Origin of the sequence: Micromonospora sp. HUAS YX12 (genome assembly GCF_040215685.1) — a bacterium.
GTDB classification, from domain to species: Bacteria; Actinomycetota; Actinomycetes; order Mycobacteriales; family Micromonosporaceae; genus Micromonospora; species Micromonospora tulbaghiae.
In genome coordinates this window covers 5435840-5665301 of record NZ_CP157974.1, presented here as the reverse complement: position 1 = coordinate 5665301, position 229462 = coordinate 5435840, and the positions used below count along the sequence as shown (strand labels likewise).

The following is a 229462-nucleotide window of genomic DNA, read 5'->3' as shown; positions in this document are numbered from 1 at the left end:
CTACACCTACAACGGCGACGGGGCGCTGACCTCACGCACGGACGCGGCCGGAACGACGTCGTACACCTATGACACGGCCGGCCGCCCCGCCACGGTGGTCAACCCGACCGCGGGGACGAACCTGACCTACGGGTACAACACCCTGTCGCAGGTGTCGTCGATCACGCACGGAACCGGCGGCAACGTCCGGTCGTTCAGCTACGACGACCTGCACCGCATGACAGTCGACGAGCTGAAGACCAGCGGCGGCACCAGCATCGCCAAGATTCAGTACGGGTGGGACCTCAACGACAACGTCACCTCGAAGACGACCCTCGGACTCACCGGCGCGGCAGCCAACACCTACACCTACGACCTGGCCGACCGTCTGATCGGCTGGAACAACGGCACGAACCCCGTGGTGTACGCGTACGACAAGTCCGGCAACCGTGTTCAAGCGGGCAGCAAGACGTTCACCTACGACGCGCGCAACCAGTTGCAGTCGTCGTCGGACGGGACGAGCTACGAGTACACGCCGCGGGGCACGCTCACACGCACCAGGTCTGGCGGCCAGGACACGACCACCGTCACCGACGCGTTCAACCAGGTGTGGTCGCAAGGCGCGGCTGGCGGTGCGGCCTCCACCTACACCTACGACGGCCTGGGCCGGCTCATCCAGCCGAACCTGACGTACACCGGTCTGGGTAACACGGTGGCCGGCGACGGCGGCGCGGTGTACGTGCGCGACGCCGCGGACGGGCTCGTAGGTGTCGCATCCGGCGGTACGCAGCGCTACGCCTGGACCGATCTGCACACCGACGTGGTGGGCGAGTTCACCGGCACGGGCACGACCCTGACCGCGTCGGTCGCGTACGACCCCTGGGGCAAGGTCCTGTCCAGCACCGGGATGCTCGGCAAACTCGGCTACCAGTCCGAGTGGACCGACCAGGGCACCGGCCGAGTCAACATGTGGGCGAGGTGGTACAACCCAGAAACCGGCGCTTTCGACACCCGCGACGATGTCACGCTCAACCCCACTCCCAGCTCCGGGGCGGCGAACAGGTTCGCGTACGCGGAGGCGGACCCGCTGGGCAACACCGACACCACCGGGCATGCGGTGGACGGCAAGTGCGGCCAATACGACTACTCGTGCGAGCTGAAGAAGTACGACGCCGCGATCGCCCAATACACCCGTGACCTCACGCAACACCAGCGAGACGTCAAGTTCGCCGGCGAGGAGATCGCCCGGCAGGAAGCCGACTACCAGCGGGCAGAGCGGGAGAGCCAAACCTCACTGTTCGACATCCTCCTCCAGGTCGGTGTCGGGATGCTCCTCGACATGATCGGCTGGACATCGCTGATGGGATGCCTCGACGGAGGCGTCTGGGACTGCATCGACCTCGCCACCAACTTCCTCGGACCGATCAAGGCATTCAAGATCGGCAAGTCGCTGTTCCGGGCGGTCGACCGTGCCTTCAGCGGATACCGGATGTGGAAACGCATCGTCGAGGGCGCACGCACGATGATGCGCCGCGCCCAGGACCTGATGAACCAGGCCCGAAAGCACCTCAACGACCTCATGCAGAAGGTGCCCAAGAAACCCAAGCCTCCCAAGAAGAAGCCCAAGCCACCGGTCAAGCCGAAGCCCAAGCCGAAGCCCAAGCCGAAGCCGAAACCCAAGCCGTCCAAGCCGGCCACGCCGCCGAAGGCGAAGCAGGCGCCGAAGCGGCAGGAGAAGCCCGAACGGACCTCGCCGAAGCAGAACCGGCCCGAGCACCAGCGCGACCGAGATCGTGTTCAGGACAACGAGCCGAAGGCGGCCGGATGCGACCGGCACAGCTTCGACCCGGACACCCGGGTCCTGATGGCCGACGGCACCGCACGACCGATCGCTGAGGTCAACATCGGTGACACGGTAGCCACAACCGACCCCACCACCGGTGAACACAGCGATCAGCAGGTGACCCTGCTACACGCCAACCGAGACACCGAGCTGACCGACGTGACCGTGTCGGCAAAGCCCGCCGACCAGCCGGCGCGGTCCACCGGCGAGGGTGAAGGGGAACGCAGTACCCGCGGACCGACCGCGGCGGTTCTGCACACCACCGCGCACCACCCCTTCTGGGACGCCACCACCGGCGACTGGGTCGACGCTGCCGACCTGATCCCAGGCGAGTCGACCCTGGTCGGGCCCGACGGACAGATCCAGTACGTCACCGACGTCCGCAACTTCACCGGCGCCAAGGTGATGCGGGACCTCACCGTCGCCATCACCCACACGTACTATGTGATGGCCGGAGCCGCGCCGGTGCTGGTGCACAACTGCGGCGGCGGTATTCATCAGGACAAGTACAGCCATGGCGGCAGCGTTCGATATGGTGGTCTGGACGCGCATCATCGACCGACTAGCGTGTCTGCCTCGATCACGTCTTCAATGTTGAATACCGGTTCGGCTGCGAGCAGTAGGATTAAGCCTCCGGGCTGGCCGGCTGGGCGAGGCGATGACGATAACGTTGCGCGTGGGCATCTTCTTGCTCGCATGCTCGGCGGGTCCGGTTCCAGGAGATCAAATTTGGTCACAATAACCCAGGACCCCGTCAATAGTCCGATCATGCGCGACCTAGAGCAGCAAATTTATGACGCAGTCAAAGGTGGTCAGACGGTGCAGTATACTGCGACGGCTGTTTATCATGGAGACAGCGCTATTCCCATTGGGATCAGGATGCAGGCACATGGCAATGGCGGGTTTAGACTAAATGAATACATCAGCAATCCGGCGGGAATGTTCGGATTCGACGACTAATTCACTGAAAGACGCCAAGAATGTATGACCCGGCGGCGCTAGAAGCGCTGGTGGCACCTCCCTCGCGCGAGGTGCCACCTGTGGATTGGCAGCAACTGGAGGAGCGGCTTGAGTTCGCCCTCCCGTTGGACTACAAGTGGCTTGTCGAACGTTACGGGCCTGGATCATTCGGTGATTTCTTCCGTGTTTTCCAGCCTGCCTGTCAGCGTCAGGGCATAGACCTTGAGTATCAACATGAACGGACTAGCTGGGCGCTTGAATATCTCGTGGAGAGAGGTCACTCTTTGCCACGTATGCCATCAGAGTTGCTTGCCTTTGGGCGCTCGGACAACGGCGACGTGGCGTATTGGATAACCTCGTCGTCTGACGACCCGAACAACTGGAAGGTGGCAGTCGGTGAGGCTCGGGGGCCTCTGTGGGAAGAGTTTGATGGCGGAGTGGTGGAATGGCTGACTGCCGTACTTTCGCGCAGCTATCGTGTTGCGATCTTTCCGAAGGATTTTCCTCGTCGGCATCCAGCATTCCATCCGTATGATCTCTGATTGACGGATCTCTGAGAAATAGCGTCTTTGGGCTGCGCCCCGGCTGGGGAGATTGTGTAACCAGCCGGTTGCTCTGTGCGCTGAGACGTGTGGTCGTGCGCCTGGGTTGCCGTCACGGTTGCCGTCAGCTGTGTGTATAACATGTCGATGCATCGATTAATAGATCCAATGTGGACTTTGATGTCATCGTGCGTGATCGTTAGCGTTCGCTGGCTGTGGCGCGGCCCGTGCTCGACGGCGAGCCGCGTTGGCAGTGCGGGCTCTGATCGACGGTCTCTGCTGCGCCGTGACCACTCTGGTGATCATCACGGTCTTCGTAAGAGGCTTCGACTCGTTGACGCCTCGTTGCGTGGGCGCGTGCGCGCGGGCCGGAACGGCATAGCGCGTGCGCGTGCGTCCGGCGTAGCCCACGGCCCCGGCGTTGTTCAGAGATGTCCGGTTTGATCATGGTTTGTTAGATGCCGTAGACGGCGAAGGTGTCGGTGTGGTCGTGCAGGTCGCGGCGGGCGTGGGCGATGTTGGCGCGTCCGGCGAGGCGGAAGGTGTTGAGGGTCAGGTTGCGGAAGCTGGCCAGGGCTCGTGGGGCGGTACCGGTCCTGAGCTGGGAGTTGTCCTCTCGGAAGGTGACGTCTCTGGTCCAGTGGAGTCGGGTTTCCACGGACCAGTGCCCTCGGGCGTAGTGGTTGAGGTGTTCCGGGCCGGCCAGATCGGCGTCCAGGCTGACGATGCCGTGGACGATGTCTTTGCTCGTGCGGACGCCGTCGAGTCCGCCGGTGTCGCGGCGGAGCCGGAAGACCTGCCTGGCGCCGGGGAACAGGCTGTCGTCGCAGGCGGCGACTCGTAGGGTTCGGCGTTCGGTACGTCCGTGTCCTCGATCGTCGTCGATGTCGGTGTGGTCGGCGAACTCGGTGTCGGTACCGGACAGCAAGGCTTGCGCGGCTTGGTGGGCGAGCGGCTGGTTCCCCTTCAAGATCAGCATGTAGTGGGCGCCCAGGGGCCCGGTGATCAGGCGGGCTGTCTTCTTGCTCGTGTGCAGCGCGTCGAGGGTGAGCAGCATGCCGGCCACGTCCAGGGGCGCCAATAGGTCGGCGATGACCGCGGTCTCGCCGCGTTTGTCCGGGACCTGGCGTTGGCCCAGGATCACCCCGCGGTGGTGGGTGATCGCGGCGACGAGGAACACCTGCCCGGTCGGGGTGCGGCTGCCGTGCAACAGCTTCCCGTCGATCGCGGCGGCGGGCAGCAGCCCGGCCGGTCTCGGGTGGGTCACGGCCCGGGTGGCGACACGGCGCTGCTCACGCTCGACGGGCTCGTCGTCGCCGACGGCGATGACCGGTGCCAGGGCGTTACCCCGCACGACGTCAGCGGCATAGCCGCAGGTCGCCGTGTCGAGGGCGTCGCCGTCCAGGCCGGCCAGAACCCGGCGGAAGGTTCGTTCGCTGGGCACCGTGTACCGACCGAGCAGCGGGTTGAACCGGGCCCCGATGCGGTGCAGGACGTCCTGCGGGGTCCGCGCCGCCCACTGCCGGATCGCGGTCACCGAGTCGTGGCCCACCACCAACGTGGCGCACGCGGTGAGGACCAGGATCACCAGCAGCGGATGCCGAAGACCCCGCGACCGCCGCGGATCGGGTACCTGCAGCAGCCTGTCGAGCAGCGACGACGCCACCGACAACGAATCCACAGCCACCGAATCCGCGGTGACCGAGCCCGCGGCGAGTTCGGCCTCCCACAGGGCCAAATCGGCGAGGTGGTCAACAGCAGGGCTGATCGGCGAAGATAACAACACGAGCGCGACTCCTGGAACGATCTTCTGGCCTAGACACCCGAAAGATCATCAGAAGTCGCGCTCGTCCCGCAACTGCAGTCCTGTCCGGTCCTCAACCTGGACAGAACGCCTCAAGCCGGAACAACGCCGGGGCCGTGGGCATCGGCCGGCCACGCTGACAACCACCAAGGGCACAAGGGCTGAGGCGGGACGATCGCCGTCGGGATTGCTCCCCGTTGAGGTTGGGGCGATCGGCTGCCGCGCTGCGGAGCTGCTTGCCCGCGGCCTCTCGTTGGTCGCCGCCTGCGGTTCAACGGCGGTGAGGACCAGGGCGTGACCCGTTCCCCCGGGTGCCCGATCCTCTACGCCGCCCGCCCGGCGCCAAGGGCGCTGCGAGTCGGCATGCCGGTGGCCTACGGCCACCCTTGACCCCGACCGGGCGCCGCAGTTCTTGGCACCTATCCGGGGGACGGGGGCAGACTGGCGGCTATCCGTCCGAGGACCTGGACGGTCTACGACAGCATGTTGATTCAGAGGGGCGGCCTTGGACGTGAATAGCGGCGAATCAACGGTGACCGTCCCGCTTGACCGGGCGATCGAGGTAGCTCGCTTGCTTGAGTGCCTCACCCGCTCGATTGACCGGATCGGTTCACGGGAGGCGAGCGGGACGGCAGACGCCGAGACCCTCGACCGGTTCATCACCGAGTGGCTGATCGGCCCTCAAGCGTCTCGGGCGCGAGGGGTCCTGTGGGATGCCATCAGCCAGGTAATCGGCGAGGAGGCGATAGAGGATATCGCTGAAGCAGTGCCCAGTTTCCCGGACGCCCCTCCTGAGGAGGTGAGACGGCTTCGGCAGGAGATGTCGGCGCGGCAGAAGGTGCTCGGTGGGTAGCGTGGCGGCCAGCGGGCAGCGCAGGTCAAGCCAGGTCACTGCCAAGCAGCTTGCGGCTGTGTCCACACTTCCTAATACTCCAACGTCACTTGGTCTGTCTGCGCTGGTAGTGGGCTCGTCGGGCTCGGGCTTGGGATGTTCGTCGCCAGATCGACCAGTGCAGGGTGTGCGCCGGTGAGAGCGTCGCGGTGAGGACGAAGGCGTTGAGGAGTCGGCGGATCTCGGCGACGGTCAGCGCGATGATCTCGGGGTCGGCGTCGGGCTGTTGAGCGGCGAGGATGGTCAGGACGGCCAGGGCGAGCATGGCCAGGGTGATGAATCGGTGCCAGCCGGTCCAGCCGCGGACCTGGTAGTGGTCCAGGCCGACTTGGCCTTTGCCGGTCTGGAACAGTTCTTCGATGCTCCAGCGGGAGCCGGCGACGGTGACGAGGGTGTGCAGCGGCACCGGGCGGGGTGACCAGCACAGGTAGAAGGCCAGCTCGCCGGTGGTGCGGTTGCGGCGGATCAGCAGCCACCGGTGCTCACCTGGCTCAGTGGCGGTGGTGATCCAGGCCCACAGGTAGTCGCGGGGACCTTTCGCCCCGGGTCCGCAGCTGTGCTGCTGCCACTCACGCCGGGGTATCCGCTCGGCGAGTTCGTCGACGCGGATCAGGGTGCGGCCGTCGTTGACGTGCACACGTCGGTCACAGCCGACGGCCAGGACGTAGCCGATCCCGTGGTGTTCCAGGTCAGCGCGTAGGCCGGGGTCGGCGCCGTAGACCTCGTCGCCGGTCACCCACCCGAACGGGACACCAGCCTCGATCGCGGCGGCGATCATCTGCCGGGCGAGGGCAGGCTTCGTGGCGAACCCGACCTGGTCGGGGACGCCCGCGGCGGCGAGGCGGTCGGGCTGCTGACACCAGGTCGTCTCGGGTAGGTAGAGCCGGCGGTCGATCATCGCCCGTCCCGTCGGTGACACGTAGGCCAGGAACACCCCGACCTGGCTGTTCTCCACCCGGCCGGCGGTGCCGGTGTACTGCCGCTGCACCCCGACCGAGCACACACCCTTCTTCAAGAACCCGGTCTCGTCGCAGACCAGCACCGCGTCGGGGTGTCCGAGCTGCTCGATCAGCCAGGCCCGAACGTCGTCACGGACACCGTCGGCGTCCCACACCGCCGTACGCAGCAGCCGCTGCATCGCCTGTGGATCGTCGTGACCCGCCCGTTCCGCAAGCGACCAGCAGGTCTTGCGTTCCACACCCGACAGCAGCCCTTCCACGAACTGCCCGGCGGTCCGACGCGGCTCCGCCCGCACGAACCGGTCAGCGACACGCCTCACCGCCTCGTCCAGGATGACCCGCCATCCGGCGGGGTCTACGCTGTGGCACGCGGCCACCGCACGATCATCGGTTGTCCTCACAAACCATCGATGATCAACGCGGTGGCCGTCTGCATGCCCGCGCCACGCCCAACGCCGAAGCCAAGTGACGTTGGAGTACTAAAGCGTGCGCTGGTCATCGAGCGTGTCGGCGTCCCGGGGACCATGTAGGGACCACACGGCCTGCGCGATGGTGCGCGGTTCGATGTCGGTCGAACGGCCTGATTTTGAGGATAGCGTGTGTGACGTGCGTGGACGTGTGGCGAAGCGTCCTGGGGGTCAAGGGGTCGTCGGTTCGAATCCGGCCGTCCCGACGCAGGTCAAAGGGCTGATCCGGACATCGGGTCGGCCCTTTCCGCGTTCTGGGGACCACGCCGGTCAAGTGCGCCGCCCGGTAGCGCTCCTTGACCGCTGGTCGAGTTTCGGGTGGCTACCGGGTGCGGGAAGCCGTACGACGCCAGGCAACCGGCCTGCCGTCTACAAGCGGTCGCCGTCAAACCGTTAGCCTGCCGCAGGCGGCACGGGTCAACAGGGAGACGGGCCATGGGCCTCTGGGATGCCAAGGGTGATGAGGAGCGCGATCACTGGAGCTTCGTCCCGATGGCCAGCGTGGGACCGCTCCGGTTCGGGATGAGTTCCGACGAGGTGGCTGCGGCGCTCGGCGGTGGTGAGCCAGCCGGCAGGGGCTGCGGTTCGTGTCGTGGAGAGTCGTATGAGACGTTCACCGATGCGGGCGTCAGTGCCTACTACATGGACAGGATGCTGTACTGCGTTGCGGTTGACGCACTCAATGGACCACAGGTCACGCTCGGTGGCGTGGCGCTGGTCGGTCGCGTGCCCTCCGAAGTAGAACAGTGGGCATGGGGTCAAGCGGATAGGTGTGGACGAGAGCTGCGTTATACGCACGCTGCGGACCCGGAGTTGGCGGACCTCGGCTTGATCATCCGCGCTCAGCGGGCTGGCGACATCGTTCTCAGCCGACCCGTCTTCCTCAAGGAACGGGCAGAGGTCACGTGGGACTACGTTCCCTCAGAAGAGTGGCGCACTTTTTAAAGGTGTAGCGGTCAAGGTCGCGAACGCCTGCCGGTGCAGCCGGTTAAACACAATTCAGTCGTCGAGCGTCTTCAACAGTCCAAGCGCGCGCGACTCGATCAGCCGGTAACCGGCTTCGTTCGCCATGCGCAGCGCGGCCTTGGCGTGCTCGCGAGCGACGTCGGGCTGCTCGGTGGCCAGGCACACCGCCGCCAGCCCCACCAGGGCACTCGCCTCGCACCACACGAACCGGGTCTGCCGGGCCAGGTCGAGCGCCAGGCGGTGCTCCTCGGCTGCCTCTGCTGGCCGTTCAGCGGCCAGCAGCACGCGGCCGTAAGCCTCGCGTGCCCACGCCTCGGTGCCGGCGTCGCCGATCTCCTGCGTCAACGCCACTGCATGTCGCGCGTCGGCGCAGGCGCGTGGTGCGCGGTCGGTCACTGACCACAACAACGCACGTCCGCTGAGTGCCGTCGCCTCGCCGTACTGATAGCCCAGATCGCGGTTGGCGACCAGCGCCCGGTCGTACAACTCCTCGGCCGCTTCCCGGTCTCCACGGTCGCGGCGGATGCCCGCGAGGTCAACCAGAAGTACCGCTTCGTTGTACCGTGAGCCGCTCCGTTCCGCGCAGGCCAGTGCGTCCCGGATGTGCTGGTCCGCCTCTGACAGCGCGCCGAGCTGCCAGTGTGCGAAGCCGAGGTTGGCGAGGGACATGGCCTCGCCGCCGTCGTTGCGGTATTGCCGGTTGAGCTCCAGGGATCGCTGGGCGCAGTCGATTGCGGCTCGGGGGTTGCCGAGGCGCTGGTGCACCGCGCTGAGATTGTTCAACAGGGCCGTGCGTCCCTCCGGCCACCGGTCATGGGCGTTGATGCTGAGGCCGTCGAGGAGGTGATGGCGGGCTTCCTCGTATCGGCCGGCGGTGACGTGGGCGAGGGCGATGCTCAGGTGCATGCTGGCCTGGGCTGTGAGGTCGTTCGCGGCCTCCGCGGCGGCCAACCCTCCGGTGGCTGCGGACAGCCACTCGGCGCGGCGTCCACGCTGGTGGAACCAGGCGCGTAGGGCGTCGGTGAGCTGCCAGACAAAGCGTGCATGCCCGTGGTCGGCGGCGTGGTTGATCGCCGCGATGACATTGGCTGCCTCTGCGTCCAGCCACGCCGACGCCTCGTCGGCATCGGGAAACGATTGTTCCGGGACCGGCCCGGGGAGCCTGAGGAAGTGGGGGATGAGTTGACGTCCGGCGGCGTCGGCCCTGCTGCGATAGTGCTCAAGCAGACGCTGCCGGGCGTCGTGACGGGTGGTGTCGTCGTCCTCCGTGACGAGCCGGTCCACGGCGTACTGGCGGAGCAGGTCGTGAAACCGGTATCTGTCGCCTCCCTGATGCTCGATCAGGTGTGCGGACGCGAGGGCGCGGAGTGTTCTCGTCGCGATGGGGGGCGCGACCTCCTCGAGCGCGGCGGCGACGTGGGCGGTGAAGCTGCCACCGGGGATCAGCCCGATGTGACGGAACATTCGTTGCTGAGCGGTGGGCAGGGCCCGATACGACATCGTGAAGGCCTTCGTGACCGCGCCCTCGTCGGCACCGTGGACGGTCAGGCTGGTGAGAGGACCGCTCTCGTCGAGTTCCTCGGCCAGTCCGGCGATGTGGGGATGGCCGCTCGTCTGCAGGTTCGCTGCCGCTATCCGCAGTGCCAGTGGCAGGTGCCCGCAGAGGTGGGCGAGGCGAGCCGCGGCGGCGGCCTCGACCCGAACGGCCTCGTCGCCGAGCATCGCCGCCAGCAGCCGTACGGAGTCCGTCGGGCTGAGCACACCCAGCAGCAGAGATCGGGCGCCGGCCCGGACGACCAGCTCACCGAGCCGACGACGGCTGGTGATCAGAACGGTGCCGCTGGGCGGGATCAGCGGTAGCACCTGGTCAGCGTCACGTGCGTTGTCCAGCACCAGCAAGATCCTGCGGCCGGTCATCGTCGAGCGGAACAGCGAGACCCGGCCGTCCTGATCGTCCGGAACGACGCGGGGGTCGACACCAAGCCCACCAAGTAGCTGTCCGAGCGCGGCGGACGGTGTGACGGGTGGGCGCTCGACGTCGAAGCCGCGCAGGTCGATGAACATCTGACCGTCGGGGAAGGCGTCACGTACCCGATGCGCCCAGCGCACCGCCAGCGCCGTCTTTCCGACTCCGGGGATTCCGCTGAGAACCCAGACCGTCGTGGCGCTGGATCCGCCCGACAGCTGGTCGAGATGGGTCATCTCGTCAGTTCTGCCGATGAAACCTGGTACGTCCTGTGGCAGCTCTTCCGGACGGTGCGGGACGCTCGACAGTGCGTCGTCGCGTTCCGCCGGCAGCACCGGATCACCCCTGAGGATGAGCCGGTGCAGGCGGCTGAGCTCGCGTGACGGTTCCAGGCCGAGATCGTCGTACAGCCGGGTGCGGAGATCGCGGTAGACCTCCGATGCTCGATCGGCCTGGCCCTCGAGATACAGAGCTGTCATGAGCTGACCGACGAGGCGTTGCCGATAGGGCTGTCCGGCCACCTGGTCGGACACCTCGCGCACCACTCTCCTCGTGCGACCCAGCCGCAGCAGCGCGTCCGCCCGGTCCTCCGCAGCCGTCCAACGGGCCTCGATGAGACCCGAACAGAGCAGTTGGCGTCCGGAATCGTCGACGACGTCGAGCAGTGGCTCACCTCGCCACAGGTCCAACGCCTGGTCCAGCAACTCCACGGTGGTGAGATCGTCGGAAGAGCCTGCGGCCTGCTGGACGAGGGCGGAGAAGCGGTGTGCGTCGACAGTCGCCGGATCGGTGTGCAGCTGGTAGGCACCGCGCTCGCTCAGCAGCTGCGCGGATGCACCGATCTGCCGGAAGGTGGCCCGTAGGCGCGAGACCATGGCCTGCACCGTCGCTCGTGCGCTGGGTGGGGGCGCCTGCGCCCAGATCAGGTCGATGAGCCGGTCCGCAGGTACCGGTCGATTGGCCTCCAGGACGAGCACCGCCAGGAGCAACCGGGGCTGTCGTCCTCCGATGGCGACGCGGACACCCTCGGACCAGATCTGCACCGGCCCGAGGACCCGAAACTCCATGTGCACTTCCCTGCCGTCGCTGCGTGTGCGGGCCGGCGCGACTCCTCTGCAAGCATTTTGCAAGATCGCTGCATGCGCCGGCCCTGATTATGGTCGAGCCCGCTGACAGTGAGCGGGCGGTACGAGCGTGCGCTTCGCGGCGCGGCCAGCACGGGGGTGGCCGCGAACGACGAGGGGTGCGCAGAGTCCGGTGCGCTCATCCGGGGGCGACGGGCGACGCATCGACTGGGCGACGGCCTTTGGGGGGAGAGGCAGTCGCCGGTGACGTGGCGGGCTTCGAAGATGCCTGCTGGCCGAGCACAACGATCCACCGGCCGGACGCGCCGTCCACCGGACGGCACCGGCACCGGCCGGTCGTCCAATAGAGGGAGTGCGATGAGAAACCCCCTGGCCCTGCTCAGCGCGACAGTTGTGCTGGCAGCGGCCGTGTTGACCAGTGGCGCCGCGCAGGCGGCGCCCGATTCGGCCGCGGCGTCAGCCACCGTGGGAGCCGTCGCGCCGCCGCACACCGAACCGCGAGTCGCCGCCCCGCCGGTCCCGCAACCGACGCCGTTCAAGGAGGCGCCGCTGCGCACCGCCACCGGCAGGACGGCCGCCCCGCCCGACTTCGGCCCCGGGGAACGCGTGCTCTCGGCGTACCACCGGGGGAAGCTCTCCCGCGACGACGCGGTGCGGTATGGCCTGGGCGCGGTGCGCTCGCCCCGGTCGGTGCCGGCGCACCTTCGACCGACCGGGGCCATCCACGACCCGCAGCGGTATCTGACATACCTGTCGATGTTGGCGGCGAGCGCCGATCCGGAGGCGGCGCGGACGATCGCGCCAGATGTCGCGGTGCCTGCCGGCGCCGCCACGGCCGCCGGCTACGACGACTGTGCCGCCGAACCGTACGACTACCTCGGGGTCACCTATCGCTGCCGGGCGTCGGCCGGCGAATTCCTCGTCCTCTACAACATCGCCGGTGGAGGCAGGCCGGGCATCCCGGCGGACGCCAACCCGAATGGCCGGGCGAAGGCGGTGCAGCATCTGCTGAACGCGCTCTCGATCGCCGTCGACGAGTATCGCGAGATGGGCTACCCGCTGCCCGTGCGGGACGGCAAGCCCTGGGTGCTGGTCTACGGCGTCGATGAGATTCCGCTCGTCGGCGGGGCCGGCCTGCCGATCGACGCGCCGTTCGTGCTGCCGTTCGGCTTGAACCAGCAGGCGACCATGCTGGTGCCCAACGGGCAGGACGACTGGGACTACCTGCCGCGGCATGAGCTGTTCCACGTCATGCAGTACCAGTACTGGGATCGGTCCGACGTCGGCCTGGACTACCTGGCCCTCTTCGTGGGCGGCAAGGAGTTCGGCTCGATGAACTGGTGGATGGAGGCCACCGCGGAGTGGGCGACGCGCCAGACCTACGCCCGGGCGCCGTACGTGCCCATCCCCGGCGAGGAGAAGCTGTACGCCCGCAACGTCTACGACGTGCTCAGCAAGCCCGGGGCGGCACTCAACTCCTGGGGCGGGCTGGGCGGCGGTCCGCAGTATGGCGCGTTCCTGCTGCCGACCTACCTCACCGAGCAGGTCGATGCCTCCTTCGTGCGACGCACGTGGGAGAGCATCCGGGACCACGACCATCTGCCGATCGAGGCGATCCGGCACACCGCCGAGGGCTACGGCCTGAACTTCGCGGACATGCTCCTCAACTACCACATCGCCAACTATCGACTGGCCAAGGCGAACGCCGCGCCCGCCCCGACCGTGGACGCCTGGCGCATCTACGGCTACTCGGACTCCGACGCGAGCCTGTGGCGCAGCAACCTCACCGGCGCGAGCGGGACGAGCGGCGACGCCCTCGGGGGCGCCAGACCGGCCCGAAAGAGTCACTCGACGCCCGCCGGCGCCCAGGCGGAGTACCAGGACATCCTGCGTAAGGGCGGTGCTGTCTACCACGACTTCCGCGCGGTCAAGAACTCCGGCGACGCGAGCTGCGGATACTGCTCGACACTGATGGTGGACACCACCAGGGACGCCAACCGCAGATCTGCCGTCGTCGTCTGGTCGCCGACGGGAAGTACCGGCACGCTGGCGAAGTACCCGAGCATCCACACCGTTCGCCATCCCGACGCGGGTGGACTGATCACGGTGCCGGACTTCGCGTACCCCATGGTGGCCACTCTGGTGACCACCTGGACCGAACTGGACATCCACTCCGCCGACGCGGACAGCAGCCCGAAGACGTTCACCACGAATGTGGAGAGCGTGCTGCCACTCACGGCCCGCTCGTGCGCGCTGCGCCCGCTCTCCGTGCGCAGCGTCGAGACCACGGTCGAGCCGGAGGGCGCGTTCAACAGATACGCCGCCAGCACGCCGGACGGCTGGACCGGTGGCGACTCCACGTACTCGGTGAAGCTGCCCGACGGCCGGATCGTCTGGCTGTTCTCCGACACCTGGATGGGCCCGCTCAACAGCGACGGCACCCGCCCGGTGAGCGCCCCCCTGGTCAACAACACCTTCGTCGTGCAGGACGGAGGCAGCCTCTCTACCTACCAGGGCGGCACCGCCGGGGCGCCTCGGGCGTTGATGCCGCCGTCCGGGCCCGGAAAGTGGTACTGGGTCGGTGACGGCCATCTCTCGGGCGGACAACTTCAAGTGGTGTACCAGGAGTACGAGCGTTTCGGCTCCGGTGCCTGGGACTGGCGGTTCAACCGCAATGTCGTCGCCAACTTCGCCCTGTCCAACCTGCGGACCCCGGTCAGCGTCCGGGAGTTGCCCTCTGCCAGCGGGGTCGCCTGGGGCTCGGGGCTGCTGCCGGCCAGCCGCAGCGGCGACGGCTACACCTACGTCTACGGCGTCGACGACTCCCCGATCAACAAGCAGATGCGCATCGCCCGGGTGTACGGCAGCGACCTCGCCAACGGCACCTGGCAGTACCACACGCCGTGGGGCTGGACGCTCCGCGAGCAGAACTCCCGCAACCTGCTGACCGGCATCGCCAACGAGTACAGCGTCACCCCCTGGGGCGGACAGTTCCTCCTCCTCAGCCAGGACAGCACCGAGGCGTTCAGCGGACAGATCAACGCCTGGACGTCCTGCTCACCGTACGGCCCCTTCACCCAGAAGACCCCGGTCTACCGCATGCCGGAACCCGGCCCCTACGGCAGCTACTGGAACCCCAACGTCATCTCCTACAACGCCCACGTGCACCCCGCGCTCAGCTCCGGTGACACCTTCATCGCCTCCTACAACGTCAACAGCATGGACACCCGCGTCTCCCCGGACGCGGACCACTACCGCGATCCGGGCATCTACCGCCCCCGCTTCTTCCGATTCGTCCTCGGATAACTACTGCGGTTCCGCCGGGCGTAGGACACGCCCGGCGGAACCATCGGGCATCACCGGTACCGGTGTGTGCCTCCAAGAGCGCGACCGCGACGTGGGGTCAGCGACGCTGATCACCAGGCGCAGGGCGCGTAGTCCTTCAGGAAGCAGCCGTAGAGGTCTTCGCCCTGTTCGCCGCGGACGATCGGGTCGTAGACCCGGGCCGCGCCGTCGACCAGGTCCAGCGGGGCGTGGAAGCCGGCGTCCGCCAGCCGCATCTTCGTCGGGTGGGGCCGCTCGTCGGTGATCCAGCCGGTGTCGACGCTGGTCATGAGGATGCCGTCGGCCAGCATCTCTTGGGCGCTGGTTCGGGTGAGCATGTTCAGCGCGGCCTTGGCCATGTTGGTGTGCGGGTGCCCCGGCCCCTTGTAGCCGCGGGCGAACTGGCCCTCCATCGCCGACACGTTCACCACGTACTTCCGACGGGCGGTCGCTGCGGCCATCGCCGGTCGAAGCCGGCTGACCAGCACGAACGGCGCGGTCACGTTGCACAGCTGCACTTCGAGCAACTCGACCGGGTCCACCTCGTGCACCCGCTGCACCCAGCTGTTGACCGGGTCGAGGTCCGGGACCAGACCGCCGGCGTCGATGGCGGTGGCTGCCGCGATCCGTTCCGGCGAGGCGGAGCCGCTGGTCAGGGCCAGCGCGGTGAGCGCCTGCGGGGTGACCGTGGCCGACTGCGGCGAGGCGATCATTCCCGCCGGGTCGCCCTGGCCGGCAGGTTTGGCGAACGTGATCAGCTCCGGCAGGGGGCCGTCCGGCAGGGCCGCCGCCTCCGCGGCGACGAGCTGCGCGTACGCCCCGGGCGTGCGGCGGACGGTCTGCGCCGCATTGTTGATCAGGATGTCGAGTGGTCCCTGAGCGCTGACCGAGTCAGCGAGGGCGATCACCTGGGCGGGGTCGCGCAGGTCGATCCCGACGACCCGCAGGCGGTGCAGCCAGTCCCCGCTGTCCGGCATCGCGGCGAATCGGCGGACCGCGTCGTGCGGGAACCGCGTGGTCACCGTGGTGTGCGCGCCGTCGCGCAGCAGCCGCAGCGCGATGTACATGCCGATCTTGGCTCGGCCGCCGGTGAGCAGCGCGCGCCGGCCAGTCAGGTCGGTGCGGGCGTTCCGGCGCTCCCGGTTGAGCGCGGCGCACGGCGGGCAAAGCTGATGGTAGAAGGCGTCCACCTCGCGGTAACGCTGCTTGCAGACGTAGCAGCCGCGCGGATTGTGCAGGAAGCCGGCCGTGGCACCCACGGTAGGGGAGGCGAGCGGGATGCCCTGGGTCTCGTCGTCGATCCGGCCCGGGGCGCCGGTGGCGGTGGCCGCCGTCACCGCGCGGTCGGCCGCCGCGATGGCATCCCGCCGTTCCTCGCGTCGCCGCTGCTTGATCACCTTGTAGAGCTTCGCCGTGGCCCGTTGCACCCGCACCACGTCGGGGTGATCGGGAGGCAGGGACTCCAACGCCTCGAAGACGCTGAGACAGGTCTCCAGCCGTCCGCGGTCAATGCCGTCTTGACCGGTTTCGGTAATGTTGTCCGCCGTCATGCGTCGCTGTCTCGTCCCGTTCCCTGCGCCGGATCTACCCGGCCCGCCCCAAGTCCGACCCGGAACTGTACGCACCGCACGGCCTCCGACGCATCCCGCCTCTGTTCAACAGCCATTGGCTCTCTAGCGAGGGCGCGGGACAGACGCGTCAGGAACGAGTGGAGGAAGGCGCCATGCCCAAGAAGGTGATCACCAACAAGGTTCTCTGCTACGTCGTGCGGGAAGAGCACTTGCTCGTCTTCCGCCACACCGACTTCAGCTACGAGGAGGTGGGCATCCAAGTGCCCGGCGGCAGCGTCCGCCGGGGTGAGGACCCGGCGGAAGCAGCGCTGCGCGAGGCCCGCGAAGAGACCGGACTGACGCGCTTCACCGTCGTGCGCAAGCTGGGGGAGATCGAGTACGACATCAGCCCGCTCCGCTTCGAGATCCAACGTCGGCACGTCTTCGAGCTGGCGCTACACGGGGCGGCGCCCGAGCGATGGACGAGCCAGGAAGACCACGACGGCGAGCGGGAGCCCACCCGGTTCGAGTGCTTCTGGATACCCCTACAGGCCACGCACGTCCTGCAGTCCGGCCAAGGCGCCCTCATCGGCCGGCTGTTCGACTGACCAGGAATCCAACAGCGTAAACCGGGGGAAATGATGCGGGAAGACGAACTGCGGACCTGATCCGGCGCAGCCCATGGCTGATCCGCGTGCTGGGCATGGTTCGGGACTCCGGTCTGCCGGACACCTGGATCGGCGCGGGCATCATCCGCGACCTGGTCTGAAGCGAGCGCTACGGCGACGGCTTCAGCCCGTCGTCGGCGCGGGACGTCGACGTCGTCTTCCTCGACCCGGCACACCTGGTACCCGGCCAAGTTCGGCGGTGCCCCGCAATTCACCATCGCTGACGCCGTCGCCACCGGGCCCGAATACACCACCGCCGTGGCCATCCGTCCCGACGCGGACGACCAGATCACGGCGTGCGCCTCGACGACCTGCTCGACGGGGTGTGGCGGCGCAACTCGACCAGGGTCAGCCCGGAGATCTCCCGGCAACGACTCGCCCGCCACCACCCAACCCAACGCTGGCCCGGCGTCCGCGTCGTGACCTGAGCGGGAGTTCGGACCTGAAGCCGTTCCTGCCGAACCCGGTCCTCGTTCGTGACAACTCCGGCAACGCCAAGACCACTGGCCGAGCGGACTGAGGCTCGCCCGGCCTCATCGCGGCTACGTGAGTTGAACCCAACCGCGCAGGACGATCCATGCGTCGTCACGCTTTCGAGTTGTGCAGCGAGGCCGGACCAACGTGCGGCGGCAGCGCGTACGAACTCGAGGAATAGTCGCGCCTGTGAAGTCGGATCAGTCCTCGCGGGCGATGTCGATGCGCAGGGCGACTGGTAAGCCATCGGCATCCACGTCCAGATGGACAGGAAAGAAGCCGTCACCGACTGAGGTCATCGCCATCAGGATGTCCGCTCCGCCGACCTGGATCACGCCGGCCTCGTGTTCAGAGGCCCTGACCAGACCCATCACCTGCCAGTGATGCGAGTGCGGGCGGAAGTCGAACGCGAATTTCGGTCCACCGGGTTCGTTTCTCCGTGTCTCGATGGCCAGCCCTCGCTGGTACGCCTCCGTGATGGGCAGGTCCACCCACCCGTACGCGACGTCGGCAGTGTCACCGAGCCGGGGCGCGCCGAACTCGGCAGCGACCTGTTCCTGGTCGCGACCCCAGAGGACCAGGTCGGCCAGCCCGTCCAACGGCCTGACGTGCTCCCACGAGCTCAGCGCGTCCGCGTCGGCGAAGACGAACCGCGCGTGGTCGACCCCCAGTTCCCCGAACACCCACGAGTCGGCCACCGGCGCGTCACTGAACTCGATCCGCATGGACTTCCAGCCGTACTCGCCGGGGACGGCGGTGACATGCAGGGGGCGATCAGCCGGTACCTCGATCGGCAGCACCGGAACGCCCATGACGATGAATCCGGGTTCCCGGGCGGCGACCGCGTGCCGGACGCGTTCCCGGTGCGGGACCTGCTGCTCGAACGCGTGCAGGGTTGCGCCGTACCCATGCTCGCGGCAGTGTTCCTCGAACGTGGCGGTGAACTCGGCGACGGCGTGGGCGGGGATGTCGTACAGCCGGGTCCCGGTCTGCCGGTCGAAGGAGTCCGCCGCGGCCTCGGCGTCCGGCCCCACGATCGCGAAGTCGGTTGCCGGGCGTTCCTCGTCGTCTGGCACCCGGTCACCGGACCACAGTTCGAGGTAACCACCGTCCATGATCACCAACTGCCCGGATGGACACGTCACCTCGCCGAGCACCACTTCGACCGCCATGATCATGGAGTGTAGGGCTGGCCTATGAGCAGTAGTTGACGCGATCGGCTGCTGGGTGAACAGGCTGCGCTGCAGAAACTACTGTTGCTCCGCATGAGCCACGCCGAGATCGAAGTCACCGCGGAGCTGGTCGGGGATCTAGTGCGTGACCAGCACCCGACCTCACCGATCGCCCGGTCCGGCTGGGCGCGCGTGGGTGGGACAACCAACTGTGGCGGCTCGGTGACGACCTGGCCGTTCGGCTTCCCTGGGCGACCGGGTCCGCGGACGCGCTGCTGCGCAAGGAGTACGCGCGGGTCCGGTGCCGGCCGGGTCCGCAGCGGGTGACGCGGATGCGGTCGAGGTCCGTGGTGAATTGCGGGCTGTGACCGCGGTGCCCGGCCGTGACGACGGTGGCCAGGACCTTGCGACCCTGCTCGCAGGCGAGGTGGGTCTTGGTGGTCCACCCGCCGCGCGAACGGCCAGCGCATGATCGGCAGGCTCGGCACAGATCCCGCCCGGTGGATCTTTCTGCCGGTGCCCGTCACGACGGGCGCCGGCGGCGTGTTGATGGGCGCGGCTGATCGTGGAGTCGACGCTGACGCTCCAGTCGATGCGCCCGGCCGTATCGGCGGCGGCTTGCAGCCCAGCCAGGATCCGGGCGCAGGTGCCATCACGCTGCCAGTGGCGGAACCATCGATACAGCGTCGGCCACGGGGCGTAGTTGGCGGCGGGTCGTCGGCTGGGCGCGATAGCCGCTCACCTCGAGCTCTCGCCCGATATACGACCGGGCGGTGGCGTGCCGCGCACAGGGACCTGAGCAAGAATGGGCCAGTTCGAACTCTGCGCAACCCTGGAAGGATCCTCCCTTGGCCAGTGGACTCGTAGCCCTGCTGGATGACGTGGCGGTGCTTGCCCGAGCCGCTGCCGCGTCGATCGATGACATCGGGGCGGGCGCCGCGAAGGCCGGCGCCAAGGCTGCGGGCGTCGTCGTCGACGATGCTGCCGTCACGCCGCAGTACGTGCGGAGCCTGGCGGCCGAGCGCGAGTTGCCGATTATCAAGCGCATCGCCCTGGGGTCGCTGCGCAACAAGTTCTTCATCATCCTGCCGGCGGTGCTGCTGCTCAGTCAGTTCGTGCCCTGGCTGCTCACTCCGATCCTCATGCTCGGCGGCGCCTACCTCTGTTACGAAGGCGCGGAGAAGGTGTGGGCCAAGATCGCCCATCACGATGCCCACGGCGCGGGCGAGGAAAAGGTGCAGGACGAGACCACACTGGTGTCCGGGGCGGTACGAACCGACCTGATCCTCTCTGCGGAGATCATGGTCATCACCCTTAACGAGGTGATCGATGAGGCGTTCTGGTCCCGCCTGGCGATCCTGGCTGTCGTCGCCGTCGTCATAACCGTCCTGGTGTACGGCGTGGTGGCCCTGATCGTAAAGATGGACGACGCCGGTCTGCGCCTGTCGCAACGTTCCGGCGCCGTCGCCACGTTCGGCCGCGGTCTGGTGAGGGCGATGCCGGTAGTCCTCACCGTGCTGACGGTGGTCGGCACCGCGGCGATGTTGTGGGTGGGCGGGCACATCCTGCTGCTAGGCACGAACGAGCTGAACCTGCACTTCCTGTACGAGGCCGTGCACCACGTGGAGGTCGCCGCCCACGACGCCACGGGTGTTCTCGGCTGGCTCGTCGGCTGGCTCGTCAACACGGTGGCCAGCGCGATCCTCGGGCTGATCGTCGGAGCGCTGGTCGTGCTGGTCATGACTCTCACGCTCCACCGCCGCAAGTCCAAGGCTGCGGCTGCGACTGCGGCGGCCACGACTCGTACTGACGGCATCATCCCCGCGCCGCCGAGCCGTGCAGCTCGGCGTCGCGACGCTCCTGCGGACCGAGCGTCGCGCGGTTGACCGCAAAATCATCGCAACTCGACCACGGGGACAGGCGTTCTGGTGCTGAACCGCGCTCGGTACTCCAGCCGCACCTGGTGGAGTCGGAGTCTTCGCTGGTAGTGGGCGGTTTTGGTGCAGTATTGGTGTCGTCGTCGCCATCGTGACCTACCGACTCGAAGACCGCACCCTCGGCCGCGTCCCCGCAGCCACCAAGACCAACGACTAAAGATCACCCAAACCAAGATGGTCCAGTTTCAGCCGGACCACGGTGGTCATGTTTGAGGGCGGCGTTGACACGGTGGACGGCCCGGGCCGTCCGCGGGCCAGTGGCCGCACCGTTCGATGCCAGACCGCCTGTCGGCTCCGCCTGAAAGGCTAGGGTTGGGGCGGCGTTGACAGGAGACCACCGGCCGTACCGTCCGTCGCTGGAACTGACCGTGGCCGCGGTCGGGGGCGGTGTCGGTCACCTTGGCGGAGGCTCCCCACAGCTCAGTCGGCAGACCGAGGCGGTACCCGACCTAGAGCCGGACTGCCCCTTCTGTCCTTAGGGTGGTGGGAGGCGCCCTCGCAGCGGGCCGGCCGTCCGCCCCTCGTTCACGCGACGGGAGAGACCCCATGAACTCCACGTTTGCCCGACGGTTGACGGGCGCGGTCGGCCAGGTCGCGTTGGGCGCGATGCTGCTCGTTGCCGGCATCGCCCACCTGACAGTCGCGCGCCAGGAGTTCTTGGCGCAGGTGCCCTCCTGGCTCCCGCTCGACGCCGATCTCGTCGTCGTCGCCTCCGGAGTGGTCGAGATCTGTCTCGGGCTGGCCCTGCTCGCGGCTTGGAGACAGCCTGTACGCGGCCTCACCGGAGCGGTCGTAGCGGCCTTCTTCGTCGCGGTCTTCCCGGGCAACATCGCTCAGTTCACCGAAGGGCGTGACGGATTCGGCCTGGATACCGACGCGGCACGGGCGGTCCGCCTGCTCTTCCAGCCGCTGCTCGTGCTCTGGGCGCTTGCCGCCACCGACGCGGTTCCTGCGCTCCGCTCACTGCGACGTCGCCCCTGACACACGAACCGAATCCAACGACATCGTCAGCCCGTTTGCCGCTCGCTACCTGGGTGCCAGTTGCAGATCATCTCTGATGGCGACCATGGATGCCCAGATGCCGTCGCCCCACCGACACGAACCCCATGCCTGCGAGCAGCGTGTCACGATGAACGGGTGGGCCGTTCCCGACGGTCGCGACTGCGGCGACCGGGTGGACGCCCGGACTTTGACGGGTGCGCTGTTGATGGGGGACCAGGGCGCCGTGGACCTGGCGATGCCCTGTCGTCGCCCCTCGCTGATCAGAGGGCATATCCGATCGATGGATGTGCCCTCTTCTCGCATCCGGGTTCACCAACTGAGTGACTACGCCTCAGGGTCGAAGATCCGATCCATGGCGGGCCGCAGAGGTCGGCCGATCTGCTCGATGCTCACGCCGCTGTCCGACAGCGAGAGGGCCGGGCATGAGGGGCTATCCGTGTGGGAGGAGCCGGCCGATGAAGGCGTCGACAGCCTGTCCCAGCTGAGTCAGCCCGGGCTCCTCGATCGGCAGGTGCCCGGCCCGGTCCAGCAGCACGAGTTGCTTGTTGGCAGCGATGCGGTCGTAGAACGGCATGCTCAGCTCGTGCGGTGTCCAGCGGTCGGCTGCCGGGTGGGTCATCAGCACAGGGCAGGCGGTGAACTGTTCAGGTTCGACGGGCGGGGCTGATGACAGGAAGGTCCGCAGGAAGTGAAGTGTGACGTGGTTTCCGCCTCCCGACGGATCGGCTCTGACCAGCATGTTCAATGCCGGATCGTTGCTCATCGCGCCCATGTTCGCTACCCAGCGCATGGGTACGCGAAGTGGGTCCAGCCATCGCATTCGGTGCAGCATCGGCACCGCGATGCGGCCCATGGTCGGGATGCGGGTCATTCGCATCCGGACCGCGAGATCGCGTGGGTCGAGCAGGCAGGTCACGACCAGCCCGGCGACATCCCCGCGCGCGGCGACCGAGTAGGCCAGCATCCCGCCCATGCTCGCGCCGAGGAGGAACACAGGGCGTACGTCTCGTGCCCGCTCGGTCGCGACGAGATCGGCGACGCAGTCAATCCACTCGTGGTAGGCGACCGGCCGCTTGCCGGTCCTGGTCATTCCGTAGCCGATGAGGTCCGGAGCGATCACTTCCAGCGGTGAGGCGTGCGTCAGCAGGCGCGCGTACGGGGCCAGCATGCGTCCGTAGCCGCCCGCGCCATGCAGCAGGATGAGCTTGGCGGGCGCGTCTGGTGCAGCCCACCGGTCCAGGTGAACGTCTGTGTCGCGCCACCGCCACCATTCCTCGGCCGGGGCGTTGCCGGCGCCGCAGCGTAGGTGCACGGGGTAGAACCGCTGATAGTCGAGCCAGTGCGTGACGTCCTGGTAGGTGCGCCGCTCGGCGCCCATCCTGCCTCCCACCGAGTCGGGCGCACCCGACCGTCGCCATCGGACACGTGTAGTCAGCCGTTTCGCTGCCCACGGCTATGATATGAGGAAATACTCGCTTTCAGGTACTCGCGTTGGGGGCACCCCGTTGCCGTCCAGGCCGTCACCGCATCAGCCGAGGAAGACGCCCCAACAGCAGCGGTCGTGGCGAACACGTCAACGCATCCTCGACGCGGCAGCTCGCGTTTTCGCCGACTACGGACATGCCGCAGGCACCACCGACCGCATCGCAGAGGCCGCCCGGTTGTCCGTCGGGTCGGTGTATCAGTACTTCCCGAACAAGGACTCGATCCTGCTGACCCTCGCCCTCGCCCACATCGACGACGGCGCCAGAGCGATCCGGACCAGCCTCGCAGACTTCGCCGGCCAATCCGTACGGCTGGAGGAGTGGCTGTCGGCCGTGGTCGCCACGTACGCCGATCTGCACACGCGCAATCCGCGTCTGCACAAGGTGCTGTTCGAGGAGTCCCCCCGCCCGCCCGAACTGCTGATCCGGTTCCGCCAGGCCGAACGTGACGCGGTCAAAGCCGTCGACCGGCTCCTGTGCCAGGACCGAAGCCTGGACCTCGCCGACCCGGCACGGACGGCCCGCATCGTGGTCGCCGTCATCGAGTCCCTGGTCCATCGGTTCGTCAGCCAGCAGCCAGACGGAATCAACAACCAGGAGCTGACCAACGAGATCGTCGCCCTGCTGGTCACCTACGTGCGGGCCGACCGCACGGAGAAGTAGCGCATGATCCAGGGCGATGCCCGCCGGCTCGGTGGCTGCTGGAAGAACGCCAGACGAGCATGGACGCCAGGGGACCGTTGCCTGGGGGCAAGGGGTGGCCGGTCCGAATCCGGCCGTCCCGACGAAGAAGAAGCCCTGACCAGCGGACACCAGTGCGGACGTGACCCTCCGATGCCGACGTGAAGCGATGTCGCGGCAGAATCGGCGGATGACCGACGCTTCTTTCGATGTCGAGAGTCGCTGGGCGGATGCCGCCCGCGCCGGCAGCCGCATCGACTTGCGAGACGGCGAGGCCCGGCGACCGGTCTTGCGTGCGTCGGTGCTGATCGGGGTGCTGCACGAGTTGGGCGCGTCAGACCGGTCGAGGGTGGTGTGGATCGTCGGTGCACGGGTGACCGGCCGTCTCGACCTGCGTTTCGCCGAGATCGCCGCGCCGATCCGGTTCGAGGAATGCGAGTTCGACGAGGTTCCTGACCTGAGTTGGGCCAGGCTTCGTTACGTCAGCTTCGCCGAGTGCCGCCTACCTGGACTGATCGCGGGTAACGCGGCGGTGGACGGTGACCTCTCTCTGACCGGCGGCATGGTGACCGGCACGCTGGACCTCGGGGCTGTTCGAGTCGCCGGTGACGTGGTGCTCGACGCGCTCCGGGTGAGCGTGCCCGGCGGCGAGGCGGTCGTGGCGGACAACGCCGTCCTGGGCGGCCGCCTGTCGGCACGGGCGGCGCGCTTCGACGGCTCGGTCCGCCTGTACCAGATCAGGTGCACCGGGCTTGACGTCGATGACGCGGTGTTTCATGCGCCCAGCCGGTGGGCCCTGGCGGCGGAGAGCGTCAGCATCGACGGAGGCTTCTTCGCACGTGGATGCGTCTTCGACGGCGAGGTGCGGATGCGCCACGCCAAGGTCAGCGACGCGCTCACCTTCACCGGATCCACGTTGCGCAACCCGGCGGCCGTGGCGCTACGCCTCGACCGCGCGACGCTGGGCGGGGGCCTGTGGCTCGGCGACGGAGCCACAACGGTCGGCGAGGTGCGGGCAGTCAGCGCGCACATCAGCCGCACACTCAGTCTGGTAGCCGGCGTCTTCGAGCACCCGGAAGAGGTGGCCCTGCGGTTCGACGCGGTGACCGTCGAGGGAACGATTGACGGACGACGGGGCCTGCAAGTACGCGGCGCGTTTCGCCTCGAGGACGCCGTGGTGAGCGGCCCGATCCGCCTGGAGGGCGCCACACTGGACAATCGCGGCGGCGACGCGCTCGCCGCTGACGGGCTGCGGGCCGGGTCGTTGCTCAACTGCTGCGACGGCTTCACGGCCACCGGAGGCATTCGGCTGACCGGCGCGCAGGTCGGCACCCGGCTGTGCTTCGACGGGGCGACACTCGCTGACGGCGGCAAGTCAGTGGGTTGCTGGCGGCTGCAGGCGGGCGAGATCGCGATGCGGTGGTCCGCTACGCCGGGCGGCTCCGTCGACCTCCGGCACGCCCACGTCGGCGTGCTACGCGACGACCCGGCTACCTGGCCGATGGTGCTGCTGCTGGACGGTTTGACCTACGACATCCTCGAACCCCACCCCGGCGTGCCCGAGCGCATCGGCTGGCTCTCACGCGACCCCGACGGCCACCACAGACAGCCGTACGAGCAGCTGGCGACCGTGCTGCGGGGCCAGGGCCGCGGCGAGGACGCCCGCCGGATTCTGCTCGCCCGGCAGCGGCGCGACACCCGCCGCGCCCGGCCGGGATCCCGGCTCTGGGGCTATCTCCAGGACGCCACGGTCGGCTACGGATACCGACCGCAGCGCGCCGCCGTCATCTTCGCGGCGTTACTCGTGGTGGGAGCCGTCCTTTTCGGTGTCCATCCGCCGGCTCCGGCCGAGCCGGCGAAGGCGCCGCAGTTCAACCCGCTGGTCTACACGCTCGACCTGCTACTGCCGATACTGGAGTTCGGTCAGCAGAGCGCCTTTCTGCCGAAGGGCGCCTACCAGTGGGCGTCGTACGCGTTCATCGTCGCTGGCGTGATCCTGGCGACGACGATCGCGGCCGGTCTTACCCGCTCACTGCGCCGAACCTGAGTCGGCAGGCGGTCGTAGGCTCCGAACCTCTTCCGGGCGGCAGCTGCGTCAGGGCGCTGTCCGGGCGCGGGCGAGAGAGCCGCCAGTGGCTTCCCTCGCGCAGTGTCGCGCCACTGGCTCCGAAACTTTCGGCACTCGTCCGATCAGAAGGCCACCCTGCCGTCCCGCCCTCTTGCTGGCAGTGAGGTTGTTGACGGATGACTGGGCGCTTAGTAGCCTCAGCGCACAAAATCATGGCATGTAAATATCTCGATAAGTTTCGGAGGTGACGATCTCGCCGACGACGGGGCCACGGCTGACTCGTCGGTGAGGCCACTCGCCGGCTTCTGCCTGCGCGTCCCCGCTGGTGAGAAACCGTCGCCCTGATTCGCCGCGACCACCGCCGCACGATCACCGATGGAGGGCCGTTGAAACGCGTCCGGACCACCGCAGCCGTCATCGCCACCGTCGCGCTCCTCCTCGCCGGCTGTGGGGGATCAGATGGCGAGTCCGACTCGAAGACCTTCGAGTTCTGGTCGTTTGCCAACATCAACCAGAAGGCCGACGTCGACGTCTACACCAAGGCGCACCCGGATGTGCGCGTCAAGCTTACCGAGGTGGGCAGCACGACCGAGACCGCGCAGGCGCTCACCGCCGCGCTGGCCGGTGGCAAGGTGCCCGACCTGGTGCTGATCCAGGCCGACGACCTGCCGAAGTTCATGCAGTCCCCGGACAACTTCGTCGACCTCACCACGCTGGGCGCCGGCGACATAAAGGGCAACTACCTCGACTGGGTGATGGCACAGTCGACGACCGAGGACGGCAAGATCATCGGCGTGCCGACCGACGTCGGCGGCTTGGCGGTCGCCTACCGTACCGATCTGTTCAAGGCGGCCGGTCTGCCCACCGACCGGGACGAGGTCGCCAAGCTCTGGCCGACGTGGGACGAGTTCATCAACGTCGGCAAGACGTACGTGCAGAAGACCGGGAAGCCGTTCGTGGACAACACGCCGACGAGCGTCTTCTTCCAGGCGGTCAACCAGGGCAGCCAGCGCTACTACAGCGCCGACCGCAAGCTGGACTACGACAACGAGCAGGTCAAGGCGGCGTTCGACGTGACGCTGAAGGCTTTCGGCGCGGGCATCTCCGCCAAGCAGGGGTCGTTCTCGTCCGGCTGGACCGCGGCCATGAAGAAGGGCGACTACGCGGTGGTGTGCTCACCGTCCTGGATGCTCAGCCAGATGAAGACGAACGCTCCCGAGACAAGCGGTAAGTGGGACATCGCCACCATTCCCGGTGGCTCGGGGAACTGGGGTGGCAGCTTCCTCGCCATCCCCAAGCGCGCCAAGAACGCGAAGGCGGCGTGGAACTACATCTCCGAGATGCAGTCGCCGAAGGGCCAGCTGGAGCACTTCCTGATGCAGGGATCGCTGCCCACCACCCCGTCGGTCTACAGGGACCCTCAGCTGGTCGGGAAGACCGACCCGTTCTTCAGCAACGCACCGATCGGCAAGATCTACACCCAGTCGGTGCTGGGGATCAAGCCCTTCTACTTCGGCCCGCAGGACGGCCCCATCGGCACCGAGTTCCTCAACACGCTCACCAGCGTCGAGCAGGGCAAGGTGGATCCGGCCAATGCCTGGAACACCGCGCTGACAAACGTCAAGAACGCCGTACGCGAATGACGGAGGGCTGATGGGCGGCGGCCGGGTTCCGCCCGGCCGCCGCCCATCGGGAAGGTGACGCTTTGACCACCACGCTCACCCCGGCCCCGGCCGCACCGGACGTCCGGAGGCCTCATCGCAAGCGGCGGATCCGGCAGGGCGTACGGGAGTTCCTGGCGCCGTACGCGTACATCTCGCCGTTCTTCGTCCTGTTCCTGATCTTCGGCCTCTTCCCGCTGCTGTTCACCTTCTACATCTCCCTGTTCGACTGGGATCCCATCGGCGAGCACCGCTTCGTGGGGCTGGACAACTTCTCCGAACTCCTGGACGACCCGCGCTTCTGGGGAGCCCTGCGGAACACGTTCAGCATCTGGGTGTTGTCGACGGTGCCGCAGTTGCTCCTGGCGCTCGGCCTGGCCCACCTGCTCAACCACGCGCGGCTGCGGCTGGCCGCGTTGTTCCGGATGTCGGTGCTCGTTCCCTATGTCACCTCGGTGGCGGCCACGACCATCGTCTTCGCCCAGATGTTCGACCGGGACTACGGCATGATCAACTGGTTCCTCGGGCTGCTGGGCTTCGACCACATCGACTTCACGGCGTCGCTGTGGGGCAGCCACATCATGATCGCCACGATGATCGCCTGGCGCTGGACCGGATACAACACACTGCTGTACCTCGCCGCGCTGCAGGCTGTTCCCCGGGAACTGTACGAGTCCGCCGCCGCCGACGGTGCGGGCGGCTGGAAGCAGTTCCTGCACATCAGCATCCCGTCGCTACGGCCGATCATCGCGTTCACCGTCGTGACGTCGACCATCGGCGGGCTGCAGGTCTTCACCGAGCCGCTGCTGGCCAACCCGGTGGGCGGACTCACGTGCGGGGCGGCACGGCAGTGCCAGACCGTCACCCTCTACCTGTACGAGCAGTCCTTCGGGCAGTTCCACTTCGGCTACGGCGCGGCGGTCGGCGTCGCGCTCTTCGTCATCGTGGTGGCCTTCTCCGGACTCAACTACCTGCTGGCCACCCGCATCCGTTCGGAGCGCCCATGAAGCCCGTACCCCCGACCGCCGCGCCCAGGCGGGCCAGGCGGCGCCAGGCCAACCGCGTCCCGTTCCCGGTGTACGCGCTGCTCACCCTCATGGCGCTCGTCAGCGTCTTTCCGCTCTACTGGATGTTCGTGGTGGCGACGACGGACTCCGCCACCGCGACGACTCTCCCGCCGACCCTCACACCCGGCGGCAACTTCCTGCACCTTGCGGAGCTGGTCTTCACCATCGTGCCGTTCGTGCAGTCCCTGCTCAACAGCCTCATCGTCGCCACCACGATCGCCGTGGGCCAGGCGGTGCTCTGCGCGTTGGCCGGCTTCGCCTTCGCCAAGCTGTCCTTCCCGGGCCGCAACACGCTGTTCCTGATCGTCGTGCTGACCATGACGGTGCCGGCGCAGCTGGCCGTGGTACCGCAGTACCTGATCATCTCCCAGTTGAACTGGGTGGACAGCCTGCAGGCGGTGATCGTTCCCGGGCTGGTCAGCGCGTTCGGCATCTTCTGGATGCGCCAGCACATCGGCAGCACCATCGACGACGAGCTGATGCAGGCGGCGCGGGTGGACGGCGCGACCACCTGGCAGATCTTCTGGCGGATAGCCTTCCCGCTGGTCCGCCCGGCGGCGTACGTGCTTGGGCTGTTCACGTTCGTCTACGCGTGGAACGACTTCCTGTGGCCGTTCATCGTCCTGAAGTCGCCGGAGAACTACACCGTCCAGATCGCCATCAAGGCACTGCAGCAGAACCGGGACATCGACCTGGGCCTGGCGATGTCCGGCTCCTTCCTGGCCACCATTCCGCTGCTGGTGTTGTTCGTCTTCGTCGGACGCCGTCTGGTGCAGGGAATCATGGAAGGCGCGTTCAAGGGGTGAGGTTCCGTGCCGGTCTGTCATCCGGCCGGCCGGTAGTCGAACCAGTCGAACCCGGCGGTTCCCTCGGTGACGTACATGCCGATGACCCGGCCGGTGAACCCGGAGGCGACTTCGGTGGACAGGTAGCGCCCGTCGAGCTCCGCCAGGGACGACCAGCCGTCTCCGGTCTCGACCTCGAACCTGATCGTGTCGCTGCCGGCTGCCGTGACGCCCACGAGGCCCGCCTGTGCGAGATCGTCGGACGAGGTGACAGTCGGAGGGAGCACGTCGGCGGTCCGGGTGCTCAGTGCCACGGTCACCGCCCCCGCCGGCACGGAGCACTCCCCGAACACCTGCCGGAACGGCCCCACCCGGCCGACGACCCGAGCCTGTCCCCGCGCGAGTTCCAGGTCGTAGTGGTGGGCCTCGTCGATCCTGATCGTCAGGCCGGCGCGGCCGGAGCCGGGATCGACGCGGGCGCTGACCCGGCAGTCATGGTGCTGCTGACGGCGGCCGACGATGGTGGCACCACTCCGGTCGAGGCTGTCGCCGGTCGCGTGCAGGGTCAGCCAGCCGGGCCGGTCGGTCAACGACCACGCCGAGGCGCGCCGGCTACGGGGAGAGATCCACTGTGCTCCCAGCCGCTCGTCGTCGAAGTCGTCCCGGTCGTCCCACCGGCCCGTCCCCGCCGAGCCGGTCCCCGCCGATCCGGTCTCGCACGAGACAGGATCGACCACCGGCCACCCGTCGACCCAGCGCACCGGCACCAGGAACGTCTCCCGCCCCAGGACGTGGTAGGGCGGCCACTGCCCCCTGGGCCGGATGCCCAGCAGGACCATCCACCAGCTGCCGTCGGCGGCCTCGACCAGGTCGGCATGCCCGGTCGCCTGCACCGGCCGGTCGGTACCCCGATGCGTCAGGATCGGATTGGCCGGCCCGGGCTGGAACGGCCCGCGCGGCGAGCGCGCGCGGGCGACGCTCACCGCGTGGCCGGTGTGGGTACCGCCCTCCGAGACGAGCAGGTACCACCAGTCGCCGACCCGGTACAGATGCGGCGCCTCGGGGTACTGGCCACCCGTTCCCGACCACATCGGCACCGGCCCCTCGAAGACCTCTCCGGTACGCGGGTCGATCCGGTACGACTCGACCCCGGACACCGTCATCCAGCAGTCGCCGTCGTCGTCCCACGCCAGCGACGGGTCCACATGGGGCAGGTCCAGATAGACCGGATCCGACCACGGGCCGACGGGATCGGTCGCCGTGACGATCACGTGCCGGCCGAGCGTGACGTTCGTCGTGACGACCCAGAACCGGTCGTCGTGGTAGCGGATCGTCGGCGCGTAGATGCCCCGCGAGGCGAGCGTGTCGGCGGGCAGCCGGAGTTGACCGGCGCGGTCGAGCACGTTGCCGATCTGGCGCCAGCTGAACAGGTCACGACTGTGGAAGATCGGTACCCCGGGCGTGTACTCGAAGCTCGAGCACACGAGGTAGTAGTCGTCACCGGCGCGGCAGATGCTCGGATCGGGCCAGAAGCCCGGGAGGATCGGGTTGCGGTAGCTGAGGGACTCACCGTACGCGGGCTCCGGTTCCATTTCCGCTCCTTCTCGTACGGGCACGGCGCCGGCCGGTGGCAGGGCGCGCATCCGCACCGCCGGCCCGGCATGAACTCCGGAACCAAGGATGAGCGATGACGAGTCTCCGCCGCCGACTGTCCGGGCGGCTCCGGCGCGCCCGTCGGCACGCGACCCCGGAGCCCCCGTACGCCTTCACCGTGCGGCGCGGCCTGCGCGTGCCGATGGACGACGGCGTCGAACTGGTCGCCGACCTCTACCTGCCGGCCGGCGCGGTGGAACCGCCGTTGCCCACCGTCGTCGTCCGCTCGCCGTACGGCCGGCACGGTTCACTCACCCACGCGCCGGCGCTGGCTGGCGAGGGGTTCACGGTTCTGGTGCAGAGCTGCCGCGGTACTGGTGGCTCCGGTGGCAGCTTCCGGCCGCAGCTCGACGAGCAGCGCGACGGCATGGCCACCCACAGGTGGGTACGCCGCCAGCCATGGTTCACCGGCACTGTCGCGACGTACGGGGAGAGCTACCTCGGCTACACCCAGTGGGCCGTGGCGGGACGGATGTGCCGGGACGATCCCGGTAACGCCCCTGATGCCCTGTGCCTGAACGTCACGATGGCCGACTTCGGCCCGGTCACGTGGAACAACGGCGCCTTCTCGCTGGGCGGCTCGCTCGGCTGGTCGCGGCTGATGGCTCTGCGGGGCATGCGCGGCGCCATGGTCAGGGCGCGGCTCGCGCGGCGGCCGGACCGGAAGCTGGCCGAAGCCTGCGACGTCCTGCCCCTGTCTTGCGGCGACACCGCGGTGGCGGGCCACCCGATCAGCTGGTACCAGGACTGGCTGGCCCACGAGAAGCTCTCCGACGACTACTGGACCCGGCAGTCGCACACCGCGTCGGTGCCCGACGTCACCGCACCCGTCTACATGGCCACCGGCTGGTACGACATCTTCCTGCCCTGGCAGTTGCGCAACTACGCCCAGCTCGCCGCGGCCGGTCGCCCGCCGTGGCTCACCATCGGCCCGTGGGGCCACAGCAGCGAGCAGAACCCGTTCCTCGCCGAGTCGGTCGCGTTTCTCAGGGAACACTTCGCCGGCACGCCCGCGGTCCGGCCGGCGCCCGTGCGCGCCTTCCTCACCGGCGCGCAGCAGTGGCGCGATCTGCCCGCGTGGCCGCCGCCGGGCACCGCCGCGCAGCGGTGGCACCTGCATCGGTACGGGCTGCTCGACCCGGCCGTCCCCGACGGCGGCGGCACCGGCTACACCTACGACCCCGACCGGCCCACACCCGCACTCGGCGGTCCCGGCCTGGGCCCGTCCTCCGGGCCGGTCGACAACAGGGACCACGAACGCCGTACGGACGTGGCGGTCTTCCGCAGTCCACCGCTGGACCACGCCGTCGTCCTCGCCGGGGAGCCGATCGCCCGTATCCGGTTCCGTTCGACGGCAGCCAGCGCGGACGTGTTCATCCGGATCTGCGACGTGCACCCGGACGGCCGATCGATGACCGTGTGCGACGGCATCCGCCGCATCGGCGGTGCCGGCACCGCCGCTACCGATCCGCGGCCCGACGGGGACGGTTACGTCGAGATGGACGTGCCGCTGTGGCCGGCGTTCCACCGCTTCGCCGCCGGCCACCGCGTCGCCGTGCAGGTCAGCTCCGGAGCGCATCCGCGTTACGCCCGCAATCCCGGCACCGGCGAACCCGCCGCCACCGCGACCACCACCGTACGGGCGCAGCAGGAGATCTCCCACGACGGCGCCCACCCGTCCGCGATCGACCTGCCGGTGTGGACATGAACGGGCGCGCACGCGCCGCCCGCGGCACCGGAGGCACCCCCATCAATCGACAAGGAGGGTCCCCGGATGACATCCGTATTCCATGTGGCGACCAGCGGTTCGGATCGCGCCGACGGCTGCGCCGAGCGGCCGTTCCGGACGATCGACCGGGCGGCCGGCGTCGCGCAGCCCGGTGACACGGTGGTGGTGCACGCGGGGGAGTACCGCGAGTGGGTCAAGCCACGCCGTGGCGGTCTCAGCGACTCCCGCCGCATCACCTACGAGGCGGCACCCGGCGAGCACGTGGTGATCAAGGGATCGGAACGCGTCACGGGCTGGGAGCCGCTCGGCGGGACGGTTTGGCGGGCGGTCGTCGACAACTCGCTGTTCGGCTCGTTCAACCCGTTCGCCGAGGAGGTGACCGGCGACTGGATCGTGTACGGCAAGGATGCGCCGCGCCGGCACCTCGGCGACGTCTATCTGAACGGCCTGAGCTTCTTCGAGGTGGCGAGCCGGGCGGAGGTCGACGATCCGCCCCGGCGCACGGAGGTCGTCGACGACTGGACCAGGCTGCCCCGTCCGGTCGGCGATCCCGACCAGACCCGGCTCGTCTGGTACGCCGACGTCGGTGAGCGGACGACGATCTGGGCCAACTTCCAGGGCGCCGACCCGAACACGGAGCTGGTGGAGATCAACGTACGCCGCAGCGTCTTCTACCCGGAACAGCCGCACCTGGACTACATCACGGTCCGTGGCTTCGAGCTGGCGCACGCGGCCAGCCCGTGGGCGCCGCCGACCGCTGACCAGCCGGGCCTGATCGGGCCCGGCTGGGCGAAGGGGTGGGTCATCGAGGACAACGTGATCCACGACGCCAAGTGCTCGGCGATCTCGATCGGGAAGGAGGGGTCGACCGGGCAGAACCACTCGGCTCTCCGTGGCGACAAGCCGGGCTACCAGTACCAGTTGGAGTCGGTCTTCGCGGCCCGCCAGATCGGGTGGGACCGGGAGCACATCGGCTCGCACGTGATCCGGCGCAACACGATCTACGACTGCGGCCAGAACGCGATAGTCGGTCACCTCGGATGCGCGTTCTCCACGATCGAGGACAACCACATCCACCGCATCGGCGTGAAGCGCGAGTTCTACGGCTACGAGATCGCCGGCATCAAGCTGCACGCCGCCATCGACGTGGTGATCCGGCACAACTGGATCCACGACTGCTCGCTCGGCACCTGGCTGGACTGGCAGGCCCAGGGCACCCGGCTCTCCCGCAACGTCTACCACGACAACTGCCGGGACCTCTTCGTCGAGGTCAGCCACGGCCCCTACCTGGTCGAGCACAACATCTTCGGCTCGCCCGCCGCGCTGGAGCTGTTCAGCCAGGGAGGTGCGTTCGTCTGCAACCTGGTCTGCGGCACGGTGCGGCTGGAGCCGGTGCTGGACCGCGCCACGCCGTATCACCGGCGGCACAGCACCCAGGTCGCCGGGTACGCGGTGATCTACGGCGGCGACGACAGGTACGTGGGGAACCTCTTCGTGGGCGGCGACCCGGGCGCGGCCTACGGGGCGGGCGCGGAGGGCGAGGGGCCACCGCTGGCCGGCACCGCCGGATACGACGGCCATCCCGCCTCCTTCGAGGAGTACCTGGCCCGCCTCGACGACCAGCCGCCCAGCGACCAGCAGAAGTACCTCGACGTGAGACAACCGGTGTACGCCCGAGCGAACGCGTACGCCGCGGGGGCCCGGCCGTTCGAGGGTGAGCGTGGGCCGCGGGTACTGGGCGACGCGACGGCGACGGTCGTCGTCGAGGGCGACGCGGTCTGGCTCGTCACCGATCTTCCCGAGGCGTTCGACGAGGCACGTGTCGGTGTGGTCACCGGCCGGGATCTGGAACGGGTCCGGTGCGCCGACGCGGAGTTCGAGGAGGCGGACGGCAGCCCCGCCGTCATGGACGTCGACCTTGTGGGTTCATCCCGGCAGTCTGGACGGGACGGCGCCGTCGGCCCGGTCGCGGGTCTTGCGTCCGGGGCGCGCCGTACGCGGGTCTTCTGACGACGGACCCGCGCGTACGGTGCGGTCACGGTGCCGGCTGTGGCGCCGCGGCCGGCCCGCGCTTGGCCCGCTGGATCTGCTCGTAGACGTGGGTCCGCAGTTCGGTGAACCGGGGCAGGGCCCGGGTGGTGAGCTGATCGCGTTCCCGTGGGAGGTCGATCACGAGGTCCTCCTGCACCCGGGTCGGTGAGTTCGACAGGACGAGCACTCGCTGGCCCAGGTACACGGACTCGTCGATGTCGTGCGTCACGAAGACGGTGGAGATCCCGCGGGTCAGGTGCAGTTCGCGGACGAGATCCTCCAGATCCGCGCGGGTCTGCGCGTCCACCGCGGCGAACGGCTCGTCCATGATCAGCACGTCCGGCTGGTAGGCGATGGCGCGTGCGATCGCCACCCGCTGCTGCATCCCGCCGGAGAGCTGCCACGGATGGCTCCGCGCCGACTGCGGCAGCCCGACCGCGTCGAGGGCGTCGGCGACCATCCGGGCGCGTTCGGCACGGGAGAGCTTCTTGTGGCGAAGCGGAAGCTCCACATTGCCCCGGACCGTCAGCCACGGGTACAGGCTGCGGGCGTACTCCTGGAAGACCACTGCCATCGCCGGACTCGGCCCCGTCACCGGCGACCCCTCCATCTCGACGAGGCCGCTGGTGGGCCGCAGCAGCCCGGCGAGGCATTTCAGGAGAGTGGTCTTGCCGCAGCCCGAGGGACCGACGACGCACAGCAGCTCGCCGGGATCCATGGTGAAGCTGAGATCACCGATCGCCTCGACCTCGCCCCGGCCGGAGGCGTAGACCTTCCGCAGGTGCTCGACCCTCAGCAGGGGGCTCCCGTCAGCCACGGTTGAGCTCCTTCATTCCGTGGTACCAGCGCAGGACGCGGCGTTCGACGACACCGAAGGCCACGGCGAGGACGACGCCGATGAGGCCGAGCAGCAGGATGCCGCTCCACATCTCGGCGATGAGGTAGTTCCGTTGGAAGTAGGCGATCCGGTAGCCGAGGCCGGCGGACGACGCGAACATCTCCGAGATGACCATGAGGATCAGGGCCACCGAGAGCGCCTGCCGTACGCCGGTCATGATGCGCGGACCCGCCGCCGGGAGGATCAGCCGCCACAGCCGGTCCCACCGGGAGATCCGGAACGAGTGCGCGGTCTCCATCATCACGCTGTCGGTCGCCCGGACGCCTTCGATCGTGTTCAGCAGGATCGGCCAGATCGCGCCGGACACGATGACGACGACCTTCATGGTGTCGGTGATGCCGAGCAGGAGCATCGCGACCGGAATCAGCACGGGTGGCGGAATCGCGCGGAAGAACTCCAGCAGTGGTTCGAGGATCTCGCGTAGCGGGCGGAACCGGCCGATGACGACGCCGGCGGCGACGCCGAGGAGGATCGACGCGAGGAGGCCGGCCAGGAGCCGGTACAGGCTCGGCAGGACGTCGTCGACGAACGCCGGGCCGATCCAGGTCTGCCGGAACGCGTCGAGGAGCGTGCGGGGGCCGACGAGGAACCGGTTCGTCGACCGGGTGGAGCAGACGGCCCAGAGCGCCACGGTCAGGACGGGCAGCCCGACCGCGTACAGGACGTTCTCGGCGACCCGGACGCCCAGGTCGCGGGGACGGGCCCGGCCCGCGCCGAGGGCGGTCATCGGGCCGCCTCGTCCGCGAGCACCGACTGGTGCCAGGCCAGCGAACGGCGTTCGACGAAGCGGAACACGACGTTCACCAGCAGGCCGAGGATCCCGGTGACCACGACGAGGCCGTACAGGCCGACCGCGTCCCCGGAGGAGCGGGACAGCTCGATCATGCGCCCGAGGCCGGGGTTGCCGATCACCATCTCGGCGGTGACGGCCAGGATGAGTGCGACTGCCGCGCCGAGGCGCAGGCCGGTCATCAGGTACGGCAGAGCGGTCGGAAGGACGAGGTACCGCAGCCGCTCGGCGCGGGTGAGGCCGAAGCTCCGCGCGGTGTCCCGGGCGACGGTGTCGACGTCGGCGACGCCGTAGATCACCTGCACGAACACCTGCCAGAACGCCGCGTAGACGATGATGACGAGGGCGGCGCGCATCTGCAGGCCGAACATCAGCACGGCGAGGGGGATCAGCGCGACCGACGGCACCGGCCGCAGGAACTCGACGGTCGTGTGCGTCGCGCGACGCAGGAACGGCACCATCCCGACCACGGTCCCCAGTGCGACCGCCGCGAGCGTCGCCAGCGTCAGGCCGATCGCCCACGACGTCATGGTGAGCCGGACCCGCCGCCAGAACGCCAGGTCGCGGACCTCGTGGACCAGCCACCCGAAAACGTCCGTCGCGTACGGCAGGTAGTGCGGGTCGGCCAGTCCCAGTGCCGGGATCAGTTGCCAGACGACGAGGAACCCGAACAGGCCCACGGCACCCAGCAGGATCTTGCGCATCGGCCGGCTACTGCTGCTGGATGAGGCGGTCGAAGTCGGGTCGCCGGTCGAGGACGCGGTACTTCTGGGCGAGCGCCGCCAGTTGCTCCAGGCCGGCCCGGTCGAGCTCCCACCCGAATGCCGGGAGCCGTACGGAGTCCGCCACCGCGTCCGGCAGTTCGAGGTTGTCCTTGATGGCTTGCCGCAGGTCCGTCTGGTTGGCCGGATCCTTGGCCCAGGTGAGCGTCTTCCTCATCCCGGCCGAGAAGTCCGCGACGAGCTCGGCGTCGGAGTCCTTCAGCTTGCTCGACGTGATCGTGGTCAGGGTGGTGAGTCCGGGAACGGTGGCCTGGTACGGGGCGACCACGAGGACGTCACCGCGTTGGCGCATCTGGGTGATGAACGGCTCGGTCACCCAGGCGGCGTCGATGTTGCCGGCGGCGAGCTGGGCCGGCGCGTCCGGGAAGGCCACCTCGACGAACTTGACCTTGGTGGGATCGCCGCCGTCCTTCTCGACCGCCGCCATGATGGTGACGTCGCCGGCGGCGCCCAGGCTGTTGACCGACACCTTGCGCCCCGCGAGCTGGGCCGGCCGGGTGATGCCCGATTTGGCCGACGCCACCACCGCGTTGATGTCGTCACCGTCGGCGTAGGACGACGCGTAGTTCCCGATGATCACCACACCGAGGTTCTGCAGGTCGGCACGGAACGGGCCGAACGGCTGGCCGATGGCGAAGTCGATGTCGCCGTTGATCAGGGCCGGGATGGCCTGTGCGCCGCCCTGTGCGGGCACCACCTCCACATCGAGCCCCTGCTCCCGGAAGATGCCCGCCTTGATACCACCCCACAGCGCGGCGGTCTCGCTGATGGGCAGCGCCGCCACGCGGACCTTGCGCAGCTCGCCGCTCGCGCCGGGGGACGGATCGGTGGCGTCGGAGTCCGTGCAACCGGTCAGGGCGATCGCGAGGCCGGCGAGAACAGCGAGGGCGGTGACCTTCTTCATGGACGAGCCCTTCCGTGCGAAGCGCTGGTGCATCCGGAGGAGTGGGGGCCGGCGAGGTGAGGTAAACCATCCGACCGCGTCGATCAGCGTCATGCAGGGACGATTGATTGTCAAGAATTCCGATAAGGCGAATCGCAATGCGCGACGAGTGGTCCGGCCTCATGTGAATACGTCTTGACGCGTGACGATTTTGTGACCAAACTGTGTGGTTGCTGGTGCGGCGGCGAAGGGAGCGACGACTTGGCGATCGTGATCGTGGGCGCTGGTATCGGTGGCCTCACCACCGCGCTCAGCCTGCACCGGGCCGGCTTCCGTGACATCGCGGTCTACGAACGCGCCGCCGCGCTGCGCCCGCTCGGCGTCGGGATCAATCTGCTCCCGCACGCCGTCCGCGAGCTGACCGAATTGGGCCTCGGCGAACGCGTGGAAAGGCTGGGCGCAGCGCCCGGCACATTGGCCTACTACAACCGGCACGGTCAGCAGATCTGGAGCGAGCCGCGCGGGCTGGACGCCGGATATCGCTGGCCGCAGCTTTCCGTGCACCGTGGCCGGTTCCAGATGGAACTGCTCACCGTGGTGCGGGAACGGCTGGGGGCCGACGCGGTACGCACCGGGCACCGGCTCGTCGACGTCCGGAACGGCGTCGCACGCTTCGAGACGGCAGCGGGGGAGGTGAGCGTCGCCGGCGACCTGATCGTCGGCGCGGACGGCATCCATTCCGCGCTGCGCCGGCAACATCGGCCGGGCGAGGGGGCGCCGATCTGGAACGGGCTGACGCTCTGGCGGGGGACGGCGCGGGCACCCGGATTCCTGGACGGGCGAACCATGATCATGGCCGGGGACGCGGAACAGAAGTTCGTCGCGTACCCGATCGGTGCCGGCCTGATCAACGTCGTCGCCGAGCGGCGCGGGCCCGGTTTCGCCGGGCCGAACGCGGACTGGAACCGGGCGGTCGACCCCGCGCCGGTCGTCTCGCTCTTCGCGGACTGGCGTTTCCCGTGGCTCGACGTGCCGGAACTGCTGTCCGCCGCCGACGAGATCCTCGAATACCCCATGGTGGACCGCGACCCGATCGACACGTGGACCCACGGCAACACGACGCTGCTCGGGGACGCGGCGCACCCGATGTATCCGAACGGTTCCAACGGGGCGTCGCAGGCCATCCTGGACGCACGTACCCTCGCCTTCCACCTCGCCACCGCGCCGACGGTGCGGCAGGCGCTCGACGCCTACGAGGCGGACCGGCGGCCGGCGACCACAGCGCTCGTGCTGAGCAACCGGCGGCAGGGCCCGGAGCAGGTGATGGTGCTCGCCCACGAGCGCGCGCCGGACGGGTTCGCGCACATCCACGACGTCATCCCGCCGGAGGAGCTGACCGAGATCGCCACCGGGTACAAGAAGGCGGCCGGCTTCCTGCCCGCCGATCTCAACGAACGGGCCTCCCTGACGCCGACGGTCTTCTCGGGCGTACTGCGGTGACCGGCCCGGAAGCGACCGAGCTGGACGCGGCGCGACTGGCGTCGGTGATCTCACCGCTGCGCCGCACGCTGCTCGCCGCCGCCCGGGCCGCCGAGCACCTGCCGGAGATCCCGGACGCGCAGATCGAGATCGTGCGGGCCCTGCCCCGGGGCACCGTGTCCGGTCCCGGTGAGCTGGCCGAACGGCTCCGCCTGAGCCGCTCGACGGTCAGCAACCTGCTCACCACGATGGAGGGCAACGGCCTCGTCGAGCGCCGCCCCCGTCCCGGCAACCACCGCCACGTCGACGTCCTCGCGACCCCGAAGGCCCTCGACCTGTTCGACCGCTTCGACCTCGCGAGCGGAGACCTGGTCGCCCGCGCCGCGGCCACCCTGCCGGCGGCGGACCGCGCGGCCCTCGCCGCCGCGGTGCCCGCGTTGGAACGCCTGCGCGACGCCCTCGCGCAGGCCAAGGACACCCCATGAGTACGCGCCGACGCACCGACCGCCGCGCCGACCAGCCGGGCGGGGCCCGGTGAGCGCCCCGGCGGTTCCCGGCCTGGAGGCCGCGTTCGAGGTGGAGGTGCGGCTCGGCGCGCTGGAGGACCACGGGATGACCCGCGCGGGCCACCGCCGCGTCGTGCCTGTCGTCGGCGGCCGGGTGACCGGCCTCGTCGAGGCTGACATCCTTCCCGGCGGCGCCGACTGGCAGCTGGTCCGCCCCGACGGCGCGATCGAGATCGACACACGCTATTCGGCGCGCACCGCCGACGGCGGTCACGTCTACATCCGGACGTTCGGCGTCCGCAGCGGCCGGCCGGAGATCCTCGAAGCGTTGCTGCGCGGCGACGCGGTCGACCCCTCCGAGTACTACTTCCGCCTGGGCGTACGACTGGAGACGTCGGTGCCCGCACTGGCCGTCCTGGAGCAGTGCGTCTTCGTCGCGTCGGCGATCCGCGAGGCCGACCGGGTGCGCTACACCGCCTACCGCGTCACGTAGGTGTTCCCGGGCGGCGGGTTGTGCGTGTTCGCCTCCCCGTGCCCGGCCCCTGTGATATCCCATCTACTATGCGTCTTTAGTAGATGCCTGTGTCAGGGGCGACGGCCACGCGCCGGGCCGGACGTGCGGAGGGGGTGGGATGGGACGCTCTCACCCGCTGCTGCGGCTGGCGCTGTTCGTCGCCGTGACGTTCGGGGTGTTCGGCATGCACACCTTCGGCCACCCGACCGGACCTGAGGCCGCCCACGCGAGCGCCGCACACGGGAGCACCGCCGACGCCGGGACCGCCCACGAGAGCGCCGCCGCGCCCGACGCCGCACACGGAGAAGACGGCTCGCCCGGGCACGGCGAGGGGATGCACGCGTTCACCGTGTGCCTGGCGGTGCTGGGCGGCGCCCTCGTTCTCAGCGCCCTGTCCCTGCTGTGCCGGCCCCGCCGCGGCACCGGGACGCCGGCTGGCCCTCGGTCCCGCGGGCCCGGCCCGCACCGAGGTCCGCCCCGCCCGCCCATCGGGCTGCGACTGCGCGCCGTGACGGTCCTGCGCACGTGAGGAGACCACGGTCCGGCGTCTCGCCCGGACCCGACGACTCCGTTCCGGCACACCTCACGACAAGGACCACGTACCTGATGAATCCGACCATCCTCCGCCGCGCCGCCCTCGCGGGCGTTGCTCTGTCCGCCCTGCTCGCCACCGCCGCCTGCGGCGGCGCGCACGACACCGGCGGCATGACGCACGGCACCGGCAGCAGTTCCGCGGCGGGCGCCTCGCCCTCGGCCGGCGCCACCTTCAACGACGCGGACGTGATGTTCGCCCAGATGATGATCCCGCACCACCAGCAGGCGGTCACGATGGCCGACCTGGCCCCGACGCGCGCCAGCGACACCGAACTGAAGGACCTGGCCGCCAAGATCAAGGCAGCGCAGGATCCGGAGATCACCACCATGAAGGGGTGGCTCACGGCCTGGGGCAAGCCCACGGACCTGCCCAGCGACCACAGCATGCCCGGCATGAGCGCCACGCCCGGGCACGACATGCCGGGGATGACCTCGGGGATGCCCGGCATGATGTCCGAGCAGCAGATGAGGGAACTCGCCGCCGCGAACGGCGCTGCCTTCGACAAGATGTTCGCCGAGATGATGATCGCCCACCACAACGGCGCCATCGACATGGCCAAGGCCGAGCAGGCCGACGGCCGCAGCCCCGAGGCCAAGGCGCTCGCCGCCGAGATCGCCTCGGACCAGGCCACCGAGGTGCGGACCCTGCAGAAGATCCTCGACCGCCTGTAGACGGCCGGGTGTGGCCGGTCCGGGCCCCGAGGCCCGGGACCGGCCGCACCGCCACGACACCTGACGTACCCTGACCGGTACGAAGGGAGAGCACGTGGCGGAACTGGGCAAGCTCGAATCGTCCGTGATGGACGTCCTGTGGTGTGCCCCCGAGCCCGTGCTCGTGCGCGACGTCCTCGACGCGGTGACCACCGACCGGGCCCTGGCGTACACGACAGTCCTCACCGTGCTGGACAACCTGCACCGCAAGGGCTGGGCCGTCCGGGAGAAGGACGGCAAGGCCTACCGCTATCGCGCGGCCGGCACTCGCGAGGAGATCATCGCCCGGACACTGCGCCGGGTCGTCGAGACGAGCACCCATCCCGACCTGGTGCTCCTGCACTTCGCCCGGTCCGCCTCCGACCACGAACTGCACATCCTGCGGCAGGTCCTCGACGAGCGGAAGTCCGAGGCGTGAGCCTCGCGCTCGCCCTCGTCACCGGCGCGGCGTTGGTCGCCTGCTGTGGCCCCGCCGTGCTGCGGCTGTGCTTCCGGCACGTCGCCGACCCGGTCGCGATGCTGCTCGGCTGGCTCGGCCTGATCGTCGCGGTGATCGCCACCTTCGTCCTCGCCACCGTGATGCTCCTCGCCCCGGGCAGCACCCGGCAGTGGGCGCTGCACGACCTCGCCCGCATCTGCTGGCACTGGGCGCAACCCAGCCGGCCGCCCGCCGTCGACGAGATCGCCGGGGCGGCCGGAGCACTGATCCTGCTGGCCGTGCTCGTCCGGTTCACGGCGACCTGCGCCCGCCGGGCCGTGCGCGCCCACCGCGCCCGCCGAGCCCACGCCGACCTGCTCACGCTCGCCGGCGGCCCGCCGGAGCGCGGCGAGGCGCCGGTGCTGTGGATCCCCCACCCGACCCCGATGGCCTACAGCCTCGGCGGATCCCGCGGGCTGACGGTCCTGGCCAGCGCCGCCGGTGACCTGCCGGCGGACCAGCTCGCCGCGGTGCTCAGCCACGAGCGGGCACACCTGCGGGAGCGCCACCATCTCCTGGTGGCCGGCGTGGAGGGGCTCGCGGCTGCCGTACCGTGGCTGCCCCTGACCCGGCAGGCGCCCGCGGCCGTGCGCCTGCTCGTCGAACTCTGTGCCGACGCCGCCGCCGTCCGCGAGTGCGGCCAGACCGCCGTACGCGACGCGCTGCTGACCTTCGCCGGCGCGCCGCACCCGCCGTCCGCGCTGTCGATGGCCGGCGCCGACATGGCCATCCGGCTACAGCGCCTCCAGGGGCGCCGCCCGCACCGCCGCAACCTGCTCGCCCGCGCCGTGCTCGCCTCGACCGCCCTGGCCGCCCCTCTGGGCGTCGGCGTGGTCACCGGCGTCCTGTTCTGCCTGTAGACGCCGTACCGCCCGTCCGGCGCGGGCGCGACCTACTACATGCCGGCGTTGACCAGGATCGCGGTGGCCAGTAGGACGGCCACCATCAGCACCGCCTCCGCCAGCACCGTGTGGCGCAGGCGGCGCATGCCGTCCGGCGTGGGGTCGTCCAGCCGCGGTACCACCCGCCTGCTGTTGTAGAGCCCGACCACGGCCACGACCGCCACCAGCGCGACCTTGACCAGGAGCACCCGTCCCCAACCGGTGCTCACCAGATGACCCGGCCGGTCCAGGATCGCCACTGTCAACGCGACGCCGGCGGCACCCGTCAACGCCACGGCCGCGCTGGCCGGAACGGAGAACCGCACCGCCATCTCGGCGGCGCCCGTCGGCACACCGAGGCGCGCACGCCCCAGCAGCAGCGCCGCCAGGAGCAGAACCCCGCCGACCCACACCGCTGCGGCGACGGTGTGCGCCACGTCCGCCGCCACGACGAGCATTCGAGGCCGCGCGGTGACGGTGTGCCCGTCGAACAGGAACGAACCGAGCAGCAGCGCCACCGTGACACCGAGGAGTACCGGCCGGACCGCTCGCGCGCGTACCCGTTGCGCCTCCTCGCCGCTCGCGTCACCGCCGGCCGGCACGACCAGGGGGCGAGGGGCCGTCGGGATCGCGGCGACCGTCACCACGGCATGCCGCCCGACCGCGTGCCGGCCCCGGATCAGCGCCGCCTCCAGGGAACCGGCCACGAGCAACCCGGCCGCGCCGGCGAACCGCAGGCCCAGCCCGGCGGCCACCGGCGTACCGCCGAGCGCGGTCAGCGCCTGCACGCTGACCGCCGAGGCGAAACTACCCGCGGGGCTGAACACCACCGCCAGCGCCGCCAGTTCGAGCACCACGCCGGCCGCCACCGTCAGCCCGGCGACCCGCACCCAGACCTGGACCAGCCGGATGTCGCTGCGTGTTCCCACCAGTGTGGTCAGCGCGAAGACGAGACCACCCACGCCGAGCAGGATCGCCCCGTAGGACAGCCACCGCCCCGCCGTGCCGACCAGCCGCACCGGACCCTGGTCGGCGTCGGCGGTGTGACCCACCGCGTGCCCGCCGGAGTGGGCCGGTGGAGACGCCGACGGAACCGCCGGTCCACCGTGACCGGCGTGCCCGTGCGCGCCGGCAGTGGGCCGAGGCGTGGCGGTCGCGCCCGGTGGCGCGGCGGCCGGGACCACTGTGAACGTGACATCGCCGGTCAGGGGATGGGCGTCCGGGGCGGCCACGCTCCAGCGCAGCGTGAACTCCCCGTTGGTCAACTCGGCGGAGGGGTGGACCAGCCACGTACGGCCCCCGTCGGGGGTGTGACTGCTCGCCGGAACGGCCGCACCCTCGCGGGTGAGCCGGAAGCCGGCCCCGGTGGGCGTGCCGGGGGCGCTGAACGTCAGCCGGATCTCTCCGACCGCGCCGTCCACGCGTGCGCCGTCCGCCGGTACGACCTTGAGCAGCTTGAAGTGCGCGGTGGCGGGCGACGCGAATCCGAGCACCACGAACACGGCGGGGCACAACGCCAGCCACACCAGCAGCACCCACCGTGCCGCGCCGCGCGCCGGCAACCGATGACGCCGCGGGAAAGGCACCGCTGGTCCCTTCGTCGGGGAGACCTGGACCCGGTGCCCATCGCTCCGACCGGTCGCCATCCTAGGGGAACTACTAACAATGGGTAGTAGAGCCCCGGGCTGCGCCGACGGCCACGGTCAACCGGTCGTCGCGGGCGCCAGGGCGCGCTTGTCCGGCTTACCGCTGGGCGCCACCGGAACCCGGTCGATCGACTGGATCGTCCGCGGGACCGACGCCTCTCCCAGCGCCCGTGAGGTGGCGGGCGGTCGCTAATCGGTTGCCCGCCGCGGTGGGGACTGCCTAGATTGCCGATCATGCGCGACATCGACGGGTATGCCGGATGAGCGGCCGTCTCCGCGAGATCGCCCGGCAGACGGTCGCGATCGCCGAGTCGGGACGCTATCGCAACGACGCCGGTGACGACGTCGAGATCGGGGCGGCGGTACGCGCCGCCGTCGCCGGCACCCGGCACCACCCGCCGGACGAGGTGCTCGCAACAGGAGACGCGAAGCCGGGCGCCGGCGACGTGGAGGTGACGTACGAGTCGACGTTGCAGGTGGCCCACCGGCTCGGTCCCGGCGCGGCGTGTCTGGTGTTCGCGTCGGCGAAGAACCCGGGTGGCGGGTTCCTGGGCGGGGCGCAGGCGCAGGAGGAGAGCATCGCCCGCTCGTCGGCGCTCTACCCGTGCCTGCTCACCGCGCCGGAGTTCTACGCCTTCCACCGGGCGCAGCGGGATCTGCGGTACAGCGACCGGGTCGTCTACTCCCCGGGCGTGCCGGTGTTCCGCGACGACAAGGGCAACCTGCTCGACCGGCCGTACACCACGTCCTTCCTGACCGCGGCGGCGCCCAACCTGGGCGCGGTCCTGCGCAACCAGCCGGAGCGGGCCGCCGACGTGCCGGCGGTGCTGGCGCGGCGTGCCCGGCGGGTGCTGGAGGTCGCGGCCGCGCACGGGCATCGGACCGTGGTGCTGGGCGCGTGGGGGTGCGGGGTGTTCCGGAACGATCCGGCGACGGTGGCCGGCGCGTTCGCCGACGCCCTCCGGGTGGTCGATCGGTTCGACCTCGTGGTGTTCGCCGTTCGCGACGGGCTGCCGGGCACACCGGTGTACCGCACGTTCGCGGAACGCTTTTCGGTAGGTTCGTCGCATGAGTGACGACACCTTCCGGTCGGTGGAGATCGAGCGCACCAGCGTGGGCAGATACGTCGTGCGCAACGCCCGTGGCGGCGAGCTGTCGATGGGTACCGGGGAGGACGCGACCTTCACGCCCGTGGAACTGCTGCTGGCGGCCCTCGGGGGCTGCACCGCCGTGGACGTCGACCACGTGACCAGCCGGCGCGCCGAACCGACCCGGTTCGCCGTCACGGTGAGCGGCGACAAGATCCGCGACCCGGAGGCCGGGAACCGGATGGAGAACCTCACCGTCACGTTCGCGGTGACGTTCCCGGACGGTGCGGACGGTGACCGGGCCCGCGAGGTGCTGCCGCGTTCGCTGCGACAGTCGCACGACCGGCTCTGCACCGTGTCCCGGACGGTGGAGCTGGGCACTCCCGTCTCCGTCGTCGACGCGACGGCCGACCCGGACTCGACCGAACCGCGGTGAGTGGTGGGGGCCCGGCTGAACGGGCGATCGGTCTCCCGATCACCTTGACACTTGTCTATGTTAACGAGAACATTTCCGTAACCCGGCGGTAATGCCGCTGCCACGAGCGTCACGGATGAGGCGAGCCGCCGCGGCCGGCCGGTGACGACCAGGGCGCAGGAGGTTCTCGGTGACAGGGACCGCACGGAGGACGCGTACGGCGGCGGTCGTGGTCTCGGCGGCGCTGGTCCTCGCCGCGGGGGTGCTGGCCGGGATGCCCCCGGCGTCGGCGGCGAGCGTCGACACGTCCGCGTCGTACGTGGTCGTGAACCGGCACAGCGGCAAGGCGATGGACCTGTACGACTGGTCGGCGGCGGAGAACGCGCCGGTGAACCAGTGGACGCGCAACGACCTCGCGGTGCAGCAGTGGCAGTTCGTGGACGCCGGCGGCGGGTTCTACAAGGTGCGGTCCCGGCACAGCGGGAAGGTGCTGGAGTTGCCGACCGGCGGCGACGGCACCCAGCTCGTCCAGAGCACCGACCGCTCGTCGGCCACCCAGCAGTTCCGGTTGCAGGACTCCGCGGGCGGGTTCGTGCGGTTCGTGAACCGGCAGTGGGGCAAGGTCGTCGACGTGTGGCAGTGGTCGACAGCCGACGGTGGCCGGCTGGCCGGCTACGCCGATCTCGACGGCGCCAACCAGCAGTGGCGGCTGATCCGGCTGGGCGGCGGCACGCCCACCCCGGCGCCCACCACCCCGGCACCGGCCTACCCGCAGCCCGGCCGGGTTGCCGGCGACATCGGCGTCCACGACCCGACGGTGGTCAAGCGACCCGACGGCACCTACCTCGTCGCGCACACCGGTGACGACGTCGCGCTGAAGACCTCCGCCGACCGGGTCACCTTCCGCAACGCGGGCGCCGCCTTCCCCGGTGGCGCGCCGTGGACCACCACGTACACCGGCGGCGCGCGCAACCTGTGGGCTCCGGACCTGTCGTACCGCAACGGGCGTTACCACCTGTACTACTCGGCGTCGACGTTCGGATCCAACCGCTCGGCGATCTTCCTGGCCACCAGCACCACCGGCGACTCCGGGAGCTGGACCCACCAAGGACTGGTCGTCGAGTCGCGGACCACCGACGACTTCAACGCCATCGACCCGAACCTCACCGTCGACGACCAGGGCCGCTGGTGGCTCGGTTTCGGCTCGTTCTGGTCCGGCATCAAGATGATCCCGATCGACCCGGCCACCGGGCGCCGGCTCGGCAGCACCATGCACAGCGTGGCCGCCTACGGCCCCGGCATCGAGGCGCCGGTCCTGGTCAAGCGCGGCTCCTGGTACTACCTGTACGTCTCGTTCGACCGCTGCTGCCAGGGCGCCGCCAGCACGTACCGGATCATGGTCGGTCGGTCGGCGAGCCCCACCGGGCCGTTCGTGGACCGCGCGGGCCGGAACATGCTCGCCGGCGGAGGCACCCAGATCCTGGCCTCACACGGCAGCGTGCACGGTCCCGGCCACCAGGCGGTCCTCGCCGACACCGACGGCGACGTCCTCTTCTACCACTACTACGCCGACGACGGCGCGTCGCTGCTCGGCGTCAACCGCATCGGCTACGACGCCGCTGCCTGGCCCTACGTGTACTGAACCGGCCACCTGGGAGGGCGCGCATGTCACCTCGGCACTTTCTCCACCCGGCCCGCCGCCGTACCGGACCGGGGCGCCGCCACCTTCCACCTGGAGCAGGCGCCCGGCAACCGCTGCGGCGGACTCGGCGTACCCCTTTCTCGGAGGTCGAACGATGCTCAACCCCGCAGTGACGTCACCGGCCGGCGCCCCACGGGGCCGGCGCCGCGCCGGCCTGGCACTGGCCCTGGTGGCGGCGCTGGCCGCCGTGGCCGGCGCCGCAGTGGTGGCCGCGCCGCCGGCGCAGGCGGCCACCATCGACACCAGCGCCTGGTACGTGCTCGTCAACCGCAACAGCGGCAAGGTCCTCGACGTCCGGGACACCTCGACCGGCGACGGCGCGGCGATCCAGCAGTGGTCCCGCAACGACGGCGAATGGCAGCAGTTCCAGTTCGTCTCCTCCGGCAGCGGCTACTACCGCCTGAAGGCCCGCCACAGCGGCAAGGTGGTGGACCTGTGGGAGTGGAACGTCGCCGACGGCGCGGAGTACCGGCAGTGGCCCGACCTCAACGCCACCAACCAGCAGTTCCAGGTGCGCGACTCGGACAGCGGCCACATCCGGCTGATCAACCGGCACTCCGGGAAGGCGCTGGAGGTGTGGGAACGGTCGACCGCCGACGGCGCCCGGGTCAGCCAGTACGCCGATCTCGACGGCGCCAACCAGCAGTGGCAGATGGTCCGGGTGGGCACCGGCGGCACACCGACCACCCCGCCGCCGTCCACCGGGTGCGGCAGCGGCTCCTACCAGGCCGAGGCCGTGCTGAACGGCGGCACCTGGACGGCGCGCAACGGATCGTCGACCGTGTACTCGGGCTCGGACATGCTGTCGGCGATGCAGGCCGCCGTGAACTCCCTGCCGGCCGGACGGACCGCCAAGCAGCGGGTGGTGGTGCGCGGCTCCGGGTCGATGAGCGCGGGGTCGCGGTTGTCGCTGCCGTCGTACACGACGCTCGCGGTCTGCGGCACGATCACCGTGACCGGCTCGGGGTCGGGCGACTACGCGCCCGTCTACTCGCGCGGGACCACCGACGTCGAGGTGCAGAACCTGACCCTCACCGGGGCGCCGCTGTACGGGATCTTCATGCGCAACGTGAACAACCTGACGCTCGGGCAGATCGACATGCGGCTGTCCGGCGGTCTGGGGGTGCGAATCGACAACCACGGCGGCGACCGGGCGGTCAAGGTGCGCAACGTGCGCATCGACACCGTGTACGTGTCAGGGACCGGCGCGCACGGCGTGGAGACGTACGGCGTGGACGGCCTGACCATCGGCACCGTCACCGCGCGCAACACCGGCTACTCCGGTCTGCTGCTCAACGACACGGTCAACGCCACTGTGGGCACCGTCGACGCGCAGGGCGCCGGCACCGGAACCGGGTACGCGGCGTTCCGGATGGCCAACCGCAACGGCCGGATCGGCAGCTCGTACCCGGCGAACATCCGGGTCGGCACCGTGATCGCGTCCGGCGGCGGGCGGGGGATCTTCTGCGTGTCGGAGTCCGGCGGCGCGGTCATCGACCGGGTGACCATCTCGAACACCGGAAACAACTCGATCCTCGTGGAGAACTGCTACAACGTCACCATCGCCGGGGTGTCCGGAACGGTGACGGGCGGCGGCGAGGTGCGGATCGCCTCGCGGACCGAGTTCCCGATCTCCTCCGGCATCCGCTTCCAGAACCTGACAGTCACCAACACGAACATCACCCAGAGCCCGTGCGGCGGGGCGAACAACACGATCAGCAACGTCACGCGGGTCAACTCGACGCTCACCTGGTGCTGACGATCCGGCTGCCCCGCAGGGCGTGTGGTCCGGGGGCAGCCGGTCGGGAGTGCTGCCGGACGGCTCGTGGACGCCCAGGGCCGCCTTCCACGCCCTGGCCGAATACGGCCGCGTCCGTGCGCTGAGCCGGACCGAATTCGGTGGTGGAGATCGCGGCGGGCGGGCAAGGTAGGACTGCACGCCGGCGGCGAGCGCCGCCACGACGACTACCACCAGGAGAGACCATGCGAGCAGCTTCCACGCTTCGGACCCTTGCCCGTCCTACCGTGGAGCTTCGCCTTGGCCTTGTTGAACCTCGGAATCGTCGCGCATGTTGACGCCGGAAAGACCAGCCTGACCGAACGCCTGCTCTACGAGGCGGGCGCCGTGTCCGAGCCGGGCAGCGTCGACGCCGGCACGACGCGGACCGACTCGATGGAGCTGGAACGCCGCCGTGGCATCACCATCCGGGCGGCCGTCACGTCGATCACCATCGGCGACCTGAGCATCAACCTGCTGGACACCCCCGGCCACCCCGACTTCATCGCGGAGGTCGAGCGGTCCCTGGCCGTCCTCGACGCCGCCGTGCTCGTGGTGTCGAGCGTGGAGGGCGTCCAGCCGCAGACCGTCGCCATCTGGCGGGCGCTGCGCCGCATCGGCGTACCGACCGTGTTCTTCTTCAACAAGGTGGACCGTAGCGGCGCCGACGTGGACCGGGTGACGGCCCAGGTGCGGCAGCGGCTCGGGGCGCGGCCGGTCCTGCTCACCACCGTCACCGGCCAGGGCCGCCGCGAGGCCCGGGTGCGGCCCGTGAACCTCGACGCCGAACCGGTGGTGGCGGAGGTGGCGGAGGTCGACGACGCGGTGGCGGCGCGCTGGCTGACCGACCGCCCGGTACGCGTCCGCGACGTCCGGCGGGCGCTCCGGCGCGCGGTACGCCACGGGGAGCTGGTTCCGGCGGTGTGCGGTTCGGCGATCACCGGCGCCGGGGTGCGCCGGTTGTGCGACGTGCTGGCCGACCTGCTGCCGTACGGCGAGACGCGGGACGGGCCGCCGGCGGGCACGGTCTTCGCCGTCGACCGGGACGGGCACGGCCGGCGCGTCTGGCTGCGGTTGTGGTCCGGGCGGCTGCGGGTCCGGGACCGGGTGCGGCTCACCGACGGTCGTCCGGAGCCGGTGACCGAGATCGCCGTGATCGAGCCCGGGGGTGTGCTGGTGCGGGGGTCGGTCTCCGCCGGGCAGATCGCGGCGGTACGCGGGGTGTCGGCCCGGATCGGCCAGCACATCGGCGACCCACCACGGCGGCACGGCTACCGGTTCCCGCCGCCGACCCGGCAGGCGGTCGTCGAGCCGGTCGACCCGGCGCAGCGCCTGGCGATGTTCGCCGGCCTGGCCGAGCTGGCCGACGAGGACCCGCTCGTGGACCTGCGCCTCGACGAGCAGCAGGCGGAGGCGGTGATCCGCCTGCACGGCGAGGTGCAGAAGGAGGTGCTGGCCGCCCTGATGGAGGACCGGTACGGCGTCCGGGTGCGGTTCTCCGGCACGCTCACCGCCTGCATCGAACGGGTCGCCGGCACCGGCGCCGCGCAGGAGCGGGTACGGGAGCGCGGCAATCCGTACCTGGCCGGGCTGGGGTTGCGCATCGAGGCCGCCCCGGCCGGGCACGGCATCGAGTTCCGTCCCGGGATCGAGCCGGGCCGGCTGCCGCCGGCGTTCGTCGCCGCCACCGAGGAGGGCGTGCGGGCCGCGCTGCGGCAGGGCCGGCACGGCTGGCCGGTCACCGACTGCACCGTCACCATGACGGCGTCCCGGTACTGGCCCCGGCAGAGCCGGCCGCACCAGAAGTTCGACAAGTCGATCTCGACGGTGGCGGCGGACTTCCGCAACCTCGCGCCGGTCGTGGTCGCCGCCGCGCTGCGGCAGGCCGGTACGCGGGTGTGCCAGCCGATCGAGCGGTTCGACGTCAACCTTCCCCGGCACGCGGTGGAGACGGTGCTGGCGCTGCTCGGCCGGCTCGGAGCGGTCGTCCACGACACCGCCGTCGCGGGCGGATACCTCGAGGTGAGCGGCACCCTGCCGTCCGCCCGGGTGCCGCGGGTCGTCGCCGCCCTGCCCGACCTCACCGGCGGCGAGGCGGTGCTGACCACCACCTTCGACCACTATGCGCCGGTCACCGGCGAGGAGCCGCCGAGGCTGCCCCGGCGCGGGCCCGACCCGGACGACCGGGAGGCGTGGTTCCGGGCCGTACCGAGGTAGGCCGCGCCGGGCGGCGACGGGCGCTTCGCGGCGATAGGATCACCGGCGCCCGCCGCCGCCCGTACCCGTTGGAGCCCCGCTGTCAGCGCAGCCGGCCACCCGCCCCGCCCGGCGTGTCCGCCGGGTGCTGGCCGCGGTGTGCCTGCTCGTCGTGGCCGGGCTGCCCGCCGGGTCGTCGAGCGCCGGGGCCACCGGCACGGGAACGCTGCGGGTGCTCCAGATGAACCTCTGCAACAGCGGCCGGGCCGGCTGCTACACCGGCCGGGCCGTCCGCCAGGCCGCCGAGGTGATCGCCGCCGAGGCGCCCGACGTGGTCACGCTCAACGAGATCTGCCGCGACGACGTGGTGACGCTGGAGCGTACGCTGCGGGCCGCCCGCGCCGGCGGCACGGTGGTGTCCGCGTTCCAGGCCGCCGGTGACCGCCCCTCCGGCGGCCCCACCCGGTGCAACAACGGCGAGCCGTACGGGATCGGGCTGCTGGCCCGTCTCGACGACCGTGACGCCCGGCCGTCGGTGCACCGGGGAACCTATCCGGCGCAGGACCTCGCCGACCCGGAGGAACGCGTCTGGCTGTGTGTCCGGGCCGCCGGACTGCACGCCTGCACCACGCACCTGGCGAACACCAGCGGCCAGGTCGCGCTGGCCCAGTGCGGGCATCTGCTCGGCGCGGTGGTGCCGGGCGTCCGGGGCGACGCCTGGAGCGCGCCGGCCGTCGTCGGCGGTGACCTCAACCTGCACGCCGGTGGCACGCCGGACGTGCGCTCGTGCGTGCCGGCGGGCTACCGGCGGACCGACGACGGCGCCCGGCAGCAGATCGTGGCGTCGAGCGGCGTGACGATCTGCTGCCGCCGCTCGCTGGACATGCGCGGGACGACCGACCATCCGGCGCTCGTGGCGACCATGATCCGCTCGTGGTCGGTGCCGCCACCGGGACGGTACTGACCGGGACCGGGGGACCGTGCGGGACGAGTCGACCGGGGTCAGAGGAACCGCCAGCGCTGGTGTGCGGCCCCGGTGTCGTCGGCGAGGACCGCCTGCGCGCCCTGGGCGCCGGAGCCGCCGCTGAGCCCGAGCACCCGGCCTCCGTTCGCGCACTGGATCCGGAACCAGCCGCCTCCGCCGTGCCGCAGCCGCCACCTGTGGTCGGCGGTGCCGTTGTCGGCCCACTGGACGATCCGGGCCCCAGCCGCTGTCGAACCGCCCTCGACACCCAGCACCTTGCCGCTGTTGCCGTTGCGCAGCCGCAGGTAGCCACCGGCGTCCACCAGCGCGGTCCAGAGGTGGTCGGCGGTGCCGGTGTCGCCCCACTGGATGACCAGCCCGCCGTCGGCGGTGGACATGTTCTGCACGCCGAGCACCAGCCCGCTGCCGAGGTTCTGGATCCGCCGCGCCCCGTTGGGCAGGAACCGCCACTGGTTGTCCAGGCTGCCGTTGTCCGGGTCCTGCACGGCGAACGCGCCCTGGGCGGTCGAGCCGCCGGAGATGCCGAGCAGCTTGCCGGTGTGCACGTTGCGCAGCTTGTGGCTGCCGTCGCCGACGTCGACGACGGTCCACAGGTGGTCGGCGGTGCCGTTGTCCGCCCACTGGAGGATCCGGGCGCCGTCGGCGGTGGACATGTTCTCCACCCCCAGCACCTTGCCGCTGTTGACGTTGCGCAGCCGCAGCGCCGATCCGTCGACCACCGGTTGCCAGTCGTGGTCGGCGGTGCCGGTGTCGCCCCACTGCAGCGCGAGCCCGCCGTCGGCGGTGGACATGTTCTGGATGCCGAGCACCAGGCCGCTGGCCGCGTTCGCCAGCCGGAAGCTCGCCTCCCCGCCGCCACCGCCCGCGCCGACCCGCCAGTAGACCGTGTAGTTGTGCCCGTGGGCGTCGTAGAACGGGCCGAGGTTCACAGTGGCGCCGTCGGCCCGGGCGGTGAACGCGAGACTGCCGGCGCCGGTACGGGTGACCGAGCCGGGGTCCAGCGTCGGCAGGCCGCTCAACGTGGCGTTGCCGTAGTTGCCGGAGAGCACCACCGGCCCGTACGTGACGGCCTGGACCGCGGCGTCGTCGTTGGCGGCGACGGTGGCCACCCGCATCGGCAGCCGGACCGTGACCGTGTCGCCGGAGGTCCAGGCGCGGGTCAGGACGGCGTAGCTGCCCGGCGTGGTGGCGATGCCCGCCGCGACGCCGTTGACGCTGACGGACGCCCCGCCGGCCCACGCCGGGATCCGGATCCGCATCGTCCAGGAGCCGCCCACCGAGCCGGTGACGGTGAGCGTCGTGGTGTCGCCGACCGGGTACGAGGTGGCCTGCGTGACGGTGATGCCGCGCTGGCTCCAGGTGAGCACCGAGGGGACGAACAGGTTGACGGTCAGCGTCGTGCCGTTGTGGAAGTAGATCGCGTCCGCCAGCGTCGTGTTGGTCTCCAGCCCGGTGCCCTGGCAGCACCAGAAGGAGTTGTAGTCGGTGCTCCAGGTGCCGCCGCCCCACGCCGGGCCGACACCGCGCCGCCCGCCCGGGTTGAGCGGGGTGAAGTACGTGACGTGACCGTGCGCGTCGGCCGGGTTCTGCTGGCCGATCATGTGGTTGAGCAGCGCACGCTCGTAGAAGTCGGCGTACGCGACCCGGTCCGGGTCGAGCTGCCACAGCTCCCGGGTCAGCTTGAGCATGTTGTACGTGTTGCACGCCTCGCAGGTGTCGTTGCGCAGGTAACCGGCGATCGCGTTCGGGGCGCGGAAGTGCTCGGCCTGGCTGTTGCCGCCGATGGCGTACGTGTGGGCGCCGACCGTGATGGCCCACGCGTTCGCGGCGATGTCCCGGTAGCGGGTGACGCCGGTGGCCTTGTACTCCCGGGCCGCGCCGATCCACTTGGGCACCTGCGTGTTGGCGTGCAGCCCGTTGAGCTGGTCGGAGGTCGCGGCGAGCGGGTTGAACGCGGCGGCGTGATCGAACCGCTGCGCGACGGTGAGCCACCGACCGTCGCCGGTCTGCTGGTAGAGGTCGGTCAGCACCGCGTTCATGCCGCCGAACTCGGTGCCGAGCATGGCCTGCATCTGGGCCGAGGTGAGCCGGCCGGTGCGCTGGTCGACCCAGCCGGCCAGCGCCAGCAGCACGTCCCGGGCCTGGGTGCTGCCGATCAGCCGCCACACGTCCAGCAGCCCGGCGAGCGTCTTGTGGATGCAGTAGTAGGGGACGTTGCCGTTGCTCAGCGTCCGGGCCTCCAGCGCGGTGAAGTCGGACTCCGGGAAGCCGGACAGGTAGCCGGCGCCGAACCCGGCCGCGCCGTTGTTGGCCTGGCAGCGGGCCAGCTCGGCGACCATGGTGAGCGCCTTGTCCCGGCAGGTGGTGTCGCCGAGCACCGCCCACGCCTGCGCCCAGGCGGTCAGGAAGTGCCCCTGCATGTGGGTGCGGAACGGGAAGTTCGGGGCGTCCCAGCCGCCGTTGGCGGCGGCGCCGCCGGTGGACAGGCGGTGGTTGGCCCGGAAGTTGTAGAGCAGCCGGTTCACGTCGACGAAGCGCAGGTAGGCGACGGTGCGGTTCTGGTTGTCCTGCCAGCGGCCGGCGGTCAGCCGCACCTGGCCGGGGTCGAACGCGTACGCGGACACGCCGATGTCGGGGCGGGCCGGTGGGAGTGCGGCGCGCGCCGTACCGCCGGGGATGACGGACCCGGCGGCGGCGCCGGCGGTGGCCGCGACGGCTGTCGCGGCGGTGGTGCGCAGGACGAATCGGCGGTTCACCAGGGGAGCGGGCATGGCGGCCTCCGTGGCGGGGGACGGTGGTGGTGGGGGACGGTTACGCGGTGATCCGGAGAGTGGCGTTAACGCTAACAACGCCCCCTAGCCTGGCGTTTACATAGCTGACTGTCAATTGATTCGCAGCGTTAACGCGGCCGGCCCGTCCGCCGGACGGCGGCTGTCTCCACGACCACGATGGCGATCAGCAGCGCGGCCATCAGCGCGGAGCCGACCAGCAGCGGCAGCCGGTGGGCCAGCAGTCCCAGCGCCACCAGCGCCACCAGCCCGGCCGGCCGGTGCCAGGACACCCGGTGATGCACTGCCGCCGCGAGCAGGATCCAGCCGATCAGGAACAGCGCCGGGCCGCTGAGCGTCACCACGAACGCGGCCGGGGCGCGGGACAACGGCTCGGCGATCATCACCTTCGCGCCGACGGCGGCGGCCACCACGCCCGCCACCATCAGCAGGTGCAGGTAGCCGGCCAGCAGGCCCAGCCGGCTCCCGGACGGCCCGAGCGCGTCGATCGCCGTGCCCAGCCGCATGCCGCCCGGCACCAGGTAGAGCGCGCCGATGCTCACCGCGTTGACGAACACCAGCGCGAACGCGACCGTCCGGTAGAGGTCGAAGCCGGTGGTGCTGTAGACGATCCCGGCGGACAGGATCAGCTCACCCAGCGCGATGATGTAGATCTGCTGGTAGCGCTCGGCCAGGTGCTCGCCGACGATCTGGAGGTCGGTCCAGGTCGCGCGGCCCAGCCCGGGCGTCGGCCAGCGCAGCCGGGCCAGCGCGAGATCCAGCACGACCGCCGCGGTCCAGAGCGCCACCTGCGCCGGACCGGCGAGCGCGCCGGTCACCCAGAGCACCCCGGAGACCGCGAACCAGATCGCCACCCGCAGGCTCCGCAGCCGCAGCGGATGCCCGCGCAGCGCCGGCAGCAGGAGGGCGGGCCGGCCGAGGTGGATCGCCACGTACGCGCCGGCGAACACGAGCGCGTGCCCGGTGTACGCGGTGGGCGCCGAGGCCGCCATCAGCAGGCCGCCGAACATCACCCAGATCAGCAGCGCGACGATCACCGGAGAGCGGGGGTCGAACCAGTCGGTCGACCACGCGGTCACGAACCACACCCACCAGATCGGCGCCAGCAGCAGGGCGGTCCGGAACGCCCCGCCGAGGCTGAGGTCGTGCTCCAGCGTCAGGGAGAGCCGGTTCAGCGCGAGAAGGAACGCCAGGTCGAAGAAGAGTTCCAGGAACGACGCCCGGTGGGAGGCCTCACGTGGCCGCAGCAGATGTCCTCGCAGCCCATTCGCCATCCGGTCCCTTCCGTACGCGCCGTCGCCGACACCAGTCGTACCAGCCGGTGCGGCGCTCGCGCGGGCGAACGCCGCAGGCGGGCCGATCGTCGTCCCGGCCCGCCCCGCGGTGGTCAGCGGTTGCGGTAGTGGTTCACGGCCAGGGTCACCCCGCACGCCAGCGCCAGCGCGCCGAAGGCCGAACCGGCCCACGGGTTGTCCAGGACGCTCGACGACACCACGTTGGCGGCCACGCTCACGATCAGCACCAGCCAGAGCAGCGGGCGCATCCGGGTGACCGGCGTCGGGGCTGCGGCGGTCTCGGCGGTACGGTCCAGGTCGTTCACGGCTGCCTCCTCGGGTGATCTTCTCTGCGACCCACGCTATGCGCGCGGTCGGCCGGGAACGATCCCGCCAGCACGACGACCGGGGTGCAGCAGGCTGTACTTTCCGCGCCCGGCCCTGACGGACGGCGGCAGCGGTGACCTATCGTGGCGCCGGGGGTGGGCCGGGGATGGAGTACGTGCGCAGGCGGTTCCGCGCCGCGGTGGACGCGCTGGAGCACCTCGTCGGCGGGCTCGGCACCGCCGTGCTGGCGCTCGGCGCGCTGTTCGGGGCCGTCGTCGTGGCGGCGGCCTGCGTCGGCGGGGTCGGACTGCTGCTCGTACCCGGGATGCTGCGGGCGGTGCGGTCGGTGGCCGACCGCGAGCGCGCCCGGCTGTCCCGGTCGGGGCCGCCGATCCCGTCGCCCGGCCCGGCGCCGGCCGCCCTGCGCCCGGCGCTGCGCGACCCGGTCGTGCGGCGGGAGCTGCGCTGGATCGCCGTCCACGGAACGCTCGGCTTCGGCGCCGGCCTGATCGCGCTCGCGCTGCCGATCTACGCCGTGCAGGACATGACGTTCCCGCTGTGGTACCGGCTGGTGCCGCCGGAGGCCGGCGCGCCCGGGATCGGCTGGTGGCGCATCGACGGGCTCGGCGACGCGCTCGCGGTCGGCGTGCTCGGCATCGGGTGGCTGGTCCTCGCGGTCGTGTCCGGCCCGGCGCTGGCACGGATCCAGGCCCGGCCGGGCCGCCGGCTGCTGCCCCCGCCGCCCGGGGTCGACCTGTCGCTGCGGGTCGCCGAACTCACCGCCACCCGGGCCGCCGCGCTCGACGCCCACGCGGTCGAGCTGCGCCGGATCGAACGCTCGCTGCACGACGGCACCCAGAACCGGCTGGTCGCGGTGAACGTGCTGCTCGGCGCCGCGCGGCGGGCGGTACGCCGTGATCCAGCCCGCGCCGACGAGATCCTGGAACGCGCGCAGAACGCGGCCGAGCAGGCGCTCGGCGAGCTGCGTACGGTGGTGCGCGGCATCCTGCCGCCGGTGCTCGGCGACCGGGGCCTGGCCGGTGCGCTCGCCGGGCTCGCCGCGGAGTGCGCGGTGCCGTGCCGCCTGCGGGTCGACGTCGACGGACGCTGCGCGGCGGCGGTCGAGGCCACCGCGTACTTCGTGGTGGCCGAGGCGCTGACGAACGTGGTCCGGCACAGCGGCGCCGGCGCCGTGGACGTCGCCGTGCGCCGGGAGCGGGACCGCCTGTTCGTCACGGTCACCGACGACGGGCGCGGGGACGCCGACGAGACGCGCGGCTCGGGGCTGACCGGCATCCGCCGGCGGGTCGAGGCGTACGACGGGCGGATGACGCTGACCAGCCCACCGGGAGGGCCGACGAGGATGCACGTGGAGCTGCCATGCGGATCGTGATCGCCGAGGACGACGCGCTGCTGCGCGAAGGGCTGGCGCTGCTGCTGCGCGCCGAGGACCTGGACGTCGTCGCCACCGCCGGCACGCCCGGGGAGTTCCTGACCGCTGTGGACGACCACCGCCCGGACGTGGCGATCGTCGACGTGCGGATGCCGCCCACCCACACCGACGAGGGCATCGTCGCCGCGGTCGAGGCCCGCCGCCGCCGGCCCGGCCTCGCGGTGCTGGTCCTGTCCGCGTACGTCGAGCAGGCGTTCGCCACCGAGCTGTTCTCGGTCGGCGCGTCAGGGCTCGGCTACCTGCTCAAGGAACGGGTGGGCCGGGTCGAGGAGTTCCTCGCCGCGCTGCACCGCGTCGCGGCCGGGGGCAGCGTGATCGACCCCGAGGTGGTCGGGCAGCTGCTCGCCCGCAACCGGCGGCCGGACACCGCGCTGGCCGAGCTGTCGCCGCGTGAGCACGAGGTGCTGGCGCTGATGGCCGAAGGGCTGGGCAACGGCGCGATCGCGGAACGGATGTTCGTCACCGAGGGTGCGGTGCACAAGCACATCCGCAACATCTTCGCGAAGCTGGGCCTGCCGCCGGACGACCGCGCCGACCGCCGGGTCACCGCCGTGCTGCGCTATCTCGACGGCCGGCGGTAGACCCACGCGCGCACGCGCGCCGCCTCGCGGGGAGGCGGCGCGCGTGCGGTGCGACCCGGATCAGCGGCGGGTGTCGCACAGGGCCGCGTCGACGGTGCTGGTGACCGCCTCCAGCATCTCCATGCTGGTCGGCAGCCCGGTCACCGCGACCACAGCGCTGCGCCCGTCCGTGGTGGACAGGTTGCGCGTCTGGAAGCCCTGGATGTCGCCGCCGTGCCCCCAGGCGTGGTCGCCGCAGGGCAGCGTGTGCCGGGCGATGCCCAGGCCGTACTCCCAGACGCCGGTGGGCTCGAACCCGGGCGCCGGCACGGTACGCGTCAGGGCCGCCTGCTGGGCGGGCTCGAGCAGCTTGCCCGCCAGCAGCGCCTCGAAGAACGTGCGCAGGTCCGACGGCGTCGAGACGAGCTGGCCGGCGGCCCAGCCCAGCGACGGGTCCATCCGGGTCACGTCGATCCAGGGCGCGCCGGGCTCCACCGACACGTACCCGCGCGGCAGCCGGCCGGGCAGGTCCTGCTCGCCGGTCTGCGGCCAGTACGTGTCGCGCAGCCGCAGCGGCTCGATGATCCGCCGGGTGATCTCCTCGCCGACCGGGCGCTGGGTGACCCGCTCGACGATCAGCCCGGCCACGACGAAGTTGGTGTTGCTGTACTCCCACTCCTCGCCGGGCGGGAAGCGCCGGGACTGGGTGAGCGCCTCGTCCAGCAGCCGGCGCGGGTCGAAGTAGTCGCTGCGGCGGTCCACCAGGTCCTGCGCCTTGCGGAACACGACCTCGTCGTAGTCGGGCAGGCCGCTGGTCTGCTGGAGCAGCTGGCGTACGGTGATCCGCCGTCCGTCGTTGCCGTTGCCGCGCACGATTCCGGGCAGGTAGCGCTCCACGGGGGCGTCGAGGTCGATCCGGCCCTCGCCGACGAGCTGGAGGACGACCACCGCGGTGAACGTCTTGGTGTTGCTGCCGATGCGCACCCGGGCGTCACGGGGGATCCCGGCGCCGGTGCGGAGGTCACCGGCCCCCGCGGTGTAGTCGCGCACCCGGCCGTCGCGGCGTACGGAGGCCAGCGCCCCGGGGAAGCCGTGCTCGGCGACCAGCCCGTCCAGTCGCTGCTGGACGGTGTCGGCGGCGGGACGCCCGGTGCCGGTGGTCGTGGCGGACGCGGCGGGCACACCCAGCGCGGCGACGGTGAGCAGGGCCGTGGCGCCGACGGCCACCGGGAAGGTACGGCGGATCATGGGAACTCCTCGACGGAGGTGAACGGGTACGGCCTCAAGCCTCGGAGAATCGGGCGGCACGCTCCATCCCGCCTGCTGCCGAGCCGGGGGTAGCGCTGGCACTACTTGATGGCGCCGGTGCCGCCGGTTAGGCTCCGCACAGCGTCGCGTGCCGGTGGCAGACCGTGTCAGGCATGGAGGCGCCGGATCGAAGGGAGCACGACGATGACACTCGTCGTCCCTTCGCCCTCGCCTCATGGCTGAGGGCGGACAGACCAGGCTGGTGGCCTGGAGCCGGGAGATGCGCGCCGTCCACGGGCGGCTGCGCGAGGCGCTGGAGGTGACCCGGCGGGCGCTTGCCGACGGTGAGCCGGCCCGCCCGGCGACGCGTGACCTGCTGTTGTTCTGCCACGGGTTCTGCGCGGCGCTGACCGCGCATCACGAGGGTGAGGACCGCGGTCTCTTCCCGGCGATCGCGGCGCGGCATCCGGAGCTGCGCGACACGCTGGACCGGCTGCGGCAGGACCACTCGATGATCGGGTACCTGCTGACCGGGCTGAGCGCGGCGGTGGCCCGCGACGCCCCGCCCGCGGAGCTGGCCCGGCATCTGGAGGGCGTGGCGGCGATCATGGAGTCGCACTTCCGGTACGAGGAACGGCAGCTTCTGACGGTGCTGGAGACGCTGACGCTGGACGACGACCCGGCCGACGTGTTCGGGCCGCTGTGACAGCGGTCGCGACCCGACGTTCGGGCCGCCCTCGGGGCGTGCCGCCTGCCGGACCAGCCGCTCGTTCTGCCGGGCGATCTCCTGGTCCAGGTTGGCCGGCGCGTCGACCTCGGGCATCGCGTGCCGGGGTTTGACCGTATCGACGCCCATCGTTAGGCTGCGCTGAAAGCGCTTACTGTGCGGGAGACGTGAGCGTTCGGCATGGCACTGGCGTCCGGGTATCAAGGCCCACCCCCGACACCGACCGGGCATCGGTTCCGGCGTGGGCACGGCACCACCACCCGCAGGAGACCAGCATGATCAACCGACACCGCCGTACGGTGTTGTGGACGTCCGCCGCGGCGACGGCCGCGCTCGCCGCGTCCGGCCTGGCCGTCGGCGCGACCGCCGCCCAGGCGGCCGCCGGCTGCCGCGTCGACTACGCCGTCACCGCCCAGTGGGGCGGCGGCTTCACCGCCAACGTCGACCTGACGAACCTCGGCGACCCGCTCAACGGCTGGGTCGTCACCTGGACCTTCGGCGCCGGGCAGAGCGTCACCCAGGCCTGGGGCGCCGAGATCACCGCCAGCGGTGCCTCGGTGCGGGCCGCCAACGTCAGCTACAACGGCAGCCTGGGCACCAACGCGAGCACGTCGTTCGGCTTCAACGGCACCTGGAACAACAGCAGCAACCCGGTCCCGTCCGCGTTCGCGATCAACGGCGTCACCTGCACCGGCGGCGTCACTCCCACCACCGGCACGCCGCCGACCAGCGCCCCGCCGCCGAGTACGCCGCCGCCCAGCAGCCCGCCCCCGAGCACCCCACCGCCGAGCACGCCGCCGCCGGCCGGCGGCGCGATCTACGCCGCGCCGAACGGCACCGCCGGGGCGGCCGGCACCCAGGCCAGCCCCACCACGATCGCCGCGGCGATCACCCGCGTCGGCGCGGGCGGCACGATCTACCTGCGCGGCGGCACGTACAACCTGTCCCAGACGGTCACCGTCGCCGCCGGCAACAACGGCACGTCGAGCGCCCGCAAGAACCTGTACGCCTACCCGGGCGAGACGCCGATCCTGAACTTCTCGGCGATGAGCGAGGATCCGGCCAACCGGGGACTGGCGCTGAACGCCTCGTACTGGCACGTGCGCGGGCTCGTGGTGGAACGCGCCGGTGACAACGGTATCTTCGTCGGCGGAAGCAACAACATCATCGAGCGCACGGTGACCCGCTTCAACCGCGACACCGGGCTGCAACTGTCCCGGATCGCCTCCAGCACGGCCCGCGACCAGTGGCCGGCGAACAACCTCATGGTCAGCGTGGAGTCGCACGACAACGCCGACTCCGACGGCGAGGACGCCGACGGCTTCGCGGCCAAGCTCACCGTCGGCGGCGGCAACGTCTTCCGGTACGCGGTGTCGCACCACAACATCGACGACGGCTGGGATCTCTACACCAAGACCGACACCGGCGCGATCGGCACGGTGACCATCGAGGACTCGCTCGCCTACAGCAACGGCACGCTGAGCAACGGCACGCAGAACGGCAACGGCGACCGCAACGGCTTCAAGCTCGGCGGCGAGGACATCGCGGTCAACCACACCGTCCGGCGCACCATCGCGTACCGCAACGGCAAGCACGGGTTCACGTACAACCGAAACCCGGGCACCATGACGATCTCGAACAACCTGAGCATCGACAACACCGAACGCAACTTCTCGTTCGACGCCGGCACCTCGGTCTTCCGGAGCAACACCTCCTGCCGCTTCGCCGGCAGCGGCTCCAACGACAAGACGGTCGGCAACGTGGACGGCTCGAACCAGTTCTGGTCCGGCGCCAACGGCTCCCGCTGCGCCACGTACTCCGGCGCCCTGGCCTGGTCCTTCACCACCGACGGCCGCCTCACGGTGACCCTGGGAGGCCGCGCAGTCTCCCTCTAGCCCCGCACTCACCCGGTCGATCATGAAGTTGGCGGCCGAATCGGAGATCCAGAACGCCGTCAACTTCATGATCGACGGGGTGTGGGGGTGGGGTGGGACTAGGATCGCCGGGAGGGGGCGGCTAGGTGGGGGAGCGTCGCGGGTGGGGTCGTCGCAGCTGCTCGTGGTGCTCGACCGGGACAGCCCGGTGCCGTTGCAGCAGCAGCTCTGCGACCAGATCAGCGGCTCCGTCCGCGCCGGCCGGCTGCGCCCCGGCGACCCGGTGCCGCCCAGCCGCGAACTGGCCCACCAGCTCGGCGTCTCCCGCACCGTGGTCACCCGCGCGTACGAGCTGCTGCGCGCCAACGGCGTCCTCACCTCCCGGCGCGGCTCCGGCACCCGGGTCAGCGACGCCCTGCCCGACCTGCCGCACCGCGACCCGCCGGCCCGCACCCCGCTGCGCCCGGAACCGCCGCTGCCGACCGACGCCGGCAGCCCGCTGTGGCGGCCGTGGGAACCGGCGCCCATGCACCGGCCGGACGGGGCGTACGACTTCCGGCACGGCACCCCGGCGCTGGCGAGTTTCCCGGTGGCGCGCTGGCGCCAGTCGCTCGCCACGGCGGTGAGCCGCGCCAACGCGGTGGCGCTGGGCTACGGCCCGGCCGAGGGCTCCCCGGCGCTGCGCGCCCAGATCGCCGCGCTGCTGCGGCGCAGCCGGGCGCTCGACGTCGCCCGCGAGCACACCATCGTCACCAGCGGCGCCACCCAGGCCATGGACATCCTGGTCCGGCTGCTCGTCGGCCCGGACGACGTGGTGGTGATCGAGGACCCCAGCCACACCGTGCTGCGGCAGATCTTCGGCTACTCCCGGGCCGCCGTGGTGCCGGTGCCGGTCGACGAGGAGGGGCTGCGGGTCGGCGAGATCGAGGACCGGGTACGCGGCCACGGCCTGGACCCGGCCCGGGTCCGGCTGGTCTACGTCACGCCGTCGCATCAGTTCCCGACCGGGTTCGTCATGTCCGAGCGGCGGCGGCGGGCGCTGCTGCGCTGGGCGCGCGAGCACGCCGTCACCGTGCTGGAGGACGACTACCACAACGAGTTCACCTTCGCCGCCGAGCGGCTGCCGTCGCTGGCGGCCGACCCGCAGGGCGCGGACGTGGCGTACGTCGGCAGCTTCAGCAAGACGCTGTTCCCGTCGCTGCGCATCGGCTACGCGGTGCTGCCCCCGCACCTGGTCCGGCCGTTCCTCGGCATCAAGTGGATCACCGACCGGCTGACCCCGACGCTGACCCAGGAGGCGCTCGCCGAGTTCATCGACTCCGGCGCGTACGCCCGGCACATCGCCCGGATGGACCGCCTCTACCGGCAGCGGCGGGCCCGGCTGCTGGAGGCGCTCTACGAGCACTTCGGGGCCGGGGTACGCGTCTCCGGCGCCGCCGCCGGGCTGCACGTGCTGGTCACGCTCGGCGGCGCGCCCGGCGCCGGCGAGGCGGCGATCGTGCGCGCCGCCGCCGCGCGCGGCGTCCGGGTCTATCCCGCCTCCGGCTACTACGTCACCCACCCGCCGCCGGAGCCGACGTTCCTGATCGGGTACGCGGCGCTGCCCACCGCCCGGATCAGCGAGGGAGTGGCGCTGCTGGCCGGCGCGGCACGGGAAGCGACGGCTCGGTGAACCGGGGCCGGCGGAACCGGTCCCGCTGGGCGTACGGCACCGTGCAGTCGAACACCGCCTTCGCGGTGCGCCCGTCGGCGGACAGCGACCGGGAGTAGCCGGTGTGCTGGCTCGGGTCCAGCGGGAAGCCCTCCCGGTCGGCCAGGACCCGCAGATCCTGGTCCGCCTGGAACCGGGTCACCATGGCCCACCACAGGTCCTGGTCGGACTCCACGTCGACGTCCTCGTCCACGCAGAGCACCAGCTTGGCCATCCGGAAGCCGTCCAGCACCGCCTCCGCCGCGTCCCGTACCGCGTCGTCGTCGGCCGGGCCGCGCTTGGCCGGCCACTGGAGCACCACCATGAGCTGGCCGCCGCCGGCGGTGTGGCAGTGCGCGGCCGGCGCCGGCGTGCCCCGGCGGCGCAGCAGGTCCAGCACCGCGGCCTCCATCCCGAAGCCGAGCAGCACCGACTGCTCGTGCCCGGGGCCGGAGACGGCCTGGAGGATCGGGCTCTCCCGCGCGGTGATCGCGGTGACCCGGATCAGCGGCAGCGACGGATGCGCGCGGCCCTGGTATCCGAGGAACTCCGGGGTGGCGACCGTGCCGTGCCGGCTCTCCGGCGCGTGCTCGGCCAGCAGCTCGCCCTCGATGACGTACTCGGCGTGCGCGACGAACTCGGCGTCCACCGTGGCGCAGGGCAGCAGCTCGACCGGACGGCCGGCGAGCGCGCCGGCCACCGCCAGCTCGTCCAGGTCCGGCGGCACCAGCGAGGTGGGGCAGCACGAGGACAGCAGCACCGCCGGGCCGAGCCCGAGGTGGATCGCCACCGGCAGCGCCGCGCCCCGGCGCAACGCGGCCTGGTGCGCCAGTTCCAGGTCGCGGCCGGGGACCATCCAGATGGTCAGCGTGTCCGGGCCCTGGACGCACATCCGGTGCACGGACAGGTTGCGGACCCCGGTGTCCGGGTCGGTGGCGAGCACCGCCCCGAGCGTCAGGTACGGGCCGGCGTCCTCGTCGGTGAGCACCGGCACCGGCAGCGCGGTGAGGTCCAGCGGCAGCCGGTGCCGGGGCCAGCGCGCCGGATCGGTGGCGGGCACCGGCGGCCGGGGCGCGGCCACCGCGTCGAGCAGCCGGTGCGGCAGCTCGGCCGGGGTGACCCCGAGCAGTCCCGCGGCGCGGCGCCGGGTGCCGTAGAGGCCCATCAGCACGGCCCGGGTGGGGCCGCGCTCGGGGCGTACCCGGTCGAACAGCACCGCCGGGCCCGGCCCGGTGGGTGGCGCGGCGGGCGCGCCGGCCCAGCGGGCGTAGTGCGCCGAGACGCCGTAGCGGGCGGGCAGCTCCTCGGCGACGCGGACCAGCTCGCCGGGCAGCGGGTCGAGCGTGGCGAGCGCGTGCCGCAGGTCGACCGGCGCCCGGCCGCCGGTCATCGCCGCTCCGGCGCCGCCGCGGCGGCACGGCGGTCCGCCAGCATCTCCAGCTGCATCCGGGTCAGCTCCTCGATCAGCGTGCGGTACGTGGCCACCGCGACCTCCGGCGGCATGCCGTGCCGGCCGGCCAGCTCGGCGACCCGGTCGAGCACCTGCCGGACCCGGTCCGGTGACCGCACGGCCGCCTCGTCGGACTTGTGCGTGGTCAGCTCCCGGACCACCCGGGTACGGACCGCCAGCAACTCGACGATCCGCTGGTCGAGCCGGTCCACGGCGGCCCGCAGCTCGGTGATGCGGGCCGCGCCGTCCGTCCCGGCCTGGGCGTCGCTCACGGCCGGCCGACCCGGTCGACCACGAACACGACAGTGGGCTCGTCCGCGCTGCCCTGCGAGCGGTGCTCCTCGTCGTCCGGGATGACGAAGCCCATGCCGGGGCGGCACGGCACCGAGCGGTCCCGGAAGTGGATGGTGAACTCGCCCCGCAGCACGTAGCCGGTGTGCCCGCGCAGGCACCAGTGGTGCTCGTCGAAACCGGCGGGGAGCTCCAGCAGGCGCAGCCGCTGCCCCCCGACGTACGCGATCTTGACCCGGCCCTCGGCGCCGGGCTTGTCCCACCTCTCCCACTCGGTGGCGGGGAAGTCGATGCCGACCGGGACGGTCGCCTGCTCAGTGGACATTCTCGGTGTCTCCTCTGGTCGGTAGGGATTCGGCGCGGCGGGGCCGCGGCACGCGTTCGTTGCGGTCCCGCCGGGGCAGCACCGGGCCGCCGGTGACCCGCTGGTGGCGCTTGAGCAGCTGCACCATGTCGACCATCCGGTGCACCATGCGCTCCAGCGCGTCGACGCCCTCGGGGTCGGTCAGGCCGGGCGTGCCGGTGGTGTTGCGCAGCAGGACCGGGAAGCCGCTGCCCACCAGGATCATGCGGTTGAGCAGCAGGTTGTTGACGATCTGGTTGTGCACCGACGAGTCGCTGTAGCGGCGGCCGGTGACGATGATGCCGCCGACCTTGTCGGCCAGCGGGCGGGTGAAGCGCAGGTAGCCGACCCCGGCCCGCTCGATGAAGATCTGCATCAGGTGGGCCAGGCCGAACCCGTGCACCGGCGCGGCGTAGATCAGCCCGTCGGCGCTGATCATCTGCTCCACCAGGGCGGGGACGTCGTCGTCCACAGTGCACGGCAGCGTACGGCTGTTGCAGTCGCCGCACGGGCTGCACGGCGAGATCCGGTGCTCGCGCAGCCGGATGGTGCGCAGGACGGCCCCGCGCTCGGCGATCAGGCGTCCGGCGTGCGCGACCGCGAGGTCGGTGTTGCCACCCGCCCGCTCGGAACCGTTGATGGCCAGGATGGTGGCTGCTTCGCTGGGCAATCGCACCCCCGAGGGCTCGTCGGCCGGGACGCGGCGCCGCACCGCGCCGCGTCCCGGCCGGTGTCAGTCCGTCAGCTTTCCGGCGAAGTAGTCGATGTACGCCTGCATGTCGAAGTGGCCGTGCCCGGACAGCGAGAAGAGGATCGCCTTCTCCTCGCCGGTCTCCCGGCAGCGCAGCGCCTCGTCCACGGCGACCCGCACCGCGTGGCTGGACTCCGGCGCCGGCACGATCCCCTCGCTGCGGGCGAACCGCACGCCCGCCTCGAAGCAGGCGGTCTGCGGCACCGCCCGCGCCTCGATCAGGTCCACCTCGCGCAGCGCGCTCACGATCGGCGCCATGCCGTGGTACCGCAGCCCGCCGGCGTGGATCGCGGGCGGCCGGAAGTCGTGGCCGAGCGTGTGCATCTTGGCCAGCGGGGTGAGCCCGGCGGTGTCGCCGAAGTCGTAGTCGTAGCTGCCCCGGGTCAGCGACGGGCAGGACGCCGGCTCGGCGGCCAGGAACCGCACGGTGGGACCGCCGTCGAGCTGGCGGCGCAGGAACGGCAGGGCCAGGCCGGCGAAGTTCGAGCCGCCGCCGGCCGCGCCGACCACCACGTCCGGGTAGTCGCCGGCCAGCCCCATCTGCGCCAGCGCCTCCTGGCCGATGATCGTCTGGTGCATCAGCACCAGGTTCAGCACCGAGCCGAGCGCGTACCGGGCGGTGCCGCCGCTGTGCAGCGCGGCCTCCACCGCCTCGGAGATGGCCAGGCCGAGGCTGCCGGTGGAGTCCGGGTCGGTGGCGAGCACCGCCCGGCCCGCCTCGGTACGGTCGCTGGGACTGGCGGTGACCGAGGCGCCGAACGTCTCCATCAGGCCGCGCCGGTACGGCTTCTGGTCGTAGCTGACCCGCACCATGAAGACCTCGCACTCGAGGTCGAAGTAGGCGCACGCCATCGACAGCGAGCTGCCCCACTGGCCGGCGCCGGTCTCGGTGGTCAGCCGCCGTACGCCGTCGAGCTTGCTGTAGTACGCCTGCGGGACGGCGGTGTTCGGCTTGTGGCTGCCGGCCGGGCTGACCCCCTCGTACTTGAAGTAGATCCGCGCCGGGGTGTCCAGGTCGCGTTCCAGCCGGCGGGCCCGGATCAGCGGGCTGGGCCGCCACTGCCGGTAGATGTCGAGCACCGGGCCCGGGATGTCCACGTCCCGTTCGGTGGAGAACTCCTGCGCGATCAGCTCGGAGGCGAACAGCGGCGCCAGGTCGGCCGGGGTGATCGGCTCCCGGGTGCCGGGGTGCAGCATCGGCGGCAGCCCCTTGGGCAGGTCGGGAACCACGTTGTACCAGGTCGTCGGAATGTCACTCTCGGGCAGGACGAACTTCGTGGCGGTCATGGGCCTCTTCCGGTGAGGGGTCGGGCGGGTCAGGGACGGGCGGGGGTGGGCTCGGCGGGCTCCGGCACCCGCCGGGCCTCGGGCCGGATCCGGAGCGCGGCGAACGCGAGGACGCCGGCCAGCGGGGTCAGCAGCAGCAGGAGCAGCACGGGCCGGTGCCCGTGTGCCTGCCAGACGAAGCCCAGCCCCATCGGCACCACCAGCCGGGCGGAGCTGAGCACGAAACCGTTGAGCGCCATGAAGGCGCTCACCCGGCGCGGCTCGACGTGGTCGGCGATGTAGGTGGGCACCACCACCGAGGCGATGATCTCGCCGAGCGTCCAGACGACAGTGGACAGCAGCACCGCGGGCAGCGAGAACGCGAACACCAGCACCGCCATCCCGGCCGACCAGAGCAGGCCGGCGACGACGAGCAGCGTGCGGGTCGGGTACGCCTTGATCCGTTTCTCGATCAGCATGCCGGCGCCCACCACGACGATGCTGTTGATCGTGTAGACCGCGCCGACCACCGCCACCGACGAGTTCAGCACCCCGGTGACCGCCAGCGGCAGCGTGTACTCCAGCCCGATCAGCGGCGCCACGTAGCAGAACGAGAGCACCACCAGCACCGCGACGTCCAGGTCGCGCCGCAGCGCCGCCCGGCGCAGCCCGGCCCTCGCCGGTGTGCCGGCCGCGTCGCGGCGGGTGTCGGCGGGCACGCTGAGCCGGATGGTGAGCGCCGCGAGCAGCCCGAGCAGGATGTTCCCGGCGAACATCAGGCCGTACGAGTACGCCGCGGCCAGGCCGCCCAGCAGCGGCCCGACGCCCATGCCGAGGTTGTTGGCGATGTAGCTGACCGTGTACGCGAACGGCCGCTGCTCCGGCTCGGCGAGGTCGGCGATCAGCGTGTTGGCGGCGGGCGCGAACATGCCCATGCCGACGAGCGCGACGAACAGCAGCGCCGCGTACGTCCACGGCGGGCCGTCCAGCACCGCCAGCCCGAGGTAGCCGGCCGCGTTGAGCAGCAGGCTGGACACCAGCGCGGCCCGCCGGCCGGCGCGGGCGCAGACCGGGCCGCTGAGCAGGCTCCCGGCGAGCAGGCCGGTGCTGCCGACCGAGATCAGCACACCCGCCTCGCCGGTGCTCAACCCCCGGCTGCGCACCAGGTAGACCGCGAGCAGCGGGAAGACGAACATGCCCGCGCGGTTGATGAACGAGGCGAGCACCAGCATCCGCAGCGGGCGGGGCAGCGCCCGGAACCGGCTCAGCCACATGACGCCTCCCCGGCCGGTTCGGTACGCACCTGGAAGGCGTCCCGGATGGTCTTGAACCGGGCGCGTACGTCGTCGAAGTCCCGGCCCTCGCAGACGTACCAGCCGAGCACGTCGTTGGAGGCGGTCGGCGGGGCGAGCACGTCGCCGACGCCCTTCCACACGTCGGCGTCGAGGATCGAGTCCAGCGCCCGCAGCTCGTCGGCGGTGGTGATCGCGGTGATCCGGCCGTACCGGTCGGAGCAGAGGTACTCGGTGCCGGTCTCCGCACCCAGCACGGCGGCGGGCCGGTGCCCGGGGTCCAGTTCCAGCCGGCACCACTCGCCGGCCAGGTTGATGCCGCGCCCGGCCTCGATGGCGGGGACGATCGACCCGCCGCCGGCCCGGGCCGCCGCCTCGCCGAAGACCACCTCGCCGTCGTCGCGGAGGAAGAACTCCACGTGCGCGACCCCGGTACGCATGCCGAAGCCGCGCAGGAGCTCCGCGTTGGCGGTCAGGATGCGCCGTTCCGCGGGGGTCAGGTCGTGCTTGCGGGAGATCGTGCCGCCGGGCTCGTCGCGGAACTCCAGCACCGAGTACGTGTAGCGGGAGAGCTGCTCGAAGACCACCTCGCCGTCGCGCAGCAGCGAGTCGACGTGGTACTCCGCGCCGCGGACGTACTCCTCGACCCGGTAGTCGTGGCGCGCGTCGGCCACCAGCGGCCACACCCGGGCCAGGTCGTCGGCCGAGTCCACCCGGTGGGTGTCGCCGCAGGCCCAGCCGGCGTACGGCTTGACCACGACCGGCCAGCCCACCTCGGCGGCGAACTCGGCCACCGCGCCGATGGTGTCCGGGCGGCAGGAGCGGGCCACCGGCACGCCCAGCTCGACGGCGCGGCGGTGCATCACGTTCTTGTCCCGGAAGGCGAGCGCCTGCTCCGGGTCCAGGCCGGGGATGCCGTGGTCGCGGCGGCACCGCGCGGCGGTCAGCACGTCGCCCTCGAACAGCGGGAAGATCCGCTCGATCGGGCGTTCGGCGACGATCGCCGCGACCGCCGCCCGGACCGCGTCCGGGTCGTCCAGGTCGGCCCGGTGGCAGGACAGCCCGGCGGTCTCCGGCGCCGGCTGGCCGGTGGGCAGCAGCACCACGCTGTCCCCGCCGAGGTCGGTGGCGGCGGCGACCACGCTGCGGAACTGGGCGGCATAGCGGCCGGCCGCGGGCCGGTAGACGATCAGGATCGCGCGGTTCACGAGCGGCCTCCCGGGATGCTGCCGGCGGGGCTGAGCGGGGCCTCGACGGCGAACGCGGCGTCGCGGGTGTCCCGGTCCAGCACCGCCCGGTGCCGGGGCGCGGCGGTCAGTTCGCCGAGCACGGCGTCGAGCCGGTCCAGCACCGCCTCCACCTCCGCCCGGCCGTCCGGATGGGCCGCCTCGACGGTGAGCAGCAGCCGCCGCCGGCCCAGGTCGGTGCGGACCAGGTGGCCCTGGCGCCAGTTCCAGCGCCGGGAGTGGGCCCGCCCGTGGTCGTCGGCGTAGACGATCTCGCCCGGTTCGGGACGCTCCGGCGCATCAGGCGCGCCCAGCGGCAGGTACGTCTCCGTGCCGTCGGCCGGCCGGACGGCGAGCGCGGCGATGCCGTCCACCGCGCACGAGGCCACCGGCAGCGCCGAGTCCAGTGAGACGGCGTTGCAGAGGTCCACGAGCGCGTTGATCCGGGGCAGCCGGTCGCCCCGGGCCACCCGCCGGGCGATCGACTCGGCGGCGCACGGGAACCGGTTCGGGTTCACCGCCACCGCCCGGTACGCCGCCCGCCACCCGGCGATGCCCGGCACCTCGGACACCCCGGCCTTGTCCAGGCCGGCCCGGTGCAGCGCGTCCTCGGCGGCGGTCAGCCACGGCGCCACGGCCGGGTGGGCCGGCCCGACCTCGATCGCCGGCACGGCGAGCAGGCCGAGGACGTAGTCCGGCACGCTCGCCGTCACCCGGTCGTCGATCCGGACGGACAGCCGGTCGGCGCCGTCGCTGAGCTGGGTCATCGTCATCCCCGTCGGTTCGGTTCACACGGTCGCCCCGACCGTACGAAGCGGCGCCGCCACCGGTTGTGGCCAATCCCGGCCGATCCGGTGAGACCAATCCGGGTCCGTCGTACCGGCTGCATCAGGCGACCCCGGCCGGCCGGCGGTCCCGGTAGGCGGCGGCGTCCCCGGCGACCACCCGCCCGCCCAGCAGCACCAGCTCGATCGCCTCCGGCCGCCGCGGTGACGGCCCGGCCGATGCCACCCGCGCCGCCGGTGACCACGGCGAGCGGGGGTACGGAGTCGGACATGATCCGTCTCCGCCGCTCAGCCGGCGACCGGCAGCGCCGCCGGTACGCCGCGCAGGAAGTTGTCGAACAACCGCAGCCCGTCCTGGGTGGTCACGCTCTCCGGGTGGAACTGCACCCCCTCGACGGCGAGCGTGCGGTGGCGCAGGCCCATCACGTAGCCGTCGTCGCCGGAGCGGGCGGTCACCTCCAGCGGGGGCGGCACCGGGTCGGCGACGATGAGCGAGTGGTACCGGGTGACCGTCAGCGGCACCGCCGCCCCGGCGTAGACGCCCCGGCCGTCGTGCGTGACCTCGCTGGTCTTGCCGTGCATCAGGTGCCGGGCCACCGCGATCGTGCCGCCGTACGCCAGGCCGATCGCCTGGTGGCCGAGGCAGACGCCGAGCAGCGGCACCCGGCCGGCGAAGGCGTGGACCAGCTCGACGTGGCCGGAGTCGCCGGGGTGGCCCGGCCCGGGGCCGAGCACCACCGCGTCCGGGCGCAGCGCGGCGAGCTGCCGGGGGCCGCGCGCCCGGGACCGGACCACCACCGTCCGCGCGCCGAGCGTGCGCAGGTACTGGTCGATGATGTGGGTGAAGCTGTCGTACGCGTCGACGAGCAGGACCTTCACGACAGCAGCTCCCCGCCGGTCAGGGCCCAGTAGGCGGCGCTCATCTTGGCCAGCGTCTCCCGCCACTCGGCGGCCGGTGTGGAGTCGGCGACCACCCCGGCGGACGCCTGGGTGTGGTAGCGGCAGCCGTCGTGCACGACGGTGCGGATGCAGAGCGCGAGCACCGCGAACCCGCGGACGTCGACCAGGCCGATCGCGCCCGCGTAGATGCCCCGGGGCTCCGCCTCCAGCCCGTCGATGATCTCCATCGACCGCAGCTTCGGCGCGCCGGTCATGGTGCCGGCCGGGAACGCCGCCCGGACCGCGGCCCACACGTCGGCGCCGTCGTCGAGTCGGCCGGAGACGGTGGAGACCAGGTGGTGCACGTACGCGAACGGCTCGACGTCGAGCATCGCGTCGACCGACAGCGTGCCCGGCTCGCAGACCCGGCCGATGTCGTTGCGGCACAGGTCGACGAGCATGACGTGCTCGGCGCGCTCCTTCTCGCTGGCCCGCAGCTCGGCCACCCGGCGGCGGTCGGTCAGCGGGTCGGCCGAGCGGGCGGCGGTGCCGGCGATCGGGCGCATCGACAGGCGGTCGCCGTCCAGGCGCAGGAACAGCTCCGGGCTGGCGCCGATCACGGTGCGCCCGGCCCAGGGTGCCAGGTACATGTACGGCGACGGGCTGCGGTGCCGCAGGCGCCGGTAGACGTCCAGCGGGGTGAGGGCGGTCTCCACCTCGATGCGGTGGCCGATCTGCACCTGGTAGCTGTCGCCGATCCGGATGTGCCGCAGGCACCGCCGCACCCGCTCGGCGAACGTCTCCTCGTCGACGGTGTCGCGTACCCGGGCCGGCGTGGGCGCGGGTGGCGGCGGCTGGTCGCCGGGCACGCCGGTGAGCAGCCGCGTCACCGGCGGCGCCGGCTGTGGCGGCAGGTGCGGGCCGGTGGCGTGCAACTGGTGCGCGGTCCCGGCGCGCAGATCCCACCAGACGGTGTGCCGGAACAGCGTCAGCGCGAAGCGGGGGAGGTCGTCGTCGGCCCGGCCGAGGGTCAGCTCGTCCATGTCCCGGGCGGCCTCGTAGGCCAGGGTGGTGAGGAAACCGAAGGCGAACCGGTCGGCCGGCACGGGCGTCTCGACGGTGAAGGCCCGCTGCACGGCACGTACCACCGACCAGAGCTGCGCCGGGCCGGGCACGTGCCAGGCGGGCGTGGTGTCGCGCCGCCGGGCCGGTGCGCCGAGGACCGCGGTGACCACGGCGCCCAGCGCGTCGCCCAGCGGCCCGGCGGCGGTCAGCTCGCACCTGTCGGCCAGGAAACGCAGCTCGGCGAGGCGGCCCCAGCCCACCGCCGCGGCCCGCCGGTCGGCGGCCGGCCCGTCCAGGCTTTCGAAGAGGTACGCGTCGTGCGCGGCATGGCTTTGTGTCAATGCGGTGTACAACGCGAGCGGATCGATCGACGGCAGTGTGATTGACGTCACGGAAATCGGAATACGGTCGGCCGGTGTCGTGCGCCCCGGCGTCTCCGGACGGTGTTCTGCGCTTTCCACGCCCACCGCAGTCGACAGTGAGGACACTGTGGAACCCCCCTTGAGCAGCCCGGATGCCCTGACGCGGACCGGCTGGGCCGCGTTCGGTGACAGATCGGACTTCCCCCGTTGAAAAGGACGCGCGGCACTCCCCGGTCGTGGCCGGGAATGGGTTGCGGTCCCGGGAAACACTTTCGCCAAGTGCGGTTCCCGCTGTCCATACCACTTCGGAGACCGGGGAGAGGACCAATCGGTGTGGCATCTGAATCTGTCAATTGACGGCGATGCGCGTGAGACGTTGTCGGCGCAGCTTCGCAACGCTCTGCGCGGCCGGATCACCGACGGCACGCTGCGCCCCGGGACGCGCGTGCCGTCCACCCGGCAGCTCGCGACGGACCTCGGCGTGTCCCGCACCGTGGTCGTCGAGGCGTACGAGCAACTCTGCGCCGAGGGTTACCTGACCTCGCAGCGCGGCTCCGGCACCTCGGTGGCGGACTCCGCGCACGCCGACGTCGCCTCCGCGCTCACCGCCGACGAGGCGCCCGCGCCCGAGGTGTGGGATCTGCGCGCCGGCGGCACCGACGTGTCGATGTTCCCGCGCCAGGACTGGATCCGCAGCGTCAGCTCGGTGCTCCGCTCGGCCGGGCCGCGGGAGCTGGGCTACGCCCCGCCGTCCGGCCTGCCGCCGGTCCGCCGCACGCTCGCCGGTTACCTGGGCCGGGTCCGGGGCGTCCGCGTCCGCCCCGAGCACCTGATGATCACCTCCGGTTTCGCCCAGGGGCTGGCGCTGCTCTGCCGGGTGCTGCGCGACCAGGGACACGAGGCGATCGGCGTGGAGGATCCCGGGCACCCGGGGGAGTGGGCGTTCATCGCCGACGCCGGGCTGCGGCCGGTCGGTGTGCCGGTGGACCGGGAGGGCATCCGCGTCGACGAGCTGGCCGCGACCGGCGTACGCGCCGTGCTCACCACCCCGGCCAGCCAGTTCCCCACCGGGGCGCCGCTGAGCCGGCGGCGCCGGGAGCACCTGGTCGACTGGGCGCGTGCGGTGGACGGGTACGTCGTCGAGGACGACTTCGACGCCGCGTTCGTGGCACCGGCGCAGCGGATGCCCGCGTTGCAGAGCGTCGCGCCGGACCGGGTGGTCTACGCCGGCAGCGCCAGCAAGGTTCTCGCCCCGGCGCTGCGGCTCGGCTGGCTGGCCGCGCCGACCGGGCTGGCCGGCTCGATCGAGCGGGTCCGGGCCGGCTGGGACATCGGCTGCTCCGGGCTGGACCAGCTCGCCTTCGCCCGGCTCGTGGACACCGGCGCGTTCGACCGGCACCTGCGCCGGCTGCGCGCCGAGTTCCAGCGCCGCGGCCAGGCGGTACGCCAGCACGTCGTACGCCATCTGCCCGGCGTGGCGCCGCTGGACGCCAGTGGCGGCCTCCAGACGTACCTGGTGCTGCCCCGCTGGTGCGCGGAGGAGTCCATGGTGGCCGCAGCGCGGCGCCGGTCCGTGCTGGTGCGCGGCGGCCGGTTCTACGCCCTGCGCGCCGACGACCGGCCACCGGCGCTGGTCATCGGGTACGCCGGGGTGCGCGGCGCCGAGCTGGGACGGGGGCTGGCCGGGGTCGCCGCGGCCTACCGCGACGTGACCGCGCGCCACGCGACCGATGTCAATGTGCGGCGGGTCGCCGATTCCGACCGAAGGACCGGCTTGACAGCGTGATCGGCGCTTAGGTTAGCCTAACCTCCGTGACGAGCAGAACGGTGCGAGCCGACGGCTTGAGCGGCAGCGACCTGCGGCTGGGCTACCACGGCACGACGGTGGTGCACGACGCCGCCATCACGCTGCGGCCCGCGGCCGTGACCGCGTTGGTCGGCCCGAACGGCAGCGGCAAGTCGACGCTGCTGCGCGGGCTGGCCCGCCTGCACCCGCTGGAGCACGGCGAGATCGTGCTGGCCGACGGCACGCCGGCCCGGGCGCTGTCCGCCCGGGACTTCGCCCGCCGGGTCACGCTGCTCGCGCAGAGCCGCCCCACCCCCAGCGGGGTGACGGTGCGGGACGTGGTCGGGTACGGCCGGCACCCGTACCGGCAGCGGTGGCGCGCGAACGACCTCGACGGACCGGCCGCGATCGACCGGGCCATGCGGGTGACGGGCGTCGACGCGATGGCCGGCCGGCCGGTCGACGAGCTGTCCGGCGGCGAGCTGCAACGGGTCTGGCTGGCCACCTGCCTGGCCCAGGACACCGCGATCCTGCTGCTGGACGAGCCGACCACGTTCCTGGACCTGCGCTACCAGGTGGAGATCCTCGACCTGATGCGCGAACTCGCCGACACCGCCGGCGTCGCCGTCGGTGTGGTGCTGCACGACCTCAACCAGGCCGCGGCCGTCGCGGACCAGGTCGTGCTCCTGCACGAAGGCCGGGTCCGCGGTGCCGGCACGCCGCACGAGGTGTTCACCGAGGCGGCGCTCACCGAGGCGTACGGCATCCGCGTCGAGGTGAGCGTCGACCCTGTCACCAACCTGCTCTCCACTCGTCCCGTCGGCCGGCACACGACCCGCGTCTCCGCCTGACCGACTCCTGCCCACAGAAGAGAAACCCCATGTTGCGTACCCGTCTGACCCTGCTCGCCGCCGCCGCGGCGAGCGCGCTGCTGATCGCCGGCTGCGGCACCACCGAGGAGCCCACCGCCGCACCGTCCCCCTCCGACGCCGCGTCCACCGGCCCGGTCACCGTCACCGACAGCCGGGGCAAGACCATCACCCTCAAGAGCCCCGCCACCAAGGTCGTCGGCCTGGAGTGGGGCGAGGTCGAGATGCTCGTCGGCCTCGGCGTGATGCCGGTCGGCGTGGCCGACCCGAAGGGGTACGCCACCTGGGTGACCGCCGCCCCGCTCGACCCGGGCGTCAAGGACGTCGGCACCCGGGGCGAGCCGAGCGTCGACTCCATCGTCGCCCTCCAGCCCGACCTGGTCGTGATGGAGGCCGAGCGCGGCTCCGCCGTCGTCACCCAGCTGGAGAAGTACGTCCCGGTGCTGGTCACCAAGGGCAGCGACGCCTCCGACAACATCGGCCGGATGCGCGCGGACCTGAAGATGATCGCCACCGCGACCGGCCGTACCGCCCAGGCGGACAAGCTGCTCGCCGACTTCGACGCCGCGCTCGCCGACGGCAAGAAGAAGATCGCCGACGCCGGGGCGGCCGGCAAGCAGTTCGCCATCGCCGACGGCTGGAAGGAGGGCAGCACCGTCTCGATCCGGATGTTCGGCCAGGGCGCGCTCGTCTCCCAGCTCGGCATCCAGCTCGGCCTCAAGAACGCCTGGACCGGCAAGACCGACGAGATGTGGGGCCTCGGCCAGACCGACGTCGAGGGCATGAACGTCCTCAAGAGCCAGGACCTGCACTTCTTCTACAACGCCTCGGACGGCAACGACGTCTTCGCCGACGGCCTCGCCGGCAACGCGATCTGGCGCTCCCTGCCGTTCGTCCAGCAGAACAAGCTGCACAAGATGCCCAACGGCATCTGGACGTTCGGCGGCACGCTGTCCGCCAAGCAGTACATCGACGAGCTGGTCAAGGTCTACACGGCTTGAGCGCGATGACCGCCCCCGCCCCGCCGGGGCCGGCCACCCGGCCGGCCCCGGTCGGGCCGCCGCCCGCCCGGCGCAGCCGGGTCGCCGGCGCGTTCACCCTCGCCGCCGCGCTGCTCGTCGCGATCACGGCGGTGCACCTCACCCAGGGCACGTCGTCGGTGGGGGCGTTGGACCTGCTCCGGCTGCTCACCGGCGGCGACGACGAGACCGCCCGGGTGCTCGTCGCCTCCCGCCTGCCCCGGCTGCTCACCGGCCTGGCCGTCGGCGTCGCGCTCGGCTTCGCCGGCGCGGCGTTGCAGTCGACCACCCGCAACCCGCTCGCCTCGCCGGACACGCTCGCCGTCAACGCGGGCGCGCACCTGGCGATCGTCGCCACCGCCGCGTTCGGGATCGCGCTGCCCGCGCTGCCCGCGGGCGGGCTGGCGTTCTGCGGCGGCCTCGCCGCCGCCTCCCTGGTCATGCTGCTCTCGGCCGGCGGCCAGGCCGCCACCACCCGGCTCATCCTCGCCGGCTCGGCCACCGCGATGGCGCTCGCCTCGCTGACCATGCTGCTCCTGCTGCTCTTCGAGCAGTCCACCATCGGCCTGTTCGCCTGGGGCAACGGCTCGCTCGTGCAGGGCGACCTGGCCGCGTTCACCCAGCTCGCCCCCGTGATCGGGGTCGCCGCGCTGCTGCTCGTGACCCTCGGGCACCGCCTGGACCTGCTCGCCCTCGGCGACGACACCGCCACCGTGCTCGGGCTCGACGTGCGCCGTACCCGGCTCACAGTGGTGCTGCTGGCAGTGCTGCTCTCCGCCGCGGCGGTCACCCTGGCCGGGCCGATCGGCTTCGTCGGCCTCGGCGCGCCGGTGATCGTCCGCCTGCTCGGCCGGTGGGTGCCCGAGGTGCACCGGCACCGCATCCTGATGCCGCTGGCCGGCATCGTCGGCGTCGTCATCGTGCTCGGCTCCGACGTGCTGCTGCGCGCCGTGCTCGGCGGGCAGGCCGGGGTCGACGTGCCGACCGGCGTGGTGACCACGCTCTTCGGCGCGGTGCTGCTGGTCTGGCTGGCCCGCCGCCACCGCGACGCCGGGCCGACCAGGCAGGCGCCGGGCGGCCACGCCGCAGTCCGCTCCCGCGGCTTCGTCACCGCCGTCATCGCCGTCTGCGCGGTCGTCGTCACCTCCGCGCTGGTGCTCGGCATGCTCGCCGGTGACACCTGGGTGCTGCTCGGCGACATCGTCAACTGGGTGCAGGGCCGCACCGGACCGGCGTACACCTTCGTGCTGGACGCCCGCTGGCCGCGGGTCGCCGCGGCGCTGCTGGCCGGCGCCGCGCTGGCCCTGGCCGGCACCACGGTGCAGGCGGTGTGCCGCAACCCGCTCGCCGAACCGGGCATCCTCGGCATCACCGGCGGCGCCGGCATCGGCGCGGTGTCGCTGCTGACGTTCGCGCCGATGGCCGGCGTGCTCGCCCTGTCCGGCGCCGCCGGTCTCGGCGCGGTCGCCGCGTTCGCGCTGGTCTACGGCCTGGCGCGACGGCGCGGCCTCAATTCCGACCGGCTGGTGCTGATCGGGTTCGCGGTCTGGCAGGGCGGTACGGCGATCATCACGTTCATCGTGGTCTCGTCCGACCCGTGGAACACCGGCAAGGCGCTGACCTGGCTGTCCGGCTCCACCTACGGGCGTACCGCCCCGCAGGTGCTGCCGGTGGCGATCGCGCTGCTGATCGCGCTGCCGGTGGTGGCCGCGGTGCGCCGCGAGCTGGACCTGCTCGCGCTCGACGACGACACGCCCCGGGTGCTCGGCGTCCGGCTGGAACGTGCCCGGCTGATCGCGCTCGGCCTGGCGGCGCTGCTCACCGCCACCGCCGTGTCGGCGGTCGGCGTGATCGGCTTCGTCGGCCTGGTCGCGCCGCACGCGGCCCGGGCGCTGGTCGGCGGGCGGCACACCCGCGTCCTGCCGGTCGCGGTGCTGCTCGGCGCCACGCTGGTCAGCCTCGCCGACACGCTCGGCCGCAGCGTCATCGCACCCGCCCAGGTCCCCGCCGGTCTGGTCACCGCCCTGATCGGCACCCCGTACTTCGTCTGGCTGCTGTGGCGTTCCCGCGCCGCGGCCGCCGCCCGTTGACCCGTTCCACCGACGCACCCCACCGGCCGTGAGAGGAATGACGCATGACCAGCACCCTGGCCGTCGCGCCCTGGCGAGTCTTCACCGTCGAGGTCCGCGCGCTACGGCGGCTCGGCCCGTCGTTCCTGCGGGTGACGCTCACCGGACCGGACCTGGACCGGTTCGCCGACAACGGGTACGACCAGCGGATCAAGCTGGCCCTGCCGCCGGTCGACGGGGCGCCGGGGGAGCTGCCCGACGGGCCGGACTGGTTCCAGCGGTGGCGTGAGCTGCCGGACGGGCTGCGCAGCCCGATCCGCACCTACACGGTCCGCGCCGTCCGGCCGGAGGCGTACGAGGTGGACGTGGACATGGCGCTGCACGGCGACGGCGGCCCGGCCACCCGGTGGGCGCGGCGGGCCCGCCTCGGCGACCGGATCGCCGTCGTCGGCCCGGACGCCGGGTGGGACGGCCCGCACGGCGGGGTCGAGTTCCAGCCGCCGGCCGGTGCGACGCTGCTGCTCGCCGGCGACGAGACCGCCGCGCCGGCGATCTGCGCGATCCTGGAGCGGCTGCCCGCCGACGCCCGTGGCCACGCGCTGGTGGAGGTGCCGGAGACCGGCGACGAGCTGCCCTGCGCGGCGCCGGCCGGCGTCACGGTGACCTGGCTGCCCCGCGACGGCGCCCCGCACGGCAGCCGGCTCACCCCGGCCGTGACGAGCCTGGCCGGCCGGCTGGTGCCCGTACCGGCCGGGCCGGCCGCCGGGCCGCTGGCCGAGGTGGACGTGGACCGGGACATCCTCTGGGAGGTGCCGGAGCGGCCCGACGGCGCGGCGCTCTACGCCTGGCTGGCCGGGGAGGCGGCGGTGATCCGCGGGCTGCGCCGCCACCTGGTCACCGAGCGGGGCATGGACCGGTGCGCGGTGGCGTTCATGGGTTACTGGCGGGCCGGTCGCGCGGAGAACTGATCCGTCCGCGCCGGGTCGACCGGTGCAGCGGGCCGGCGCCTGGCGCGCCGGCCCGCTTCGTCATCCGCGCGGCGCGTACGGGGCGAGCGGATTGACCAGGGTGCCGGCGAACTGCAGCGCGGCCGACGGGTCGGACAGGTCCACCATCTGCTGGTTGTTGCGCAGCTGGAGGCGGTTGAGGCAGGACAGCGTGAACTCCGGCGCGAACAGGTCGTGCCGGCGCATCCGGCCGGCCAGGTGCGGCACCGTGGTGGCGTAGCCGGCGGCGCACTCGGCCACCGTGCGCCAGAACCCGTCCTGGTCGAGCACGCCCTGGGTGTGCAGGGCGGCGCTGAGGTGCCGCAGGAAGCAGTCGAAGACGTCGGTGAAGATGGACAGGATCTTCTCGTCCTCCGGAATGGCGGCCCGGATCCGCCGGACCCGCTCCGGCAGGTCCGCGTCCGGGTCCATCACCACGATCTCCTCGGCGATGTCCTTGAACACGACCCGCTCGACGACGCCGCCGTCCAGGACCAGGATGACGTTCTCGCCGTGCGGCATGAACGCCAGGTCGTGGGCGTACAGGCTGTGCAGCAGCGGCACCAGGTAGGCGTCCAGGTAGCGGCGCAGCCAGTCGGCCGGCGCCAGCCCCGACTCGTCGATCAGCGCCGCGGCGAGCGACCGCCCGTCCCGGTCCAGGTGCAGCAGCGACGCCATGGTGGCCAGCCGCCGCCCGGGTTCCAGCCCGGGTACCGGGCTCTCCCGCCAGAGCGCCGCCAGCATCTTCCGGTACGGGGAGTACCTGTCGGTCGCCGCCTCGTACTGCCGGTGCCGGTAGCCGATCGCGGCCCGCTCCCGGATGATCGACAGGCCGGTGCGCTTGAGGACCGGGTCGCCCTCGATCAGCCCGGCCAGCCAGTCGTTGATGGCGGGCGTCGCCTCCATGTACGCGGCGGACAGCCCGCGCATGAAGCCCATGTTCAGCACCGACAGCGCGGTCTTCACGTAGTGCTTGGCCGGGTCGGTGACGTTGAAGAAGGTACGGATGGACTGCTGCGCGAGGTACTCGTCCGGCCCCTCGCCCAGGCAGACCAGCCGGCGCCGGGCCACCTCACCGGCGAACGTGACAGCGAGCTTGTTCCACCACTGCCACGGGTGCACCGGAACGAACAGGTAGTCGGCCGGGTCCAGGCCCAGCCCGGTGAGCGTGGCGGTGAACCCGGCCAGCGTCTCCTCGCCCAGCTCGGCCCGCACCAGCGTGTCGTAGTCCAGGTCGTCGGCGCAGGTGAACGTGGTGTGGTCGCGGTGCGCGGCGAGCCAGAGCAGCCGTACCGGCGCGGCGGCCTCCGGGGCGTACGCGTGGTATTCGTGCACGCCGAAGCCGATGCGGCCGTTGTTGGCCACGAAGCAGGGATGCCCCTCGGTCATGCCGGTCTCGATCGCCTGGAAGTCGGCGGCGGCCAGCTCGGCGGCGCTCAGCGCGGGCTTGGCGAGCTTGTACGCCGTCCCGGCGAGCGTGGAGGTGATCTCCTCGAGGTAGACCGGCAGGATCGCGTCGGTGAGGCCGAGCGCGCCGCGCAGCTCCACGCACAGGTCCACGGCGTCGGGCGGCAGCTCCGCGCCGTCGCGGCGGCGCACGATGCTGTCCGCGTCGACCTGCCAGTGATCGAGCGCCAGCCGCTGCGCGGCGAACCGGTACTCGACGGCGCCGTCGTCGCTGCGGACCAGCCACCGCCCCGGGCCGGCGGGCTCGGGGGTGATCAGGCGCTCGTGGGCGAACTCGGCGAGCGCCTTGCGCACCAGCAGCCGGTTGGCCGTCGCCCACGCCTCGGGGGTCAGGTGGTCCACGGATGCGCTGGCGTTCACGCCGGTGCCCCTTCCTCGCGGGTGGGCGCGCCGGTGGCGGCCCGGAACTGGTCCCGGGTGCAGACGCTGAGCAGCGCCTCCTTCTCGGGCTTGCGGATCGGGCCGACGACTGTGAAGCCGACTGCCGCGTTGAGCGCGTGCACGGCGGTGTTGCGCACGTCCGGCTCCACCACCACCCGGCGGGTCGCCGGGTCGGCGAACAGCCAGGCCATCACGGTGGTGATGACGGCACGGGTGAAGCCGTGCACGGGTGTGCCGGCGGGCGCGCACAGGAAGTGCATGCCGACGTCGCCGGGCTCCGGGTCGTACAGGCCGGCCAACTCCACGCGGGCCGGGTCGTACCGCTCGGCCAGGAACGCCGGGGTGCCGCGCCACGACCCCAGGTACGCGTCGTGGTGCGGGTGCTCGGCGATGCGCCGGTACTCGGCGGCGACGGCGTCCACGTCGGCGTCCTGCATCAGCCAGAACGCGGACTTGGGATGGGTGACCCAGCGGTGCAGCAGCGCGGCGTCGGCGTCCGGGTCCAGCGGGCGCAGCGTGAACTCGCCCAGCGCGTCGTCGACGCGGGTGAAGGTGTTCGTGCGCTCGCTCATGCGGGCGCTCCGGCCGGCGCGCCGAACTCCTGGAACGCGATGGTCTTCTCGATCGGGTAGTGCTCCCGGCCGGTCATCTCCCGGATCAGCCACGAGTTGCGGTACGGGCCCATGCCCAGGTCGGGCGAGGTGATGCTGTGCGTGTGGGTGCCGCCGTTCTGGAGGAACACGCCCCGGCCGGTGTGGTCGACGCTGTAGTTGCGGGCCACGTCGAATCGGCCGTGCGTGTCGAAGCGGAGCCGGTCGCGTACCGGCGCGAGGAACTCCGGCACCCGGTAGTGGTAGCCGGTGGCCAGCACCAGTCCTGCGGTGTCGAGCGTGAACGCGCGGTCCTGCTCGGTGTGGCGCAGCCCGAGCCGGTAGCTGCCGTCGGCGTAGGCCGCCTCGACCAGCTCGGTGTTGGTCAGCAGCCGGGTCGGCGCGGGACCGTGCAGGCTCTTGGCGTACAGCAGGTCGTAGATGTCGTTGATCAGGTCGGCGTTGATGCCCTTGAACAGCGGCTTCTGTGCGGCCTCCAGCGCGTAGCGGGTCGGCTCGGGCAGCGCGTGGAAGTAGTCCACGTAGTCCGGCGAGGTCATCTCCAGCGTGAGCTTGGTGTACTCCAGCGGGAAGAACCGGGGCGAGCGGGTCACCCAGGTGAGCTGGTAGCCGTACGTGTCGATGTCGCCGAGCAGGTCGTGGTAGATCTCCGCGGCGCTCTGGCCGCTGCCGACGATCGTGATGCTGTCCTTGGCCCGCAGTGCCTCCCGGTGCTCCAGGTAGCGCGAGTTGTGGATCATGTCACCGCCCAGCCCGGCGCAGGCCGGCGGCAGGTACGGCGGGGTGCCGGTGCCGAGCACGAGGTGCCGGGCCCGGTGCGTGACCGGCCCGTCCGGCGTGTCCGCGTGCACCACGTACCGGTCGTCGGCCTCGTCGTAACCGACAGCGGTGACCGTGTGCCGGAAGCGCAGGTTCGGCAGCTTGGCGGCGGCCCAGCGGCAGTAGTCGTTGTACTCGGCGCGCAGCGGGAAGAAGCTCTCCCGGATGTAGAACGGGTAGAGCCGGCCGGTCTCCTTCAGGTAGCTCAGGAACGAGTACGGCGAGGTGGGGTCCGCGAGCGTGACCAGGTCGGCGATGAACGGCGTCTGGAGCCGGGTGGATTCGAGCAGCATGCCGGGATGCCAGTCGAAGCTGTCGCGGGCCTCCAGGAACAGTCCGTCGAGGTCGTCGATCGGCGCGGTGAGGCAGGCCAGGCCGAGGTTGTAGGGGCCCAGCCCGATGGCGATGAAGTCGTGGGTCGACATGCGTTCTCGTTCTCCTCGACGGGGGGTCAGACCGGGCAGGCGAGCTCGGCGGTGGCCGCGGTCCGGGCGTACCAGGCGGCGTGGTCGGCGATGAGGTCCAGCACGTGGGCGACGTCGTCCACCGTGGTCTCGGGGTTGAGCAGGGTGAGCTTGAGGTGGTGGGCGCCGTCGACCTTGGTGCCGGCGACCAGGGCCGCGCCCGAGGCGGCGAGCGCGTCGCGGGCGTGCAGGTTGGCCTCGTCGGCCAGGTCGGGGGCGAGGCCGGGCGGCCGGTACCGGAAGACCACGGTGCTCAGCTGCGAGGGCGCGGCCACCTCGAAGCGCGGGTCGGCGTCGAGCCGCCGCCACGCCTGCGCGGCGAGGTCGACGACCTGGTCGAACAGTGCGCCGATCGCGTCCGGGCCCATGATCCGCAGGGTCAGCCAGAGCTTGCACGCGTCGAACCGGCGGGTGGTCTGGATGCTCTTGTCGACCTGGTTCGGGATGCCCTGCTCGACCGCGCGGGCCGGGTTGAGGTAGTCGGCGTGCCAGGTGGCGTGGCGCAGCGTCCGGCCGTCACGGACCAGCAGCGCGCTGGAGCTGACCGGCTGGAAGAACGACTTGTGGTAGTCCACTGTCACCGACGCGGCCCGTTCCATGCCGTCGAGCAGGTGCCGGCGGGTGGGGGAGACCAGCAGCCCGCAGCCGTACGCGGCGTCGACGTGCAGCCAGACGCCCGCGGCGGCGCAGATGCCGGCGATCTCCGGCAGCGGGTCGATGGTGCCGAAGTCGGTGGTGCCGGCGGTGGCGACGACGGCCATCACCACCTGGCCGTCGCGGTGGCAGCGGTCGATCGCGCGGGCCAGCTCGTCGGTGCGCATCCGGCGGGTCGCGTCGGTGGGCACGGTGAGCACCGCGTCGGCGGCCAGGCCGAGCAGCTTGGCGGCCTTCTGCACGCTGAAGTGCCCGGCCGCGGAGGTGAGGATGCGCAGCCGGGACAGCACCTCCGGCCGATCCGGCCGGGTGGCCGCGCCGCCCACCACAGTGCGGTACGCCTCCTCGCGCGCCAGCAGCATCGCCTGGAGGTTCGACTGGGTGCCGCCGCTGGTGAAGACCCCGTCGGCGCCGGCGCCGAGCCCGATGCGCCCGGCCGTCCACTCGATCAGGCGCCGCTCCATCAGCGTCGCGCCGGCGCTCTGGTCCCAGGTGTCCAGTGAGGAGTTGACCGCGCTGAGCACCGCCTCGCCGAGCAGCGCCGGGATGACCACCGGGCAGTTCAGGTGGGCCAGGTAGCGCGGGTGGTGGAAGTAGACCGCGTCGCGCAGCCACACGTCGTGCAGTTCGTCCAGGGCGGCGTCGGTGTCGCCGAGCGGCCGGTCCAGATCGATGGCGCCGATGAGCGGCGCCAACTCGTCGGGCGTGACGCCGGTGAACGGCCGGTCCGCCTCGCCCACCCGGCGGGCGACCCGGTCGACGCCGCGCGCCAGCACGTCCCGGTACCGCCCGAGCGAACCGACGTTGAACAGGTGGTCGCGTGCCGAGGCGGCGGCGCGGCCGGTGTCGGCGGGCGCGGTGCCGGTCGGGCTCCCGATCGAACTCATGCGACTTCCCAGCGGTCGTACGGACAGGACGCGCGGCGACAGCCGCGGCGATCAGGTTAGGTTAGGCTGGCCTAAGTATCAAGCACGACTCGGGGTGCTTTGTCCCGCATGACCCGCCGGTTGGCGCCTCGCCCGCGTCGCGGTAAGGTCGCCCTCGGTTAGGGGAGGTTATCCTAAGTTGACGGTGGAGCGGAACCGGCGCCCGGCATGCCGAGACGGCGCGAGACGATGACGCGCGTCGATCGCGACAGGTGGGGTGTGCCCCGGTTGTGGGCCGCCGACGTCGACGCGCTGGCGCGTCTGCAGGGGCGTGTCGCCGCGCTGGACCGCGCCTGGCAGATCAGCGTCGAACGATGGCGTGCCGAGGGTCGCCTGGCCGCGCACGTCGGCCCGGCCGAGCTGGCGTGGGACCGGTTCGCCCGCCGCGTACGGCTGGACGACACCGCCCGGCGCTGCTACGAGCGGCTGGACCCGGACACCCGGCGGTGGGTCGAGGCGTACGTGGACGGGGTCAACTCCGGTCTCGCCGAGGGCGCCGCCGACGCGCCGGAGTTCGCCGCCACCGGCACCGCGCCCGAACCCTGGCGGCCCTGGTCGCCGCTCGGTGTCTTCCTCGTCCAGCACGTGCTGTTCTCCACGTTCCCGAACAAGCTCTGGCACGCGCACGTGGCCCGCACCCTCGGCCCCGAGGCGGCCGGGCTGTTCGCGGTCGAGGGACCGGCGTCCTCCGGCAGCAACGCCTGGGCGCTGCCCGCCGACCCGGCCACCGGGCGCGGCCCGGTGATCGCCGGTGACCCGCACCGGCTGCTCGAACTCCCCGGCGTCTACCAGCAGGTCCGGCTGGCCTGCCCGGAGTTCGACGTGATCGGCCTCGCCTTCCCCGGCGTGCCTGGCCTGCCGCACTTCGGCCACACCGGCGGCGTGGCCTGGGCCGTCACCAACGCGATGGCCGACTACCAGGACCTCTACCGCGAGCGGTTGCGCCGCGACGGCGACCGCGTGCTGGCGCGCGACGCCGACGGCTGGACGCCCGCCGCGCGCCACGTCGAGGAGATCGAGGTCCGTGGCGGCGCCCCGGAGACGGTCGAGGTGATCGAGACGCCGCGCGGCCCGGTGATCGACCACGACCGGGTCACCGGCGAGGCGATCGCCCTGCGCATCCCGAGCCGGGTCGAGGCCCGCCTCGGCTTCGAGGCGTTGCTGCCGCTCCTGCGCGCCCGGCGTACGGGAGACGTCGCCGACGCGCTGCGCCACTGGGTCGAGCCGGTCAACAGCGTGCTCGCCGCCGACACCGAGGGCGGCGTGCGCCGCCTGGTCGCCGGCCTGGTCCCGGTACGCGACGAGCGGTGCCGCCGGGAGCCCGTGCCGGCCTGGGAGCCGCGGTACCGGTGGCGGGGCGACTACCTGCCGCTGGTCGACGAGGCGGTCGACGGCGTGGCGGTGTGCGCCAACGACCGCCGCGACGACGTGGCCGCACACGGCGCCGACTTCGCCCCGCCGCACCGGGCCCGCCGGATCCGGGCGCTGGTCGCCGACGGCGCCGAGCCGTCCACCGTGCACACCGACGACCGGCTCCCGGCCGGCCCGCTGTACCGGCTGCTCGACCGGCTCGACCCGGGCCGGCTCGACGAGCCCGCCCGCGCGCTGCTGCTGCGGCTGCGCGGATGGGACCGGGCGATGGCGGCCGGCTCGGCCGAGGCCGGCGCGTACGCGGCCTGGCGGGCGGCGCTGGCCCGCCGGTTGCGCGTACACCCGAGGTTGCGTGCCCTCGACGAGCCGTGCGGTTTCGACGAGCTGTTCGCCCCCTGGACCGACCCGGCGGCCCGGATCGGCCTGGCGCTGGACCACCTGGCCGCCGAGTTCGGCGCCGGCCTCGCGGCACCGGCCGCCGAGGCGCTGGCCGAGGTGGCCGCCGGCCCGGCGCCCGGTGAGTGGGGCAGCCGGCACCTGCTGCACCCGGTGCACCTCGGCGTCGCCCCCGCGGTCACCGACGCGGTGACAGCGATGCGGCGGCGGGTGGCGCTGCCCGGTGACACCGACTGCGTGCTGGCCACCTCCAGCGTGCCGGGTGTCTCCGACGCCTGCTGGCGCGGCCCGGTGGCCCGCTACGTGTGGGACCTGACCGACCGGGCGGCGAGCCGCTGGATCGTCCCGTTCGGCGCCTCCGGGAACCCCGGCGACCCGCACTTCGCCGACCAACTCACCCACTGGGCCGCCGGGACGCTGATCCCGGTGCCCGCCGGCCCTCTGACGGGAGGCGAGACGACGTGATCCACCTGGAGCGGATCCCCGGCCTCGGCGAACTGGCGCTTGAGCCGGTACGCCCCGACCGGCACGCCGAACTGCTGCACGGGTGGGTGGTCCGGCCCCGCAACCGGTTCTGGGGCATGGGCTCGCACACGGTCGACGAGGTACGCGAGATCTACGCGTTCGTCGACGGGCTGGACACCCACCACGCGTACCTGATCCGGCTCGCCGGCGGGCCGATCGGGCTGTTCCAGACCTACCAGCCGGAGGCGGACCCGGTCGGCGAGCGCTACCCGGTGCGACCCGGCGACGTGGGGATGCACCTGCTGCTCGACGCGCCCCGGCGGTACCCGGGCTCGCTGACCGGCGCGGTCTTCCCGGCCCTGGTCCGGTTCCTGCTGCGCGACCCGGCCGCGCGTCGCGTGGTGGTCGAGCCGGACGTGCGCAACGACGCCATGCTGCGCCGCCTGCGGGTCGAGGGATTCACGTTCGGCGCCGACATCGACATGCCGGACAAGCGGGCCCGGCTGGCGTTCCTGACCCGTGAGCGGTTCGAGGCGGACCACCCGGCGGCGTGACGTCAGCCCGCGTCACGGTCCGGTGGCGCGCAGCCGGCCGGCCAGGTCCCGCACGGTCTCGGCGTACGCCGGGTCGTCCTCGGACGGGAGGTGACCCTTGATCGGCGGCGGGACGCTGTCCCAGGGCGGGGCCACCAGGCTCTCCGGATCCCGGAGGCGGCGGTCCACAGTCGCCTCCGGGCCGGCGACGCGGGCCGGCTCGTCCGCGCGGTGCGGGGAGAAGATCCATCCGCCGAGCGCGTCGGTGTCCCGCCACAGGTTGCGCCACCGCCAGCCGACCCGGCCGCCGATCCCGCGCAGCATGTCGTCGCCGACGTAGGCGGGGAACAGCCGGGCGTAGAGCCGGCGCAGCGGCGAGCTGTAGGTGAGCAGGGCGACCCGCGCGCTGATCTCCGCCGGCAGTTGCAGGACGGTGGCGGCGACGAGCACCGAGCCGTGGCTGTAGCCGGAGAGCAGCACCCCGTTGCCGCTGCGCACCAGGTACGTGATGCGCCGGGCCAGCTCCGGCACGGCCCGCTCGGCGTAACAGGGCGGCGCGAACGGGTGCGCGGCCCGGGGCCAGAACGTGGCGAGGTCGAAGAGCACGCCGACGTGGTGCCGGAACCCGGGGCTGCGGTACGCGAAGATCCCGGCGACGACCAGGGCCAGCACCGCCGCCGAGATCGCCACCCCGCCCACCTCGATGCCGAACATGACCAGCTCGGCCGGGACGTGCGTGCGGCGCTCCAGGGCCACGCCCGGCTCGGGATGGACCAGCGCCATCGCGGTGGTCGCCGCGCCCGCCCCGGCCATGACGGCGAACAGCACCGCCAACGGCACCAGCAGGTCGGTGAACCGGGACCGGACGATCATCGTCCGGACCTGCCGCAGCCGGGACGCCGCCTCGGCCGGCGGAGCCGGGAAGTCGCGCTCGACGATCGCCTGCGCGGCCCGGGTCCGGCCGCGCCGGGACACCAGCGCCACCACGGCGGCGGCCGCCAGCGTGACCAGCAACGCCCGGAAGAAGCCGTAGATCGCCCAGGTGTACGCGCGCGCCGGACCCGGTATGTCGTCCGCCGGGGACATGCCCCGGTCCAGCAGGTCGGCGGTGCGCTGGACCAGCTCGGCGGAGTACGCGACCGCGAGCCCGCCCGCCGCCGCCGCGACCACGAGCGCGCCGAGCCCGTACGGCGGCTGGTTGCCGCGTACCCGCAGCCGGTGCCAGAGCAGCACGGCGCCCAGGCCACCGAGCAGGACCGCGTGCGTGACCACCAGCCAGGTCAGGATCGAGCCGTAGCCGGGCAGACCCCCGCCGGGACGCCAGCGGGCCGGGGCGAACAGCAGGTACCCGGCCACCACGACGGTGAGCGCGACCGCGGTGGCGCGCAGCAGCCAGGCGACCCGGTCGCGTCGCGGGTCGGCGGGTGCCCGGTCGACGAGCGGCGGAACGCAGACCAGGACCACGCAGGCGAGCAGGACCGCGCCGGTGACCGCCAGCAGCGCCGCCACCGCGGGTGGGACGCCCTGCGCGGCCCGGGCGGCGAGGAGACAGCCGTCGAGGGTGGCGAAGGCCGCCGCGATGTGGATCGAGCGCAGCCGGCCCATCAACGGCTCGGTGTCCCACTGGCCGATCGTGCTCAGCGGGGGCCCGGCGGACGCCCGCTCCGGGGCCCGGAACGCGGTGAACGAGCGTCCCGGCCGCCGGGCGCCCCACCAGACCAGGCCCACCGCGGCGGCCGGGACCAGCGCCAGCACCACGAGCCGCAGTTCCACCGGCCGCCCACCCATCCAGGACAGCCACTCGCGGTCGGAGATGCAGGCCGGGACGGACAGGCACTGCCAGGCCACCAGGTCCAGCGCCACCCCGGCGCCGGCGAGCACGTACAGCGCGGTCAGGCTCAACCCGAGCACCCGGCACAGCGCCCGCACCACCGCGCCGCCGACCGTGTCCCCGGGCCGCATCCACACGGCCACGTTGAGCAGCATGAAGGGCATCAGGAACAGCAGCGACAGGGTACGCAGCGCGGTGCCGGACGGCAGGTCGTTCCACCGGTACGCCTCCAGCGTCACCCCGCTCGCCCCGTGCTCGTCGGCGTGTCCGGGGCGGGGACGGTAGAAGCCGGCGCTGCGGTCGCCCGCGACCTGCCGGACCAGCGGCCGGCCCAGCACCTCGGCGGCGCCGGCCGCGGAGACGCCGTGCACCCGCAGCTCCACCACCTCGCCCGACGGCGCCTGTGCCCGCCCTGGTCCAGCCGTCATCGACCCTCCGCGACGTTCCGGCCGCCCACGCCGCCTGCCCGGCCCGCCCTCGGGTGGCGCAGCGTCCTACCCGGCCGGGCGGGGGGCAAACGCCCGTCGGCCCGGCGGGCGGCCCGTTCGAAGCCGCGCCGTCCGGGTAACCGCCCGCGTACGTCGGAGGAAGGGAGCCCGCATGACCGGCGCATCGCCCCCGCGCGACGGCTTCGCCGTCGTGGAGATGTTCACCTCCCAGGGCTGCCCGCCCGCCGAGGAGGTGCTGTCCGAGATCGACCGGGACGCGCGCGAGCGCGGGGAGCGGATCTACACGCTCGGCTTCCACGTCGACTACTGGGACCACCTGGGCTGGGCCGACCCGTACGGCGCGGCGGCGCACACGCTTCGGCAGGAGCGGTACGCGCGGGCGCTGCGCTCCGGCGGGCTCTACACGCCACAGATGATCGTCAACGGGACCGTCGAGTTCGTCGGGTCGGACCGCAGGCAGGCCACCTCGGCGATCGACGCCGCGCTGGCCGCGCCGCCCGGCACGCCGGTGACGCTGTCCGTCGTGGCGGCCGACGCCGGGCACGTGGTGCTCGACTACGAGACCGGCGCGCTGCCCGAGCAGGCCCGGCTGAACGTGGCGGTGGTGGAGCGTGGCCTGGAGAACGACGTCCCCCGGGGCGAGAACGCCGGGCGGCGGTTGCGCCAGGACACGGTGGTGCGCGCGTTCTGCTCCGTCGAGCTGAACGGCGAGCGGGGCCGGTTGGAGATCGACGTGCCGGCGTCGCCCGACCCGCGCCGCGCCTCGGTCGTCGGATACGTGCAGCAGGGCGACCGGGCGGTGGTCGGTGCGACCGCCGTCGACCTCGGCGACGGGAGCCGGTGATGACCCGGGCCGCGGTGGCGACCCGGCTGCCGCCGATCGACGTCCGCCGCTGGGTGAACTCCGCGCCGCTGACGCCGCAGGAGCTGCGCGGGCGTGTGGTCCTGGTGGACGTCTGGGAGTACACCTGCGTGAACTGGATCCGCACCGCCCCGTACGTGCGGGCGTGGCACCGCGACTACCGTGACCTGGGGCTCACGGTGATCGGCGCGCACGCGCCGGAGTTCGCGTTCGGCCGGCGGCCGGAGAACATCGACCGGGCGATCCGCGACCACGGGCTCACCCACCCGATCGCGATCGACGACGACTACACGTTCTGGCGTGCCCTGCGCAACGACGCCTGGCCGGCCAGGTACCTCTTCGACGCCGACGGGCGGCTGGCCGACCGCTGGGTCGGCGAGGGCGACTACGACCGGACCGAGGCGCTGATCCGGCGGCTGGTCGAGGCCGCCGCGCCCGCGACCGCGCTGCCGCCGGTCACCCCGGAGGTGACCGCGTTCGTGACCGGCCCGCAGCCCACGTACGCCGGGATCACTCCCGAGACCTACCTGGGCGCCGACCGGGGGGTGCCCGGCACGTACGCGCTGACCGGCGACTGGCGGGTCGAGGGCGAGTACGTCGAGACGGGTGATGCCGGCGCCGAGCTGGTCCTGCCGTTCACCGCCGGTGAGGTGAACCTGGTGGCCGACCCGGGCCCGGAGGGACCGGCCGGGATCCGGGTGCTGCTGGACGGGAAACCGGCCGGGGACGCGCGCGGCGCCGACGTGGGGCCGGACGGCCGGGCCCTCGTCGACCGGGCGGCCATGATCCGGCTGGTCGACGGCGCGACGCCGGGGGAGCACCGGCTCACCCTGCGCGCCGAGCGGCCCGGCTTCCGCGCGTACGTCTTCACGTTCGGTCCCTGACTCCGGGCCGGATGCGGCCGGGTGGCATCCCACCCGGCCGCATCCGTGCGTCCGGGGTCAGACCTCGGTCAGCCGGACCGCGTCGGCGATGACCAGGCCGGCGGCGGAGCTCCACCGGCTGACCGCGACGCGGTTGGCGTCCCCGGCCGGCAGCGTGAACGTGCCGAGCGAGCGCCACTGCCCGCCGGTCGCCCGCTGGTCGACCACGACCGTCCGGTTGCCGGTGGTCGTGGCGACGATGTACGGCGTGGCCGCGTTGTAGCCCGCGTTCGCCGGCCACCACGCCTCGACCCGGTAGTTGCCGGTACGCGGGACGTTGAACTTGTACCAGGCCGCGTCGCTCGCGGCGACCGGGTCCGCGTAGCGGTAGTCGGCGCCGTAGCGCTGCCCGGAGTACGTCGAGGTGCCCCAGTTGGCGCTCGCGGTGAACCGGCCCGCGGTGGCGTTGTCCACGATCGACGTCCAGCCGGTGCCGCCGCCGGCCATCTTGGCGGCCACGTCGGCGCGCATGGTGTTCAGGTCGATGAAGGACGGGTCGATCTTGCCGGTGGTGCTGGTCTCCCGGTGCCCCCGGGCGTAGCTGGAGTCCCGGCCGAGCCGCTTGAGCACGGCGGCGGTCGCCGCGATGCTGGCGTTGTACTGGGCGGTGGTCATCTGCTGGTCGACGCCGTTGTAGTCGATCTCCCACCCGATCATCAGCGTGTTCCCGTCCCCGGCCGGGATCGGGCCGCTGCCGCCGCTGGTGCCGGCGTGGTTGCACCGGCCGGCGGAGATCACGTGGAACACGCCGTGGTAGTCCACGAGCGCCTGGCAGAGCGGGCCGGGCAGGTCGGAACGGCCGTTGATGCAGATGTTCAGCGCCGGGTGCGGGTTGCCGGCGCTGGAGGTGGCGGCGGTGTGGTGCCAGAGCACCCCGATCGGGTCGAAGGAGCCGGGGCGCATCCGGTTGAGCCAGTCGCCCTCGACCACCACCTGCACGCCGGCGGCCCGCAGCACGTCCACCAGCCAGGGAATGGTGGCCATCACTGCTCCCGGAGCAGGTCGGCGAGGCACTCGGCCTTCGGCGCCGCGAGCGCCTGGCCGGGACGGACGGCCACGGCGACGGCGGCGGCCATCAGGGCGGGCACGCCGAGCAGACCTCGGCGTCGTAGACGGGGGGATCGTGACGTGGGCATGGCGCTCCTCGGGTGACGGCGCTCCATCGATCGACGGATGTGAGTGCGGGCACGCTATACCGCCACCGGGCCTCTTGTCGATACCCTTCAATGATCGTTTCTGTCGTGAAAACTTTCGCCACCGCCATCTGTCGTCATCTGTCGATGCGTGGTAGAAATCCTGCCCAAGTCTCGCCGTCGAGCGAGGAATCCTTCACAGGAGGGGCGCCGATGAGAGCGATCGCCACGGCCCTGACGCTTCTCGCGGTGGTCGCGGCCGCGGCCGTCCCGGCGACGGCATCGGCCGTTCCGGCCCGGCCGCAGTCCGCCGCCGAGCCACCGGCGGCCGTCGCCGCGGTCGGCCCGCAGCCCGGCACCTTCACCGGCAAGGGCTTCGACACGTGCACCGCGCCGTCCCAGGCCGCGATGGACGCCTGGCTGGCCGCTTCGCCCTACCGCGCGGTGGGCGTCTACATCAGCGGCGGCAGCCGGACGTGCGCCCAGCCCAACCTGACCGCGACCTGGGTCGCCGACCAGACCCGCAAGGGCTGGCGGCTCATCCCCATCGAGCTGGGCTACCAGGCGCCGTGCGGCACCCGTACGCCGAAGATGTCCGCCGACCCGGCCACCGCCCGCGGGCAGGGGAGGACCGCGGCGGACAGCGCGGCCGGGGCGGCGCAGGCCCTCGGGATCGGCGCCGGCAGCACGCTCTACAACGACATCGAGCAGTACCCGACGACCACCGCCTGCCGGGCCGCGGTGCTCTCCTTCCTCTCCGGCTGGGTCGAGCGCCTGCACGCGCTCGGCTACCTCGCCGGCATGTACTCCAGCGGCTCGTCCGGCATCAGGGACGTCTGCGACGCCTACCGCGACACCCGGTACCTGCGGCTGGACCAGATCTGGATCGCCTGGTGGAACGGCGTCGCGGACACCGACGCGGGCACGTACTGCGCCGACGACCGCTACGCCGACCAGCAGCGCCTGCACCAGTACGCCGGGGACGTCACCGAGACGTGGGGCGGCGTGACGATGAAGATCGACCGCAACTACCTGGACGTACGGGCCGCTACGCCGCCCGCGTCGTGGAGCGTGACTGTCGACAACGCCACGGCGGGCGGGTTCACCGCCGGCGCGGCCTGGGGCACCTCCGCGTACTCCGGGCAGCGCTACGGCGCCGACTACCGCTTCGCCGCGCCGGTGGCGGCCAGCGACGTGGCCTGGTTCCGGACGACCCTGCCCGCGACCGGCGCCTACGAGGTCTCGGTGTGGTACCCGGCCGACCCCGGCTACAACGACCGCACCCCGTACCTGGTGGCCACCACGACCGGCAACCGGACGGTGGCGGTCGACCAGCGCACCGGTGGCGGACGCTGGGTCTCGCTCGGCGTGTTCACGCTCGCCGCCGGGACCGGGGACAAGGTCGGGGTGAGCCGCTGGAGCGCCGGCGCGGGTTACGTGGTCGCCGACGCGGTCCGCATCACCCGGGTCTGAAGCCCGGCCCTACCGGCGGCGAGCCGGTCCCGCCGCGGCGGGACCGGCTCGCCGCGGCCGGCTCAGCTCAGGTGCGCCAGCAGGGCGGTGGCCATGCCCTGCTCACCCCGGGCGTTCGGGTGGAACGGCGCGGCGGCGTTCTGCGGAATCAGCCCCTCCACCCAGCGGGTGCCGCTGCTCTTGCACGCGTCCCGGCCGATCGACGGGGTGTAGACGTCGGCGTAGCTCGCGCCGCCCGCCGCCGCGGTGTCGGCGAGCATCGTGTTGAGCGCCTTCTGGACGCCGCGCAGGTACGGCACGTCCTGGTAGGCGATCGGCACCACCGGCCAGCAGCCGTACCCGCTGTCGGGCAGGATCGCCGGGTACCCGAGCACCACCACGCGCGCGTTCGGCGCGGCCTGGCGGACCGCCCGCAGCACCGCCGTCACCTTCGGCGCGGTGGCGGCGATCCGGGCCCGCAACTGGTCGGTGCCGCCCGCGGTGTACCGGTCCTTGCAGGGCGACCCGAGCGGGCTGCTCACGCTGGCCTCGGCGCAGTCGCTGATGATGCCGGAGAAGCCGATGTCGTTGCCGCCGATCTGGACGGTCACCAGCGCGGTGGCCGAGGTGACGGCGTTGACCTGCGGCGGCAGCGCGATGCCCAGCGCTCCGTCGCCGCCGTACAGGATGTCCTCGGTGGTGGCTCCGGAGCAGCTCACGTCGGCGAACGACGCCGACCCGGCGGACGCCGCCACCAGGGACGGGTAGTTGCGGTTGGAGCGCAGGCAGTTCAGGTCGACCTGGGTGGGGACGAGCGGGGCGGAGGTGTAGGAGTCGCCGAGTGCGACGTAGCGCCCGGCGGGCGCGGCGGCGACGGCGGGTGCGGCGGCGGCGAGCAGCACGCCGGCGGCGGCCGCGACGAGCGCGGTCATCCGGCCGGCGGTCCGCAGGAGCGGCAGGCGGGGACGGTTCATGGGGCCCTCCCGGAGGGGTCCTGGTGGTGGTGCTGGGATTCTGTCCGCGCCTGTGACATGCGTCAATATCGATGAACCTCACTAAATGGCGGCCCAGGATGTGGTCCGTCGCCGTCCGTCCCGACGGCCGCAGGTGTCGCGTACGTCACACTTTTCGGCGTCACCGATGTCGGGTACAGGTCGGTCGCCGAGCGGTCGATCCGTTGCGTCACAACGTTCCCCGGCCCGTCACGCCTGGCAGGCGGGCGGATGCCGGATCCGGGCACGTACGCACCGGAGTGACCCCGGCACGGCTGGTGAAGAACGTATCGACTGTCGGCGATCGTGAATTTGCAGGCGTCACTACGCTGCGGAGTGGTTGATCGCCGGAAACCACGGACGACAGGTGGAAGAACCTCAGATGAGTGACAATCACCCTCCCTACGGAGGCTATCCGGACCCGAACGCCGGAGCGTGGGGCAACCAGCCCGACCCGAACGCCCCGTACGGCGCGCAGCCGGCCTCCGGCGCGCCCTACGGCTCGCAGCCGGCCTCGGGCGCCCCCTACGGCGCCCAGCCCGGGTCGGGCGCCCCCTACGGCGCGCAGCCCGCGTCGGGTGCGCCGTACGGCGCGCAGCCCGGGTCGGGTGCCCCCTACGGCGCGCAGCCCGCGGCGCCGTTCCCCGGCCAGCCGGGCTACCCCGGGCAGCCGGCGCCGTACGCGCCCACCCCGCCCCCGAGCGGCGGCAAGAGCAAGGGCCTCATCGTCGGCCTCGCCGCCGGCGCGGTCACGCTGACGCTGCTGTGCTGCGGCGGTGGCCTCGCCTACGTCGCCTTCAACGGCGACGAGGAGGACCCGAAGCCGGTGGCGTCGGGCAGCGCCACCCCCGGGCCGGACAACAGTCCGTCCGCGACCCCCAGCGCGGGCGGGCCGGAGTCGAGCGGGCCGGACGGGTCCAACAACAACTCGCTGACCGCGCGGTACGCCAGCGAGATGTCGGCGGTCTGCGACGGGGGAGCGATCCTCAACGCCGCGCCGTACACCGCGCCGGCGGGCTCGAAGGCGTACGTCTTCTCCAACGCCCCGGACCGGCCGTCCTTCTGGTCGCAGAAGACGGTCAGCTCGGCCAAGCCGTACTACGCGAAGTCGGCTGACTTCGCCACGGTGTCCGTCATCGGCTGCCTCAAGATGGTCGAGGGCAGCGAGGGCACGCCGAAGAAGTGCCAGTACAAGAACAGCGAGGACAAGGTCGTCACGGTCGACTACATCTCCTCCCGGTACACCCTGACCTTCCACGCCGCCAAGACCGGCGAGAAGGTCGGCGACGGCGGCACGGTGACCGCGCCCGCGGCCCGGTGCCCGAGCTTCATCTCCTACAACAAGGTGACGATGAAGTCGTACGCGTCCCCGGACAGCGGCACCATCGAGGCCGCGCTGGACCGGTTCCTCAAGTAGCGGCACCCCGATCGCGGTGTGCGGGCCGGCCGGCCCGCACACCGCGATCGGCGGCTCAGGCCGCGGGCAGCGGCCGGCCGTGCTCGCGGGCGGAGATCCGCAGGGCCGGCGGTCAGAAGTCGTCGTCGAAGGTGACCGAGCCGGTCACCCCGACCTGGTACGCCGACACCCGGCGCTCGAAGAAGTTGGACAGCTCCTGCACGTCCTGCAACTCCATGAACGCGAACGGGTTGCCGCTGCCGTACATCGGGGCGATGCCGAGCACGGCCAGGCGCCGGTCGGCCACGTGCTGGAGGTACTCACGCATGTCCGCGAGCGACATCCCGGGTACGCCCTGCCCCAGCAGGTCCGCGGCGAAGCTCACCTCGCACTCCACCGCCTCGGCCAGCATCTCCCTGACCTGCTTCTCCATCTCGTCGTCGAACAGGTCCGGCTCCTCGGCGCGTACGGTCTCCACCACGTCGAAGGCGAACGCCATGTGCATCGACTCGTCCCGGAACACCCAGTTGGTGCCGGACGCCAGCCCGTTGAGCAGGCCCCGGGACCGCAGGAAGTAGACGTAGGCGAACGCGCCGTAGAAGAACAGGCCCTCGATGCACGCGGCGAAGCAGATCAGGTTGAGCAGGAACGCCCGCCGGTCCGCCCGGCTCCGCAGTTCCCGCAGTTCGAAGATCGAGTCGATCCACCGGAAGCAGAACTCGGCCTTGCGGGCGATCGACGGGATGTTCTCCACCGCGGCGAACGCGGCGAACCGCTCCTTCTCGTCCGGCACGTACGTGTCCAGCAGGTTCAGGTAGAACTGGACGTGCACCGCCTCCTCGAACAGCTGCCGGGACAGGTAGAGCCGGCCCTCGGGGGAGTTGACGTGCTGATAGAGGTTGAGCACCAGGTTGTTGGCGACGATGGTGTCGCCGGTGGCGAAGAACGCCACCAGCCGCGACACCAGGTGCCGTTCGGCCGGGGACAGCCTCGCCAGGTCGGCCAGGTCTCCGTGCAGGTCCACCTCCTCGACCGTCCAGGTGTTCTTGATGGCGTCCTTGAACCGGTCGAAGAAGCGCGGGTAGCGCATCGGCCGCAGGGTCAGGTCCATGCCGGGGTCGAGCAGCATGTGCCGGGTCGGCGCGGTGGTGGTCACTGGCATGCCTCGCAGCTCTCGGGGTTCTCCAGGGAACAGGCCGGCGCCTCGTCGTCGCTCACGGCGGAGACCACGCCGGAGACCGGGGCGAGCACCGGGGCGACGGTGGCCTGCTGGATGCGGGTGGCGGGACGGGAACGCAGGTAGTAGGTGGTCTTCAGCCCGGCCTTCCAGGCGTACAGGTACATCGAGGAGAGCTTGCCGATGGTCGGCGCGCTCAGGAACAGGTTCAGCGACTGGGACTGGTCGACGAAGGGCGCCCGCGCGGCGGCCAGGTCGATCAGCGCCCGTTGCGGCAGCTCCCAGGCGGTGCGGAACAGCTCCCGCACCGGCGCGGGCAGCTCGGTGATGTCCTGCACCGAGCCCTCGGCCCGCTTGATCCGGTCGCGGACCTGCGGCGTCCACAGCCCGCGCGCCTTCAGCTCCCGCACCAGGTACGTGTTGACCTGGAGGAACTCCCCGGACATGGTCTCGCGCTTGAACAGGTTGGACACCTGCGGCTCGACGCACTCGTAGCAGCCGGCGATGGAGGCGATGGTGGCGGTCGGCGCGATCGCCACCAGCAGCGAGTTGCGCAGCCCGTGCGCGGCGATCCGCTCGCGCAGCGCCGCCCACCGCTCCGCCTGCGCCGGCTCCGCGCCCCACAGGTCCGGGTGCAGGTCACCCTTGGCGGCCCGGGTCTGCGGGTACGCCGGATGCGGGCCGAACTGCTCGGCCAGCCCGGCGGAGGTCTCCAGCGCGGTCAGCAGGATCTCCTCCTGCACCCGGGTGGACAGCTCCCTGGCCTGCGCCGAGTCGAACGGCAGGCGCAGCGTGAAGAACGCGTCCTGCAACCCCATCAGCCCGAGCCCGACCGGCCGCCAGCGCGGGTTCGACGCCGCCGCCTGCTCGGCCGGGTAGTAGTTGATGTCGATCACCCGGTCCAGGAAGACCACCGCCGTGCGTACCGTGGCGCGCAGCCGCTCCCAGTCCACGCCGTCGGCGGTGACGTGGGCGCCGAGGTTCACCGAGCCGAGGTTGCACACAGCGGTCTCGGCGTCGTCGTTCACCTCCAGGATTTCGGTGCACAGGTTGGACAGGTGGATCACGTTGCCCGGCTCGCCGGTCTGGTTGGACAGCCGGTTCGCGGCGTCCTTGAACGTCATCCAGCCGTTGCCGGTCTGCGCGAGCGTGCGCATCATCCGCCCGTACAGATCCCGGGCCTTCACCGTGCGCACCGCGTTCTTCTCGGCCGCCCGGTACGCGGCGTCGAACGCCTCGCCGTACAGGTCGGGCAGCTCCGGCGCGTCCGACGGGTCGACCAGCGACCACTCGCCGTCGGCCTCGACCCGGCGCATGAACTCGTCCGGGATCCAGTTGGCCAGGTTGAGGTTGTGCGTCCGCCGCGACTCCTCGCCGGTGTTGTCCCGCAGCTCCAGGAACTCCTCCACGTCCGGGTGCCACGGCTCCAGGTAGACGCAGGCCGCGCCCTTGCGCCGGCCGCCCTGGTTGACCGCGGCCACCCCGGCGTCGAGCGTCTTGAGGAACGGCACGATGCCGTTGGACCGGCCGTTGGTGCCCCGGATCAGCGCGCCCCGGCCGCGTACCCGCGACCAGGAGATGCCGATGCCGCCGGAGAACTTGGACAGCTTCGCCACCTGGTGGTACCGCTCGTAGATCGAGTCCAGCTCGTCGCGCGGCGAGTCGACCAGGAAGCACGACGACATCTGGGTGTGCCGGGTGCCGGAGTTGAACAGCGTGGGGGAGCTGGGCAGGTAGGCCAGGGCGGACATCAGCCGGTAGAACCCGATCGCCTCGCCCGGGGTGCGGGACAGCCCGCAGGCCACCCGCAGCAGCCAGTACTGCGGCGTCTCCACCACCAGCCGCGTCCGCGGGTGCCGCAGCAGGTAGCGGTCGGCCACCGTACGCAGTCCGAAGTACTCGAACCGCAGGTCGCCGTCGGGGTCCACGGCGTCGTCGAGCTTGCGGGCGTGCCGGGCCACGAACGCGGCCGTCTCGTCGCCGATCAGCCCCAGCCCGTGGGCGTACGCGATCGACTGGCTGAAGCTCGCCACGCCCTGACCGCGGACCTCCTTGTCCACGTACGCGGCGAGCAGCCGCGCGGCCAGCTTCGAGTACTGCGGCTCCTCGCCGATCAGCTCCGCCGCGGTCTGGATCGACAACCGGTCCAGCTCGGCGGTGGTCGCCCCGTCGTAGAGCCCGCTTATCGTCTTGGTGGCCACCCGCAGCGGGTCCACCTCGTCCAGGTCGGCGACCCAGCGCTCGACCGCCCGGACGATCTTGCCGACGTCCACCGGCTCGGTGTCGCCGTCCCGCTTGCGTACCCGCATCGCCGGCCGGCGGGCCTCGGCCCCGCCGGTCCCGGACGGGGGACTCTCCTGTACGACAGTCATGACCTCTCCTCGCTGTCACCGTCTGGAGACGGCGGGAGACGCCAACGGGCGCGGCGCACGGCCGGCCCGGCTGCTGGCGTCGGTCGTCCCGCGCGACCTCCGGCCGCCGTGCGCGGAGGCGCACGGCGCGCTGGCAGGTCTTCGGACTCGCGGGCCCGACCGGGTCGCCGGTCGCCTACTGGCCGTCGCTTCCCAGGCCGGTGGCCCAGTGCTGTTGACGGCTGTCGTTCCCACTCACCGCTGCGGGGCAGTCCCGGACTTCCACCGGGTTCCCTCTTGCCTCGGACGGACCAGTGACGGCCCGGCCGAACCAGCTGCGAGGAACACCATATATGGCGGTGAGGGCTTCCTGGCAACACCAGATGTCGTGTCGGCGTGTCGGATTGATCTCACCGTCCACAGTGCCTACCCCCGATTCCGGCGCGACGCGGCGGGCGCGATACTCGGCGTATGGGGAAAACCGGGCGCCGCTGGGCGTGGGTGGCGGTCCTGCTCGTCGGCGTCGGGCTCCACCTGCTGGTGCTGGAGACACTCGCCGGCACCGGGACCGTCACGTTCGTACCGGCGCTGATCGTGCTCGGCGCGTCCGTCGCGCCCGCCACGTTCCTGGCCTTCGCCCAGGGCCGGCCGGCCCGCCGCCCGGTCCCCGGCTCCGTCGTCGGCGTCGCCGCGCTCCTCGGCGGCGTGATCGGTGTCGTCGCCGCCGGCTGGCTGGAGTACGGCACGCTGCACCGCCTCGGCTTCCTGCCGATGGCGCTCGTCGGCCTGGCCGAGGAGACCGCCAAGCTGATCGTGCCGGCCGGCATCCTGATGCTGTGGCGGCGGCACCCGTCCCCGGCGCAGGGGCTGGTGATCGGCGTGGCCTCCGGCGCCGGGTTCGCCGCGCTGGAGACCATGGGCTACGCGTTCGCCGCGTTCGTCGGGTCGCAGGGCAACCTCGGCGCGGTCGAGCAGACGCTGCTGGTACGCGGCCTCACCGCGCCCGCCGCGCACCTGGCCTGGACGGGGCTGACGGCCGCCGCGTTGTTCACGTTCGCCGCCGCGCCCGGCGGCCGGAAACTGGCGGCCTTCCTGCTCACCTTCGCCGCCGCCGTCACGCTGCACACCTGCTGGGACACGTTCGGCACCCAGCCCGCGTACGTGTTCATCGGCGGCGTGTCACTGGGCTGGGTGCTGCTGCGCCTGTACCTGGACCGCGAGCGGCCGGCCGCGTCCGGGACGCCGGCCGCGCCGGCGCCCCGGGAGCCGGCGGCGCATCCCGGCTGAGCCGGACCCCCGGGCGCGCACGGTCATCAGGCCGGCGCCGATCCCGTCCCCGCCGCGGCCAGCGGGGCGGCGCCGAACGAGACCGCGAACCGCTTGCACCAGATCGACACGCTGCGCAAACCGTCCAGGTCCACCGACGCCGGGATGTCGTACGCCTGGTCGCCGATGTTGCCCTTGAGCCGGCCCAGCTCGACCCAGCGGCCGTCGTCGAACACCTGCCAGCCGGCACGGCCGGGCAGCACCTTCCGGTCGGTGAGCCAGACCCGCAGGTCGGGTCCGTCCGAGGTGTCCAGTCCCCGCAGGAGAAGCTGACGGCGCCCGTCGGCGAGGCGGACCAGCTGCGCCCGGCCGGACGTGTCGTGCTCGTGGGTGACGAAGTCACCGGCGGCGAGGACCACGTCGGCGGGCGCCGCGCCGGTCGACGGCGGTCCGCTCGTGCCGGTCGACGGCGGGCCGGTCGTGCCGGCCGGCAGCGGCTCCGCCACCGTGGGCAGGGCCTCGCGTACCTCGCGGTCGGTCACCAGCCGCCACGGCTGGAACAGGTACAGGCTCACCCCGAGGCCGGTGACGGCCACGACGGCGAGCACCGACAACACCACACGTCTTCTGCCCATGCCGTCACGGTAGGCGCGGACCCGGCGGAAAGATCTTTCCGTCCGCTTACGGCTCGACCGCGGGCCGCCGCACCGGGCCGCCGATGGGTAGCGTCTGGCCCATGGGGCGCTATGTGCTCGTCGTCGACGACGACCGGACGGTGAGCGACGTCGTCCGGCGCTACCTGGAACAGGACGGCTGCCGGGTCCGGCTGTCCTTCGACGGGCCGGACGCGCTCGCTGCGGCCGAGGAGGAGCCGCCCGACCTGGTGGTCCTCGACCTGATGATGCCGGGTCTCGACGGCATCGAGGTGTGCCGGCGGCTGCGTCGCCGGCTGCCCGGCCTGCCGGTGGTCATGCTCACCGCGCTCGGGGACGAGGCCGACCGGGTCGCCGGGCTGGAGGTCGGCGCGGACGACTACGTGACCAAGCCGTTCTCGCCGCGCGAACTCGTGCTGCGCATCAGGTCGGTGCTCCGGCGCGCGGCCCCGCAGGACCGGGGACCGACCGGGGTGCTGCGCGACGGGGATCTCACCGCGGACACCGGCCGGCGGGTCGCCGATCGCGGCGGCCGGTCGCTGTCGCTGACCGTACGGGAGTTCGACCTGCTCGCGTTCCTGCTGGCGAATCCGGGACGCGCCTGGTCGCGGGCCGAGTTGCTGGACCGCGTGTGGGGCTGGCGGTTCGGCGACCAGTCCACGGTCACCGTCCACGTCCGGCGGCTACGGGAGAAGATCGAGGACCACCCGGCGCAGCCCCGCCGCATCGTCACCGTGTGGGGCGTCGGTTACCGGTACGAGCCACAGGACGCGTCCCGGTGAACGAGCTGCTGGTCATCGGGCTCTACGCGCTCCTCGCCGGCGCGGTCGTCGGCGCGCTCGGCGTGGGCGCGCTGCGGCTGGTGCGCCACCGGTCGATCCTCGCGCACATCGCGGTGCTGCTCGCGGTCACGATCGCCTCGGTGACGGCGGGCGTCACGGCCGTCGCCCAGGCCATGTTCCTGTCCGCGCACGACCTCCAGGTCGTCCTCGTCACGGTCGCGGCGTCCGCGGCGGTCAGCCTGGCCGTCGGGGTGGCGTTCGCCCGCCGGCTGGCGCAGGCGGCGGTGTGGGCCGACCAGGCCCGGCAGCGGGAACGGCAACTGGAGGCCGGCCGCCGCGAGCTCGTCGCGTGGGTCTCGCACGACCTGCGTACGCCGCTGGCCGGGCTGCGGGCGATGGCGGAGGCGCTGGAGGACCGGGTGGTCGACGAGCCGGCGGCGGTGGCCGAGTACCACCGCCGGATCCGGGTCGAGACGGACCGGATGACGCGCCTGGTCGACGACCTGTTCGAGCTGTCCCGGATCACGGCCGGAGCGCTGCGGCCCGCAATGTCCCCGGTCCCGCTCGGCGACGTGGTCTCCGACGCGATCGCCGCCACCGCGCCGCTGGCCGCCGACCGGCGGGTCCGGGTGCTCGCCCCGGAGACCGGCTGGCCGACCGTGCGTGCCGCCGAGGCCGAACTCGCCCGCGTCGTGACGAACCTGCTGGTCAACTCGGTGCGGTACACGCCACCGGACGGCACCGTGCGCATCGACGCCGGCCGGGACGACGACGACGCGTGGCTCGCCGTCTCCGACACCTGCGGCGGCATTCCCGAAGCGGACCTGCCCCGGGTGTTCGACGTGGCGTTCCGGGGCACCCGGGCCCGTACCCCCGCACCGGCCGGCGCCGACGAGGCGGCGCCGGCCGGGGGCGGTCTGGGCCTGGCGATCGTGCGCGGACTGGTCGAGGCGCACGGCGGGCGGGTGCACGCGCACAACGTGACCGGCGGGTGCCGGTTCGTCGTCCGCCTGCCCGCGGTCTGACCGGACGGGTCGCTCAGCCGGCGTCCGGGGGACCGGTCTCCACCAGGCGTCCCTCCGCCAGGCGCAGCCAGCGGCCGACGTTGATCGCGGCGAGGAACCGCTCGTCGTGGCTGACCACCAGCAGTGCGCCCCGGTAGGCGTTGAGCGCGCTCTCCAACTGACCGACGCTGACCAGGTCGAGGTTGTTCGTCGGCTCGTCGAGCAGCAGGAGTTGCGGGGCCGGTTCGGCGCCGAGCACGCAGGCGAGCGTGGCGCGCAGCCGCTCACCGCCGGAGAGCACCCCGACCGGGAGATGCGCGCGCGGGCCGCGGAACAGGAAGCGGGCGAGCAGATTCATCCGCTGCGCGTCAGGGGCCTGCGGTGCGAACGCGGCGAGGTTCTCCGCCACCGTACGGTCCAGGTCCAGCAGGTCCAGCCGCTGCGACAGGTACGCGATCCGGCCGTCGGCGCGGGTGATCCGGCCGCTCTCGGGCTCCAGGTCGCCGTCGATCAGGCGCAGCAGCGTCGACTTGCCCGCGCCGTTGGCGCCGAGCAGGGCGATCCGCTCCGGACCCCGGATCGTCAGGTCGACACCGCCGGCGGCGAACAGGGACCGCTCGCCGTGCCGCACCCGGACCCGTTCGGCGGTCAGCAGCGTGCGTCCGGCCGGGACGGTGGTGGCGGGCAGCTCCACCGTGATCTTCTTCTCGTTGCGCAGCGCCCGCTCGGCCTCGTCGAGGCGCGCCCGGGCGTCGTCGACCCGCCCGGAGTGCATCTCGTTCGCCTTGCCCGCTGCCACCTGTGCGTCCCGCTTCAAGCCGCCGGCGACGATCCTCGCCAGACCCGCGCTCTTCAGGTTGCGGGACGCGTTGCCGGCCCGCCGGGCCGCCCGCTCACGGGCCTCCTGCAACTCCCGCTTCTCCCGCTTGAGCTCCTGTTCGGCGCTGCGGACGTTCTTCTCCGCCACCTCCTGCGCGGCCCGCACGGCCGCCTCGTACGAGGTGAAGTTGCCGCCGTGCAAGCGCATCTCGCCCCGGTCGAGTTCGGCGATGCGGTCCATCCGGTCCAGCAGCGCCCGGTCGTGGCTGACCAGCAGCAGGCATCCGTGCCACTGCTCCAGCACGTCGTAGAGGCGGCGCCGGGCGCCGAGGTCGAGGTTGTTCGTGGGCTCGTCCAGCAGCAGCACGTCGGGCTGCTTGAGCAGCTGCGCCGCCAGGCCGAGGGAGACCACCTGACCACCGCTGAGCGTGCCCAGGCGCCGGTCGAAGGCGAGGTCGCCGAGGCCGAGCCGGTCGAGTTGCGCGCGCGTGCGCTCCTCGATGTCCCAGTCGCTGCCGATGGTGGTGAAGTGCTTCTCGTCGGCGTCACCGGCCTCGATGGCGTGCAGCGCCGCGATCAGCGGGGCGATCTCCAGGACCTCGGCCACTGTCAGGTCGGCGGCCAGCGGCAGGCTCTGCGGGAGGTAGCCCAGCACGCCGTCGACGGTCACCGACCCGGCGGCCGGCCGGTACTCGCCGGCGATCAGCTTGAGCAGCGTGCTCTTGCCGGCGCCGTTCGGCGCGACCAGTCCGGTCCGGCCGCCACCGAGGGTGAAGGAGAGGTTCCGGAAGACCGGGGTGTCGTCCGGCCAGGAGAAGGTCAGGTTCGAGCAGACGACGAAGGAATCGGACATCGGAAGGACGACCTCGAAGGTGAGGGCGGGCGGACCTCAGCCGCCCGGCGGGGGACACGGTCTCGGGGTACGACGAAACGACCACGGCGCTCGCCTGCGGTCGTTCACATGTCCGGGTCTTACCCGGAGATGTCGTCGTCACCCGCCATGTCTGGTCTCCCTGTGTGATCTTCGCGCTCGGACGTCCACGTCCGGGGTCCACGGTAGCACCGGCCGCTGCCGCGTGCGGGCGTGCCGGACCGCCGTCCGCGCGAGGAGGACATGACCGACCGCGTGCCTGGCCGCGGGTCGACCGAACCTGCATCATAGATACTCATGAATGCGCAGCAGTCTGCGGCACCGTGGCGCACGTTGACCGCCCCGCAGCGCGACCGGTGGGCCACAGTGCTCAGTCACGTGACGACAGCGATTCCGGCCGGCACCGCGTACGTCCTCGTCGACGGCCACGGGGACGAAGCCGCCCTGCTGGCCGACCGCCTGGCCGCCGCCCTGCTCGACGCGGGCCGCCCTCGTATCCGGCTGACCAGGGCGATCTGCGCCGGCCCCGCCGACCTCCGTGGCGGACTCACCCCGGGCTCGGTCGTCATCGCCGCCGGCCCTGCCTGGCGGGCTCACCTGCCCACCGGTCACTGGCACCTGACGATCTGGGTGCGGGGCGCCTCCCAGGTGCGCGGGCACCGCGACCGGAGCGGTTCCGCCGACATCGTGGTCGACCTGCACGACCCCGCGTGGCCGGTCATCCGTCACGTCGGCGCCTGGTTCGCCCACACCGACGCCTGGTACCGCACCGAGACGCAGGCGCTCTTCGCCGCCCGCGCCGCCGCCTGGGACACCGGGTCCGGCGACGACCTGGCCGCGTACGCCGCCGCCGTCACCGAGGCCGCCATTCCCGCCGGAGCCAGCGCCATCGACGTCGGCTGCGGCACCGGCCGTGCGTTACCGGCCCTGCGCGACGCCGTCGGACCCACCGGCACCGTCCTCGGCGTCGACCTGACCCCCGCCATGATCGACATCGCCCGGCCCCGGGCCCGCGCCGCCGACGCCGCGCTCGCCCTGGCCGACGTCCGCCGCCTCCCCCTGCCCGGCCGCGCCGTCGACGCCGTCTTCGCCGCCGGCCTGCTCATGCACCTGCCCGACGTCGACGCCGGACTGCGCGAACTCGCCCGCGTCACCCGCCCCGGCGGCCGCCTCGTCCTCTTCCACCCGTCCGGCCGCGACGACCTCGCCGCCGGTGGCGGCCGGGGCGCGCACCCCGGCGACCCCCTCGCCGAGACGCCCTTACGCCTCGCCGCCCACCGCACCGGATGGCACCTCACCGGCTACGACGACCTGCCGCACCGATTTCTCGCCCTCGCCACCCGGCGATGACCCCCGAGCCGGATGAGCAATCTGGGAGAAGAGGCCCTCGCGCCATGACGTCTAGCGTCGATCCGTGTACTTTCCGTGATCGCGGGCGAGGGGGATACCGCATGTCGAACGGGTTCATCGGCGCGCTCAACGGTCGTCATCACCGCATGGCACTGTCGGGCTTCATGGTCGTCGTGCTCGCGCACTGGGCGGAGCATCTGGTCCAGGCGTACCAGATCTGGGTGCTCGGCTGGCCCCGTCCGCAGGCGCGGGGTGTCCTGGGGGAGCTCTATCCGTGGCTGGTGACGTCCGAGGTCATGCACTACGGGTACGCGCTGCTCATGCTCGTCGGTCTCTTCCTCCTGCGCCCGGGGTTCGCCGGGCAGTCGCGCACCTGGTGGACGATCGCCCTGGCCCTCCAGTTCTGGCATCACATCGAGCACCTGCTGCTGCTGATCCAGGCGCAGACCGGGCACTTCCTGTTCGGCAGCGCGGTGCCCACGAGCCTGCTCCAGGTGGTCTATCCGCGCGTCGAGCTGCACCTGTTCTACAACTCCGTCGTCTTCATCCCGATGGTCATCGCCATGTACCGGCACCTGCGGCCCTCCGCCGCCGAGGAGCAGGCCATGATGTGCACCTGTGCGGGCCGCCGGGTGGCGCCGGTGCTGGCCGTGACGCGGGGTGGTGTGTGACCCGCGCCCGGTGGGCGTCCGCCGTCGTCGTGGGCCTCGTGGTGCTGTTCGGATGGACCGGAGCCGCGTGGGCCGGCTCCGGCGTGGCGAGCAGCGTCCCCACCGACGGCGCCGTCCTGGCGTCGGCGCCGTCGGCGGTCGAGCTGGTCTTCACCGGGCGGCCGGTGGCTGCCGCCTCGCACGTGGCGGTGCGGGACGCCGCCGGACGGTCGCTGGCCGTCGGCGAGCCGCGGCCGAGCGGGGACCGGTCCCTGGTGCAGACGGTACGGAGCGCCGAGCGCGGCGATGTCAGCGTCACCTACCACGTGGTGCTCGCCGACGGTGGTGAGAAGATCGGCACGCTGTGGTTCAGCGTCGGCACCGGGGTGCGGCCGGCACGGTCGTCGGATCAGGGCGGCGAGGCGGCCGCCCCGCTGCACGAGCACGGGATCGACCCGCTGAGCGCGGTGCTGCTCCTGGTCAACGCCGTCGTGGTGTTCGTGGCCGTCGCGATGCTCGTCCTGCGGCCACGGCGGGGCGTCGAGCCGCCGCCCGCCGCGGCTCAGCAACCGGAGATGAGCAGGCGCTGAGCCCGGCCGGGCGCGGCGGGCAGACGCCACAACGCGTCCACGGCGGCCATTCCCGGCCCGAGCGGCACCGGCGGAAGGTTGAGCCGCCGGGCCGCCGCCACCGCGCCGGGTGTTCCGTGCGCCATGCCGGCGCCGCTCCAGATCGACCATTCCGCCACCAGCGTCACCGCCCCCGGCAGGCCGGCCGCGAGGCGTCCGGCGCAGCGCCGCAGCAGCTCGTTGGCCAGGGCGTACGCGCCGAGGCTGCGGTGCGGCCGCTCGGCCGTGACGGAGCCGAAGACGAGTACCCGGCGTAGCGCGTGCCGGTCCACGGCATCCAGCGCGTGCCGCAGACCGTCCACCTTCGCCGCCTGGACGGCGGTCAGCCCGGCCGCCGTGCCGGCCGTGACCGGGCCGCCACGCAGCAGCCCGGCGCAGTGCACGACGCCGGCCAGCGGCCCGCGTCCGGTGCCCGCGAGTGCCCGGCGCAGTGCGGCGCCGTCGGTGACGTCGGCCCGGAGCACCGTCACCCCCGTGGTCCCCGCCATGCGGTCGAGATGCCGGCGGCCCGCGGTGCCGAGCCGCTCGGGCGTGGCCGTGTCGGCCAGGATCGGGTGCAGGCCGTGGCGGCAGGCCAGGACGGCGGCGACCCGCAGGCCGAGCCCGCCCAGCCCGCCGGTGACCAGCACGGCTCCGGCGGAACCGGCGGTGCCGGCCGCCGCGGGCAGGTGGGCCGGCTGCCAGTCGGTGGTGCTGAGCCGGCCGTCCCGGTCCACCCGCACCTCGCCGGCGACCGGGGTGGCGGCCGCGACCAGGCGGGTGGCGGCGCGCACCGCGGCCGGTGTGGGGCCCTCGGTCAGCTCCGCCACCACGCAGGACAGGCCGGGATGCTCCACGGCGGCGGCGCGAGCCAGGCTGCCGCCGCCCGCGCCCAGGTGCACGACCGCGAGCCGGCTGCCCCGTGCCACGGCCGCCCTGATCGCCTGTAGCAGGCGACGGTTGTCGACCTGGTGGAACGTGCGCCCGAGCAGCACGGCGACCGCCTCCGGCGCATCGTCGCGGCTCGCCGCCCGCAGCGCCGCGGCGAGCGGGTGCCGCTGCGGGCCGACAAGCGTCCACCGGTACGCCCGCGCGTCGCCGGGCGGCGCGATCTCGCGTTCCCGGGTCGTGCGGATGTCGAGCGTGGCCCTCATCGCAGGGTCGCGAGCAGAGTGGGGATGGCCTCGGCCTGGAAGTCCACATCCACGTCGAAGTCGTTGATCATGCCTTCGAGGACGAGCAGCGACATCAGCGGGAAGACGAACTCCGGCGCCGCCGTGATGCCGAACCGCCGCTGCAGGTTGAACAGCTCCGCGGCGAACGGCGCGAGCCGGAACTGCCCGGCGGTGCGGCGGTGGTTGCGCACCACGAGATCCCGCACGCCGGCCTGGAACGCCTGCACGTCACACCCCGGCGGTACGTGTTCGGCGCTGCGCAGGATGACCTCGGCGGCCTGCTGACCGCGACCCATGGACATGGACAGGAAGAACTCGGCGAACAGCCGCCGTACGTGCGGCTCGAGCCGGACCACGAAGCCCGCGTCGAGCAGCACCACCTCCTCCACCCGCAGGTAGAGGTTGCCGGGGTGCATGTCGCAGTGCACCAGCCCGTCGACGAACAGCATCCGGTACACGCCGTGCAGTACGCGCCGGACGATCTGGCGGCGCTGCTCGCGGTTGAGGTCGCCGGGCTTGAACTGCCGTAGGTCCGGGATCCACTCCATGACCAGGACGCCGTCGCGGCAGAGCGCCGGCAGTGGCGCCGGGATCCGGAACGACGCGACGTCGGCGAGGTTCTGCCGCAACTGCAGCAGCGCCGTCGCCTCCTGCGCGAAGTCGAGCTGCCGCAGCACGGCGGTGGAGACGTGGCCCAGCATGCGGCGCATCGGCACCTTGCGCAGGCCGGGCAGGCGCTCGAGCAGCCCGGCGCCGGCACTGAGCAGGTCGAGATCGCGGCGCATCTGCGGGCCGATGCCGCCGCGCCGCACCTTGACCGCCACCGGCGTGCCGTCGTGCAGCCAGGCCCGGTAGACCGAGGCGATGCTGCCGCTGGCCACCGGCTCGGTGCCGATCCGCACGAACGGTGTCCCGTCCGGATAGGCCTCGTCGAGCACCGCACGCGCCTCCCGGGCGGACATCGCCGGAACCCGGTCGTTGAGCCGGGCGAGCTGGTCGCACCACCGCCCGGGTAGCAGATCGCGACGTGTGCCCAGGATCTGGCCGCCCTTGACGAAGGTCGGGCCCAGCCGGGTGAGCAGTGTCGTCACCACGGCGGACGTGGGCGAGGCCCGCCGGGTGAGCCGCCGGCCGACCGCGACGGTGAGGTGCCGGACCGTGATCGCCGCCCAGGCCGCGGCGCGGCCGGACATCTGCGGTAGGGACGAGCGCGGTACGGACGTGGGCGTGTAAGCCACCATCGGAGCCCCCGATCGCTACATGTACTGACAGCTTAGGGAGGGATGGAAAGGCGTGAGAAGTGTCCAGGTTCATTTTTCTATAGCGTCGTCGATGTTGAGCCTGACGGAACCGACCGAAGGGAATGCGAGATGGCGATCGACCTATGCAACAAGTCTCCAGTGTCCGCCGACGGTGAGGTCCGGACGTGGCCGCAGGAAACCGCACTGCTCGAGGATCTCGGCACCGAGCAGCGCGACGCGCTCAACTTCGCGTACCGCACCACCCTGAGCAACGTGGATCCCCGGCTGGTGGCCGGCGACCCGGCGGCGTGGGCGAGTGACTTCGGGTACGCCCTCAACCGGGTGGCGATCCGGCTCGACAACCGCACCAACGACGAGCTGCGTCACGACGCCCTGCACCACGCCGACCCGGCCATGCGCGAGCAGGCGATGTACGAGTACGCCGACCGCGACCAGGCCGACGCCTTCGAGCTCCTGGAGCAGGTCGTCCGGCACGACGCCAACCGGGAGGTGCGGTGGGACGCGCTGTGGGCGATCGAGAAGCTGGGCGGCGCCCAGGCGATCTCGACGCTGCAGAAGTTCCTCGGTGACGCCGACCCGGAGATCGCCGAATGGTCCAAGCTGTTCATCAGCGAGCTGCAGAGCGGTGACCCGTCGTTCGACGGCCGGGACGCCCTCTACACGCCGGGCCGCACCTTCGACGAGACCATCTACCTGCTGATCCACTGCGACCTGTACGTGCGTCTCGACGAGTCGAACACGCACTGGGGCAAGATCTCGCTGGCCCCGCAGGGCCTCGCGCGGATCTACGGCCAGGCCCACGCCTGCCCCAACGTGCAGACCCGCGAGCGACAGCTGGTGATCGCCAAGACGATCTCCGGCCTGCACGCCGACGGATCGCCGCACTGCGACAACTACCTGTTCCGTGGCTTCACCGACCGGACGCGCCGCGACCGGGGCAACTTCTTCTTCGAGTCCCTGGTGCCGCGGACCTTCTTCAAGTCCGGTCGCGCCGACGACCCGAGCGAGGGCGTGCGCAAGGCGAACATCGGCTTCGCCCGGTACGGCACCTGGCACCTGGAGCCGAAGTTCCAGATCCGCGAGGAGGCCGCGATCCGCTACGTCCGCGGCCGCTTCCAGGGCTGGGGTTACGTGAACCTGGCCCGCATCGCGGGCCGCTCGATCGAGCAGGTCCTCACCCCGGGCAACGGCGTGCTGTCCACGCTGCACGACCCCGAGGTCGGCCCGATGACCAACGCCTTCATCCTCGGCACGTTCAAGGGCAAGCTGAACGACTGGGACGGCGACGGGCGCATCGACATGAACTCGCGTGACGTGTACTCCACGGTCGACGGTGAGATCGACTCCGACCAGGACGGCGTCGCGGACGAGCCCGGCCTGACCTGCTGCGACCACACCACGCTGATGCCCTGACGGGCGAGGCACCCCGCATCCGTTCCCACGATCCATGCGATGCGTCCGGGCGGCCGAGGCCGCGCCGAACTCTCAGGAGGAGAAGACCATGACAGCCCCCGCCAGCAAGCCCTCCGTGATCTACGGCCGGCCGGTTCCCACCGACGGCGTTCCCAACCGGTACGTCGGTACGGAGGTCAAGCCGTGGACGCCGCCGGTCCCCGGCATCGACAACCTCGGCATCACCTCGGTCGACACGTTCGCCGTGCCCGGCGTAGGCGAGTACACCGTGCCGTTCGAGGGCTACGTCCGCGTCGTGCGCTCGGAGCCGACCTCCGAGGACTGGGCGACCGCCGAGGTCTACACGAACCTGATCGAGATGAAGATGACCGGCAGCTGCGAGGAACTCGGCGAGATCACCGTCACGCTGAACCCCGACTGCCTGTCGACCGGCCAGATCCGCACCCCCTTCGACCCGTACGCCGGTGAGGGGCCGTCGGCGAAGGCCTGCCGCATGGCGGTCGGTGCCATCTTCGACATGCCGAAGCTCGGCCTGAAGCTGATGAACAAGGAACCGATCATCCTGACCATCGACGACGTCCGGCAGATCCCGCCGGCCGGCTCGCCCGGCAAGGGCCAGATCTACCGGATGCTGCCGCTGCACGACACCCGGTACCCGGAGAAGGACCCGGTGGCGTACGTGACCAGCCTGCGGTTCACCATGGGCGGTTACCTCGCCGAGGACGCGATGTAGCAGTGAGATCGACGCGGGCCGGACGCACCGTGGTCCGGCCCGCGCTCGCCGGCCGGGAGGAGGGACGATGGACGACCACAGTGGTGACCGGAGCCGGCGGCTTCTCGGAGCGCCTCCGGTCCGCACGGCGATCACCGTTCCGGTCGGCGTGGACGAGCTCTGGGCGGCCCTGACCGACCCGGTCCGTCTCGCCGCCTGGTTCGGCACCACGCGCGGCGACTGGCACGTCCGGACGCCGTGGCGGCTCGACTTCGGCGACGGTGACTTCTTCGTGGTCACGCCGGTGCGCGTCACCGACGACCGGCTCATCGAGTTCACCTGGTCGTTCCTCGGCGTCGGACCCGAGCAGCACATCACCTGGCGGGCCGCGCCCACCGCCGGCGGCGCGCGGCTCACCGTCGAGGACGCCGACCCGGTGCGGCCGCCGGCCGAGATCGAGCAGATGCGGGCCGGCTGGACCGACTTCCTGCAACGACTCGACGGGTACCTGCGCACCGGCCGCTCGACGCGCTACGACTGGCGGTCCGACATCGACGGCTCGGTCGACCTGCCGCTGGGCTGGGACGCGTTCGAACCGTCGCTGCTCTACCGGTGGCTCCCGGTGGCCAGCGACGGCTTCCGGCCCGCCTGGTTCTTCGTGGTCGACGCCGACGGGCCACGCCGTTTCCCGCTCGACGACTGGTCGGTGCGGGAGGGGACCGTGACGTTCACCGTGCAGGTCACCGAGCGCGGCGCCGGCACCACTGCCGAGCTGGCGGTGCATCGGCTGGCCGACCGCCAGCGGCTGGAGTTCAGCCACCAGGGCTGGCGCCACCTCGGGCTGCCGGACAACCGCGCGCACGCGCTGCGCCGCCGCTTCGCTGCCGCCTGGACGGCCGCCGCCGACTGCGCGCGGGAGCTCGCCCGCCGGTCGGTCCCGCCCGGATAGGCGGTCACTCGCCGCCACCAACTTGTCATGCAATACTCAAGTAGCATGACAGCCGGAGGGTGGACGAAGTGAACGGGGCCCGCGGGAAACGCTCATATGACCAGCAGTGTGCCCTCGCCTACGCCTTGGATGTGGTGGGCGAGCGGTGGACGTTGCTCGTCATTCGCGAACTACTGCACGGCCCGCGCCGCTACAGTCAGTTACTGGAAGCGCTACCCGGCATCGGCACCAACCTGCTGGCCGCCCGGCTCGCCGCGCTGGTCGACGCCGGCCTGCTGACGCCCACCGAACCCCGTAAACGCACCGGTGGCTATCAGCTGACCGACCTGGGCCGCTCGCTGCACGAGCCGATCCTCGGGCTGTCCCGCTTCGGGCTGGCCTACGCCGCGGGGCACGAGCTTCCCTCCGGGGCCACGGTACGCGCGTCCTGGGCCGTCCTCGCCATCGAGGCCATGGTGGACGACGGGCGCACCGGCGAGATCGACGAGAGCTACGAGTTCCGGGTCGACGACGAGATCTTCCACGTCGACGTGCGGGCCGGCCATGCCGAGGTCGTGGCCGGGCCGGCCGACGCGCCGTCGCTGACCGTCCGGACCGACGCGCGCAGCTTCTTCAGCCTCGGCATGCGGCAGCTCGACCCGATCGAGGCGCTGGTCAGCGGGCAGGTCGCGGCGGTCGGTGTGCCGGCGGCGGTCACCCGCTGCCTGCGGCTGCTCGGCATCACCCCCGACGTGGCGGTTTCCACGGACCGGCTGGCCGACGTGGGGCCCGCCCCGGTGTGACGCCGTCGGTCCGCGGACGAGATGTGAGGGAGCGCAGATGAGCGAGACGTTCGGCGGCACGCTGGTGTGCGAGCAGGTCGGTGCGTGGACCTATGTCACCGTCCCGCCCGAGGTCGCCGGCCGGCTGGGTACGGCGGCGCGGATCCCGGTGACCGGGCGGATCAACGACACGCCGTACGCCGGCTCGGTGATGACCGGGCCGAACGGCAACCGGTACATCGTGGTCAACAAGACCGTACGCGCCGCGGCCGGCGTGGAGGCGGGAGACGACGTGGCCGTCACCCTGGAACCGGACACCGCGGCGCGCACCGTGGAGGTGCCCGACGACCTGACCGCCGCGCTCGGCGGGCATCCCGACGCCCGGGCCTTCTTCGCCACGCTGTCCTACTCGCGGACCAAGGAGTACGTCACCTGGATCACCGGTGCCAAGCGGCCGGAGACCCGGGCCCGGAGGATCAGCCAGGCCGTCGAGCTGCTCGGCGCCGGCCGGGTGCTCAAGGGCTGACCCCGCAGCCGGATCGGGGCGGCGCTGCGCAAGTTGCGAGAAGCGGCGAGACCTCCGGCCTTCCTACGATCGGCGTACGCGTTCCGGCCCCGGACGGCGGCACGCGACGCACCTGATCCTGACTCCCGCGCACCGATCGACGCCACACCGGCGGCGACCGGTGACACGTGGTGCCCGTCAGCGGCCGGGTGGCCGTCCGCCGTCCTCGAGCCGGCCCAGGTCGCACCCCAGGGAGGCAGACCGTGTCCGTCGAATCGGCAGAGCTGAACGGAGCACACACCACGGAGACGTCCTGGCCGGACTTCGCCGAACTCGAACCGTCGCGGGCACTGGACGCCTTTCCACCGCTCAACGCGATCCAGGCCCGATCCATCGTGCAGGACCGCTGGGAACGCCTCGTCGCGGTCGTCGAGATCCCGAACCCGATCGAGCGGGTCTGGCAGGCGCTCACCACGCCGGAGGAGATCCGTTCCTGGCTGGCGCGGTGCCGGGGCTCACTGACCGCCGTCGGCAGCGACGTCCTGCTCGACTTCGAGGACGGCGAGTTCTTCCACTGCCGGCCGCTCGTGGCGGAGCCGCCGCGTGACGGTCACGCCGAGCTCAAGTACTTCTGGCGCTGGGTCGGCGTCGGACCGGCCACCCGGGTGATCTGGGAACTGGACGCCACCGTCGACGGCGGCACCCGGATCACCGCGACCGAGGAGGCCCTGAACTCACCGTCGGACTGGCGCGGCTGGAACGGCAACGGCTGGCCGGGGATCCTCGACCAGCTCGCCGGCTATCTGCGTACCGGCACGACCTGGCGCTGGCCGTGGCGGCGCATGGGTCCGTACGTGCAGATCGAGCTGGAGTCCACGCCGTACGACGCCTGGGAGCTGCTCACCAAGCCGGAGTCGCTGCGCTACTGGCTGCAGCGCCGCTTCGGCACGTTCACCGACGGCGACAAACTCACGCTGATCATGGGAGACGCCAGCGGCGTGGTGGAGATGTCCGTGCACCGCCACGTCGAACCCAACCAGCAGTTCCCCTCCTACCTGCCATGGCTGGAGTTCGGCCTGCGTCGCGCCTCGTGGCCGGTCGAGCTCAACGGCAAGCTCTACATCGAGCCGGCCGGCGTGGGCCGCAGCCTCTTCCAGATCTTCGTGGACAACTGGGAGAACCTCCCGGCCGAGCTGCAACGCGAGGAGCGCGAGATCATCTGCGGCTTCTTCCGGGACTCGATGGTCCGGGCCCAGAACCTGACCTCGCCCCGGCCCTCGCCGTCGCATCAGCACGGCTGGTCCTGACCCGCGTCGTCACCCTTCGAGGAAGGCAGCTGCGATGACACTGTCCGACCAGGTCGAGACCGGGGCGCCGGACGCCCTGATCCAGCTCATGTCGCCGGCCGCCGCGGCCGACCCGTACCCGATCTACTCCTGGCTGCGCGAGACCGCGCCCGTCTACCGCAGCCGGTTCGGCGCGTACCTGGTGAGCCGGTTCGCCGACGTGCAGTACGTGCTCAAGCACGCCGAGGTCTTCCCCGGCGCGCACCCGGACGCGATGGCGCAGATGTTCCCGCAGGCCGTCGAGCACGAGGCGTACGACGTGCTGGTCAGCTCGCTGGTGGGCAGCAACCCGCCCAAGCACACCCGGCTGCGCAAGCTGATCGGCCACGGGTTCACCAGCCGCCGGGTGGCCGACATGCGGGCCTCCATGGAACGGTGGTCGGACCGGCTCGTCTCGGACGTGCTGGAGCGGCTGGTCGACGGTGCCACGGTCGATCTGCACACCGACGTCTCGGTGCCGATGCCGATGCACATGATGTCCGACCTGATCGGCGTCCCGGAGCCGGACCGCGAGTCGCTTGCCCGCAACGTGCCCGAGATGATGAACGTCGTCGACCCGGCCGCGACGCCCGACGCGGTCCGGCGGGCCGACGAGGCCTTCCGCGAGCTGGGCACCTACTTCGATGCCATGATCGCGGAGCGCCGCCGGGATCCACGGGACGATCTCGTCTCGGCGCTCGTGCAGGTGCGTGACGCCGAGGACGGCAGCCTCGACGACGCGGAGCTGCGTACCCTGCTGTTCACCCTCTGGTCGGCCGGCTTCGAGACGACGGCCACCGCTATCGACAACGCGATGTTGCTGCTGCTGGAGGACCCCGGGCGCGGACGCTGGCTGGACACCGAGGACGGCACCCGCAGGTTCGTCGAGGAGACGCTGCGCTTCGAGTCGTCCGTGCAGGTCGCACCCGGCCTGCGCTTCACCGGCGCGGACGTGGAACTGGGTGGGGTCGTCATTCCACAGGGGTCGCAGGTGCGGCTGCTGATCGGGTCCGCGAACCGGGATCCGGAGGCGTTCCCGGACGCGGACGTGTTCGACCCGGCCCGCACCGGTCCCATGCCGCTGAGCTTCGGCGCGGGCATCCACTACTGCCTCGGTGCGGGTCTGGCCAGATTGGAGATCGCCGTGTTGCTCCGCCGGCTGCGCGCCGCCGCGCCCGGTCTGGTCCTGGCCGCCCCGCCGGTGCGGCGGCGCACGATACCGCTTCGCGACTTCGCGTCGCTGCCGGTGCGGCTCCGCCAGCTCGACTGACACTACGCGAAACACAAGCTCAGTAACTGCGCGAAGATATAGCGGATGATAGGGTGTCGGCATGGCGGACGCGATCAGAGCGCGAGACATCAGCAAGCAGCTAGGCAAAAATAAGGTTGTCAGCGCCTTGTCGCTGGACGCCGCGCCCGGCACGGTGGTGGGCCTGCTCGGCCCCAACGGCGCCGGCAAGACGACGACCGTGCGGATTCTGTCCACTCTGCTCCGGGCCGACTCCGGCACCGTCGAGATCTACGGCGTCGACGCGGCGAAGCAGCCGGGCCGCGTCCGTTCGATGATCGGGCTCACCGGCCAGTTCGCCGCCGTCGACCCGGTCCTCACCGGCCGGGAGAACGTCGAACTGGTGGCCCGGCTCTACCGCATCGGCCGGGCCGAGGCCCGGCGGCGCACCGGTGAGGTGCTCACCCGCTTCGGTCTGGACGAGGTCGCCGACAAGCAGGTCAAGACCTACTCGGGCGGCACCCGCAGGCGGCTCGACCTCGCCACGAGCATCCTCATCCGGCCGCGTGTGCTCTTCCTCGACGAGCCCACCACCGGTCTCGACCTGGAGTCACGACTCGGGTTGTGGACCGAGATCGAGATGCTGGTCCGTGAGGGCACCACGGTCCTGCTCACGACGCAGTATCTGGACGAGGCCGACCGGCTGGCGAGCACGATCACGGTGCTCGACAAGGGGAGGGCGGTGGCCCAGGGCACTCCGTCGGAGCTGAAGTCGCGCGTCGGCGGAGACCGTGTGGAGTTCGTCCTCGAGGACCCCGCCCGGCTCGACGACGCGGTCGCCCTGCTGCGCACCCCGGGCGGCGAGGAGCCCGTCGTCGACCGGCCGCTGGCGCAGATCACCGCGCGGATGGGCGACGATCTCGTCCGGGTGGCCGACGCGCTGAACCGGCTGGCCGACCACGACATCCGGGTGGCGACCCACGTGGTCCGGCGCCCCACCCTCGACGACGTCTTCCTCGCCTTGACCGGCAGCCGTGCCGCCGCGGCCGGCGCCGAGAAGCCGTCCGCTCGGAAGGGAGAGGGCAAGTGACCGTCGACGAATCGACCACCCGGCAGCGGGACACCCCCACGCCGGCGTGGGAGGCGCCGCCCGAGCGCCGGGGACCGGGCTGGTTCGTGGGCGACGTGCTGCTGCTGGCCGGGCGCAACATCCGGCACATGCAGCGCCGGCCCGACCAGCTGATGGCCGCGATCCTGCAGCCGATGATGTTCTTCATCCTCTTCACCTATGTGTTCGGCGGCGCCATCTCGGTTCCGGGCGGCGACTACAAGCAGTTCGTGCTGCCCGGGGTCTTCGGTCAGATCGTCGTCTTCGGCGGCATCGCCGGCATGTGTGTGGGCATCGCGGAGGATCTCCGGAACGGCATGATGGACCGGTTCCGCTCGCTGCCGATGAGCGACAGCGCCGTGCTGATCGGCCGCACCCTGGCCGAGACCTTCCGCAACCTGATCGCGCTCGTGGTCACCGGCGCGGTCGGGTACGCCTTCGGGTTCCGGCTGCACGGCACGTTCATGCAGGTGCTGGCCGGGATCGGCGTGCTGCTGCTGTTCGGGTTCGCGCTCTGCTGGGTGCTGTCGGTCGTGGGTGTAACCGCGTCCAGCGCCGAGGGTGCGCAGAGCACCGCGATGCCGTGGATGTTCCTGCTCGGCTTCGTCAGCTCGGCGTTCGTGCCGTCCGAGTCGATGCCCGGCTGGCTGCGGCCGTTCAGCGACAACAGCCCGGTCACGCTGACCATCAACGCGGCGCGCGACTACTTCAACGGCGTCTCACCGGGCAGCGACGCCGTGGCGTCGGTCCTGTGGTCGCTCGGCCTGCTGGTGGTCTTCGTGCCACTGGCCACCGCACTGTTCCGCAAGGCCACGGCGCGCACCTGACGGTGGGGTCGACCCGGCGATCGGCAGGAGGAACCCACGACATGGAGGTCATCGGCGTCGGCTTCGGCCGTACCGGCACCGCCTCGCTGCGGGAAGCTCTCAACATTCTCGGGATGGGGCCCACCTACCACACGAAGGAGATCCTCAAGGATCCCGCCCGGCTGGCCGACTGGCAGGCGGCTGTGGCCGGGGCCGAGGTGGACTGGGACCAGGTGTTCGCCGGCTACCGCTCCACCGTCGACTGGCCCGCCGCGGCGTTCTGGCGCGAGCTCGTGGAGCGGTACCCGGAGGCGAAGGTCATCCTGACCGTGCGCGACCCGGTGCAGTGGCACCGCTCGTGCATGCGCACCATTTTCATGGCCTACCGGCAGGACCTGTTCAGCCGCCTCCTCGTCCCCGCCATGCAATTGCCGCTGCGGGCCCTCGATCGGCGTTTCGGCGCGTTCAACGAGATCTTCGACGGCGTTTTCCGGCGCCATTTCGGGGACGGGCCGATTCACGACGAGGGATACGCCGTCGACGTCTTCGAAAAGCACGTCCGCGACATCCAGGAATGCGTTCCGGCTGAGCGCCTCCTGGTTTATCGAGTATCGGAAGGATGGCCCGCCTTGTGTAAGTACCTCGGTGTGGGAGTGCCCATCGTCGCCTTCCCGCACGACAATGACCAGGATGCCTTCCAGCGGGACAGCCGGCTGTTCGTCACCCGCGGCCTGGCCCGCATGGTGACCGGTCCGGTGCGGCGCGCGGTCAGCCGGTTCCGGCGTGCGCAGGATGCCCCGGAGGCGGCCGGGCAGAACCGCTGAGGCCGCCGCCTCGGTCGTCCCGCCGGCCGCTCCGGCAGTCCGGTCGTGTCCGGCACTGCCGCCGCGGCCGGCCTTCGGCCTGCGTTCGTCCGGCCGACCCGTTTGCACGATCCCTGCGACCGGACCGGGAGTGTCGATGGACAAGGAACTCGAGGACTACGCGGACCGCGCCTGGCGCGGTGACGAGCCGCTGTTCGCCTACTACAAGGGTGAGCTGCGCAGGGACGGGCTCCGCCGGATCGACGACGGTGTGTGGATGTGGGCGGCGACCGGCAACGTCTACGTCTTCGAGACGGCCGATGGTCTGGTGCTCTTCGACACCGGCGACCGCAACACCGCGGCCGCGCTGCACGCGGCGGTGCGGGCACGGAGCACGGCGCCGGTCGTCACCGCCGTCTACTCCCATGGCCACATCGACCACGTCCTCGGGCTGTCACCGTTCGAGGAGGAGGCCGCCGAGCGTCACGACCCCGGCATCTCGGTCGTGGCGCACGCCGCCGTGCCGGAGCGCTTCGCCCGGTACCGGCTGACCGCCGGGTACAACGCGACCGTCAACCGCCGGCAGTTCCGTGCTCCGGGCATCACGTGGCCGACCGACTACCGCGAACCCGACCGCACCTATCTCGACACGCTCACCCTGCGGCACGGCGATCTGACGATGGAGCTGCGGCACGGCCGTGGCGAGACGGACGACGCGACGATGGCCTGGCTGCCCGACCGGCGCATCCTGTGCTGCGGCGACTTCTACGCCTGGGTGGCGCCCAACGCCGGCAACCCGCAGAAGGTCCGCCGCCACGTGGCCGAGTGGGTGCGGGCGCTGCGCTGGATGGCCGGCCTCGGCGCCGAGGTCCTGCTGCCCGGCCACGGTGTACCGGTGGTCGGTGCCGATCGCGTCCGCGAGACGCTGCTCGGGTCGGCGACGTTGCTGTCGACACTGCACGACGGTGTGGTGGCGATGATGAACGAGGGCTGCACGCTCGACGAGATCCTGCACGCACCCCTGGTCACGCCGGAGGTGTCCGGCCTGCTGGCCCAGCCGTGGCTGCGCCCCACCTACGACGATCCGCAGTTCATCATCCGCACCGTCTGGCGTACCTACGGCGGCTGGTACGACGGTGACCCGGCCACTGTGAGACCGGCGCCGCGCGCCGACCTGGCCGCCGAGGTGGCGCAGCTCGCGGGCGGGGCGTCCCGCCTGGCCGAGCGCGCCCTCGACGCGGCGGACCGCGGCCGGCTCGACCTCGCCGGCCACCTCGCCGAGTGGGCGGCGCTGAGCGCTCCCGAGGACCGTGACGTGCAGCGGACCCGCGCCGACGTGTTCGGGCGGCTCGCCGCCGGCACGCCGGCGTTGATGGCGCAGGGCATATACACCTGGGCTCAGGCCGAGGCCCAGGCCAAGGCCGACGACGTCGACCCGTGGTCGACCATGCGCGGGGGGCGCTGGGCGCCCTGACACCGGGAACACGGCCGGACAAGACGGTGGGGGCGGTACCCGGTTCCGGGTACCGCCCCCACCGTGCTGCCGTCAGTCGCCGGACTCCTCGACGATCATCACGCCGTTGCCGTCCGGGTCCTCCACCGAGAAGAACGCGCCGAACGGGGCGTCGAAGACCGGTGAGGCCTCCACGCCCGCCGAGGCCAACTCGTTGTGCAGGCCCTTGACGTCCTTGCACGCCACGGAGATGTGCTGCGCTCCGGGGCGGAGGCCGCCCACGCCCCAGGTGGCGAGCACCACTGTGGTCTCGCCTCCCGGAGTGCCCAGTTGCAGCCAGCGCAGGCCCGGCTCCGGAGGCATCTCGTCCGGGGTCATCTCGTGGTCATTGATCACCTCGAATCCGAGGCGGGCGTAGAAGTCCTTGGCCTTGTCCTGGTCGGTGACCGGGATGGTGATCAATGTGATGTGGCTGATTCCCATGGAATTTCCCATCTCACGGCATATGGGCGAACAGTGCGATCATCCTACCGAACCCGTCCCCGTTGTCCATGCCTGAGACGCGCATGTCCGGCGCGGATTGTCATGGTCGCGCCGGACGAGTGCGATGGCGAGATCAGCTCGATTTCACCATTTCCCGGCGCAGGGTGTCGGCCGCGTTTCCGGTACGCATTTCGCACACCCGGACGAGCGTGTCGTAGGCGACGAGCGCCCCGCGCACCGTCTCGTTGTAGAGATCCTGCGCGGCCACGCCGAGATCGCGCATGGGCTGCATGAACAGCAGGAAGAACGCGTTGAAGTCGTACCCGTTGAGGATCTCCTCGCCGATCGGCTCCATGCGCTGGAGCAGCTGCACCCGCACCCGCAGCTTGCGCAGGTAGGCGATGCGCGCCTGGGCCATGCCGGCGAAGCCGCCCTCACCGGCCTGAACCAGCCGGTTCTCGAAGCACTCGTCCCGGCCCTTCGCCAGCGCGAGCGCGCTGTACCGCTGCAACTCCCCGTACTCCCGGACGGCCGTGTCGATCTGCTCCACGGTCCCGTCCAGGGCCCGGAAGGTCTGCGAGTAGGTCTTCAGGACGCCCGCCATCTGCTCGGCCACGTTGGCGGCGTCGAACGATCCGTCCGGTGACACGGCTCCGGCGGAGGCTTCGACGACGTACCGCACCGTGTCGTCGAGGCAGGCCAGCGAATCGAGGCAGTCGCGAACGGCGCGCAGCGTCGCGCCGGTCGCCACCGCGTCGGACACCAGGCCGGTGACGATCTCGCCGGCGTCCCCGGCGGCGTAGTTGGTCGGGGGGCACTCATTGTGTAGACCCAGTACACCCACAGCTTCCTCCCTCACTGGTGATCGAGCTCTCCCTCGACCCTAGGGGCGCTGCGGGGGCCGGGACTTCTCCTGTGTTGCCCGCCGCCACGACCGGCCGGGATAGGCAAGCGGCGAGAAGCCGGGCCGCGGGCGGACGCGAAGAATGATCGCGGAGAGCGCGGCGAACCTGCGAAAGGGTGGTGCCCGATGCCCGGCGACGCGACGACCGACGCGGTGTCGACTCCGGATCTGGCGGAGGTGTTCGACCGGGCGGCGCCACGGTACGACCGCACCGGCGTCCGCTTCTTCGGTCCGATCGGCGCTCGCCTGGTGGCGGGGCTCGATCTGCGCCCGGGTGAGGACGTGCTCGATGTCGGCTGCGGGCAGGGAGCCTGCACTGTTCCCGCCGCCCGCGCCGTGGGGCCGGGCGGCTCGGTGATCGGCATCGACGTGGCACCGGCGATGGTGGAGGGCGCCCGCGCGGAGATCGCCGACGAGGGACTGACGAACGCGGAGGTGCGGATCGGTGACGCGGCCACACCCGGCTTCGCCCCGGCCGGCTTCGACGCGGTCGTCGCGGGCCTGGTGATGTTCATGCTGCCCGACCCGGCGGACGCCGCGGCCCGCTACCGCCGGCTGCTGCGCCCGGGCGGCCGCTTCGCGATGACCACGTTCGGCGCCGACGACCCCGCGTTCTTCCACGTCACCGACGCCGTCGTGCCGTACGTGGAGGGTGGCATGCCCCCGGTGCCCGGCCGCACCGACAACCCGTTGCGTTCGAAGGAGGGCATACACCGCCTGCTGCGCGACGCCGGCTTCACCGACACGCGGATCGACGACGAGACGCTCGACCTGGAGTTCACCGACCCGCGGCAGTGGTGGGCCTGGCTGTGGCAGACGGCCGGCCGGATGGTGCTCGAGCGGGTGCCCGAGGAGCGGCTGGGTGAGGCGCGAGCGGCCGCCGAGGCTCGGATGGGGCAGGTCGCCGCCGACCGCGGACGCCTGGTCGTGCACTGGAACGTCTGGTACTCGTACGCCACCGCCGGCTGATTTCGAGCCCGTCCCGAAGGGGGATCCGTCATGGCCGCAACCAGCCCGCCGACGTTGCAGGGCCTGCCGCTGTTCGGCAACGCCTTCGCCTTCATGCGTGACCCGGTCGCGCTGGCCCGCGCCGGCTACGCCGAGCACGGTCCCGTGTTCGCGCTGCGGATGGGGCCACGGCGCTCGGTCGTCGTGGCCGGCGTCGCGGAGAGCCGGCACGCCATCGCGCTGCCCGAGACGATCCTCGCCGTCCAGCCGGTCTACCAGTGGCTGAAGCCCATGTTCGGCGCGGTCATGCAGGCCGCCGACCACCCGGACTACCTGCGTCAGCGCGCCGCGCTGCTGCCTGCCTTCCACAGCCGCAACCACGCGGACTACCTGGCCGCCATCATCGGCGAGACGAGCGACTGGATGGACCGGCTCGGCCCGCGCGGCGAGTTCGACGCGCGCGCCGACCTGGAACGGCTGAGCATGGACATCGCCGTACGACTGTTCCTGGGGTCTGGCTTCCGCGCCCGGCACGGCGACCGGTTCCGGTCGCTCTTCCTCGACATCGCGGCCGGGATGGAGTTCTTCCTGCCGGCCAACCTGCCGACGCCGCGCCTGCGCCGGCGCGACCGCGCGCGCCGGGAGATGTTCGAGCTGATGGGGCCGCACCTGCGGGCCGTCCGGGAGGATCCGGACACCGGCCGGTACGGCTTCCTGCCGCACCTGATCTCGGGCGGCGCGGCCTTCGACGACGAGACCGTCATCGGGCTCATCCTGATCCTGGTGTACGCGGCGTACGAGACGACGGCGGCCCAACTGGCCTGGTCGCTCATCCTGCTGCTGCAGCACCCGAAGGAACTGGCGGCCATGGAGGAGGAGATCGCCGACCTGCCGCGGCACGCCGGCGACTGGACCGTCACGGATCTGCACCGGCAGCGACGGCTGTTCGAGGCGCTGCTGGAGTCCCAGCGGCTCCGGCCGGTCACGACGCTGCTGACCCGGCAGACCGTCACCGCGTACGAGGTCGGCGGTTTCACCGTGCGGGCCGGCTGGCAGACCCTGTTCTGCCCGCCCGTGACGCACCGCGTGCCGGAGGTGTTCCCGGATCCGGACCGGTTCGACCCCGACCGGTTCAGCAAGGACCGCGACACGGACGGCCGGGCGGCGGCCGGCCTGCTCAACCTCGGCGGCGGCCTGCACGCCTGCCTGGGCGCCCGCTTCGCCGACCTGGAGATGAAGGCGGTGCTGGCGATGCTGACCCGCTCGTACGACATGGAACTGGGGATCGCCGAGCCGCGGCAGGCGCCGGGGCTGGGTGTGGCCCGGCCCGCGTCGTGCCCGGTGCGGTACACGGCCCGGTTCTGACCTCGTGGCCGTCGGTGGACCCGGGTCCACCGACGGCCACGGGCACGGCGCGTTCGGGGAACTCAGCGGACCTGCGCCCGCTGCGGCCCGGCCTGGGACTCGAGCATCAGCAGGGGGAACGCGAGCAGCAACGGCGGGTCCAGCAGGGCCGGCCGGCGCAGCGGGATGCCGACCGCGACGGTGGCCTGCGCCGCGACCGGCTCGTCGGGGATCTCGGCGGAGCCGACACAGATGCCGGCCGAGGGCTCCTCGGTGAGGACCTCGCCGATGGTCACCTCGGTGCGGGCACTGACCGCGAGCACGCCCGCCTTTCCCGCTACCGCGAGCGGTAGCGGGAACACCCCCGGCGAGAGGATCGCGGCGCAGGACGAGGGCCGTTGCTGCGGTATTCCGGACCGGAAGGTGGCGACCACGGTGAGGCCCGGGTGGCCGTCCGGGCGGGCCCCGACGTGGAGGAGCGCGAACGGCTGACGCGCGGGCCGGGCCGGAAGGGTGGAGACCAGTTCGCGCAGGGGCACGTCCGCGACGGCTCGGCCGTAGGTGCGGAAGCGGCCGGGTGACACGCCGACGAGGCGGGTGAACTGGGTGGTGAAGGTGCCGAAGCTGGAGTAGCCGACCGCCATGCTGATGTCGGTCGCGCTGGCGTCACCGCAGAGGAGCCGGCGTTTCGCCTCGGCCATCCGCACGGCGGTGAGGAACCGGCCCGGCGTGACGGCGGTCAGCATCCGGAACACGCGGTGGAAGTGGAACGGGCTCATCAGCGAGGCCCGGGCGATGTCGTGCAGCCGGTGTGGCTCGTCGAGGTGGCGCCGCATCGATGTCACCGCCTGGGTGATCGCTCCGATGTGTACGGAAGCCGCGGGCGCGGTGGTGGTCCGGGTGTCGTGGACGGCAGGCATGGTGCGTCGGACCTCCTGAGGGATTGCGGAGATCGATCAACGACGGCAGCAGCAGGGCCGGGATGGACGTCGGCGGAGTGCTGTCCGAGTCGATGCTATAAATTTATATAGCAATCGGCAAGCCCTTGAGAGCTATGCGTAGACAGTCCGCCACGGTACGTGCTGCACCGATTTGAAGGGTAGCTGCGTGATATCCGACACCAGCAATCGATTTCATCGGATTGTTTCCTGGCAGAGCGCATTCGCCACCGAAGGCGCCGCGCCGAATCGGTCGAGCAGTTGCAGGCCGATCCGGCGGATTGTCCGCAACATTCGATAGGACGTGCCGTGCTCGTCATGCCGGGCCATCAGGAGCGACTTGTCGACCAGGCGGTTGAGCAGCGGACGCAGATCGATCCGGACCTCCCGGTCGCAATAAGATCGGGCGGTCGTCTCGACCATGTCCGGGCTCACCGGTTCCTCCATCCCGCTGACCAGCGCGAGGCACTGCTGCTCGGCCAGCGGGAGCCGGTCCACTGTGCGTACCACGGCCGCGTGCAGCGAGCGGTGGTGCGCGGGCGTGCCCCGGCGGCTCGCGTCCAGCAGCCGGAGCGGATCGCGGCACTGCTCGGCGAGTTCGGGCAGGCCGGTGGTGCGCAGCACGCGGGCGGCCAGCTCCAGCGCGAGCGGCAGGCCGTCGAGCCGGCGGCAGATGGTGGCGACCAGGGCGCAGTTGTCCTCGTCCACCGAGAAGGACGGGCGCGCCTGGGTGGCGCGCCGCGCGAACAGCGCCACGGCGGGCACGCTCAGCAGTGCCGCCGGGTCGGCCGGTGTCTCCGGCCCGGGCGGCCGGAGCGGGCCGATCGTCAGGATCGTCTCGTACGGCAGTCCGAGTAGCTCCCGTGAGGTGACCAGGACGCGTGCCTGCGGACAGGACCGCAACAGGTCGTCGACGAGCCCGGCACAGGGCTCCAGGACGTTCTCGGCGTTGTCCAGGAGGAGCAGGATCTGCCGGCCGGCCAGATCCTCGAACGGCCGGGCCGGAGCGGCGTGACGGTGCGGGAGCATCGGGTGCAGGGTTCGCCGTACGGCGTCGGCCGCGTCCGCCGTGCCGCAGGCCGTGGCCAGGTCGACCACCGCGACGCCGTCGCGGAAATCCGGCCGGGCGGCGGCCGCTGCCGCGCGCGCGACGGCGCTCTTGCCCGCCCCGGCCGGCCCGCTCAGCGTGATCAGCCGCTGCTGGACGAGCAGGTCACGCAGCTGTCGCAGCTCATCCTCGCGGTCGATCAGCGGGTCGACCGCCGGCCCTGGCCCGAGCCAGCCGCCGGATGGGGGGCCCGGGACTCGGTTCCCGCCGGCGGCGACCAGTTGCCGGTGCACCCGGCGCAGCTCGTGGCCGGGTTCGACGCCGAGTTCGGCCTGCAGCCTGGTGCGGATCCGGTCGTAGTGGGACAGGGCCGAGGCGCCGTGGCCGGCGCGTCGCTGGGTCTCCAGGTAGAGCGCCTGCGCGGCCTCGTTGAGCGGGTCCACCTGGGCGAGACGTTCGGCGGTGGGCAGAACCGCGACGGCGCCCTTGCTGGTCAGGCCGGCCCGGACGTACGCCATGGCCACTGTGGTCCACTTCCCCCGGAGCAGGGTGACGTCCTCGCACCCGGGTAGCAGGGACTCGAGATCGGTGCTCAGCGAGGCAGGCCACTCGCCGAGCGCCCGGCGCAGCAATCCGTACGCCTCGCCGGCGGCGCCGGAGGCCAGCAGTTGCAGCCCGTGGTCGGCGTGGCTGTGAAAACGACTGACATCTACCGCGTCGAGTGGCAGCCGCAGCTGGTAACCCGTCCCGCTGTGCCCGATCACGTTGGTGCGGCGCCGCGCCGGGCTGTCCGGTTCCATGACCTGGCGCAGCCGGGCGACGTACGTGTGCACCAGCGACTGCGGCGCGCCGGGCGACTGGTTCTCCCACAGCGCCTCGATGATCTCGTCGATCGGCACCGGGGTGCCGTGGCGCAGGGCCAGCAGGGCGATGAGTGCCCGTTGTTTCCGGGATCCGAGATCGACCTTGCGGGAATCGATTACTGCGTGGATGGCACCGAGAACATTAATCTCCACAATTGCCGCACGCAACACGTTGCCCCCAGGTCGCCCGTATCGACGTCAACCAACGTCAGAGTAGTAATTACTCCGGGAAACCTGAAGTGCGCAAATATTGCGCCTGAAATTGGTTCTCTATATGTAGCCTGGGTCGTGTGCCGAGGACCGGGCGGCCGAGGGCCGAGTTGGTGTTGACCGACGAGGAGCGCGCGACGCTGCTGCGTTGGTCGCGGCGAGCGAAGTCCTCCCAGGCTCTGGCGCTGCGGTGCCGGATCGTCCTGGCGTGTGCGGAACCCGGAGCGACGAACGCCGCCGTGGCGGCCGACCTGGGGGTGTCGCGGCCGACGGTGGGGAAGTGGCGCAGCCGTTTCCTGCAACGGCGTCTGGCGGGTCTGGTCGACCGGGACCGGCCGGGCCGGCCGCCGTCGATCGGTGCCGACCGGGTGGAGGAGGTGCTGGTGACCACGCTGGAGGAGACACCCCCGGGTGCCACCCACTGGTCCCGCAGATCGATGGCCGAGAGAACCGGACTCTCGCGGTCGACCATCGGGCGGATCTGGCGCAGATTCAACCTCAGGCCGCACCGGGATCCCACGTTCAACCTCTCGACCGACCCGGTGTTCATGGCGAAGGTGGTCGACGTGGCCGGGTTGTATCTGAACCCGCCCTCCGGCGCGGTCGCGCTCGTGGTGCACGAGACGGCACGGATCCAGCCGGGGCCGTCGGCGGCGCCCGGACGGCATGCCCAGGACCACCTGCGTGCCGGCGCCGCCGGTCTGTACGCGGCGCGCGCCGTCGCCGACGGCGCCGCCGCGAGCCGCCGGTACCGGGCGGCGGATTTCAAGAGGTTCCTCGTCCGTGTCGACGCCTCGGTCGCCGCCGAGTTGGACGTCCACCTCGTCTGTGACAACCACGGCGCCCACGACACCCCCGCCATCTCGTCCTGGCTGGACCGGCACCCCCGCTTCCGCGTACACGTCACCCCGGCCGGTTCGGCCTGGGTCACCCAGCTCGACCGCTGGTTCGGCTTCCTCGCCGACCAGATGGTCCTCCGCGGCACCCCGCAGCCGGTGCAGGCCCTGGAGGCCGACATCAGTTCGTGGGTCGCGGAGCGGGACGAGAACCCCGTCCCCTTCACCTGGACGAAGACGCCCGACGAGATCATCGAGTCCTTCGGTCGATTTATTCAACGAACATCTGGCGCAGATCAGTAGGGAGATCAGGCGGCGAATTACTATATGTAATTCAAGTTTTCTTCAAGAATGGATGTGCAGACTGGCGCCCGCACGGACATGTGGACCGACCCCGCGGGAGCGTCATGAGAACCGACAACACCACGCTCGACGAAACCCGCCCCCGTAGCTGGCGCCGCCTGCTGCATCAGCCGGACCGCCTCGCCGACTTCACGGTCCGGGGCTTCGCGTCCGACCCGCCCGAGCTTCGCGCCAGGCTGGAGACCGCCGCGGGAACCTTCCTCGACGGCTTCAACGCGGGACTCGCCGCCCCCGCCGGCACGCCCCCGCGATTCGACGACCGGCCCGACTCCCTGCGCGGCTTCGCCGTCGAAGGGCTGGCCATGCAGGCCGCCCTGCTCGACCTTCTCGTCCCGGGCAGCCGCCGGCTGCCGGCCGTGCTGCGCCTGCACGGCCCGGCCCACGTACACCTGATCCACGTCGGCGTGGGCTGGGCGATGGCCAAGCTGCGCTGGCCGTTCTGGGCCCGGCTGTCCGGACTGGACCCGCTGCTGCGCTGGCTCGCGCTCGACGGCTGGGGCTTCTCCGCGGGCTTCTTCGCCGACGCCGGCCGGCTGCGCCGCATCACCGCCCACCCGCGCCGGTGCTCCGAGCGCTGCGCCATCCGCTACCAGGGGGTGGGCCGCAGCCTGTGGTTCCGCGGCACCGCGGAACCCACCCGCGTGGCGGACCTCGTCGCCACGCTGCCGGAGTGGCACCACGGCGACGCCTGGAGCGGCGTGGGCCTCGCCGCCGCGTACGCCGGCGGGATCTCGCCGGAGGGTCTCGCCACGTTGCGCGACCGTGCCGGAGCGCACGCCGGTGACCTCGGTCAGGGCGTGGCCTTCGCCGCCGCCGCCTGGCAGCGCAGCGGCTGGACTCCACCCGAACTCGCCACCACCGTTCACGCGCTCACCGGCACCGACCCGCCCACCGCTGCGGCCTGGACCCGCGAGGCCGAAGCCGGCCTCCGCACGCCCGCCACCGGCCCGGTCGAGTACCAGACGTGGCGGCAGCGAATCCGGGCCCGCGTGCTGCTCGCGTCGCTCTGATCCGCCCGCGACCATCCGAGGGGGAACCTGTGCCGTCCGCTGTTCGTAGAACGCTCGTACCCGCCCTGGCCGTGCTGCTGTGCGTCGTGGCCGGTCTGTTCACCCGGCTGCCGTCGGTCTCCGCGTCCGACGCCGACGCCCTGAGCGCCCGCTTCGCCTTCACGTCGGCCCCGCTGAACGCCGCCGGGGACACCCGCCGGCTCCGCGAGGTCCAGCCCGCACTGAACCATCTCGCCGCGTGGATCTCCGCGGTCGGCGCGGGCGTCGGCCTCGGCGACCTCGACGGCGACGGTCTGCCGAACGACCGCTGCCTGGTCGACCCCCGCGACGACTCGGTCACGGTGGCCCCGGTGCCCGGCACCGGCGAGCGGTACGCCGCCGTCGCCCTCCAGCCGACCGGTGTCGAGTACGACGCCCGCACCACCGCGCCCATGGGATGCCTCCCCGCCGACTTCAACGGCGACGGCGCACTCGACGTCCTGGTGTACTTCTGGGGCCGCGTACCGCTGCTCTACCTGCGCCAGCCCGGCGGTGGCGCACCCGGCACCGTCGGCTTCCGGGCGAGCGACGTGGTCGCTCCCGGCGAGATCTGGAACTCGACCACGGCCAACGTCCTCGACGTCGACGGCGACGGCGGCCTGGACATCCTGATCGGCAACTACTTCCCGGACGGCGCCCGGGTGCTCGACCGGACCGCCGCCGACGATCCGGTGATGCGGATGCAGGACTCCATGTCCCTGGGCCGCAACGGCGGCCGTAACCGCCTCCTGATGTTCGACGGGAACACCCCCGGAGCCGGCGGTGTGCCCGTTCCCGCGTACGCCGACCGGTCCGACGCCTTCACCACCGGCCAGGCGCGGGCCTGGACCCTCGCCACCGGAGCGCAGGACCTGACCGGCGACGGCCTGCCGGAGCTCTATTTCGCCAACGACTTCGGGCCCGACAACCTGCTCGTCAACGAGTCCCGTCCCGGCCGGCCCGAGTTCCGCGAGGTGAGCGGCACGCGCGACCCGCTGGCCCCGAAGTCCAAGGTGATCGGGCACGACTCGTTCAAGGGCATGGGCGTCGCCTTCGACGACCTGAACGCCGACGGCCGGCCGGACCTGCTGGTCAGCAACATCACCTCGCCGTTCGCCCTGCAGGAGAGCAACTTCGCCTTCGTCAGCACGGGCGGCCGGTTCACCTCCGGGCGCGCGCCGTACCGGGACCGCAGCGAGGAACTCGGGCTGTCCCGCAGCGGCTGGGCCTGGGACATCAAGGCCGCCGACTTCGACGCCGACGGCCGCCGCGAGATCACCCAGGCGGTCGGCTTCCTGCACGGCGATACCGACCGCTGGGCCGAGCTCCAGGAACTCGCGATGGCCAACGACACCTTCCTGAAGTACCCCTGGGCCTGGCCGAACTTCCGGCCCGGCGACAGCCTGTCCGGGCACGAGCGCAACCCCTTCTTCGTACGCGGCCCGGACGGCCGGTTCGTCGACGTGTCGAAGCGGCTGGGGATGACGAGCACCCAGGCCTCCCGGGCCATCGCCGTCGGCGACGTCGACCACGACGGGCGGCTCGACATGGCGGTCGCCAACCAGTGGGCCGCCTCGGAGCTGTTCCGCAACACCGGTCCGGCGACGACCCACCTCGGGCTGCGGCTGGTGGTGCCCACCGCCAACGGCGCGACCCGGGCGGCGATCGGTGCCCGCGTCGAGGTGCGCCGCGCCGACGGTACGACGCTGACCGACCAGCTGTACCCCGCCAACGGGCACACCGGCGTGAACGCCGACGAACTGTACTTCGGCCTCGGCGGCAGCCCGTCCGCCCAGGTCCGGATCACCTGGCGCGACGCCGCCGGACAGCACGAGACGAGCACCACGCTCGCCTCGGGCTGGCACACGGTCACGCTGCGACCCGAGTCCTGATCGAGGAGAGAACCATGGCCAACAAGGACCCCCGGATCGTCGCGCTGCGCCGGTTCGCCCTGTCCATCACCGTGTTCACGCTGCTGGGGCACACGGTCCTCGGATTCGAGCAGTCGTGGCTCACGCCGATCGCCGCGCTGCTCACCGCGTACGCCCTCGAACTTCTCCTGGAGACACTCGAGGCCCGCGTCGAGCGCCGCCCGGTCCGCTACCGCGGCTCCGCCGCCGATCTCGCCAACTTCCTGCTGCCCGCGCACATCGGCGGGCTGGCCTGCGCGATGCTGCTCTACGGCAACGAGCGGCTGTGGCCCACACTGTTCGCCGTCACCGTCGCGATCGCGAGCAAGTACGTGGTGCGGGTGCGCCGCACCGCCGGCGGACCGGCGAAGCACGTCCTCAACCCGAGCAACTTCGGCATCGTCGTGACGCTGCTGTGCTTCACCTGGGTGGGGATCGCACCGCCGTACCAGTTCACCGCGAACATCAACGGGATCTGGGACTGGGTGGTGCCCGGCGCCATCCTGGCCGCCGGCACGATGCTCAACGCCAAGCTGACCCGGCGCGGGCCGCTGGTCGCCGCCTGGGTCGCGGGCTTCGCCGGGCAGGCGGTGCTGCGGACGGTGATCTTCGACCACGCTCTGGTGGCGGCCCTCCTGCCGATGACCGGCGTGGCGTTCGTGCTGTTCACCAACTACATGATCACCGACCCCGGAACCACGCCGCACGCGCCCCGCCGGCAGATCGTGTTCGGTCTGGCCACCGCGGCGGTCTACGGCACGCTCGTGCTCCTGCACATCGAGTTCGGACTGTTCTTCGCGCTCACCACCGTGTGCGTCGGCCGCTGGGTGGTGATCGTGACGGCCCGCCGGATCCGCGAGCGGCGGCAGCCGGTCACCGGAACCGGTGCGCCGGAACTCGCCTCCCAGCCCGCCGTCCCGGTCGGAGCCCGGGTATGACCGGCACGGGAGCCCCGATCGTCGTGGTGGGTATGGCCTGCCGTTACCCGGACGCCGCGGACCCGGGGCAGCTCTGGCAGACGGTGCTCGGGCGCCGGCGCGCCTTCCGGCCCATGCCACCGGAACGGCTGCCGGTCGCCGACTACCACCGGCCCGGGCCCGACGAGGTCGACCACACGTACGTCGACCGCGCCGCCGTCCTCAGCGACTGGGTGTTCGACCGGTCCCGCTTTCACGTGCCCGGTGAGGTCTTCCGGGCGGTCGACCTGACCCACTGGCTGGCCCTGGAGGTGGCCGCGGACGCGCTCGCCGACGCCGGCTGCCCGGCGGGTGCGGGACTGCCCAACGACCGGGTCGGCGTGATGCTCGGCAACTCGATGACCGGCGAGTTCAGCCGCGCCAACGGGCTTCGCCTGCGCTGGCCCTACGTGCACCGGCTGCTCGCCGAGACGCTGGCGGGGCTGGACCTGTCGGACGCCGAGCGGGAGAAGCTGCTCGCCACCGCGGAGGACCGGTACAAGGAACCGTTCCCGCCGCCGGGTGAGGAGACGCTCGCCGGGGCGTTGTCCAACACCATCGCCGGCCGGATCTGCAACCACTTCGACTTCCACGGCACCGGCTACACGGTCGACGCAGCCTGCGCCTCGTCCCTGATGGCGGTTGCGACGGCTGCCCGGATGCTCGCCGACGGCGATCTCGACGTCGCGCTGGCGGGCGGTGTGGACCTCAGCCTGGATCCGCTGGAACTGGTCGGCTTCGCCCGTGTGGGCGCGCTGGCCGCCGGCGACATGCGGATCTACGACTCGCGGCCGACCGGGTTCCTGCCGGGGGAGGGCTGCGGGATCCTGGTCCTGTGCCGTGAGGACTTCGCCGCGGAGCACGGCCTGCGGCCGTACGCCCGGCTGCACGGCTGGGGCACGTCGTCGGACGGCAACGGCGGGCTGACCCGGCCCGAGCCCGCCGGTCAGCTGCTCGCGCTGCGGCGCGCGTACCGCCGGTCGGGTCTCGCTCCCGAGCAGGTGTCGTTCGTGGAGGGGCACGGCACCGGCACCGCGGTCGGTGACGAGACCGAGCTGTCCGCGCTGCGCGACCTGCACGCCGGCCGCCGCCTCCCGGCGGTGCTCGGCAGCGTGAAGGCGAACATCGGACATACCAAGGCGGCGGCCGGGGTCGCCGGGATGATCAAGGCGGTACTCGCGATCCACCACCAGGTGATCCCGCCGACCACCGGCTGTGAGTCACCGCATCCCGCACTCGCCGTCCCCGGGTCGCCCCTGGTGGTGACCGACGAGCCGGCGCCGTGGCCCGGCCCGGACCGGTACGCGTCGGTCAGCGCCATGGGCTTCGGCGGCATCAACGCCCACGTGGTGCTGGGCGGGATCTCGCCCACCACCCGCCGGGTCGTCACCGACGCGGAGCGCCGGGCCGCCCGGCCCCTGCCGTCCCACGAGGTCGTGGTGTGCGCGGCGGCCGACCGTGCGGCCCTGACCGCGCGGCTGACCGGCCTCGCCGACCTGGCCGGCCGGCTGTCCCGCGCGGAACTGGGTGATCTCGCGGCCACGTCGGCCGCGGAGCCGGTCGCCGCGGGCGCCGTCCGGTTCGCCGCCGTGGTACGCGACCCGGACGGCCTGGTACGCGCCGCCCGGCGCGCCGTGACCGCGCTGGCCGACGCGGAGACCGAGCTGTTCGACCCGGAGGCCGGTGTCTTTCTCGGTGCGGGTGCGGCGCCCCGGATCGGTTATCTGTTCTCCGGACAGGGATCCCCGGTCCATCCGAGCGCGGGCGCGCTGGGGGAGCTGCTCGACGGGCCGCTGGCCGGGTACGACTCGGAGCTCGGGATCACGGCGGGCGCCGTCGCGGACACCGCCGTCGCCCAGCCCGCCATCCTGCGGGCCTCGCTCGCCGGCCTGAACTGGCTGCGCCGGCTGGGCGTGGAGGCCGAGGCGGCCGTCGGGCACAGCCTCGGCGAGATCGGCGCGCTGTGCTGGGCGGGGGCACTGGACGACAAGGAGGCCCTCGACCTCGTCCGCGTTCGCGGCCGGCTGATGAGCGACGCGCCGGGTCGCGGCGCGATGGCCGCCGTCGCCGGGCCCGCGGACCGGGTTCGCGAGCTGCTCCGCGCGGGCCCGGTCGTGGTCGCCGGGGAGAACTCCGCGGGGCAGTGCACCGTGTCCGGCCCGGCCGCCGAGGTGGCCCGGTTCATCGCCGGCGCCTCGTCCGCCGGCCTGCGGGCCACCGCACTGCCGGTCTCGCACGCCTTCCACTCGCCGATGATGGCCCCCGCGAGCCTCGCCCTGCGCGATCACCTCACCGGACTCGCCGGGCGGGCACCGCGACGGCCGGTCTGCTCCACGGTGACCGGCGACTGGCTCGGCACCGGCACCGACCTCGCCGACCTGCTCACCCGTCAGCTCGTCGAGCCGGTCCGCTTCCGCGACGCGCTGGCGCGCCTGGCCGAGCGAACCGACCTGCTGATCGAGGTGGGCCCGGGCGCCGTGCTGGCCGGGCTGGCCGCGCATCTGCCGGATGCCCGCGTGGTGGCTCTCGACTCGGGCGCTCCCGGCCAGCACGGCGTCGCCACGGTGACCGCCGCGCTGTTCGCGACGGGCGCCGGGCCGGACGTGGGCGCGTACTACGCGCGCCGGGCGTGCCGCCGGCTCACGCCGGACTGGCGGCCGGTCTTCCTGCGCAACCCCTGCGAGAACACCAGCGGGCCGGCGCGGGCGCCGCAGCCTCGTCCCCGTCCGGCGCCCGCACCGGTGGCCACCCCGCCGGCGGTCACTGTGGACGACACCGACCTGCTGAGCGCCGTCACCCGGCGGGTGGCGGCCATGGTCGAACTCGACGCGGCCACGCTGAGCCCGGACACCCGGCTCGTCGCCGACCTGCACCTCAGCTCGCTGCGAGTCAGCCAGCTGGCCGTGGACGCCGCCGCGGCGGTCGGCCGGTCGGCGCCCGCGGTCCCGGCGGCCCTGGCCGACGCCACCATCGACCAACTGGCCGCGATGCTCGCCACGCTGCCCGCGGCCGGGGAGGCCGACGCCCCGCCGGCCGGCATCGCCAGCTGGGTGCGCGCCTTCACCGACCGGTTCGTCGAGTCGGCCGCCCCGACGGTCCGGCCGGGAGCCCGGCGCGGCTGGACCGTGCTCGGCACCGAGGACCATCCGCTGAGCAAGGGGGTGGCCGAGCACTTCCCGGCCGCCGACACCCCGGACGCGCGGTTGCTGCTGCTGCCACCGGGCCTCACGGTGCCGGCGGAGTTGGTCGTGACCGCGCTGCGCGCCACCGCGGCCGACGGGCTGCCGCTGGTGGTGCTGCACCACGGCGGCGTGGGCGCCGCGGTCGGCCGCAGCATCGCCATGGAGCGGCCGGGCGCCGCGGTGATGGTCGCCGAGACCCCGGTGGACGACCGCTGCCTCAAGCTCGTCGCCGAGGCGTCCGTCGACTGGACCGGCTACGTCGAGGCCGTCTACGACGAGGACGGTGTCCGCACCACCCGGGTCGCTGCTCCCCTTGCGCTGTCCCGCCGGGACGAGCGCATTCCGCTGGTCCCCGGCGACATGCTGCTGGTGACCGGCGGGGCGAAGGGCATCGGGCTGGAGTGCGCCGCCGCGGTGTGCCAGGCCACCGGCGCCACGGCGATGCTTTTCGGGCGCAGCCCCGTCACGGACCCCGAGGTCCGGGCCGGCCTGGACCGGCTCACCGCTCTCGGGATCACCGCCGACTACCGCGCTGTCGACGTCAGCGACGGGGCCGCCGTCACGGCCGTCGTCACCGCTGTCCAGGACCGGTACGGACCGGTACGCGGGCTGCTGCACGCCGCCGGCCACAACACGCCTCGGCGGATCGAGGACGTGACAGTCGAGGGTCTCCGTGCGACGCTGGCGCCCAAGTCCAGCGGGTTCGACCACCTGGTCGCGGCCCTCGGCGACGATCTGCGCTTCGCCGTCGCCTTCGGATCCGTCATCGGCCGCACCGGATTGACGGGCCAGTCGGAGTACGCCGTCGCCAACGAGTGGCTCGCCCGGCGCTGTGCGGAGCTGACACGGGAGCGGCCCGGCACCCGTTGGCTGACGGTGCAGTGGTCGGCCTGGTCGGGCGTCGGCATGGGGGTCCGCCTCGGGGTTCTCGACGCGCTGGTGCGCGACGGGCTCGAGCCGATCAGCGTCCCGGCGGGCACCGACCTGCTGCTGCGCCTGCTGGCGGCGCCGGACACCGGGCCGTGCGTGCTGGCCGCCGGCCGGCTGCCCGCCGGGCCGACCCTGCGCTACCGCGACGACGACCGCACCGGCGGGCGTTTCGCCGAGCGGGTGCTGGCGTCGACCCCGGGGGTGGAGAGCGTCCTCGGCGCCACCCTGACCGCCGGCACCGACCCCTACCTGTCCGACCACGTCGTCGACGGCGTTCCGCTGCTGCCCGCCGTGCTGGGCCTGGAGGCGATGACGCAGGCCGCCACCGCGCTCACGGGGGCGCCGGGGACGCCGGTGCGCCTCACCGGCGTACGGCTCGAACGGCCGGTCACGGTGACCGACCGGCGTGACATCCGGGTCGCGGCTCTGGTCCACGACGACGGCCGGGTGGAGACCGCGCTGCGCAGCGACGACACCGGCTTCGCGGTGGACCACTTCGCGGCGGCCGTGACCACGGGCGCCGTGCCGGCACCCGATCCGGCGGTGCCGGCGCCGGCCCCGAGGCTCGGGGAGCCGGGCCTGCCGGCGGCGGGCCTCTACGGCGGCCTCTACTTCCACGGGCCGGCGTTCCGGCGGGTGCGCGGGTATCACGCGCTGAGCGCGTACCGGTGCGTGTTCTCGGTCCGCGCCGAACCCGGCACCGCGTGGTTCGGCATGTACCTCGACGCGTCGCTGCGGCTCGGCGACCCGGGTGCCCGTGACGCCGTGCTGCACGGGCTGCAGGGCTGCGTCCCGGACCACCGGGTGCTTCCGGTCTCCGTCGAGCGGATCACCGTGTGGCACCGGCCCTCCGGCGTGCTCACCGTCACCGCCCGGCAGCGCGCGGAGGACGGCGCCGAGTTCGTCTACGACGTGCTGGTGACCGACGAGTCGGGGCGCCCCGTCGAGGAGTGGACCGGGCTGGTCCTGCGCTCGGTGGCCGAGATCGGCTGGTCCGGGATGCCGGCGTTCCTCGCCGGTCCGGCCGTGGCCCGGCGGCTGCGGCACCGGCATCCGGGTATCGACGCCGCCGTGCTCCCCGCGACGCGCGGCGACGGTGGACCCACCGTCCGGTTGACCGACTGGCTCACCGGCGCCGCGCTGGGCGAGCCCGGAGGCGCACGGCACGCCGGCGACGGGCGGGTCACGGTGCCGGGTGGCGGTGGCGTCTCGGCCAGTCACCTCGACGACCTCGTGCTCGTGACCGTGGCCCGGGGCCCGGTCGGCGTCGACTGGGAACGTGTGGACGACCGCCCGCCGCCGCTTGAGGAACGACACCGGGCCCTCGCCGTGCGGCTCGCCGCCGAGTCCGGGGAGGACGAGGCCACCGCGGCCGTCCGCGTGTGGACGGCGATCGAGGTGACCCGCAAGCTCGGGCTCGGGCCCTCGGCGCCGCTGGTGTTCACCGGCCGGGAGCCGTCCGGCACGCTCGGCCTGCGCAGCGGTGACCACGTGTTGAGCAGCGTGCTGCTGCGGACGGCCGGGGACGCGCGGCAGGTCGCGGTGTGCGTGGGGACGCCGGCATGAGCGCCCCGGTCTACCGCTACCGGCACCGGGTGACATTCGACGAGACGAACCTGGTGGGAAACGTCTATTTCGCCCACTACGCCCACTGGCAGGGGCACTGCCGGGAGCACTTCCTCGCCGAGCAGGCGCCTTCCGTGCTCGCCGCCCTGTCGGACGGGCTGGCTCTGGTCACCGTGTCGATGTCGGTCGAGTTCTATGCCGAGAGCCACGCCTTCGACACGGTCGAGATCGAGATGTCGCTCGTCGAGCTCAACGGCAACCGCATCACGATGGGGTTCGACTATCGCCGGGTCCGTACGGACGGCGCTCCCGGCGAGCTGATCGCGCGGGGCCGGCAGACAGTGGCCGTGATGGAGCGGGTCGACGGCCGGTTGCAGCCCGCCCCGGTGCCGGCCGACCTGGCGGCCGCGCTCGCCGTCTACCGCCGTCCCGCGGCGGGGGTGTGGGTGCGATGACGGTCGGTGTCATCGGCTGCGGACGGATGGGCGTCGCCATCACCCGCGCGGTCGCCGCCGCACGCTGCAGCGTGCTGCTCGCCGGACGGACGCCCGGCGCCGCGGCCGCCGCCACCGCCGGCGTACCGGGCGCCTTCGCCGCCGACATCCGCGTCGTCCTCGAACGGGCCTCGCTCGTCGTGCTCGCCGTTCCGCTCGGTCCGGCCTGCCGCGTGCTGACCGAGACCCCGGTGCCGGGCCGGGGCCGTCCGCTCCTGGACGTCACCAATCCGGCCCTCGGCGGTGAGGAGGTGCCGCCGCCCGGCTCGTCGGGGGCCCACCTGATCGCGGCGGCGGCGCCCGGCTGGCACGTGGTCAAGGCGCTGAACACCGTGCCCGCGGCGATGGTCGGCGAGCCGCTCTGCGGAGGGCTGCCGGTCTCCCTGCCGATGGCCGGCGACGACGCCGGGGCCAAGGGGCTCGCCGGTGCGCTGCTGTCCCGGCTCGGCTTCGCGCCGCTCGACGTCGGCGGGCTCGAACACGCCCGGGAACTGGAGTCCCTGGCCATGCTTCTGCAGGCCGTCAACCAGCGCCACGGCGTACACGGGCGGATCGGGCTGCACATCTGCGGCCCGGACGGCCCGGTGCGATCGCTCCACGCACCCGCGGCGCCGGGTGTGCGTCTCCCGTAACCGATCACACATCGAGGAGGAACCATGTCCGTAGCCGACCGGGAAGCAGTCCCGGTAGTCACCGTCGACGCGACACCGCGGGGCCGCACCTCCGCGGCCCTCGGATTCGCCGTGGCGGGCGCGGTGGCCGGGGTGCTGCTCGCCGTCGCCTGGTCGTTCACCTTCGTCGACTCGGTGATCGGCGACAACATCGCCAATTCGCTCCTGGGCCACGACGCGAAGGCGACGGCGATCGGCGGCTCCGCCGCCGGGCTCGCCTTCGCCTTCGTGTCCGGCCTCGCCGGTACGTTCACCGCCTGCAACGTCGCCGCGTTCGGGATGGTCCCGCAGGTCACCAGGGAGACGACGGCGTCCGGACTGCGCGGACTGCTCGCCCCGCTGGGCTGGCTCACGGCCGGCAGCATGGCGGTCGCGCTGACCTACGGCGCCGTGGGCGTGCTGCTCGGGGACCGCCTGCCGCAGCTGTCCACCGCGACCACGGCCGGGGGCGTGCCGGTGCGCCTCGTGCAGGCGTCGGTCGTCTTCGGGCTGGCCGGCCTGGCCCTGCTCTACCTCGGTCTGGCGGCGTTGAAGCTGGTTCCGGACCCGTTCGCCGGCCGGCCGCGGGCTCGTCTGGTCGCGCTGGGCGTCATCATCGGCGCCTTCCTGATCGGCCGCCCGTTCCCGCTCTTCCACAAGCTCTTCCTCTACGCGGTGGCCGACCACAACCCGGCGTACGGCGCGGCCGTCTTCGGCCTGCAGACGCTCGGCAACATGCTGGTGATGGTCCTCGTCGTGGTGCTCGCATCGAGGTTGACCGGCGGGCGCCTGCTCAACGCTCCGAGCCGGCGTGGCACCGTGCTGTCGGGCGTCGCGCTGGTGCTCGTCGGCGTGTTCCTCGTCGTCTACTGGGACGTGCGAGTGCCGGCACTCTTCGGCGTCGGCTGGTTCCCGACCGCTCCCTGGAACTGAGCCGCCCACCGCTGCCGGTGCCGGCTCAGCCGGCACCGGCAGCGGTCGCCGGCTGGTGTCCGGCGGCGCAACCGCACCGGTGGTGTGCGCGTGACCTGCGTTACCTCTCGCCGAGACGGGAATGTGATCACCGAAGGCGTATTTGACTCAGGGTGTGAGTGCCGCACCCTCTCGCGCCCGGCCGCACGCCGACCGGACCGGGACGCCCCAGAAGACCGATGCCGCCCCGACGCCCACCCCGGGCGACCTGATGAGCCGGAGTCAGCGGCTCAAGCTCGTGCTGGTCCTCGGCTCGCTGATCGCGGTGGGTCCGCTGACCATCGACATGTACCTGCCCGCGCTGCCCGCGATCGTCACGGACTTCGCGACCACGTCGGCGGCGGTCCAGCTGACGCTCACCGGCACGCTGGCCGGGCTCGCCGTCGGGCAGTTGCTGATCGGGCCGCTGTCGGACGCGGTCGGGCGACGCCGCCCGCTGATCGCCGGTCTCCTGCTGCACATCCTGGCGTCGGCGCTGTGCGTGGTCGCCCCGAACGTCGCCGTCCTCGGCGTCCTGCGCGTCGTGCAGGGCCTCGGTGTCGCCGCGACCGCCGTGGTCGCGATGGCGGTGGTGCGTGACCTGTTCACCGGGTCGGCGTTCGCCACGATGCTGTCCCGGCTGCTGCTGGTGATGGGCGCGGCACCGGTCCTCGCCCCGACGCTGGGTGGCGGCGTGCTGCGGTGGACCGACTGGCGCGGCGTCTTCGTGGTCCTGGCCGCCTTCGGGGTGCTGCTCGTCGCGCTGGCCACGCTCGCGCTGCCTGAGACGCTCCCACCCGCGCGCCGCCAGCGCGGCGGAGTCGTCGCGACCGTGCTGACGTACGGCGGGCTGCTGCGGGACCGGGTCTTCGTCGGCCTGGTCCTGGTCGCCGGGCTGGCCATGGCCGCGCTTTTCGCGTACGTCGCGGGGTCGTCGTTCGTCCTTCAGGACACCTACGGGCTCGACGAGCAGGAGTTCGGCCTGGCGTTCGGCGCGGGCGCGGTGGGCCTGATCGGCGCCACCCAGTACAACGTGCGGCTGCTGCGCCGCTACCCGTCGCAGTGGATCCTGGTGACCTCGCTGGCGGCGGGCACGGTCGCCGGGCTGGCCCTGGTGGTGTTCGCCGCGACCGGCTTCGGTGGACTGCCCGCCCTGCTCGTGTCGCTGTGGCTGGTGCTGGCGGCGGCGGGCCTGGCCATGCCGAACGCCCCGGCGCTGGCGCTGTCCCGCCACGGCGAGGCGGCCGGCACCGCGTCCGCACTGCTCGGCGCGGTGCAGTTCGGCGTGGGCGCGGTGGCCGCGCCGCTGGTGGGCGTGCTCGGCACCGGCGCGGTGGCGATGGCCCTGGTGGTGGCCGGCGGGATGGTGGCGGCACTGCTGGTGCTGCTGGTCGTCGTCCGGCCGTCCCAGCTCGCCGGCCTGGAGGCGGCACCGGCGGTCGCTGTCGCGCACTGACCCGGCCGCCCGGGTCGCGCCGGGTGCGCGCGGTGCCTACGCTGCTGCCATGACCGCCCCGGCCCGCATCCTGGTCGAGGGCATCCACGGCTCCGGCAAGTCGACGCTCGCCGCGCATCTGGCGCAGCGGTTCGGCCTGCCCTGGCAACCGGTCGACGACCTGCTGTGGGAGCCCGGCTGGGTCGAGGTGCCGGTGGCCGAGCAGCGACGCCGGATCGAGGCGATCTGCCGGCGCGACAGGTGGATCGTCGACGGCGCGTACCACGGCTGGCGGGACGTGGTCCTGGGCCGCGCCGACCTGGTGATCGGCCTGGACTACCCGCGCGGGGTCTCGTTCCGGCGGCTGCTGCGGCGCACGCTGCGGCGCCTGGCCGACGGCGAGCTGATCTGCAACGGCAACCGGGAGACGCTGCGCAGCGTGCTGTCCCGCGACTCGATCCTGGTGTGGCACCTGACCGGGTTCGGCCGGGCGCGGCGGCGGATGCGGGCCTGGGCGGTCGACAGGGCCGGGCCACCGGTGCTGCTGTTCGACCACCCGTCCGCTCTCGACGGCTGGCTGGCGCGCGGAGCGCCGGTGCCACCGCACGCCGGGCCGGACCGGGGCGGCCTGCGGCCGCTGACGTGACTACATCGGGAAGCGGCCCTGGCGCCACTGCCAGTGTCGGCCCGCCCGCATGTGGTCGATCACCGCGCGCTGGAGCGCGGTGCGGCGCGGCAGCCGGTCCAGCGGCGTGTCCAGGGTGCGGAACACGAACCGCAGCACCTCCGTGTCGCCGTCCAGGCCGGGCTGCTCCTGGTGGGGCTCCAGCGTGAACCGCCGCTGGAACCGGATGATGTTGGAGTCCTCCGGAAGGTATTCGCCCAACTGCGGATCGAGCAGCCAGGAGCCGCAGGAGAACGCGGTGTAGTGCTCGCCGGGAAAGTGGCGCGGGAAGAACGCGCGGGCCCGTTCCAGCGACGCGTCGACCGCCTCCGGGGTCAGCGGTCCCGAGTCCGGGATGTGCAGGCCGATCGCGCCGCCGTCGCCGCGCTGGTGCTGGAGCCGGCCCAGCTCGTAGAGGCCACCGCGCACGTGCAGGGTCAGCCAGCTCTGCATGACCGGCCAGCCCTCGCCGTTCATCCGCCGGTCGACGGCGAGGTTGTTGCCCAGGTCGGCGAGCGTCGCCCAGGACACGTCGTCGGGGACGCCGTGGTCGCGGTGGTAGGCGCGCACGGCGTCGACCAGTGCGAGGTACGCGTAGACGTAGAGGTGCCGCCAGGCCGGACCCCGGTCGCGCGGCAGCGCCGGGCCCGGGGTCAGCCAGGCGTAACCGCCGAGGTCGGCGCGGACCAGGGCGGTCGAGCGGTCGAGCAGCCAGCGCAGCTCGGGAGTCCACAGTGGTGAGCTGGGCTCCGGCCAGGCCGCCAGGATCTCGGCGGCGTCGTCGGGGCGTACCCCGAGCCGGTCGAGCAGGGCGGGCGCGTCCGCCCGGGCGGGCAGCGGCGCGGAGGGCCGGTCACCGGCGAGCCGGTGCACCCGGTCGACCTCCTCGCCGGGCACGCCGAGCCGGCCGGCGACGTCATCGACATCCATGGCGGTGACGCTACCGGCCGGCGCCCGCCCCGACAGCCCCGTGCGGTGCTCAGCGCCGTTGCTGGCACGGCACGCAGAAGCGGGCCGAGGGCAGGATCTCCAGGCGCGCGGTCGGGATGTCCTGCCCGCAGCGCTCGCAGACCCCGTACGTGCCCTCGGACATCCGCTTCAGCGCCTGGGCGGTGTCCGCGACGCCCTGCCGGGCGGTCTCGATCAGCCCGCGCAACGTGTCCGGATCGTGCCCGCCGTGGTCGGGCTGCCGCGTGTGCAGCGTCAGCTCGGTGAGCTGGTCGGTGTACTCGCCGAACTGCCGGTCCAGCAGTTCGCGCAGCGTGTCGGTGCGGTTGAGGGCGTGCGTCATGATCAGGCGCTCCTTTCCGGGCGGCGCTCGGTGTCGTGCGGGTGTCGCAGGGCCGAGATGGCGGCCATGCCGGCGCCGGTCAGCGCGGCGGTACGGGGTGACGCGGCGCGGTGCACCGTCGCGCCGAGCGTGGCGACCAGGCGGGCCGTCACGTCGGGCCGGGTGGCGCCGTCACCGATGACGATCGGGCCACGGGCCAGCGCGGCGCGGACCCGGGGCCGCAGCGCCGCGTCCTGACGCAGCTCGCGTACCAGCCGGGAGGTGGTGTCGGCGAGCATGGCGGCGGTCGTCGCGTGGTTGAGGTCCCGGGTGCCGACGTCGGCCCGACGGGCGGTGACCACCCGGCCGTCCTCCAGCAGCGCCACCTCGGTGAGCTGGGCGCCGATGTCGGCGACCAGCAGGGTGCCGGCGGCGGCGCCCGCGCCGATGGCGCCCGCCCGGACGCTGTCGAGGAACAGCAGCCGGGACGGCGCGAGCACGGCGGAGAGCACGCGGCGCGTCGCCTCCTGCTCGGCGGGCGCGGCCAGCACCGGACGGCAGGCCACGACCAGCGCACCGACCGGGACCGGGGTGCGGTGGTCGCGCAGGATCCGCCGCAGCTCGGAGACGCAGGCCGGACCGTCGACGATCCGGCCGCGCCGGACGACGGGGCTGCGCAGACCGTGGCCGAGCGGGACGCTCAGCGTCCGGCCCGGTCCCAGCCAGATCCGCAGCAGGCTGCTGCCGAGGTCCACGGCGATCGGCGCGGCGTCGGCGGTGACCGGCGGGCGGCTGCCGTGGGAACGGCCGATCAGCATGCCGGTCCGGGCCGGAGGACGAACGGCGGTGACAGGGTGCGGCATACCGGCCTCTTTCGGATCAGGGTGCCCAGCCGGGCGGTGGACGGTGCGGGGGAGGGGCGTGGCCGGGGCCGCGGGCGTCGGATTCACTCGACGACGCCGGCGGCCGGGGGCTCAGACGCGCTTCTGGTCGCCGCTCGCAGATCGGGACGCGACGAGTCCGGCGAACACCGGTGGTGGCGCCGTCGACGTGCGGGTCATGCTCACCACCTCCTCGCTGCTCGGGTACCGCCTCGGACCTCCAGCGTCGCCGGGAACACCGCGCGCGGCAGTGCACGCCACCGGCCAACAAAGGGCGCAATGATTGCCGGTGGCCGGAACCCGGATCCGCCCGTACCCCGTGGCTATGGTTGACACATGGAGAACGCGAGCTCAGCTCGAACGTCCATCGCGTCGCCCTGACGCCGGCCGGCACCGGCGGGCCCTCGGCGACCGCGTCCGAAGGAGGTCCCCGTGATCATCGAACGTACGACCCTCCCCGGCATCGGGGTCCGGCACACGCTGACCACGGAGGAGGGCCGCCGGATCGGCGTGATCGACTACCAGGTGGGCGGCCGGCGCGACGTCGTCCACGACGACCCGGACGACCCGGACCGCATGGTCACGCTCACCCTCACCCGGGACGAGGCGTCGGCCCTGGCCAACCTGCTCGGCTTCCCGGAGCTGGTGGCCGCACCGGCCTGAGCCGCCGGTGACCCCGGCGCCGCCCTACGCCGGCAGCGGCCGGCGCGGCCAGTCCAGCGCCCGCGCGCCGAGCACGGCGGCGTGCAGCGTGAACCGGTCCCGCGCGTCGGCGGGGTCGTAGCCGCTCAGCGCCCGGATCCGGGCCAGCCGGTAGGTGACGGTGCGCACCGACACGTGCAGCCGGCGGGCGGCCTCGGTGGCGACCTCGCCGCAGGCGAAGTACTCGTTCAGCGTGTCCAGCAGCGGCTCGGCGCCGCCGCGCGCCTGGGCCAGCGGTGTCAGCACCGCCCGCACCAGGTCCACCATGGCGGGCTGGTCGCGCAGCAGCACCCGGTAGATCAGCAGGTCGTGCGCGTCGATCACCGATGCCTCGCTGTGCAGGCGCCGTGCCGTGGTCAGCGCCTCCCGGGCCTCCTCGTACGACCGGGCGATGCCGTAGACGCCCGGGTGCGGCCGGCCCACCGCCACCTGCCACGGCCGGCCCCGCACCAGCCGGTCCAGCTCACCGTGCATCAGCGTGCCCAGGTTCCCGGCCGCGCCCGCGCCGCGGCCCCGGTCGGCGGCCACCGGGTCCGCCGGCGCGATCACCACGAGCAGACCCTCCTTCGTGGCCACCAGCACGTCCCGGTCACCGAGCCGGTCGAAGATGACGCGTTCCAGCGCGCTGATCGCCGCCTCCGTGTCCGGCAGCCGCCGGCCCGGCGCGGCGAGCGCGACCTGGTGCACCCGGGCCAGGTCCAGGCCGAACGGCTCGGCCCGCTCCACCAGCCCGCCCAGGTCGGAGTCGCCGCGCAGCAGGTCGTCGACGAGTTCCCGGCGCAGCGACTCCTCGCGCCGGACCAGTTCCCGGCGGGCTGCCGCGTACCCCTCGGCGAGCGTGGCCACGGCGGTGTCGACCACGTGCAGGACCGCGTCGGCGGCGGCGCGGACCGCCTCGCTGTCGTCGGACCGGTCCAGGTGGGGAAGCTGCCGCCAGACGCGCCGCGCCGCGGACAGGTAGAGGCGTACCGCGCGGCCGGCGGAGATCCCCTGCTCGGCCGCGCGCCGGCCCAGCGCGCCGACCGCGTCGAGTTCGGCGCGGCGCGGGCGGCGGCCGGTCACCGCCGCGTCGGTCAGCAGGCGCAGGTAGTCGCCGAGCAACTCCACCGGCACGCCACCGGCGTCGGCGCCCGCCGCGCGGGCCACCTCGGCCAGCCACTGCTCGTCCTCGCCCCGCGCGGCCGGTGCCGGCCGGCGGACACTGTCGGTCATCGCGGTCTCCCCGGACGGGGCCGGCACCGGACGCCGGCCCACCGCACCAGCCTAGGCGGCGGGCCCGCGTGCGCCGCCGGTCATTCCCGCGACCGCGGTTCCGGGTCGATCACCAGCGCCGGGCCGGTCCGCCGCCCGCCCCGGGCGCCGCGGGTCAGCAGCTGCGCCGTCCGCGCCGGGTCGTCACCGGCGGCCACCTGATCGAGTACGCGCAGCCAGCGTTCCCCGTGCGCGTCGGTGAAGCCGGTGCCGACGACGGCGATCCGGCGGCCGGCGACCGCGCCGGGCGCGGCGTGGTCGCCCGGCTCCGTCGACCCGATCGCCGGTCCCTCCGGCACTCCGGCGGGCGCGGCGCGGCTCCCGGCGGCGACGACGAGATCCGGCGAGCCGCATCGCACCGCCCGTACCGACCCGGCCCGGTCCACGTCGACGATCGTGGCGCGCAGGTGGCCCGCCGGGGCGAGGTCGCGGACCGCCTTCTCGAGCGCGTCGACCAGGTGCGGCAGTGTGCGCCGCGGTCCGGCGGCGGCCCGGTGGAACGCCTGCTCGACCGCCCGGCGCCCGGCGGGTGTGTCCAGCGTGGCGCCGGTGACCGTGCCGAGCAGGACGCGCAGCCCGCCGCCGCGGACCGGGACGGCGGCGCCGATCTCCCCGGCCGTGCCGCAGATCGCCAGCGCGGCGCGTCCGGGACCGGCCGGCACGGTGAACACCGCGACGTCCGGCGGCGCGGCGGCCCGCGTCACGGTGGCGGTCCGCGCCACGGTGGCGGTCCGCGTACGGCGGCGGGCCCAGGCCAGGACCGGCACCGCGGCCAGGCTGGCGGCCGAGGCGAGCAGCGCCTGCGGATCACTGCGGTGGCCGGGGACCACCGGTACGACGACGGACAGCGCGACCAGCACGCCCGCCCAGGCCGACACCAGCGTCGCCACCCGGGGCCGGGCCGAGACGCCGAGCAGGCCCGGCAACAGCACCCAGCCGACCGGCGTGCTGACCTCGGCGAGGCCCATCAGCATCGCGTTCCCGGTGGTGCCCGCCAGGGCGGCTCGCATCGGCAGCACGCCGACAACCCTATCGGGGTGCCCGCCGGACGCCGACCGGTGTACCGGGCAGAGTGAACCTCACCCCTTACCCGAAACAGAGCGGAGCCGAGCGACACGTTCGCGTGATTCTCTCGACATACCGCCTCGCCGAATCGCCGGTTAGGGTTGACGTACCGCAGGTCGATCTTGAGGAGTGTGTGTGCTGGTTCTGGTGGCGGTCCATGCGTTCGCAGCCTTGACCGCCCCCGTGCTGGTACGCCTCCTCGGCCGGCGGGCCCTCTACCTGCTGGCGGCCGTCCCGGCGGCGGCGCTGATCTGGGCGCTGACCCGGACCGGACCGGTCCGCGCGGGCCGGCCCGTCGTCGAGACCGTCACCTGGGTGCCGCAGCTCGGCCTGGAACTCGCGCTGCGCATGGGCACGCTGTCCTGGCTGCTGGTGCTGCTCGTCGGTGGGGTCGGCGCCCTCGTGCTGGCCTACAGCGCGCGCTACTTCCGCTCCGACGACCCCGGCCTCGGCCGGTTCGCCGCGGTGTTCGTCGCGTTCGCCGGCGCGATGCTCGGCCTGGTCGTGTCCGACGACCTGCTGCTGCTGTACGTGTTCTGGGAACTCACCACCGTCTTCTCGTACCTGCTGATCGGCAGCGACCCGACCAAGCGGGCCAGCCGGCGCGCGGCGATGCAGGCCCTGCTGGTGACCACATTGGGCGGCCTGGCGATGCTCGCCGGGTTCGTGATGCTCGGCCAGCACGCCGGCTCGTACCGGTGGTCGGAGATCGCCGGGAACCTGCCCGAGGGCGGCTATCTCACCGTCGCGCTGGTCCTCGTCCTGCTCGGCGTGACCAGCAAGTCGGCGATCTTCCCGTTCAGCTTCTGGCTGCCGCGCGCGATGGCCGCGCCCACGCCGGTCAGCGCGTACCTGCACGCCGCGGCCATGGTGAAAGCGGGCGTGTTCCTGGCCGCCCTGATGGGCCCCGCGGTGGGCCAGGCCACGGTGTGGCGTGGCGTCCTGCTGGCCGGTGGCCTGATCACCCTGTTCCTCGGCGGGTGGACGGCGCTGCGGCAGACCGACCTCAAGCTGCTGCTGGCGTACGGCACGGTCAGCCAGCTCGGCCTGCTCATGGTGATCCTCGGCGCGGGCACCCGCGACACCGCGCTGGCCGGCGCCGCGATGCTGCTCGCGCACGCCCTGTTCAAAGCCACACTGTTCCTCGTCGTCGGCGTCGTCGACCACGTCACCGGCACCCGCGACCTGCGAGAGCTCAGCGGTCTGGGCCGCCGCGCGCCGGTGCTGGCGGCGATCGCCGGACTCGCGGCCGCCTCCATGGCGGGCCTGCCGCCGCTGATCGGCTTCGTGGCCAAGGAGGCCGCGCTCGAGGCGTTCCTGCACGGCGGCACCACCGAGCTGGTGGTGCTCGCCGGAGTGGTGACCGGCTCGGCGCTGACCGTCACGTACACCGCGCGCTTCCTCTGGGGCGCGTTCGCCGCCAAGCCCGGCGTGAAGGAGACACGGCCGCACCGGATCGAGGCGACGTTCATCGGCCCGGCCGCGGTGCTCGCCCTCGCCGGCCTCGCGGTCGGCGTCCTCGCCCCGGCGGTGGACCGGGTGCTGGCCCCGTACGCCGACCAGTTCCCGACCGCCGACCCCGGCTACCACCTGGCCCTCTGGCACGGGCTGACCCCGGCGCTGGGCCTGTCCGCACTCGCGGTGGCCGCCGGTCTCGGGCTGTTCCTGCTGCTGCACCGGCGCCGGCCCTACCTGCCGCGGCTGCCCTTCGACGGCGCCACCGGCTACGACCGGATTGCCGGCGCCGTCGACCGTGCGGCGGTGGAGCTGACCGGCGCCACCCAGCGCGGCTCGCTGCCGTTCTACCTCGGCGTCATCCTGCTGGTCCTGGTCGTGCTGCCCGGCGGCGCGGTGCTCGCCGGCGCGCCGTGGGCCCGGCGGTTCCAGCTCTGGGACACCCCGTTGCAGGCGGTCGCCGGCGCGGTCATCGTCGTCGCGGCGCTGGTGGCCGCGCGCGCCCGCCGCCGGCTGACCGTGATGATCCTGGTCGGCGTGACCGGCTACGGCACGGCGCTGATGTTCATCCTGCACGGCGCGCCCGATCTCGCGCTCACCCAGTTCCTGGTGGAGACCGTCACGATCGTGATGTTCGTGCTGGTGCTGCGCCGGCTGCCGCGCCGGTTCTCGGCCCGCCCGATCCGGGCCACCCGGCGGTTCCGCGTCGCGCTCGGCGTCGCCGTCGGCGTGGTCACCGCCGGCATGGCGTACGTGGCGGCGGGCAGCCGGACCGCGACGCCGGTCTCGGTCGGCTTCCCGGACGAGGCCGTGTCCTACGGCGGCGGCAAGAACGTGGTCAACGTGACGCTCGTCGACATCCGCGCCTGGGACACGATGGGCGAGATCGCCGTGCTGGTGGTGGCCGCCACCGGTGTGGCCAGCCTGATCTTCCGTGGCACCCGCGCGCTGGACCTGCGCAGCGGCATCCCCGGTGTCGGCCGGCAGAACACGTCGCGTCCGCGCTGGCTGACCAGCGGCGCGACCTCCCGGCAGCAGTCGGTGATCCTCCAGGTGGTCACCCGGCTGCTCTTCCACGCCATCCTGCTGTTCTCGATCTACCTGCTCTTCTCCGGCCACAACGCCCCCGGTGGCGGCTTCGCCGCCGGGCTGGTCGCCGGGCTCGGGCTCGCCGTGCGGTACCTGGCGGGCGGGCGTACCGAACTCAACGGCGCCGCGCCGGTCGACGCCGGCCTGGTGCTCGGCGCGGGGCTGTTCGTCGCGGTCGGCACCGGCGTGGCCGCGATGCTGCTGGGCGGCGAGTTCCTCCAGAGCGCGACGCTCGACTTCCACCTGCCGGTGCTGGGCCACGTGCACTTCGTGACGTCGGTCTTCTTCGACGTGGGCGTCTACCTCATCGTGGTCGGCCTCGTACTGGACATCCTGCGCAGCCTGGGCGCCGAGATGGACCGCCAGGAGGAGGTCGACGAACAGGAGACCGAACCGGCCGGCGTACGGGAAGAGGAGCTGGTATGAGCCCGAACATCCCCAACCTGGTCTACGTCGTGGTCATCGGCGTCCTGTTCGCCACCGGCGTCACCCTGCTGCTGGAACGCAGCCTCACCCGCGTCCTGATGGGGGTCATCCTGCTCGGCAACGGCGCGAACCTGCTGCTGCTCACCGGCGGCCGGGCCGGTGGCCCGCCGATCGTCGGCACCACCGCCCAGGAGGACATGTCCGACCCGCTGCCGCAGGCGATGGTGCTGACCGCGATCGTGATCACGCTCGGCATGACCGCGTTCCTGCTCGCGCTGGCGTACCGGAGCTGGCACCTCAACGGGCACGACGAGGTGCAGGACGACGTCGAGGACCGCCGGATCATGGAGCTGGCCGACCGGGACGAGGGCCCGGGCACCTCGGACGCGGACACCGTCGACGCCGCCGACGGCAGCCCCGAGGCCCGGGTGCTCGCCGCCGGTGAGGCGGAGGCCGTCCGATGACCTGGCTCGTCCCGCTGCCGGTGGTGATGCCGCTGCTCGGCGCCGCCCTCACCCTGCTGCTCGCCCGCCGGGCCCGCGCCCAGCGGTGGGTCAGCATCATCGTGCTCACCGCCACCGTCGCGGTGGCCGCGATGCTCCTGGTCCGCTCCTCGCTGGACGGCCCGCTCGTGGTGGAGGTGGGCGGCTGGGTGGCGCCGATGGGCATCGTGCTCGTCGCCGACCAGCTCGCCGCGCTGATGCTCGTGGTGTCCGCCTCGGTCACCCTGTGCGTGCTCGTCTACTCCATCGGGCAGGGCATGGCCGACGGCAACGAGGAGACGCCGCTGTCGGTCTACCACCCGACCTATCTGGTGCTGACCGCGGGCGTCTGCAACGCCTTCCTCTCCGGCGACCTGTTCAACCTCTACGTCGGATTCGAGATCCTGCTGGTGGCGAGCTACGTGCTGCTGACGCTCGGCAGCACCGAGACGCGGATCCGGGCCGGCACCACGTACGTCGTGGTCAGCCTGCTCTCGTCGCTGATCTTCCTGGTGGCTATCGGCCTGGTCTACTCCGCCACCGGCACGCTGAACCTGGCGCAGCTCGCCGACCGCCTGGACGCGCTGCCCGACGACATCCGCCTGGTGCTGCAGGGCATGCTGCTGCTCGCGTTCGGGATCAAGGCGGCGGTGTTCCCGCTGTCGGCGTGGCTGCCGGACAGCTACCCGACCGCGCCCGCCCCGGTCACCGCGGTCTTCGCCGGCCTGCTCACCAAGGTCGGTGTGTACGCGATCATCCGCACCGAGACGCTGCTGTTCCCCGGCGGCCGCACCGCCGACCTGCTCATGGTGATAGCGGCGCTGACCATGGTGGTGGGCATCCTCGGCGCGGTGGCCCAGTCGGACATCAAACGGCTGCTGTCGTTCACGCTCGTCAGCCACATCGGATACATGCTGTTCGGGGTCGGGTTGACCACCCCGCTCGGCCTGTCCGCGGCGATCTTCTACGTGGTGCACCACATCACCATCCAGACCACGCTGTTCCTCGCCGCCGGCCTGGTCGAACGACGCGGCGGCAGCACCGCGCTGGACCGCCTCGGCGGCCTGGCCCGGCTGTCGCCACTGCTGGCCGTGCTGTTCTTCGTGCCCGCGCTGAACCTGGCCGGCATACCACCGTTCTCCGGGTTCCTCGGCAAGCTCGGCTTGGTCCAGGCCGGCGTCGACGACGGCGGGTTCCTGGCCTGGTCGCTCGTCGCCGGGGGACTGCTCACCAGCCTGCTCACGCTCTACGCCATCGCCCGCGTGTGGAATCTCGCCTTCTGGCGGGCCCCGCACGCGGACATGCCGGAGCCGGGTGACGCCGACCAGGCGGCCCGCACCGACGGCGCCGAGCAGTCGCACGACGGCCCGGCGCCGGCCGGGGCGGTGCTGCCCCGGCTGATGACGGTGTCCACCGCCGCCCTCGTGGTGCTCGGCCTGGCGCTGACGGTGGTGGCCGGGCCGCTGTTCGACATCAGCACCGACGCCGCCGACGACCTGTTACGCCGTGCCCCGTACGTCGAGGCCGTGTTCCCGGAGGGACCGCCGTGACCTGTCAGCCGAAAGCGCCGCTGACCCGCCGTGACCGCTGGCGCAACCGGGCCGTCGCGGTGACCGGGCTGGTCACCGTCTGGGTGCTGTTGTGGGGCACCTTCAGCTGGGCCAACGTGATCAGCGGACTCGTGGTCGCGGCCGTGCTGCTGGTGGTCTTCCCGCTGCCCCCTGTGACGTTCGCCGGCCGGATCCGGCCGGTGCCGCTGCTGCGGTTCGTGGTCCGCTTCCTGTACGACCTGGTGGTGGCGTCCGCGCAGGTGGCCTGGCTGGCCGTCCGGTCCAAGCACCCGTACTCGGCGATCATCGCGGTGCCGCTGCGGGTGAACACCGACCTCAACCTCACCCTCACCGCCGAGGCCCTGTCGCTGGTGCCGGGCAGCCTGATCCTGGAGGCCGACCGGCGCACCGGCACGCTCTACGTGCACGTCATCGGCATCCGCAGCCTCCACGAGGTGGAACGGTTCCGGCGAGGCGTGCTGGAGCTGGAGGAGCGCATCGTCGCCGCCGTCGGCTCCGCCGAGGAGCTGAGCCTGATCCGGCAATCCGTACCCACCGGCCCGTCCGGGTCGGTCGACCTGGAAGGAGCACCGACGTGACCGTCATCGCCGTGATCGTCACCGCGCTGCTCGTCGCGGCCGGTGGGCTCACCCTGGTCCGCATCATCCGCGGGCCGTCGATCCTCGACCGGGCCGTCGCCACCGACGTGCTGCTCGCCGTCGCGGTCGCGGCCATCGCCACCGAGGCGGCCTACAGCCGGGACGCCACCGCGCTGCCGGTGCTGGTGGTCCTCGCCCTGGTCGGTTTCGTCGGCTCGGTGAGCGTCGCCCGGTTCGCGTCCCGGAGAAGCTCGAAGTGATGCTCGACGCGATCCTGGACATCGTCGCCGGCGTCTGCCTGATCGCCGGGGCCCTGCTCTGCCTCGCCGCGGGCATCGCGCTGGTCCGCTTCCCGGACGTGCTGTCGCGGATGCACGCGGCGGCCAAGCCGCAGGTGCTCGGGCTGCTGCTGGTGCTGCTCGGCTGCGCGCTGCGGCTGCGTACCGGGGTGGACATCACCACGCTGGTCCTGGTCGGCCTGTTCCAGCTCGCCACCGCCCCGGTCGCGGCACACATGGTCGGGCGGACCGCGTACCCGCACGACGACATCCGGCGGGACCTGCTGATCACCGACGAACTGGCCGACCACATCGACCGGATCCGCGCGGACCGGGCCGGTGAGCCGGAGGAGACGTCGCCGGCCCGCACGTCCTGAGACTTCGCACGAGCGCCGAGGCCGGGAGCACAGCTCACCTGGCTGCGCGCGATCCTGGGCGCCTAACGCGCGCGTTCCACCACGTAGTCGGTCAGCTCCAGCAGGAAACGGCCGTCCTCGGTGTCGGCGGCGGCACCGAGCGCCCGCTCGCCCGCACGCCGGGCGGCGAGCGCGAGTTCCCGGGCGCTGCGCCGCGCCGACTCCACACAGTCGTACGCGAGCAGCCGCCCGTGCAGCCAGCGCACCTCGGCGGCGGTGCGCCGCGCCCGGGTACGGCTCAGCAACCGCACGAGCCGCTCGCGTTCCTCCGGCGTGCACCGCTGCATGAAGTCGATCAGGATGAGCGTGCGTTTGCCCTCCCACAGGTCACCGGCGATCTCCTTGCCGTACCGGGTGTAGTCGCCGGTGAGGTTGAGCGCGTCGTCCTGGATCTGGAACGCCGCACCCAGATACCAGCCGTACCGGTCCAGCACGTCGACCGCGTTCTCCCGGCCGGTCGCCACGAGGATCCCGGTGCGGCACGGGTAGATGCACGTGTACCAGGAGGTCTTCTTCAGGCACATCCGGTAGTAGTCGTCCGCGTCCAGGTCGCACACGTTGTCCCGGATCCAGCCGATCTCGATGGCCTGACCCTCCAGCGAGTGGCGCATCATCAGCTCGGTCTCGGTGAACAGCCGCCACGCGATCCCGGAGCCGAGTGCCGCCCGGTTCGCGGCCAGCCGCCGCAACGCCAGCAGGTTGGTCATGTTGCCGACGTTCAACGCCACGCCGACGCCGTACTCGGCGTGCAGCGTCCGCCCGCCGCGCCGCTGCTCGCTCTCGTCCTGGATGTCGTCGTGGATGAGGAAGGCGTTGTGGAACAGCTCCACCGTCACGGCGGCGTTGAGCCCCACCGCGTCGCCGCCGCCGAACGCCCGGCACGTGGCCAGGCACAGCGCGGCGCGTAGCCCCTTGCCCCAGCGCCGCGGATACTCCGCGACCAGGTCGTAGAGGTATCGCGGGCCGCCCTCGGGCACGTCGTCGAGCAGCGCGCCGAGGGCGAGCCCGCGATAGCGCTCCAGCATCCGTTCCACGTGCCCACCGGCCACCCCGGTGGTCGGCGCCATCGCGCGGCTACCGGTCCGTCGGCCGCTTCGGGGCCGGCGACGCCAGCCGGTCCGCGAGCCCGTTGGCCACCTCGGGGGCCAGCCGCGCCAGATTGAGTACGGTGTCCAGCGCGTCGTGCGCGTCCGAGGTGTACCGCCGGATCACCTCACCGCGCTGGTCGTCGGCCATCTTCAACTGCCCGACCACGGTGTCGATGAGGGCGTGCCCGTCGGTGCGGACCCGCGCGACCAACTCGTCGAACGCCTCCGGGTCCACCCGCCGGCTCTCGGTCAGCTTCTCCTCGAGCCGCCGGGCGCCGGCCAGCCCCGCCGCGAGTTCCTCCTCCAGCACCGTGGCCGCGTGGGTCACGGTCTCTGAGGTCTCCTCGGCCACCTTCTCGAAGCGCTCGTTCGTGCGCTCACGCTCGCCGTCTGTCATGGGCGAAGTGTCACCGGACCAGGGACGACGCACCAGGCGAGTGTCGCCATGGTGACTGAGCGTGGCCAGGCCGGGTGGCCTTGCCATTGGGTACGGGTACTCAGCGCAGCACCGTCTCGTCGCTCATGTGCGGGCGTGGCGGCGTCGACAGGATGCTTGTCATGGCCGAGACGCTGCACCGACACGCCGCTGCACGTACCGTCGACACGCCCCTGCCCGCCGAGGCCGTGCTGGCCCCCGCCGGCCGCGCGGTCGCCGCGCTGGCCCGGCTCGTCGCCCACCACCCGGCCGGCTGGCGGTGGCTGGCCCGGCGGCACCACCCGGTCCTCGACCGCCTCGCCGCCGCGAACGCGCGGTCGACCTGCGTGCGTGCGGCCCGGCGGGTGCCGGCCTACCAGGCGTTCCTGCGGGCCCGCCCGGGTGGCCCGCGCCGCCGGCTGCGGGACTTCCCGGAGACCGGCAAGCACGGGTACGTCATGGCGTACGACGCATCAGCCCGGTGCCGGGGCGGGCGGCTGCCGGAGCGGGGCGTGGTGGTCGACGAGTCGGCCGGCTCGTCCGGGCGGCCGTTCAACTGGCCGCGCGGCGAGCGTGAGCTGCGGGCGGTGCACCGGGACATCGCCGGCTACACCGGGCTGGCGTTCCCGATGCGCCGGCCGTTCGTGATCAACGCGTACTCGATGGGCGCCTGGGCGACCGGCACCACCACCGGCGCGGCGATGGCCCGCATCGCGACGGTGAAGAACACCGGCCCGGACCTCGGGAAGATCGTCGACACGCTGCGCGAGTTCGGTCCCGGTCACGACTACCTGGTGACCGCGTACCCGCCGTTCCTCAAGCACCTGCGGGACCGGCTCGACGCCGAGGACTTCCAGTGGTCGCGGTACCGGATCTTCGCGAGCTGCGGCGGCGAGGGCATGACCGAGGCGCTGCGCGACTACCTGGAGGAGCGGTTCGTGCGGGTGCGGTCGGCGTACGGGGCGTCGGACCTGACCATCGGCATCGGCGCGGAGACCCGGTTCACGGTGTGGCTGCGGCGGCGGCTGCGCACGGACGCGGGACTGCGGGCGGAACTGCTCGGCCGCGGCGAGCAGCGGCTGCCGATGGTGTTCCAGTACAACCCGTTCGCCACCTACCTGGAGACCAACGACCGGCGGGAACTGCTCTGCACGGTCACCAGCCCGCACGTGCTCCAGCCGCGCCTGCGCTACAACGTGGGCGACGAGGCGCTGCTGGTGCCGTACCGGCGTATCGCCGAGCTGGCCCACGCCGACCCGGTACGCCGCGCCGAGTTCCGCACCGCGGTGGCCGAGGAGCGGATGACGCTGCCGCTGCTGCTGTTGTTCGGCCGCAGCGACTCCACCGTGTCCTACCTGGGCGCGAACCTCTACCCCCAGGACGTCGAGTACGGCCTCTACACCGGCAACCCGTACGCCGCCGAGATCAACCGGTTCTGCCTGACGCTGCACGAGGACGCGGCACTGGAGACCCGGCCGGTGATCCACGTCGAGCTGCGCCGCCCGCTGGACACCGCGGCACGCGCGGCGCTCGCCGGCGCCTGCCGCGACGGGGTACGCGCGCACCTGACCGCGGTGTCGCGGGACTTCGCGCAGTCCTTTGTGGAGGATCCAACCGCCGGTGACCTGCGGGTGGAGCTGCACGAACCGGACGGCGGCCCGTTCGCCGCCATGCAGAAGATCAAGAACGTCTACCTGGTGAGGTGAGCGATGCGTACCCGTGACTTCTCCCGCGCCCCGGCCCAGGCCCGCGCCGGCGCCATGTTCATCGGCGGCACCCGGTACGCGAACCCGCTGGTGCTGCTGCGCCTGGCCCCCGACTGGATCCGGATGGTGCGCGACATGCGCCGGATGTCCGGCTACTGCTGGCACACCGTGTACTGGCGGTTCCCGCTGACGCTCGGCACGATCGCGTTCTTCACCGAGCGGGACGCGTTGCTGCGCTTCGCCCGGACCCGGCACCACCGCAGGCTGATGATGTGGCTGACCGACGGCACCCGCAACGCCACCGCCGGGTTCATCCGGCTCTACACCGCGTCCCCCGACGGCTACTCCAACGGCGCGTGGCGGGCCGAGGACGGCGCGATGGGCCACATCGAGCAGTTCACCCCGCTGGGCGCGGAGACGACCGGACCGGCGGTGCGCCGGTGACCGGCCACCGGTTCGAGCGCGTCACCGGCCGGCGTGGCCTGCGCGACTTCCTCGCCCTCACCGACCGGCTGTACGCGGGCGAGCCCCGGTACGTGCCGACGCCCCGGCAGCAGATCCGCCGCTGGTGGCGCGACGGCGTGCCGATGTACGTGCTGCGCGACGCCACCGGCGCGGTGGCCGGGCGGACCACGCTGCACACCGACGCGGACTTCGACGCGAAGCTGGGCCGCCGGTGCCAGCTGTTCGGGCTCACCGAGTTCACCCCGTCCGCCGCCCGGCCGCTGTTCGACGCGATCACCACGCACGCCACACCCGGGCGGGATCTGCTGTTCGGGCCGGTGGCGCTGCTGCCCAACCAGGCCGGCGGCGTGATCACCTCCGGGTACGCCGACCGGGGCTTCGTGGACAGCGCGTGGAACCCGCCGTACTACCCGGACGCGTACGAGGCGTACGGGTTCACCGGGCGGTTCGTCTCCGACACCTGGATCTGCCCGGTCCCGTCGCCGGCCGGACCGGCCCCCGGCCTGGGCGTCCAGCCCGACGGCGCGCGGCTGGAACTGCACCGGGGGAGCACCAGGCGGCTCGACGAGCAGCTCGGCCTGCTGCGCGGGATGCTCAACGACTCCTTCGCCCAGCTCGGCTACTACACGCCGATCTCGGCGGCGCAGCTGCGGCGGCAGACCGACGGGCTGGCGTACCTGCTGGACTCCTCCCTGCTGCTCTACCTGACCCGCGACGGGCGTCCGGTGGCGTTCGTGCTCTGCGTGCCGGACGTCAGCGACTTCCTGGTCGCGGCCCGCGGCGACCTGAACCCGGTCAACCAGCTCCGGCTGCTGGCGACCCGCCGCCGGTACCGCCGGGAGGCGGTGCTGATCGTCAAGGGCGTGGTGCCGGAGTTCCAGGGGCGCGGCTACCAGCGGCTGCTGTCCGAGCACCTGCACCGCAACCTGCACGCCGGCGGCTACACGGCGCTGCGCAGCACGTACGTCGGGCGGGACAACCCGGCGTCGGCCGCACAGTACCGGCGCCTGGGCGGACGCCCACTGCACGGCTACACGTTCTACGCCAGGGAGCGGTGAGCATGGACCTGGCCGCGTTCCACGCGCTGGAGCCGCTGTGCTGGCGGGCCCCGAGCGCGCACAACACCCAGCCGTGGCGGCTGCGCTACGAGCGCTGGGCGATCACCGTCGGCTGGGATCCGGCCGACGCGCTGCCCGCGGGCGACCCGACCGGGCGCGATCTGCGCCTGTCGCTGGGCGCGTTCGTGGAGACCTGCCTGATCGTCGCCGCCGACGCGGGGCTGCGGCTGGACTGGGCCGCCAACCACGACGAGTCCGACCGGCGGGTGGGGCGGCTGCGCCCGGGACGGCAGCCGTACCGGACGCCGTTCCGCACCGCCGACGTGTGGGACCGGCGTACCCACCGGGGCCGGTTCACCGCCGGCCCGGGCACCGACGTGGTCGCGGCCGTGGACGCGGTCGCCCGGCGGGCAGGCGGCGCGGTCCGCGTCGTGCCGGCGGCCGGGCGGCTGCGCGCGCTGCTGCGCACGGCCGACCGGCACGTGTACGCCGACCCGGCGGTGGTCGCGGAGCTGCGCCGCTGGCTGCGCCTGGACCGGTCGGGCCCGCGATACCGGGCGGACGGGCTCAGCGACCGCTGCCTCGGGCTGGGCCGGGCGGCGGCCACCGGGCTGCGGGCGGCGCTCGCGGCGTACCCGGCGTTGCGCCCGCTGGGGCTGCCCCGGCTGCTCGCCGCCGCGGGCGGCGATCCGCTGGCGCAGGGCGGCGCGGTGCTGGCGCTCGTCGCACCGCCCGGTCTGGACGCGGCCGGGCAGGTCGAGTTCGGACGCGTGCTGATGCGGACGTGGCTGACGCTGCACACGGCCGGGCTGGCCGCGCATCCACTCAGTCAGCTCGTCGACGTGGCCGCCACCCGGGACGCGCTCGGCACGCTGCTGGACGTGGCGCCGGAGCGCATCGTGCACGTGGCCCGGGTGGGCCGGCCGGCCGCTCCCGCGCCCCGTTCGGCCCGGCGAGTGAACCACGGGTCGGATCTGTTAGCGGTAACACCCCTTGACGCGGTGTCGCCTCATCCATGAGAGTCCATGTTGGCTGATGTGTCGCCCGGTCGGGAGCCCTGGGCGCGTAGTGGCAGGGAATGCGGCGTCCGGGTGCGCGAGATTGGCCTGTTAGCGATAACAGAGTCGTCGCGCACCCGGGCCCGCCTCTGATCCGCGCGGTTGGGAGAAACCATGTCCGAAGTGACACGACGAAACGTCATCAAGGCCACAGCGGCGGGCGGCGGCGCCGCGCTGCTGCCGGCCGCCTGGAGCGCCGCCGCCCGGGCCGGCTCGGCGGCGCCTCCGCAGGTGCTGGCCGCGAACGATCTGGCGCTCTGGTACGACGAGCCGGCCGGCACCGACTGGCTGCGCGCCCTGCCGATCGGCAACGGGCGGCTCGGCGCGATGGTGTTCGGCAACGTCGACACCGAACGGCTCCAGCTCAACGAGGACACCGTCTGGGCCGGCGGCCCGTACGACTCGGCCAACACCCGGGGCGCGGCGAACCTGGCCGAGATCCGGCGCCGCGTCTTCGCCGACCAGTGGACCTCGGCCCAGGATCTGATCAACCAGACCATGATGGGCAGTCCGGGCGGTCAGCTCGCCTACCAGACCGTCGGGAACCTCCGGCTCGCCTTCGGGTCCGCGAGCGGGGCGACGCAGTACAACCGGACGCTCGACCTCACCACCGCCACCGTGACCACCACCTATGTGCTGAACGGCGTACGGCACCAGCGGGAGGTGTTCGCCAGCGCGCCCGACCAGGTGATCGTGCTGCGGCTGACCGCCGACCGGGCCAACGCGATCACGTTCTCCGCCACCTTCGACAGCCCGCAGCGGACCACCGTGTCCAGCCCGGACGGCGCGACCGTCGCGCTCGACGGCATCTCCGGCTCGATGGAGGGGATCAACGGCTCGGTGCGGTTCCTCGCCCTGGCCCACGCCGCCGTCACCGGTGGCACGGTCAGCAGCTCCGGCGGGACGCTCCGGGTCTCCGGCGCCACCGGCGTGACGGTCCTGATCTCGATCGGGTCCAGCTACGTCGACTATCGCACCGTCAACGGCGACTACCAGGGCATCGCCCGCAACCGGCTGAACGCGGCCAAGGGCGTCGCCGCCGACCAGCTCCGGACCCGCCACCGCGCCGACTACCAGGCGCTGTTCAACCGGGTCACGCTCGACCTGGGCCGCACCGCCGCCGCCGACCAGCCGACCGACGTACGGATCGCGCAGCACGCGAGCACCGACGATCCGCAGTTCGCCGCGCTGCTGTTCCAGTTCGGGCGGTACCTGCTGATCTCCTCGTCGCGGCCGGGCACCCAGCCGGCGAACCTCCAGGGCATCTGGAACGACTCGCTGACGCCGTCCTGGGACTCGAAGTACACGGTCAACGCCAACCTGCCGATGAACTACTGGCCGGCTGACACCACGAACCTGTCCGAGTGCTTCCTGCCGGTCTTCGGCATGATCAAAGACCTCACCGTGACCGGCGCGCGGGTCGCCCAGGCGCAGTACGGCGCCGGCGGCTGGGTCACCCACCACAACACCGACGCCTGGCGGGGCGCGTCGGTCGTGGACGGCGCGTTCTGGGGCATGTGGCCGACCGGCGGGGCCTGGCTGAGCACGCTCATCTGGGACCACTACCTGTTCACCGGCGACAGCGGATTTTTGCAGGCCAACTACCCGGCCCTCAAGGGCGCCGCCCAGTTCTTCCTCGACACCCTGGTCGCCCACCCGACGCTCGGCTACCTGGTCACGAACCCGTCGAACTCGCCGGAGCTGGCGCACCACGCCAACGCCAGCGTCTGCGCCGGCCCGACGATGGACAACCAGATCCTGCGCGACCTGTTCGACGCCGCGGCCCGGGCGAGCGAGGTGCTCGGCGTCGACACCACCTTCCGGTCCCAGGTGCGTACGGCCCGGGACCGGCTGCCGCCGAGCCGCGTCGGTTCCCGGGGCAACGTGCAGGAGTGGCTGGCCGACTGGGTCGAGACCGAGCGCACCCACCGGCACGTCTCCCACCTGTACGGGCTGCATCCCGGCAACCAGATCACCAAGCGGGGCACCCCGGCGCTGTACGAGGCCGCCCGCCGGACGCTGGAGCTGCGCGGCGACGACGGGACCGGCTGGTCGCTCGCCTGGAAGATCAATTTCTGGGCCCGCCTGGAGGACAGCGCCCGCGCCCACAAGCTCCTGCGCGACCTGGTACGCACCGACCGGCTCGCGCCGAACATGTTCGACCTGCACCCGCCGTTCCAGATCGACGGCAACTTCGGCGCCACCTCCGGCATCGCCGAGATGCTGCTGCACAGCCACACCGGCGAGCTGCACCTGCTGCCCGCGCTGCCGACCGCCTGGCCCGCCGGGCAGGTCGCGGGCCTGCGCGGCCGGGGCGGCTACACGGTGGCCCTGACCTGGAGCAACGGCCAGGCCGACGAGATCAGCGTCCGCGCCGACCGCGACGGCACGCTGCGACTGCGGTCCCGGCTGTTCACCGGCGGCTTCACCCTCACCGACGTCACCGACGGCAGCACACCGGCCACCACCCGGCCGCAGTCCGACGTCGTCGCGCTCACCGCCCGCGCCGGTCACACCTACCGCGCGGCCCGGCCCGGCGTGACGCCGTCACCGACCCCGACCGTCACACCCACATCGAGTACGACGCCGAGCCCGGCGCCGACCACCAGCTCCCCGGCGCCGTCCGGCGCGCGTGCCACGTACGCGATCACCGGATCCTGGTCGGGCGGCTTCCAGGCCGAGGTCACGGTGACCGCCGGCGCGAGTGCGATCCGCGGCTGGACGGTGTCCTGGACGTTCCCGAACGGGCAGGTGATCAACCAGATCTGGAGCGGCACGCACACCCAGAACGGCGCGAACGTGACGGTGCGCAACGTCGACTACAACGGATCACTGCCGGCCGGCGGCTCCACCACGTTCGGCTTCATCGGCACGGCCGCCGGCGCCAACAACCCGCCGGCGAACATCACCTGCACGACCACCTGACCCGCGCGACGCGCCCCGCCGCGGCCACCCGGCCGGGGCGGGGCGTGCCGCCGGTCAGGCCAGCAGCGTCTCGCGCAGCCGCGCGCCCAGGTTCAGCTCGCCGACCACACGGGGACCGGCCGGGTCGTACACGGCGATGCGGTGGTTGCGGCGCATCATCTCCCGTACCGCCGGCGGCAGCCGGGGCGGGTCGTCCATCGTCGCGAGCACCCGCGCGCCGGTGCCCATCAGCCGCTCCACCAGCGTCGCGCTGTCGGTGTCCACACGCACCCGGCCGAACTCCCAGCCGGCCGTGGTCAGGTCGAGCACCTCGAACAGGCGCGTCACGAACGGCTGCGGGTCGGTCACCCGCTCCAGCCGGTCGGCCCGCCCGCCGACCACCGTCACGGCGGCGGTGACCTGCGCGTACGGGTGCAGTCCACTGGGCAGCGCGCCGAGCGGCCAGCGCAGCGCCGGACCGGCCTCCTTCCACAGGGGCCGGTAGTTGCGGCGGTGCACCAGCAGCCGCCGCCCGGTGCGCCGGAACACCTCCTGCGCCTGGGCCAGCAGGTCGGCGTGCGCCTGGTCGGCGGCCTCGCAGACGATCCCGGCGGCCACCACGAGACCGTCGTCATCGGACAGCAGCCGGGTGATCGCGTCGGCCTGCTCCGGGAACCGGAGGCGGGCGTGCGCCCCGTAGGACTGCCGGACGTCCCGCAGCAGCTCCTGCTGACGTGCGGGGTCCAGTTCGACCCGTCCGCCACCGAGCAACCGCTGGAGCCAACCCATCGCGCCTCGCTTCCGTCGCCGTCTGCGGACCGGGCAATGCTAGTTCGTCGGCCGATGCTCGTATGGTGACGGGGTGACCGATCGATCCCTGACCCTGATGGCGGTGCACGCGCACCCCGACGACGAGGCGACGAGCACCGGCGGCGTCCTGGCGCGCTACGCGGCCGAGGGCGTCACCACTGTGCTCGTGACGTGCACCGACGGGGGGTGCGGTGACGGTCCCGGCGGGATCAAGCCGGGCGACCCCGGGCACGACCCGCGGGCCGTGGTGGAGATGCGCCAGGCCGAGCTGGCCGCCAGCTGCGAGGCGCTGAAGGTCACCCACCTGGAGACGCTCGGCTACGGCGACTCCGGGATGATCGGCTGGGCGACGAACGACGCGCCCGGCGCGTTCTGGAACACGCCGGTGGACGAGGCGGCCGGCCGGCTGGCCGAACTGATCCGGCGCTACCGCCCCGACGTGGTGGTCACCTACGACGAGAACGGCTTCTACGGCCACCCGGACCACATCCAGGCCCACCGGATCACCATGGCCGCGGTCGAGCAGACCGGCATCCCGGCCAAGGTCTACTGGACCACCGTGCCGCGCAGCGCGTTCCAGCAGTTCGGCACCGTCATGCGGGAGATCGGGGTGGAGTTCCCCGAGCCGGAGGCGACCGACGAGATGCCGGCGCTGGGCCTGCCGGACGACGAGATCACCACCTGGGTCGACACCCGCGGCTACGGCGGGCAGAAGTTCGCCTCGCTCGCCGCGCACGCCAGCCAGGCGGAGAACATCTTCTTCCTGCGCCTGGGGCAGGAGCGGTTCACCGAGCTGATGGGCCTGGAGACGTTCGTGCGGGTGCGGGACACCACCGGCGCGGCGACACCCGAGGACGACCTGTTCGCCGGGTTGCGCTGACCGGTCGCGGGCCCGGTCGGGGGAGGTCATCGACTCACATCGAGACGGTCTGCGCGGCCAGGTGCGCCAGCACGGCGCGGACGTCCCCGCCGGTCTCGGCCATGATCCGTCGTTGCCGGGTGGCGCCGGTGCCGTCCCGGCGTACCCGGTCCAGCTCGCGCCGGACCAGATCCAGGTCACCGTGGCGGGTCAGTGCGGGTGTGACGGTGACGAACAGGTCGTCGATGAGATCCCAGGCGGGCCGGGGCCGCCCAGTGCGCAGGTCGACGAGCCGGCCGTCGACGCCGTCGTGGGCGGCCCGCCAGTGCGCGGCGGCGACCAGGCAGTCCCGGATGCGTGGTGCGGGCACGCCCGCGCGGACGTCGTCGATCAGGGTGGCCACGAGCGCCCGGACCAGCCCGCCGACCAGCACCGTGTCGTCGACGGTGGGGCAGACGTCGCCGACGCGGACCTCCACCGTGGGGTACGACACGGACGGGCGGGCGTACCAGTAGACCATCGCGGCGTCGAGCATGATCCCGGCGTTGATCAGGTCCGCCACTGTGGCGTCGTAGTCGGCGGCGGAGTCGAAGTGCGGCGTCGGTCCGATGCTCGGCCACCGTTCCAGCTGCATCGATCGCCAGCTCGCGTGCCCGGTGTCCCGCCCGTCGTGCAGCGGCGAGTTGGCGGTGAGCGCCTGCACCACCGGCAGCCACGGGCGCAGGTGGGTGCAGACCTGCACGGCCAGCTCCCGGTCCGGTACGCCGACGTGCACGTGGCAGCCGCAGACCGCCGGGTCGTGGGCCACCGGGCCGAACCGGCGGGACATGTCGTGGTAGCGCTGCTCGTCGGGCACCGTGCGGTGGGCCTCGCGCACCGGCGTGGCGCCGACCGCGACCAGCCGCGCCCCGGCCGCGTCGGCCGCCCGGGCGGCCGCCCGGCGCAGCGTGACCAGGCGCTCCCGCAGCTCTCCGAGATCCGGGCTGACCGGCGTCACCATCTCCACCATGCTGTGCCGGAACTCCTGCCGGCTCTGCTCGCGGGCGGTGCCGGAGAGCGCTCCGCGCACCCGGTCGGCGACCGGCATGCTCTCGCCGGTTTCCGGGTTCAGCAGCAGGAACTCCTCTTCCACCCCGAGGGTCAGGACGGTGGGGATCTGCGGGGTGGTGGCGGTGGTGGTGGGCCGCGGCCTCACCGACGGCTCCACCGGCACGGAACGGTCGGCGTGTCGTCGTGAGGCGGAGCCATGTCTCGACGGTACGAGGGCGGGGGCCGCCCGGAGGCCGTTTCCGCCGACCACCGCCCCCGCGGGGTGGCGGGGGCGGTGGCGGTACGGCTCAGCAGTCGAAGTAGAGCGCGAACTCGTGCGGCGTGGGCCGCAGACGCACCGGGTCGACCTCGTTGGCGTTCTTCCAGTCGACCCAGGTGGAGATCAGGTCCGGCGTGAACACGCCGCCGTCGAGCAGGTAGTCGTGGTCGGCCTCCAGCGCCGCCAGCGCCTCGGGCAGCGAACCGGGCACCTGCTTGACGTCGCCCCACTCCTCCGGCGGGAGGTCGTACAGGTCCTTGTCGATCGGCGCCGGCGGCTCGATCTTGTTCTTGATGCCGTCGAGACCGGCCATCATCATGGCCGAGAACGCCAGGTACGGGTTGCTCGACGGGTCCGGCACCCGGAACTCGACGCGCTTGGCCTTGGGGTTGCTGCCGGTGACCGGGATGCGGGTGCAGGCGGAGCGGTTGCGCTGGGAGTAGACCAGGTTGACCGGGGCTTCGAAGCCGGGCACCAGGCGGCGGTAGGAGTTCACCGTGGGGTTGGTGAAGGCCAGCAGTGAGGGGGCGTGGTGCAGGAGGCCGCCGATGTACCAGCGGGCGGTGTCGGACAGGCCGGCGTAGCCGGTCTCGTCGTAGAACAGGGGTTCGCCGCCGCGCCAGAGGCTCTGGTGGGTGTGCATGCCGGAGCCGTTGTCACCGAACAGCGGCTTGGGCATGAACGTCGCGGTCTTGCCGGCGGCCCAGGTCTCGTTCTTGACGATGTACTTGAACAGCTGGAGCTGGTCGGCGGCGTGCAGCAGGGTGGAGAACTTGTAGTTGATCTCCGACTGGCCGGCGGTGCCGACCTCGTGGTGCGAGCGCTCGACGGTGAAGCCGCCGTCGACGAGGCGCCGCACGATCCGGTCGCGCAGGTCGGCGTAGTGGTCGACCGGGGGCACCGGGAAGTAGCCGCCCTTGTAGGCGGTCTTGTAGCCGCGGTTGCCGCCCTCCTCGATCCGGCCGCTGTTCCAGGCGCCCTCGATCGAGTCGATGTAGTAGAACGACTGGTGCGCGGAGGTCTCGTGGCGGATGGAGTCGAAGATGTAGAACTCCGCCTCGGCGCCGAAGTAGGCGGTGTCGGCGATGCCGCTGGCGGCGAGGTAGGCCTCGGCCTTCTTCGCGACGTTGCGCGGGTCGCGGGAGTACGCCTCGCGGGTGAACGGGTCGTGGATGAAGAAGTTCAGCGCGAGCGTCTTCTGGGCCCGGAACGGGTCGATGAAGGCGGTGGCGACGTCCGGCAGCAGGAGCATGTCGGACTCGTGGATGGCCTGGAAGCCGCGGATCGAGGATCCGTCGAAGGCGAGGCCGTCGGTGAAGACGCTGTCGTCGAACGACTCGACCGGCAGGTTGAAGTGCTGCATCACGCCGGGCAGGTCACAGAAACGTACGTCGACGAACTTCACGTCCTCGTTGGCGAGGTATCGCAGGAGTTCCTCGGAATTGGCGAACACACGTCCTCCTGGCAGGCGTCGTTGATCCTGGCCACGTCCCGTGGCCGGACCGCCCGGGGACATGGCCCGTACCGCCACCGTACGACGGCACGCCGTGCCCGGCTCGGCAAGCGCCCATCCGGGTTTCCTTCGCCACATCCCGGGTAGTCGCCGTACCCGGCGGACCGCCCGGGAGACGACGCGGCGGGAGGTTGGCATGGTGGGTGCTCCGCGACTGACCGGTGGACGCTGACATGTGCGGGATCAGCGGTGAGGCCAGGTTCGACGGGGCCACCCCCGACACCGCCGCGGTGACCAGGATGACCGCGGCCATGCGCTCACGCGGCCCGGACGGCGAGGGCGCGTGGAGCGACGGCTGGATCACCCTCGGGCACCGCCGGCTCACCGTGATCGACCTGTCCGAGGCCGGCGCCCAGCCGATGGTCCGCGACGACCTCGGCCTGGCACTCGTATTCAACGGCTGCGTCTACAACTACCCGGAGCTGCGCGACGAGCTGCGCGCCGCCGGGCACACCTTCCACAGCACCAGCGACACCGAGGTGATCCTGGTGGCGTACGCGCAGTGGGGGGAGCGGTTCGTCGACCACCTGGTCGGCATGTTCGCGGTGGCGCTGGTGGACCGGCGGCGCCGCCGCCTCGTGCTGGCCCGCGACCGGCTCGGCATCAAGCCGCTCTACCTCGCCGAGTCGCCCGGCCGGCTCCGGTTCGCCTCCACGCTGCCGGCGCTGCTGGCCGGCGGCGACGTGGACACCGGCATCGACCCGGTCGCGCTGCACCACTACCTGTCCTGGCACTCGATCGTGCCGGCGCCGCGCACGATCCTGCGCGGGATCCGCAAGCTGCCCCCGGCCACCGTCCGGGTGGTCGAGGCCGGCGGGCGCAGCCGCGAGCGCGTCTACTGGCGGCCCGAGTACCGGCGCGACCCGGCCCACGACGGCATGGACGCCGCAGACTGGCGGGCCGCCGTCGGGGACGCGCTGCGCACCGCCGTACGCCGCCGGCTGGTCGCGGACGTGCCGGTCGGGGTGCTGCTCTCCGGCGGGCTCGACTCCAGCATGATCGTGGCGCTGCTGGACGGCGCCGGACAGCACCACCTCCAGACCTTCAGCATCGGCTTCGACAACCGCGGCGACGAGACCGGCGACGAGTTCCACTACTCCGACCTGGTGGCTCGCACGTTCGGCACCGACCACCACCGCATCCGGCTCGCCGACGGCGATCTCGGCCCGGCCGTACGCGCCACCGTCGCGGCCATGCCCGAACCGATGGGCAGCCACGACGTGGTGGCGTTCCACCTGCTCTCCGAGCAGGTCGCCCGGCACGTGAAGGTGGCGCAGTCCGGCCAGGGCGCCGACGAGGTGTTCGCCGGCTACGGCTACCACCACCGGCTGGCCCGCTCGCCCCGCGAGGACGCGGCGGCCGAGTTCACCGCCGCGTTCTTCGACCGCGACCACGCCGAGCTGACCGAGGTGGTCGAGCCGGCGTACGCCTGCGACGGCGACGCCAGCGGCGAGCTGGTCGCCGCGGACCTGGCCGCGCCCGGCGCGCAGACCGCCGTGGACGCGGTGCTGCGCCTGGACACGCACCTGATGCTGCCCGACGACCCGGTCAAGCGGGTGGACAGCATGAGCATGGCGTGGGGGCTGGAGGTGCGCACGCCCTTCCTCGACCAGGACCTGGTCACGCTCGCCGCGGCGTGCCCGCCCGAGCACAAGCTGGCCCAGGGCGGCAAGGGCGTGCTCAAGGAGGTGGCCCGCGAGGTGCTGCCGGCCGAGGTCGTCGACCGGCCCAAGGGCTACTTCCCGGTGCCGGCGCTGCGCAACGTCGACGGTCCCGTGCGAGAGTTGGTGGTCGAGGCGCTGGGTGCGCCCGAGGCGCGCCGGCGCGGGCTGTTCCGCCGGGCGTACGTCGACGAGCTGCTGGCCGAGCCGGACCGGGCCCAGGCCGCCGCCGGCAGCAACAAGCTGTGGCAACTGGGCCTGCTGGAGCTGTGGTTGCAGACGCACGGTGTGAGCTGAGCGGGGCGGGAGGAGCACGGTGAAGTTCGTCATCGAGAGCAAGGCCGACGGCACTGTCGGATTCACAGTCGTCGGCGGCGACGGTCAGTTGCTCGCCACCGGGGCGCCCTGCCCGGACAAGGGCTCGGCGCTCGCCGTCGTCGGCGAGCTGATGCACGGGCTGGGCGACGCCTGCGTCGAGGACCGGACCGATCCGGCCGCCGGGCCGGTGGCCGGTACCCGGACCGAAACCGGCGACGACATGTCGGACATCGGCCGCTCCGGCATCCCGCCGGTCTGACGCGACACGTCCCGCCCGGGCCACGAGCCCGGGCTCGACGACGGGCTCACTGCTCGTCGTCGAGCACCTCCGTGTGGCCGTCCCGGGTGACAGTAGGCGGCAGGTGCTCGTCCGGCTGGGGCGCCTCGGCCAGCGTGTGGTGCGGGTCGCCGTCGGGCGAGAACAGCACCGGATCGGTCTTGCGGGTCTTCTCCTGCTCCTCCTCCGGCTCCGTCACCGCGTTCTCCCTCCGCTCACCGGCGCCCCGGGCAGGCCGCCCCTCGTCCCACGCTAAGCGCCGGACGGGCGCCGGGAGCGGCTTTCCGCGCGACGGCCCGGGGTCACACGGCCGGACGGTACGGCCGCCGGGTCAGGCTCGCGTACGCCATCGTGGTCAGCGTGACGCTGTCGAACACCGGCACACCCAGCCGCGCCTGGATCCGGTGGGCGAACGGCACCAGGTCGGTGCACTCGATAACCAGCGCACCCAGATCCGGGTGAGCGCGGGCCAGCGCGTCGACCCGCTCGTGCACCTCGGCGGCCAGCCGCTCGACGTCGAGAGCGTCGCGCCGCCCCTCCAGCATCACCTCGCGGAACTCCGGCTGCCCGGCCATGCCGGTGACCGCCACCGGGACGTCGGCCGCGCCGATCGCGGCGTACCCGGTCACCCAGCGGCATCACCGCGACCTTGCCCTCGCTGAGCAGCACCGGCGGGTGGGCGTGCCCGGGCCGGCGGGCAGCGTCACGGTGCAGCCCTTCGCCGCGGCGGGGCCACCACCTCGATGACGTCGGTCGGCGCGCGGCGCGGCGCCGGCGGCAGCTCCGCGTCCGGGCCCCAGCCCACGCGCACCACCAGGTACGGGTCGCCGATGCCGGCCAGCAGGTCGCGCATCATCCGGCGCGGCCAGGCCAGCTCCACGGCGTCGCTGAGCGGCGCGCTGGCCAAGCCCTCGGCGGTGGCGGTGAGCAGCAGCGCCGACAGCGCCTCACCGCCGCGCAGCCAGGCCGCCGGCTCGTCGGAGTCGCCGAACAGGATCAGGTACGCCGCGCCCCGGTCGAAGTCCGTGCCCGCGCTGAGCCCGGCCGCCCCGCCAGGGGCGTAGTCGCGCAGTGGCACCCGTCGCGGGGACGGCCGCACGGCGGTGGCGGCAGGCACCCCGTCGCCGCTGCCCGCCGGCCGGTGGGTCCAGTGGTGCAGCTCCTCCCGGTACGCGGGGTCGGCCAGCTCCGCGTCGGCGGCGCGACCGGTGGAGACGGCGAGCATCGGCATCTGGTCCGGCCGGACCACGTGCAGGTGCGCGCCCTCGGCCTCGACGGCGTTCCCGAGGCGGGCCAGCACCGCCTCCGGCACCGGCCGGTCGCCGTACGCCCGGCGGTCGGTGCGGCGGCGCGGGATGGCGTCGACCAGGCGGCCCGCCGGCACGTCCAGGTCGGCCGGGCCGGTGGTACGCACCCGGGCCAGCAGCGACGGATCGGGCAGCCGCTCCACGGTGACCGCCCACCCGGCCGCCGCCAGCGACACACGCGCGTGGTGCAGGGCGGCGCCGCAGCTCAGCATCAGCAGCCGGCCGTCCGGGTCGGTGCGGGCGAGCTGCCGGTCCGGGTCGGCGCGCAGCTCCAGAACCTCGCCGGTGACCCGCCAGCGCCACGGCTGGGTGTTGAACACCGACGGGGCGTGCAGGGACTGCCGGGCGGCCGCTTCCAGCACCCGTACCCTCGGATCCTGGTCGGTGCGGGTCGATGAGCTGTTCATGGCGGCCCTCCTGGTTGCTCGTCCCCTTCCGACCCTGCCCGCCGCCGTCGCGGGCGGGCAGGGCCGGAGGTCCCGGCCGCACCGGGCCGTGCGCCCCGGCGCGACGTCAGGCGTCCTCCGGCTCCGGGGGTACGGCCAGAGCGATGGTGAGGTCGAGGACCGTGGCGGGATCGTGCAGCCGGTCGCCGAACAGCTCCCGCAGCTTGCCCATCCGGTAGCGGACGGTCTGCGGGTGCACGAACAGGTCGGCCGCCACGTCGTCGCGGCGTCCCTGGTGCAGCAGCCACGACCGCAGCGTCTCGGCCAGCCGGTGCGCGGTGGCCGGGGGCAGCGGGGCCAGCGGTGCGAGCGCCTGCGCGCGCAGGTCGGCCAGGGCTTCCGGGTCCATGCTGAGCAGCAGCGTCGCCAGGTGGCGTTCGGTGTCGACCGGCCCGGCGTCCGGCTCACCGAGGCCCAGCGCGAGCGCGCGGGTGGCCCGCTGGTACGACGCGGCGACCCGGTGCCAGGGCCGGGCCGGGCCGAGCACCGCCCGATGCCCGTGCAGCAGCCGGGTGAGCTGGCGGCGCCGGCCGGCGTGCATGTCCGGCACCAGCAGTACGGCCAGTTCCTCGACCGGGTTCATGCCGGGCAGGTCCTCGCCGCTCTCCAGCGTGTAAGGGCTGAGCAGCGCCAGCACCGCGCGCAGGTGCCGGCGGGGCAGCAGCACCACTGTCAGCGTCTGCGGCGGCGGCCAGTCGGCGCGCTCCGCGCTGCGCCGCAGCGACTCCTCCGGCTCGCCCGCGAGCAGCTGCTGCGTGAGCCGTTCCAGGCTGCGGCGGCGCATCCGGCCGGCGCTCGCCAGCTCGTCGGCGTGCCCGGCCACGCTCGCCGCGGACAGCTCGTCGATGTAGGCGAACATCAGCTCGGCGAACTCGGCCACCGTCTCGGCGGCGAGCCCGCTGCGTACCGTCGTGGTGGACACCTCGCGCCAGGCCACCCGGGCGCCCACCCGGTACGCGGCCAGCAGCGCGTCCATGCTGCGCCCCGAGCGGGCCTCGCCGCTGCCCAGCGCGTACGCGGCCTCCAGCGCGGGGGCCAGGGGAGTGCTCGGGTCGAACGCCTGGGTACCCTCGATGAGCTGGAGGAACGTGCCGAGCGCGATGCGTACCGCGTTTTCGATCTTCGCCCGCATGGTGCCGGTGAGCGCGCCGGAGTAGTCAGGCACCTCGGCGGTGATCGCGGAGACGGTCCGCTCGGCGACCATCGGCAGCCGGGCACGCAGCGTCTCCGCCACCCCGGCGTCGAGGTTGAGGTGCGCGGCGCGCTGCCCGGTGCCGGCCTCCGACGTCATGTTGTTCCCTCCGAACAAAAACCCGCGACCGTTTCACCTTTGCCGGTCAAGATGTTATGCGATCGGGCGGTCACGCTGGTCATATGACCACAACTGCCTCCCGCCGCCCTCAGAAGGTCACCTTCCGGGACAGGCTGCTGCGGCTGGCCGGAGCGGTCACCACGCCGGTGCTGCCCGACGACTACCTCGACCTGATCGCACCGCTGCGCGCCGGCGCCCCGCTGCGCGGCCGGATCGTCGCCGTCCGGCCGCAGACCCGGGACGCCGCCACGCTGGTGATCCAGCCCGGCCGCGCCTGGCAGGGCCACACGCCAGGGCAGTACATCCGCCTCGGCGTGGACGTCGACGGGGTGCGCCAGTGGCGCGCGTACTCGCTCACCTCGCCGCCGGACGCCGCCGACGGCCGGATCTCCGTCACGGTCAAGGCGATCCCCGACGGCAAGGTCAGCAACCATCTCGTACGCCGGATCCGGCCCGGCACGATCGTGCACCTCGACCAGGCCCAGGGCGAGTTCGTGCTGCCCGCCGCGACGCCCGAGCGCGTCCTGTTCCTCACCGCGGGCAGCGGCATCACCCCGGTCATGGGGATGCTGCGCTCCGGGCTGGCCGACCGCGCCGACGTGGTGCTCGTGCACTCGGCGCCCACCCGCGACGACGTCATCTTCGGTACGGAGCTGCGCGCGCTCGCCGAACGCGGCACGCTGCGGCTGGTCGAGCGGCACACTGACACCGACGGCCTGCTCGACGTCGCCGAACTGTCCGGCCTGGTGCCCGATCACCTCGACCGCCAGACATGGGCCTGCGGTCCGATCGGCATGCTCGACGCCGTCGAGGGGTACTGGACCTCGAACGGTCTCCTCGACCGGTTGCACACCGAGCGGTTCCGCCCGACGGTGATCACGCCGGGCGACGGAGGCACGGTGACCTTCACCGGGGCCGGGGTGACCGTCGAGTCCGACGGCGCCACCACCCTGCTCGACGCGGGGGAGAACGCCGGAGTGCTGATGCCTTCCGGGTGCCGGATGGGCATCTGCTTCGGCTGCGTCGTACCGCTGCGTCAGGGCGCCGTACGCGACCTGCGCAACGGCGACGTCACCACGGCTGTACCGGGGGACGGCGTGCTGGTCCAGACCTGCGTGTCGGCGGCTGCCGGTACCTGCGACATCGACATCTGACAGGAGCCACCCACGTGACCGTCATCCAGAAGAAGGCCGTCAACCCGATCGCCCACCTGAGCGCCGAGGACATCGAGATCATCGGCAAGGAACTGGACGCGATCCGGGACCGGGTTCTCGCCGACCGGGGGGAGCGGGACGCCCGCTACATCCGCAAGGTGATCAAGACCCAGCGGACACTGGAGATGAGCAGCCGTGCGGTGCTGCTGTTCTCGTTGTTCCCGCCGGCCTGGATCGTCGGCACGGCCGGCCTCACGGTCGCCAAGATCCTGGACAACATGGAGATCGGGCACAACGTCCTGCACGGCCAGTGGGACTGGATGCGCGACCCGAAGATCCACTCCACCACCTGGGAGTGGGACCACGTCTCCCCGGCAGACCAGTGGAAGCAGTCGCACAACGAGCTGCACCACCGGTACACCAACGTGGTCGGCAAGGACAACGACCTCGGCTACGGCATCATGCGCGTCGACGAGGACCAGCCGTGGCACCCGATGCACCTCGGGCAGCCGCTGTGGAACCTGCTCAACGCCGCGTTCTTCGAGTACGGCATCGCCGCGTACGACATGGAGCTGGGCGACCACCTCAAGCAGCGTAATCTCAAGGACCCGAAGTTCCGGGCCAAGGCCAGGGCCGTCGGGCGCAAGATCCGCCGCCAGGTGCTCAAGGACTACGTCGTGCACCCGCTGCTGTCCGGCCCGTCGTTCCTGTCCACGCTCGCCGCCACGTTCACCGCGAACCTGCTGCGTAACGTGTGGAGCCACTCGGTGATCATGTGCGGGCACTTCCCCAACGGCGTGGAGACGTTCGAGAAGACCTCCATCGACGGCGAGACCCGCGGCGAGTGGTACCTGCGCCAGATGCTCGGCTCGGCCAACATCAGCGGCAGCCGGCTGCTGCACATCATGACCGGAAACCTGTCGTACCAGATCGAGCACCACCTCTTCCCCGACCTGCCCAGCAACCGCTACCAGGAGATCGCTCCGCAGGTCCGGGCGCTGTTCGACAGGTACGGCCTGCACTACACCACCGGCCCGCTGCCCAAGCAGGTCGCGTCCGCCTGGTGGAAGGTCATCCGCCTGTCGCTGCCCAACCGCAGCGACCGCCGGCAGCCGGTCGCCCCGGCCCCGCTCGTCTCCTCCGGCACGGCCTGACCCGCCCGTTCGGTGCATGGCCGGTGAACTTCCACCGGCCGGCACCCGACCATCGGCTGCACAGTCGGCATCAGCCCAGCTCAGGCCGTGTTCCACGGCCGTCGTGACGGTCCCGTGCCCCCGTACACTCGCGCCCGTCCGGGCGTACGGGTGAAGGGGTGGAACGCCGATGCGGCGCGACGACACGACGCGGCTCGGCCGGCGGGTGGTCATGCTTGTCGACAACGCGGTCGAGGGTGACTCGCGGGTGCAGAAGGCGGCCCGCTCGGCCGCCGACGCCGGCTGGGACGTCACGCTGATCGGCTGCGCCCACGTCGACGCCGAACGCCGCTGGCGGCTCGGCGACGCCGAGGTACGCGTCCTGCCGCTCTCCGCCGCTCGCGCCCTCTCGCCCACCACCGCACCGGCCGTCGTCTCCCGCCCGGGCGGCGGTGTCCCCGGCCCCGAGGGCGGCGACGTCTCCGCTTCGGGCCGTGGCGTTGGTTCGCGCGACGGCTCCCGCCTGCGTGGCGTGTCCGGGTTGCGGGAGCGGTTGGTGGCCCGGGGCGGGCTGCCGCTGCGCGCGGCCCGGCTGGCACGCCGGCCCGTGGAGCACGCACAGGTCCGCTACTGGCGGGCTCGGCTGCGCGACGGGGCCTGGCGGCGGCTGGAGCCGGGTCTCTGGGACTACGAACGGGTCGCCGGTCCGGTCGTCGACGAGCTGCGTCCCGACCTGATCCACGCGCACGACTTCCGGATGCTCGGCGTGGCCGCCCGCGCCGTGGACCGCGCCCGCGCCGCCGGACGTGACACCAAGCTGGTCTGGGACGCGCACGAGTGGCTGCCCGGCGCGCGGCCCCGCCGCGACAACGCCCGCTGGCTGCCCGCGCACCTCGGCTACGTCCGCGAGTACGCCGGCCACGCCGACGCGGTCGTCACCGTCTCCGGCACGCTCGCCGACCTGCTGGTACGCGACCACGACCTGCCCGACCGCCCGACCGTGATCCTCAACGCCCCGGTCACCGCCGCCCCCGAGCCGGCCGCCTTCGAGCCGGCCGCCCCCGAGCCGGCCGCGCTCGGTGCCGTCGCTCGCGGCTCGGCCGTCCCGGGCGCCGTCGCTCTCGATCAGGGCGGTGGGCCCGAGTCCGACCCTGACGTGCGGAAGCGGTGCGGTCTGCCCCCGGACACGCCGCTGCTCGTCTACAGCGGGGCGATGGCCGTGCAGCGCGGCGTGGACACGGTGGTCGAGGCGTTGCCGCTGCTGCCCGGCGTACACCTGGCGCTCGTCGTCGCCGACCCGGACGCCGCCTACGTCCGCCAGGTCGTCGCCCGCGCGACCCGGCATCAGGTGGCCGACCGGGTGCACGTGCTGCCGTACGTGCCGCACCGCCAGCTCGTCGCGTTCCTCGCCACGGCCGACATCGGACTGATCCCGCTGCACCACTGGCCCAATCACGAGATCGCGCTGATCACCAAGTTCTTCGAGTACGCGCACGCGCGGCTGCCGATCGTGGTCAGCGATGTCCGGACCATGGCCGAGACGGTCCGGGCCACCGGGCAGGGCGAGGTGTTCCGCGCCCGCGACGCCGCCGACCTGGCCCGCGCGGTCCGCACGGTCCTGGCGGACCCGGCCCGCTACCGTGCCGCCTACGAGGGCGAGGACTCGCCGCTTCCCGGGTGGACGTGGGAGGCGCAGGCCGAACACCTCGACGCCCTCTACCGCCGTCTGCTCACTCCCACCCCCTGACGCCCGCCACCCACCACCCACCACCCACCACCCACCACCCGCCACCCGCCACCCGCCCGAGTGGAACACCACGGGTGTCTCCGGCCCGTTTTGACACCCATGCCGTTCCACTCGCGCCTTCGGGGGCCATGGTCAACTCCAGCTCGGCGAGGTGGCGGCATCCGAGGGCCGGTGACCCCGCCATCTCGGGGAAGTGGTGTTGATCTTGCGCCGGCACGGGCGCACGGGGGCACGGGGGCACGCGGGCGCACGGGGCACGCGGGCGCACGGGGCACGCGGGGGCGCGGGTGCGCGGGAAAAGGGGTGGGCGGGACGGTGTGGACCGGGCTACCGTCGAGGTATGCAGAGCAGGCGCACCCTCACCGCCGCAGCCGCGCGAGCTTCCCGCTCGCCGGTTGCCGCCGCCTGACCTGCCCCACACCCACGCCGGCGACCGGAAACGGTCCGCCGGCGTCGTCGTGTCGACGCCGTGAGAACGCGCTCGGCGGGCCGTCCGGTCACCCGTACCCGGAAGGCACCCGCCATGACGCCCGACGAGATCATCAGGACGTTCCTCGACCACTACCACCGGCACGGCCATCAGCCTGCGCCGGAGAGTTCACTGATCCCGCCACCCGGTGACCCGGTGCTGTTCACTACGTCCGGCATGCACCCGCTCACGCCGTACCTGCTGGGGCGCCCGCACCCGGGCGGACGGCGACTGGCGAACGTGCAGCGGTGCCTGCGCACGACGGACCTGGACGAGGTGGGCGACAGTACCCACCTGACCGTGTTCCAGATGCTCGGCTCCTGGTCGCTCGGCGACTACGACATCGCGACCAGCCTGCGCTGGGGCTTCGAGCTGCTCACCGACGGGTTCGGCATCCCGGTGGGGAAGCTGCACGCCACGGTCTTCGGCGGCGGCAGCGGTGAGGGGCCGGACGACACCGCGCGGGACACCTGGACCGGGCTCGGCGTGCCGGTGGAGGCGCTGGGCGAGGACAACTGGTGGTCGAACGGCCCGACCGGCCCCTGCGGACCGGACTCGGAGATCTTCGTGTGGACCGGCGACGGCCCGCCCACCGGCACACCCAGCACCGACGAGCGGTGGGTGGAGGTGTGGAACCACGTGCAGATGCGCTACCACCGGCACCCCGACGGGCGGCTCACGCCGCTGCCGCTGTCCAGCATCGACACCGGCATGGGACTGGAACGGCTGGAGATGGTGCTGCGCGGCGACCGGTCCGTGTTCACCGGCGACGGGCTGCGCCAGTGGGTGGACGCCGTCGGCGACCGCTGGGGCCTGCACGGCACGGACCTGCGCGTGGTCTCCGACCACCTGCGGTCCGCGGTGGTCGTGCTCGGTGACGGGGTACGCCCCGGCAACACCGGCCGCGGGTACGTGCTGCGGCGGCTGCTGCGCCGCGCGCTCACCGTGCTGTGGCGCGACGACCCGGCGCGCACCCTGGACGACCTGCCGTCCGAGCTGTACGGGGACACGCTGCGCCGCTTCCGCCAGGAGGTCGACCTCGGTCGGTTGCGGGTGACGCTCGTGGACGAGGAACGCCGCTTCCGGGGGTTGCTGGGACGCGGCCGGCCGCTCGTGGACCGGGTACGGGCGCGCGGGCCGCTGACCGAGCGCGACTACCACTGGCTGCACGACACGCACGGGCTGCCCCGCGACCTGGTCGACGGCCTGCTCGCCGAGGCGAGCTGAGCGGCGGCCGGGCGAGCAGCGGCCAATACGGTGGCCGGGCGGGCGGCGGCCAAATCAGCGGCGGAGGCTGAGCGGTGGCCGCCCCGCCGGGCCGGTGCCAGACTCGGAGGCGGACGCCACGCGAGGGAAGCGGACGCCGCCGCGCGGAGAGGGCTGCCGATGACCGAGGTTCGGCCGGACGAGGAGACGGTGCCGCTGCTCGGCGCCGAGGTGCGCATCACCGACGCGGCCGGGCTGCTCGCCGCCGCCACCGAGGGGCCGGTGGAGTTGCTGGTCGACGGCGACTTCCCGGCCCCGGTGCGGGAAGTGCGCTGCACCGTGCGCACCGACGTCGCAGACGGGCAGCCGGTGCACCGCTTCGAGGCGTACCTGCGGGTCGAGAACACACCGGCGGGCCTGATCGCCCTCGGGCTGGCCGGGCCGGTCGGCCTGCTGCTCGCCGAGCGGCTGGCCGCGCGCGGCGGCGACGGCCCGGCCGCCGCGGTGGGCCGGATCGCCGCGGAGGCCGGGCGGCGCATCTGGCCGCGGCCGGTCGCCACGCTCGTCGCGCCGCCGGGCGACGCGGCCGGTCGGGAGGTACTGCGCACGGCCCGGGAAGCCAGGCTGCGGCCCCGCGTCGACCAGGACACCGGCACGGTACGCATCCGCGCCGACGTACCAAGCGCCGAGGTGGGACCGGCGCACCTGCGGGCGATGCTGGGCCTGCTGCTCCAGGCCGTACGCGAGTTGTCCGGCGACAGCGAGGAGCCGGCCGTGCTGCGCGGACGGACGTACCTCGTGGGGCGGCGACCGGTCGCGGCGGCCGGGCCGCGCAGCGCGGCGGTGACCCTCGACCAGGTCGGCGGCCTGCCCGACGTGGTCGCGCGGTTCCGCGAGGTGGCGGTGTCGTTCCGGCACCCGCAGGCTATGGCCCGCTGGGGCGCGCGCCGGCCGCAGGGCATCCTGATGTACGGCCCGCCGGGCACCGGCAAGACCATGCTGGCCCGGGCGCTGGCCAACGAGGTCGGCGCGGACTTCGTGGAGATCCGGACCCCGGAGATCCTGGACAAGTACCTCGGCGGCTCGGAACGCAACATCAAGCGCATCTTCCGGGAGGCGCGCCGCTACCGGCGGCCCACCGTGATGCTGTTCGACGAGTTCGACTCGATCATCAGCTACGCCGGTGCCGGCGGCGACGCGGCCAGCCAGGCCGTCAACGCCGTCGCGGGCATCTTCAAGCAGGAGATGAACACGCTGTTCGAGGAGAACCCCGACGTCATCGTGGTCGCCACCACCAACTTCCCGCAGCGCGTGGACGCGTCGCTCATCCGCTCCGGCCGCTTCGACCTGAAGATCGCCATTCCGGCGCCGGACGAGGCCGGACGCGCCGAGATCCTCACCAAGATGGTCCGCGAGCTGATCGACCGGCACGAGCGGCCCGGCTTCCAGATGTTCGCCGACGACCTCGACCCGGCCGCGCTCGCGGCCGACACCGCGGGCCTGACCGGCGCGGACCTCCGCGAGGCGCTGCGCCGGGTGCAACTCGCCAAGGCGCTCCGGGAGGCGGCGGAGGGTGCGCCACCGGCTCCGATCGGTCAGGATGACCTGCGGGAGGCCGTCGCCGGGTTGCGCCGCGGCTGACCGGAAGGAGTCCACGTTGTCCTCGTCCGATCTGCTGCTGTCCCGCCGTGACCTCGCATTCCTGCTGCACGACTGGCTGGACGTGACCCGGCTGACCGAGCGGCCCCGCTACGCCGAGCACACCCGGGAGACCGTCGACGAGGTGCTGGACCTCGCCGCCCGGGTCGCCGCCGAACGGTTCGCCCCGCACAACCGGGCCGCCGACACCGGCGAACCCACGTTCGACGGGCAGCGCGTCCGGACCATCCCGCAGGTGAAGGCCGCCCTGGAGGCGTTCGCCGAAACCGGGCTGCTCGCCGCCACCATGGACGAGTCGGTCGGCGGGCTGCAACTGCCGCACACGGTGGCCGCCGCCGCGTTCGCCTGGTTCCAGGCCGCCAACGTGGGCACGTCGGCGTACCCGATGCTCACCCTCGGCAACGCCAACCTGCTGCTCGCCCACGGCAGCGCCGAGCAGATCGACACCTGGGTCCGCCCGATGGTCGAGGGCCGGTTCTTCGGCACCATGTGCCTGTCCGAGCCGCAGGCGGGCAGTTCCCTGGCCGACCTGACGACGCGGGCGGAGCCGCAGGACGACGGCACGTACCGGATCGTCGGCACCAAGATGTGGATCTCCGGCGGCGACCACGAGCTGGCCGAGAACATCGTCCACCTGGTGCTGGCCCGCATCCCCGGCGCGCCGCCCGGCGTGAAGGGGCTGTCGCTGTTCATCGTGCCCAAGGTGCTGCTCGGCGACGACGGCACCCTCGGGCCGCGCAACGACGTGGTGCTGGTCGGGCTCAACCACAAGCTCGGCTACCGGGGCACCACCAACACGCTGCTGAACTTCGGTGAGGGCGTGCACCGGCCGTACGGGCGGGCCGGGGCGGTCGGCTACCTGGTGGGACAGCCGCACCAGGGGCTCGCGGTGATGTTCCACATGATGAACGAGGCGCGCATCGGCATCGGGGCCGGCGCCACGGCGCTCGGCTACACCGCGTACCTGAAGTCCGTCGCGTACGCCCGCCAGCGCCCGCAGGGCCGGCCCGTCGCCGACAAGGACCCCACCACGCCGCAGGTGCCGATCGTCGCCCACCCCGACGTACGCCGGATGTTGCTGGCGCAGAAGAGCTACGTGGAGGGCGCGCTCGCGCTGGTGCTCTACTGCGGACGGCTGCTCGACGAGCAGAAGACCGCGCCCGCCGAGGCCGACCGCGAACGGGCACAACTGCTGCTGGACCTGCTCACCCCGATCACCAAGAGCTGGCCGGCGCAGTGGTGCCTGGCCGCCAACGACCTGGCGATCCAGGTGCACGGCGGGTACGGCTACACCCGCGACTACGACGTCGAGCAGCACTGGCGGGACAACCGGCTCAACGCCATCCACGAGGGCACCCACGGCATCCAGGCGCTGGACCTGCTCGGCCGCAAGGTCACCATGCGCGACGGCGCCGCGCTGGAACTGCTGCTGGAGACCATCCGCGGCACCGTCACCCGGGCGTGGAAGGCGGAGGGGTTCGCCTCCGAGCTGGCCGGTCAGCTCGGCGCGGCGGTCGACCGCATCGCCGTGGTGACGCGGCGGTTGTGGGCCACCGGCGACCCGGAACTTGCGCTGGCGAACGCCTCGGTGTACCTGGAGGCGGCCGGGCACGTGGTGATCGCATGGATGTGGCTGGAACAGGTGCTGGTGGTGGAGTCGCTGGGGTCGCCGGAGGGGGCCGAGGGGGAGTTCCTGGCGGGGAAGCGGCAGGCGGCGCGGTACTTCTACCGGTGGGAGCTGCCGAAGGTGGGGGCGCAGTTCGACCTGCTGGAAGGACTGGACCGGACGACGCTCGACATGCGCGAGAGCTGGTTCTGAGCGGGAGACCGTCCTTCGGTGGTCACCCACATCACCGGCTCGGGTCATTCCGCAGGCACGATACGCGGATTCAGCAGCATGTCCTCGAAGGCCTGGGGTCCGAATCGTGCCGCCACGATGTGCACCGGTGAACACGTCATGTCCAGCGTCACGCCGCCCACGGGACGCCTCTCGACGCCGGTCACCACCAGAGTCGTCTCCCGCACTGTCACGTCCTCGATCGTGACGTCGTAGCCCAGCACAGGACGTTCCCCTACCGAGAGGATGACAACTGTCTCACGTGCGAGGTCTACCGGCGGCGGTGGCGGGACAGGATGCCTTCCGGCATTGATCGACGCCCAGTGCTGGGCCCACGACCCCGATCGGCGAATCAGGAACAGGCCGTAACCTGATGAGGTGCCGGCTTCGGCCTGCCCGTGGTAGAGGGTGCGAAAGTTCCCGGCGCGTCCGGACGATCTGCTGAGCCGACCCTACCGGCGCTGACCCTCGGAACAGCCTCCGTCTACATCCGGCGGCTCTTGGCGGCCGAGCCGGATGCGCCCGATGCTGTCTGGCGTAAGAGTGTTCGGACGGTTCGTGCGCCATGTCGGCGGCTGCTAGCGGACACTGAAAAATCCTTGTCGACGGACAGTTGAGTCCCTGCTCGCGGACAGCAGAAATCCTGTTGGGCGGTCAGGTGATCTCCGTCTCGGCCACGTGAAAGTGGATCTCTCCGGCGGTTTCGATGCGGGTTGCTGACCTTGCACATCGAGCCGCCGGAGAGACCGTGACCAAGTCTGCCAGGGAGATCATGGAAATCTTGGAGTCGTACGACCTGACCCGCTGTCCGCATTCGGCGGCGCAGTTGGCGGGGTGTGATCCGAAGACGGTGCGCCGGTACGTGGCGCTGCGCGACGCGGGTGGCGGGGATCCGCTGCGGGTGCGGACGGCGCCGCGGCCGAAGCTGATCGATGCGTTCCTGCCGAAGGTGGAAGAGCTCGTCGACGCATCGAAAGCGAAGATCCGCGCGGACAAGGTGCACGAGCGCCTGGTGTCGATGGGGTTCACCGGCACGGAACGCACGACCCGGCGGGCGGTGCGTGAGGCGAAGATCGCGTGGCGGGCCGGGCGGCGGCGCACGTACCGGCCGTGGGTGCCCGAGCCGGGGCTGTGGCTGCAGTTCGACTGGGGTGACGGGCCCCGCATCGACGGACGTAAGACGTATCTGTTCTGTGCGTGGCTGGCCTGGTCACGGTTCCGGGTGGTGATCCCGGTCTACGACCAGACGATGGGCACCTTGATCGCCTGCCTGGACGCGACGCTGCGCCGGCTGGGTGGGGTGCCGGCGTATCTGCTGGGCGACAACGCCAAGACGGTCACCGTCGAGCACGTCGCCGGCGTCGCGGTCAGGCATCCGACGGTCGTCGCGGCGGGCCGGCATTACGGGGCGACGGTGCACTCGTGTGAGCCGTTCGACCCGGAGTCCAAGGGCGGTGTCGAGGCCACCGTCAGGGTCGCCAAGGCCGATCTGGTGCCCACCGAGACGAACCTGCGCGGGCAGTACGCCACCTTCGCCGAGCTGATGACGGCGTGTGAGCAGTGGTGCGAACACATCAACGCCCGCACGCACCGGGAGACCGGCGCCGCCCCGGTTGACCGGCTCGCGGTCGAACGCGGTCACCTGCATGTCCTGCCCGCGGACCCGCACACCGCCGCGCTCGGGGAAGAACGCCTGGTCAACGACGATCAGACGGTCCGGGTCGGGTCGGTGCGGTACTCGACCCCATCCGGGCACGTCGGCACCCGGGTGTGGTGCCGGACCGTCGGTGAGGAACTGGCCATCGTCGCGATGACCCCGGCGGGCACCGTCGAGATCGCCCGGCACCTGCTGTCCACCCCCGGCAACCCGCGCATCCTCGACGAGCACTACCCGCACCACCCGGGCGGGAACCACCCACGCCCGCCGAGGCCGCGGGCCCGCAGCAAGGCCGAGGCCGATTTCCTGGCCATCGGTGACGGCGCCCACGCGTGGCTGGTCGAGGCCGCCGCGACCGGCACCAGCCGGGTCCGGGCGAAGATGGCCCGCGCGGTCGAGTTCGCCACCATCCTCGACGCGGCTCGCGTCGACCAGGCCCTCGGCCTGGCCGCAGCCGCCGGCCGGTTCGACGACGCGGATCTCGGCGCGATCCTGGACCACCTGGCCACCCGCGGTGAGCCCGGTGACCTGGTCCGCGTCGACGAAACCTACTCGGTGCAGCCCGGCACCGCCTCCTGGGAAAGGTTCGGCCGATGACCTGCACACCCCCGGCCACCCCGGCACCGACCAGCCTGGCCGACCAGACGGTTTCAAAAATGAAACCGGACCTCAAGGGCGTCGTCCTTGACCCCGACGAGGCTGCCGACCTGGCCCGCCTGCTCGACCTGATCGAGGACTGGCTGCGTCACGCCGACCACGACACGCAGGCCGACCTGGCCGGCTTCCTCGACGGCAGCGGCCACGGCCACCTCGCCGCGGCCGGCCTGGCCAGCCTCGTCGAACACAACGCCCTGACCCTGCACCGCCCGCTCAGAAAGGCCACCACCCGATGACCCGCCCCACCCCGACATCCCGGCCGGCACCGCCCCTGCCCGACGACCTGGACAAACTCCTACGCCGGATGCGGCTGCCCTACCTGCGCGCGGCCGCACCCGATGTCATCGCCACCGCCAAGGCCCAACGCTGGGACCCCGCCGAAGTCCTGCGGGTGCTGATCAACGAAGAAGTCATCGGCCGCGACGCCGCGACCCGCCGACTACGCCGCAAGACCGCGAACTTCCCCACCGGCAAGACCCTGGCCACCTGGCGACCCGACGAGTCATCAATCTCGGCGGCCACCCAGCAGGCCCTGGCCGCCCTGGAATGGATCGGCAGGGCCGAGAACCTCGCCGTCGTCGGGCCGTCGGGCACCGGCAAATCCCACTTCGTCGAAGCCCTCGCCCACGCCGCGATCGAAGCCGACCTACGCGTGGCCTGGTTCACCCTCGAAACCCTCACCAGCACGATCAGCCGGGCCAAAGCCGACGGCTCGACCGCCCGCACCATCACCCGGATCTGCCGCAGCGACCTGATCGTCATCGACGACATCGGCATGCTGCCCGCCGGGCAAGACGCCGCCGAAGCCTTCTACCGCATCATCGACGCCGCCTACGAACGCCGATCCATCGCCGTGACCAGCAACATCCACCCGTCCGGCTTCGACACCTTCATGCCCAAGACCCTGGCCACCGCGACGGTCGACCGACTACTGCACCACGCCCACCTGATCACCACCCAGGGCGACTCCCACCGCCTGCAGCAAGCCCTCGCCGGCAAGGGGGTGAAAACCTTGACCTAACCCACCCGGAGATCACCTGACCACCAGCACGGAATTCTGCTGTCCGCCCACGAGGAACTTCAAAGGCCATCGGACAGGACTTCGTCCTGACCCTTGACAGCGGCATCAGAACGCGCTCGATCTCGACTCGGGTTCCCCGCCGTCAGGTAACTCTGTCGCCGTGTCGTGCCGGGCCCGCGACAATGCTCACCGGACGGCGATACGACTAGGGTCGAAGGGTGTTGCTGGAGTGGGTCGACGGTTGGGCGGACACGAATGGCCGGTGATGGTCAGTACCGTTCACCTCGGGCGCCATCGGTACCGGGTCATGCGGCCGGCAAGGCCGCCGGGGTTCGCCGGTCTGTACGAGGGCCGTCTTGGCGCCCAGTTCTGCCTCGACCAGGAAACAGCGATGCTGTTCGCTCTGGCGTGGGGGCTGGCTGCCCGGTCGCCGCACACGATCGTCTATCTCCCCCTACGTCGCGCGACACGTCCCCACCATCACAGTTGGGGGCCCCCGCTCGACCTGGTGCTGCTGCACCACCGTCTCGCGTTCCCGCCGTCGCGGTGGAAGCAGGTCCGTTCCCGGTTGGGGACCGGCCGGCCACACACCGTCGTCCTACCCGGTCAGGCGTGGCCGGCGCGGTCGACCGACGATCACCGGCGAGCCCGGCATCGAGAGTTCCGCGATCATCTGCGGTGGGACATCGCCGCCGACACGTTGGTGCTCACCGGCAGCCGCGAAGCGTTCGAGTTGGAAGCCGACCAGGTCCGCGCCTTGGCCGAGGAGTGCCCCGCCCATCGCGCTCGCAACCCGGGCACGCACTGTTGCGCCGAGATCGGCATGGGCAGAACCCGCCGCCGCCACCCCGACCGACGCCGGCCGTACGCCGAACTGCATGCCGAATACTCACGGTGATACCGCAGTCCGGCAGCGGCAGGCCACGGCAAGCAACTCGCGGCAGATCAGTGCACCTGATCTCGGTAAACGCCCGGGCGTCCGACCGTTGAACCGATGACCGGAGGCGGGCGCCGGGTGCGCGTCGACCAGCGCGGCGTCGGTTGCTCGCTGTCGTGGACGGCTCAGGTTTCGTCGAAGAGTTCTTCGGCGACCGTGACTGTGTACGGCGCCTCACTGTAGGTAAGCCAGCGCTCGATTTCGTCGGCATGACTGCCGACGGCGGTCGCGGTGGCGACGGCGTCGACCGCGTCCTGGGGTGGCGTGACTCCGTCCCGGGTCACCAAAGCTAGTGGCCACGCCGGCCGCACTCGACCACCGTCGGCGTAGAACAGGAACGGCGGTACGAACTGCAGCCGGCGGCCGTCCGCGTCGTCGACGGTGTCACCGGAGCGAAGCGCACCGTATGGGCGGTGCAGCAGCTTCATCTCGAATGGCTCGGCACGCTCCAGCCACACGTCTGCCGCGTCCGCGTATCCGCTGCCGGCCGGCAGCAGCGCGATGCTCGCTGTCAGTCTCGGCAGGAAGCCGTCGTCCATCGGCGGGTCGTATCGGTTGGACCGCACCACGTAGCACCGGGTCGGCGGTATGCCAACCGTGCACCGGTCGCCCTCGTCGAGTTCGGCCGCCGGCGGGCGCAACTGGTACGGCCACCACGGCTCGGTAGATTCGTCGACGGGGAAGGCGAAGCTGCCGTTCGGCCCGTACGCCGAGTCGGGATCGAGCACGGCCCACGGCCAGCGCACCGCCGCGTGGTACTTGCCGGCGCGCGTGGTCACCGTAGGGGTCCACGGGCATGACACCGCCACCACGTCACCGACCTGGTAGGGCAGATCGTGCGGAGGTATCACGATCTCCGGTCGCTCAGAGTCGGCGTTCAGCAGGCCGTGGTTGGCAAGTCGGGCTGCCCATTCGGCGCCGAGCCGGGCGGAAACGATCCGGATCTGGGCCGCCGCCTGCGCGGGAGGCTGCTGCGTCATCGCCAGGGTGTCCCGCTGCGCCTGCGCCTCCCGGTCTCCCGAGTCGTCGTCGGACCCCAGCTCCGCCCAGAGGTCCACCGTCCACGTGACAAGCTGTTCCATGGGTTCGGCCGTGGACTGCCGAGCAGCCTCGGCCGCCCTGACTATGACCCCGAAGATCTGCGCCTCGGCGCTGTACTCCTCGCACAGGGCTCTGAGCTTCGCGCCTACCGCCGCGATTCGCTCCGCGTCCGGCGCGGCGAGCTCGCCGTGCCCCGTCCAGAACGCGTCGACGCTGTCTCGATAGAACCCCGCCGCTCGTGGCCTGCCGCACGCGTGCACGTACGGTGCGAGACGCTCGAGGCAACCCGCCACCCAGAGACCCGCCTGCCAGGGCAGAAGCGTCGTACCAGGCATCCCACCGCACCCCCCCGTATTACGCGCGGAACAGTGGATCATGCCCGACCGGGTCCGGCAACCCCGGTCCTGGTCTCGGGCGAGGCCGGTCCGGGTGAACACATCGTGCTCGTGTCCGGCCGAGGTTCGGGCCTTCTGTCAAGAGGAGGCGCAGGGCCGGCCGAGGCTGACCCGTCGCGATCAGCTGAAGCCTTCGGCGCGCTTCCGCTCATGAACTCATCGCCGCGCGGATCGCGGCTAGATGTTCGCACCGGATCGTCCTCCGCAGGGATCCTGTCGGGCGTTCTCGGACCCGGGTCGATAACGGCTGCCAACCACGAGAACGCGTTCCTGGATTGGGCTCACTCGTCGTGGTAATGGGGGTCGGCGGCTTCCTTGCGGGCCCAGTCGCGCATGGTGCGGTAGTGCTCGACGGTATGCCACGGTTGCTTGCGGACGAAGTCGCTGCCGATGGCGTCGTAGAGGGTGCAGGCCTGCTTGAAGTACCGGCCGTAGGTCAGCGCGAAGGCGAAATAGTTCCAGAGGATGGGTGTCAGGGTTGTGGTCTCGTAGTCGTCATGCCAGAACGACTGCTCGGCCGCGTCGTAGGTCTCCGACGCAACGTCCGGGCGCTGGTAGTACCGGTTTTCACCGTTCTCGCCCTCCCAGCGGAAGTTGCGATGCACCTTCATGATCAGTAAGGGAACGTTAGTGGCGGGGCAGGCCGCGGTTCGCTCCCGGGCGAACCGGAAGGCTGCGTCCCAGCTGCCGCCCCACTTGGGCAACAGGCAGTCGAGCATCTCCTCGTGCCCGAACAGATGCGACGGATCGATTTCGATAAGTCGTTTGAATCGCCGCCAACGCTCCACGGCCGGTAGCTGACGGTAGCGGCTCAGGGCGATCTTGTAGCGCCACGCGTCGGCCAGTGCCGGATGGCGGTCCAAGGCCTGATCGAGGAGATTTTCGGCGAGTTCGAGGCGCTGGAACCAGACGGGCCAGGCATCCTTGGGCACGGTGTTGGCCCAGCCGTCGCCGCGGGCTTCGCCGGCCCAGGAGATCGCGCGGGCGCCGCCGATGAGTAACGGCAGCGGATCATCTGGCTGGGCCCGTATCGGTCCGTCGATCCACTCCTCGACACCAGGGGTAGCGGCAGCCACCGCTACGTAGTACATGAAGTGCTCTTTATCGGCCGCCGCGAGGATCCTGCGGGCTGCGCCCCACTCCCGATCCAGCAGCGCCTCGTTCAAAAGTTCTGACTCGTCGTCGAGGAAGCCGCTGATCGCCAACTCGTCGCCCGAAAGATCCCGCTTTTTCTTGAAGAACCGCACAGCGATGCAGGGTAGTGTTCTTTCGCGCGTTGCGGATCATGCTTTCGGCCGCTGCCCGGCGGGACAAGGGTCTGCAACAGCGCCCCGTGCCATCCGCTCATCGGCCAGATGTGCAAGCCGGAGAGGGCCGGGCGGCAGCCGACGTCTATGTCAGGCTGGGCGGACTCAGCCACGCCATCGGTGCGCCGTTGAGGGCGGCGTCGGCGAGGCGGTGAGCGGACGCTGTCTTGAGCGCCGCCCGCGAGCTGTCGATCCAGCGCTGAACGTCCGCGATGCCCTGCTGCCGGTACTCGACGGCCTGAACGAGACACTCCAACTTGTCCGCGTCGCGGGCCACCACCGCCTCCAGGGTTTCGCCGGCCTCGTACTCGGCGACGGCGGCATTGATCACGTCGGCAACGGCCGGCGGGCAGTCGGCGACCTGGTCGGCGGTGACGGCGGTGTTGGGCGCGGCGGTCAGGTAGCGCTTGGCGATGTGCGGGATGTCGGTGATCCGGGTTTCCTGCGTGTCGTGAAGGACGCACAGCATCGAGACGCGAGCCGGGTCGGCGCCCTCCATAGCCGCGAGCATCATGCCGATGAGCGCCGTGCGGAACGAGTGCTCGGCGATCGACTCGGGGTGCTTCACGCCGGCGAACCACCATCCGGTACGGGCGGCACGCTTGAGCACGCCGGCCTCGAAGATGAAGCTCATGGCTCCTGCGTGAGGATCGGTCCTCATCGGAAGCGCCCTCTCATCAGGCAAGCTTGTCGACATCGCATCACCCTCACCAACTCGTCAGTCGATGGGGAGACGATAGACGAGGTCGTATCGGCCTCCTGGTAGCACGATGTCGGCCGTCTCCACCGGTGTGCCGCTCGCCGTGTAGGTCCGCTCGATGGTGTGCACGAACGTGCGGGCCGACAGGTTGAGCGCCTCGACCTCCTCGGCGTTCGCCGATCGAAGGCTGACGCGCTCCACGACCTCGTCGACCCGTACGCCGATGGTGTCCATGCGTGCGACGACGCCCTTCACGGAGCCGTCCTCGGGCCACTCGACCGGAGTGCCCTCGGTGACGGCAAGCGGCTCGTAGGACACGGAGAGCTGTATCGGTTCGCCGTAGGCGAGGAAGCGGTACGACGTTCGCATCACCGGCGCTCCCGGCTCGATGCCGAGCCGCGCGGCAATCCGCTCATCGGCCTGCTCGTGTCGGCTGTCGTGCTCCCACGTGCCCTGCTGCCCAGCATCGGCCGCGTCACGGGCGAACGGGGAAGTCGGGCCGTCGGCGGAGCGGACGTCGCGGCCTCGGGCGTGACGGACCAGCCGGTTGGTGTCTCGGACGTATACGCCGGATCCGGCGCGACCCTCCACGAGGCCCTCGCCCTTCAGTACGGCGATGGCCCACTTGGCGACGGTCCGGCTTACGTCGTACTGGCGCATCAGGCCGGACTCGGACGGCAACTTCGCTCCAGCGGGGAGTTCTCCGGACAGGATCGCGGTGCGTAGATCGGCGGCGATTGCCAGGTAGGCAGGCGGCGTTGGCATGTCGGCGGCACCTCCGGTCGGCCCAACCAGTCGACCACAGAGCGTGGGGGAGTGGCAGGGAGGAGCCGGCTCGACGTCAATACGAGAGCACCGATCCACGTACACTGACGGGTGGGCATGCCGGTTTCAGCAGCCGGTGCCGAATTCCCAGCCCTCGTCCTGGGCGGCAGGCGAGACATGGCGAGCAAGGCCGACACGATCGGCGCCCGGATTCGCTACTGGCGGATGCGCCGGGGCGGGATGAGCCAGGCCGTCCTCGCCGGGCTCGCCGGGCTCGCCGGAGTCAGCCAGTCCTACGTCTCCCAGGTCGAATCCGGCCGTAAGACGATCGACAGACGTTCCACACTGGTCGCCGTCGCCGCTGCCCTCCAGGTCACGGTCGCGGATCTGCTCGGTCAGGGCACCGAGACGGGTGACCCGGCACGTGAGCGCGCGGCCGAGTGCGTGCCGGCGATCTGGTCGGCACTGATCGAGATCGAGGACGGCGAGCGGCGGCCGTCGACGCGTACCCCGGGAGAGCTGGCGGCAGGCATCGCGCGCAGTGAGCAGCTCCGCCACCGCTCGAACTTCCCGGCCATGGCCCAGATGCTTCCCGGCCTGCTGCTGGAGGCCGCCGCAGTCGGCGGACCGGCGCTCGCGCAGGTGGCGTACCAGGCGTCGGCCTGCCTGCGGCACCTCGGGTACCGCCACCTGGCGTTGAACGCGGCGCGGGTGGCGGTGTCGGCTGCCGAGGACGTGGACGAGGCCGCGTGGCTGGGCGCGACCCGCTTCGCGTACGCGCAGAGCCTGCCGATCGAGTCAGCCCCACTGGCCGCACGGGTGGCTGACCGGTCCCTCGCGGAACTTCAGTCCGCCGCATCCGACGAGCGAGTCCGGCAGAGGCTCGGCCAGTTGCATTTGTCGGCGGCGCTGGCCTCGACGGTGAGCGGGTGCCCGGACGCCGCGCGCGACCACCTGACCGAGGCTTACCGGGAAGCGGCGACCCTGGGCGACCCGGCGGACGGCATGGGGTTCAACGGCTGCGGGTTCGGACCGACGAACGTGACGCTGTGGGAGATGTCCATCGCGGCCGAGTCCGGCGAGCCCGGCCGGGTGATCGAACTGTCCCGCACGGTACGGCCGCAGGTGCTGGCGGCGTCGATCCGGCAGATGTCGTACTGGCTCGACCTCGGGCGGGCACTGGCCGATTCCGGTCGCCGGGACAACGAGGCGATCGCGGCGTTCGTGCGCGCGGAGCAGGCAGCGCCGGTGCCGTTCTCGCTCAACCCGCTCGCCCAGGACGCCGTCGTCGCGATGGCGCAGCGGGCCAAGCGGCGGGCCGTGCCGAACGAGCTGCATCTGCTGGCCGGGCGTCTGGGCATCAGCCTGGCGGCATGACCAGCGGCTACGCCGCTGGTCATGCCGGTGGTGTCGCACCATCGACTCGGAACGCGGTGCGGCGGCCTCTGCCGCGACCGGTTACCGAGCGAGTACGGTCGATGGTGGCAATGTAGCCGGAGCAGCGACCGGCAGCCGACGCTCAGACCGCCCGGGAGAAGACGATGACCGATCCCGCCACCTTCGGTGCCCGACTTCGCGCGTACCGCGAGCGTGCCGGCAAGACGCGTCCGGTCCTCGGCGGCCTGGTGGGCCGCAGTGCCGAATGGGTCAAGGCTCTGGAGAACGGCCGTCTGCTCCCGCCCCGCCTTCCCATGCTCATCCGTCTGGCCGAGGTGCTCGACATCTCCGATCTGGCGGACTTGACCGGTGACCAGTCTCTGCCGGTGGCTTCGGTGACTCGTGCCGGTCACCCGGATGTCGACACGGTGGCTGCGGCGATGCAGCGGGCTGCTCCGGCGGGTGATCTCAAGCAGAGCGATGTGCTGCGTGGGTTGGTCGACCAGGCGTGGTCCCTGTGGCATCGGTCCAGCGTCGAGCGTTCGGCTGTCGCGGCTGTCCTGCCGGAACTCCTTGGCGACGCCCAGCGCAGCGCTCGACGGCTGGACGGGCAGGCGCGTCGGGCGGCTCTGGTCGAGTTGGCTCGCGTCTACCACCTCGCGCAGCTGTACCTCGCCCACCAGCCGTACCCGGAACTGGTGTGGCTCGCCGCCGACCGGGCGATGCGGGCGGCTCAGGACGCCGACGACCCCTCGGCCATCGCCGTGGCCGCCTGGTACTACGCGCATGTCTACCGCAGCTCGAATCAGATCGACCTCGCGGAACACCTGCTCGTCGATGCCGCAGCGATGGTCGATCCGGCTGCGGGGAGGGAGCAGCTGGCGAGATGGGGCCAGGTGCAGCTCGGCATCGCTCTCGGGCACAGCAAGGCTGGTCGCGCGGGGCAGGCATGGCGCGCTTGGGATGCCGCCGAGCAAGCGGCCAGCCGGCTCGGTGACAGATACGCCCACCCGTGGTTGATGTTCGGGCCGGCGGCGTGCACGGCCTACGGCGTCACGATCGAGACGGACCTGTGCCGTCCCGGTGAGGCGATCCGACGTGCCGACACGGCGGACTATTCAGCGCTGCCCTCACGAACCCGTCGCGCGGCAGCGCTGATCGACGCCGCCCGCGCGCACCTGCTCGATCGCGGCGAGGTGGCGGCGATCCATCTACTCGGCCGCGCGCTGCGAGAGAGCGTCGATACGGTGCGGCACAACCCCTATGCCCGTACGGCAGCGCTGGAACTGTCGAATCGTCCTGGCACGGTTGGTGAGGACGCTCGTGAGCTGGGGCTGGCGATCGGCGTCCAGGGGTAGCCCTCCCTCGGGTACAAACCTTCCCCGTCGCCGCTCGTGACTGCTCGTAGCGTCCAGGCCGCCGGCGGCGGCGGATTCTTCGTCACCTGAATGTCCTTGGGTGAGAGATCCGCGCCGCGTCCTGACGGTGGCCGAGGAGGCGGACTCGGTGTTGACGTGGTACGGCCTGGGCAGATGGGTGCGCCTGTTGCGTGGACGCCCGGTATCGCAGTCGGTTGCCGGGCCGCGATATCAGGAACGTGAGCAACGGGCGGCGCAGGAGCGACTGCTCGACCAGGCGCAGCGGCTGCGTGGAGGGCGCTCGCCGGGTCAGGCGGAGCTGGCGGAGTGAGCACCGTGGAACAGTCGATCCTGGCGGTGCACGTACGGGGTCTGGACGGGATGTGCGTGGGTTGCCGGCTGTGGCGGGCGCGGCTGACTCCGTACCCCTGCTGGCAGGTCGCATGGGAGACCAGCCGGCAGGCGCGGGTGAGCACCCACGGGCCGGTACTGCCGGTCTGGTCGTGCGGTGGGTGCGGTGCGCCGTGGCCGTGCGCGACGCGGCGGCGGGAGCTGCTTGCGGAGTACGAGGGTGCGCCGGTGTCGCTGGCGGTGTACCTGGGGGCGCAGTTGGTGCGGGCGACGGCGGATCTGAGCTGGGCGCCGGCGGGGTCGTTGCACCGGCGGTTCCTCGGGTGGCTGCGGTGAGCGGGTTGAGGAGCAGGTCCGTCAGCACAAGCTGGGTCACCTGCGTAACGAGCGCCCAAGGGTACGCATCCGACGGATCGTTTGATTCCAGCCAGGTGCGAGACTGGGCGGGTGACTCACCCGCTCGCGCGCCGCGTCTACGACACCTGCCATCTCACCGGCCGGTTCGCTCTCCGATCCGGGCAGGTCAGCGACGAGTACTTCGACAAGTACCTGTTCGAGGGGAAGCCGGAACTGCTGCGCGAGGTCGCCGAGGCGATGGTGGCCCTGCTCCCGGAGTGCGACGTGCTGGCGGGGATGGAGATGGGCGGCATTCCGCTCGCCACGGTGATGTCACAGCTGACCGGGCTGCCCACAGTCTTCGTGCGCAAGCAGGCGAAGGAGTACGGCACCGCGAAGGTGGCCGAGGGCGGGCCGGTGAACGGCCTGCGGGTCGTCGTGATCGAGGACGTCGTGACCACGGGAGGCGCGCTCCTGGCCTCGTGCGGGCAACTGCGGTCCGTCGGCGCCCAGGTGGATACGGTGGTCTGCGCGATCGACCGCGAGCAGGGCGGGCGGGAGAACCTGGCGGCCGAAGGGCTGCAACTCCGCGCCGCCCTCACTCGGCGGGATCTGGAAGCCGCACTGATGGCGTGAGGCTCGAACTCCACCTATAGCTAGGGCTGGTTCGGGCCGCTGCTGGCGTTGTACGAGTTCTTGGCGGCGACCACGGCCGCCTGGATGTGCTCGGGGTCGACGCCGTGGACGTTGAGCGGTGGGTGCAGGCGCCGGACGAGTTCGGCCTCGATGACCGTCGGCTCGGCGTCCTCGGCCCAGGTCAGGCGCAGGTGCTCGTGCATCCACGCGGTCAGGCGTGTCTCGTCCTCGGGGACCAGGACGACCCGGTCGGTCCAGGTCGTCCGGTAACCCTCGGAGACGAGAAGCCCGGCGAGGGTACGGCGCAGAGTCGAACTGCCCGAACGCCTCAGGTGGTTGCGCAGGATCCGGCCGCGCAGGCTGGTCGCCCGCCCGAGATAGAGCAGCCGTTGTGACGGGTCGTTGTCGTTCGGCGGTCCCGGAAGGTCGGGAAGGACTGAAGGCGGGGCCCACCAGGCGTAGACGCCGCCGCCACGGGCGAGCCGTTTGACGGCGACGTCGAGTCCGACCGGCATGCCGGAGAGCAGCCGCAGTGCCTGTTCGACCCGGGCTCCGTCGGTAGGGACGTCGTCCGGTCGTGCTTCGGGAATGGTCATCAAGACCATGCTATGTGCCCGCAGCATCGCTACCGGCGGCCGACCCGGATACCGGCTCGGAACCCGTGGCCTGCGATCTCGTGCGTCTCACCTGCGGAGAGTCCACGGTCAGAGGCACAAGATCGCGGGGCCGTCATCCAGCGAGGCGGTCCCGGAGGAACTCGGTGATCTCCTTTCGTGCTGACTTGGCCTGTGGCACCACGCCCGGCATGCTGAGGAACGCGTGCGTCGCTCCGGGATGTTCGGCGAGCTGCGCGGGCGTCCCGGCCTCGCGCAACCGTTCCGCGTACGTACGTCCGTGATCGGCCATCGGGTCGTGTGTCGGCACCACCACCAGCGCCGGTGCCAGCCCGCTCAGGTCGTCGGCATACAGCGGTGACACGGCACGAGGGTCCGTTCCTTCCGGAACGGCCAGCCGGCGGAACAGCTCCAGCTGCTCCACGGTGAGGGTGGGGCTGGTGGCGTGCTCGCTCATCGAGGCGTAGTCGAACGTCGTCGAGGTCAGATCGACACAGGGATTGACCAGCACCTGCGCCCGCAACATCAGATCGGACTCCCTGGCCCGGATCGCGGCCAGGGCGCCCACCATGGCACCGGCACTCTCTCCGAAGACAGCGACCCGTGCCGGGTCGACTCCCCACTGCGCGGCGTGCTGCACGACGTGGCGCAGCACGTCCCAACCGTCGTCGACAGCCGCTGACAGCGAGATCCCCGGGGCGAGCAGGCGGTGCTCGACCGACACGACCACTGCGGGCAGCCGACCGGCGAGGTGACTGTTGACCCAGTCGCTCTGCACCGCTGTGCCCACGAACCCACCGCCGTGCACGTGGAGCACGAGCGGCAGGCCGGCCCGGCCGCCGCCGGACGACGGCCGGTACACCCGGACCTGGAGCACACGGTCAGGCAGCGCCAGCTGCTGCCAGCCGATCGTGGCCCCGCGGTCCGGAAATCCGGTGATCAGTCGCGCCAGACCAGAAGCCCGCCTGCGGTTCTCCGCGACGCGGAACTCGTCCAGCGCCTCGGCCGGCATCGTCAACCAGTCCGGCTCCTTCCGCAGGGCGTGCAGCAGCCGGATTCTCAGCGGCAGCCGCTGCATACCGATGGTGTGGCTCATGGCTCCTCCTCGACACGGCAATACGCTACCTGAGGTATCGATACTAGAAGTAGCATAACTGGCTATGGTGTGACCATGGCCCGAGCAACCACACCCGCCAGACCACCCGGCCGTCCCCGCTCCGGCGTCGACGCCACGGTCTTCGCAGCAACGCTCAGCACGGTCCACGAGCTCGGCTACACGCACGCCACCGTCGATCGCATAGCCGCTGCGGCAGGCGTCGCGAAGACCACGATCTACCGTCGCTGGCCGTCGAAGGGCGCGCTGATCACCGCCTGCCTCGTCGAAGCGTTCGGTCCGCCGCCGCTGACGGGCGCCAGCCGGGAGGAGATCATGTCGGCAGCTGTCCGCTGGATCGCGGCGAAGATCGGGGAACCCGGGATCGGCGCGGCATTCGCCGGCGTGTTCACCGATGCCGTCAACGATCCCGCCCTGCGCCACATCCTCTCCACACAGTTGCAGGACCCCTACCGGCTCGCGTTCCAGGAGGCGCTCGGCGAACCGGAGAACCGGGTTCTCTTCTTCATCGATGTCGTTGTCGGCGCCCTGCTCCACCGCATGGGCATGACCGGCGAGCCGATGGCCGATGCCGACGTCGACGCCCTGGTCGAGATGGTCCTGCGCGCCCTCCGCTAGCCCGGGCTCAGGCGCTGCGACCCCTGGACCCCTCCGCCGACTTTCCGGTCCGCACCTGCCCGGCTCGCTTGCTGAAGGCCCCACCAGTCGCTGACAGTGGCGAGATGAGCAGGCGCATTCCGCACCGGTCCGGACGGGATGCGAGGCTGAAGGCGTGGCTTCCCTCGCCGGGGTTCTCGGCTCGTACGCCCCGGACGCCTGCCGACTCCTGAGCCGGCGCCATGCCCGCCCGCCGGTGACGCCCGGATGAGCCTGGTGTCGGCGTTCGTGCCGATCTGGATCCTCACCGCGGTCGGCTACGCGGCCTGCCGCTGGGGCCTGCTGGGCGAGGCGGCGGCGTCGGTGCTCGGCCGGTTCGTGTTCCAGCTCGCCATGCCGGCCGCCCTGTTCCTGGCCCTGGCGCGGATGCCGCTGTCCGGGTTCGCCGGCCGCTCGCTGCTCGCCTTCGGGGTGAGCACTGCCGCGGTGATCGGATTCGGATGGGTCGGCGCGAGCCGGCTGTTCGGACGCGAGCCCGGCGAACGGCCGATCTGGGGCATGGCCGCCGGGTACGTGAACTCGGCGAACCTCGGCATCCCGATCGCCACGCAGGTTCTCGGCGACGTGTCGTTCCTGGCCGTGGTGGTGCTGCTCCAGGTGCTGGTGGTGACGCCCGTGATCCTGGTCGCCCTGGACCGGCACAGCGACCCGGCCGGGCGGGTACGGGTCCGCCGTATCGCCTCCCTGCCCGTACGCAATCCGGTGATCCTGGCGTCGCTGCTCGGTGTCGCGTGCTCGGTTGCCGGCCTGCAACTACCGTCGGCGGCCGCCGCGCCGCTGACGCTGCTGGCGGGCGCCGCGGTTCCGGCCGCCCTGGTCGCGCTCGGCGCGTCGCTGCGCCGCACGGCGCCGGCACCGGCAGAACCGGCCGAACCGGCCGAGCCGGCCGGGCCCGCCGAGCTGGCCGCGATCAGCGCGCTGAAGCTCGTCGCACAGCCAACCATCGCGTACGCGGCCGGGCTGGCCCTGCAGCTGTCCGCACCGCAGATGCTCGCCGTGGTGGTGTGCGCGGGCCTGCCCACAGCCCAGAACACGTTCATCTTCGCCCAGGAGTACGGCGTCGGCGAGGCGGTGGCCAACCGGGCGGTGGTGGTGACCACGACGCTGTCACTGGCCACAGTGGCCGCGGCCGCGGCGCTGCTCGGGTAGCTCGGCCGATCACCGCTACGAGGGGAACCGCCTCCAGTGCCCCTCGGAGACGACCTCGACGGTGCCGTCGGTCACCGTGATGGCCGTCTGGTCGTCGATCGCGTACGCCGGACCGGCGATCTCGGCCGCCCAGCTCTCGGCATGAGCCATGGTGTTGTCCGGCTCGAGACCCAGGTGCGGGAAGATCGAGAAATCGACGAGCCCCAGCGTGCGGTCGTCGGGCGCGGACTGCCACTCGACGAATTCCTTGCCGACCCGTGGGGTCAGCACCATGCTTCCCGCACTCAGCCCGACCCAGACGGTGTCCGGCAGCGACGGCAGGAGGTCCGCCAGCCCGGACTGCCGCATCCAGTGGCACAGGTACGTCGCGTCGCCGCCGTGCACGAGCAGGACGTCGGCCTCGCGGACCCAGGGTTCCCAGTGCTCCTGGCCGATGCTGGGCAGCGCTGTCAGTTCGAGGACGCCCAGCGACTTCCAGCCCAGGCCGGTCATGGGCAGCGGCGTCTGACCGGTGATGAAGCGCCACGCCGAGGCCGGCCCGCCCATCGGGTAGGCCGCCGTGGGGATGCAGAGGGCACTGGCTTCGGCGATCGGCTTGCCCAGCAGATCGACCAGCGCATCCTGGATGCTCGGGTTCTGGACGCCTGCGGATGTGAGAAGAAGCTTCACGCCTACCTCCGATGGCAGCGGTTGGGTGCACGGGAATGCAGACCGGGCACCGTATCGAAACTCATCGCCCCACGTCGCGTCACTCGCGGATCTCCATCGCCGTCACCAGGCCGTTGTCGAGGCGGTAGACGTGCGTGACGGTGTGGTCGGCGAGCTTCGCTCCGGCCTTGTCGTGGACCACCTGATGCACAGTGACGGCGATGCGGCCGTCGGCCTCCGTGCGGAACGCGATCGGCGTGACGACAGGTTCGAGCTGGTCCCACTGCCGGCGCCAGTAGGCACCCACCTGCTCCCGGCCGCGAACCACGCCTCCCTCCCACCCGTTGGGCCAGGACACATCCGGCATCATGGCGGCCAGCAGTGTGGGGATGTACGCCTGTTGAAGGCCGCGTAGTGGTTCGTGAGCAGAGCCTGGGACGTCAGGCGTCTCGGCACATCCATCGAGCCAGCATGACCGGTGAACGAGGCCTCATGAAGCCCGCTTAGCGGTCAGCAGAACCGCCAGCGCCAGATCGCCTCAGCCCCTCCGGCTGGAACCGTGTTCATAGACTCCCGGCTGTGCGAGTTCCTCTTGTGATCGCCGGGGCGGCTGTCGTACTGGGTGCGGCGGCCGCGACGGTGGCCGGGGTGCGCTGGGCCGCCGCTGGTGAGCCGGTCTCCGTCGCGGTGCCGCCGGGGGCGTCCACGCTGCTTCCGGAAGGCGCGTACGAGACCGTCGTCGACAACCGGGCGGCCGAGGTCTCCGTCGATCTGCGCAACGACCGCGGTGGTCCGGAGGTCGACACGTACGCCATGCCGTCCGCGACCGGTTGGGAGCAGGTCCGGTCGGCTGTCGCCGGGCAGCTCGACGGCTGGAAGCAGGCCGGGGACTGCGCCGACACGGGGGAACGGCGGGTGCGGTGCTCCTGGTCGGAGCCGACCCGCTGGTGGCCCCGCACGGTGCAAATCGTCTTCCTCCGGCCGGCGCCGGCGGGTGACGACCAGTCCTACGAGTGGCCCGACAACACCTTCCTGGTGATCGGTTCCGCGCGCGGCGCCGGCCTTTCGTGAACCGGCCCCGGCGGGGCGTCGGCGACGACGGCGGGGCGTCCGCGATGCTGTGGGCGTGAAGTACGTGTCCAGAGCGCCGCGACCGCCGCTGGACGGGCTGATCGACGACCTCTACTACCTGGCGGGCACGCCCCCGTACGCTCGGTTGACGCTGCCGCCGATGCCGGCGACGCTGCTCGTCGTCAACCTCGGGGCGCCGTTCCGCGTCCGCGGCGGCACCGACATCGAGACGACCGAGTACGCCGACGGCTGCGTGATCACCACGCCCACCCGCGCGTTCGAGTTCGGCTATCCGAGCCCGACACGCTCGGTCGGCGTACACGTCAAGCCGTGGGGTCTGGCGCCGTTCCTGCCGATGCCGGCGGTCGAGCTGTGCGACCGGCCGGTGACGCTGGAGCAGGCGTGGTGCAGTTCCGGGAGTTCACCGGGCTCACACCGACCCGGCACATCGAGGTCCGGCGACGGTTCCTGCGCGAACACCCCGGCCACGCGATGGACGGCTGGCCGCTGCCGGCCGATTGATTTCCTACAAGAACGGCAGCTCACGGCACGCTAGCTTGGGGGCACCCAAGGCAGAGGAGAGCCCGCGTGGGCACTGTGGTCCTGTACAGCTCGGTGTCGGTGGACGGCTTCGTCGCGGACGAGAACGACCAGCCCGGCCCGCTGTTCGACTGGCTGACAAGCGGTGACGTTCCGCTGGACGACAGCGGCGCGTTGACGGTGTCGCAGACCTCCTACGACTACATCCGGCCGTACTGGGACCAGATCGCTGTGACTGTCGTCGGCCGGCACGTCTTCGACCTGACCGACGGCTGGGACGGAACGCCGCCGAGCGGGATCGACCATGTGGTCGTCGTGACGCACCGGCCGGCACCCGAGGGCTGGGACCACGACACGCCGTTCCACTTCGTCGACGGCGTCGAGGCGGCAGTGGCCAGGGCGCAGGAGCTTGCGGGGGACCGCATCGTCGAGGTCGCCGCCGGCGACGTCGGAGGCCAGGTGCTCGCCGCGGGCCTGGTCGACGAGGTACGCATGGATGTCGTACCCGTGGTGTTCGGGTCCGGAAAGCGCTACTTCGGGTCCGTCGACGCGCAGCACCTGCTGGCGGATCCCGACGTGGTGATCCAGGGCGATCGGGTGCTCCACCTGCGCTATCGGGTGCGCCGCTGACCGCTCCGATGAGGCCTCGGCTGCACGGTGGTCGGCAGGGTGGTGCCGTCAGAGCAGGGCGAGCTGGCCCGGCATCGGCTCGTCGTCGAGACGGGCGCCGAGCTGCCACAGCCGGAGCTGATCGTCCTCATGATGGCGGGTGAGCCATCGGCCCGGCTCGTACGAGGGGTGGACGGCACCGGATCCGTGGTGGTGCGGGTAGCGCACCTGGGAGCGGCACCGGAGGCTGAGCGCCGACAGCAGGAGATGGCCCTCCGTGTCGTTCGGCAGGCCTTCGGTGTTCGGAGCGGCGAGGATCAGCTCCTCGCTCAGGAACACCGCACGGTCCACGTGTCGGCAGCCCGCGAGGCTCGGTGGCACGCCCGGCAGATCTTCGAGGTGTCGTGCTGTGATCACGGCATCGAAAGCGACGTCGCGGACGGACAGGAAGCCGTCGAGCGTCTGGTTCAGGTAGCGGGCGCCCGCCGGGCTGAAACCGGCGAGATCGCTACCGGCCAGCGGCCGGGACAGGATGCGCCCGGCGTCGAGCCGGATGAGCATGGCGCGTGACTGGTCAGGATCGAGCAGCGTCAAGCCGGTCCAGTCGCCCTTGGGTGAGTGCACGAACCAGGCGGCCTCGGGACCGGGCAGCGGCGTGCGATGGATCTCCGCGCCACTTCCACCGTGGACGGCGACGAGTTCCTCGGTGTCGCCCAGACGGATCCAGAGGACATCGTCGCCGTCGAGGTGGAAGTCGGTGCCGGCGCTGCCGCCGAGCCGACCCCAGCTGCTGCGCCACCGGACCGCGCCGTCGTGGTCGAGCACGACGATCTGATGGTCGTCGCCCGCCGCGACGAGCCGCCGGGTGGCACTGACCTTCATCCGCGGGTCGTCGAGGGGCGCTGCCAGCCGCGCCACGCGACGCAGGTCGTAGTCGAACAGGTTCACCGTGACACTGCCTCGATCGGTGACCGCCCAGCCGAGGCCGGTTGCCTCGGTGACATGTCGAATCCCGGGTAGCCGCACCTGGTTGATCAAGCGGGGTCGCATCGCAGCAGCATAGAGTCGCCGGTGCCCGACCCTTCCACATCGACCCTTCGCCTCAGTCGATGGACGAGCCGGCAAGCACTTCCTCAATCCGGTGACGAAGGGCGTCGAGTTCGGCGGAACCGCCGCGTACCTCGACGAGGAGGTCGACGGCAGCCCGCAGATACCCCACGGCGATGATGTCCTCGTCGAACGGATCGTCGACCTCGAAATGATCCAGCAGCATCGTGAAGTCGTCCACCACCGCCTCGGCGCGGGCGGCGGCCCGGTCGGGAGCACCGTTGCGCAGGGCGCAGCGAGCCGACTCGATCATCGCTCGCCCGACGAAGGCGTGGCACTGGCCCAGCAGGCGGGTGACGATGCGCCCCACCAGGTCGAGGCCACGCTCCTCAAGCTCCGGATCGGGCCGGGCGGCGAACTCCGCGGTGACCCGACGGGCGGCCGCGGCGAGCGCGACACCGTCGACCCACTCCTGGGAACCCTCCTCGGCGCAGGGCTGCTGCCCCAGCCGAGCGATGCATGCCTCGGCTGCGACCGACAGTGCCGTCGCTGCCTGCAGGAGGAGGTGGAAGCCGATCCGATCCCTCTGCGGCGACACGACGGCCAGCCGCGCGACCTCGAGCGCCACGGCGACGTCCTCGGTGCCGCGTGTGGGTTCACCACGCCTGGCCCCGTCCAGAAGGGCCTGCGCTGCCGCCCGTTCCCCGGGCGACGGTCCGGGATCCCCGTCGTCGACCGGCAGTCCGAGCGCGAGCCGGTACGAGGTCCACGCCAGCGGGTCCATGACGGGATCCGGCTGGTTCGCGGGATTGCCGGACGCGGCACGAACCACTCCACCCCTGACACGGTCCATCGCGAGCCGCGCGTCGTCGAACGGCAGCGCGAACCGCTCGGTCAGGACGGCGAGGACATCGCCACGGCGCGTCCCCTCCGCCTCGGCCGCACGGAGATAGCGGACAAGAGCGGGTACCGATGTTCCGCGAGCGAGGCGCACCGTCAGGTCGTCCGTCCATTCCACCCGACGAGGATGCCCGCCGCGATCGCGTTCCACAAGCGAGATCATTTTCCTCACCCGGCCGTACGCGATTGACACGTCCAGTCGGGGCGGGCAAGGTTGCAGTCGGCCACGCGCACCGCGTGGGCACTCCGCATGAGGGAATGACGCCTGTGATCCGGGTAGGCCGAGCGGCCGCCTGAGTGTCTCGCGACGCGACGGACAACCGTCGCGTGCCTGCGGCACGGCGGGGCGGTCCGACGTCTCCTCCGCCCGTCGCACCCTCTCATGCATCGAGGTCTTCCGTTGAGCATGGATGCCCGCATCCAACAGTCAGTCGTCGTCAACCTGTCCCGCCGGCCCGCGCCCGTCGAGGTGGGGCCCTTCGTGATCGGGCTGGACCCGGCGACGCCCAGCCCGTACGTCAACTACGCGACGCCGCGTCCCGGCGCCGCCGTCACCGCGGCCGACGTCACCGCACTGGTCGCGGCGTTCCGCGCCGCGGACCGCAGACCCCGTCTGGAGTACGTGACCAGTTGCGCCCCCGATCTGGAGGCGCTGCTGACCGCCGCCGGCTTCACAGTGGAAGCCCGGCACACCTACCTGGTCTGCGTACCGGGCACGCTGTCGTCGCCACCCGTGCCGGACCACGTGAGCCTGTGCGAACCGGGCGCCGACGCCCAGCGCGCCGCGCTGATCAGCGTGCAGAACGAGGCGTTCGGCGGCGATCCGGTCGCCTCGGAGGCCGACGTGGCCCGCATGCGGCGCCAGCAGGATGCCGGGGGAGTGGTCGTCATGGCCGTCAGCGACGACGGCACGTGCGCGGGTGGCGGTGGTGCGGCTGCGCCCGCCGGTGCGGTCAGCGAGGTGGCCGGCATCGCCGTTCGCGTGCCGTACCGTCGCCGCGGACTGGCGTCCGCGATCACCGCCGACATCACCCGGAGGCTGTTCGGCGCCGGTACGGAGGTCGCCTGGCTGGAGGCCGGCGGCGAGGATTCGTGGCGGGTCTACGAGCGCGTCGGCTACCGGCCCGGCGGTCAGCGGCTCTACATCGCCACGAACTGAGGACGGAGGAGCCCGGGCCGGGTTGCGGCGACCCGGACCCGGGCTGGGGCGCTAGCTGTCGAACCAGACGACGAGCCGCACGTTGTCGTCGCCGTACCGTTCGGCCAGCTCACGCATGCGGTCCAGCAGCGCGCGGAGCTGCGGGTCGGCGCGCAGCACATCACCGTGGGTCAGGCGCTCCACCCGCCACACCCGGTCGGCAGCGCGCCATTCGGTTCCCTCCGGGTAGGCGCTGCCCCGGTGGTCCGCGTGCTCGCCGGCTACCTCGCGCCAGGCTCGCCCGTGGTGTCCGGCCTTGCCCACGAAGCGCGGTCCCTGGCTCGTCAGCTCGTACTCGTGGATCCGGTCGTCCACCCGGGGCGCCTGCGCGCTCCAGTCGACGGATGCCAGCTGCGTCCATGTCACCCAGGTGTGGTCGTGTTCGCCGTCCGCGAGGAGAGCGAGCAGATCCGCGCCGGCGTCGTCCGGCAGGCCACGGCCGGGCGCGACCGGCTCGAACCCGGCGTGGTTGCGCACACCGAACAGCAGCCCGAAGGCGTCGTAGTGGCGAGGTAACGCGTCCAGGCTGACGTCGGCCAGCTGCCAGGACGCACCCGGACCGTGTGGCCGGATCTCCACCCCACCGGCGATGTCGGTGCCCATGTCACCCATCCTCGCAGCCGAGATGGTGCCCGCCACCGGACCGTTCGTATCGTCGTCGTGTCACGAACGCGGCGTCCGATCCCCGCCGGACAGCCGTCCTCTCGTCGGCCAGGCTTCCCACCATGAACAACGCACTCGACGGCAAGGTAGCTCTGGTCACCGGTGGTGGCCGTGGCATCGGCGCGGCGGTGGCCCTTCGCCTGGCCGAGGACGGCGCCGATGTGGCGCTGACGTTCCAGCGGAATCAGCGGCGCGCCGACGACGTGGTGGATCAGATCAAGGCCGCGGGGCGGCGGGCGATCGCCGTACGGGCCGACAGCGCCGACCCGGCGGCGGTGATCGCGGCGGTGGACCGGGCCGCCGGCGAGCTGGGCCGGTTGGACATCCTGGTCAACAACGCGGGCGCGTTCCTGCTCGGGCCGCTGGAGCAGTTGAGTCTCGACGAGTTCGAACAGACGGTCGCGGTCAACGTCCGGGCGCCGTTCGTCGCCTCGCAGGCCGCGGTGCACCACATGTCCGCGGGCGGACGGATCGTCAACATCGGCAGCAACACGGCCGAGCGGGCGGTCTTCCCGGGCTTCTCGCTCTACGCGATGAGCAAGACCGCCCTGATCGGTCTGACCAAGGCGCTCGGGCGCGAACTCGGCGGCCGAGCGATCACGGTGAACCTGGTGAACCCCGGTGCCACGGACACCGAGCTGAACCCGGCCGACGGCCCGAACGCGGACGCGATCAACGGATTCACCGCCCTCGGCCACTACGCGCGGCCGGCCGACGTGGCCGCCGCCGTGGCGTTCCTGGCGGGCCCGGACGGGCGTTACGTCACCGGCGCGACAGTGAACGTCGACGGCGGGTTCACCATCTGAGCGTCGGCCGGCGCCAGGGTGGGACCGGGCGCTGACGGCCTGCCCGCCGCGGCGCAGCGCGGCGGTTAGGGTGTGCCGGTGTGGAAGGCGGTGTCCCGGGGTGACCGTCATGGTTGACGCGGACGACGTCCGCCGGGTGGCGCTGTCGCTGCCGCACGTGGTCGAGATCGACAGTGACGGCTTCGACTTCCGGGTCGCCGGCAAGGGGTTCGTCTGGTCCTATCCCGAGCGCACGCCCGGTAGGCCGCGACGCATCCGCACCGACATCGCCGTGCTGTACGTGGGCGACGAGGCGGAGAAGCAGGCGTTGCTCCTCGGCGAGCCCGACCTCTTCTTCACCACGCCCGCGTACGACGGGTCACCCCTGGTCATGCTGCGGCTGGCGCACGTCGGCGTCGACCGCCTGACGGAACTGGTCACCGACGCGTGGCGGATGCGCGCCCCCGACCCGCTTCCCGGTGACATCCACGAGGGCACCCGCTAGTCGTCCAGGATCTGCTCCCGGAGGATGTCGGCGTGCCCGCAGTGCTGGGCGAACTCGCGTAGGACGTGGAGATACACCCACCGCAGCGGAACCGGGCCTCGCCGATGCCCGGTGAGGATGTCGTCCAGGCCCCGCGTGGAGGTCGCCCGGCGTGACGCGTCGCGGGCGTCGCGGTAGGCCTGCCGCACGCCGGCGATCGTGTCGCCGTCGTCGAGGAGGAACGAGTCCTCCGACCGCTCCGGGATGCCGATCTCGGCGCGCGACCGGCCTGTGACGGCCTCGTCGAACCAGACCTTCTCGACGAAGGTCGCGTGTTTCACCAGACCCAGCAGCGTGGTCCGGGAGGACACCAGCGACCGGCGCGCCTGTTCCTCGGTCAGCCCGTCCAGGCAACGGTCGAGCGCGTCGCGGTGTTCGTCGAGAAACGCCTCGAACTGGGCCTGGAGCGGCTGCGCGACGACCTCGGCGGAGAAGGTGGGCGGGAAGGACGGCATGGACGAAGCATCCCAGATCGGCGGCTCCACCCGCCCGCGGGCGGCTGAGTTGCAGGGCGGGGCCTACGGCTGGAAGTACCTGGACATCATGTCGCCGACCCATTCCGGCTGCCGGACGTCGGCGGGGACGAACTCCTTCAGCACCGGCTTCAGGTCGATGACGGGCGTGCCCGACACCGCGTCGAGGCCCACCACCGTCAGTTCGCGGCCGTCGACGGACTCGATCCGGCAGCAGGTCACGCCGATGCGGTTGGGCCGGCGGGGGCCGCGACCGGCGAACACGCCCATCGGCGGCAGGTCGGTCCGGCCCCGGTAGGAGCGGGGTTCCCGGAAGTCGCCGCCGTCCGGGAACCGGTCGAAGACGAAGAAGACCTCCACGTGGGAGAACTCCTCCAAGCCCTGCAGGCACGCCTCGCCGAAGCGTTCGTCGACGACGATCGTGCTGCGGACCGCACCCCAGTTGTCGCTGTGCTGGATGTCCGTCCGGTCGTTGCGGACGGTCCCGATGGAAGTGATCTCGAAGCTGCGCATGATCGGATTCTCCGTTTCGTGCTGGCGGGTCAGGCGGCGAGCAGCAGTGCGCTGATCACCAGCATCACCACTGCGGTGGCGCCGTGAACGCCGTAGACGGCGGTCGCGGGGCCGTTGCTGCGGCGCACGATCAGCGCGTCTGCGACGGGTATGCCGGTGGCGGCGAGCATGAACCAGCCCAGCAGATGGGGTGTCGCGCCGGCCACCAGGATGAGGATGAAGACGCCCGAGGCGATGTCGCGTACGGCCTTGACGGTCAGCCAGGCCCGGAAGGTCGGGTCCTCGGTCGGCGTGTCGGGGATGCCGAAGCCGGCGGCGCCCTGCGGCGCCCGGAAGGCGAGCACGCCCATGAGGACGCAGCCCGCGCCGATCAGCCCGGCGAGCACTGTGGCGACTGTGGTGAGCATGGATGGCATCCCCTCGGTGACGGCGGATTGCTAGCGGCGCTAGCAGTGAGAGCGACGATAGATTGCCGCCGACAGGATGTCTAGCGCTGCTAGGATCCGGTCATGTCTGCTGTCAGCGAGCGCCGCGAACGTGAACGGGCGCAGCGTCATCGATTGATCGTCGCCGCCGCGCGCGAGCTGGCCGAGACCGAGGGCTGGGAGGCGGTGACCACCAGGCGGCTGGCGGACCGGGTCGAGTACAGCCAGCCGGTGCTCTACAGCCACTTCAACGGCAAGGGCGCCATCGTCGCCGCCGTCGCCCTGGACGGGTTCACCGAGCTCGCCGCCCATCTGAGCCGCGCCCGGCAGGCCGCGCCCGCCCCCGGGCAGTCCCTGCGCGCGGTCTGTCACGCCTACCTGGACTTCGCGACCGAGCGGCCGGCCCTGTACGACGCCATGTTCGTCCTGCCCACCGAACTGCGGTTCGCCAGCGCCGAGACCCCGCCGCCGCTGCGAGCCTGCTTCGACGAGTTCGTCAGCTGCTTCGACCCGGGAGACGAACGGCGGGAGCTTTCCGCGGAGGTCCTCTGGAGCGCGCTGCACGGCATCACGGTGCTGTCCCGCAGCGGCCGTGTCCCGGCGGGCGGGCAGGAGGGGCGACTCGACTTCCTCGTCGCCCGGTTCGGGACAGCCGGCGACGGGCCGCTGACCTAGGATCGTGATCATGGATGTTCTCCGATACGCGGCGTTCACCGCCGACCCCGCCGGTGGCAACCCGGCCGGTGTCGTCCTCGATGCCACGGGCGTCGGGGACGCGGAGATGCGGCAGGTGGCGGCCCAGGTCGGCTACTCCGAGACGGCGTTCCTCGTGCCCGCAGCCGGGGACGGGCGGTTCACGGTGCGCTACTTCAGCCCGAAGGCGGAGGTGCCGTTCTGCGGCCACGCGACGATCGCGTCGGCAGTCGCCTACGCCGAGCGGCACGGCCCCGGTGTGCTGCACCTGGATACCCGCGCCGGACTGGTCGAGGTCGCCACGAGCGCGCAGGCCGACGGCACCACCACCGCCACGCTGACCAGCGTCGCGCCGCGCACCGTACCCCTTGCCGCCGGCGACCTCGCGGCGCTGCTCGCCGCGTTGCGCTGGGCGCCGGACGATCTCGACGCGACGCTGCCGCCGCGTGTCGCGTACGCCGGGGCCTGGCATCCGATCGTGGCCGCCGCGACCCGGCAGCGCCTGGCGGACCTGGACTACGACATGGCGGCGCTGAGCGCGCTCATGGCCGAGCGGGACTGGACGACTGTCGACCTGGTGCACCGGGAGTCCCCGCTGGTGTTCCACGCGCGCAACCCGTTCCCGCCCGGCGGCGTGGTCGAGGACGCCGCGACCGGGGCGGCGGCGGCCGCGTTCGGCGGCTACCTGCGCGAGCTGGGCCTGGTGCGGCCGCCCGCGACGGTCACCGTGCGGCAGGGCGAGGACATGGGCCGTCCGAGCCTGCTCACCGTCGGCATCCCCGCCGGACCCGGCACCGGGATCGCGGTGACCGGCACCGCCGTGCCCATTCCGGAGGACGCCGGATGAGGCCGGACCACGACGGGCTTCGCCGAGTCTGCTTCCTCTCCTTCGTCCACGAAGCGCATTTGAGACGCTGGGCGCACAGCGTCGGATCCGGGGCGGCTCGTTCGTAGTACGGGTGAGAGGCGGCCGGACCGGGCCGCCCGGACAAGGGAGTCATGGCATGCCGCGGTACCTGATCTCGTTCAACGACGGCGCGATGGACCACATCCCCGCCGAGGAGATCCCCCAGGTGGGCAAGGACGCGCACGCGGTCATCCAGGAGGCCGTGAACGCGGGCGTGTTCGTGTACGGCACCGGGCTCGAACGCCAGCAGGCGAGCATCGTCGGTACGGACGGGGTGGTCACCGACGGGCCGTTCCCGGAGACGAAGGAGGTCATCGGCGGGTTCGTGGTCCTCGACGTGGCCTCACGCGACGAGGCGCTGAAGTGGGCCGCCAAGATCGCCGTCTCGTGCCGCTGCGCACAGGAGGTCCGGGAGATCATGCCCGACCCCGAGACGGAGGCGATGCTCCGCGCGGCGGGCCGGTGACAGGTCCGAAGTCAGAGCGATTCGCACCGGCAGGCCGCGGCGGCCACGGTGAACCGCGAAAACCGGTTGGCGGCCCCGGCGAGCGCTGTTAGCTTGCCGGTGGCCGTGCCGGAGGACGAGGGAGGTGGTACCCGTGACCGCAGTAACGACATGGGTGCTCCCCTCGGGGGTCACGGCCGGGCGATAGGTCGTCCGGGAGCGCCGTCGCACTCCCGAAAGGCACGACCATGCGATTCACCTCCGAACAGCGCCTCGCCGACGGCGTCCGCGAGCGTACGTTCGCCCTCGGTGGGATCCCCGGCCTCCTGTGGACGCCCGCGTCCACGTCCGCGCCGGCCCCGCTGATCCTGCTCGGCCACCCCGGCGGGCTGCGCCGGATGTATCCCCGCCTGGTGGCCCGGGCGGAGGGCTGCGCCGCGCAGGGCTTCGCCGCGGCCACCATCGAGCTCCCCGGAAGCGGCGACCGGCCGGCGTCCGCCGCCGCCGAGCAGGCCCGCGCCGACCTGCACCGCGCACTGGCGGCCGGTGAGCCGGTGGCCGACGAGGTCGTCGACCGGCTCGTCCTGCCGCTGGTCGAGACGGCGGTCCCGGAGTGTCGGGCCGCGCTGGACGCCCTCCTCGCGCTGCCGGAGATCGGCGGCCCGGTCGGGTACGCCGGCGGCGTGATCTCGGTCGGCGTACGGCTGGCGGTGGTCGAACCGCGCATCGTGGCCGCGCTCCTGTTCGCCGGGAGCTTCGTGCCGCGCACCATCGTCGAGGAGGCCCGGCGGGTCACCATTCCGCTGCATGTCCTGCTGCAGTGGGACGACGAGGGCAACGACCGGCAGATGGCGCTGGACCTGTTCGACGCCTTCGGCTCGGCGGAGAAGACGCTGCACGCCAACATGGGCGGGCACACGGGCGTACCACAGTTCGAGGGTGAGCCCGCGAACCGGTTCTTCGCCCGGCACCTGAGGTAGGGCAGGGACGCCTGCTGTTCGCCTACCAGCTCGCGGTCCAGCTGTACCAGGGACCGCCGAGATGCGTGAAGCGCGGAGCTTCGAAGTCCTCGTTCGCGAGGTCGGCGGTGGGGCCCTGCGGCAGGTAGGCGAACCCGGCGTCGTTCAGCATGTACCCGTTCGTCTCGTAGAGCACCACTCCGCCGGGCACCGTGTAGGCCGAGGTGATGATGTAGGCGCCGATCCGGTGCGGCACGTGCACGCTCGACCACTCGGCGTCCTGCGGGCTCGCTGCGGGCAGCGTGGCGACCACCCGCTCGAACGCACCACGGCTCACCGCCCAGCGGGCCTGGAACGGCGCTCCGGCGACGACCAGCGCCGCCGTGAGCACGACGATCACCGGGGCGACCAGGAACCGCCAGGACCAGCGGCGGCGCTCCACCACGAAGAAGCCCACCAGGATGGCCCAGCTCAGACCGGCCACGGCGAACAGGAAAACCACGCCGAGCATCACGTAGAAGACGAAGCCGGGGACACTGACGGCCCAGAGCAGACAGACCCCGGTGATCGCCACCCCGATGTGCAGGGTCCGCCATGCGTTCCTCGTCCAGCGGTCGGCCGGCGGGCCGCCCCGCGCGCCGGTCACGCGGATCCGTCCACCGGCGACGCCCAGGTGGGGCGCCTGATCAGGCAGAACGGGTGACCCGCCGAGTCGGCGTACACGTGGTCGCCCGGCAACCGCCGCGCGCCCAGCGCGAGCACCGCCTCGCCCGCCGCGTCCTGGTCGTCGACCATCACGTCGAGGTGCATCTGCTGCGGCACCGCCGGATCCGGCCACGTCGGCGGCACCAGCCCAGGGGCGCGCTGGAACGCCAGCCCGGACGCCGCCGTGCTCGCCGACACGACGGTGAAGTCGTCGTCCGCGTACGTGATCGGGTCGCCGAGGACCGCGCTCCAGAACCGGGCCTCGGCCATCGGATCCGGGCAGTCGACGATCAGGTGGTGGAGCCTGCCGACCGGCATCGCGATCACCCCGTTCCCGACCCTGCCGCCGGACGTCAGCTCAGCCGCAGGTCGTGCTCGTCGAGGGCGGCCTCGATGACGCCCAGCGCCTTCGGCCCCATGCCGTGCAAGCGGGCCAGCTCCGCGCGCGGCACCCCGGCGAGCTGGCGCAGCGTCGTGTAGCCGGCGGCGTTCAGCGCCCGCGTGGCCGGTGCGCCGATCTTCGGCAGGCGATCCAGGGGCGAGGTCATCGCCCGATGCTAGACCGCCGGTTCCGAACCCGATGCCCCGGCGAGCGTACGGCCGGCCGGCCGCCGCTGTGGCAGCGCCGCCAGGCCCAGCACGAGCAGCAGCAGGACCGCGCCGAGCAGGAACGGCAGCGACAGGGCCGGCTGACCGAGCCATTCCCACGGCACGTGCCAGCGGGGATGCGGCTCGCTCAGGTGGTGCGTGAGCATCAGCGGCGCGCTCAGCAGGATCGGCGCGGCCCAGAACACCATCGCGACGCCGTACAGGAACTTCGCCGGCCCCTGCACCAGCCGGCGCCGTCCTTCGGTGCGCCGGCTGGCCCAGCCGAACAAGACCCAGCCACCCAGCGCGCCGAGTACGAAGGCGAGCAGACCGGCGGGATAGGCGGCGCCGGGGGTGGCGCGGCCGAGGGTGAGGCTCATCGAACCCTCGGCGTTGATTGCCACCGCGAGGACGTGGTCGTCGCGTGCGGCGTACACGGTGATGTCGGAGGGGATGGACGCCGGGTCGCATCGCGGACTGCCGGGGACGCAGCCGTACGCGTCGGACCGGACGGGCTCGCTCTGCTCCCACCCGGTGGCGTCCAGACGCTGCCGCAGCTCGGTGAGGCCGGCGGCCGGCATCTGGTCGAAGGACGCGCTCAGCTCGGCCGGCGCGTACTCGCCGCCGTCGCCGAGCAGCAGCTCGGACAGGAGATCCTCGTTCAGCGGGTGGCCGTAGATGAGGAACACGGCGGGCGGGTCGTCCTGGTCGAGGTGGCTGACCTGCCGGTCCGGATAGAGCTGTCCCACCACGGCGGCGAGGTCACGGTGGTCGAGCGGGCGGGAGCCGAGCCAGGCGAGCCAGGTGCCGAACGACGCGGCGAACAAGCCGCAGACCACCGCGAACACCGACGCCCAGGCCACCACGCTGCGGCTCGCCGGCCGTCCCAGCCGGGCGCGCAGACCGTGGCGTACGAGATTCGCCGCCACCCGGCTACGCCGGTGGGCCGAGCCGACGTCCCGTACCGTCTCCAGGATCTCGGCCCCGCGCGCGCGGCGGTAGTCACGGGGGTAGGCCAGCAGCAGCCAGCGGTGCACGGGTTTCTCCCAACGAGGCCGCGACGGGTGGGGGTCAGGCGGGGCGGGGCCGGAGGGCGCGCAGCCGGGACTCGGCGGCGGACGCGAGCTGCCGCAGCCGCTCGGTCTGGCGTGCCAGCTCGGCCTGGCCGTCGGCGCGCAGCCGGTAGTAGCGGCGCAGCCGGCCGTCGACCACCTCTTCGTGACTGAGTTCGACGAGGCCCTGCGCGACCAGGCGGTCCAGGGCGGCGTAGAGCGTGCCCGGCAGCAGGTTGACGCGACCGCCGGACAGGCCGGCGACGTCCTGGATGATCCCATAGCCGTGGCGCGGCTCGTCGGCCAGCGCGGTCAGGATCAGGAAGGTCGCCTCGCGCATCTCACCCACCGAGGCAACATATACAGCTGATCAATGCATGGTCAACGGTCGTCGAGCAGTTGTCGTCCGGCCATGAAGGCGCGCAGCGCCCCGGCGTCCTCGGCGGACATCAGCCAGCGGGGGATCACGGTGGCCGGCATCCGTCCCACGTACACGATCCAGAAGTCCGGGGTCTCGGTGACCCGCGTGACGCCGTCCCAGGCGATGCCGCCGGACTCCGAACCGCTGCGCATCATGATGTTGCGGTCGTCGATGTCGTAGCCGCCCTCGACGGCGTAGCCGCCGGAGCGGCGCCGGGCCCGCCACCGCACCCACGGCGCGTACAGCATCGACAGCACACCGGCCACGATGAATGCGGTCCACAGCGACGCGAAGCGGTCACCCCGGTCCGACGCCTGCGAGGCGATCCACCCGATAACCCCGATCGCGGCGAGGGCCGCGCCGATGTAGCCGAACCGGCGCAGCCGGGCGGCGGCGAGCGCGGCGGCCACGCGGGCCGGATAGGCAGGGTCGGCCGGTACGGCGAAACGGATCTGCATCGGCACCGAGGACCACCCACCGGACTCGTGTTCTGGACGGCGGGAGCGCTGCCCCGCGAAGACGTGCGGCTCCACGTTACCGGTGGCCGGCGGGGGTGCGGTTTTCCGCACCCCCACGGCTGGGGCCGGCCCGCGCAGGTCGGCGGCCGACCTCATGGTCCGGAACACGGCCGGTTCATAGCGTCATCGGCATGATCCGTTTGTGGCACGTAGCCGGCCGGCTGGCCGAGGAATCCGATCCGCCGCAGGGTGGGCTGGCCGGGTTGGTGACCGATCTGATGGAGCGGCTCGGCGCCCCGGGCGCCGGCTTGGCGGTGGCGCTGGAGAACCTGTTCCCGCCCATCCCGAGCGAGGTGATCCTGCCGCTGGCGGGGTTCACCGCCAGTCAGGGCCGGATGAACCTGTTCGCCGCGATCCTCTGGACCACCATCGGTTCGGTGGTGGGCGCGCTGGCGTTGTACTGCGTCGGGGCGGCGCTCGGACGTGACCGGGTCCGCGCGATCGCGGTACGGCTGCCGTTGATCCAGGTGAGCGACATCGACCGGACGGAGACGTGGTTCGCCCGGCACGGGGTGAAGACGGTCTTCCTGGGCCGCATGATCCCGATCTTCCGCAGCCTCATCTCCATCCCGGCCGGTGTGGAGCGCATGCCGGTCGCCACGTTCCTGCTCTACACCACGCTGGGCAGCCTGATCTGGAACACCGTGTTCGTGATGTCGGGCTACCTGCTCGGGGAGAACTGGCACTCGGTCGAGCCGTACGCCGGGACGTTCCAGCGGGTCGTCATCGTGGTGTGCGCGCTCGCCGTCGCGTACTTCGTCGTGTCCCGGCTGATCAGGGCGCGCCGTCCGCGACCGGCGACCGAGCACGCCGTACGCGGCACGCTGTACGGAACCCCGCGCCGGCCGGACGACAGCCGGTGACCGGTGGCTAGGTTGGCAGGCGGCCGGACACGCACCCGGCCGCCTGCCATCGACCCGGGACGACACGAGCCACGACGGGAGGCCCCGATGCCGGAGCACACGGTCCACGGCCGGCGGTCGCGCCTGGCCGCCGTGGCCCGGCGGGGCCGGCCGGTGGCGGCCGTGGCCGCCGGTGTGCTGACCGCCGTGGCCGAAGCCCTGTTCCTGCTCCTCGCCGGGCTCGCCGTGGTCGCGGTCTCGCCGGTGCCGGCGGTCCGCCGCCGCGTCGGTGCCACCACCATCCGGTACGCCCGGCGCGTCGCCGGGTGGGAGCGGCGCCGGCTGGCCGCGATCGCCTCGGAGGAACCGCCGGCACCGGTGCGGGCGAGCGGAGCGCGGGTCGTCGGCTATCTGGCCGCCCGGCTCCTGCCGGCGGCGCTCGGCGCGCTCACCGCCGGGCTGCTCGTGGTGGGCGTCGTGCTCGCCGCCATCGTGGTGCGCTCCTTCGTGGCGGGCACCATGACCGTCGCCGGCTTCCTGCTCCAGGTGCTGATCGGGGCCGCCCTGCTGGCGGTGAACCTCCAGGCGATGGCCGGCGTGGCGACGCTGGACCGCCGGCTGGCCCGCCGCCTGCTCGAATCCCACACGCGCGAGGCGTTGCAGCGGCGGATCAGCGAACTCGCGGTCAGCCGGGCCGGCGTCATCGCCGCTGTCGACGTCGAGCGCCAGCGCATCGAGCGCGACCTGCACGACGGGCTGCAACAACACCTCGTCGCCCTCGGCATGCTGCTCGGGCGGGCACGCCGCAGCCGCGACCCCGGCAAGGCACGCGCCCTTCTCACCCAGGCGCACGAGGACGCCCAGCGCGCCGTCGACGAGCTGCGGGAGGTGGCCTGGCGGGTCTACCCGTCCGCACTCGACCACACCACCCTCGACGAGGTGCTGACCATGGTGGCGCAGCGGTCGGCCACGCCCGTGAAGATCACCTACGATGTGCCGGTCCGGCCCGCCCGGCCGGTCGAGACCGTGCTCTACTTCGTCGCCTGCGAGGCGCTCACCAACGCCACCAAACACGCCCGGGCCACGCTCGTCGCGATCGAGATCGAGGCGCGGGACACGACGATCGGGATGCGTGTGCACGACGACGGCATCGGCGGCGCCGACCCGCACGGCAGCGGCCTGCAGGGGCTCGCCCGCCGGGTCGCCGCGCTCGACGGCCGGTTCGACGTGCACAGCCCACCCGGTGGACCCACCACGATCCGAGCGGAGCTGCCGTGCGCATAGTCCTCGCCGAAGACTCCACCCTGCTGCGCGAAGGGCTGGTCCGCCTCCTGGCCGACGAGGGACACCAGGTGCTGGCCGCCGCCGCGGATGCCGACCAGCTCGTCGCCGCCGTCGACGAGCACCGCCCCGACGCCGTCGTCACCGACGTCCGGATGCCGCCCACCAACACCGACGACGGACTGCGGGCCGCGCTGGAGATCCGCCGCCGCTGGCCGCACATCGCCGTGCTCGTCCTGTCCCAGTACGTCGAGAAGCGCTACGCCGCGAAGCTCCTCGCCGACCGGTCCGAAGGCGTCGGGTACGTCCTGAAGGACCGCGTCGCCCAGGTCGAGGAGTTCCTGGACGCGCTCGACCGCGTCGCCGCCGGCGCCACCGCGCTCGACCCCGAGGTCGTCCGGCAGCTCATGTCCGCCACGAGCCACGGCGACCCGCTGGGCCGCCTCACCCCGCGGGAACGCGACGTGCTGCACCACATGGCGCAGGGCCACACCAACGCCGCGATCGCCGGACGCCTGCACGTGTCGCAGAGCGCGGTCGAGAAGCACGTCAACACCATCTTCGACAAGCTCGACCTCACCCACGTGACCGGCTACAGCCGCCGCGTCCTGGCGATCCTGCGCTACCTCGGCTCCTGATCCCGCCCGGCCCGGGTCTGCACCGCGAGAGGGCCCGGCCGGTCAGATCCGGCGCAGCACCAGCGTCACGAAGCCCAGCACGCCGCGGTATCCGCGCAGCCACTGGTCGCGGTGCTCCCGGGCGGCGGCGAGCGCCTCGGCGGCATCCGGGTGACCCGGGTTGTCCAGCGCCCACTCGGTCAGCGAACCGGTCCACGACCACTCGTAGTCGTCCCACTCGGCGGCGTCGCTGACGTGCGCGTACACCGGGGTCCAGCCGGCCTGCTCGGCGGCCGCGACCAGGCCGTCGAGGTCGGTGTGGTCGTCGGGCTTCGCGCCCAGCGCCGCCAGCGCCTCCGGCGTCGGCGGCACCTGCCAGAATCCCTCGCCCACCATCAGGATGCCGTCGGCGTTCACGTGCCGGCCGGCCAGTTCCAGCGTCCCGCCGAACCCGCCGAACGCGTGCGTCGACCCGACGCACAGCACCAGGTCGTAGTCGCCGTCCGGCACGTACGACCGGGCGTCGCGCTCGTGCAGCGTGAGCCGGTCGGCGAGGCCGCGCACGGCGACGGCCTCGGTGGCGCGTTCGAGCGCGTACGGGTTGAGGTCCACGCCGTCGGCGTGCCCGTCCGGGTGGTGCGCGAGGGCCTGCAACGTCCAGGCGGCCTCGCCGCAGCCCAAATCGAGGATCCGGGCCGCCGGCCGGCGACCGGCCCGGCGCAGCAGCCGGTTGACGTTGACGCCGGAGAGCGGGGCCGCGATCGGGTGATGCGAGTGCGCGATGCTGCTGAGCCGTTGACGGTCCATCGCCGCAGTCAACACGAGGACGCCAGGCCCGCGCACCCCGGTTGCCGCGGCGGTCAGAGCCGGCAGACGATCGTCGCGTCGTCGGTGGCGACGCCGCCGCGCGCCTCGGCCTCGCGCACCCGGCGGACGACCTCGGCAGGGCCGTCGGTCGCCAGCAGGCGCAGCAGCCCCGGCCAGTCGGTCAGGCCGAACGTGTCGACGAGACGGCTCGCGCCGTTGCTGAGCATCGCCGCCGTGCGTACGCCGTCGGCCGGGCACTCGCCGGTGACGGCCTCGTCCACCACCCGGGGGTCGTCCTTGGCGACCCAGAACCCACCAGGGCTGTTCCGGTAGCCGCGCAGCTCCATCAGCAGCCGCCGGTACTCGTCGCCGCCCTCGGGCACGTCCTTCAGCCGCTCCTCGAAGGACCGGGCGATCACCACCTCGCGCGGATCGTGGGCGACGACGGGATCACCCGCCGCCCGGCCGACGACCGCGACCGCGTCGCCGAGGACCAGGTGCTCGACGGTCCCGCCGGAGAACCGGAGCATCGCCACGGCCGCGAACGGGCTGATCGGATGAGCGACGTCGCAGGTGCCGCGGTGCGCGTCGGTGACCCGCTCGATGCCCTCGGCCAGCACGTCGCGCAGGCTCCGCTCCTCAGAGAGCGCACCGAGCAGCGCGCCGCCGAGGCGGGTCGCGTACCAGGCGATGCCGTGGTGGCAGACCTCGTCCGCGCCGGCGATGCCACCGGCGCCGTCCACCAGGACCATGCCGCAGGGTACGGCGCCCGCGAAGTCCTCATTGGCCCGGCCGGGATGACCCGCGTCGGTCGCCATCGCTACCCGCATCGGCTCATCATGCCGTGATCGACCGGTACGCGGTGCCCCCGCGTCAGGAGGCCCGTAGCCACCGGACGGCCAGGCGGGCTCCCTGATGGAGCAGTACGCCGGCGCCGGTGTTGACGACGGCGAGCACTGCCGCACCGAGCAGTCCGGTGCCGACGTCCATCACGCCGGTCGCGACCAGCAGGACCGGCCAGCCCAGCGCGGCGGCGACGAGCGACGACCGCCACCAGCGCCCGAGGAGAACCCCGAACAGGATCAGCACCGGGATCATCGCGGGCGACCTCCCACCGTCGGCTCGTTCGAGCGTACGCCCGGCTCACCCCCGTTCAGCCGCCGGTCATGGCCCGGGCCGCGGCGAATCAGCCGTACGGGCGCGCCCGGGCCGCCAGGATGAGGTGATGCGCGCCAGTCAGAAGATCCGCCACCGGCACGCCGACGTCGACGGCCTGGAGGTGTTCTTCCGCGAGGCCGGACGGTCCGGCGACCCGGCGGTGCTGCTGCTGCACGGATTTCCCAGCTCGTCCCACACGTTCCGCGAGGTCATGCCCGCGCTCGCCGAGGGCGCGTACGTGCTCGCGCCCGACCTGCCCGGCTTCGGCATGTCCTCGTCGCCGACAGTCGCCGAGTACGACTACACGTTCGAGAACCTGTCGTGGACGGTCGAACGCCTCCTCGGCCGGCTCGACGTGGACCGGTTCTTCGTCTACCTGCACGACTTCGGCGCGCCGGTCGGATACCACCTGGCCACCCGTGCCCCGGAACGGATCCGCGGCCTCGTCGTGCAGAGCGGCAACGCGCACGCCGATGGACTCGGCACGCAGTGGGACACCGCGCGGGCGTACTGGGCCGACCCGGGCGAGGCCACCCGCGCCGCGCTGCCGGACTGGCTGACCTTCGCCGGCACCCGGGACCAGTACCTCGCCGGGCTGCCCGGCCACGTTCGCCCGTTGCAGGCACCGGAGGCGTGGCACCTGGACTGGGAGCGGATGACCCGGCCCGGCAACGTGGAGGCGCAGTTCGCGCTGTTCACCGACTACGCGAACCATGTCGCCCGGTTCGGCGAGATCGCCGCGTACCACCGCGCCCACCAGCCGCCGGCGCTCGTGCTGTGGGGCCGGCACGACGCGTACTTCGACGTGGCCGAGGTGCTCGCGTACCACCGCGTGCTCGACCGGATGGACGCGCACATCTACGACGGCGGCCATCTGCTGCTGGAGACGCACGCGGCCGAGTGCGCCGCGCTCATGCGCGCGTTCGTGCGGGACCACTCGTGAGCCGGCGCCGACCTTGCCCCGCGGCTGAAACACGAGCTGCATCACCGGCTGCGGCCGACGACCGGCCGAGACCCCGGCGGGCGCTGGACCGGAGCTGACGTCACGGAGCGGTCGGCGGCTTCGCCTTCTGCGGGTGGATCGTCTCGTGCCGGGCCAGCATGGCGACGAACTCGCCGATCTTGCGCTGCCGGGTCTCCGCGCGCTTGACCGCATTGAGCCGGTGGATGAGCGAGAACCTGTTGGCACTGGTGAGGACGTCGAACATGGCCTGGGCGGCGGGTTCGGCCGCGATGGCGGCGAGCAGGTCGGCGGGCACCTCGGCCTCCGACGGCGGCGCGTAGGCCGCCGCCCACCGGCCGTCCGCCTTCGCCGCCTCCACCGCGACCCGGCCCGCGGGCGTCATCCGCCCCTCCGACTCCAGCCGGGCCACGTGCGCGACGTTGCGCTGCGACCAGGAGCTGCGCGCCCGGCGCGGGGTGTACCGGATCCAGGAGCTCTCGTGGTCGCGCTTGCGGCCCTGCCCGTCGATCCAGCCGAAGCACAGCGCCTCGTCGACCGCCTGCTGCCAGGTCAGCGTGGTGATCGTGCCGCCCTTGCGGCCCAGCGCGAGCCAGACACCGGGCGACGTGTCGTGGTTGGCGGACAGCCACGCGCGCAGCGCCTGCGCGTCGGGCACGATCAGCTCGTCCAGCTCCTCGCTCGGCATGGCGGTCAGGCTATGGCGGGGGTACGACATCATCGGCGGGCCGCCAGCAACTCGACACCACAGTCGGCTGGCTCGTGCTCACCCCACCCGCCGCGCTGGCCGTGGACGGTTCCCGGACCGGCCGTGCTCGGTGACGTCCCGGCCTAGACACCGCCCGCGTTGTGCCGCGCCACCAGGTCCGGCAGCTCGTCCAGCGAGTCGATGCGGAACCGGCACCGGTCGGCCACGTCCGGCATGTCGAGGATGTGGCCCCACGGGCCGCGCCGGATCAGACACGCGGCCATACCGGCGGCCATCGCCGGGGCGGCGTCGTTGTCCGGCCGGTCACCGACGTACAGGATCGCCGACGCGTCGCCGCCGCCCTCGCGGACGACCCGGGCGAAGAACTCCGGCGCCGGTTTCGCCACGCCCCAGGCCGCCGACGTGCCGATCACGTCCACCGGCAGGTCAAGCGCCCGCAGCGTCGCCTCGGCGTGTTCCGGCTGGTTGCCGGCCAGGCCGACGCGCAATCCCTGCTCCCGCAGGGCGGCCAGGCACGCCCGCGCGTCCGGGTAGAGATCCTCCTCGCCGAACCACTCCGGGTCACCGGCCGCGACCCGGCGCGCGAGTTCGGCGGTGAGATCGAAGTCGGGCCGGAAGGCCCGGAACACCTCCTGGTAGTCCAGGCCCCGCGCGATCACCGCGCCGAAGACGGCGGAGAACGTGTGCCGTGGCACGCCGAGCCAGTCCGCCCAGGTCGCGAACTCGCGGGTCTCGTCGAGGATCGTCCCGCCCACGTCGAAGAAGACCGCCCGGATCATCAGCGGATCGTACTGTCGTTGATCAGCCTGTGGGGACCGCCCTGGTGGCGCAGACTGCCCGCATGAATCCCGCCTTCCTCCCCGAACCGCCGCAGAGCCCGGCGGCGAAAGCCGCGTACGAGGACGACCTCGCCGCCGACGGCTACGTCAACAACCTCACCCGCGTCTGGTGCTGGCGTCCCGACGTGCTGATGTCGTTCCAGAACACGCGCACCGAGCTGTTGTCCGCGTCGACGCTGTCCTCGCGGGAGGTTGCGGTGCTGGTCGCCGCCACCGCCGCCGCCCGGGGCGACTCGTACTGCGCGCTGGCCTGGGGCGCGCGGCTGGCCGGGATGAGCGACGAGGCGACGGCGGCCGGGGTGCTGCGCGGCACCGAGGCGGACCTGTCCGAGCGGGAGACGGCGCTCGCCGACTGGTCCCGCCGGGTCGTGACGGACCCGAACGCCACCATCGAAGCCGACACGCAACGCCTGCGCGACGCCGGCCTGAGCGACCGGGAGATCTTCGAGGCGACCACGCTGATCGCGTTCCGGCTGGCCTTCTCCACTGTGAACGACGCGCTCGGCGCGCGGCCGGACGCGCAACTGGCGGAGAAGGCGCCACCGCTCGTCCGGGAGGCGGTCACGTTCGGCCGCCCGGTCTGAGCGAGCGGGCACGCCCCGACGCCGGGGCGGCCTCGGGGCAGCGGGCCTCCACGCGACCGGAGATCATCATCTGGTGACCGACACCGCCGCGTACACCTTGGCCGTTCCGCCGTTGTTCGCCGCCCTGGCCCCGGCACGCGACGTCCTGATCGCCGGCGCCGGTGGCGGCTTCGACGTGTACGCCGGCCTGCCGTTGGCGCTGGCGCTGTGGCAGGCCGGCAAGCGGGTACACCTGGCCAGCCTCTCCTTCTCGGAGCTGGAGCTGCTCGACCGGCAGGTGTGGGTGGACGAGCACGTCGCGGCCATCCGGCCGGACACCCTCAGCCCCGACTGGTACTTCCCGGAGGCGCACCTGGCCCGCTGGCTGGCGGGCCGCGACCTGCCGCCGACCGTGCACGCCTTCCCGCCGTTGGGCGTGCAGCCGCTGCGCGAGGCGTACCGGCACCTGGTCGACCGGCTCGACCTCGACGCGATCGTACTCGTCGACGGCGGCACCGACATCCTGCTGCGCGGCGACGAGAGCGGCCTGGGCACCCCGGTGGAGGACATCACCAGCCTGGCCGCCGTGGCCGGGCTGGACGTGCCGATCCGGTTGGTGAGCAGCCTCGGGTTCGGCATCGACGCGCACGACGGCGTCAACCACGTCGAGGTGCTGGAGAACCTGGCCGTGCTCGACCGGGAGGGCGCCTACCTCGGCGCACTGTCCATTCCGGGCTCCAGCCGTGAGGCGGTGCTCTACCGCGAGGCGGTCGCGCAGGCCCAGGCCGCCACCCCGCACCGGCCGAGCATCGTCCAGGGGCAGATCGCCGCCGCCACCGGCGGCGCGTGCGGAGACGTACGGTTCAGCCGGCGCACCGGCCACGGCGACCTGTTCGTCAACCCCCTCATGGCGATCTACTTCTCCGTCGACCTGCCCCGGCTCGCCGCCCGCTGCCTCTACCTCGACCGGATCGAGAACACGATCGGGCGTCGTCAGGTCATCACCCGCATCGAGGCGTTCCGCGACGAGCTGCGGGCCACCCGGATCCCGCGGGCGTATCCGCACTGACGGCCACGGCATGTCGTACCGGTGTGGGAGGGTCCGGGCATGACGACGTTCGTGCTCATCCACGGTGGCGGGGGCAGCGCGTGGGACTGGCATCTGCTGGTTCCCGAGCTGGTCGCCCGGGGTCACGACGCGGTGGTGCCGGAGCTGCCGATCGGGGACCGGTCGGCGGGGTTCGCCGACTTCCGCCAGGCGGTGATCGACGCCGTCGGTGATCGCGACGACCTCGTGGTGGTCGGGCACTCGTACGGCGCGTTCACCGCACCGCTGGTCGCCGACCGGCTGCCGGTGCGGCTGCTGGTCCTGCTCACCCCGATGATTCCGCGGCCCGGTGAGAAGCCGGGGGACTGGTGGGGCAACACCGGCTACCGCGAGCCGGAGGGGCTCAGTGAGGAGCAGCAGTTCTACAACGGCGTGCCGGCCGAGATCGTCGCCGAGGCGCCCGCGCACGGCCGGGAGCAGGTGAGCGCGGAGTGGGACGAGCCGTGGCCGCTGCCCACCTGGCCGGCCGTGCCGACGGCGGTGCTGATCGGCCGCGACGACCGGTTCTTCCCCGCCGATTTCCAACGCCGGGTGGCCGCCGACCGGCTCGGCGTGGTGCCGGACGAGATCGACGGCGGCCACGCGGTGGTGCTCAGTCGTCCGGGCCCGCTCGCCGACCGGCTGACCGCCTACCTGTCGGACTGAGCGTCAGGTTGCCGGGTCCAGGACCGCAGGGTCGCCCCGGATGCCCGCTGCCCGGGCGGGTCTGGTGGCCCTCCTGGGCCGGGTGATCAGGGCTGCGATGTCCGCCGCGCCAGGTGGACGGTGACGTCGGCGGTGACCTCGACCGTGCCGGGCAGGACGTCCCGGACGCGGCGGAACACCTGCTCGCGTACCGGCGGTGGCAGTTCGAGATAGGCCGAGACGGTCGACAGGAGACCGACGTACTCGTCGGCGTCCGTCGTGATCCGCCGTTCGATGACCTCCTGGCGCACGTCGGCGAACCATTCGGAGGCACGCAGTTCGGTGCCGGGCCACTGCATGCCGGCCGCCGGTGGCGTTCCGTCCGGCGACGGGATCTCGTCGTCGGCGAGGTACCCGGACCGGGCCGCGGCCACCGCGTCGCGCAGCGCCGGGTCGGCCAGCCGCAGCGGGCCGCCGAACGAGGCGAACACGCCACCGGGCGCGAGCAGCGCGGCCATCCGCTCCCACCGCCGGTCCGGGGCCGTCCAGTGCAGCGCCGCCGCCGCGTACACCAGGTCGTGGCGCTCGTCGGCGTGCAGCCGCTCGAACGCGGCCTGCCGGACCCGGACGTCCGAGGGAACGTGCCGGCGCAGTTCGGCGAGCATCGCGGGGTCCGGGTCGGTGGCGGTGACCGCGATGCCGCGCCGGGCGAACACCCGGGTGGCCTTCCCGGTCCCGGCACCGATCTCCAGGGCGGTCCGGACGGGCCGATCCGCGTACGCCAGCACCAGGTCGGCGAGTTCCTCGGGATAGCCGGGCCGGAACCGCTCGTACGCCTGCGCGGCCGCTCCGAAGCTCAACGCACGACCCGGCATGCCGGCCATCCTCCCACGATCGGTCCTTCGTTCGCGGCTATCGTGCGCGGCGTGAGCGAAACCGGCTGGCTGGACGACACCCGCACCTCCTACGACACAGTGGCGTCCAGTTACGCCGACCTGCTGCGCGACGCCCTGGCGAACGAGCCGTTCCAGCGCGGCATCCTGGCTCTCTTCGCCGAGCTGGTCCGGGCGCGAGGGAGCGGGCCGGTCGCGGACGTCGGCTGCGGGCCGGGCCGGATCACCCGGCATCTCCACGATCTGGGCTTGAGCGCGTTCGGCGTCGACCTGTCACCGGCGATGATCGACCTGGCGCGGCGCGACCACCCGAGCCTCCGCTTCGAGGTGGGCTCGATGACCCGTCTCGACCTCACCGACGAGTGCCTGACCGGGTTGCTCGCCTGGTTCTCCCTGATCCACGTCCCGGACGACGAGGTGCCCGCCGTCCTCGCCGGATTCCACCGGGTGCTGCGGCCCGGCGGCGTCGTGCTGCTCGGATTCCACGCCGGTGACGGCAGCCGGCTCAAGACAGAGGGGTACGGCGGGCACCCGATGCGCGTCCACGTGCACCGCCGTCCACCGTGGCGCGTCGCGGCCTGGCTGACCGACGCCGGTTTCACCGTCGAGGCCGAGATGACGCATCACCCCGCGCCGGAGGTCGAGGGCGGCTTCGTCTTCGCCCACCGGTGACGTCGGCGGGCTACGCGTCCGGATCCCACGCTGCGATCCGGTCGAGTACGCGCCGATCGCCCTCGATGGTGAGCGCGTCCAGCGGTATCCGGCCGTAGAAGGCCAGGACCAGGTCACCGGCGGTGGAACGGGCGGCGGTGTCGGCCGGGCCCGCATCGGCTCCGGCGGGCAGGCGGGTGACCCGTGCACCGTCGGGGGAGAGCCGCACGCGCCACGATCCGCCCTCGGTGAGGTGGTAGTCGAGGACGGCCGGCTCGTACGGCCGCGGCACAGTTGTCGCGCAGCAGGTGAACAGGAAGTCCTCCACGCCGTCGAGGGCCACCTCGACCGGCAACGGCTGCGGCGCGCCCACGGTGAGCTGGGCGTCGTAGGTGTGCACCGCGATCTCCTGGAGCTGGTGCCGGGCGACGGCGCCGCAGTTCTGCGGGGACTGCGACGTGTCCCACCACGTCCAGCAGCCACGATCGGGTCCGGCGTCGCGCAGCGCGGCCAGCAGCCGCTCGGTGGACTCGGCCAGCCAGTCCCGCAGCGCCGCACGGTCCCGGGGTGCGCCCGGACCGTCCGGCGCGGCCCGCCCGGACGCCTCCGGTCCGGCCGCGACGGTGGTCGCCCACGAGCGGCGTCCCTCGCCGATGTGCCGGGCCAGGTCGAACAGCGTCCACTCGGGGCAGGTCGGCACCGGCGCGTCGAGGTCCGGCGCGGCGGCGACCGCGTCCCGGAACGCGGCCGACCGGTCGTCGATCAGCCGCAGCCGATCGGCAAACGTCAGGGGTTGGGTCACTCCGGCTGTCTACCACCGTGCCCGGAAGCCCGACAGCGAGTTTCGGCGAGCACGTGCGCGGCAACGGCGTCGGCCACCTGCTCGGGCGGGGCGGAGGCGTCGATCAGACGGACGTCGGTCACTGACGCGAACGTGGCGAGCGCCCGGGCGACGTGGTCGTGCCGCCAGCCGCGCGCGCCGACCTCGACCTGGTCGGCGTCGATCCGGGCCCGCAACCGGTCCTCGGGGAGCGTGAGCACGACCTCTCGGACGTCGGTGCCCGCGGTGCGGATGCCGTCGAGGATCTCCGCGCGGTACGCCGGGTCGAGCAGGCTCATCGGCACGATCCAGACGCCCGGGTGGTGCCGGTCCAGCCCGGTGACCGTCTGGACGACGAGGTGACGCCACAGTGGCAGGTCCTGGAAGTCGCCGGTGGGGGAGGTGACGATCGCGGTGAGCATCGAGCCGAGGAACTCCGGGTCGAACAGCCGCGCGTCCGGCAGCGCGCTCGTGAGCAGCCGCGCGGTGGTCGTCTTGCCGACACCGAACGCACCGTTGATCCAGACGATCACGCGATCATGATGCCATCACTCGGCGAAGTCGACGCCGGCCAGCGGCACGCCCCGGTACGCGGCGAGCCGCTCGGCCTCCGCGATGACCGCCTCGCGTGCGCTGCCGGTGAGCTTGCGCCACGGCTGAACGGCGACGGTGAAGGTCCGGCCGGACTTGCGGGGCCGCCACGTGCCGGCCAGATCCCCGTCGGCCAGCACCGCGCCGGGGCGGCCCAGCACCGGCCACAGCTCCTTGACGCGAGCCGCGTCCGGCACCAGCGTCGCCCGGTCCTTCGCCTGGAGGAACAGGTCGAACGGGCCGAGCAGGCGCGTCGTCGTCGCCTCGGCCGACGCCAGCGCGGCCTCGTCGGCGGAGAGCAGCCAGCGCGTCTCGCCGTCGACACTCACCTCGGCCGCGTCGCCCGGCCAGTGGGCCTTGACCTCCTTGACCGGGGCGTCGAGGTAGTCGGCCACGTGCTTCGGGGTGGCCGGGCCGAGCAGCCGCAGGTAGGCGCGGACGACGTCGAACCGGTCGCCGGGCGCGCCGGCCGGACGGAATCGGGGGATGCGTTCCAGGACCGGCGGTGAGGTGTCGAGCCGCAGTTCCAGGCCGGCTCGCACGGCGGCCAGCCGGAACGGCATCTCGTAGAGGTGGGTGGCGTTGCACGGCCGGCAGAACCGCAGGTAGGGCTCGGGCATCACCTCGGCCAGGCGACCGGAGACCTCGCCCTTGACCGTCGGCTCGCGGACGATCTCCCGCATCCGCGCGGCCACCTCGTCGAGCGCGGCGACGATGCCGATGCCCGCCGCCT

General features: G+C 72.2%; 213 protein-coding genes, 3 pseudogenes and 1 riboswitch (2 of these 217 cut by a window edge). Of the genes and pseudogenes, 126 read left to right on the top strand and 90 right to left on the bottom strand.

What is annotated here, in order from left to right:
• Nucleotides 1-2782, top strand: the 3' portion of a protein-coding gene (locus ABIH81_RS26935; RefSeq protein WP_349877691.1) for a LamG-like jellyroll fold domain-containing protein. The gene continues 8237 nt to the left of window position 1, outside the view; 2782 of the gene's 11019 nt are visible here — the last part of the coding sequence; the start codon falls outside the window, past its left edge; the stop codon is at nt 2780-2782.
• A 20-nt stretch (nt 2783-2802) separates the two neighbouring features.
• Nucleotides 2803-3324 carry an SMI1/KNR4 family protein gene (locus tag ABIH81_RS26930; RefSeq protein ID WP_349877690.1) on the top strand — a complete coding sequence of 174 codons (522 nt, stop codon included), beginning with the start codon at nt 2803-2805 and terminating at the stop codon, nt 3322-3324.
• A gap of 454 nt (nt 3325-3778) precedes the next feature.
• Here the strand turns inward: ABIH81_RS26930 and ABIH81_RS26925 are convergent, their stop codons facing one another.
• On the bottom strand, nt 3779-5011 hold the full coding sequence (locus ABIH81_RS26925; RefSeq protein WP_349877688.1) for an ISAs1 family transposase: 1233 nt from the start codon (nt 5009-5011) through the stop codon (nt 3779-3781).
• Nucleotides 5012-5639: 628 nt separating this feature from the next.
• Here ABIH81_RS26925 and ABIH81_RS26920 point away from each other — a divergent pair.
• Nucleotides 5640-5981: a hypothetical protein gene (locus ABIH81_RS26920; RefSeq protein WP_349881211.1), complete on the top strand. Its 342-nt coding sequence runs from the start codon at nt 5640-5642 to the stop codon at nt 5979-5981.
• Nucleotides 5982-6066: 85 nt separating this feature from the next.
• Here the strand turns inward: ABIH81_RS26920 and ABIH81_RS26915 are convergent, their stop codons facing one another.
• A complete protein-coding gene (locus ABIH81_RS26915; protein ID WP_349877687.1) occupies nt 6067-7299 on the bottom strand; it encodes an IS701 family transposase in 1233 nt (410 codons plus the stop codon).
• A gap of 582 nt (nt 7300-7881) precedes the next feature.
• Here ABIH81_RS26915 and ABIH81_RS26910 point away from each other — a divergent pair.
• Entirely contained in the window at nt 7882-8391 is a 510-nt protein-coding gene (locus ABIH81_RS26910; RefSeq protein WP_349877686.1) for a hypothetical protein, read from the top strand.
• Between the two features lie 54 nt (nt 8392-8445).
• Here the strand turns inward: ABIH81_RS26910 and ABIH81_RS26905 are convergent, their stop codons facing one another.
• Entirely contained in the window at nt 8446-11445 is a 3000-nt protein-coding gene (locus tag ABIH81_RS26905) for a BTAD domain-containing putative transcriptional regulator (protein WP_349877685.1), read from the bottom strand.
• 375 nt (nt 11446-11820) lie between these two features.
• On the opposite strand from ABIH81_RS26905, the gene ABIH81_RS26900 reads away from it, so the two are divergent.
• Nucleotides 11821-14769 (top strand): hypothetical protein, encoded by a 2949-nt coding sequence (locus tag ABIH81_RS26900; RefSeq protein ID WP_349877684.1) that lies wholly within the window; start codon nt 11821-11823, stop codon nt 14767-14769.
• 110 nt (nt 14770-14879) lie between these two features.
• On the opposite strand, the gene ABIH81_RS26895 is transcribed toward ABIH81_RS26900, so the two are convergent.
• On the bottom strand, nt 14880-16337 hold the full coding sequence (locus ABIH81_RS26895) for an SDR family NAD(P)-dependent oxidoreductase (protein WP_349877683.1): 1458 nt from the start codon (nt 16335-16337) through the stop codon (nt 14880-14882).
• A gap of 173 nt (nt 16338-16510) precedes the next feature.
• On the opposite strand from ABIH81_RS26895, the gene ABIH81_RS26890 reads away from it, so the two are divergent.
• Together ABIH81_RS26890 and ABIH81_RS26885 are read left to right on the top strand one after the other, a co-directional pair.
• A complete protein-coding gene (locus ABIH81_RS26890) occupies nt 16511-16945 on the top strand; it encodes an NUDIX domain-containing protein (RefSeq protein WP_349877681.1) in 435 nt (144 codons plus the stop codon).
• Between the two features lie 356 nt (nt 16946-17301).
• Nucleotides 17302-17433: a hypothetical protein gene (locus ABIH81_RS26885; RefSeq protein ID WP_349877680.1), complete on the top strand. Its 132-nt coding sequence runs from the start codon at nt 17302-17304 to the stop codon at nt 17431-17433.
• 246 nt (nt 17434-17679) lie between these two features.
• Here ABIH81_RS26885 and ABIH81_RS26880 read toward each other — a convergent pair whose 3' ends face one another.
• Entirely contained in the window at nt 17680-18651 is a 972-nt protein-coding gene (locus ABIH81_RS26880) for a hypothetical protein (protein WP_349877678.1), read from the bottom strand.
• A 93-nt stretch (nt 18652-18744) separates the two neighbouring features.
• On the opposite strand from ABIH81_RS26880, the pseudogene ABIH81_RS26875 reads away from it, so the two are divergent.
• A pseudogene (locus tag ABIH81_RS26875) lies at nt 18745-18950 on the top strand (aminoglycoside phosphotransferase); the annotation flags it as partial.
• A 122-nt stretch (nt 18951-19072) separates the two neighbouring features.
• Here ABIH81_RS26875 and ABIH81_RS26870 read toward each other — a convergent pair.
• Nucleotides 19073-19227: pseudogene (locus ABIH81_RS26870) on the bottom strand (IS5/IS1182 family transposase); the annotation flags it as partial.
• A 272-nt stretch (nt 19228-19499) separates the two neighbouring features.
• Here ABIH81_RS26870 and ABIH81_RS26865 point away from each other — a divergent pair.
• Nucleotides 19500-20537: a DUF808 domain-containing protein gene (locus ABIH81_RS26865; protein ID WP_349877676.1), complete on the top strand. Its 1038-nt coding sequence runs from the start codon at nt 19500-19502 to the stop codon at nt 20535-20537.
• Between the two features lie 597 nt (nt 20538-21134).
• Nucleotides 21135-21569, top strand: coding sequence for a hypothetical protein (locus ABIH81_RS26860; protein WP_349877674.1), 435 nt, complete (start codon nt 21135-21137; stop codon nt 21567-21569).
• Nucleotides 21570-22020: 451 nt separating this feature from the next.
• Here the strand turns inward: ABIH81_RS26860 and ABIH81_RS26855 are convergent, their stop codons facing one another.
• A complete protein-coding gene (locus ABIH81_RS26855) occupies nt 22021-22968 on the bottom strand; it encodes an alpha/beta hydrolase (protein WP_349877672.1) in 948 nt (315 codons plus the stop codon).
• A gap of 82 nt (nt 22969-23050) precedes the next feature.
• Between ABIH81_RS26855 and ABIH81_RS26850 the strand changes: the two are divergent.
• From ABIH81_RS26850 to ABIH81_RS26825, 6 genes and pseudogenes are all read left to right on the top strand, one after another.
• A pseudogene (locus ABIH81_RS26850) lies at nt 23051-23245 on the top strand (hypothetical protein); the annotation flags it as partial.
• 21 nt (nt 23246-23266) lie between these two features.
• Nucleotides 23267-23737, top strand: a complete 471-nt coding sequence (locus tag ABIH81_RS26845; RefSeq protein WP_349881210.1) for a hypothetical protein — start codon at nt 23267-23269, stop codon at nt 23735-23737.
• 208 nt (nt 23738-23945) lie between these two features.
• Nucleotides 23946-25802 (top strand): hypothetical protein, encoded by a 1857-nt coding sequence (locus ABIH81_RS26840; RefSeq protein ID WP_349877671.1) that lies wholly within the window; start codon nt 23946-23948, stop codon nt 25800-25802.
• Nucleotides 25803-26209: 407 nt separating this feature from the next.
• On the top strand, nt 26210-27466 hold the full coding sequence (locus tag ABIH81_RS26835) for an ABC transporter substrate-binding protein (protein WP_349877670.1): 1257 nt from the start codon (nt 26210-26212) through the stop codon (nt 27464-27466).
• A 62-nt stretch (nt 27467-27528) separates the two neighbouring features.
• On the top strand, nt 27529-28491 hold the full coding sequence (locus ABIH81_RS26830; RefSeq protein WP_349877668.1) for a sugar ABC transporter permease: 963 nt from the start codon (nt 27529-27531) through the stop codon (nt 28489-28491).
• A complete protein-coding gene (locus ABIH81_RS26825; RefSeq protein WP_349877666.1) occupies nt 28488-29357 on the top strand; it encodes a carbohydrate ABC transporter permease in 870 nt (289 codons plus the stop codon). Before ABIH81_RS26830 ends, ABIH81_RS26825 begins: the two co-directional genes overlap by 4 nt.
• A 17-nt stretch (nt 29358-29374) precedes the next feature.
• Here the strand turns inward: ABIH81_RS26825 and ABIH81_RS26820 are convergent, their stop codons facing one another.
• On the bottom strand, nt 29375-30928 hold the full coding sequence (locus ABIH81_RS26820; protein ID WP_349877665.1) for a glycoside hydrolase family 43 protein: 1554 nt from the start codon (nt 30926-30928) through the stop codon (nt 29375-29377).
• A gap of 95 nt (nt 30929-31023) precedes the next feature.
• Between ABIH81_RS26820 and ABIH81_RS26815 the strand changes: the two genes are divergently transcribed.
• A complete protein-coding gene (locus ABIH81_RS26815; protein ID WP_349877663.1) occupies nt 31024-32697 on the top strand; it encodes a CocE/NonD family hydrolase in 1674 nt (557 codons plus the stop codon).
• Between the two features lie 66 nt (nt 32698-32763).
• Nucleotides 32764-34728, top strand: coding sequence for a right-handed parallel beta-helix repeat-containing protein (locus ABIH81_RS26810; protein ID WP_349877661.1), 1965 nt, complete (start codon nt 32764-32766; stop codon nt 34726-34728).
• 25 nt (nt 34729-34753) lie between these two features.
• On the opposite strand, the gene ABIH81_RS26805 is transcribed toward ABIH81_RS26810, so the two are convergent.
• Genes ABIH81_RS26805 through ABIH81_RS26790 form a run of 4 tightly spaced genes read right to left on the bottom strand, consistent with a single transcriptional unit; the run spans nt 34754 to nt 38123 of the window.
• On the bottom strand, nt 34754-35566 hold the full coding sequence (locus ABIH81_RS26805) for an ABC transporter ATP-binding protein (RefSeq protein WP_349877659.1): 813 nt from the start codon (nt 35564-35566) through the stop codon (nt 34754-34756).
• Nucleotides 35559-36374 (bottom strand): ABC transporter permease, encoded by an 816-nt coding sequence (locus tag ABIH81_RS26800; RefSeq protein WP_349877657.1) that lies wholly within the window; start codon nt 36372-36374, stop codon nt 35559-35561. Before ABIH81_RS26800 ends, ABIH81_RS26805 begins: the two co-directional genes overlap by 8 nt.
• Nucleotides 36371-37141: an ABC transporter permease gene (locus ABIH81_RS26795; protein WP_349877655.1), complete on the bottom strand. Its 771-nt coding sequence runs from the start codon at nt 37139-37141 to the stop codon at nt 36371-36373. Before ABIH81_RS26795 ends, ABIH81_RS26800 begins: the two co-directional genes overlap by 4 nt.
• 7 nt (nt 37142-37148) lie before the next feature.
• The gene (locus ABIH81_RS26790; RefSeq protein ID WP_349877653.1) at nt 37149-38123 is read right to left on the bottom strand and encodes an ABC transporter substrate-binding protein; all 975 of its coding nucleotides are present in this window, start codon (nt 38121-38123) and stop codon (nt 37149-37151) included.
• Between the two features lie 249 nt (nt 38124-38372).
• Here ABIH81_RS26790 and ABIH81_RS26785 point away from each other — a divergent pair, with 249 nt between their 5' ends.
• From ABIH81_RS26785 to ABIH81_RS26755, 7 genes are all read left to right on the top strand, one after another.
• Nucleotides 38373-39602 (top strand): flavin-dependent oxidoreductase, encoded by a 1230-nt coding sequence (locus tag ABIH81_RS26785; protein ID WP_349881209.1) that lies wholly within the window; start codon nt 38373-38375, stop codon nt 39600-39602.
• Complete coding sequence (locus ABIH81_RS26780) at nt 39599-40066, top strand: MarR family transcriptional regulator (protein ID WP_349877652.1); 468 nt, start codon at nt 39599-39601, stop codon at nt 40064-40066. Before ABIH81_RS26785 ends, ABIH81_RS26780 begins: the two co-directional genes overlap by 4 nt.
• A gap of 49 nt (nt 40067-40115) precedes the next feature.
• Nucleotides 40116-40580, top strand: a complete 465-nt coding sequence (locus ABIH81_RS26775; RefSeq protein ID WP_349877650.1) for a DUF3237 domain-containing protein — start codon at nt 40116-40118, stop codon at nt 40578-40580.
• A 139-nt stretch (nt 40581-40719) separates the two neighbouring features.
• Nucleotides 40720-41130: a DUF6153 family protein gene (locus ABIH81_RS26770; protein ID WP_349877649.1), complete on the top strand. Its 411-nt coding sequence runs from the start codon at nt 40720-40722 to the stop codon at nt 41128-41130.
• 77 nt (nt 41131-41207) lie between these two features.
• Nucleotides 41208-41867 (top strand): DUF305 domain-containing protein, encoded by a 660-nt coding sequence (locus ABIH81_RS26765; RefSeq protein WP_349877647.1) that lies wholly within the window; start codon nt 41208-41210, stop codon nt 41865-41867.
• A 94-nt stretch (nt 41868-41961) separates the two neighbouring features.
• Nucleotides 41962-42324, top strand: coding sequence for a BlaI/MecI/CopY family transcriptional regulator (locus ABIH81_RS26760; RefSeq protein WP_349877645.1), 363 nt, complete (start codon nt 41962-41964; stop codon nt 42322-42324).
• Entirely contained in the window at nt 42321-43244 is a 924-nt protein-coding gene (locus ABIH81_RS26755; RefSeq protein WP_349877644.1) for a M56 family metallopeptidase, read from the top strand. Before ABIH81_RS26760 ends, ABIH81_RS26755 begins: the two co-directional genes overlap by 4 nt.
• A gap of 35 nt (nt 43245-43279) precedes the next feature.
• Here ABIH81_RS26755 and ABIH81_RS26750 read toward each other — a convergent pair whose 3' ends face one another.
• Nucleotides 43280-44851 carry a CopD family protein gene (locus ABIH81_RS26750; protein ID WP_349877643.1) on the bottom strand — a complete coding sequence of 524 codons (1572 nt, stop codon included), beginning with the start codon at nt 44849-44851 and terminating at the stop codon, nt 43280-43282.
• 320 nt (nt 44852-45171) lie between these two features.
• On the opposite strand from ABIH81_RS26750, the gene ABIH81_RS26745 reads away from it, so the two are divergent.
• The 6 genes from ABIH81_RS26745 to ABIH81_RS26720 all read left to right on the top strand — a co-directional run bounded on the left by ABIH81_RS26745 (nt 45172) and on the right by ABIH81_RS26720 (nt 53053).
• Nucleotides 45172-45987: a TIGR02452 family protein gene (locus ABIH81_RS26745; RefSeq protein WP_349877642.1), complete on the top strand. Its 816-nt coding sequence runs from the start codon at nt 45172-45174 to the stop codon at nt 45985-45987.
• Complete coding sequence (locus ABIH81_RS26740) at nt 45980-46435, top strand: OsmC family protein (protein ID WP_349877641.1); 456 nt, start codon at nt 45980-45982, stop codon at nt 46433-46435. Before ABIH81_RS26745 ends, ABIH81_RS26740 begins: the two co-directional genes overlap by 8 nt.
• Nucleotides 46436-46604: 169 nt before the next feature.
• Nucleotides 46605-48056, top strand: coding sequence for a family 43 glycosylhydrolase (locus ABIH81_RS26735; RefSeq protein WP_349877639.1), 1452 nt, complete (start codon nt 46605-46607; stop codon nt 48054-48056).
• Between the two features lie 154 nt (nt 48057-48210).
• Complete coding sequence (locus ABIH81_RS26730) at nt 48211-49875, top strand: RICIN domain-containing protein (protein WP_349877637.1); 1665 nt, start codon at nt 48211-48213, stop codon at nt 49873-49875.
• Between the two features lie 279 nt (nt 49876-50154).
• The gene (locus ABIH81_RS26725; RefSeq protein ID WP_349877635.1) at nt 50155-52110 is read left to right on the top strand and encodes a translation factor GTPase family protein; all 1956 of its coding nucleotides are present in this window, start codon (nt 50155-50157) and stop codon (nt 52108-52110) included.
• 124 nt (nt 52111-52234) lie between these two features.
• Nucleotides 52235-53053 (top strand): endonuclease/exonuclease/phosphatase family protein, encoded by an 819-nt coding sequence (locus tag ABIH81_RS26720; RefSeq protein WP_349877634.1) that lies wholly within the window; start codon nt 52235-52237, stop codon nt 53051-53053.
• 38 nt (nt 53054-53091) lie between these two features.
• Here ABIH81_RS26720 and ABIH81_RS26715 read toward each other — a convergent pair whose 3' ends face one another.
• From ABIH81_RS26715 to ABIH81_RS26705, 3 genes are all read right to left on the bottom strand, one after another.
• A complete protein-coding gene (locus ABIH81_RS26715) occupies nt 53092-55845 on the bottom strand; it encodes a beta-L-arabinofuranosidase domain-containing protein (RefSeq protein ID WP_349877632.1) in 2754 nt (917 codons plus the stop codon).
• A 128-nt stretch (nt 55846-55973) separates the two neighbouring features.
• The gene (locus tag ABIH81_RS26710) at nt 55974-57137 is read right to left on the bottom strand and encodes a low temperature requirement protein A (RefSeq protein WP_349877631.1); all 1164 of its coding nucleotides are present in this window, start codon (nt 57135-57137) and stop codon (nt 55974-55976) included.
• A gap of 113 nt (nt 57138-57250) precedes the next feature.
• A complete protein-coding gene (locus ABIH81_RS26705) occupies nt 57251-57463 on the bottom strand; it encodes a hypothetical protein (RefSeq protein ID WP_349877630.1) in 213 nt (70 codons plus the stop codon).
• Nucleotides 57464-57630: 167 nt separating this feature from the next.
• Between ABIH81_RS26705 and ABIH81_RS26700 the strand changes: the two genes are divergently transcribed.
• Together ABIH81_RS26700 and ABIH81_RS26695 are read left to right on the top strand one after the other, a co-directional pair.
• Nucleotides 57631-58857 carry a sensor domain-containing protein gene (locus ABIH81_RS26700; RefSeq protein ID WP_349877628.1) on the top strand — a complete coding sequence of 409 codons (1227 nt, stop codon included), beginning with the start codon at nt 57631-57633 and terminating at the stop codon, nt 58855-58857.
• The gene (locus ABIH81_RS26695; protein WP_349877626.1) at nt 58845-59498 is read left to right on the top strand and encodes a response regulator transcription factor; all 654 of its coding nucleotides are present in this window, start codon (nt 58845-58847) and stop codon (nt 59496-59498) included. Before ABIH81_RS26700 ends, ABIH81_RS26695 begins: the two co-directional genes overlap by 13 nt.
• A gap of 60 nt (nt 59499-59558) precedes the next feature.
• Here the strand turns inward: ABIH81_RS26695 and ABIH81_RS26690 are convergent, their stop codons facing one another.
• Entirely contained in the window at nt 59559-60725 is a 1167-nt protein-coding gene (locus ABIH81_RS26690) for a serine hydrolase domain-containing protein (protein WP_349877625.1), read from the bottom strand.
• Nucleotides 60726-60960: 235 nt separating this feature from the next.
• On the opposite strand from ABIH81_RS26690, the gene ABIH81_RS26685 reads away from it, so the two are divergent.
• The 3 genes from ABIH81_RS26685 to ABIH81_RS26675 all read left to right on the top strand — a co-directional run bounded on the left by ABIH81_RS26685 (nt 60961) and on the right by ABIH81_RS26675 (nt 64998).
• Nucleotides 60961-61431 carry a hemerythrin domain-containing protein gene (locus ABIH81_RS26685; RefSeq protein ID WP_349877624.1) on the top strand — a complete coding sequence of 157 codons (471 nt, stop codon included), beginning with the start codon at nt 60961-60963 and terminating at the stop codon, nt 61429-61431.
• Nucleotides 61432-61727: 296 nt separating this feature from the next.
• Nucleotides 61728-63347, top strand: coding sequence for a cellulose-binding domain-containing protein (locus ABIH81_RS26680; RefSeq protein ID WP_349877622.1), 1620 nt, complete (start codon nt 61728-61730; stop codon nt 63345-63347).
• Between the two features lie 142 nt (nt 63348-63489).
• Nucleotides 63490-64998 (top strand): PLP-dependent aminotransferase family protein, encoded by a 1509-nt coding sequence (locus tag ABIH81_RS26675; protein ID WP_349877621.1) that lies wholly within the window; start codon nt 63490-63492, stop codon nt 64996-64998.
• Here the strand turns inward: ABIH81_RS26675 and ABIH81_RS26670 are convergent.
• The 11 genes from ABIH81_RS26670 to ABIH81_RS26620 all read right to left on the bottom strand — a co-directional run bounded on the left by ABIH81_RS26670 (nt 64943) and on the right by ABIH81_RS26620 (nt 74756).
• On the bottom strand, nt 64943-66406 hold the full coding sequence (locus ABIH81_RS26670) for a UbiD family decarboxylase (RefSeq protein ID WP_349877620.1): 1464 nt from the start codon (nt 66404-66406) through the stop codon (nt 64943-64945). The two genes, ABIH81_RS26675 and ABIH81_RS26670, sit on opposite strands and share 56 nt — an antisense overlap.
• On the bottom strand, nt 66403-66738 hold the full coding sequence (locus tag ABIH81_RS26665) for a chorismate mutase (RefSeq protein ID WP_349877618.1): 336 nt from the start codon (nt 66736-66738) through the stop codon (nt 66403-66405). The genes ABIH81_RS26670 and ABIH81_RS26665 overlap by 4 nt, the downstream gene beginning before the upstream one ends.
• Entirely contained in the window at nt 66735-67082 is a 348-nt protein-coding gene (locus ABIH81_RS26660; RefSeq protein WP_349877616.1) for a cupin domain-containing protein, read from the bottom strand. Before ABIH81_RS26660 ends, ABIH81_RS26665 begins: the two co-directional genes overlap by 4 nt.
• Nucleotides 67072-67776, bottom strand: a complete 705-nt coding sequence (locus ABIH81_RS26655) for a flavodoxin family protein (RefSeq protein ID WP_349877614.1) — start codon at nt 67774-67776, stop codon at nt 67072-67074. The genes ABIH81_RS26660 and ABIH81_RS26655 overlap by 11 nt, the downstream gene beginning before the upstream one ends.
• Nucleotides 67777-67833: 57 nt before the next feature.
• Complete coding sequence (locus tag ABIH81_RS26650; protein ID WP_349877613.1) at nt 67834-69138, bottom strand: TrpB-like pyridoxal phosphate-dependent enzyme; 1305 nt, start codon at nt 69136-69138, stop codon at nt 67834-67836.
• A gap of 29 nt (nt 69139-69167) precedes the next feature.
• Nucleotides 69168-70391, bottom strand: coding sequence for an MFS transporter (locus ABIH81_RS26645; protein ID WP_349877611.1), 1224 nt, complete (start codon nt 70389-70391; stop codon nt 69168-69170).
• Nucleotides 70382-71617, bottom strand: a complete 1236-nt coding sequence (locus ABIH81_RS26640; RefSeq protein WP_349877609.1) for an ATP-grasp domain-containing protein — start codon at nt 71615-71617, stop codon at nt 70382-70384. The genes ABIH81_RS26645 and ABIH81_RS26640 overlap by 10 nt, the downstream gene beginning before the upstream one ends.
• Nucleotides 71614-72402 carry a phenylalanine--tRNA ligase beta subunit-related protein gene (locus ABIH81_RS26635; RefSeq protein WP_349877607.1) on the bottom strand — a complete coding sequence of 263 codons (789 nt, stop codon included), beginning with the start codon at nt 72400-72402 and terminating at the stop codon, nt 71614-71616. Before ABIH81_RS26635 ends, ABIH81_RS26640 begins: the two co-directional genes overlap by 4 nt.
• 121 nt (nt 72403-72523) lie before the next feature.
• Entirely contained in the window at nt 72524-72646 is a 123-nt protein-coding gene (locus tag ABIH81_RS26630) for a hypothetical protein (RefSeq protein ID WP_349877606.1), read from the bottom strand.
• Nucleotides 72647-72708: 62 nt separating this feature from the next.
• On the bottom strand, nt 72709-73299 hold the full coding sequence (locus ABIH81_RS26625; protein ID WP_349877605.1) for an aminodeoxychorismate/anthranilate synthase component II: 591 nt from the start codon (nt 73297-73299) through the stop codon (nt 72709-72711).
• Nucleotides 73296-74756 carry an anthranilate synthase component I family protein gene (locus tag ABIH81_RS26620; protein ID WP_349877604.1) on the bottom strand — a complete coding sequence of 487 codons (1461 nt, stop codon included), beginning with the start codon at nt 74754-74756 and terminating at the stop codon, nt 73296-73298. Before ABIH81_RS26620 ends, ABIH81_RS26625 begins: the two co-directional genes overlap by 4 nt.
• A 301-nt stretch (nt 74757-75057) precedes the next feature.
• Here ABIH81_RS26620 and ABIH81_RS26615 point away from each other — a divergent pair, with 301 nt between their 5' ends.
• Genes ABIH81_RS26615 through ABIH81_RS26595 form a run of 5 tightly spaced genes read left to right on the top strand, consistent with a single transcriptional unit; the run spans nt 75058 to nt 81437 of the window.
• Nucleotides 75058-76512: a PLP-dependent aminotransferase family protein gene (locus tag ABIH81_RS26615; RefSeq protein WP_349877602.1), complete on the top strand. Its 1455-nt coding sequence runs from the start codon at nt 75058-75060 to the stop codon at nt 76510-76512.
• Nucleotides 76513-76553: 41 nt separating this feature from the next.
• Nucleotides 76554-77363 carry an ABC transporter ATP-binding protein gene (locus ABIH81_RS26610; RefSeq protein ID WP_349881208.1) on the top strand — a complete coding sequence of 270 codons (810 nt, stop codon included), beginning with the start codon at nt 76554-76556 and terminating at the stop codon, nt 77361-77363.
• Between the two features lie 29 nt (nt 77364-77392).
• Nucleotides 77393-78382, top strand: coding sequence for an iron-siderophore ABC transporter substrate-binding protein (locus ABIH81_RS26605; protein WP_349877600.1), 990 nt, complete (start codon nt 77393-77395; stop codon nt 78380-78382).
• A 5-nt stretch (nt 78383-78387) separates the two neighbouring features.
• The gene (locus tag ABIH81_RS26600; RefSeq protein ID WP_349881207.1) at nt 78388-80490 is read left to right on the top strand and encodes an iron ABC transporter permease; all 2103 of its coding nucleotides are present in this window, start codon (nt 78388-78390) and stop codon (nt 80488-80490) included.
• 44 nt (nt 80491-80534) lie between these two features.
• Complete coding sequence (locus ABIH81_RS26595) at nt 80535-81437, top strand: siderophore-interacting protein (RefSeq protein ID WP_349877598.1); 903 nt, start codon at nt 80535-80537, stop codon at nt 81435-81437.
• Between the two features lie 60 nt (nt 81438-81497).
• On the opposite strand, the gene ABIH81_RS26590 is transcribed toward ABIH81_RS26595, so the two are convergent.
• Genes ABIH81_RS26590 through ABIH81_RS26575 form a run of 4 tightly spaced genes read right to left on the bottom strand, consistent with a single transcriptional unit; the run spans nt 81498 to nt 86738 of the window.
• Nucleotides 81498-83282 (bottom strand): IucA/IucC family siderophore biosynthesis protein, encoded by a 1785-nt coding sequence (locus ABIH81_RS26590; protein WP_349877597.1) that lies wholly within the window; start codon nt 83280-83282, stop codon nt 81498-81500.
• Nucleotides 83279-83875 carry a GNAT family N-acetyltransferase gene (locus ABIH81_RS26585; RefSeq protein WP_349877596.1) on the bottom strand — a complete coding sequence of 199 codons (597 nt, stop codon included), beginning with the start codon at nt 83873-83875 and terminating at the stop codon, nt 83279-83281. The genes ABIH81_RS26590 and ABIH81_RS26585 overlap by 4 nt, the downstream gene beginning before the upstream one ends.
• Nucleotides 83872-85158, bottom strand: a complete 1287-nt coding sequence (locus tag ABIH81_RS26580) for a lysine N(6)-hydroxylase/L-ornithine N(5)-oxygenase family protein (RefSeq protein WP_349877595.1) — start codon at nt 85156-85158, stop codon at nt 83872-83874. The genes ABIH81_RS26585 and ABIH81_RS26580 overlap by 4 nt, the downstream gene beginning before the upstream one ends.
• Before the next feature lie 26 nt (nt 85159-85184).
• On the bottom strand, nt 85185-86738 hold the full coding sequence (locus ABIH81_RS26575) for an aspartate aminotransferase family protein (protein WP_349877594.1): 1554 nt from the start codon (nt 86736-86738) through the stop codon (nt 85185-85187).
• Nucleotides 86739-86966: 228 nt separating this feature from the next.
• On the opposite strand from ABIH81_RS26575, the gene ABIH81_RS26570 reads away from it, so the two are divergent.
• Nucleotides 86967-89009, top strand: coding sequence for a penicillin acylase family protein (locus tag ABIH81_RS26570; RefSeq protein WP_349877593.1), 2043 nt, complete (start codon nt 86967-86969; stop codon nt 89007-89009).
• Nucleotides 89006-89563: a GNAT family N-acetyltransferase gene (locus tag ABIH81_RS26565; protein ID WP_349877592.1), complete on the top strand. Its 558-nt coding sequence runs from the start codon at nt 89006-89008 to the stop codon at nt 89561-89563. Before ABIH81_RS26570 ends, ABIH81_RS26565 begins: the two co-directional genes overlap by 4 nt.
• Nucleotides 89564-89575: 12 nt before the next feature.
• Here the strand turns inward: ABIH81_RS26565 and ABIH81_RS26560 are convergent, their stop codons facing one another.
• Entirely contained in the window at nt 89576-91801 is a 2226-nt protein-coding gene (locus tag ABIH81_RS26560; protein WP_349877591.1) for a hypothetical protein, read from the bottom strand.
• Between the two features lie 172 nt (nt 91802-91973).
• Between ABIH81_RS26560 and ABIH81_RS26555 the strand changes: the two genes are divergently transcribed.
• Complete coding sequence (locus ABIH81_RS26555) at nt 91974-92666, top strand: DUF1223 domain-containing protein (protein ID WP_349877590.1); 693 nt, start codon at nt 91974-91976, stop codon at nt 92664-92666.
• Nucleotides 92666-93568, top strand: coding sequence for a redoxin (locus ABIH81_RS26550; protein WP_349877589.1), 903 nt, complete (start codon nt 92666-92668; stop codon nt 93566-93568). Before ABIH81_RS26555 ends, ABIH81_RS26550 begins: the two co-directional genes overlap by 1 nt.
• A gap of 57 nt (nt 93569-93625) precedes the next feature.
• Here the strand turns inward: ABIH81_RS26550 and ABIH81_RS26545 are convergent, their stop codons facing one another.
• A complete protein-coding gene (locus ABIH81_RS26545) occupies nt 93626-94591 on the bottom strand; it encodes an N-acetylmuramoyl-L-alanine amidase (RefSeq protein ID WP_349877588.1) in 966 nt (321 codons plus the stop codon).
• Nucleotides 94591-94743, bottom strand: a complete 153-nt coding sequence (locus tag ABIH81_RS26540) for a hypothetical protein (protein WP_349877587.1) — start codon at nt 94741-94743, stop codon at nt 94591-94593. The genes ABIH81_RS26545 and ABIH81_RS26540 overlap by 1 nt, the downstream gene beginning before the upstream one ends.
• A gap of 210 nt (nt 94744-94953) precedes the next feature.
• On the opposite strand from ABIH81_RS26540, the gene ABIH81_RS26535 reads away from it, so the two are divergent.
• A complete protein-coding gene (locus ABIH81_RS26535) occupies nt 94954-96213 on the top strand; it encodes a glycoside hydrolase domain-containing protein (protein ID WP_349877586.1) in 1260 nt (419 codons plus the stop codon).
• Nucleotides 96214-96275: 62 nt separating this feature from the next.
• On the opposite strand, the gene ABIH81_RS26530 is transcribed toward ABIH81_RS26535, so the two are convergent.
• On the bottom strand, nt 96276-97166 hold the full coding sequence (locus ABIH81_RS26530; RefSeq protein ID WP_349877585.1) for an SGNH/GDSL hydrolase family protein: 891 nt from the start codon (nt 97164-97166) through the stop codon (nt 96276-96278).
• Nucleotides 97167-97566: 400 nt separating this feature from the next.
• Here ABIH81_RS26530 and ABIH81_RS26525 point away from each other — a divergent pair, with 400 nt between their 5' ends.
• A complete protein-coding gene (locus tag ABIH81_RS26525) occupies nt 97567-98601 on the top strand; it encodes a hypothetical protein (RefSeq protein WP_349877584.1) in 1035 nt (344 codons plus the stop codon).
• A gap of 112 nt (nt 98602-98713) precedes the next feature.
• On the opposite strand, the gene ABIH81_RS26520 is transcribed toward ABIH81_RS26525, so the two are convergent.
• Complete coding sequence (locus ABIH81_RS26520) at nt 98714-99742, bottom strand: ribonucleotide-diphosphate reductase subunit beta (protein WP_349877583.1); 1029 nt, start codon at nt 99740-99742, stop codon at nt 98714-98716.
• Nucleotides 99733-102066: a ribonucleoside-diphosphate reductase subunit alpha gene (locus ABIH81_RS26515; protein ID WP_349881206.1), complete on the bottom strand. Its 2334-nt coding sequence runs from the start codon at nt 102064-102066 to the stop codon at nt 99733-99735. Before ABIH81_RS26515 ends, ABIH81_RS26520 begins: the two co-directional genes overlap by 10 nt.
• Before the next feature lie 177 nt (nt 102067-102243).
• Nucleotides 102244-102459, bottom strand: a riboswitch (cobalamin riboswitch).
• Between the two features lie 120 nt (nt 102460-102579).
• Here ABIH81_RS26515 and ABIH81_RS26510 point away from each other — a divergent pair.
• Complete coding sequence (locus ABIH81_RS26510; RefSeq protein ID WP_349877582.1) at nt 102580-103395, top strand: PrsW family glutamic-type intramembrane protease; 816 nt, start codon at nt 102580-102582, stop codon at nt 103393-103395.
• A gap of 26 nt (nt 103396-103421) precedes the next feature.
• On the opposite strand, the gene ABIH81_RS26505 is transcribed toward ABIH81_RS26510, so the two are convergent.
• A complete protein-coding gene (locus tag ABIH81_RS26505) occupies nt 103422-104009 on the bottom strand; it encodes a DM13 domain-containing protein (RefSeq protein ID WP_349877581.1) in 588 nt (195 codons plus the stop codon).
• Nucleotides 104010-104110: 101 nt separating this feature from the next.
• Between ABIH81_RS26505 and ABIH81_RS26500 the strand changes: the two genes are divergently transcribed.
• Nucleotides 104111-104809, top strand: a complete 699-nt coding sequence (locus ABIH81_RS26500) for a response regulator transcription factor (protein ID WP_349877580.1) — start codon at nt 104111-104113, stop codon at nt 104807-104809.
• 62 nt (nt 104810-104871) lie between these two features.
• Nucleotides 104872-105834 (top strand): HAMP domain-containing sensor histidine kinase, encoded by a 963-nt coding sequence (locus ABIH81_RS26495; protein WP_349877579.1) that lies wholly within the window; start codon nt 104872-104874, stop codon nt 105832-105834.
• 13 nt (nt 105835-105847) lie between these two features.
• On the opposite strand, the gene abc-f is transcribed toward ABIH81_RS26495, so the two are convergent.
• Nucleotides 105848-107485: a ribosomal protection-like ABC-F family protein gene (gene abc-f, locus ABIH81_RS26490; protein WP_349877578.1), complete on the bottom strand. Its 1638-nt coding sequence runs from the start codon at nt 107483-107485 to the stop codon at nt 105848-105850.
• A 315-nt stretch (nt 107486-107800) separates the two neighbouring features.
• Between abc-f and ABIH81_RS26485 the strand changes: the two genes are divergently transcribed.
• The 3 genes from ABIH81_RS26485 to ABIH81_RS26475 all read left to right on the top strand — a co-directional run bounded on the left by ABIH81_RS26485 (nt 107801) and on the right by ABIH81_RS26475 (nt 110093).
• Entirely contained in the window at nt 107801-108853 is a 1053-nt protein-coding gene (locus ABIH81_RS26485; protein WP_349877577.1) for a class I SAM-dependent methyltransferase, read from the top strand.
• 101 nt (nt 108854-108954) lie between these two features.
• Nucleotides 108955-109524 carry a hypothetical protein gene (locus ABIH81_RS26480; RefSeq protein WP_349877576.1) on the top strand — a complete coding sequence of 190 codons (570 nt, stop codon included), beginning with the start codon at nt 108955-108957 and terminating at the stop codon, nt 109522-109524.
• Nucleotides 109521-110093 carry a copper resistance CopC family protein gene (locus ABIH81_RS26475; protein WP_349877575.1) on the top strand — a complete coding sequence of 191 codons (573 nt, stop codon included), beginning with the start codon at nt 109521-109523 and terminating at the stop codon, nt 110091-110093. The genes ABIH81_RS26480 and ABIH81_RS26475 overlap by 4 nt, the downstream gene beginning before the upstream one ends.
• On the opposite strand, the gene ABIH81_RS26470 is transcribed toward ABIH81_RS26475, so the two are convergent.
• Nucleotides 110066-111265, bottom strand: a complete 1200-nt coding sequence (locus tag ABIH81_RS26470) for a KR domain-containing protein (RefSeq protein ID WP_349877574.1) — start codon at nt 111263-111265, stop codon at nt 110066-110068. The genes ABIH81_RS26475 and ABIH81_RS26470 overlap by 28 nt on opposite strands.
• A complete protein-coding gene (locus ABIH81_RS26465) occupies nt 111262-112479 on the bottom strand; it encodes an AarF/UbiB family protein (protein WP_349877573.1) in 1218 nt (405 codons plus the stop codon). The genes ABIH81_RS26470 and ABIH81_RS26465 overlap by 4 nt, the downstream gene beginning before the upstream one ends.
• Before the next feature lie 177 nt (nt 112480-112656).
• Here ABIH81_RS26465 and ABIH81_RS26460 point away from each other — a divergent pair, with 177 nt between their 5' ends.
• The 11 genes from ABIH81_RS26460 to ABIH81_RS26410 all read left to right on the top strand — a co-directional run bounded on the left by ABIH81_RS26460 (nt 112657) and on the right by ABIH81_RS26410 (nt 123632).
• Nucleotides 112657-113961, top strand: coding sequence for a HEAT repeat domain-containing protein (locus tag ABIH81_RS26460; protein ID WP_349877572.1), 1305 nt, complete (start codon nt 112657-112659; stop codon nt 113959-113961).
• A gap of 88 nt (nt 113962-114049) precedes the next feature.
• Nucleotides 114050-114694: a DUF6073 family protein gene (locus tag ABIH81_RS26455; protein WP_194799977.1), complete on the top strand. Its 645-nt coding sequence runs from the start codon at nt 114050-114052 to the stop codon at nt 114692-114694.
• Between the two features lie 67 nt (nt 114695-114761).
• Nucleotides 114762-115622, top strand: a complete 861-nt coding sequence (locus tag ABIH81_RS26450) for an SRPBCC domain-containing protein (RefSeq protein WP_349877571.1) — start codon at nt 114762-114764, stop codon at nt 115620-115622.
• Between the two features lie 68 nt (nt 115623-115690).
• Nucleotides 115691-116404 (top strand): winged helix-turn-helix transcriptional regulator, encoded by a 714-nt coding sequence (locus ABIH81_RS26445; RefSeq protein WP_349881205.1) that lies wholly within the window; start codon nt 115691-115693, stop codon nt 116402-116404.
• A 37-nt stretch (nt 116405-116441) separates the two neighbouring features.
• Nucleotides 116442-116909 carry a YdeI/OmpD-associated family protein gene (locus ABIH81_RS26440; protein WP_349877570.1) on the top strand — a complete coding sequence of 156 codons (468 nt, stop codon included), beginning with the start codon at nt 116442-116444 and terminating at the stop codon, nt 116907-116909.
• Nucleotides 116910-117151: 242 nt separating this feature from the next.
• Nucleotides 117152-118195: an SRPBCC domain-containing protein gene (locus ABIH81_RS26435; RefSeq protein ID WP_349877569.1), complete on the top strand. Its 1044-nt coding sequence runs from the start codon at nt 117152-117154 to the stop codon at nt 118193-118195.
• A 34-nt stretch (nt 118196-118229) separates the two neighbouring features.
• Entirely contained in the window at nt 118230-119483 is a 1254-nt protein-coding gene (locus ABIH81_RS26430) for a cytochrome P450 (RefSeq protein ID WP_349877568.1), read from the top strand.
• Between the two features lie 61 nt (nt 119484-119544).
• On the top strand, nt 119545-120531 hold the full coding sequence (locus tag ABIH81_RS26425) for an ATP-binding cassette domain-containing protein (protein ID WP_349877567.1): 987 nt from the start codon (nt 119545-119547) through the stop codon (nt 120529-120531).
• A complete protein-coding gene (locus ABIH81_RS26420) occupies nt 120528-121376 on the top strand; it encodes an ABC transporter permease (RefSeq protein ID WP_349877566.1) in 849 nt (282 codons plus the stop codon). The genes ABIH81_RS26425 and ABIH81_RS26420 overlap by 4 nt, the downstream gene beginning before the upstream one ends.
• A gap of 41 nt (nt 121377-121417) precedes the next feature.
• Entirely contained in the window at nt 121418-122179 is a 762-nt protein-coding gene (locus ABIH81_RS26415) for a sulfotransferase family protein (protein ID WP_349877565.1), read from the top strand.
• Nucleotides 122180-122315: 136 nt separating this feature from the next.
• Complete coding sequence (locus ABIH81_RS26410) at nt 122316-123632, top strand: alkyl sulfatase dimerization domain-containing protein (protein WP_349877564.1); 1317 nt, start codon at nt 122316-122318, stop codon at nt 123630-123632.
• 72 nt (nt 123633-123704) lie between these two features.
• Here the strand turns inward: ABIH81_RS26410 and ABIH81_RS26405 are convergent, their stop codons facing one another.
• Both ABIH81_RS26405 and ABIH81_RS26400 read right to left on the bottom strand, forming a co-directional pair.
• Nucleotides 123705-124094: a VOC family protein gene (locus ABIH81_RS26405; RefSeq protein WP_167796872.1), complete on the bottom strand. Its 390-nt coding sequence runs from the start codon at nt 124092-124094 to the stop codon at nt 123705-123707.
• A 133-nt stretch (nt 124095-124227) separates the two neighbouring features.
• On the bottom strand, nt 124228-124938 hold the full coding sequence (locus ABIH81_RS26400) for a hypothetical protein (protein WP_349877563.1): 711 nt from the start codon (nt 124936-124938) through the stop codon (nt 124228-124230).
• A gap of 186 nt (nt 124939-125124) precedes the next feature.
• Between ABIH81_RS26400 and ABIH81_RS26395 the strand changes: the two genes are divergently transcribed.
• Both ABIH81_RS26395 and ABIH81_RS26390 read left to right on the top strand, forming a co-directional pair.
• Complete coding sequence (locus tag ABIH81_RS26395; protein ID WP_349877562.1) at nt 125125-125967, top strand: methyltransferase domain-containing protein; 843 nt, start codon at nt 125125-125127, stop codon at nt 125965-125967.
• Between the two features lie 30 nt (nt 125968-125997).
• Nucleotides 125998-127311 carry a cytochrome P450 gene (locus tag ABIH81_RS26390; RefSeq protein ID WP_349877561.1) on the top strand — a complete coding sequence of 438 codons (1314 nt, stop codon included), beginning with the start codon at nt 125998-126000 and terminating at the stop codon, nt 127309-127311.
• Between the two features lie 62 nt (nt 127312-127373).
• Here the strand turns inward: ABIH81_RS26390 and ABIH81_RS26385 are convergent, their stop codons facing one another.
• Both ABIH81_RS26385 and ABIH81_RS26380 read right to left on the bottom strand, forming a co-directional pair.
• Entirely contained in the window at nt 127374-128210 is an 837-nt protein-coding gene (locus tag ABIH81_RS26385) for an AraC family transcriptional regulator (RefSeq protein WP_349877560.1), read from the bottom strand.
• A 213-nt stretch (nt 128211-128423) separates the two neighbouring features.
• Nucleotides 128424-130307, bottom strand: a complete 1884-nt coding sequence (locus ABIH81_RS26380; protein WP_349877559.1) for a BTAD domain-containing putative transcriptional regulator — start codon at nt 130305-130307, stop codon at nt 128424-128426.
• 122 nt (nt 130308-130429) lie between these two features.
• Here ABIH81_RS26380 and ABIH81_RS26375 point away from each other — a divergent pair, with 122 nt between their 5' ends.
• The 10 genes from ABIH81_RS26375 to ABIH81_RS26330 all read left to right on the top strand — a co-directional run bounded on the left by ABIH81_RS26375 (nt 130430) and on the right by ABIH81_RS26330 (nt 145296).
• Nucleotides 130430-131488, top strand: a complete 1059-nt coding sequence (locus tag ABIH81_RS26375; protein WP_349877558.1) for an IS630 family transposase — start codon at nt 130430-130432, stop codon at nt 131486-131488.
• Nucleotides 131489-131592: 104 nt separating this feature from the next.
• Nucleotides 131593-132558 carry a DUF1702 family protein gene (locus ABIH81_RS26370; protein WP_349877557.1) on the top strand — a complete coding sequence of 322 codons (966 nt, stop codon included), beginning with the start codon at nt 131593-131595 and terminating at the stop codon, nt 132556-132558.
• Between the two features lie 29 nt (nt 132559-132587).
• Complete coding sequence (locus tag ABIH81_RS26365) at nt 132588-134468, top strand: CRTAC1 family protein (protein WP_349877556.1); 1881 nt, start codon at nt 132588-132590, stop codon at nt 134466-134468.
• 14 nt (nt 134469-134482) lie between these two features.
• Nucleotides 134483-135424, top strand: coding sequence for an enediyne biosynthesis protein UnbU (locus ABIH81_RS26360; RefSeq protein WP_349877555.1), 942 nt, complete (start codon nt 134483-134485; stop codon nt 135422-135424).
• Complete coding sequence (locus ABIH81_RS26355; RefSeq protein WP_349877554.1) at nt 135421-141120, top strand: SDR family NAD(P)-dependent oxidoreductase; 5700 nt, start codon at nt 135421-135423, stop codon at nt 141118-141120. The genes ABIH81_RS26360 and ABIH81_RS26355 overlap by 4 nt, the downstream gene beginning before the upstream one ends.
• Nucleotides 141117-141575 carry an acyl-CoA thioesterase gene (locus ABIH81_RS26350; protein ID WP_349877553.1) on the top strand — a complete coding sequence of 153 codons (459 nt, stop codon included), beginning with the start codon at nt 141117-141119 and terminating at the stop codon, nt 141573-141575. The genes ABIH81_RS26355 and ABIH81_RS26350 overlap by 4 nt, the downstream gene beginning before the upstream one ends.
• Entirely contained in the window at nt 141572-142246 is a 675-nt protein-coding gene (locus tag ABIH81_RS26345) for an NAD(P)-binding domain-containing protein (RefSeq protein WP_349877552.1), read from the top strand. Before ABIH81_RS26350 ends, ABIH81_RS26345 begins: the two co-directional genes overlap by 4 nt.
• Nucleotides 142247-142270: 24 nt before the next feature.
• Complete coding sequence (locus ABIH81_RS26340) at nt 142271-143197, top strand: hypothetical protein (protein WP_128138996.1); 927 nt, start codon at nt 142271-142273, stop codon at nt 143195-143197.
• A gap of 250 nt (nt 143198-143447) precedes the next feature.
• Nucleotides 143448-144671 (top strand): multidrug effflux MFS transporter, encoded by a 1224-nt coding sequence (locus ABIH81_RS26335; protein ID WP_334460717.1) that lies wholly within the window; start codon nt 143448-143450, stop codon nt 144669-144671.
• 49 nt (nt 144672-144720) lie between these two features.
• A complete protein-coding gene (locus ABIH81_RS26330) occupies nt 144721-145296 on the top strand; it encodes an adenylate kinase (protein WP_349877551.1) in 576 nt (191 codons plus the stop codon).
• On the opposite strand, the gene ABIH81_RS26325 is transcribed toward ABIH81_RS26330, so the two are convergent.
• Genes ABIH81_RS26325 through ABIH81_RS26315 form a run of 3 tightly spaced genes read right to left on the bottom strand, consistent with a single transcriptional unit; the run spans nt 145297 to nt 147447 of the window.
• On the bottom strand, nt 145297-146244 hold the full coding sequence (locus ABIH81_RS26325) for an acyltransferase domain-containing protein (protein WP_349877550.1): 948 nt from the start codon (nt 146242-146244) through the stop codon (nt 145297-145299).
• 49 nt (nt 146245-146293) lie between these two features.
• Nucleotides 146294-146605, bottom strand: a complete 312-nt coding sequence (locus ABIH81_RS26320; RefSeq protein ID WP_334460538.1) for a TraR/DksA C4-type zinc finger protein — start codon at nt 146603-146605, stop codon at nt 146294-146296.
• Between the two features lie 2 nt (nt 146606-146607).
• On the bottom strand, nt 146608-147447 hold the full coding sequence (locus ABIH81_RS26315; protein WP_349877549.1) for a rod shape-determining protein: 840 nt from the start codon (nt 147445-147447) through the stop codon (nt 146608-146610).
• A gap of 450 nt (nt 147448-147897) precedes the next feature.
• On the opposite strand from ABIH81_RS26315, the gene ABIH81_RS26310 reads away from it, so the two are divergent.
• Entirely contained in the window at nt 147898-148128 is a 231-nt protein-coding gene (locus ABIH81_RS26310; protein ID WP_349877548.1) for a potassium transporter TrkA, read from the top strand.
• Nucleotides 148129-148152: 24 nt separating this feature from the next.
• Here ABIH81_RS26310 and ABIH81_RS26305 read toward each other — a convergent pair whose 3' ends face one another.
• Both ABIH81_RS26305 and ABIH81_RS26300 read right to left on the bottom strand, forming a co-directional pair.
• On the bottom strand, nt 148153-149379 hold the full coding sequence (locus ABIH81_RS26305; RefSeq protein WP_349877547.1) for a helix-turn-helix domain-containing protein: 1227 nt from the start codon (nt 149377-149379) through the stop codon (nt 148153-148155).
• A gap of 80 nt (nt 149380-149459) precedes the next feature.
• Nucleotides 149460-150428: a hypothetical protein gene (locus ABIH81_RS26300; protein ID WP_349881204.1), complete on the bottom strand. Its 969-nt coding sequence runs from the start codon at nt 150426-150428 to the stop codon at nt 149460-149462.
• 190 nt (nt 150429-150618) lie between these two features.
• On the opposite strand from ABIH81_RS26300, the gene ABIH81_RS26295 reads away from it, so the two are divergent.
• From ABIH81_RS26295 to mnhG, 6 genes are read left to right on the top strand one after another with little or no spacing between them, the layout of a single operon-like run.
• The gene (locus ABIH81_RS26295) at nt 150619-153453 is read left to right on the top strand and encodes a Na+/H+ antiporter subunit A (protein ID WP_349877546.1); all 2835 of its coding nucleotides are present in this window, start codon (nt 150619-150621) and stop codon (nt 153451-153453) included.
• Nucleotides 153450-153917: a Na(+)/H(+) antiporter subunit C gene (locus tag ABIH81_RS26290; protein ID WP_349877545.1), complete on the top strand. Its 468-nt coding sequence runs from the start codon at nt 153450-153452 to the stop codon at nt 153915-153917. The genes ABIH81_RS26295 and ABIH81_RS26290 overlap by 4 nt, the downstream gene beginning before the upstream one ends.
• On the top strand, nt 153914-155485 hold the full coding sequence (locus ABIH81_RS26285) for a Na+/H+ antiporter subunit D (protein ID WP_349877544.1): 1572 nt from the start codon (nt 153914-153916) through the stop codon (nt 155483-155485). The genes ABIH81_RS26290 and ABIH81_RS26285 overlap by 4 nt, the downstream gene beginning before the upstream one ends.
• Nucleotides 155482-156084: a Na+/H+ antiporter subunit E gene (locus ABIH81_RS26280; RefSeq protein WP_349877543.1), complete on the top strand. Its 603-nt coding sequence runs from the start codon at nt 155482-155484 to the stop codon at nt 156082-156084. The genes ABIH81_RS26285 and ABIH81_RS26280 overlap by 4 nt, the downstream gene beginning before the upstream one ends.
• A complete protein-coding gene (locus tag ABIH81_RS26275) occupies nt 156081-156344 on the top strand; it encodes a monovalent cation/H+ antiporter complex subunit F (RefSeq protein ID WP_091425167.1) in 264 nt (87 codons plus the stop codon). Before ABIH81_RS26280 ends, ABIH81_RS26275 begins: the two co-directional genes overlap by 4 nt.
• Nucleotides 156341-156739 carry a monovalent cation/H(+) antiporter subunit G gene (gene mnhG / locus ABIH81_RS26270; RefSeq protein WP_349877542.1) on the top strand — a complete coding sequence of 133 codons (399 nt, stop codon included), beginning with the start codon at nt 156341-156343 and terminating at the stop codon, nt 156737-156739. Before ABIH81_RS26275 ends, mnhG begins: the two co-directional genes overlap by 4 nt.
• Nucleotides 156740-156801: 62 nt before the next feature.
• Here mnhG and ABIH81_RS26265 read toward each other — a convergent pair whose 3' ends face one another.
• Together ABIH81_RS26265 and ABIH81_RS26260 are read right to left on the bottom strand one after the other, a co-directional pair.
• Nucleotides 156802-157845, bottom strand: a complete 1044-nt coding sequence (locus ABIH81_RS26265) for a polyprenyl synthetase family protein (RefSeq protein WP_349877541.1) — start codon at nt 157843-157845, stop codon at nt 156802-156804.
• Between the two features lie 7 nt (nt 157846-157852).
• On the bottom strand, nt 157853-158263 hold the full coding sequence (locus tag ABIH81_RS26260) for a hypothetical protein (RefSeq protein WP_349877540.1): 411 nt from the start codon (nt 158261-158263) through the stop codon (nt 157853-157855).
• Between the two features lie 161 nt (nt 158264-158424).
• Between ABIH81_RS26260 and ABIH81_RS26255 the strand changes: the two genes are divergently transcribed.
• From ABIH81_RS26255 to ABIH81_RS26235, 5 genes are all read left to right on the top strand, one after another.
• Nucleotides 158425-159987 (top strand): phenylacetate--CoA ligase family protein, encoded by a 1563-nt coding sequence (locus tag ABIH81_RS26255; RefSeq protein WP_349877539.1) that lies wholly within the window; start codon nt 158425-158427, stop codon nt 159985-159987.
• A gap of 3 nt (nt 159988-159990) precedes the next feature.
• The gene (locus ABIH81_RS26250; protein ID WP_349877538.1) at nt 159991-160431 is read left to right on the top strand and encodes a DUF4188 domain-containing protein; all 441 of its coding nucleotides are present in this window, start codon (nt 159991-159993) and stop codon (nt 160429-160431) included.
• Entirely contained in the window at nt 160428-161510 is a 1083-nt protein-coding gene (locus ABIH81_RS26245) for a hypothetical protein (RefSeq protein ID WP_349877537.1), read from the top strand. The genes ABIH81_RS26250 and ABIH81_RS26245 overlap by 4 nt, the downstream gene beginning before the upstream one ends.
• 2 nt (nt 161511-161512) lie before the next feature.
• The gene (locus ABIH81_RS26240) at nt 161513-162529 is read left to right on the top strand and encodes a nitroreductase (protein WP_349881203.1); all 1017 of its coding nucleotides are present in this window, start codon (nt 161513-161515) and stop codon (nt 162527-162529) included.
• 153 nt (nt 162530-162682) lie between these two features.
• Nucleotides 162683-165493, top strand: coding sequence for a glycoside hydrolase N-terminal domain-containing protein (locus tag ABIH81_RS26235; protein WP_349877536.1), 2811 nt, complete (start codon nt 162683-162685; stop codon nt 165491-165493).
• Nucleotides 165494-165547: 54 nt separating this feature from the next.
• Here ABIH81_RS26235 and ABIH81_RS26230 read toward each other — a convergent pair whose 3' ends face one another.
• Nucleotides 165548-166261, bottom strand: coding sequence for a hypothetical protein (locus tag ABIH81_RS26230; protein WP_349877535.1), 714 nt, complete (start codon nt 166259-166261; stop codon nt 165548-165550).
• A gap of 73 nt (nt 166262-166334) precedes the next feature.
• Here ABIH81_RS26230 and ABIH81_RS26225 point away from each other — a divergent pair, with 73 nt between their 5' ends.
• A complete protein-coding gene (locus ABIH81_RS26225; RefSeq protein ID WP_349877534.1) occupies nt 166335-167162 on the top strand; it encodes a PIG-L family deacetylase in 828 nt (275 codons plus the stop codon).
• Between the two features lie 34 nt (nt 167163-167196).
• Here ABIH81_RS26225 and ABIH81_RS26220 read toward each other — a convergent pair whose 3' ends face one another.
• Nucleotides 167197-168336, bottom strand: coding sequence for a glutamate--cysteine ligase (locus ABIH81_RS26220; protein ID WP_349877533.1), 1140 nt, complete (start codon nt 168334-168336; stop codon nt 167197-167199).
• A 142-nt stretch (nt 168337-168478) separates the two neighbouring features.
• Nucleotides 168479-169903, bottom strand: a complete 1425-nt coding sequence (gene glnA, locus ABIH81_RS26215) for a type I glutamate--ammonia ligase (protein WP_349877532.1) — start codon at nt 169901-169903, stop codon at nt 168479-168481.
• A gap of 233 nt (nt 169904-170136) precedes the next feature.
• On the opposite strand from glnA, the gene ABIH81_RS26210 reads away from it, so the two are divergent.
• Together ABIH81_RS26210 and ABIH81_RS26205 are read left to right on the top strand one after the other, a co-directional pair.
• Nucleotides 170137-171921 carry an N-acetylglutaminylglutamine amidotransferase gene (locus tag ABIH81_RS26210; RefSeq protein WP_349877531.1) on the top strand — a complete coding sequence of 595 codons (1785 nt, stop codon included), beginning with the start codon at nt 170137-170139 and terminating at the stop codon, nt 171919-171921.
• A 19-nt stretch (nt 171922-171940) separates the two neighbouring features.
• Nucleotides 171941-172201, top strand: coding sequence for a hypothetical protein (locus ABIH81_RS26205; RefSeq protein WP_349877530.1), 261 nt, complete (start codon nt 171941-171943; stop codon nt 172199-172201).
• Between the two features lie 46 nt (nt 172202-172247).
• Here the strand turns inward: ABIH81_RS26205 and ABIH81_RS26200 are convergent, their stop codons facing one another.
• The 4 genes from ABIH81_RS26200 to ABIH81_RS26185 all read right to left on the bottom strand — a co-directional run bounded on the left by ABIH81_RS26200 (nt 172248) and on the right by ABIH81_RS26185 (nt 175263).
• Nucleotides 172248-172418, bottom strand: a complete 171-nt coding sequence (locus ABIH81_RS26200; protein ID WP_349877529.1) for a hypothetical protein — start codon at nt 172416-172418, stop codon at nt 172248-172250.
• A gap of 103 nt (nt 172419-172521) precedes the next feature.
• Entirely contained in the window at nt 172522-172848 is a 327-nt protein-coding gene (locus ABIH81_RS26195) for a hypothetical protein (protein WP_349877528.1), read from the bottom strand.
• Nucleotides 172849-172922: 74 nt separating this feature from the next.
• Complete coding sequence (locus ABIH81_RS26190; RefSeq protein WP_349877527.1) at nt 172923-173933, bottom strand: nitroreductase; 1011 nt, start codon at nt 173931-173933, stop codon at nt 172923-172925.
• A gap of 106 nt (nt 173934-174039) precedes the next feature.
• Entirely contained in the window at nt 174040-175263 is a 1224-nt protein-coding gene (locus tag ABIH81_RS26185; protein WP_349877526.1) for a helix-turn-helix domain-containing protein, read from the bottom strand.
• 83 nt (nt 175264-175346) lie between these two features.
• Between ABIH81_RS26185 and ABIH81_RS26180 the strand changes: the two genes are divergently transcribed.
• The 6 genes from ABIH81_RS26180 to ABIH81_RS26155 all read left to right on the top strand — a co-directional run bounded on the left by ABIH81_RS26180 (nt 175347) and on the right by ABIH81_RS26155 (nt 184471).
• Nucleotides 175347-176438, top strand: coding sequence for a ferredoxin reductase (locus tag ABIH81_RS26180; protein ID WP_349877525.1), 1092 nt, complete (start codon nt 175347-175349; stop codon nt 176436-176438).
• 14 nt (nt 176439-176452) lie between these two features.
• On the top strand, nt 176453-177592 hold the full coding sequence (locus ABIH81_RS26175; protein WP_349877524.1) for an acyl-CoA desaturase: 1140 nt from the start codon (nt 176453-176455) through the stop codon (nt 177590-177592).
• 169 nt (nt 177593-177761) lie between these two features.
• Nucleotides 177762-179318, top strand: coding sequence for a glycosyltransferase family 4 protein (locus ABIH81_RS26170; RefSeq protein ID WP_349877523.1), 1557 nt, complete (start codon nt 177762-177764; stop codon nt 179316-179318).
• Between the two features lie 523 nt (nt 179319-179841).
• Nucleotides 179842-181014 (top strand): alanine--tRNA ligase-related protein, encoded by a 1173-nt coding sequence (locus ABIH81_RS26165; RefSeq protein WP_349877522.1) that lies wholly within the window; start codon nt 179842-179844, stop codon nt 181012-181014.
• Between the two features lie 159 nt (nt 181015-181173).
• Complete coding sequence (locus ABIH81_RS26160; protein ID WP_349877521.1) at nt 181174-182634, top strand: ATP-binding protein; 1461 nt, start codon at nt 181174-181176, stop codon at nt 182632-182634.
• A 16-nt stretch (nt 182635-182650) separates the two neighbouring features.
• Complete coding sequence (locus tag ABIH81_RS26155; RefSeq protein ID WP_349877520.1) at nt 182651-184471, top strand: acyl-CoA dehydrogenase; 1821 nt, start codon at nt 182651-182653, stop codon at nt 184469-184471.
• 44 nt (nt 184472-184515) lie between these two features.
• Here ABIH81_RS26155 and ABIH81_RS26150 read toward each other — a convergent pair whose 3' ends face one another.
• Nucleotides 184516-184713 carry a hypothetical protein gene (locus tag ABIH81_RS26150; protein ID WP_349877519.1) on the bottom strand — a complete coding sequence of 66 codons (198 nt, stop codon included), beginning with the start codon at nt 184711-184713 and terminating at the stop codon, nt 184516-184518.
• A gap of 548 nt (nt 184714-185261) precedes the next feature.
• On the opposite strand from ABIH81_RS26150, the gene istA reads away from it, so the two are divergent.
• From istA to ABIH81_RS26130, 4 genes are all read left to right on the top strand, one after another.
• Nucleotides 185262-186743, top strand: a complete 1482-nt coding sequence (gene istA / locus ABIH81_RS26145; RefSeq protein WP_349876396.1) for an IS21 family transposase — start codon at nt 185262-185264, stop codon at nt 186741-186743.
• Entirely contained in the window at nt 186740-187039 is a 300-nt protein-coding gene (locus ABIH81_RS26140) for a hypothetical protein (protein WP_349876395.1), read from the top strand. Before istA ends, ABIH81_RS26140 begins: the two co-directional genes overlap by 4 nt.
• Complete coding sequence (istB, locus tag ABIH81_RS26135) at nt 187036-187824, top strand: IS21-like element helper ATPase IstB (RefSeq protein ID WP_349876394.1); 789 nt, start codon at nt 187036-187038, stop codon at nt 187822-187824. Before ABIH81_RS26140 ends, istB begins: the two co-directional genes overlap by 4 nt.
• Nucleotides 187825-188215: 391 nt before the next feature.
• On the top strand, nt 188216-188722 hold the full coding sequence (locus tag ABIH81_RS26130) for a hypothetical protein (RefSeq protein ID WP_349877518.1): 507 nt from the start codon (nt 188216-188218) through the stop codon (nt 188720-188722).
• Nucleotides 188723-188886: 164 nt separating this feature from the next.
• Here ABIH81_RS26130 and ABIH81_RS26125 read toward each other — a convergent pair whose 3' ends face one another.
• From ABIH81_RS26125 to ABIH81_RS26110, 4 genes are all read right to left on the bottom strand, one after another.
• On the bottom strand, nt 188887-190137 hold the full coding sequence (locus ABIH81_RS26125; protein WP_349877517.1) for a hypothetical protein: 1251 nt from the start codon (nt 190135-190137) through the stop codon (nt 188887-188889).
• Between the two features lie 341 nt (nt 190138-190478).
• Nucleotides 190479-191444, bottom strand: a complete 966-nt coding sequence (locus tag ABIH81_RS26120) for a hypothetical protein (RefSeq protein WP_349877516.1) — start codon at nt 191442-191444, stop codon at nt 190479-190481.
• Between the two features lie 145 nt (nt 191445-191589).
• Nucleotides 191590-192165, bottom strand: a complete 576-nt coding sequence (locus ABIH81_RS26115; protein WP_349881202.1) for an HD domain-containing protein — start codon at nt 192163-192165, stop codon at nt 191590-191592.
• Nucleotides 192166-192222: 57 nt separating this feature from the next.
• On the bottom strand, nt 192223-192969 hold the full coding sequence (locus ABIH81_RS26110; RefSeq protein WP_349877515.1) for a GntR family transcriptional regulator: 747 nt from the start codon (nt 192967-192969) through the stop codon (nt 192223-192225).
• Between the two features lie 177 nt (nt 192970-193146).
• Here ABIH81_RS26110 and ABIH81_RS26105 point away from each other — a divergent pair, with 177 nt between their 5' ends.
• From ABIH81_RS26105 to pyrE, 5 genes are all read left to right on the top strand, one after another.
• Complete coding sequence (locus ABIH81_RS26105; protein WP_349877514.1) at nt 193147-194346, top strand: helix-turn-helix transcriptional regulator; 1200 nt, start codon at nt 193147-193149, stop codon at nt 194344-194346.
• A 164-nt stretch (nt 194347-194510) separates the two neighbouring features.
• Nucleotides 194511-195704: a helix-turn-helix transcriptional regulator gene (locus ABIH81_RS26100; RefSeq protein ID WP_349877513.1), complete on the top strand. Its 1194-nt coding sequence runs from the start codon at nt 194511-194513 to the stop codon at nt 195702-195704.
• Nucleotides 195705-195804: 100 nt separating this feature from the next.
• Complete coding sequence (locus tag ABIH81_RS26095; RefSeq protein WP_349877512.1) at nt 195805-196035, top strand: hypothetical protein; 231 nt, start codon at nt 195805-195807, stop codon at nt 196033-196035.
• Complete coding sequence (locus ABIH81_RS26090) at nt 196032-196391, top strand: hypothetical protein (protein ID WP_349881281.1); 360 nt, start codon at nt 196032-196034, stop codon at nt 196389-196391. Before ABIH81_RS26095 ends, ABIH81_RS26090 begins: the two co-directional genes overlap by 4 nt.
• Before the next feature lie 111 nt (nt 196392-196502).
• Nucleotides 196503-197027, top strand: coding sequence for an orotate phosphoribosyltransferase (gene pyrE, locus ABIH81_RS26085; RefSeq protein WP_349877511.1), 525 nt, complete (start codon nt 196503-196505; stop codon nt 197025-197027).
• 20 nt (nt 197028-197047) lie between these two features.
• On the opposite strand, the gene ABIH81_RS26080 is transcribed toward pyrE, so the two are convergent.
• Together ABIH81_RS26080 and ABIH81_RS26075 are read right to left on the bottom strand one after the other, a co-directional pair.
• Nucleotides 197048-197623 carry a GIY-YIG nuclease family protein gene (locus ABIH81_RS26080; protein WP_349877510.1) on the bottom strand — a complete coding sequence of 192 codons (576 nt, stop codon included), beginning with the start codon at nt 197621-197623 and terminating at the stop codon, nt 197048-197050.
• Between the two features lie 133 nt (nt 197624-197756).
• On the bottom strand, nt 197757-198737 hold the full coding sequence (locus ABIH81_RS26075; RefSeq protein ID WP_349877509.1) for an alpha/beta hydrolase: 981 nt from the start codon (nt 198735-198737) through the stop codon (nt 197757-197759).
• A 75-nt stretch (nt 198738-198812) separates the two neighbouring features.
• Between ABIH81_RS26075 and ABIH81_RS26070 the strand changes: the two genes are divergently transcribed.
• Entirely contained in the window at nt 198813-199373 is a 561-nt protein-coding gene (locus ABIH81_RS26070) for a TetR/AcrR family transcriptional regulator (RefSeq protein WP_349877508.1), read from the top strand.
• Between the two features lie 246 nt (nt 199374-199619).
• Nucleotides 199620-200561, top strand: a complete 942-nt coding sequence (locus ABIH81_RS26065; RefSeq protein WP_349877507.1) for an AEC family transporter — start codon at nt 199620-199622, stop codon at nt 200559-200561.
• 15 nt (nt 200562-200576) lie between these two features.
• Here the strand turns inward: ABIH81_RS26065 and ABIH81_RS26060 are convergent, their stop codons facing one another.
• Nucleotides 200577-201230, bottom strand: a complete 654-nt coding sequence (locus ABIH81_RS26060; RefSeq protein WP_349877506.1) for a Type 1 glutamine amidotransferase-like domain-containing protein — start codon at nt 201228-201230, stop codon at nt 200577-200579.
• 79 nt (nt 201231-201309) lie between these two features.
• Nucleotides 201310-201576 (bottom strand): nuclear transport factor 2 family protein, encoded by a 267-nt coding sequence (locus tag ABIH81_RS26055; RefSeq protein ID WP_349881201.1) that lies wholly within the window; start codon nt 201574-201576, stop codon nt 201310-201312.
• A gap of 212 nt (nt 201577-201788) precedes the next feature.
• Between ABIH81_RS26055 and ABIH81_RS26050 the strand changes: the two genes are divergently transcribed.
• From ABIH81_RS26050 to ABIH81_RS26040, 3 genes are read left to right on the top strand one after another with little or no spacing between them, the layout of a single operon-like run.
• Complete coding sequence (locus ABIH81_RS26050) at nt 201789-202280, top strand: hypothetical protein (RefSeq protein ID WP_349877505.1); 492 nt, start codon at nt 201789-201791, stop codon at nt 202278-202280.
• Nucleotides 202281-202335: 55 nt separating this feature from the next.
• The gene (locus tag ABIH81_RS26045; protein WP_349877504.1) at nt 202336-202836 is read left to right on the top strand and encodes a DUF6597 domain-containing transcriptional factor; all 501 of its coding nucleotides are present in this window, start codon (nt 202336-202338) and stop codon (nt 202834-202836) included.
• Nucleotides 202837-202868: 32 nt separating this feature from the next.
• Nucleotides 202869-203450 carry a dihydrofolate reductase family protein gene (locus ABIH81_RS26040; RefSeq protein WP_349877503.1) on the top strand — a complete coding sequence of 194 codons (582 nt, stop codon included), beginning with the start codon at nt 202869-202871 and terminating at the stop codon, nt 203448-203450.
• A 48-nt stretch (nt 203451-203498) separates the two neighbouring features.
• Here ABIH81_RS26040 and ABIH81_RS26035 read toward each other — a convergent pair whose 3' ends face one another.
• A complete protein-coding gene (locus ABIH81_RS26035) occupies nt 203499-204479 on the bottom strand; it encodes a hypothetical protein (protein WP_349877502.1) in 981 nt (326 codons plus the stop codon).
• Between the two features lie 52 nt (nt 204480-204531).
• The gene (locus tag ABIH81_RS26030) at nt 204532-205539 is read right to left on the bottom strand and encodes a hypothetical protein (RefSeq protein ID WP_349877501.1); all 1008 of its coding nucleotides are present in this window, start codon (nt 205537-205539) and stop codon (nt 204532-204534) included.
• 243 nt (nt 205540-205782) lie between these two features.
• Between ABIH81_RS26030 and ABIH81_RS26025 the strand changes: the two genes are divergently transcribed.
• On the top strand, nt 205783-206535 hold the full coding sequence (locus ABIH81_RS26025) for a GNAT family N-acetyltransferase (RefSeq protein ID WP_349877500.1): 753 nt from the start codon (nt 205783-205785) through the stop codon (nt 206533-206535).
• 51 nt (nt 206536-206586) lie between these two features.
• Here the strand turns inward: ABIH81_RS26025 and ABIH81_RS26020 are convergent, their stop codons facing one another.
• A complete protein-coding gene (locus ABIH81_RS26020) occupies nt 206587-207177 on the bottom strand; it encodes a hypothetical protein (RefSeq protein ID WP_349877499.1) in 591 nt (196 codons plus the stop codon).
• Nucleotides 207178-207299: 122 nt separating this feature from the next.
• Between ABIH81_RS26020 and ABIH81_RS26015 the strand changes: the two genes are divergently transcribed.
• Both ABIH81_RS26015 and ABIH81_RS26010 read left to right on the top strand, forming a co-directional pair.
• Nucleotides 207300-208043, top strand: a complete 744-nt coding sequence (locus ABIH81_RS26015; RefSeq protein ID WP_349877498.1) for a 3-oxoacyl-ACP reductase family protein — start codon at nt 207300-207302, stop codon at nt 208041-208043.
• Nucleotides 208044-208152: 109 nt separating this feature from the next.
• Nucleotides 208153-208527 carry a hypothetical protein gene (locus ABIH81_RS26010; protein ID WP_349877497.1) on the top strand — a complete coding sequence of 125 codons (375 nt, stop codon included), beginning with the start codon at nt 208153-208155 and terminating at the stop codon, nt 208525-208527.
• Here ABIH81_RS26010 and ABIH81_RS26005 read toward each other — a convergent pair.
• From ABIH81_RS26005 to ABIH81_RS25995, 3 genes are all read right to left on the bottom strand, one after another.
• The gene (locus ABIH81_RS26005) at nt 208524-209021 is read right to left on the bottom strand and encodes a DinB family protein (protein ID WP_349877496.1); all 498 of its coding nucleotides are present in this window, start codon (nt 209019-209021) and stop codon (nt 208524-208526) included. The genes ABIH81_RS26010 and ABIH81_RS26005 overlap by 4 nt on opposite strands.
• Nucleotides 209022-209084: 63 nt before the next feature.
• Nucleotides 209085-209552, bottom strand: a complete 468-nt coding sequence (locus tag ABIH81_RS26000) for an SAM-dependent methyltransferase (protein WP_349877495.1) — start codon at nt 209550-209552, stop codon at nt 209085-209087.
• Between the two features lie 29 nt (nt 209553-209581).
• Nucleotides 209582-209959: a DUF4267 domain-containing protein gene (locus tag ABIH81_RS25995; protein ID WP_349877494.1), complete on the bottom strand. Its 378-nt coding sequence runs from the start codon at nt 209957-209959 to the stop codon at nt 209582-209584.
• A gap of 102 nt (nt 209960-210061) precedes the next feature.
• Between ABIH81_RS25995 and ABIH81_RS25990 the strand changes: the two genes are divergently transcribed.
• From ABIH81_RS25990 to ABIH81_RS25975, 4 genes are all read left to right on the top strand, one after another.
• Nucleotides 210062-210652 carry a TetR/AcrR family transcriptional regulator gene (locus ABIH81_RS25990; protein WP_349877493.1) on the top strand — a complete coding sequence of 197 codons (591 nt, stop codon included), beginning with the start codon at nt 210062-210064 and terminating at the stop codon, nt 210650-210652.
• Between the two features lie 10 nt (nt 210653-210662).
• Nucleotides 210663-211517 carry a PhzF family phenazine biosynthesis isomerase gene (locus tag ABIH81_RS25985; RefSeq protein ID WP_349877492.1) on the top strand — a complete coding sequence of 285 codons (855 nt, stop codon included), beginning with the start codon at nt 210663-210665 and terminating at the stop codon, nt 211515-211517.
• Nucleotides 211518-211674: 157 nt separating this feature from the next.
• Nucleotides 211675-212043 carry a YciI family protein gene (locus ABIH81_RS25980; protein ID WP_116510428.1) on the top strand — a complete coding sequence of 123 codons (369 nt, stop codon included), beginning with the start codon at nt 211675-211677 and terminating at the stop codon, nt 212041-212043.
• A gap of 227 nt (nt 212044-212270) precedes the next feature.
• Nucleotides 212271-213002, top strand: coding sequence for an alpha/beta hydrolase (locus tag ABIH81_RS25975; protein ID WP_349877491.1), 732 nt, complete (start codon nt 212271-212273; stop codon nt 213000-213002).
• 22 nt (nt 213003-213024) lie between these two features.
• Here the strand turns inward: ABIH81_RS25975 and ABIH81_RS25970 are convergent, their stop codons facing one another.
• From ABIH81_RS25970 to ABIH81_RS25945, 6 genes are read right to left on the bottom strand one after another with little or no spacing between them, the layout of a single operon-like run.
• Nucleotides 213025-213627 (bottom strand): hypothetical protein, encoded by a 603-nt coding sequence (locus ABIH81_RS25970; protein WP_349877490.1) that lies wholly within the window; start codon nt 213625-213627, stop codon nt 213025-213027.
• Nucleotides 213624-214004 carry a VOC family protein gene (locus ABIH81_RS25965; protein WP_349877489.1) on the bottom strand — a complete coding sequence of 127 codons (381 nt, stop codon included), beginning with the start codon at nt 214002-214004 and terminating at the stop codon, nt 213624-213626. Before ABIH81_RS25965 ends, ABIH81_RS25970 begins: the two co-directional genes overlap by 4 nt.
• A 35-nt stretch (nt 214005-214039) precedes the next feature.
• Nucleotides 214040-214234, bottom strand: coding sequence for a helix-hairpin-helix domain-containing protein (locus ABIH81_RS25960; protein ID WP_349877488.1), 195 nt, complete (start codon nt 214232-214234; stop codon nt 214040-214042).
• A gap of 9 nt (nt 214235-214243) precedes the next feature.
• The gene (locus ABIH81_RS25955; protein WP_349877487.1) at nt 214244-215311 is read right to left on the bottom strand and encodes a hypothetical protein; all 1068 of its coding nucleotides are present in this window, start codon (nt 215309-215311) and stop codon (nt 214244-214246) included.
• A gap of 34 nt (nt 215312-215345) precedes the next feature.
• Nucleotides 215346-215666, bottom strand: a complete 321-nt coding sequence (locus ABIH81_RS25950) for a PadR family transcriptional regulator (RefSeq protein ID WP_349881200.1) — start codon at nt 215664-215666, stop codon at nt 215346-215348.
• A gap of 41 nt (nt 215667-215707) precedes the next feature.
• A complete protein-coding gene (locus ABIH81_RS25945; RefSeq protein ID WP_349881199.1) occupies nt 215708-216205 on the bottom strand; it encodes a YcxB family protein in 498 nt (165 codons plus the stop codon).
• A gap of 191 nt (nt 216206-216396) precedes the next feature.
• On the opposite strand from ABIH81_RS25945, the gene ABIH81_RS25940 reads away from it, so the two are divergent.
• The 3 genes from ABIH81_RS25940 (at nt 216397) to ABIH81_RS25930 (ending at nt 219026) form a co-directional block, all read left to right on the top strand.
• Nucleotides 216397-217128 carry a DedA family protein gene (locus ABIH81_RS25940; RefSeq protein ID WP_349877486.1) on the top strand — a complete coding sequence of 244 codons (732 nt, stop codon included), beginning with the start codon at nt 216397-216399 and terminating at the stop codon, nt 217126-217128.
• An 87-nt stretch (nt 217129-217215) separates the two neighbouring features.
• Nucleotides 217216-218391, top strand: coding sequence for a histidine kinase (locus ABIH81_RS25935; RefSeq protein WP_349877485.1), 1176 nt, complete (start codon nt 217216-217218; stop codon nt 218389-218391).
• Nucleotides 218382-219026, top strand: a complete 645-nt coding sequence (locus ABIH81_RS25930; RefSeq protein ID WP_349877484.1) for a response regulator transcription factor — start codon at nt 218382-218384, stop codon at nt 219024-219026. Before ABIH81_RS25935 ends, ABIH81_RS25930 begins: the two co-directional genes overlap by 10 nt.
• Nucleotides 219027-219068: 42 nt before the next feature.
• Here ABIH81_RS25930 and ABIH81_RS25925 read toward each other — a convergent pair whose 3' ends face one another.
• The 3 genes from ABIH81_RS25925 to ABIH81_RS25915 are packed head-to-tail and all read right to left on the bottom strand — an operon-like array spanning nt 219069 to nt 220910.
• Nucleotides 219069-219812 (bottom strand): class I SAM-dependent methyltransferase, encoded by a 744-nt coding sequence (locus ABIH81_RS25925; protein ID WP_349877483.1) that lies wholly within the window; start codon nt 219810-219812, stop codon nt 219069-219071.
• A gap of 53 nt (nt 219813-219865) precedes the next feature.
• A complete protein-coding gene (locus ABIH81_RS25920; RefSeq protein WP_349877482.1) occupies nt 219866-220642 on the bottom strand; it encodes a hypothetical protein in 777 nt (258 codons plus the stop codon).
• 43 nt (nt 220643-220685) lie between these two features.
• The gene (locus tag ABIH81_RS25915) at nt 220686-220910 is read right to left on the bottom strand and encodes a hypothetical protein (protein WP_349877481.1); all 225 of its coding nucleotides are present in this window, start codon (nt 220908-220910) and stop codon (nt 220686-220688) included.
• A gap of 127 nt (nt 220911-221037) precedes the next feature.
• Here ABIH81_RS25915 and ABIH81_RS25910 point away from each other — a divergent pair, with 127 nt between their 5' ends.
• Nucleotides 221038-221913: an alpha/beta hydrolase gene (locus ABIH81_RS25910; RefSeq protein WP_349877480.1), complete on the top strand. Its 876-nt coding sequence runs from the start codon at nt 221038-221040 to the stop codon at nt 221911-221913.
• A gap of 100 nt (nt 221914-222013) precedes the next feature.
• On the opposite strand, the gene ABIH81_RS25905 is transcribed toward ABIH81_RS25910, so the two are convergent.
• Nucleotides 222014-222619, bottom strand: coding sequence for a YdeI/OmpD-associated family protein (locus ABIH81_RS25905; RefSeq protein WP_349877479.1), 606 nt, complete (start codon nt 222617-222619; stop codon nt 222014-222016).
• Between the two features lie 143 nt (nt 222620-222762).
• Nucleotides 222763-223419 carry an HAD family hydrolase gene (locus tag ABIH81_RS25900; RefSeq protein ID WP_349877478.1) on the bottom strand — a complete coding sequence of 219 codons (657 nt, stop codon included), beginning with the start codon at nt 223417-223419 and terminating at the stop codon, nt 222763-222765.
• A gap of 62 nt (nt 223420-223481) precedes the next feature.
• Between ABIH81_RS25900 and ABIH81_RS25895 the strand changes: the two genes are divergently transcribed.
• From ABIH81_RS25895 to ABIH81_RS25885, 3 genes are all read left to right on the top strand, one after another.
• Nucleotides 223482-224063, top strand: a complete 582-nt coding sequence (locus ABIH81_RS25895; protein ID WP_349877477.1) for a hypothetical protein — start codon at nt 223482-223484, stop codon at nt 224061-224063.
• Nucleotides 224064-224136: 73 nt separating this feature from the next.
• Nucleotides 224137-225111 carry a DUF1152 domain-containing protein gene (locus tag ABIH81_RS25890; RefSeq protein WP_349877476.1) on the top strand — a complete coding sequence of 325 codons (975 nt, stop codon included), beginning with the start codon at nt 224137-224139 and terminating at the stop codon, nt 225109-225111.
• Nucleotides 225112-225150: 39 nt separating this feature from the next.
• Nucleotides 225151-225795 carry an alpha/beta hydrolase gene (locus ABIH81_RS25885; protein ID WP_349877475.1) on the top strand — a complete coding sequence of 215 codons (645 nt, stop codon included), beginning with the start codon at nt 225151-225153 and terminating at the stop codon, nt 225793-225795.
• 86 nt (nt 225796-225881) lie between these two features.
• Here ABIH81_RS25885 and ABIH81_RS25880 read toward each other — a convergent pair whose 3' ends face one another.
• Entirely contained in the window at nt 225882-226649 is a 768-nt protein-coding gene (locus ABIH81_RS25880; RefSeq protein WP_349877474.1) for a methyltransferase domain-containing protein, read from the bottom strand.
• 42 nt (nt 226650-226691) lie between these two features.
• On the opposite strand from ABIH81_RS25880, the gene ABIH81_RS25875 reads away from it, so the two are divergent.
• Nucleotides 226692-227339, top strand: coding sequence for a class I SAM-dependent methyltransferase (locus ABIH81_RS25875; protein ID WP_349877473.1), 648 nt, complete (start codon nt 226692-226694; stop codon nt 227337-227339).
• Nucleotides 227340-227349: 10 nt separating this feature from the next.
• On the opposite strand, the gene ABIH81_RS25870 is transcribed toward ABIH81_RS25875, so the two are convergent.
• The 3 genes in view from ABIH81_RS25870 to ABIH81_RS25860 are tightly spaced (at most 15 nt apart) and all read right to left on the bottom strand, a layout consistent with a single transcriptional unit that may run on beyond the window.
• Nucleotides 227350-228120 (bottom strand): maleylpyruvate isomerase N-terminal domain-containing protein, encoded by a 771-nt coding sequence (locus ABIH81_RS25870; protein WP_349877472.1) that lies wholly within the window; start codon nt 228118-228120, stop codon nt 227350-227352.
• On the bottom strand, nt 228117-228671 hold the full coding sequence (locus tag ABIH81_RS25865; protein ID WP_349877471.1) for an AAA family ATPase: 555 nt from the start codon (nt 228669-228671) through the stop codon (nt 228117-228119). Before ABIH81_RS25865 ends, ABIH81_RS25870 begins: the two co-directional genes overlap by 4 nt.
• 15 nt (nt 228672-228686) lie before the next feature.
• A protein-coding gene (locus tag ABIH81_RS25860; RefSeq protein WP_349877470.1) for a winged helix DNA-binding domain-containing protein crosses the window boundary here: on the bottom strand, nt 228687-229462 show its 3' portion. The gene runs 316 nt beyond the window's last position; 776 of the gene's 1092 nt are visible here — the last part of the coding sequence; its start codon lies beyond the right edge, outside the window — the gene reads right to left on this strand; its stop codon occupies nt 228687-228689.

Coding starts and splice junctions, on each gene's coding strand:
- ABIH81_RS26855 (WP_349877672.1), bottom strand. CDS start 22,968: ATGGGCGCCGAGCGGCGCACCTACCAGGACGTCACGCACTGGCTCGAC.
- ABIH81_RS26860 (WP_349877674.1), top strand. CDS start 21,135: ATGAACTCCACGTTTGCCCGACGGTTGACGGGCGCGGTCGGCCAGGTC.
- ABIH81_RS25960 (WP_349877488.1), bottom strand. CDS start 214,234: ATGACCTCGCCCCTGGATCGCCTGCCGAAGATCGGCGCACCGGCCACG.
- ABIH81_RS26020 (WP_349877499.1), bottom strand. CDS start 207,177: ATGGGCACCGACATCGCCGGTGGGGTGGAGATCCGGCCACACGGTCCG.
- ABIH81_RS26285 (WP_349877544.1), top strand. CDS start 153,914: ATGACCTGGCTCGTCCCGCTGCCGGTGGTGATGCCGCTGCTCGGCGCC.
- ABIH81_RS26265 (WP_349877541.1), bottom strand. CDS start 157,845: ATGGCGCCGACCACCGGGGTGGCCGGTGGGCACGTGGAACGGATGCTG.
- ABIH81_RS26410 (WP_349877564.1), top strand. CDS start 122,316: ATGGACAAGGAACTCGAGGACTACGCGGACCGCGCCTGGCGCGGTGAC.
- ABIH81_RS26560 (WP_349877591.1), bottom strand. CDS start 91,801: ATGACGGCTGGACCAGGGCGGGCACAGGCGCCGTCGGGCGAGGTGGTG.
- ABIH81_RS25975 (WP_349877491.1), top strand. CDS start 212,271: ATGCGATTCACCTCCGAACAGCGCCTCGCCGACGGCGTCCGCGAGCGT.
- ABIH81_RS26390 (WP_349877561.1), top strand. CDS start 125,998: ATGGCCGCAACCAGCCCGCCGACGTTGCAGGGCCTGCCGCTGTTCGGC.
- ABIH81_RS26370 (WP_349877557.1), top strand. CDS start 131,593: ATGAGAACCGACAACACCACGCTCGACGAAACCCGCCCCCGTAGCTGG.
- ABIH81_RS26250 (WP_349877538.1), top strand. CDS start 159,991: ATGCGTACCCGTGACTTCTCCCGCGCCCCGGCCCAGGCCCGCGCCGGC.
- ABIH81_RS26450 (WP_349877571.1), top strand. CDS start 114,762: ATGGACGACCACAGTGGTGACCGGAGCCGGCGGCTTCTCGGAGCGCCT.
- ABIH81_RS26235 (WP_349877536.1), top strand. CDS start 162,683: ATGTCCGAAGTGACACGACGAAACGTCATCAAGGCCACAGCGGCGGGC.
- ABIH81_RS26825 (WP_349877666.1), top strand. CDS start 28,488: ATGAAGCCCGTACCCCCGACCGCCGCGCCCAGGCGGGCCAGGCGGCGC.
- ABIH81_RS26105 (WP_349877514.1), top strand. CDS start 193,147: ATGGCGAGCAAGGCCGACACGATCGGCGCCCGGATTCGCTACTGGCGG.
- ABIH81_RS25965 (WP_349877489.1), bottom strand. CDS start 214,004: ATGCCGGTCGGCAGGCTCCACCACCTGATCGTCGACTGCCCGGATCCG.
- ABIH81_RS26115 (WP_349881202.1), bottom strand. CDS start 192,165: ATGAGGACCGATCCTCACGCAGGAGCCATGAGCTTCATCTTCGAGGCC.
- ABIH81_RS26065 (WP_349877507.1), top strand. CDS start 199,620: ATGAGCCTGGTGTCGGCGTTCGTGCCGATCTGGATCCTCACCGCGGTC.
- ABIH81_RS26330 (WP_349877551.1), top strand. CDS start 144,721: ATGACCGCCCCGGCCCGCATCCTGGTCGAGGGCATCCACGGCTCCGGC.
- ABIH81_RS26685 (WP_349877624.1), top strand. CDS start 60,961: ATGGCTGAGGGCGGACAGACCAGGCTGGTGGCCTGGAGCCGGGAGATG.
- ABIH81_RS26890 (WP_349877681.1), top strand. CDS start 16,511: ATGCCCAAGAAGGTGATCACCAACAAGGTTCTCTGCTACGTCGTGCGG.
- ABIH81_RS26125 (WP_349877517.1), bottom strand. CDS start 190,137: ATGCCTGGTACGACGCTTCTGCCCTGGCAGGCGGGTCTCTGGGTGGCG.
- ABIH81_RS26480 (WP_349877576.1), top strand. CDS start 108,955: ATGTCGAACGGGTTCATCGGCGCGCTCAACGGTCGTCATCACCGCATG.
- ABIH81_RS26505 (WP_349877581.1), bottom strand. CDS start 104,009: ATGGGCAGAAGACGTGTGGTGTTGTCGGTGCTCGCCGTCGTGGCCGTC.
- ABIH81_RS26770 (WP_349877649.1), top strand. CDS start 40,720: ATGGGACGCTCTCACCCGCTGCTGCGGCTGGCGCTGTTCGTCGCCGTG.
- ABIH81_RS26230 (WP_349877535.1), bottom strand. CDS start 166,261: ATGGGTTGGCTCCAGCGGTTGCTCGGTGGCGGACGGGTCGAACTGGAC.
- ABIH81_RS26290 (WP_349877545.1), top strand. CDS start 153,450: ATGAGCCCGAACATCCCCAACCTGGTCTACGTCGTGGTCATCGGCGTC.
- ABIH81_RS26165 (WP_349877522.1), top strand. CDS start 179,842: ATGACGCCCGACGAGATCATCAGGACGTTCCTCGACCACTACCACCGG.
- ABIH81_RS26055 (WP_349881201.1), bottom strand. CDS start 201,576: ATGCCGGATGTGTCCTGGCCCAACGGGTGGGAGGGAGGCGTGGTTCGC.
- ABIH81_RS26730 (WP_349877637.1), top strand. CDS start 48,211: ATGCTCAACCCCGCAGTGACGTCACCGGCCGGCGCCCCACGGGGCCGG.
- ABIH81_RS25915 (WP_349877481.1), bottom strand. CDS start 220,910: ATGATCCCGGTGCTGATCCTGTTCGGGGTTCTCCTCGGGCGCTGGTGG.
- ABIH81_RS26025 (WP_349877500.1), top strand. CDS start 205,783: ATGGATGCCCGCATCCAACAGTCAGTCGTCGTCAACCTGTCCCGCCGG.
- ABIH81_RS26745 (WP_349877642.1), top strand. CDS start 45,172: ATGAGCGGCCGTCTCCGCGAGATCGCCCGGCAGACGGTCGCGATCGCC.
- ABIH81_RS26525 (WP_349877584.1), top strand. CDS start 97,567: ATGAGTGACAATCACCCTCCCTACGGAGGCTATCCGGACCCGAACGCC.
- ABIH81_RS26670 (WP_349877620.1), bottom strand. CDS start 66,406: ATGACCGGCGGCCGGGCGCCGGTCGACCTGCGGCACGCGCTCGCCACG.
- ABIH81_RS26520 (WP_349877583.1), bottom strand. CDS start 99,742: ATGCCAGTGACCACCACCGCGCCGACCCGGCACATGCTGCTCGACCCC.
- ABIH81_RS26530 (WP_349877585.1), bottom strand. CDS start 97,166: ATGAACCGTCCCCGCCTGCCGCTCCTGCGGACCGCCGGCCGGATGACC.
- ABIH81_RS26910 (WP_349877686.1), top strand. CDS start 7,882: ATGGGCCTCTGGGATGCCAAGGGTGATGAGGAGCGCGATCACTGGAGC.
- ABIH81_RS26210 (WP_349877531.1), top strand. CDS start 170,137: ATGTGCGGGATCAGCGGTGAGGCCAGGTTCGACGGGGCCACCCCCGAC.
- ABIH81_RS26430 (WP_349877568.1), top strand. CDS start 118,230: ATGACACTGTCCGACCAGGTCGAGACCGGGGCGCCGGACGCCCTGATC.
- ABIH81_RS26575 (WP_349877594.1), bottom strand. CDS start 86,738: ATGAGTTCGATCGGGAGCCCGACCGGCACCGCGCCCGCCGACACCGGC.
- ABIH81_RS25950 (WP_349881200.1), bottom strand. CDS start 215,666: ATGCGCGAGGCGACCTTCCTGATCCTGACCGCGCTGGCCGACGAGCCG.
- ABIH81_RS25900 (WP_349877478.1), bottom strand. CDS start 223,419: ATGATCCGGGCGGTCTTCTTCGACGTGGGCGGGACGATCCTCGACGAG.
- ABIH81_RS26635 (WP_349877607.1), bottom strand. CDS start 72,402: ATGACCCAGCTCAGCGACGGCGCCGACCGGCTGTCCGTCCGGATCGAC.
- ABIH81_RS26360 (WP_349877555.1), top strand. CDS start 134,483: ATGGCCAACAAGGACCCCCGGATCGTCGCGCTGCGCCGGTTCGCCCTG.
- ABIH81_RS26080 (WP_349877510.1), bottom strand. CDS start 197,623: ATGACCATTCCCGAAGCACGACCGGACGACGTCCCTACCGACGGAGCC.
- ABIH81_RS26810 (WP_349877661.1), top strand. CDS start 32,764: ATGACATCCGTATTCCATGTGGCGACCAGCGGTTCGGATCGCGCCGAC.
- ABIH81_RS26700 (WP_349877628.1), top strand. CDS start 57,631: ATGGAGTACGTGCGCAGGCGGTTCCGCGCCGCGGTGGACGCGCTGGAG.
- ABIH81_RS26325 (WP_349877550.1), bottom strand. CDS start 146,244: ATGGATGTCGATGACGTCGCCGGCCGGCTCGGCGTGCCCGGCGAGGAG.
- ABIH81_RS25885 (WP_349877475.1), top strand. CDS start 225,151: ATGACGACGTTCGTGCTCATCCACGGTGGCGGGGGCAGCGCGTGGGAC.
- ABIH81_RS26580 (WP_349877595.1), bottom strand. CDS start 85,158: ATGTCGACCCACGACTTCATCGCCATCGGGCTGGGCCCCTACAACCTC.
- istB (WP_349876394.1), top strand. CDS start 187,036: ATGACCCGCCCCACCCCGACATCCCGGCCGGCACCGCCCCTGCCCGAC.
- ABIH81_RS26540 (WP_349877587.1), bottom strand. CDS start 94,743: ATGCCCACGTCACGATCCCCCCGTCTACGACGCCGAGGTCTGCTCGGC.
- ABIH81_RS26600 (WP_349881207.1), top strand. CDS start 78,388: ATGACCGCCCCCGCCCCGCCGGGGCCGGCCACCCGGCCGGCCCCGGTC.
- ABIH81_RS25935 (WP_349877485.1), top strand. CDS start 217,216: ATGCCGGAGCACACGGTCCACGGCCGGCGGTCGCGCCTGGCCGCCGTG.
- ABIH81_RS26455 (WP_194799977.1), top strand. CDS start 114,050: ATGACAGCCCCCGCCAGCAAGCCCTCCGTGATCTACGGCCGGCCGGTT.
- ABIH81_RS26550 (WP_349877589.1), top strand. CDS start 92,666: ATGACCCGGGCCGCGGTGGCGACCCGGCTGCCGCCGATCGACGTCCGC.
- ABIH81_RS26395 (WP_349877562.1), top strand. CDS start 125,125: ATGCCCGGCGACGCGACGACCGACGCGGTGTCGACTCCGGATCTGGCG.
- ABIH81_RS26340 (WP_128138996.1), top strand. CDS start 142,271: ATGTCCGTAGCCGACCGGGAAGCAGTCCCGGTAGTCACCGTCGACGCG.
- ABIH81_RS26415 (WP_349877565.1), top strand. CDS start 121,418: ATGGAGGTCATCGGCGTCGGCTTCGGCCGTACCGGCACCGCCTCGCTG.
- ABIH81_RS26335 (WP_334460717.1), top strand. CDS start 143,448: ATGAGCCGGAGTCAGCGGCTCAAGCTCGTGCTGGTCCTCGGCTCGCTG.
- ABIH81_RS26350 (WP_349877553.1), top strand. CDS start 141,117: ATGAGCGCCCCGGTCTACCGCTACCGGCACCGGGTGACATTCGACGAG.
- ABIH81_RS26680 (WP_349877622.1), top strand. CDS start 61,728: ATGATCAACCGACACCGCCGTACGGTGTTGTGGACGTCCGCCGCGGCG.
- ABIH81_RS25925 (WP_349877483.1), bottom strand. CDS start 219,812: ATGGACCGTCAACGGCTCAGCAGCATCGCGCACTCGCATCACCCGATC.
- ABIH81_RS26305 (WP_349877547.1), bottom strand. CDS start 149,379: ATGACCGACAGTGTCCGCCGGCCGGCACCGGCCGCGCGGGGCGAGGAC.
- ABIH81_RS25980 (WP_116510428.1), top strand. CDS start 211,675: ATGCCGCGGTACCTGATCTCGTTCAACGACGGCGCGATGGACCACATC.
- ABIH81_RS26595 (WP_349877598.1), top strand. CDS start 80,535: ATGACCAGCACCCTGGCCGTCGCGCCCTGGCGAGTCTTCACCGTCGAG.
- ABIH81_RS25990 (WP_349877493.1), top strand. CDS start 210,062: ATGTCTGCTGTCAGCGAGCGCCGCGAACGTGAACGGGCGCAGCGTCAT.
- ABIH81_RS26515 (WP_349881206.1), bottom strand. CDS start 102,066: ATGCGGGTACGCAAGCGGGACGGCGACACCGAGCCGGTGGACGTCGGC.
- ABIH81_RS26260 (WP_349877540.1), bottom strand. CDS start 158,263: ATGACAGACGGCGAGCGTGAGCGCACGAACGAGCGCTTCGAGAAGGTG.
- ABIH81_RS26255 (WP_349877539.1), top strand. CDS start 158,425: ATGGCCGAGACGCTGCACCGACACGCCGCTGCACGTACCGTCGACACG.
- ABIH81_RS26170 (WP_349877523.1), top strand. CDS start 177,762: ATGCGGCGCGACGACACGACGCGGCTCGGCCGGCGGGTGGTCATGCTT.
- ABIH81_RS26790 (WP_349877653.1), bottom strand. CDS start 38,123: ATGAAGAAGGTCACCGCCCTCGCTGTTCTCGCCGGCCTCGCGATCGCC.
- ABIH81_RS26315 (WP_349877549.1), bottom strand. CDS start 147,447: ATGCCGCACCCTGTCACCGCCGTTCGTCCTCCGGCCCGGACCGGCATG.
- ABIH81_RS26000 (WP_349877495.1), bottom strand. CDS start 209,552: ATGCGCAGCTTCGAGATCACTTCCATCGGGACCGTCCGCAACGACCGG.
- ABIH81_RS26905 (WP_349877685.1), bottom strand. CDS start 11,445: ATGGAGTTTCGGGTCCTCGGGCCGGTGCAGATCTGGTCCGAGGGTGTC.
- ABIH81_RS26900 (WP_349877684.1), top strand. CDS start 11,821: ATGAGAAACCCCCTGGCCCTGCTCAGCGCGACAGTTGTGCTGGCAGCG.
- ABIH81_RS26030 (WP_349877501.1), bottom strand. CDS start 205,539: ATGATCTCGCTTGTGGAACGCGATCGCGGCGGGCATCCTCGTCGGGTG.
- ABIH81_RS25945 (WP_349881199.1), bottom strand. CDS start 216,205: ATGCAGATCCGTTTCGCCGTACCGGCCGACCCTGCCTATCCGGCCCGC.
- ABIH81_RS26460 (WP_349877572.1), top strand. CDS start 112,657: ATGGCGATCGACCTATGCAACAAGTCTCCAGTGTCCGCCGACGGTGAG.
- ABIH81_RS26840 (WP_349877671.1), top strand. CDS start 23,946: ATGACCGACGCTTCTTTCGATGTCGAGAGTCGCTGGGCGGATGCCGCC.
- ABIH81_RS26740 (WP_349877641.1), top strand. CDS start 45,980: ATGAGTGACGACACCTTCCGGTCGGTGGAGATCGAGCGCACCAGCGTG.
- ABIH81_RS26545 (WP_349877588.1), bottom strand. CDS start 94,591: ATGGCCACCATTCCCTGGCTGGTGGACGTGCTGCGGGCCGCCGGCGTG.
- ABIH81_RS26130 (WP_349877518.1), top strand. CDS start 188,216: ATGCTGTTCGCTCTGGCGTGGGGGCTGGCTGCCCGGTCGCCGCACACG.
- ABIH81_RS26300 (WP_349881204.1), bottom strand. CDS start 150,428: ATGCGAGCCGCCCTGGCGGGCACCACCGGGAACGCGATGCTGATGGGC.
- ABIH81_RS26355 (WP_349877554.1), top strand. CDS start 135,421: ATGACCGGCACGGGAGCCCCGATCGTCGTGGTGGGTATGGCCTGCCGT.
- ABIH81_RS26555 (WP_349877590.1), top strand. CDS start 91,974: ATGACCGGCGCATCGCCCCCGCGCGACGGCTTCGCCGTCGTGGAGATG.
- ABIH81_RS26815 (WP_349877663.1), top strand. CDS start 31,024: ATGACGAGTCTCCGCCGCCGACTGTCCGGGCGGCTCCGGCGCGCCCGT.
- ABIH81_RS26240 (WP_349881203.1), top strand. CDS start 161,513: ATGGACCTGGCCGCGTTCCACGCGCTGGAGCCGCTGTGCTGGCGGGCC.
- ABIH81_RS26075 (WP_349877509.1), bottom strand. CDS start 198,737: ATGAGCCACACCATCGGTATGCAGCGGCTGCCGCTGAGAATCCGGCTG.
- ABIH81_RS26190 (WP_349877527.1), bottom strand. CDS start 173,933: ATGAACAGCTCATCGACCCGCACCGACCAGGATCCGAGGGTACGGGTG.
- ABIH81_RS25985 (WP_349877492.1), top strand. CDS start 210,663: ATGGATGTTCTCCGATACGCGGCGTTCACCGCCGACCCCGCCGGTGGC.
- ABIH81_RS26070 (WP_349877508.1), top strand. CDS start 198,813: ATGGCCCGAGCAACCACACCCGCCAGACCACCCGGCCGTCCCCGCTCC.
- ABIH81_RS26880 (WP_349877678.1), bottom strand. CDS start 18,651: ATGGCGGTCGAAGTGGTGCTCGGCGAGGTGACGTGTCCATCCGGGCAG.
- ABIH81_RS26660 (WP_349877616.1), bottom strand. CDS start 67,082: ATGTCCACTGAGCAGGCGACCGTCCCGGTCGGCATCGACTTCCCCGCC.
- ABIH81_RS25995 (WP_349877494.1), bottom strand. CDS start 209,959: ATGCTCACCACAGTCGCCACAGTGCTCGCCGGGCTGATCGGCGCGGGC.
- ABIH81_RS26695 (WP_349877626.1), top strand. CDS start 58,845: ATGCGGATCGTGATCGCCGAGGACGACGCGCTGCTGCGCGAAGGGCTG.
- ABIH81_RS26320 (WP_334460538.1), bottom strand. CDS start 146,605: ATGACGCACGCCCTCAACCGCACCGACACGCTGCGCGAACTGCTGGAC.
- ABIH81_RS26470 (WP_349877574.1), bottom strand. CDS start 111,265: ATGAGGGCCACGCTCGACATCCGCACGACCCGGGAACGCGAGATCGCG.
- ABIH81_RS26010 (WP_349877497.1), top strand. CDS start 208,153: ATGGTTGACGCGGACGACGTCCGCCGGGTGGCGCTGTCGCTGCCGCAC.
- abc-f (WP_349877578.1), bottom strand. CDS start 107,485: ATGTCCGATTCCTTCGTCGTCTGCTCGAACCTGACCTTCTCCTGGCCG.
- ABIH81_RS26765 (WP_349877647.1), top strand. CDS start 41,208: ATGAATCCGACCATCCTCCGCCGCGCCGCCCTCGCGGGCGTTGCTCTG.
- ABIH81_RS26690 (WP_349877625.1), bottom strand. CDS start 60,725: ATGATCCGCCGTACCTTCCCGGTGGCCGTCGGCGCCACGGCCCTGCTC.
- ABIH81_RS26185 (WP_349877526.1), bottom strand. CDS start 175,263: ATGACGTCGGAGGCCGGCACCGGGCAGCGCGCCGCGCACCTCAACCTC.
- ABIH81_RS26005 (WP_349877496.1), bottom strand. CDS start 209,021: ATGCCGTCCTTCCCGCCCACCTTCTCCGCCGAGGTCGTCGCGCAGCCG.
- ABIH81_RS26820 (WP_349877665.1), bottom strand. CDS start 30,928: ATGGAACCGGAGCCCGCGTACGGTGAGTCCCTCAGCTACCGCAACCCG.
- ABIH81_RS26405 (WP_167796872.1), bottom strand. CDS start 124,094: ATGGGAATCAGCCACATCACATTGATCACCATCCCGGTCACCGACCAG.
- ABIH81_RS26180 (WP_349877525.1), top strand. CDS start 175,347: ATGACCACAACTGCCTCCCGCCGCCCTCAGAAGGTCACCTTCCGGGAC.
- ABIH81_RS26570 (WP_349877593.1), top strand. CDS start 86,967: ATGACGCGCGTCGATCGCGACAGGTGGGGTGTGCCCCGGTTGTGGGCC.
- ABIH81_RS26715 (WP_349877632.1), bottom strand. CDS start 55,845: ATGCCCGCTCCCCTGGTGAACCGCCGATTCGTCCTGCGCACCACCGCC.
- ABIH81_RS26100 (WP_349877513.1), top strand. CDS start 194,511: ATGACCGATCCCGCCACCTTCGGTGCCCGACTTCGCGCGTACCGCGAG.
- ABIH81_RS25905 (WP_349877479.1), bottom strand. CDS start 222,619: ATGCCGAGCGAGGAGCTGGACGAGCTGATCGTGCCCGACGCGCAGGCG.
- ABIH81_RS26500 (WP_349877580.1), top strand. CDS start 104,111: ATGGGGCGCTATGTGCTCGTCGTCGACGACGACCGGACGGTGAGCGAC.
- ABIH81_RS26535 (WP_349877586.1), top strand. CDS start 94,954: ATGAGAGCGATCGCCACGGCCCTGACGCTTCTCGCGGTGGTCGCGGCC.
- ABIH81_RS26895 (WP_349877683.1), bottom strand. CDS start 16,337: ATGACGGCGGACAACATTACCGAAACCGGTCAAGACGGCATTGACCGC.
- ABIH81_RS25910 (WP_349877480.1), top strand. CDS start 221,038: ATGCGCGCCAGTCAGAAGATCCGCCACCGGCACGCCGACGTCGACGGC.
- ABIH81_RS26800 (WP_349877657.1), bottom strand. CDS start 36,374: ATGACCGCCCTCGGCGCGGGCCGGGCCCGTCCCCGCGACCTGGGCGTC.
- ABIH81_RS26650 (WP_349877613.1), bottom strand. CDS start 69,138: ATGACCGCCACGAAGTTCGTCCTGCCCGAGAGTGACATTCCGACGACC.
- ABIH81_RS26160 (WP_349877521.1), top strand. CDS start 181,174: ATGACCGAGGTTCGGCCGGACGAGGAGACGGTGCCGCTGCTCGGCGCC.
- ABIH81_RS26605 (WP_349877600.1), top strand. CDS start 77,393: ATGTTGCGTACCCGTCTGACCCTGCTCGCCGCCGCCGCGGCGAGCGCG.
- istA (WP_349876396.1), top strand. CDS start 185,262: ATGGAAATCTTGGAGTCGTACGACCTGACCCGCTGTCCGCATTCGGCG.
- ABIH81_RS25880 (WP_349877474.1), bottom strand. CDS start 226,649: ATGCCGGGTCGTGCGTTGAGCTTCGGAGCGGCCGCGCAGGCGTACGAG.
- ABIH81_RS26585 (WP_349877596.1), bottom strand. CDS start 83,875: ATGAGCGAGCGCACGAACACCTTCACCCGCGTCGACGACGCGCTGGGC.
- ABIH81_RS26465 (WP_349877573.1), bottom strand. CDS start 112,479: ATGTCCGGCCGCGCCGCGGCCTGGGCGGCGATCACGGTCCGGCACCTC.
- ABIH81_RS26710 (WP_349877631.1), bottom strand. CDS start 57,137: ATGGCGAATGGGCTGCGAGGACATCTGCTGCGGCCACGTGAGGCCTCC.
- ABIH81_RS26510 (WP_349877582.1), top strand. CDS start 102,580: ATGGGGAAAACCGGGCGCCGCTGGGCGTGGGTGGCGGTCCTGCTCGTC.
- ABIH81_RS26440 (WP_349877570.1), top strand. CDS start 116,442: ATGAGCGAGACGTTCGGCGGCACGCTGGTGTGCGAGCAGGTCGGTGCG.
- ABIH81_RS26645 (WP_349877611.1), bottom strand. CDS start 70,391: ATGTGGCTGAGCCGGTTCCGGGCGCTGCCCCGCCCGCTGCGGATGCTG.
- ABIH81_RS26795 (WP_349877655.1), bottom strand. CDS start 37,141: ATGCGCAAGATCCTGCTGGGTGCCGTGGGCCTGTTCGGGTTCCTCGTC.
- ABIH81_RS26385 (WP_349877560.1), bottom strand. CDS start 128,210: ATGCCTGCCGTCCACGACACCCGGACCACCACCGCGCCCGCGGCTTCC.
- ABIH81_RS25895 (WP_349877477.1), top strand. CDS start 223,482: ATGAATCCCGCCTTCCTCCCCGAACCGCCGCAGAGCCCGGCGGCGAAA.
- ABIH81_RS26425 (WP_349877567.1), top strand. CDS start 119,545: ATGGCGGACGCGATCAGAGCGCGAGACATCAGCAAGCAGCTAGGCAAA.
- ABIH81_RS26345 (WP_349877552.1), top strand. CDS start 141,572: ATGACGGTCGGTGTCATCGGCTGCGGACGGATGGGCGTCGCCATCACC.
- ABIH81_RS25920 (WP_349877482.1), bottom strand. CDS start 220,642: ATGCGGGTAGCGATGGCGACCGACGCGGGTCATCCCGGCCGGGCCAAT.
- ABIH81_RS25940 (WP_349877486.1), top strand. CDS start 216,397: ATGATCCGTTTGTGGCACGTAGCCGGCCGGCTGGCCGAGGAATCCGAT.
- ABIH81_RS26485 (WP_349877577.1), top strand. CDS start 107,801: ATGAATGCGCAGCAGTCTGCGGCACCGTGGCGCACGTTGACCGCCCCG.
- ABIH81_RS26015 (WP_349877498.1), top strand. CDS start 207,300: ATGAACAACGCACTCGACGGCAAGGTAGCTCTGGTCACCGGTGGTGGC.
- ABIH81_RS26140 (WP_349876395.1), top strand. CDS start 186,740: ATGACCTGCACACCCCCGGCCACCCCGGCACCGACCAGCCTGGCCGAC.
- ABIH81_RS26035 (WP_349877502.1), bottom strand. CDS start 204,479: ATGCGACCCCGCTTGATCAACCAGGTGCGGCTACCCGGGATTCGACAT.
- ABIH81_RS26930 (WP_349877690.1), top strand. CDS start 2,803: ATGTATGACCCGGCGGCGCTAGAAGCGCTGGTGGCACCTCCCTCGCGC.
- ABIH81_RS26110 (WP_349877515.1), bottom strand. CDS start 192,969: ATGCCAACGCCGCCTGCCTACCTGGCAATCGCCGCCGATCTACGCACC.